A 228514-nucleotide genomic window follows, 5' to 3' on the forward strand; every position below is an offset into this window, starting at 1 on the left:
GGATGCAGCCGGTCGCCGTCGGCCACGCCCTCGATCGTGGTGACGTCGCGGCCCTCGGCTGCCACCGCGAGCTGCAGACAGGAGACGGCGCGGCGGCCGTCGAGCTGTACCGTGCAGGCCCCGCACTGGCCCTGGTCGCAGCCCTTCTTGGTCCCGGTGAGATCGAGATGCTCACGCAGGGCGTCGAGCAGGGTGGTGCGGTGGTCGACGGGCAGCGTGTACTTCTCGCCGTTGATGGTCAGCGTGATGACGCTGGACGTCGATGGGGCCATGATCAGCCTTCTTTCGCGGATGTCGTGCGCGTCGAAGTCGTCCAATGAGGAGGTCCTGGGGGGTGGGAATGCGTGAGAATGCCGGTCGGCGCTCGGTTCCGGCCATCCCCACGGGCCGTTTCAGCCGGTAAGGTGGACCTAAGCGGACACTTGTCCGCTGTGCATGAAACTTAGCGGACAGCTGTCCGGTGGGCAAGGTCGGCGCTTTGGCGGTGTCCGGAAGGAGGACGAGTGCGGGTAGACAAGGACGCGCGTCTGCGCTCGGACGCGCAAGCCAACCGCGAGCGCATCCTGGAAGTGGCGCTGGCGGAGCTGACCCGTTCGGCCGATGTCCCCTTGAGCACCATCGCGAAGAAGGCGGGCGTCGGGCAGGGAACGCTGTACCGCAACTTCCCCAGCCGCGAGGCCCTCGTGCTGGAGATCTACCGCCACGAGATGCTGCAGGTCGTGGACATCGCGGCCGAGCTGCTCCGTACCCGCGCGCCGGATGAGGCGCTGCGGGAGTGGACGGGGCACCTCGCCCGGTTCGCCATGGCCAAGGCCGGTCTGGCCGACGCGCTGCACAAGGCCCTCAGCACCACCTGCGGCCAGAAGAAACCGGGACACGGCCAGATGACCGAGGCCGTCGCGCTTCTGCTGAAGGCGAACGAGGAGGTCGGCACGATCCGTCCGGACGTGACCACCGACGACTTCCTGCTCGCCATCTGCGGTCTGTGGCAGATCAGCCCCGATGACCAGGGGCCGGTGCGCGCCAGACGGCTTCTGGACCTGGTCATGGACGGACTGCGCGTGGGCGCGCCCGCGGCGGCCCGGCCGGGGCCGACGGCCGACACGGAGAGCTGAGCCGGCGGCTGGGGGCGGGCCGACCGGCGGGGGCCCGCCGGCGAGCGTGCCCCCGTGCGGTTCACGGTCGTCGCCTCGCCCCGCGAGCCGACGACCCGGAAGCTCATCCGCACGTCCCCGTACGCCATATGGCAGCGGGCGGATCCGGTGGGGCCGTTCGGGAAGGCCAGTTCCGCGTCCAGCCACTCGTCGACATCCGGTGCGCCCTGCCGTGCACCGCCCCGGGTGGTGACCAGGTGTGGGGGCCACCGGCCCAGGGCGCGAGCATGCGCTGGGCGTGCGGGCTGTAGCAGCCCAGGTCCATGAGGGCGCCCCGGCCGGCGGGAGGGGCTAACGACCCGGGTGCGGGTGGCCACCGCGACGAGGCGGTGGCCACCCGCACGGGCGGGGCCGACGAGGGAGAGCGCGGAAATCCGGGCGGCGCCCAGGATCCCGATGCGCAGCGGTCCGGCTGTCGTCATGCCTTCCGTACCTCTTCCGTGCCCACGGGGCGGTGCTCGTGCAGGGACAGCGTGCATGCCTCGGCGATCCACCCGGCCTCGACGGCGTCGGCGACGGTACGGGGGGAGGGCCGCAGACCCGCCGCCGCTTCGGTGAAGGCGGTGGGCTCGGCCCGGTACGCGGTGGAGAAGCGGTCCATGAAGAAGTGGTGCGGTGTGCCGCCGGGGAAGGTGGCGCCCGGTTCGACGGAGCGCAGCGGCAGACTGTCCTCCAGGCCCGCGGCGATGCTGTCCGTCATGCCGTGGCCAGGCGGGCGTCGTCACCGCGCGGATTGTGGCGGGTGTTGGAGACCACGGCGAGGGTGCCGTCGTCCAGGGTGAGGAGGGCGGAGGCGGTGTCCACGTCTCCGGCTGCCGCGATGTACTCGGCGCCGCGGTTGGCGCCGGTCGCGTAGATCTCCTCGATCGTGCGCGCCACCGGCTTCTCGCAGAAGACCGGCACGCCCGCCCGTACGGCGGCGAGGACGAACTCGGGGGTGGGCGTCGGTCGCCGCGGCGATCACGACGCCGTCCACACCGGCGGCGAGCACGGCCTCCGGCGAGGCGACCGCCCGGGCGCCGAACCGCTGGGCGCCGGTGGTGGCGGCCGCGGCGACCGGGTCGGTGACCGCGAGGGAGTCCCCCGCGTCGAGCGTGGACAGGGTCTCGGCGTGGAAGGCGCCGATCCGGCCCAGGCCCATGATGCCGATAGGCATGGGGAGTTGTGCCCTCTCTGACGGTGCGGGTGATGAGTGGGTGCGGCTTTGGCGGTGCGGGCTTTGCGGGTGTGGCGCGGAGGGTCAGCCGAGTCCGCCGAGGACGATCTGTGCCCGACGACGGCCCGGCCCTGCCCTCGCCCATCCAGGTCGTCACGCCGTACAACATGCCGCCCGACGCGGCCTGAGCGCCTGCCATCGGCACCCTCCGGCCCCGCTTGGCGATATTCCGTTGCACCATGTCCCTCGTGCCACTGGGAGCCGTCTTTGCCCACGCATAGCGTCGGAAGAGGGCCAGACAGACTGGCCATTACCGCATGTGAGGGAACATTTCATGCTCGCCCAAATCGTCCTGTTCGACGGCTTCGACCTCCTCGATGTGCTCGCCCCCTACGAGGTGCTGGCCGCCGGTGGCATGGCGGCCGAGGGAGCGCTGCGCGCCGAGTTGGTGTCCGCCGAGGGCCCGCGAGAGGTGGTGAGCGGGGTCGGCGGTGTGCCGCTGCGCGCCATGGCCGCCCTGGATCCCGCGACGGCGGACCTGGTCGTGGTCCCCGGTGCGGCCGGCCGGATCGGAGAACCCGGCGAGGTCCCCGATCTCGACGCGGACGCGGACGCGGGCGAGTGGCGGGAGCACGAATTCATTCCCGTAACTCTGGGCCGCGCCGTGAACACCGGCCTGCCGGGGCTGCTGAAGGCGGCCATGGACCGTTCGGAGGTGACCGTCGCCACGGTGTGCGGCGGCTCGCTCCTCCTGGCCATGGCCGGTCTGCTGGAGGGCCGCTACGCCACCACCCACCACATGGGCCTGGACATGCTGGACGCCACCGGTGTCAACGTGGTCAGGGCCCGTGTCGTCGACGACGGCGACCTCGTCACCGGCGCCGGTGTCACCTCCGGGCTCGATCTGGGCCTGTATCTGCTGGAGCGCGAACTGGGGCCGCGGATCGCCCACGCCGTCGAGGAACTGTTCGCCTACGAGCGCCGCGGCACCCCCTGGCGCCACCACGGGCCTTCGCCCGTCGCCCTGTGACCACACCGCCCCCAGCGCGACCCGCCCCGACCCACGCCGAGGAAGCACACCATCATGTCCGTTGAAGGCACCTGGGATCTGTCCATGTCCACCCCCATCGGCCGGATCAAGGCCGTGGCCGAATTCCGCGACGAGGACGGCACATTGACCGGTACGGCCCACGGCGCGGGGGAGGAGGTCCCGCTGGTCGACGTGGCACTCGAGGGCGACCAGCTCACCTGGCGTCAGGCCATCACCAAGCCCATGCGTCTGAACCTCGCGTTCACGATGACGGTCGACGGCGAGACGATGACCGGTACCTCCAAGGCCGGGCGGCTGCCCTCCTCCAAGGTCACCGGAGAGCGCCGGGCCGCCCCCGTGGCAGCGGAGGGCTGAGACTCCCCGTCCGGGGCAGTAGCGGACATGCGGCTCGGCTCAGACGAACTGCTGGATCACCAGCACGGTCGCGCTCGCCACCGCGAGCACCATGGCGACGCCCCTGGTGCGCCGCATGTCCATGCTGCTCGCCAGCGGGCGGGCGAGCAGCACCCCGATCGCCGCGGCCGGGGCGAGCAGGGCGGTGTGCCACAGGCTGTAGGTGTGCACCGCCCCGGTCGCCGCCAGGACGGCCAGACTCATCACGGAACCGGCGAGGAAGAACCCGCTCATCGTGGCACGCAGCCGCGGCCCGCTCAGACCCTGCCAGACCATGGCCATCGGCGGCCCTCCGATGGAAGTCGCCGTGCCCATCAGCCCCGACATCAGGCCGGCCAGCAGCACCGAACGCCGCCTCGGCGCCGGCACGAATCCGCGCAGGCTCACCGCGACGCCCGCGAGGACGACCGCGGCGACGAGGAGGGCGAGTTGCCGGGCGGGCAGCACGGCGACCAGCGCCGCGCCGCCCACCGTGCCCGGCACCCGCCCGGCCAGCGCCCACCCCGCGCCGCGCAGGTCCAGGTGGCCGCCCTCCAGCACCAGGACCGCGGTCGTCACTCCGGTGGCGAGCAGCAGGACCACCACCGGGGTGAGCGAAGGGTCGAATATCGCGATCACCGGGGCGGCCAGCAGGCCGAGCCCGAAGCCGATGGAGACCTGGAGCAGCGCCCCGACCGCCACCGTGATGAAGAGCAGGGTGAACTCGGGCGGGCTCATGCTTCCGTCGGCCCGGTGCCCAGCGGGAAGTGACACAGCCCCTCATGCGGCTCCCGCCCGGGGCCCGCCGTGCCGTCACGGGTGACGACCGGAGGGGCGAGCTCGGCGCACCGGTCCTCGCTCTTCCAGCAGCGGGTGCGGAACCGGCAGCCCGATGGGATGTCGTACGGGGAGGGGATCTCCCCGCGGAGCTGGATCTCGTCGTCGTCCTGGGCCTGCCCGGAGACGTCGAGTGTGGGCGCGGCGGACATCAGGGCGGCGGTGTAGGGATGCAGGGGGCGGTCGAAGACGTCCTCGGTGGGGCCGTGTTCGATGACCTTGCCCAGATACATCACCGTCACCCGGTCGGAGACATGCCGGACCACGGACAGGTCATGCGAGATGAAGACGTAGGAGACACCGAGCCGTTCCCGCAGCTCGGACAGGACATTGAGCACTTGGGCCTGTACCGACAGGTCCAGCGCCGACACGGGCTCGTCGCACACGATGAGGTCGGGGCCGAGGGCCAGCGCGCGGGCGATGCCGATGCGCTGCCGCTGCCCGCCGGAGAACTCGTTCGGGTAGCGGTGGGCGTCGCTCTCCCGCAGCCCGACCAGCGACAGCAGCTCACGGACCCGTCGCTCGCGTGCCTGTGCCGTGGGCACGATGTCGCGGTGGGTGCGCCACGGCTCGCCGATGAGATCGGCCGCGGACATCCGGGCGTTGAGCGAGGCGAAGGGGTCCTGGAACACCATCTGCACCCGGCGCCGCCAGGCCAGCAGTTCCTTGCCCTTGAGGGTGAACGGATCGGTGCCGTTGAAGCGCACCGTCCCCGAGTCCGGCCGCTCAAGCCCGAGCACCACTCTGGCCAGGGTCGACTTGCCGCATCCGGACTCGCCCACCAGCCCGAGGGTCTCCCCGCGCTCGACCCGCACATCGACTCCGTCCAGCGCGGTCAGGCGCCGGCGGCCATGGCCGAACGACTTGGTCACACCGCGGACTTCGAGCAGGGGCGGGGGAGTGGCCGGGCCATCGGCCCGCGGGCCCGCGGGCGTGGTGTCGGTGAGGGGCGTCTCAGACACGGTCGAGCTCCTCGGAGAAGTGGCAGGCGGCCGAACGCGAGGCCCCGACGGACATCAGAGGCGGACGTTCCCGGGCGCAGCGCTCCTCGGCCAGCGGACATCTGGCCTGGAAGACACAGCCGGACGGGACCGCGCTGAGCTCGGGCGGGCTCCCCGGCACGGCGGGCAACGGGCCGCCCCGGACGGCGTGTTCGGGCACCGAATCGAGCAATCCCTTGGTGTACGGGTGGCGGGGCCGGGAGAAGACCTCCGCCACCGGGCCGGTCTCCACCACATTGCCCGCGTACATCACCACGACATCGTCCGCGCGCTGGGCGACCACCGCCAGATCGTGGGTGATCAGCACGAGCGCCATGTCCCGCTCGGTCTGCAGATCCCGCAGCAGCCGCATGATCTGCGCCTGCACGGTGACATCGAGCGCGGTCGTGGGCTCGTCGGCGATCAGCACATCGGGGTCCAGCGCCACGGCCATCGCGATCAGCAGCCGCTGGCGCATACCGCCGGAGAACTGATGCGGATACGCGCGCGCCCGCAGCCGCGGCTCGGGGATTCCGACGCGGGTCATCAGCTCAACCGCCTTCTCCCGGGCATCGCGCCGCGACAGCCCGCGATGGATCCGGAACGGCTCGGCGAGCTGCCTGCCGACCGGCTGTACGGGGTTGAGCGCGGTCAGCGCGTCCTGGAAGACGATCGACAGCACGGGACCGGCGAGCTTTCTGCGCCCCGCCTGGCCCAGCCGCAGCACATCGGTGCCGGACACCCGCACGGACCCGCCCGTCACCTCGGCCGTCGGGTCGAGCAGCCCGACGATGGACAGCGCGGTCATCGACTTGCCGCAGCCGGACTCGCCCAGCAGGGCCAGCGTGCGCCCCTTGCGCACGCTGAAGCCGACGCCGTTCACGGCACGGAGGGTGCCGGAGGGGGTCCGCAGATCGACGCAGAGCCCGTCGACCTCGAGTGCGGCACCGCCGGTCGCGGCGGGCGCGGGCAGGGTGGAGGGCTTCACGCGATCATCTCCGAGGGAACAGCGGCGCGGTTGCCGCGCCGCTTTTGGGGCAGCGTCAGCCGCCAGCGCTGGGCCGGGTCGGTGGCCAGGCGAACCCAGGCGGCGAGCACCGTGGCCGACACCGTGGTGAGCACGATCGCGAAGCCCGGCAGCACGGCGATCCACCAGGCCGTCTGAAGGTACTGGCGCCCTTGGGCCACCATCAGCCCCCAGCTCACATCGGGCGGCTGGATGCCGATGCCGAGGAAACTCAAGGACGACTCGGTCAGCATGACGAAACAGAAGTCGAGCGTGGCCACGGTCAGCAGCGTGGGCAGCGCGATCGGCAGAATGTGCCGGTAGATGATGTTCCGGCTCGGTGTGCCGAAGGTCCGGGCCGCGTCGACGAACAGCCGGCTTCTGAGCTCGGCCGACTCCGCGCGGGCGGTGCGCAGATAGACCGGGACGCGCGCGATGGCGAGGATCAGCACGATGTTCATCGCGCTGGGCGCGAAGACATACAGCACGACGACCGCGATCAGCAGGGACGGGAAGCTGAGGATCACGTCGGCGACACGCATCGCCACGTTCTCGCGCATCCCTCCGTGATATCCGGCCCACAGCCCCAGGGCCGAGCCGATCAGCAGCGAGCACAGCACCGCGGGCACCGCGACGGACAGCGTCGTCCCGGCTGCGTCCACCAGCCGGGCCAGCACGCTGCGTCCCAGCACATCGGTGCCCAGCAGCCCGTAGAAGCCGTGGTTGAGGGAGGGCGGCCGCAGCGAGGCGCGGAGGTCCTGCCGCACCGCTCGGTCCCCGATGAACAGCCGGCCGAACAGCGCGACGAGGAACACCGCGGCGAGGACGACGGCGGCGACGGCCGCGCCCCGGTCCCGGCCGAGCAGCAGCCACCAGCGGGGCGGTCGGGTGGGCGACGGGGCGGCCCCGCCGGAGGGGCGGTCGGCGGAATCGGCGGGCTCGGTCATGGTGGCTCCTTCGCTCACGCCGGCACCGCCTGGCGCACTCGGGGGTCGATCAGGGCGTGGCAGACGTCGATGACGATGTTCAGCGCGAAGATCGTCACCGCCGTGATCAGAACGGCGGCCTGCAACACCGCGAAGTCGCGCTGCAGAATCGAGTCGATCATGAGTTTCCCGATCCCGGGCCAGCCGAAGATCGTTTCCACGATCACCGCCCCGTTGACGAGACCGACCGTGAGATCCCCGGCGACGGTCAGCACGGGCGTGATGGAGTTGCGCAGGGCGTGCCCGAACACCACGCGCTTGGGGCCGGCTCCCTTGCTGCGCGCGACCTTGACGTAGGGCGCGGACAGCGCGCCGACCATGCTGCCGCGCACCACCTGCACCAGCACGCCGAACGGGCGGATCAGCAGGGTGGCGATGGGCAGCACCCAGATCTCGGGGCCGCCCAGGGTGCCGGAGGTCGGCAGCCAGCCCAGACCCACTCCGAAGACCAGCACACCCATGATCGCGAACCAGAAGTCGGGGATGCTGGCCGCGGTCATCGACAGCAGACCGGCGATCCGGTCGATGAGCGAGTTGGGCCGGTAGGCGGCGAGGCTTCCGACCAGCAGCGCCCCGACGATCGCCAGGAGCATGGTCATCCCGGCGAGTTGGAGCGTGACGGGGAACGCCTTGAGCACCATCGAACCGGCCGACTCGCCGGTGCGCAGCGAGGTGCCGAAGTCGAGTTGCGCGGCATTGGTGAGGTAGTCCCACAGCTGCACCGGAATGGAGTCGTCGAAGCCGTGGGCGGCGGAGAATTCCGCGCGCTGCTGGGGAGTGGCGCTCAGCGGGAGGTAGAGGTCGACGGGGCTGCCGGTCAGGCGGGCCAGACAGAACACGCCCAGCACCACGAACACCAGCGGGATCGCGCTGGAGACGATGCGCTTGCGCAGAAAGGACGTCATGTCAGCGCCTCCCCGCCGGCGCCGGACTGACCTCGGAGAGCCGCATCTCGTCCCCGGTGGCGGAGTCCGGGCGGTACCGCACCGACGGCGACAGTCCGAGCAGGCCGCGCATATGAGCCAGGTAGGCGTACTGCGCGACCGATGTGTTCTGGTAGGCGAGCACGTCGGCGAACGCCTTCTGCCGGGCCTTGCCGGAGAGCGCGTCCGCCGCGGCGATGCGCCGGTCGAGGTCCTTGGTGCCGAAGGTGGACTGGGGGCCGTCGCTCTGCAGGTACTGACTCGTGGTGAAGGCCGCGTCCCCGGCCTGGTTGCCGTGCATGATCAGCAGCGCCACCGGCCCGACACCGCGCGGCAGCGGACGCAGCTGGTACTGAAGATGGGTGGCGGTGTCCGCCATGCGTATCCTCACGTTCAGCCCCACTCGCGCCATCTCGTACTGCAGGGCCTCGGTCACTTCCGCGATTCCGGCGAACATGCCGTTGCGTGCGACGAGGGTGATCCGCCGGTGCACCGGGACCCCGTCGGCGGCCGCCTGTTTCACCAGCGCGCGGGCGGCGGCCTCCTGGTACGGGGCGGGGGCGAGGCCGTCGTTGTGGCCCACCACGCCGGGCGGGACCAATTGCGCGGCGGGCTTGGCCAGTCCGCCGAGAAGAGCGCCGATGATGCCCTTGCGGTCGACGGCCATGCCGATCGCCTTGCGCACCCGGATGTCGTTGAGCGGCGCCTCACGGCCGTCCAGCCGCAGGGCGGTCGTCTCGTTGTTGGGGTAGGCGACGGTGTTGCCCTTGTCGGCGCTCGTGTGGTCCAGCGCCGTCGCGATATCGGCCTCGCCCTTGTCGATCATCGCGGCACGGACACTCGCATCGCTCCGCCAGACATACCTGGCCCGGGGATAGGCCGGAGCCTTCCCCCAGTAATCGGCGTTGCGGGCAAGGGAGATCGAGACGCCGGTCTGCCACGACTTGACGGCGTAGGGGCCGGTCCCGATCGGTATGCGCACCTTGGCCTTGGTGTCGGTGGTGCGCGGCACGATCTCGACGAAGCTGAGCCGCAGCGGGAGGATGGGGTCGGTCTTCTCGGTGGTGACGGTCAGCCGGGTGGAGCTGACGGCGCGTACATCGAGTTTCGCGTCGCCGAAGACATAGCCGTCCACGTTGCAGGCGAGATCGGAGTTGACGGCGCGGTCGATGGAGAACGCGGCGTCCTTCGCCGTGAACGGCTGCCCGTTCTGGAAGGTCACCCCCGGACGGATGTCGAAGGTCCACGTCGTGGGCTTCGTCTGCCGCCAGCCGGTCGCCAGCAGCGGCTCCAGCTCGCCCGAGGTGGGGTCCCGTTCCACCAGCGGTTCGGTGATGTTGGAGCGGACGACGACACCGGTCGCGGTCAGCGATGACTCACAGGGTTCCAGTGTCGGCGGTTCCTGGGTGAGGACCACCCGCAGGGTGCGCCCGTCCGCGCTGCCGGCATCACCCGCCGTGTCACTGTTCGCCACGGCGCACGCGCTGGTGAGCAGCATCGTGCCCGTGGCCAGAAGGGCGAGAACTGTACGGGCCCGGCCCCGTTCCGGGAGCGGACTGGAGGGTACGGAGGACTTCATCGTCGGCGTATCTCCGAGGGTGGTGGCGGGTTGCCGCCCGAGAACGACAGTCGACAGGGCTGTCTACACTTGCGTACCCGGTCTGTATTTGTGGACGCTGAAGCTAAACCTGAGGTGCCGGTGCGTCAAGGGATGTGACAACAAACCCAGGTGGAAGGGGTAGTGGTCGGGACAGCCGCAGCATTGACAGCCTCAACCGCCTCGTGCAGAAATGAAGACAGCAGCTACATATGAGGACGGCGGTCATGGCCAGTATGCGCATCATGCTCAACCACCGGATCCTGAGCAGATTCACCGAGCGGCTGAGGGCGCGGATCGAGGGCCCGCACGAGTGGCTGGACGCCTCCGGCTGGGACGCGGCGCGGATCGCCGACGCCATCGCCACCGTCGATGTGTACGTGGGCTCCCAGCTCACCGGGGACGACGCGCGGCGAGCCGGCCGGCTCCGCCTCGTCCATGTCGTCGGCGCGGGCTACGACGGCATTCCCCTGGAGGCGCTGGGGCCGGATGTGACCGTGGCCAACACCCACCACCACGGCAGGTCGATCGCCGAACACGTCCTGATGTGCGTGCTGATGCTGTCCCGGCGTGTGCTCGCCGCCGACCGGGAGCTGCGCGCCGGACGGTGGCGGAACGTCGCCGTGGATTCCGCGCTGCCCTTCGGGGACACCTTGCGGGGCCGCCGTGTCGGAGTCATCGGCTTCGGCGAGACGGGGAGGGAGATCGGCCGGCTGTGCCAGGCGGTCGGCCTGAGTGTGCGGGCGGTGCGCCGCGATCCGTCGGCCCCCCTGCCGGAGGGCCTGCGTCCCGACTGGGTGGGTGGCCCGGAGCGGCTGCCGGACCTGCTGGCCGAATCCGACATCGTCGTGGTCACCGTTCCGCTGAGCCCCGCGACCCGCGGGCTGATCGGCCCGGCCGAACTCGCCGCGATGGGCCCGCAATCCCTCCTCGTCAACGTCGCCCGTGGCCCGGTCGTCCAGGAGGAGGCGCTGTACGAGGCGCTCTCGACCGGCGTCATCGCCGGTGCCGCCCTGGACGTGTGGTGGGCCGGGCCTCCGCACGCGCCGAGCCGCCTGCCGTTCCCCACCCTGCCCAATGTGGTGATGACACCGCACAACTCGGGCCACACCGAGGAGACTTTCGCGGCCCGCGCCACGGATATCGCGGCCAACATTAACCGCCTGGACCGCGGGGAGCCCCTCCGCAACGTGGTGCGCGCCGGCGGTGTGCGGGCCGCCACGCCCGGTGGCGGCGGTGGCCGGACGGACTGACGTGGACGGCTGCTGAAGCACCGTGTGCCGCCACGGCGGGGTGCGGCAGGGGGCGATGGTGAGGTGGCTGATCAGGCCCTGGTCCAGGGTGAAGCGATAGCGAAGGTCGACGGTGCCGCCGGGGAAGTCACCCTCGAGGCGCTGGGTGACGGTGTAGTGGTCCGGGCCGTCGTGCTCGGCCCCGATGAACGTGGTGGTGTAGGTGTACTCGGAGGTGGCGCGGTCCAGCCACCGCTCGATGGCCGGGATGCCCTCGTAGGTGCGGCCGTCGTCGATGACGGTCGCGTCCGGCGTCAGTGCGGCTGAGGCCGCGGGCAGATCGTGCTCGTTGTGCGCCTTCAGATACCGCTTGACGACGCCGGGCAGGTCGGTGGCATCGAAGGGCGTGGTGTCGTCGGTCATGGCTGCCTCGCTGATGGTTTGCTGAGGGATGGTTCGCGGGCCGTTCCCGGAAGGGATGGTGCTCAGAGTGCGGGAACGGTGCCGCCGATCCGGGCGTTCGCCCCGATCCTCGCCCGCAACGGCGGTGGCGCGCTGGTGAACATGCTGTCGCTGGCGTCCTGGGCCGGGTCGCCGGGCTTCCCCGGATACGCCGCCTCCAAGTCGGCCCAGTGGTCATTGACGGACGCGCCGCGCACGGGACTTCGGGAACAGGGCACGCTCGTGGTGGGGGTCCATTCCGGTTTCGTGGACACGGACCTCAGCTCCTGGGCGGACGCGCCTAAGATCACTACCGCCGAAGTGGCGGAACGGACCGTGGAAGCCTTGGCGAACGACCGGTGGGAAGTTCTCGCCGATGCCGATGCCGATGCCGATGCCGATGCCGATGCCGAGACCAGGCAGGCCAAGGCCGCCTTGTCGCAACCCCTTCACGCCGAAACCGGTAGGTGATGTGTCGCGCCGGCCGTGCGCCTGCGCACGTGTCCCGCGACCGTCCGACGGCCGTTTCTCCCACCCCGATATCCTTCAGCGCAGCGAGCGAAGGCGGCGATCGTGTCAGAAGAGCGTCAGGAAGCCACGCCGGGTCAGAAAACCACGCGGGTCGAGCTGATGAGTCGGCCCACACCGCTGGAGGCCGCGCCGCGGCTTGCCCGTGCGATCGGACTGGAGCCCGATGATCTGTGGGTCAAGCGGGACGATCTGATCGGGCTGGGCGGCGGGGGCAACAAGGTCCGCAAACTGGAGTGGACGGCCGGAGCCGCCCGTGCCGAGGGCGCCACCACGCTCGTGACCAGCGGGGCCGCGCAGAGCAACCACGCCCGCCTGACGGCCGCGGCCGGGGCACGGCTGGGCATGGACGTGGTCCTCGTCCTCGCCGGTGCGCCGAGCGAGGGAATGACCGGCAACATCGTGCTCGATGGCCTCTTCGGCGCCCGCGTCGTATGGGCGGGGGAGGTGAGCGAGGCCGAACTCGCGGCGGCCGTGGAGAACGTGGCCGGGGAGCTGCGCGAGCGAGGCGCCCGGCCCGCGGTGATCCCCTTCGGCGGATCCAGTGTGCTGGGCGCCCAGGGCTATGCCGAGGCGGGGACGGAACTCCTGGAACAGGCCCCGGACCTGGCCACGGCGGTCGTAGCGCTCGGATCGGGCGGCACCATGGCCGGTCTCGTCCACGCCCTGGGAGCCGAGCGGGTGCTGGGCGTGCACTGCGGAGCCATCGCCGATCCCGGGCACACCGTCGGCCACCTGGTCGAGGGGCTGGCCGGACGGCCCGCGGCCACGTCCCTGCGGCTGCGCCTGGATCAGGTCGGTCCCGGCTACTCCGCGTTCACCGAACCGGTCATGGACGCCATCACCACCGCGGCCCGCACCGAAGGCATCGTCCTCGACCCCGTCTACACCGGCCGTGCTCTGGCCGGTCTCATCGCGGCCGTTCACGACGGCCAGGTGCGCCCCGGGGAGCGCACGGTCTTCCTGCACACCGGCGGTCTGCCCGGTCTGTTCGGGCATACCGAGACGCTGCGGCGGGCGCGTTCCGCCGTGGCCGACACCGCCGTACGGTGGCCCCGAGGCTGAGCGTCGCACCGGCTCGGCCCCGGCCGGTCGGCCCGCGCGGCCCGGGAGAGCCGCCCGGTCCTGGGCGGCTCGCCCTGCTGGAAGGGGCCGGTGCTACTCCGCCGGGGAAGGCGGCGGCGGGAAAGTGGCCGCCGAACGCTCCGACTCCGCACCCTCGGCCGCACCGGCGACCGCGTCCGCGCAGGTGTCGAGCCGGTGGGCCAGGGCGCGCACATGGTCGCGCAGAGCGTCCGGATACTCGATCACGAACGGGAGATCCAGCCAGGCGAGCACGGAGGGCACCCACTCCAGCCGCTCGGCCCGCAGTCGGACCCGCACCCATCCGCCGCCTTCCCCCTCCCCGGATGTACGGTCCGCCTCCTCCGCGGGCAGTTCCCGCACGGTGGCGAGCCCGGGCGGGAGCCGGTGGCGAACCTGCTCGACCGTGCCCTGGACCCGCAGCGACACCTCGTGCAGGTAGGGCACCCCGGCGAGCCCGGACAGCACCCGGGCGGCCGGATCGAACCCCACGGGCACCTCGAACGACCCGGGCAGTACCGTCGCGCTTTCGATCCGGTCCAGCCGGAACGTACGCACCTCGCCGCTGGCCGAGTCCGCCCCCGTCACATACCAGCGCCCGGAGTGCGCGACGATCCCGTACGGGTGCACGGTGCGTTCGCTGCGCCGCCCCTTCCAGGCGGTGTAGCTGACGGCGACCGGCCGGCGGTCCCGCGCGGCCTCCGCGAGCATCAGCAGCACACTCGTCTCCGGGATGACCACGGGACGGGCGGGGGCGGTGAAGTCGGCGGTGGCCAGCAGGGCGTCCAGCCGGCGGCCGAGCGCCTCGGGCAGCACCCGGCGCACCTTGGCGGCGGCGCTTTCCGCCGCCGCGACGGACGTGGTCACCAGCCCGGCCCGGCGCCCGGCGACCAGGCCGAGCAGCACCGCCAGCGCCTCCTCGTCGGTGAGCATCAGCGGGGGCATCCGGTAGCCGGGGGCGAGCCGGTAGCCGCCGTAGCGGCCGCGCACCGAACGGACCGGGACGTCCAGGTCGATCAGGTGGCCGATGTAGCGCCGGACGGTGCGCTCGTCCACACCGAGCCGGTCGGCCAGGTCGGCGACGGTGCGGGTGCCACCTGCCTGCAGGATTTCCAGCAGGGCGAGCACGCGGGCGGTCGGTCGGGTCATGCCCGAAGTATGGCGCGGATACCGGGCGACTCCTGTCCGGTATCCCTCCTAGCGTGTGGGCCATGGCGACCTACGTACTTCTTCCCGGGTTCTGGCTCGGGGCCTGGGCCTGGCGTCCTGTGTCCGCCGACCTGCGGGCCCGTGGGCACGACGTCCATCCGCTCAGCCTGACCGGGATGGGCGAGCGGGCACACCTGGCGCGGCCCGATACCGATGTGGAGACGCACATCACCGATGTGCTCAACCTGGTCCGTTACGAGGATCTGCACGACGTGGTCCTGGTCGGGCACAGCTATGCCGGTGCGGTGGTGGTCCCGAGCGTGGCGGACCGGATGCCGCACCGGATCAAGCGGATGGTGTTCATCGACAGCGGTCCGCTGCCGGACGGGATGTCCCAGGCGGAGTTCGCCCCGCCAAAGGAGCGGACGCGCAACGCCGAGCTGGTCCGCGAGGAGGGGCACGGCTGGCAGTTGCCGCCACCGCCGTGGCATCAGCTGGCCTCCGGGGTGTCCGGGCTGCCGGACGGCATGCTCGAACGGCTGGTGCGGCTGTCGGTGCCGCAGCCGTGGGCCACCGCCACCACACCGGTCCGGCTGACCGAGGCGTGGGAGAAGCTGCCGAGGCTGCACGTGCTGTGCGGCTTCTCGGTGGAGCGGGTCCGGGCGCGGATCGCCACCGTTCCGGCCTTCCGCCACATGGCGACCGAGAGTTCGGCGTATCGGGAGCTGCCCGGCTGGCACTGGCCGATGTTCGACCGGCCCGGTGAGCTGGCGGCGATCCTGCACGAGGCGGCCTGACCGGCACGACTCACCGCTTGGAGCGGCGCGCCCCCTGGCTCCCGTGGCGAGCCTTGCGAAAGATAAAAATCACCTGTCAGGATGGTGACGTGAATCTGGAGCATGTCTTTCTGTGTGGGAACCCCGCTCTCGACTTCGCCGCGACGTTGCGCGCTCGCCGCTCGGTGCGGTTCGAGATGTTCGTGTCACCGGACCGGCTGGACGCCTGGTACCTGGAGTCCGGAATCGTCGACACCGTCTCCGCCAGTCAGCATGCCGACGTCGAGCGCGCGGTGGCCCTACGGGAGGCCATCTACGAGCTGGTCACCGCCCGGGGCGCGGGGGAGCCCTACGGCAGCGAGGCGCTCGCCGTGGTGAATGACACGGCCCGTGAGCCTGCCGCGGCGCCGCAACTCACCGCGAGCGGGCGGCGGACGGACGCGACATCGCAAGAGGCGCTCTCCACGGTGGCACGGCATGCCGTCGAGCTCCTCAGCGGTCCGGATGTGCCGCTCCTCAAGGAGTGCGGCAACCCCGAATGCACCCGTGTCTACATCGACCGGTCGCGAGGCGGGCGCCGGCAGTGGTGCGCGATGGACCTCTGTGGCAACAAGCTCAAGGCGGCCGCGTACCGCGCCCGCAAGCGGCAGGCCCAGGAGCCGGCCGCGCGCTGATGAGCACTCCGACTGTCCGTCGCTGATCACACACGGACCGCCTCGTGGCCGACGACCGTCGGCGGATGCATGTCTTGCGACTCTAGACAGGACTGGACATGTATGGCTAACTACCGGACATGCCTAAACAGGTCCTCAAGCATCAGCGCATCGCCCGCGTTCTGGCCCGTGAGATTCACAGCGGCACCCTGGAGCCGGGCAGCAGGCTGCCCGGCGAACACGCGCTCACCCGGCGCTTCGCGGTCAGCAGGGCCACCGTTCGGCAGGCGCTGGACGAGCTCAGCAAGCAAGGGCTGATCTCCACCCACGCGGGCGTCGGCTCGTTCGTCACCTTCGACGGCGGTCTGCTGGACAACCGCCTGGGCTGGACCCGGGCGCTGGCCGACCAGGGCGCCCGGGTCACCACCGAGGTCCTCCGCCTCGAAGCGGTGCGCGATGCCCGGCTGGCCGGGGAACTGGGCATCGAGGGCGTCGAGTTCATGGCGCTGGACCGGTTGCGCGTGCTGCCGGAGGGCACCGCGGTCGCGCTGGAGCGCAGCAGGGTTCCGATGGCCCCGGCCCTGGCCGACGTCCCGCTCGGCGGGCTCCTCGACGGCTCGCTGACCAAGACCCTCGCCGCGGTCGGCATCCGCGCCACCCACGGGGACGAGTGGGCCTCCGTACGGCAACTGGCCGCCGACGAGGCGACACTGCTCCGCCGACAGGAGGGCGAGGTGTGGCTCAACACCCGCCGGGTCAGCCGCGGAGCCGATGGCCAGATCGTCGAGCAGGTGACCAGCCTGCTGGACCCCGCCCGCTTCCAACTGCACCTGGGCTTCGGCGAGCAGCCCCAATGAGAGCCCCGATGAGACCCCACGCGGCGCCCGCCCTCCCCGACGTACAGCCTCCGCACCGACAGGAATCCCGAATGAACCACCGGCACGACCGCGCGCTCGGCGCCCTCTACGGCCTGGCGATGGGCGACGCCCTCGGCATGCCCACCCAGATCATGTCCCGGGCGTCCATCGTCGCCCGGTTCGGCACCGTCACCGGTTTCGAGCCGGGCCCCGAAGACAACCCGGTGAGCGCCGGAATGCCCGCCGGTTCGGTCACGGACGACACCGATCAGGCCGTCATCGTCGGCCGGCTGCTGACCGGGTCCGGCGGGCGGATCGAACCGCTGCGGCTCGCGCACGAACTCCTGGAGTGGGAGCGCGCCATGAAGGCCAAGGGCTCCTTCGACCTGCTCGGCCCCTCCACCAAGGCGGCCCTGGAGGCCGTGTCGCGCGGTGTACCGCCGGAGGAGGCGGGCAAGGCCGGTGCCACCAACGGCGCGGCGATGCGGATCACCCCCGTCGGCATCGCCTTCCCCGATACCCCGCTGGAGCCCTTCCTCGACCGGGTCGCGGAGGCGTGTCAGGTCACCCATGACACCTCCATCGGCATCGCCTCCGCCGCCGCCGTGGCCGCGGCGGTGAGCCGTGGCATCGACGGCGGCGATCTGGCGGACGCCTTCGGCGCGGCGGTCACGGCGGCGGCGGCAGGGGCCGAGCGCGGCCACTGGGTCGCCGGCGCCGATATCGCCGCCCGTATCGGCTGGGCCGTGGAACTGGTCCGCGGTCTGCCCGAGCGGCAGGCCCTGGACCGCGTCTGCGACCTGGTCGGCACCAGTGTCGCCAGCCAGGAGTCGGTCCCCGCCGCCTTCGCCGTGCTGGCCCTCGCCGAGGGTGAGCCGTGGCGGGCCTGTCTGCTGGCGGCCAACCTCGGCGGTGACTGCGACACCATCGGCGCCATCGCGGGCGCCGTAGCGGGTGCCGTCAGCGGGGCCTCGGGCCTGCCCGACGAGGCCCTCGCCACTCTGCGCTCGGTCAACGGTCTCGACCTGGAACCGCTGGCCACGGCCCTGCTCGCGCTGCGCGCCGGCACGGCCGAGTGACCCCCACACCCGCCCCCACATCCGCACCGGAGCGCCCCCGGACAGAAAGACAGGTACCACCATGGCGGTTTCAGAGAACGACCGCGTCGGCTCCGTGGAGACCCGAGGCATCGAGCCGGTCCCGGACGCCGAGCGGCACGGCCACGCGAGCCAGATGTTCTGGACCTGGTTCGCCGCGAACATCAGCATCCTCGGCCTGCCGCTCGGCGCGGCCCTGGTCAGCTTCCGCGGCCTGAACATCTGGCAGGCGGCCGTCGTGGCCATTCTCGGGTCCTTCGGCTCCTTCGCCCTGGTGGGCGCCCTCAGCATCGCCGGGAAGCGGGGCGGAGCGCCCGCCCTCACCCTCTCCCGCGCGGTGTTCGGAGTCCGCGGCAACGCCGGCCCCACGCTGGTCACCTGGATGAGCCGGCTCGGTTGGGAGACCATCAACACCACCACGGCCGCCTTCGCCCTGCTGGCACTGCTCGACGTCGCCTTCGGCATCCGGCGGAACACCGTCCTGACCGTGGTGTGTCTGCTGGTCTTCATCGGCTGCACACTGCTGATCAGCGGTCTGGGCCACGCCACCATCATGTGGATCAACAGGTGGGCCAGCTATATCTTCGGCCTGCTCAACCTCGTCGTGATCATCTTCCTCGCGACGACCGTGGACTGGGACAAGGTCTTCCACGCCCCGGTCGGATCGGTGAGCGCGATGGTCGTGGGCGTCGGCATGATCGCCGCCGGTACCGGGATCGGCTGGGCCAACACGGGCGCCGACTACGCCCGTTACCTGCCCCGGCGGATTCCGGGTGGCAGGCTGGTGGCCGCTTCCGCCTTCGGCGCCGGTATCCCGCTGGTCGTGCTGATTTCGCTGGGCTCGCTCCTCGCGGCCGGAGAACCGAATCTCGCCTCCGCCTCCGACCCCGTCTCGGCGATCAACACGATGCTGCCGTCGTGGATGTCCATCCCGTATCTGATCGCCGCGTTCGGCGGACTGCTGCTCTCCAACCACCTGTCCGTCTACTCGGCCGGACTCACCATGATCACCCTGGGCATACGGGTCCGGCGCACCCTCGCCGTCGGCCTGGACGTGGTCGTCACCTTCGCGGGCGGGATCTACTTCATCCTGATCGCCAAGGACTTCTACGGACCGTTCATCACCTTCCTCACCCTCCTCGCCGTGCCCATCAACGCCTGGGTGGGCGTCTTCGCGGTCGACCTGATACTCCGCCGGTCCTATGACGGCGCGGCGCTGATGGACGTCGGCCGGTCCAGCCGCTACTGGTTCCGGGGCGGGATCGCCTGGGCCGCGATGATCGCCTGGGCGGCGGCCATCGTGGTGGGCCTGCTGTTCACCGAGGCGAGCACCAGCGCGACCGACGTCTGGTTCTCCGGGCCGCTGTCCCACAGCTGGATCGGGTCCAACGGGCTGGGGTGGGTGGTGACCCTGCTGCTCGCCGCCGCCGTCTACGCCGTGCTGCGCAGGTTCGACGGCACCGTCCGCGAGGAGGCGTCCGGGCAGCGTCCCCAGCAGCAGGTGCTGCCCGCTCCGGCCGCGCGGGAGCTCTCATGAGCGGCCACGACGGCACCCTCGGAGCCTCCGGCGAGGTCATGGACGGCCGGCTGGTCCTGCTCGGCAACGCCATCGTCGACCTGGTGATGCGGGTGCCCGCACTGCCCGAACGTGGCGGCGACATCGTCTCCACGGGCACCACCCTCACCACGGGCGGCGGATTCAATGTCCTCACCGCCGCCCGCCGCCTGGGCCTGCCGGCCGTGTACGCGGGCGCCCACGGCACCGGGCCGTTCGGCGACCGGGTGCGGGCCGACCTCGCCCGGGAAGGCATCGAGATGGTGCTGGCTCCGGTGGCGGAGGAGGACACCGGCTTCTGCGTCGCCTTCGTCGACGGCGGCGGCGAGCGCACCTTCGCCACCAGCCTCGGAGCGGAGGCCCGGCTGACCGAGGCCCACGCGACGTCCGTGCTCGCCGCGCTGCGCCCCGGCGACCTGGTGCAGATCTCCGGTTACGGGCTCGCCTACCCGGTCAACGGCCCGGTCCTGGCCTCGCTCGTCGCCCGGCTGCCGGAGCACATCCGGGTCTTCCTCGATCCGGGTCCCCTGGCGGACCAGATCCCGGAGGAGGTGCTGGCACCCGTTCTGGAGCGCTGCGACTGGGTCAGTTGCAACCAGCGTGAGGGGCGGCTGCTGACCGGCCGGGACGACGCCCAGGAGGCCGCGGCCGCGCTCGCCGCCCGGCTGGGCCCGCGCACCGGTGTGCTTCTGCGGGCCGACGCGGCCGGCTGCTGGCTGGTCCCGCCCGGCGGAGAGCCCCTGCACATCCCCGGCCGCCGGGTGACCGCGGTCGACAGCAACGGCGCGGGCGACGCCCATACGGGAGCGTTCCTGGCCCTCCTCGGCCACGGGCTTGACCCGGGCACCACCGTACGAGGTGCCAACGCCGCGGCCGCCTTCGCGGTCACCCGGCACGGCCCCGCCACCGGACCGACCCTCGGCGAGCTGGTGGACTTCCTCGACGGCGATCCGCTCGCGGCGCGGCTGTCCTCGGCGCTCGGGCGGTAGCCCGCCCCCGCGCTCGCGTCACGGAGGTTTTTCCCCCGTGACGCGAGCGCGCGCTTCACCCGGCGGTGTCGGAAGTGTCCTTCCCTTCGGGCGTCTGCTCATCGTCGCCGAGGACGTGGTCGCGTACCGCGGTCAGGATGCGGTCCGAGAGGTCGTCGCCCGCGCAGGCCCGTGACAGGACCAACGCCCCGATCATGGTGGACAGTTCGACCAGAATCGTCCCTTCGTCCGGCGAGTCGTCGCCGGACTTCCTCCTGATTCGCTCCATTCCGTCGACCAGGTGGCGCATGCCATCGGCGTAGGCCCGCCGCAGCGGGTCGCCGGGCTCCGCGCGCGCGGCGTCCACCGCCAGTGCCGCGGCCGGGCGGCCCGCGACCACGCATTGGGGGTCGCTGGACCTGCTCGCGGAGCTCGACCCGACGATCGACGTACGGCCCGACGAGCGGTTCGTCGACGACGGTGACGTGATCACCTCCGCCGGGGTCTCGGCCGGTATCGACATGGCGCTGCACCTGGTCGCCCGGCTGGCCTCGCCGGAGCGCGCACGTCAGGTGCGACGTGGCATCCAGTACGACCCGCGGCCACCGGTGTGAGCACACCGCACCGGCGGAGCGGCAGGGGTCAGCCGGGGCTCGAGCGGCCGTGCCGCCAGTACCCGAAGAACGCGATGTCCGGCTTCGGTACGCCGCGGTCCCGCACCAGATGGCGGCGCACCCCGGTCGCCATCCCGGCCTCCCCGGCGACCCAGGTGTAGAACCGGCCCGGCCGCGGCGACGACGTCCTGACCGCGTCGAGGACCAGCCTGCCGGGCAGCGCGTCCGCGCCGTCCCGGGCCAGCCACCGCACCCGTACGCCTTCGGGAGCGGTGATGTCCGCGCGGATGTCGGCGGTCTCCGGCACCTCCAGGAAGACCTCCGCCGCCAGTGACGCCGGAGCGTGCTCAAGGATGGCGAGGATCGCCGGCACGGCGCTCTCGTCCCCGGCGAGCAGCTGCCATTCGGCATGAGCCGGCGGCAGGTAGGTCACGCCCATGTCGAAGATGCCCGCCGGATCTCCGGGTTGGGCACGCCGGGCCCATGCGGAGGCCGGGGTGTCGCCGTGCAGGGCGAACTCGATGTCCACTTCCCCGAGTTCGGGCCGGGCCCGGCGGATGGTGAAGTTGCGTACCCAGGGCCTGCGTGACTTCGGCAGCAGAAGAATCTCCGCCATCCACGCCTCGCTGGAGAGCTTCGGCATTCTCAGCCTGTCCTGCCCCTCGCGGGGAAAGAACAGCCGCACGGTCTGGTCGAAGCCCGTGGGCTTCAGCTGCTCCAGTTCCGGGCCGCCGAGCGTGATGGTCGAGAAACCGGGTGTCAGCCTGGTGTTCCCGCGTACCTCCAGTGTGATCATTCGCCGTGATTCGGGTGTGCGCACCTTGGGCAGCACGTCTTTCCTCGCCTTCCGTTCGAGTCGGCTCGCCGTGGTGTCACAGGTCCACGACGAGCCGCGGGGACAGGGCGCGGGACACACAGGCGTACATGCGGCCCGCGGGGGCGCCGATGTCGTCCCGGTGCTCGGGCTCGCCGTCGATGACGGCGAGTTCGCAACTGCCGCAGACCCCCTCGCGGCATCCGGACGCCACCGGATATCCGGCGTGGGTCAGGGCGTCCAGCAGCGACTCGTCGGGCGGGACCTGAACCGTCTGCCCCGACCGCGCACACACCGCCTCGAACGCCGTGTTGGGGGCGAACGACCTCGGCACCGGGCGGAATCGCTCCGCGTGCAGCCTCCCGGCCGGGAACGCGGCCTCGGCCGCGGCGAGCATCGGTCCGGGGCCGCAGGCATAGACCACGGCACCGGGGCTCAGCGCGGCTCCCAGGGCGGCGAAGTCCGGCCTGCCCCGCTCCCGGGTGGCGACGATCCGTACCCGATCGCCATAGGAGGAGCGCAGTTCGTCGGCGAAGGGCATGGACGCCACCGACCGTCCCATGTACACCAGCGACGCCGGGACGTCCGACGCGGCCGCGGCCCGCAGCATCGGCAGGATCGGGGTGATGCCGATCCCGCCGGCGAGGAAGAGATACTCCGGCGCGGGGAGCAGCGGGAAATGGTTCCGCGGCAGCGACACATCGAGTGTGCGGCCCCGGCGCAGAAACCGGTGGATGTATTCCGAACCGCCCCGGCTGAGGCGGTCGTGCCGCACCGCGACGCGATACGACTCCTGGTCCGCCGGGTCACCGCACAGCGAGTACTGCCGGGTCAGCCAGTTCGGCAGGGCAAGGTCGATATGGGCCCCCGGCTGCCAGGGCGCCAGCGGACCGGTGGCGCCCCGCAGGACGAGGGAGACGACGTCTTCGGCGACCTGCTCGATGTGGTCGACGACGGTCTGTTGCATCGTTGATTCACCTTGTGCCGTGGTCAGTAGAGTTTCCGGTAGCTCTCTTCGAGAGCGTGGGTGAGCACCGTCGGATCGACGTCCGCCCCGATCTGGGCGGCGGCGATCTCACCGACCGACGGCATCTCGTCGGCCAGGGCCTGGCTCGCGGGGTCCCACAGCCGGGAGCGGATGAGCGAGCGACCACAGTGGAAGTACGCCTCCGCCACCTCGACGACGATCGCCAGCACCGGTTCGCTGGCCTCGGTCTGCATCCGGGCGAGTACATCGGGCTCATCGGTGGGATAGCCACGGCCGTTGACCCGCAGGGTCTCCCGCATCCCGGGGATGAGGAAGAGCAGCCCGACCCCGTCGTTCTCGGCGAGGTTGCGGAAGGAGTCGGCGATCTTGTTGCCGGGGCGGTCGGGAATCGCGAGCGTATGGCCGTCGAGGACCTTCACGAACCCTGGGTAGTCGCCACGGGGCGAGCAGTCGGCGCGCCCCGCCGCGTCCGCCGTGGCCAGGGAGAGGAAGGGGGAATGCGCGATGAAGAAGCGGAAGTGCTCGTCGATATGGTCCAGCTTCTTGTCCTTGATCATGGCTTCGGGCTCCCCGAGCCGGGCGTGGACCTCGGCCGGCGACAACCGCCGGGGGCGGGTGCTGGTCTGCGTCATGAGGACTCCTTCCGGGAGGGGGAGCGGCGGGCGCGCGGGTGCCGTGCCGGTGGCCTCCCGCTCCCTGCCGACGACGGTGATTCACCGCTCCGCCGCAGTTCATGGCACCATTGTGAGTAATTACTCAGGTCTTGCGCCACTCGCTTTCCCGGCGCTGCCCAGGAGGTGTCATGACGACCGGCCGTCGCGGACTTCAGCCACGTAAACAGCCACGCCAGGCCCGGGCCGAGCTCACCCGGCAGCGCATCCTCACGGCCGCTGCTCACATTTTCGCCGAATACGGCTATGCCGCCGGGACCACCAACCGCATCGCCGAGCACGCACGGATCTCGATCGGCTCGCTCTACCAGTACTACCCGAACAAGGATGCGATCCTGGCCGAGCTGGTGACCCGTCATCTCGATGCCGGGGCGGCCGCCATCCGGAACCGGCAGGACGCGGAGGAGCCCGAATCCCTCGAGGAGGTCCTCCGTGGTTTCGCGCGTACCGTGATCGAGAACCACCTCGACGACCCGCAGTTGCTCCGCGTCATGGGCGAACAGGCCCCCCGTTCCCCGGAGTTGTTCGAGAAGATCGCCCGCCAGGAGCGGGAGCGGGTCGCCTACACCCAGGACTTGCTCGAGCGCCATCCCGAGGTCGCGGTCGAGGACACCTACGTCGCCGCCCGGCTCATCGTGTCCACGATCGAGCTGGTCGTCCATGTGCTCATCGCGGCGCCCGACTCCATCGACACCACCCGGCTGGAGAACGAACTCGTCGCGATGCTCACCCGCTATCTCACGGCCGCGCCGTCCGGAGCCACGGAACCTCCGGTGCGCGAGGGGGCCTGACACAAGGCCACCGGGACGACGGACGGGGACCTGGTGGCCAGGTCCCCGTCCGTCTCTCGCGGTGCGGTCGAACCGCGGGTGTCAGTCGAGCGTGATGGTGGGCTTGCGCAGGTCCATCCAGGTCGCCAGGTCCAGGGCGCGCTCGATGGTGGCGCGCTGCTGGGTGGTGATGTCCTCCGCCGGTGCGGCGATCGCCTCCTTCAGCGTCTCGACGCGGCACAGTTCGAGGGCCTGGTGTCCCGAGGTGATGAGGTCGCCCGCCTGCTGCTTGATGGCGGAGAGATAGGCGGGGTCGAAGCTGCCGGGGTAACCGCTCTTCTTGCGGTTGGCCACGGACTCGGGCAGCACATCGCGGGTGGCCTCGCGCAGAATGCTCTTCTCCCGCCCGTCGAATGTCTTCAGCGACCAGGGGGTGTTGAAGACGTAGGAGACCAGGCGGTGGTCGCAGAACGGCACCCTGACCTCCAGGCCGACGGCCATGCTCATCCGGTCCTTGCGGTCGAGCAGGGTGTTGACCATGCGGGTGAGATGCAGGTAGCAGACCTGGCGCATGCGCTTCTCCAGGCCGGTCTCGCCGTCCTTGAGGGGGACTTCGTCCAGGGCGCTGAGGTAGTGGTCACGGAGGTAGGTGTCCAGGTCGAGCGTGTCGGTGAGGTCCTGGGACAGCAGGCTCTTGGTGTCGCCGAGCGTCAATCCTCCGGCGAGCCACGGGAAGGTGTCGGCCTCGCGCCGCTCGTCGTGGAACCACGGGTAGCCGCCGAAGACCTCGTCCGCCGACTCGCCCGAAAGAGCCACGGTCGACTGTTCGCGAACGGCCTTGAACAGCAGGTAGAGCGAGTTGTCCCGGTCGCCGAGCCCGGTGGGCAGATCCCTGGCCGCGATGGCTGCCTGCCTGACCGCGGGGTCGGACAGGGCGGAGCCGTCGAGCATGATGTCCCGGTGGTCGCATTTCACATGCTCGGCCACGGCGTGTACATACGGGGTGTCCACGCTGGGCGCCACGTCGATCGCGCGGAAGTTCTCCGCCTGCCCGGGGAAGTCCACGGCGAAGCTGCGGACGGTCTCGCCGTGCTCGCCGAGCTTGCGGGCGGCGAGCGAGGTCATCGCCGAGGAGTCGAGCCCCCCGGAGAGCAGGGTGCAGCGGGGCACATCGGCGACGAGCTGCCGGGCGATGATGTCCTCCAGGAGCTCCCGCACATGGGCGACGGTCGCGTCCTGGTCATCGGTGTGCTCGGAAACCTCCAGACGCCAGTACGCCTGCTCGCGAAGTCCATTGCGGTCGACGACGGCGATGTGGCCGGGGCGCAGCTCCTTCATGCCCTTCCAGATCGCATGCCCCGGTGTCTTGGCGAAGGAGAAGATCTCCCGCAGCCCATCGAGGCCGACCTCGGGGGCGGCGAGCGGGTTGGCGAGGATGGCCTTGGGCTCGGATCCGAAGAGGACGCCGTCGTCGGTCTCGTAGTAGTAGAACGGCTTGATGCCCATCCGGTCCCGGACCATCACCAGCTTCTCGGTGCGGGAGTCCCAGATGGCGAAGGCGTACATGCCGTTCAGCTTCTCGGTGAGGGAGTCGCCCCACTCCACGTAGCCGCGCAGAACGACCTCGGTGTCGGAGTCGGTGGTAAAGCCATGGCCCCTGCGGCGCAGTTCATCGCGCAGCTCGGTGAAGTTGTACGCCTCACCGGAGTAGACCATGCTCACGGGACCGTCGGCGGTGTCGACGGTCATGGGCTGTGCCCCGCCGGGCAGGTCGATGACGGCCAGCCTGCGGTGGCCGAGCGCAGCCCTGCCGGTCACCCACGCTCCGGCCGCATCCGGGCCTCGGCAGGCCATCGTCTCCGTCATGGTGTCGAGGACCTGGCGGTGGGAGGTGAGATCGCGGCGGTAGGAGACCCAGCCGGTGATGCCACACACAGTGATCATCCCTTTCACTCAGCAGAGATGGTTGCCTGTGAAAACCATCTACCTCTCCGGAGGCGGACCGCTACCGGGTGCTGATCCCTGGGGGAGTGGTATTTCTCACTGGTAAATTCCTGTTAATGGTAAGTTTCGCGGTGGCCGCTGGCCGAAAAGCGTCGCTCACTAAATTCCCATTTTACAGCCGATATCCGCGTCACAATTCATAAGTGAAACTCCGGCCGTATACGAAAGAGGCCGGGTCGGTTGAGCTGACGAGCCGTCACCCGTGGCCGTCCTTCGGCGGGCTCCTCCCCGGGCGCCCTGGGGGGTGCCGGGTACCTCCGTGACCTGGGGGGTTAGCATGTGAGCGCCACCTAGCTCGAAAGATGGATTTGTGACTCTCAACGAGGACTCGTTCACCAACTGGAAGCACCGCGAGGAGATCGCGGAGTCGATGATCCCCGTCATCGGGAAGCTGCATCGGGAGCGGGACGTCACAGTCCTGCTGCACAGCCGCTCCTTGGTGAACAAGTCGGTCATCAGCATCCTCAAGACCCACCGATTCGCCCGCCAGATCGCCGGTGCGGAACTCTCGGTCACCGACACCCTGCCGTTCCTGCAGGCGCTCACCGCGCTCGACCTCGGCCCCTCCCAGATCGACATCGGCATGCTCGCCGAGGCGCACCGGACCGACGACCGCGGTCTCTCGGTGGAGGAGTTCACCGCCGAGGCCGTCGCCGGTGCCACGGGTGCCAACAAGATCGAATGCCGTGAGGGGCGCGATGTCGTCCTCTACGGATTCGGCCGCATCGGCCGCCTCGTCGCCCGCCTGCTCATCGAGAAGGCCGGGTCCGGCAATGGTCTGCGGCTGCGCGCCATCGTCGTCCGCGGGAGCGGCGGCCGGGCGGGCGAGGATCTCGTCAAGCGTGCCTCACTGCTGCGCCGCGACTCCATCCACGGCCAGTTCCAGGGCACGATCACCATTGACGAGGCGAACAGCGCGATCGTCGCCAACGGCAACGAGATCAAGGTGATCTACGCCGATGACCCGACGTCGGTGGACTACACGGAGTACGGCATCAAGGACGCCATCCTCATCGACAACACCGGCAAGTGGCGCGATCGCGAGGGGCTGTCGAAGCATCTGCGCCCCGGTATCGACAAGGTGGTGCTGACCGCGCCGGGCAAGGGCGATGTGCCCAACGTCGTCCATGGCGTCAACCACGACACGATCAAGCCCGATGAGCGGATCCTGTCCTGCGCGTCCTGCACCACCAACGCGATCGTCCCGCCGCTGAAGGCGATGGCGGACGAGTACGGCGTCCTGCGCGGCCACGTGGAAACCGTCCACTCGTTCACCAACGACCAGAACCTGCTGGACAATTACCACAAGTCCGATCGCCGCGGCCGCTCGGCGCCGCTCAACATGGTCATCACCGAGACCGGTGCCGCCTCCGCCGTCGCGAAGGCCCTGCCCGATCTGGAGGCGAAGATCACCGGCAGCTCGATCCGCGTCCCGGTGCCGGATGTCTCGATCGCCATCCTCAATCTGCAACTCGCCCGCGAGACCACCCGCGAGGAGGTCCTGGACTATCTGCGCGATGTGTCCCTGACCTCGCCGCTCAAGCGCCAGATCGACTTCACCAGCGCCCCCGACGCGGTCTCCAACGACTTCATCGGCTCGCGCCACGCCTCGATCGTCGACGCCGGTGCCACCAAGGTCGAGGGCGACAACGCGATCCTCTACCTCTGGTACGACAACGAGTTCGGCTACTCCTGCCAGGTCATCCGCGTCGTCCAGTACGTCTCCGGGGTGGAGTACCCGACCTACCCGGCCCCGGTGGTCTGACGCTCGGCTGCCCGCGGTCCCCGTCGGACTGCGCAGAGTGCTGGACCTCGTGGTGGCCGGTGAGGCGACGAACCGGGCCGAGACCGCGCGGCGCAGCGGTCTGGCCCGCTCCACCGTCGGCCAGCAGGTGGACCAACTCCTCGGCCGTGACATCCTGCAGGAGCTGGAGTCCGGCGAATCGGTGCGCGGGCGGCCCCGCGGCTGCTGGCGCTGAGCCCGCGGGCGGGAACCATCGCCGTCGCCGACGTCGACAACCTGGAGACGCGGATCGCGATCGCCGATCTCGGCGGACGCGTCCTCGCGCGGGACACGGTGCTCGTGCGGATCGACGCGGTGCCGGAAACGGTCCTGGAGCTGGTGTGCGACCGGCTGTTCGCGCTGCTGGAGCGGTCCGGGTGCGACCCCGACCGGGTCCGGCAGGTGGTGATGGGGCTGCCCGCCCCGGTGGACCCGTGGCGGGGCTCGCCGCTCAGGCCCAACGGCATGCCCGGCTGGGACGGTTTCCCGGTGGCCGAACGGCTGCGGACCCGGTTCCGCGCCCCCGCCCAGGTCGACAACGACGCGAACCTCATTTCTCCCGGGTGCGGGAGGTGGTGTACCAGCGCGCCCTGCCGCTGGCCACGCGGAAGCTGACCATCACGACCACGCAGCTCGGCGCGGCCTCGGCCCTGCACGGCGCGGTGGCCCTCGCCACCGGGGACGTCTTCAGCGAACGCGGGATAGCCCGGCTGCTCGTCGAGGACCACGGGCTGGGGGTCACGGACCGAGGACTACGACGGACGGGGGCTACGGCTCGGTGCGGTATGCCTCGATCACCGAAAGACGGGTGGTGACGGCCTCCGAGGCGGTCCGCAGCGCCGCGAGCGTACGGGGTACGTTCTGGCGTGCCGTGGGGGCGACGACCGACAGCGCGCCCAGATAGGCGCCGTCCCGGGGCCCGCGCACGGGTATGGCCACGGCGGAATAGCCGAGCCGGTGTTCCTCGCAGTCGGTGGCGTAGCCCTGTGCCTGAATGCGCACGAGTTCGCCCGGGAGCCGGTCGGCGGTGAGGGTGCGGGCGGTCATCCGGCGCATATCGGGGGCCAGTCGCGCCAGCGGGTACTGGTCGGGCAGCAGGGCCAGGGTGAGCTTTCCCGGGGCCGTGCTGTGCAGCTGGAGCAGCCGTCCGCCGATCGAGGCGCCGGCCCGGTTGCGGTGGCGGCCCGCGTTGTCGATGCACAGCAGGTCGCTGCCGTTCGGCACGGACAGGCTCACCGGGCTGTCGAGGGCCTGCGCGAGGTTCTCCAGGGCCGGCCGTGCGGCGTGGCGCAGGGTGCGCTGCCGGGGCGCGCGCAGCCCGATCGAGTACAGCAGCAGGCCGAGCCGGTAGTCCGAGCCGTCCCGCTCCAGCATTTCGCAGGCGACGAGCTCCTGGCAGAGCCGGTGCACCGTGGCCTTGGCGACCCCGGTGCGCGCCGTGAGCTCCGTGAGGCTGAGGGTGAGGTCGCCGTCGCCGAAGGCGGACAGGATGAGCCCGACCTTGCCGAGGACGGACCTGGGGGACCGCCCGTCCGGCCGGGCTTCCTCGCCGTTGCCACGAGGTACCGCTGCAGTCGTCACGACATGCCCTCCTCGCCCGCTGATGCCTGACCAAGGACACCGTTAATTCTGAGGATGGACAATATAGAGATTTTTTTGCCTGGCAGGAATGGTGTGAGTGGTCGGAATCCGGCGGGGGCCACCGGCCGCAGCGCCACGTCCGGTGCGCTCAGCGGCCCCCCACCAGGGCGGTGTCGGCACCCAGCGGGCCGATCGCTCCGGCGCCACCGGGGGTGCCCAGCGGGGCGTCCCGGCCGGGCAGGATCTCCTCGAAGAACCGCCGGTTGTCCGCGCGGTGCTCGGGATCGGCCTTCCGGTCCAGGGTGATCGCCTGCTCCGGGCAGGCGACCTCGCAGGCGCCGCAGTCGATGCACTCCACCGGGTTGATGTAGAGCTTGCGCTCGCCCTCGTAGATGCAGTCGACCGGGCACTCCTCCATGCAGGACCGATCCATGATGTCAACGCAGGACGCGCCGATGACGTAGGCCATGTCAGTTCTCCTTCTCGGTGGAATGCCCGGGGAACAGCGCCGCCTCCGGGTCGATGACCGTGGCGGCGTTGTTGACGGCCGTGGCGGCCTCGCCGAAGCCGACGGAGATCAGGCGCACCTTGCCCGGGTAGTCGGTGATGTCGCCGGCCGCGAAGACGCGGGGGAGGTTGGTGGCCATGTGGGTGTCCACGGCGATCCGGCGCGCCTCCAGGGTGAGGCCCCAGTCCCGCAGCGGGCCGAGGTCGGCGATGAAGCCGAGGGCCGCCACCACGGTCTGCGCGGGCAGGCGCGTGGTGTCCTTCGTGACGCGGTGGCGGACCTCGACCTCGTCCAGCAGCGCACCGCCGTACAGGCCGCTGACCTCGGAGTCCGTGAGGATCTCGATGCCGAGTGCCCGGACCTTCTCCACCGACGCGCGGTGGGCGCGGAACCGCGCGGTGCGGTGCACCAGCCGGACCGAGCGCGCCATGGGGGCCAGCAGGGCCGCCCAGTCGAAGGCGCTGTCGCCACCGCCGACGACCACCACGTCATGGCCGGCGTGGACGGTGGGGTCGGGCACGAAGTACACCTGGCCGCGGCCGAGGAAGTCCTCCCCGGCCGGCAGCGGGCGGGGAGTGAAGGTCCCCACGCCCCCGGTGATCACCACCGCCCCGGCCCGTACGGTCGTCCCCCGGTCGCTGCGGACCACGGGCAGGCCGTCGTCGTAGGACAGCTCCGCCGCGCGGTGGCCGAGGAGATAGCGGGTGCCGTGTGTCTCCGCCTGCGCGACCAGGTTGTCGACCAGGTCGCGGCCGCGGACCGAGGCGAATCCGGCGATGTCGAAGATCGGTTTCTCCGGGTACATCGCGCTGATCTGGCCGCCGCGCTGGGGCAGCACATCCATCACGGCGACACGCAGCCCGCGGAAGCCCGCGCAGTAGGCGCCGTACAGGCCCGACGGGCCGGCGCCGATGATCAGGATGTCCGTCTCGACCACCGCCGCGTCCTCCGCGGCGACCGGCTCAACGTTGAGAACGCTCATGGAAAGGGAGCGTAGGCAGGCCCGGATCACGGTCCAATGGAATCGGTCCGCCTGCCGGGACAGGGCGCGGAACCGGTGGCGCCGGGACACCGTGGCCCGGACACGTGGGAGCGGTGGAACCCAAGGCCCCCGCCGGCCTTGGGTTCCACCGCTCCCACACCCGGACGAGCCGGGCCGTCACCCGGCGAGCGTCACTTCCACCGCCCCCGTGACGCACTCGGAGCCGTCGGCCTTGAGGATGCGCGCGTCCAGACGGACCCGTGCGCCCTCGACCGAGGACACCGTCGCGGCCCAGGTCAGCTGCTCACCGGCCACCGCCGTGGCCACATTGCGCCACGCCACCGACTCCAGCCGGGCGCCCGGCCCGGCCCACTCCAGGGCATTGCGGCTGAGTGTCTCGCCGTGCAACGTCGACTGCACGACCGTGTCGGGAAACCCCTCCGACGCCGCGAACGCGGCGTCGTAGTGGATCCGGTGCGCGTTCCACGACACGGCGCTGAAGCGGAACAGCTGCACACTGGTGTGGGCGTACCGGCGCGGTGGACACTCGGTCCCGGCAGCGGGCGCCGTCATCGGTCACCTCCGGTGGCGTCGAGCACCACGATCGTCTCGTCCACGGACGTCAGCTCGCTCCCGTCGGGCGACAGGAACCGGGTCCGCACGCCCAGGAGGACGAACTCACCCGACCGTCCGTGCTTGTGCCGCGCGGAGACGACCGCACGGGTCGCCGTGATCCGCGTTCCGGCCACCGGGGGCCGGACCAGGCGCACCGACTGGCCGCCGTGCACCTGGCGCACCGGGAGACCTTCGGTGCACGGCGACTCACGCCGGGCGAGGCCATCCGGCCGCAGCTCGTCCTCCGGCGGGCCGTCCTCCCAGCTCATGGTGGCCGCGAGGAACAGGGCGGGCGCCTCGACGGGCCGGCCGTCCGCTTCCAGGGCGCGGGCCCGGCGGATGTACTCGCCGTCGTTGAGGGCGGCGGCGTAACGGCAGAAGTCCTTGACCGTCGGGGTGCCGCAGTCCTCGTCCCGCCACTGGTCGATCAGCTCCCGCGCCCGTGCCAGCACCTCGTCCAGAGCGGGGGAGGACACGGCGGGCGCCGTCACAGCGCCGACCTCAGCGAGCGGCTGATGCCGAGCCCCGCCGTACGCAGCGCGCTGGCATGGGCGATCGCGTCCACCCGGTAGGTCGGCGCCGTGATCGACAGGGCCCCGGCGAGGGTGTTCTGCCGGCCGAAGACCGGGACCGCCATGCTCATATAGCCGAGCCGGACTTCCTCCGCCTCGGTGGCGATGCCCTGGTCGCGTACGCGGTCCAGCTGGGTGCGCAGCCGGCCCGGCGAGGTGATGGTGTGGCGGGTGAACGGCTTGAGCCCGCTCCTGATCACCTCGCCGAACAGGCTGCCGGGGGAGTGGGCGAGGATCGCCTTGCCGGTCGCCGTGCAGTACAGCGGAAGCCGCCCCGCCACCCGCGACTCCTCGCTCAGCCCCCGGTGGGGGAGGATCTTCTCCAGGTACACCACGTCCAGCCCGTCATGGATGGCGAAGTGGATGGTCTCCCGCGTGGCCAGCAGCAGATCCTCCATATACGGCTGGGCCACCTCCCGCAGGATGCGCTGCCGGTGCACCCGCTGCCCGATCTCGAACAGGCGCAGTCCGAGCCGGTAGTTGCAGCCCGCCCGCTCCAGCAGCCCCCATGCGACCAGCTCCTGGGACAGCCGGTGGACGGTCGCCTTCGCCACTCCCGAACGGCGCACCAGATCGGCGAGCGAGAGCGAGTCGTCGTCGGCGGTGAACGCCTCCAGGATGGACCGGACCTTGCCGAGGACGGAGTTCATCGGGTCGGGACAGGCTCTGACCGCTTGGTCGATGGGGACTACGGTCATGGCAGGTACCTCACGATCAGATGGCCGAGGACGCGGCGAGGAACTCCAGGCTGAGCGGGTTGTACAGATCGGCCTTCTCGTGCTGCGGCCAGTGGCCGCACTCGTTGAACACCTCGAGCCGCGCCCCGGGGATCGCCGCCGCGATGGCCTCGGCCTCCGGCACGTCGCCGAGCGGGTTCTTGTTGCCCCACACCACCAGGGTCGGCGCCTTGATCCGGCCCATCCGGTCGGGCCGCAGCAGGTTGCGCTCGCGGGCCTCCGGCTCCTGGAGCGCCAGCAGATTGTGCAGGTTCCGCTGGAAGTCGGGGTGGTGGTAGATGTCGTAACGGATCTGGGTCAGCTCCTCGCCCAGGTCCTCGTCCCAGTGGGCCCACAGCAGCCGCAGCCGCTCCCGGGTGAAGGCGATGTCGTCCTTGAGGGCCGCGTCGCTGGTGGACGTCTTCAGCCGCTCCATGATCGCCGGGTTGATCTTCGTGCCGCCCATGCACAGCAGCTGGAGGGAGGCGATCCGGTCCGGGTGCTCGCTCGCGGCCCACGACCCCACCCAACCGCCCAGCGACTCGCCGACCAGATGGGCGCGCTCGGCGCCGACGGCGTCCAGATAGGCCATCAGGTGCTCGACGTACAGGGGGATCTCGGCCGGGCGGTCGGGCTTGCCCGTGTAGCCGTGGCCCAGCATGTCGATGGAGTGGCAGCGGTAGCGCTCGGCGTGCGCCGGGATGTTCCGTACGAACGCCTCCAGGTGGCCGGTCGTCCCGTGCAGGAACACCACATGCTCGCCGTCCTCGGGACCGGCTTGCAGGGCGCGGGTCTTGAAGTCGCCGGTCTCGACGTAGGCGTGCCGGTAGTCGATGCCCGACAGCTCGTTCCAGATGCTCATGACTGCCTTTCGCTGGTCTGTGCGGGGGCCTGCGCGGGATCGAGGACGGCGACCCCCATGCCGGTGAGCCACTCGGGCATCGGTTCATAGGCCAGCCGCCGGCCCGGGATGTGATCGAGCAGCGCGGACATCAGCAGCCAGGTGCGCAGCTCCTGGGCGCCGTTGCCGGCCACCTTCTCCAGTTCCGCGGTGGTGTACTCGGTGAGGCGGTGCGCCTGTCCCCGCTCCATCCAGGACAGGAACTCCTCGTCGAACGCCGGGTTGAGCGACGCCTCGGCGGCCCGGATGATCTCGCGGCGGCGCACGTCGTAGTCCTGCCAGTTCTCCCGGCCGTTGAGCCAGGCCCCGACCATGAACTCCTCGTCCTCGCCGTCCGGGTCGCGCCAGTCCGGCCAGGGCAGCCGGTGGGACAGCCCGCCGGAGCCGATGACGGCCACCCGGCGGTCGCCGGGGAACGCCAGGACCGCCTCCCGGATCGCCCGGCCCAGCCGTTCGCAGCGCTCCAGGGTGGGCAGCGGCGGCGCGAAGACGTTCACCACCAGCGGTACGAGGTCGACGTCGAGCCCGTCGAGCAGATACTGGACGGCGTGCGACTGGCCGTGGTCGATCTGCAGCCGGGCGGAGAACGCCACGTCGAAACCGGACCGCTCCACGAGCGAACCCGCGAGGTAGAGGGCCAGCTCCCGGTCCACCGGCTGCGGGCCCTTCGGGGTGCCGGACTCGCCGCTGGCGATGCACTCGTCCACCCCGATGGTGAAGCTGGGGATCAGGTCGAGCCAGAACCCCCGGAAGTGGTTGGAGCCGACCAGGACCACCGTGTCGGGGCGGGCCGCGGCCAGCGCCTCCCGCGCCTGGCCGAGGGCGTCCCGGAACCGCTCGGCGCGGTCCTTGTGGTATGTCTCCTCCCAGTGGGTGTTCATCAGCGTGCTGTGCGACGCTCCGACCCCCAGGACGATCCCGGTCATGCCCCTGCTCCTTCCAGCTCGTCGCGGGACCGGGTGACGGTGTCCACGGCCGTGCGGATCAGATGGCGCGTGAGCTTCTCCATGGCCCGCAGCGACACCGTGTTCATGCCGCGGGCGAAGTCGATCTCGAACGGCGCCTCCGCCACCTTGGGCATGCCGACCCGCACGGTGGGGATGCCGCGGCCGCGCAGGATGTTGGCGTCGGTGGCGCCGCTGTTCCCGGGGATCACCTCGTGCTCGCGCCCCTCCAGCGCCTCCCAGGCGGCCGTGGCGCTGCGGTGGATCCACGACTCGCGCGGGGTGCGGGTGCCGGGGATCGCCAGCACCATCTCCGCCCGGACGTCGAGCCCGGGCGAGGCGGCCCGCAGCGCGGCCAGCGCGTCCATGAACTCGCGCTTGGCCCGCATCGGTGTGATGTCCGGGCTGATCCGCAGGTCCACCATGAGGGTGCACACGGCGGGGGTGACCGCCGCCATCCGCGGCCAGCCGCCGCGGATGGCGGAGACGATGCCCTGCGGCGCCACCGTGCCCGAGGTGTGCCGCTCGGCGTACCCCTCGAACCACTTCTCCAGGTACGCGGCCACCTCCCCGGCGCGGGCGATGGCGTTGTCGTACGGGAGCCGGTGGCGGGAGCCCGCGTAGGTGTGGGTGCCGCCGACCGTCACCTCGAACCAGACCAGTCCGACCTCGTCCCATGAGACGGTCCAGCCGGGCTTGGCGATGACCGCGTAGTCGGTCCACACGCCCTGCTCCAGCAGGAACGAACACCCGGCGCCCTGGCCGGTGTTGAGGCGTGTGCCCACGGGCCGGGCGTTGGTGGGCATCCCGCCCGCGCCGAAGGCCGCGACCAGGTCACCGGCGAGCGGGACACCGGCCAGCGAGATCGCCTCGACGGCCATCATCACGCACGCCGCGTGGCCCTTGGGGTTGGCGGCGCCGAGCCCGGTGACCAGGTCGTCGTACATGGTGGCCGCGGGGCGCATGTCCTCGCGCAACTCCGGGCCGATCCACGGCACGTCCTCGCTCTCCTCGCCCACTGTCAGGGTGTCGATGGGGGCGTACAGCATGAGGTCGGGGCCGGTGCCGTCACCGGTCAGCCGCCCCCAGGCGTTGGCCTGGCGGTCGTCGAGGGGCTGGACGGCCGCGTGGCAGCCGGCGGTGCGCAGGGTGTCGGCGATATGGGTGGCCAGCGGGCCCTCGTCGCCGGTGGGGCTGGGGATGTTCACCAGGCCCGTGATCAGCTCGCGGAGCCGGTCGGTGCTGATGTGGCGGGCGGCGTCCAGGGCCCAGGAGCGCTGCCGCTCGTCCAGTCCCGCCAGGCCGTCGGCGGTCACTGGTTGATCCTGTGGACCTGGGTCATCGTGGTCCGCGCGATGCGCTTTGTGGCCAGCGGGATCCCGACGGCGATCGCGGCGCCCAGCAGCAGGGTGAACAGCTTACGGAACATGTCATGCCTTCTCTTCGGGTGCGGACGCACCGTCGACCGCGGCCAGCTTCTTGCCGTACTCCTCCTCGCTCAGATTCCGCCAGGCGGTGAGCGAGATATCGGGCCGGTAGAGCTTCTCCGGCGGGGCGTCGGTGACATCGACCATCCACGCGTCCTGGCCGGAGAACTGGCCGTGGAACAGCCAGCGGATCGCGCCGAGGTACTTGGCGTAGAAGCGCAGGGTCTCCCAGCCCTCGGTGAAGTTGACCATCACACCGACATAGCGGTGGTTGTCCTCGTCGACCGGGACGTAGAACTCGTAGTGGATGAACTTGGGGTAGGCGATGCGCAGCACGCCCGGCATCGACAGGGAGGCGAACCCGGGGAAGTGCTGCGCCTCGATCGTCGGATCGACGCTGTCGGCCTTGCCGGTGTTGCCGATGTTGAAGGTCTCCTTGGGCGGCTGCATCTTCCACCACCGCTTGTTGGACCAGCGGCCCACCCCCGGGAACTCGGCGTCCCAGTGGACCTCGTCCTGGACCCGGAAGATCCACCGGCCACGCGGCACGATCCGGGTGATGTTCCAGGTCGGCATGGGCTTGAACAGCCGCCACAGGGCCGTGCGGTGCAGATACTTGGCGTGGCCCTCGTCGAAGCCGTTCTCGCAGGCGAACCGCCAGTTGCCACCGCGCGGCTCGATCCGGCCGCCCATCACGAAGGCGTTGGAGACGAGCTCTTCCGGAAGCTGGGAGTCGATCGAGTGCGGCTCCTCGTCGGCGATCGGGATGTACACCCACACCATGCCGAGGCGCTCCTCGACCGGGTAGGTGCGCACGCCCAGCTTGCCGGTCAGCCGGCACCCGGGGCCGTCGGTGATGACCGCCGACAGCCGCCCGGTGGGCAGGTCGAAGGTCCAGCCGTGGTACGGGCAGCTCACCGTGCCCGGGAACTGCTGGTTGCCCTCGGACAGCGGCACACCGCGGTGCGGGCACCGGTCGTGCAGGGCGTACGCCGTGCCGTTGTCGCGGATCAGCGCGATCCGCTCGCCGCAGATGGTGAACGGCAGCGGCTTCCCCGTGACCTGGCTGGACCAGGTGACCGGATACCAGTAGCCGCGGAAGCCCGCTGCCGCACCGTCGTAATGGGGCCAGGACGACCAGTCCTGGCGACCGGGCTCGGCGGGTTTTCTGCGGCGGCTCCGGGCGGGGGTGGCCGTGTCGGGAGAGTCCTCGACCGTCATCGTGCGTGTCCTCCTGCTGCCGGTTTTCGGTGGCCCCGAGCATCCGGCGCGACGCGGATCCGCCCAAGGGATCCGGTCCGCTCAGCAGACCGCTCCCTCCCCGGTGGCAGACGAGACGGCGGCCGCGGCGGCGTGTTTCGCTGAGCGGACCCGTCCCGGTGCGCGGACGGCGGGGCGCGGTCTAGCGTGCGCGGGGTCCGCCACACCGAACCGGGCCGTGAGCCCGTGGATACGGAGCGAAAACGTGAGCCACCCGACGTCACAATCCCTGGTGCTGGAGGAGTTCGGCACCCTGCCGCGGCTCGTCGAACGGCCGGTCCCCGAGCCACGGCCCGGCCACACCCTGGTGCGGATGAAGTCGGCCGCCGTCAGCCACCTCGATCTGAACGTCGTCGACGGCAAGTTCGGCATCCTCCCCGACCTGCCGTCGATTCCCGGCACCGCCGGCAGCGGCACCGTCGTCGCCTCCGGCGTCCACCCGGAGGGGAGCCTCGTCCTCCTCCGCGGCAAGGCCCTCGGCATGCGCCGCGACGGTGCCTGGAGCGAGCACGCGCTGGTCCCCGATGCCGCCGTGGAGGCCGTGCCCGAGGGCACGGACCCCGCGATGGCCTGCTGTTACTTCTCCCCGGCGGGGACGGCGTGGGCCTCGGTGCACGCCGTGGCGGGCGTCCAGCCCGGGGAGCGGGTCCTGGTGACCGGGGCGGCCGGTGCGGTGGGCGCACTCACCGTGCAGGTCGCGGCCCGGGCCGGAGCCGAGGTGATCGGCGTGGTGGGCCGCCCCGCCAAACTGCCGCATGTCCCGGCCCCGGCCAAGGTGGTGCTCGCCGCCGACCTGTCCGCCGACGCGGTCGGAGGCCCGGTGGACGTCGTCATCGACACCGTGGGCGGGCCGGTCCTGCGCGACTCCCTGCCGCTGGTGCGTCCCCGCGGCCGGGTCGCCCTCGTCGGCTACACCGCGGGCCGGGAGTTCACCGTGGACCTGGCGGACTTCCTCCTCGCCGATGTGTCGCTGCTGCCCGTGAACCTGATGACCCGTGGGAAGGAGGTCGCCGCCGACACCAAGCGGATGCTCGGCGACCTCACCTCCGGAGAACTCACCCTGCCCATCGAGCACCATCGCATCGACGGCCTGGCGGAAGCCGTGGCACGCCTGCGGTCCGGGGAGGCGATCGGCAAGGTGGTCCTCGATCTCGGCTGAGGGATGCTCCCGGATCCCGCCCGAGGGGTGATCCCGGATCCCGCCCGAGGGACGATCTCGCCCGAGCGATCTCATGCCGACGCGGGGCGCGGTCAGCCCATCAGGACCACGGCCGTGCCCCGGCAGCACACCACATCACCCTGCCCACCGTGTTCGACCAGCTCCAGGGTGACCCGCCCCGTCTCCGGATCGACCTCGCCGACCGTACCGCTCACCACGAGCCGCTCCCCGGCGAGGGCCGGGGCCCGGTTCTGCCACCCGATCTCCAGCACCCGTCCGCCCGGACCCGCGAAGCTCATGGCGGCCCGGTGCATCAGACAGCCGTGCAGCTGCGCCATGACGACCGGGCCGTCCAGCCCCTCGGAACGCGCGAACCCGGTGTCGTAGTGGATGCGGTGGGCATTGCGGGTGACCGCCCCGAACCGCAGCAGTGTGACGGCATCCGGGGTGAACTCCACCGGTGGTACGGGCTGCCCCGTGCGCACCCTCATCGGACGATGAACCTCTCCCGCACCCGGACGAGCGTGCCCCGCTCCGCCGTGTACGTCTTCTCGACGGTCAGCAGCAGGAACGGGCTGCCGCTGCCCTTGCGTTCGACATCCGTGAGGACCCGGCGGACCTGGATCCGGTCGCCCGCCCTCACCTCGCCGGTGAACCGGACCTCTTGGCCGCCCGCCATCAGCCGCACATCCAGGCCATCGGTGCCCGGGACCTCGTCGCGGTACATGCCGTCCGGCCGGAGCTCATCCCGGCCGGCGCCTCCCGCGCCGCGCAACAGGCTCACCAGGTACATCGGGTGGACGGTGAAGTCCGGGTGGCCGGGGTCGACCAGATGCGGTCCGGTCTCCCCGGCCGAGCGCGCGAACTCCGCCGCGTCCTCGGCCCGTACGACCCCCAAGTCCCGGTGTTCCGGGCGGCCGATCGCCGCCCTCGCCCGTTCCTCGGCAACTTCCCACGCGGACATCTACTGCCTTTCTGGGCACGACCACCGCGGACACATTGGACCGGGAGGCTAGCCACCGCCCGGAGGCGGCCACCACGAGACCGGCCCGCTCAGCGGACCGGACCGCTTGGGCGGAGATCACCGGCGCCACACCATCGGGGCATGGACCTCATGAACATCCAGAAGCCGCCGGAGGGCGCCCACGCGGAAGCGGACGGCGTCACGTACCACTACATCGAGCTGGGCAAGCCGGGCGGCAGCCCGACGGTCTTCCTCCACGGCGGCGGCCCCGGGTGCACGGGCTGGTCCGACTTCGGACAGGTGGCGCCGCTGTTCGCCCAGGACCGCCACTGCTTCCTCGTGGACATCCTGCAGTACGGCAAGTCGGCCAAGCCCGTCATCGAAGGCCCCATGTGGGACTACCACGCCGCCAAGACGGTCGCCCTGCTCGACACCCTGGGCATCGAGCGCGCCGACTTCGTGTGCAATTCCTGGGGCGGAACCATCGCGCTGAACCTGGGCGCGAAGTACCCCGAGCGGGTCCGGTCGCTGGCCATCACCGGCAGCATGCCCGTGTTCCACGGCCCGCTGGCCCCGCTGCCCGAAGGCGGCCGGCGCGGCCGCAACGCCCGTGACGTGTACTACGGCGGCACCGGTCCCTCCTGGGGGAAGATGCGGGACCTGATCGCCCGCCTGGAGTGGTACGACGCCGGTGCCATTCCCGACGACACCGTCACCCTGCGCTACGAGCAGAGTCTCGACCCGGAGGAGACCGCCCTCGCCGGCGCCTCCGACAACCCCCGCGGCGACTGGCAGGACCTCACCGCGGAGCTCGGCGCCATCCAGGCCCCCACCCTCTTCATCTGGGGCATGTACGACGCGTTCCTCACCCCCGACTATCCGCTGATGCTCGCCCGCATGGTCCCCAAGGGCAATCTGCACGTCATGGACCTGGTCTCCCACCACCTTCAGGAGGAGCGGCCGCACGACTACTACACGGCGGTCACCGGTTTCCTCAACCAGCAGCACGCCTGAGCATCCCGCGGAGGAGATGTGAGCAACCCGGCCGTACGCGTCGTCGAACTGTCCAGCCCCTTCACCCGGTTCGCGGGCCGGCTCCTGGTCGGCCTCGGATATGAGGTCGTCCTGGTCGAGCCCGAGGAGGGGGATCCGACCCGGCGGGAACTGAACGGTGACGCGTTCGTCCACTGGCACGCCGGTAAACGGTCCGTGACCCCCGCGTCCCCGCGGGACCTGCGGCGCCTGGTGGAGGGAGCGGATGTCCTTCTCGACGGGACACCGGACGGTGCGCCGGAGGCCGTCGCGGGCCTGGACCACCTCGTCCACGTCCGCGTCACCCCCTTCGGGACCGTGGGTCCCCGCAGCCACTGGCAGGGCACCGATCTGGTGGTCGCCGCGCTCGGCGGCATGCTCGCGCAGGTCGGCGACCCGGACGGCCCGCCGCTGCGCCTGCCGGAGAACCAGGCGGAGCAGCTGGCCGGTGTGCACGGCGCGATTGCCGCGTTGCTCGGACTGCGGGCGCGGCGCACCGGGCCGGGCCAGCTCGCCGATGTGTCCGCCCAGGCGTGCGCGGCCGCCGCGCTGGAGGCCGGCACCCTCGCCTATCTGCACGAGGACCGGGTGCCGGGACGTCCCGGCCGGGTGCATCCGCTGGTGCCGCACGGACTGTTCCGGGCCGCCGACGGCTATCTGGGCGGCGGCCTCGGCGGCAGCCCCCGCATGTGGGACGCGCTCCTCGCCTGGCTGCGCGAGGAGGGCGCCGAGGCCGACCTGGCCGAGCCGCGCTGGCAGGATCCGGTGGAGCGCAAGAAGTACCAGGAGCACGTCTTCGAGGTGGTGCAGGACTTCGCGGGCCGGTGGCCGAAGGCCGAATTCGCCGAGTTCGCCCAGTCCAGGAAGCTGCCCTGGGCGTCCGTCGACCTGCCGCACGAGATGCCCGGCAACCCGCAGCTCGCCGCCCGTGACTTCTTCCTCCGGGCCGGGGGCCGCACCGACCTGGGCTTCCCCTTCGCGTTCCCGGAAGGCCACCGGATCAAGGAGCTGGACGTCCCGGAACGGGGCGCGGACCAGCTGCTGCTGCGGGAGCACCGGCCGGCCCCACAGGTGCCCGCGGCGTCCGCGGAACCCGCGCGGCCCGCCCTGCACGGCGTTCGGGTCCTGGATCTGACCTGGGTGCTCGCCGGGCCCTACTGCACCAAGGTGCTCGCCGACCATGGCGCCGATGTCATCAAGGTCGAGTCGCTGGGCCGTCCCGACCCCACCCGGTTCGCGCCCTTCATGCATCTGTCCCGCGGCCCGCACACCGATCCGAACACCAACGGCTACTTCAACGAGGTCAACCGCAACAAGCGCAGCCTGGCCCTGGACACCCGCACGGAGGACGGCATCGCCGTACTCCGCGACCTCATCGCCTCCTGCGACGTCCTGGTGGAGAACTTCAGCGCCACCGTCATGACCAAACTGGGCCTGGGCTACGACGCCCTCCGCGAGATCAACCCCCACCTGGTGTACGTCAGCATGTCCGGCATGGGACACAGCGGCCCGCGCAGCGGCTGGGTGTCCTACGCGGACACCGTGTCGGCCTCCTCGGGGCTCACCGGCCTGACCGGATGGGGCCCGGACGACGTGGTCGGGGTGATCTACGGCCACGGCGACATCGTCGCCGGACTGCAGGCCGCGCTCGCCACCGCCGCCGCCCTGGAACACCGGGAGGAGACCGGGCGCGGACAGCACATCGACCTGTCCCAGCTCGAGGCGATCGCCTCCCATATGGGCACCAGCCTGCTCAACCCCGTCGAGCCCGCCGGGAACACCGATCCGCGGTGGCGCCCGCAGGGCGTGTACCGCTGTCTCGGCGCGGACCGCTGGCTGGCCGTCAGCGTCCGCGACGACACCGAATGGGCCCGGCTGTGCACGGCGATCGGACGCCCCGGCCTCGCCACCGACGAGCGCACCCGCACCGCGGCCGACCGCGCACACCACGCCGACCTGGTCGACGACGCCCTCGCCACCTGGGCCAGGACCCTGCCGGCCGACGCCGCCGCCGAACTCCTCCAGGAGCACGGCATACCCGCGGGCGCGGTGCAGAACGGCCGCGACCTCGTCGAACAGGACCCGCAGCTACGGGCCAGGGGCTTCTACGTCCGCGCGGAACACCCGGTGGCGGGGGCCTTCCTGCACGAGGGGCCGCCCATCCGGCTCACCCGCACACCGGGCGGCGTCCGTACGGCGGCACCCGTGCTCGGCGCCGACACCGACGACGTGCTGCGCGAGGTCGCGGGGCTGCCACCGGAGCGGATCCGCGAACTGCGCGAGTGCGAGGTGCTGCGGTGACCTCCCTGACGATTCCCGGGCTGCTCCACACCGCGGCCCGGGACCACGGGGACCGCCCCTTCCTGCGGATCGGGGGCACCGTCCGCACCTACCGTCAGACGCGAGAGGCCGCCGCCACCATGGCGGGGGCCCTCGTGGCCCGGGGCTGCCGCCCGGGCGACCGTATCGCGGCGATGACGGGCAACCGGATCGAACTCGTCGATCTGTTCCTCGGCGCCGCCTGGCTCGGCGCCGAGCTGGTCCCGCTGAACACGGGGCTGCGCGGCAGCGGGCTGCGGAACGTCCTGGACCAGGCCCGCCCCACCCAGCTGCTCGCGGAGGAGGAGACGGCGGAGCGCCTGCGGGCGGCCGGCTACCGGGGGGCGCTGTGGCTCGCGGGAGGGGACGACGTGCCCCGGCCGGGCCACGGCCCCGCCCTGCCGGCCGCCCCCGTCCGCCCGGGCGACACCGCGTGCGTCCTCTTCACCTCCGGGACCACCGGAACCTCCCGCGGGGTCCGCTGCCCCCACGCCCAGTTCGTCTGGTGGGGGCGCAACGTCTCCGGCGCGCTGCGCCTCACCGCGGACGACGTCCTCCACACCTGCCTCCCGTTGTTCCACACCAACGCCCTGAACGCGCTGGCGCAGGCGATGACCGTGGGGGCGGCGTACACCCTCGCGCCCCGGTTCTCGGCCTCCCGGTACTGGACCGAGGCGGCCGGAGCCGGGGCCACCGTCGTCTATCTGCTGGGCGCCATGGTGCCGATGCTGCTGGCCCAGCCCCCGGGCCCGCACGACCGTGCCCACCGGGCCGTACGCGGACTCTCCCCGGCGACACCGGCCCACGCCTGGCAGCCGTTCCGCGAGCGGTTCGGCGTCACCCTGGTCGACGGATTCGGCTCCACCGAGACCAACCTCGTCATCGGCACCACCCCTGAGGAACAGCGGCCCGGCTACATCGGCACCCTGCGCGACGGCTTCGACGCCCGCGTCGTCGACGAACTGCTCACCCCCGTCCCCGACGGCACCCCCGGCGAGCTCCTGGTGCGCAGCCACCGGCCGTACGCCTTCGCCACCGGCTACCTGGGCGAGCCGGTGGAGCCCGCGGACGCGTGGCGGCGGACGGGGGACCGGGTGGTGCGCGAACCCGACGGCTGGTTCCGGTTCGTGGACCGCATCAAGGACGTCATCCGCCGCCGTGGGGAGAACATCTCCTCCTGCGAGGTCGAGACGGTCGTCCGCGGCCATCCCGCGGTGGCCGACGCTGCCGTCTTCCCCGTGCCGTCCGAGCTGGCGGAGGACGAGGTGATGGTCGCCGTGCTGCCCCGCGCGGGCAGCACCCTCGACCCGGCCGACCTGATCCGCCACTGCGAGCTCGAGCTGCCCCCGTTCGCCGCCCCCCGCTACGTGGACATCCTGCGCGAGCTGCCGCTCACCGAGACCGGCAAGGTGCGCAAGGCGGCGCTGCGGCGGCGTGGCGTCACGGAGACGACGTGGGACCGGGTCAGGGCCGAGGCCGGTCCACCCATGCGGTGACGGCGTCGGCGAACTCCCCGGGCAGCTGCTCGGGCGCCGGTACGTGGCCGCCGGGCAGGACCGCGCTCTCGCAGCCGAGCGTGGCCGCGAACTTCTCCAGCGCGGGCAGCGAGTAGTGGTCCTCCGGGGCGCATACGGCGAGTACCGGGGCCGTGATGTGCGCCAGCCGCTCCTCCATCCGGTACCGGTACACCGCCTGGTGTCCCTCCTCCACCCGGTCCAGCACGGTCAGCGCGTCGATCACATAACGGGTCAGCGCGGCCTCCTCGCCCTCCCGGTAGAAGCCGCGGCGCCTATTCCACAGCTCCACCAGATGCGAGCCGTCCGGCTTCGGATCGACATGATCGACCGGCGGGCGAGCGGGTGCCGCCTCGCGTTTGGTCTCGTCGACGAAGGCCGTGGCCGAGAGCAGCAGACTGCTGACGCGGTCGCCCAGCCGGGCGGCCACCTCCACGGCGACCACACCGCCGGTGTGATGGCCCACCAGGTGGAACGCGTCCAGCCCGAGCCCGTCGGCCAGCGCCTCCACCCCGTCGGCGAACCGCTCGATCGAGTGCGGCCCCTCGGGCTTGGCCGAGGCGCCGAACCCCACGGTGTCCATGGCGATCGCCCGGTGCGCCCGGCCCACCAGGGGCAGCACATCGGCATACTCGGTCCAGGAACGCGGCGTCTGATGCAGCAGCAGCACCGCCTCGCCGGACCCGCACTCCGCGTAGTGCAACTGCCCGAAGGGACTGGGCGCGTAGCCCCGCCGCACCGTGTTCGCCATCGCCGTGAGCCGCCTTCCGATTGACACGAACCGCTCGCCCACTCTCGTCGCCGCCAAGCGGGCGGGACCAGGCGAACGGTCCGCTGTCCGGACCCCGGCGCGGGCGGCCGCAGGACGCTGCCCCGGCCTGCCCCCGGGCGGTTTACTTCGGTGCGGCGGCCGGCCGTACCGCCAGCCCCGTGAACACCGTCCCGCTGAACACGTTCGGCCCCCGCGCCACCCGGCGGCTGCGGCGCAGTAGTCCGGCGATCTTCGCCGACAGCCCCAGCGCCGCGGCCACCGCGTGTACGAACATCGCGCACGCCACCCCGAACGCCGCCATGACCCCCGCGCTGGGGCCGCCCCGGCCGCCCATCGCCACGATGAACCTCATGTCGGGGCCGGGAGTGACGCAGCGGACGAACGCGGCCAGGAGGAACGCCGTGTACAAGGAGGCATCAACCACGGGGGTCATGGTTGGGGCCGGAGGGGGCGGAAGCGAGTGAATGTCGAGGAGTGAGACGGAGCGGGTCAGCCTTTGGAGGGGCGTGGGGCCCGCAGGTGCGCCCGCTCCTTCAGCTCCTCCTCGTCGACCAACGTGAGCATCGGCTGACCCGGCGCGCACACCATGGTCACGACGAACGTGGTCGGCGCGTCCGACAGGGCGTTGGCGTCCTGATAGTGGATCACGTCACCACCCGGCTCCCAGAACGTCCCACCGGCCTCGACCACACGCTCCGGCTCACCCTCGAGCTCGAACCGGACCGCGCCCTCCACCACATAGCCGAACGCCGGCCCCGAGTGGCGGTGCGGAGGGAGCCCGGGGTGACCGGGAGGCCACTCGACACGGATGGTCATTCCCGAACCACCTTCGGGGAAGAAGGGCGGAGTGACGTCTTGCAGCATCTGGACTTCGGGCGGCAACGAGATTTCCGGCCGCTCGTCGGCGGCCCCGTGCGCGGGGTTCCTCTCGGACATGCGTCGCACCTCCGTAACCCTGCCGTGCGCCTTCTGTCTCGCTCGGACAGTTCTGAGACCACTCTGCCCCGCGTCGGCGGCCGCCACAATCCGGGAGCCGACCGCTTCGACGTGCACGTCCCGCAGCACATGACCACCGGCCATCAAGATCAACTTTCGCCAACAGGCCCTGGCGGCGCGGCGACCAGTCCGGACCAGGCCGGACACGTCCCGACGGGTCCGATGCCGAGGCGGGCCGGGCGCCCGCGCATCAGGTGGCCGTGGCACTCCCGGGAGCCGGGGTGGCGAAGGGGCGGAGCGGGACGATGCCCACGCTGTGGCCGCTTCGGTCCAGCAGCCGGCCCATGTGCTTGACGGTGCGCAGCACCACCGAGCGGTCGTCGATGGTCAGTTGCGGCAGCCGCCTGGACAGATGCGCCTCGAAGGCGTGCACATCGCCGACCGCGCGCAGCCAGACGTCGATCACGAGGTTGTGCGGGCCCGCCGTGATCGCACACGATCGCACCTCCCGCACCCCGGCCAGCGCCCGGCTGGTCTCCTCCAGGCGCTCGGCCGGTACGGACGCGAAGTACACCGCGGCCATCGGCCACCCGGACATGGGCCGGGCGAGGTCGCAGCGCAGGCGCACCCGTGAGCCGAGCAGCCCCCGCAGCCTCCGGCGGACCGTGGTCAGAGGCGCCCCGGCGCGCTCCGCCAGGTCGCTGATCGCCATGCGCCCGTCGACGCTCAGCAGCTCCAGGAGCCGCACGTCCAAGGGGTCCCAGCCGGACGCCCCCGGCGGGAGCGGCTCGACCGGCGGGAGCGCCCCCTCGAGCCGCGCGCACTGCGCGGCGTCCAGAGCGCGAAGCCGCCACCGGCTGCCCTCGGAGGGCAGGGCCGTCGTCACATGCGTACGTGTCGCCCGCACCCCTGGCGCGCCCCGGAAGAGGAGCGTGCTGAGCTGGGCGAGCTCACCCAGGTCCGAAGCCTGCAGCGCGATCACCAGATCCCGGCTTCCCGCCGTGAGCTTGACGTTCGCCACCGAGGGCTCGGCCGCCAGGGCCTCGGCCACGTCCTCCCCGACCCCGGGCTCGGTGTCGACCTCGACGATGCCGGTCACCACGACCCGGGAGTCGGACAGCTGCGGGTAGGCGGTCACCCAGGCCAGCCCCGCTTCCTGGAGCCGCTGCCAGCGTCGGGCGGCCGTCACCGGGTTCACCGCGAGGACATCACCGACAAGTGTCCACGGGGCTCTGGGATGGATCTGCAGCGCGTGTACGAGGCCGCGATCCAACTCGTCGAGGTCATGCGCGGCGTAATCCTGCGTTTGCATGGGCGGCGCTTTTCTGCGTATCGCATGTGAATCTCGATGGAATGCTGCATGATAACACCCGAAACACGCGATGGATCGACACTCCTCCCCACCAGTTCCCTCAACGAGGAGTGAGATCTCGCTCATGACGGATGCCACCACGTCCGAGACCACCAGGACCGCTCTGCGCGTGGAGAACGCCACGATGATCGACGGCACTGGGGCGACCCCGATCGCGGACGCCGTCGTCATCGCCGACGCCGAAGGAACGATCACCTACGCGGGCCCGGCGGCGACCGCGCCCCCGGCCTCCGGCGACGCCTTCACCGGTCGTGTCATCGACGCCGGCGGCCGCACCGTGCTGCCGGGTTTCTTCGACTGCCACACCCACCTCGCCTACGCCCATGCGACACCGCCCGGCCGCCGCGGTGAGCTCGACCCGGTCCTGGTCACCTACGACACCGCCACGCGGCTGCGGCAGACTCTCGACGCGGGCGTCACCACCGTCCGGGACCTGGGCGGCCTGGCCACCGGCTACCGCACCGCCGTCGAGACCGGGCGGATCACCGGCCCCCGGGTGCACACCGCCGTACGGATCATCAGCCACACCGGCGGCCACGCCGATGTGCGCCTGCCCGACGGCACCGACCTCAGCGGCGGTGAGATGTCCGAGCTGGCCGACACCGTGGACGAGGCGCGCCTGGCCGTGCGCAAGGTGCTGCGCGCGGGAGCCGACCTGGTCAAGATCTGTGCCACCGGCGGCATGGGAAGCCCGTACGACCAGCCGGACGACGAGGGGCTCCTGGAGGAGGAGATCCGCGCCGTGGTCGACGAGTGCCGGCGCCACGGCGGCAAGCCGGTGGCCGCGCACGCCCAGGGGAACGCGGGCATCCTCAACGCCATCCGCGGCGGCGTCACCAGCATCGAGCACGGCTACGGCCTGGACGACCGGGCCCGGGAGATGGCGGGGGAGCGCGGCGTCTTCGTCGTCCCGACCCTCTCCACCGTCTACGCGGGCATCGACAAGGCCACCATGGAGCCCTATCACTACGAGAAGAAGGTGCGCTGGTCCGGCATCACCAAGGAGAACATCTCCCGCGCCATCGAGCAGGGGACCCGGATCGCGCTCGGCACCGACGCCGCCGTCTGCCCGCACGGCCAGAACCTGATGGAGCTCAGCTACCTCGTCGACCTGGGCATGGACCCCATGGACGCCATCGTGGCCGGCACCCGGACCGCCGCCGAACTCCTCGGCGTCGCCGACCGGCTCGGCACACTGGCCCCCGGCCGCGTCGCCGACCTCCTCGTCTGCGAGGGAGACCCGCTCGCGGACATCGGTGTGCTCGGCGATCCCGCCAACGTCGTGTGCGTCGTGCAGGACGGCCATGTCCGCAAGGACACCAAGGGCCTCCTGCCGTCGGCCACGCCGGCCGGAAGGCGGCCCTGATGCCGACGGTGACCGGATTGCCCGCCCCCGGGGGTACCTCCCCGGACAAGGATCGGCGCGGCGGCCTCGACCGGGTCCTCTCCTTCATCGAACGGGCCGGCAACGCCCTGCCCAACCCCATCGTGCTGTTCGCCGGGCTCTTCGTGCTGCTGGCCGTTCTCTCCACCGTCCTCGCCCTCATCGGCGTCTCCGTCACCGTCCCCGGCACCGATGACACCAAGGACATCGGTGGGCTGCTCACCGGTGAGGGGCTGCGCTGGCTGCTGGAGAACCTGATCCCCAACTTCGCCACCTTCCCGCCGATCGGCGCCGTCCTGGTGCTGATGATGGTGGTCGGACTCGCGGAGAAGACCGGTCTGCTGGAGACCGCGATGCGGGCCTCACTGGCCCGGGTGCCGCGTGCCGTGCTGCCGTACGCGGTGGCGGTCATCGCCAGCCAGGCGCACATGATGAGCGATGTCGGCGCCATCGTGCTGCCCCCGCTGGCGGCCCTGGTGTTCAAGAGCGCCGGGCGCCATCCCGTGGCGGGCCTCATCGGCGGTTTCGCCTGTGTCACCGCGGGCTACGCGGCCGGATTCACCATCGGCTCGCTCGACGCCCTGTACGTGGGCATCACCCAGCAGGCGGCCTCGGTGCTCCCGGTCGCCGAGGGCCTCCATATCCATGTGCTCATCAACTACTTCTTCACCGCCGCCAGCAGTGTCGTCCTGGGGCTGCTCGGCGGATTCCTCATCAGCCGCGTCCTCGAACCACGTCTGGGCCCCTACCGGGCGGCCGAGAGTGGCGAGACCCCGCGGGAGGACCTGACGCTCACCCCGGCGCAGCGCAAGGGGCTCGCGTACACCTGCGCGGGTGTCGGCCTGTACCTGGCGGCGGTCCTCGCGCTCTGGCTGCCACCGGGCGCCCCGCTGCGCGGAGAGGGCGGTGCCTTCGTGCCCTCGCCCGTGCTCAGCGGTGTCGTCCTGGTCCTCTTCGGTGCCTTCCTGATCGCCGGGCTCACCTACGGCTTCACGGTCAGGAAGCTCACGGGCACCGAGGACGTGGTCACTGCCATGACCGACTCGGTGAAGAACATGTCCGGCTACATCGTGATGATGTTCTTCGCGGCCCAGGTCATCGCGCTCTTCACCTGGTCCAACCTCGGGGTGCTGCTGGCGGTGAAGGCCGCGGCGCTGTTCAACGCCATCGGTGTGACCGGCTTTTGGGCGATCATCGCGTTCGTCCTGCTGGCCTCGTGCCTCAACCTGGTGATCCTCTCCGGATCCGCCCTGTGGTCCCTGGTCGGTCCCGTGTTCATCCCGGCGTTCATGCTGATGGACATGAGTCCGGCGCTCAGCCAGGCGGCCTTCCGCATCGGTGACTCGGCGACCGGCGCCATCACTCCCATGAACCCGTATCTCCTCCTCATCCTGGCGATGGTCCGCGAATACGAACCGGAAGCCCGACTGGGGACTCTCATCTCCCGGCTCGCCATCTTCGTGGTGCCGTTCCTGGTGGTGTGGCTGGCGATCCTCGGCATCTTCTACGGCCTGGACCTGCCGCTCGGTCCCGGAGCGGCTATCGGCGTCAAATGACGCTCCCCGATCACATGGTGGTGCCGTCCCCATACCCGTGGGGACGGCACCACCACGTGATCGGGTGGTGCCCCTACCGGTGTCCGTTCTCCCAGATCACCCTGTTGACCGGGGCGGGGCGGGGGAGCGGCCGGCCGTCCAGATGGAGGTCGACCTTTTCGTTGTAGAAGGCGACCAGCCCCGCGATGGGGGAGACCTGCCGGGTCGGGAAGTCGTATGCCCAGGCGAGGTCCGGGTAGGTGGCCGTGTCGGTCCGCACGGCCCAGTAGCCGCTCGTTGTCCCTTTGTACGGACAACCGGTGACGGTGTCGGTGGGGTCCATGCGCGTCCAGTCGAGATACACCCGGTCCAGGTAGTAGCGCGTCGGAAGCCCGGTCTCCAGCACCATCACCGAGTTCGGGGCGTCGGCCAGCACGGTACCGTCCAGTTCCACGCGGAGACCGCGGCCCGAGCGGAGTGCGTCGACGCGGGTGTAGGGACTCCTGGGGTGGACGAACACCTGCTCGTCCTCCTCGTACCAGGCGTCGATGGCCTCCCACCGGAAGCTGACGTGGCCGACGATGCCGGAAGGCGCGTCCTCGGCCCACTCCCAGGCCGCGCCGGGGCGGGTCAGCGAGCCCAGTCGGAGGGTCTGGCGGTGCGCTCCGCCGACCTTCAGCGTCAGGTTCCGGCCCTCGTCGGCCAGTGCCCCCTCGGCGATGTCGTCGCGGGGAACGCAGTACTGCGGATAGCCCGGCCAGAGCCACACATAGCGCGCCCGCACCGTGTCGAAGACGAGGTGACCGGCGACATAGCCGCGGATGCGGCGCGGTACGGGCTCCACATGCCCGACCGGAACGATCATCCCGGGGTAGTCCGGCGGGTACTCGGTCATGCCTCTTCCAGGGCCTCTCCGAACTCGCGCAGCGCCTTGCCGTGCTGGCTGTGGGCGAGCCCGTGCCCGATCGCTATGGCCGCCGCGACCGGCCACTCGATGATCCCGACCACGGCGAGAAGGCCGACGCCCGCGAGAAAGCAGAGCTGTTCCTCCGACGGAAGCTCCACCCGCCGCCCCCCGAAGAACACGGTGACCGAATGGCGCGAGCAGACGCGGTCGGCCGCGGCGCGGGGTCCGTGGGATCCTCTCTTCGCGGCCGGAGCCGGTGCCCGGGAGTCTGCGCTGGTGGGAGATGGTGTCTTGGTCGCTCTGGGCATTGCTTCGATCCGTTCATCGGTCGGTGACGGAACATTCGCGCGATGACACTTTCCACCCTAATCCCACCCCTACAGCTCATGCCCGATGGCAGCTACTTGCCATGATTTCGGCCGGTCCGGCGAGAAGCACGCGGTTGCGTCCACGGCCGGTGTATGCGGTCAGAGTGGCTCGCTCCGGTTGCGGACAGGGGCTCGCAGAAGCATCGGTGGCGGCCTTGGCTTCGAGCCGAATCGTGGCCGCCGGTCACGGCTGACGCAACCGAGGAAGCGAGTACGAGAGCGGTTTTACGCAAGGCACGGGTGATCCGCCAGGTCGCCTCCCGGAGTTCGGTGAGGACCTCCTGGGACTCCTGGTGGGCCTGGTGCAGCAGGGCGTCCACCTGCTCGGGGTTGCGGCCGCGGCGCGCCCGGCCGAGCAGCATGGCGAGTGCCACCAGGCGCTGCTGGATGCCGTCGTGGAGATCGCGCTCGATGCGGCGGCGCTCGGCGTCGACGGACTGGAGGACCGCGGCCCGGCTGGTGGCCAGTTCGTCGATGCGCTGCCGCAGCAACTCCCGCTCCGACGGCCCGAAGCACTCCCGGGCCAGCCGGGCGTCCAGCGCCGCGAGAGAGTAGATGCCCTGCACGTCCAGGAACAGCAGCACACCGCCGAGCAGTGCCTGGGTGAGGAGTTCCTGGAGGTCGAGGCGGCCCTGGACCAGCCGCGTGGCCGGCACCGCGGCGAGGATGACACCGAACCCCGGCAGACCCACGACGATGGTGCACAGCATCCCCGTGTAGCTGCGGATCGCCAGATAGCGCAGGACCTTCTGGTCGGACGACTTGTAGTGCTCGGGGAAACGATCGCCGAAGAAGACGAAGCGGCGCGCCCGGTCCAGCCCCGCGAGCCGACGGGCCCCGGAGGCGAGCGCGGCCAGGGCGCCGGGCCGGGTGCGCGGCCATAGCAGGGAAGGGGGCATGGCCGTGCCGACGATCAGCAAGTAGAGAAATCCGAGCATGGCCGTGGTGTTCTCCGCAGTGCTCGCCCTGCGGGTAACCGCAGATCAGCCGGGTGCCGGGCCACTCGGGCAGACCACGCGCGGCACCCGCCCCTGCCGGGCCGGCTCAGGAGAACTCGGCCCGCACCGCCTCCGTGTGCTCGCCGAGCCCCGGCACCGGCCGCATCGGCGCCCTGCGGCCCGCCACCTCCACCGGCGGCAGCAGACCGCGCAGCGGCCCGACCGGGGAGCCGAACTCGCCCCAGCGGTCGCGGGCGTCGAACTGGGGATGGGCACCGAACTCCGCGATGTCGCGCAGCCGGGCATTGGCGATGCCCGCCCCGTCCAGCAGCGCGATCAGTCCCTCGGCGGTGTGGTCCGCGAAGCACGACTCCAACTCGGCTGTCAGCTCCTCGTCATGGGTACGGCGCAGGGGATTGTCCGCGAAGCGCGGATCGCGGATCAGCTCCGGGCGGCGGAGCACCCGCTCGCACAGCGCGGCCCATTCACGATCGCTCTGCACACTCAGGAACACCTGAGCGCCGTCCCCACAGCGGTAGGCGCCGTACGGCGAGATCGACGGATGGCGCGCGCCGCTGCGGACGACCCCGGCCCCGCCGTACGCCTGGGCGAAATAGGGGTGGCCCATCCACTCGCCCAGCGCGTCGAGCAGGCTCACACTCAGGTCCGTCCCCGCACCGGTGCGCTCCCGCTCGTAGAGCGCGGTGAGGATGCCGGTGTAGGCGTACATCCCGCCCGCGATATCGGCGATCGAGATCCCGGGGCGGGCCGGGGCCTCCGGGCTGCCGGTGATCGACAGCAGCCCCGCCTCGCACTGGATGAGCAGGTCGTACGCCTTCTTCTCGCGGTACGGGCCGCTGTCCCCGTACCCGGAGATCGCGCAGGTGATCAGGCGGGGATACGCGGGCCGCAGCATCCGCGCTCCCAGGCCAAGCCGGTCCACGGCGCCGGGCGCCAGATTGTGCACGAAGACATCGGCGCGGGCGAGCATCGCATCGAGCAGCGCCCGGTCGCCGTCGTCCTTGACGTCGAGGACGACGCTCTCCTTACCGCGGTTGATCCAGACGAAGTACGCCGACGCGCCCTTGACCTCGCGGTCGTAGTCCCGGGCGAAGTCGCCGTGCCCCGGCCGCTCCACCTTGATGACCCTGGCTCCCAGATCGGCGAGCTGGCGGGTGGCGAACGGGGCGGCGACGGCCTGCTCCAGGGCGACGACGGTGATGCCTTCCAGCGGCTGCGCGGACACGGGCGGCTCCTTCGCTTCGATGCGGGTAGCCCCTGTCTACCGTTCCCGCAGACTGAGCGTGAGTTGCACGGGCTCAGCCGGACGCTCCGAACGGGGTTGAGTGTCCTTGTCTGCCGCGTTCGCGCCGCGCCCGGGGCCTGTGGATCGTGTCCGTGGTCCGTGGTCCGTGGTCCGTGGTCCGAGGCTGCGGGGGCCGGGGTTCCTCACGCCCTCGGGTGCCGCTTTCGGCCTGGGCGGTCCGCTGCCCCGCACGATCGCTCTGGTCGTGTGGGGGCGGTGCCGTCCGTCGCCGGATGCGGTGTCCGAGGGCGCGTCGTCCGATCGCGACACTTGCCGCGTCGTGACGGGTGGTTCTGGCTCGGCGGCTGACCGGAGCGCGTCCGCTATCCGGGCAACCAGTTCCGGCAGGCTGGTCGTGGCTCGCGGTAGCGGGCGAACCGGCCGGGCAGCTGGGTCGCCCGCAACTGCGTGTCCGGTGGAAGTGCGGCGCTCAGGGCGGAGAATGACGCCGGCGAACCGCCCGCGTGCGTGAGACACACCAGCCGGATCCGCGGCGCCTGGTCGACCGGGATGGCGCGGAGCAGGCGGCGGTGGTCGTCGAGATCACCGCGCGCACCCTGGCCCAGACCACGGCTGATCAGTTCGCCGAACGCGTCAGGGACGTGGTCTGGGACCGATGCCAGTTGCCGGTCGCCGAGGTGGCGGTCGTCCGCAGGGGAGCACTGGCCAGGGCCTCAAGCGGCAAGACCCAGCGCTCTGAGAACCGGCGCCTGCTGGAAACCGGTGGCTTGGACGGAGACAGATTCTGGCTCGCCTGTGCGCCGGACGGAACCAGCCGGTGCAGGGCACACCTGATGCGCGGCCAGTCACTCCGGCAAGTCCGGTCCGACCGATGGTGCGGCTGACGCTGTCCCGGATAGTCGGCATCCCCGCAGAACGGATTACCGACGACCGACCGTTCGCACACTGCGGGCTGACCTCCAGCGGCGCGCAGCAACTCGCCGCCGCGGTCGAGGCGGTCATCGGGCGACCGATCGACGGCCGGCCTGGTGTCCCCGACCGGGCGGTGCCATTCTTTCGGTGCGGGAGCCGACGGTTTCGTCCGCGCGGACGGCTGCGGAGGGCTGGTACTCAAGACCTTGGCCCAAGCCCAGCGGGACGGCGACAAGATCCACGCGGTGATCCGGGGCAGCGCGATCAACCAAGACGGGGCCAGCAACGGACTGACCGCGCCCAACGGCCCGGCTCAGGAGGCGGCCATCCGTGCCGCGTTGGCCGATGCCGGGGTGCGACCCGAACAGGTCGGCCAGGTGGAAGCGCACGGGTCCGGCACGCCCCTGGGAGATCCGATCGAGTTCGCCGCGCTCGCCGCGACACTATGGTCGAACGGACCCGTTTGACACCGAACGGGGAGGCTGGGCGGCCGCAGGTGGTGAAGCCTTCCCGCTGACACTCTCCGCCGACGGGGCAGCCGAAGCCTCCGATCACCGTGGAGGCTCCGGCTTGCGAGTCGTCGCGGTACCTGCGCGAGGCCGACCGCGTTCAGCGATCGTCGAGCGTGGCCTCGATCCCTTGGACGACGCGCCACATCGGCGCCTTCCGCTTGGTGATCAGGACGACCACGTCGTCGGTGTCCTCCTCGTCGGCGCTCCTGGCCTCGCCTTCCGGTCCCCATGAGTTCTGTACGAACCGCAGAGCGTGATCCATATGGGCCGAGGGGTCCTCCTGGCCGGCGGAGCGGAGCCATGTTCGGAGCGCGTTGTTGTGGGCGGCCACCACGGAGGCGGCGATCACATCGGCGCGCAGTGTGCCGTCGGGCCGGTGCGCGAAGCGTCGGCGCAGGTAGTCGGCGAGGGTGCGCTCGTAGCGCCACACCACGGACAACTCGTGGTGGCGGAGCCCTGGAACGCTCTTGGTCAGGCGGTATCTCTGTACGGCGAAGGAGGGGTTGCGGGCGTACATCCGCATGACGAGGCGCGCGGCATCGCAGACCCGGATCACCGGGTCCTCCGTGCCGCTCCCCTCCTGCAGGAAGATCGTCATCTCTGCCAGGCAGCCTTCGTGGTCGGGGAAGACCACGTCGTCCTTGGAGGGGAAGTGCCGGAAGAAGGAGCTCCTGCCCACCCCCGCGAGCCGGACGATGTCGTCGACCGTGGTCTGCTCGAACCCGTGTGCGGTGAAGAGTTCGAACGCCGCCTCGATCAGGGCGTCCCGCTTGGAGGGCTTCGCGGAGCCGTCGGCTCCCTGGCCGTGTCCCTGTGCCTCGCTCATGCGGGGAACATAACACCATCCTGATCACCTGGCAGTGGACCAATGAAACTCAGTATGCATAATCAAGGTACTGAGTTTCATCGCCCGAGTCCATGCTGACTTTCTTCACGCCCCTGCCGTGCCCGTGGCAGGGCAGAGATCGAGGTATTCCCTCCATGAATCAGGACTTCGACCTTTACCGGACGTCGGAGGAGCACGAGATGCTCCGCGCGTCGATCCGCTCGCTTGCCGAGACGAAGATCGCGCCGTTCGCCGCCGAGGTGGACGAGCAGAGCCGTTTTCCGGCCGAGGCTCTCAAGGCGCTGGTCGCCGCCGACCTGCACGCGGTGCATGTGCCGGAGGAGTACGGCGGCGCCGGCGCGGACGCGTTGGCCACGGTGATCGTCATCGAGGAAGTCGCGCGGGTGTGCGCCTCCTCGTCACTGATCCCTACGGTGAACAAGCTCGGTTCGCTGCCGGTGATCCTTTCCGGTTCCGAGGAGCTGAAGAAGAGGTATCTGGCCCCGCTGGCCGAGGGGGCGTTGTTCTCGTACTGCCTCAGTGAGCCGGACGCGGGGTCGGATGCGGCGGGGATGACAACGAGGGCGGTGCGCGATGGCGACAGCTACGTCCTCAACGGCGTGAAGCGCTGGATCACCAATGCGGGGGTTTCGGAGTACTACACCGTCATGGCCGTGACCGACCCTGCCAAGAGGTCGAAGGGCATCTCCGCGTTCGTCGTCGAGAAGTCCGACGAGGGGGTGTCCTTCGGCGCGCCGGAGAAGAAGCTGGGCATCAAGGGTTCGCCGACCCGCGAGGTGTACCTCGACCATGTGCGCATCCCGGCCGACCGCATGATCGGTGACGAGGGCACCGGTTTCGCCACGGCGATGAAGACGCTGGACCACACCCGCATCACCATCGCGGCGCAGGCTCTCGGCATCGCCCAGGGCGCGCTGGACTATGCCAAGGGGTATGTCCGGGAGCGCAAGCAGTTCGGCAAGCCGATCGGCGACTTCCAGGGCGTGCAGTTCATGCTCGCGGACATGGCGATGAAGCTGGAGGCCGCCCGCCAGCTCACTTATGCCGCTGCCGCCAAGTCCGAGCGCGTCGACTCCGGCCTCACCTTCTACGGGGCCGCGGCCAAGTGCTTCGCCTCGGACGCCGCCATGGAGATCACCACTGACGCCGTGCAACTGCTGGGCGGCTACGGCTTCACGCGTGACTACCCGGTGGAACGGATGATGCGCGACGCCAAGATCACGCAGATCTATGAAGGTACGAACCAGGTTCAGCGGATCGTCATGGCCCGCAACCTTCCGTAGGCGCAAGGCAGCAGCCACAGGTCCCATGGGCGCAGCACACGGCAGGGAAGAGGGGAAGGCTGAACGTCATCTTGCCGGAACAGCGCAGCGGCCCGACGGTGCCCGAGGTCACGTGCTCCGGGGCCCGACGGCCGCGGTGGGGACAGGGGCATCGCCTGGCGATTCCACTGCCACCTGTAGGGGTGCCCGGAAGGACAGCAGGCCGAGCATCGGTGGCTCCTCCGCCCCGGCTGTGAGCCGTACACCTGGCAGGCGGCGGGCGGCTGCCCGCAGCGCCACGGCCGCTTCGGTGCGGGCCAAGGACGCGCCTGGGCAGCGGTGACGGCCAGTGCCGAAGGCAAGGTGGTGGCGGATGTTCGGCCGGTGCGGGCACATCCGCTCCGGATGGGCGAAGACCTCTGGGTCGGATCCGCTGCCCATGAGCATCAGCAACAGCTGTGCACCTGCGGGGAGTTGCACGCCGCCCAGTTCGGTCGTGCAGGCGGTGACGCGACGCCAGGTGGTCACCGGGGGCTCGCGCCGCAGTACCTCCTCCACCCATGCCTCGGCAACACCCGCCTCCCGCGCCACGCGCGGCCACAGTCCGGGCTCCGTGAGCGCTCGGTGCAACACGGTGGAGATGAGTTGTCCGGTGGTGGACTGCCCGGCGATGAAGACGAAGAAGCAGGCTCCGACCGCGGTCTCCACGTCGAGTGGCTTGCCGTCGGGCAGGCGATGGCGGGTCAGCGCCGCGATGAAGGAGCCGGGTGCGGCGGTGCCCCCGCGCACGGCCTGGGTCAGCCACTGGTGAAACTCGCCGACGCGTTCCGCCAACTCCAGTTGGCGCTGAGGTGTAGGTCTGCCCCAGAACAGCTCCAGAGAGGCGTCGCTCCAACGCATCAGGGTCGCCGCGTCGACGTGTCGGATGCCCAGGAGCTCCATCAACACACGGCACGGGAGGGCTTGAGCGAAGGAGGTGAACAGGTCGCAGCCGCCCGTGGTGTCGATCCGGGCCCGTGCCACGCTGAGCAGTTCGTCGGCGATGCGCTCGATCACCGGTACGGCGGACGCGACGCGGTGGGCGTTGAAGAACCGGGTGACCACGCGGCGCAGCCCGGGATGGCTGGCGGTGCCGTTGTTGGCCAGTGCGGGTGGGAGGGTGAAGCCGGCCCGGGCGAGGATCCGTAGCACGGCGACGGGCAGCGGGGTGACGGCGTGCTGGGCGTTGTCCGGGAGGAACCGGTCAGGGTCGAGCAGTACCCGGCGGATATCCCGGTGGCGGCTGACCAGCCACAGTCCAGTGCCGGGATCGTGATGCACCGGCGCCTGGACGCGCAGCGCGTCCAGCCAGGGGTACGGGTCGCCGATGAAGCCGTCATCGAAGAGGTCCGGAAGGCCGAGCGGCTCGCGGTTGCCAAGCGTGGCAGGGCCGGCCGCCGGACCGTGAGGGGCGGTGCCCCTACCAGGTGCGGGTGCGTCCAGGTCCGGGGAGATCACGGCTGGACGCTAACACGCGGATTCACGGGCAGCGTCGATGTGTGCGCGGCATCACTGGCTCACCTGGGTGGCAAGCGGGACCGCTCACCTGGAACGCCCTGCTGAGACATGCGAGAGTGCCTGACATGGTCCATCGCACCGTCCCTCCGGCCACCCCCGCGCCTTCCTCCCCCGCCCGGCCACCGGCCGCACCGGAGACCCCGGTCGCCCCGGCGGGCCGCAGCACCGGATCGTCCCGTGACCGGCCGCGAGAGGTCGCTCCCGAGCCGGCGGCGGTCTTCGACTGGGTCGACCGGCGGGCCGAGCTGCGCCGCCGCGCCGGGCTGACCCGCCACCTGCGCCCGCGTCCGGCCGATGACCCGGTACTCGATCTGGCCGGCAATGACTACCTGGGCCTGGTCCGCCATCCCCGGGTGGTGCGGGCGGCCGCCGACGCGGTGCTGCGCTGGGGCGGCGGGGCCACCGGTTCCCGCCTGGTCACCGGCACCACCGAGCTGCACACCGAACTGGAGGAGGAGCTCGCCGGATTCTGCGGAGCCGAGGCCGCGCTGGTCTTCTCCTCCGGTTACACGGCCAACCTGGCGGCGCTGACCGCGCTGGCCGGGCCAGGCACGCTCATCGTGTGTGACGCCTACAACCACGCCTCCCTCATCGACGGCTGCCGGCTGTCGCGGGCGAAGACCGCCCAGGTGCCGCACTGCGAGCCGGACGCGGTCCGAAGCGCGCTCGCGGACCACGGTGGGGGCCGGGCCCTGGTGGTCACCGACTCGGTCTTCTCGGTGGACGGCGACGCCGCGCCACTGCCGGAGTTGGCCGAGGTATGCCGGGCGTACGGCGCCGGGCTGCTGGTGGACGACGCCCACGGCCTGGGCGTGGTCGGCGACGGGGGCACCGGAGCCCTGGCGGCGGCGGGTCTGGCCGGGACACCGGATGTCGTGGCGACCGTGACGCTGTCGAAGTCCCTGGGATCGCAGGGCGGGGCGGTACTGGGCCCGCGCAGGGTCATCCGGCACCTCGCGGAGACAGCCCGCACCTTCATCTTCGACACCGGGCTGGCCCCGGCGAGCGTAGGAGCGGCGCTGGGCGCGCTGCGGCTCCTACGCGAGGAACCGCAGCGCGCCGCACGAGCCCGCCAGGTGGCCCAGCGACTGTCGGCCGGCCTGACAAACGCACGGCTCCAGGCGAGCACGCCGGACGCGGCCGTGGTATCGGTCCACGCACCCTCACCCGAAGCGGCCGTGGCCTGGGCCACGGCGTGTCGGGAGGCGGGAGTCGCGGTGGGCTGCTTCCGCCCACCATCCGTGCCCGACCGCATCTCACGGCTACGCCTCACCGCACGCGGCGACCTTACCGACGCACAGGTCGAACACGCGGTGGCGCTGATCGCACGATGCGCCCCACACCCCGACACGAAGAGCTAACACTCCACATGTGCCTCGCGGTCCGGTGGGGCCGGCTCATCAATGTCGCCGTGGGCTGGGGGGATTCAGTGTTCAGGGCCGCCTTCGATGAACGTCAAGGGGGGTCCTGGACGGTCCTGCTCGACGCTGCGGGAAGCACCGGCCCGTGACCGATACCGAAGACGAAGAAGCGCCGCAGCTGCTATGGCGCGGCATCGTCCGTGAACGGCTCACGCCACGTCTGTGGGCGTGGTGAACGTCTGCGTGCCGATGGTGTTGAGCAGCGTCAGCGTGCGGGCGTCGGATGATCCTGGCTCGGCGGTGTAGACCACGAGACGCAGGTCGCTGCCCTCGGCGGTGAGGACGTCGCAGTCCAGGGTCATCGGCCCGACCTGTGGGTGGAGGATCGTCTTGCGCGTCGCCGTGTGGCGTGCGATGGCGGTGGACTGCCAGCGTTGGTCGAAGCGGGGGCTCACCTTGCGCAGGTCGGTGATGAGAGCGTGCAGCGGCCCGTCGTCCGGATGGCGTCCGGCCGCGGCGCGCAGATCCGCGACCGCTGCCCGCTCGAAGGCGGCGTCCTCCTCGGGGGTGGCGACGACCCGGGACGGCATGCCGGTGAAGTGCCGCCACAAAAGGTTGCGCCGGCGTGCCGGTTCACCGAGCATGTCGCCGAGCAGCGCGGTGGCCGGCGGATTGGCGGCGACGAGCTGCCATGCCTCGTCCAGGACGATGACGGGTGTATCCGCGAGCCGGTCGACGATCCGGTGGACACCTGGCGTCATGTGCCGGTTCATGCCACCGATACGCGGATCCGCGTGGCCGGCCAGCTGGAACAGGTGGGCGTTCTCGTCATCGGTCAGTCGCAATGCCCGTGCCAGAGCCTCCAGCACTGAGGGAGACGGGTTGCCGGCGCGCCCCTGCTCAAGGCGGGCGAGGTAGTCCACTGACAGTCCGGCGAGGTGTGCGACTTCTTCGCGGCGCAGCCCGGGCGCGCGCCGCAGGCTGCTCGCGGGGAGTCCGATGCTTGCGGGACTGAGGCGATCCCGCCAGTCCCGCAAGCATCGTGCGAGTTCATTGCGATCCACGTATCCAACGTCTCCCATCCGGTGCTCTCAGATCCTGGCGAAAGGGGGGCAGGGTGGTTGTCCTCCCGGCCGACCGGCGGGTGTCTGCCCGGTGCGGCAGACACCCGCTTGTGCGGGAAACCGACATCGACGACGTGCGTCGTCGAACCGTCACAGCTCAGAGAGCATCCGCACGTGCATGTCAGGCGAGGAGACCGGAGCCCTCGCTGAGCAGTTCCTCGACGCGCAGGGTTCCTTGCGGGGTCAGCGCGGTGAGCGGCTCCCGGACATGTGCCGAGGAGATGAGGCCCCTTTGATGGAGGACGTACTTCAATGGAGCCGGGTTGGTTTCGACGAACAGCAGATCCACCAGAGGGTGCAGACCGTAGTGCAGTTCGCGCGCCGTGGCATGGTCGCCGGCCTCCCACGCTTCATACATGCGGGCCACGGCGGCCGGAGCCAGATTGGACACCGCACTGATGAAGCCGCGGCCACCGAGAGCGAGCAGCGGCAGACCGAGCAGTTCGATCCCGGACCACACCAGAAAGCCGGTGCCCGTCTTGTGCAGAACCCGCGAGAAGTGTTCGAAGTCCTTGGTGGTCTCCTTGATGCCCACGATGTTGCCGAAGTCGCGGTGGAGCCTGTTGACGGTGTCAGGAGCGATGTCGACCGCGGTGCGTGACGGCACGTTGTAGATGATCAGTGGCAGGTCGGGGAACTCACGGGCGATCGTCGCATACCACTGATACAGCCCCTCCTGGGTGGGGCGTGCGTAGTAGGGGGTGATGATCAGGGCGGCGTCGGCGCCCGCGGCTTCGGCGGCAGCGGTGATCTCCACGGTTTCATCGAGCTTGGCGGAGCCCGTGCCGGGGAGGAACGGCACCGCGTCGGCGACTTCTTCGGCGACTGCCTTGATGGCCTCGATCCGCTCCGCGACGGACTGGGCTCCCGGTTCTCCTGTGGAACCGCCGATCGAAATGCCGTGTGAGCCGGCCTCCAGTTGTCGGCGGACCAGACCCCGCAGGGATGGCAGGTCCAGGGCGCCGTCGCTGGTGAAAGGCGTGATGACGGGGGCCACGGAACCCTTGATCTGCGTCGGATCGCTACGGAACTTCATGAGGTCCTCACCTCGTCGTGTGCTCGTTCGGCCACCTCAGGCGCCTGTCGTACGGGGGCCGACATATCCGGTCTGGCCGGCTTCGGAACCGAGGGCGAGGATCGGGCCGGACATCTTCTCCTGCCAGATCAGCGATTCCATGCCGATGTGCAGGGGGTGGTCCTGGACGGTGAAGACGCCGAAGCCGTCGGGACCGTGGTAGTGGTCGTGCTCGCTCCACCCGGGGGCCGACAGCAGCAGGTCGCCGGCGCTCCAGTCGACGACGTGTCCTTCGACGACGCTCTTGCCGGAGCCGAGGAAGTGATAATTGATGGCGACGGAGCTGTGCCGGTGGCCGCGGCGCAGCGGCTGCGCCGCGACGCCGGGCGGCATCGAGGAGGCGGTCACGAAGAAGCTGTGGGTGGCCCCGTTGCGGCGTTCGGTCGCCGGGTTGTACAGCGCCATGATCGTCCGCTTGCCGTCGCCCTCCTCCCAGGACAGGTGCTCGCGGACCTCGTTCCAGGCCCAGTGCAGCGGGTTGTTCTCGACAACCTCGATGTCCACGAGGTATTCGTAGCCCCGCAGCCGGGCGCCGGAGTCGTTGAGCTCGATGTCGGGGGCGGTTTCGCGGATGTAGCGCTCGGGCCTGCGGTCGGCAGAAGGCAGGACATTGGGGCCTGCGGCCATCTGCTCGTCGGTGAGCGGCTCACTGTAGAGAACTCCGAGCTTGGCCAGGAGCGGAGCATTGGAGTAGCTCAACCGAACCCAGAGTTCGTCGCCGTCGTTCTCGAAGTAATGGCCCTTCATCGAGGGGATGCTGCACACGTCCCAGCGCTCCATGCGCGTGGACCTGCCGACGACGTGGACAACGCCGCGGCCGCTGATACCGATCTCGACCTGCCCCGTGTTGCGTCGCAGCGGTGTGGTCCGCTCGCCCGGCTTGAGCACGTCGATGGTGACGTCAACGCCGGGAGCGAGTCCCGGGCCAAGGCCCACGGCGTCCGGATGCACGATGAGAGTGCCTCGACGGCCGTTTGCCGGCCGGGGGAGCGAGGCGAGGCGCTCGATCTCCGCCTCGATCCGGGCCCGGGAGATCTTCACCGGCGCCCAGGGCCGGATCGGCTCGGGCTCCTGTCCGCTGATGTCCACGAACCGGGCGTGCACATCCCGTGCGGCGGGGAGGGCGTCGATGCTTGAGGGGGAAGAGGTGACGCTCACGGTAACGGCTCCTTGGTCTATTTCTGTGCAGAGGGTCGGGCGTCGCGGAGCAGCAGTGCGGCGACCGAAAGGTCGGACAGTCCCATGCCCATGCCTTTGAAGACGGTGCAGCGTGGCCGCTCGGGGCGGGCCACCTTGCCGGTGACCAGATCGGCGAGCCGGTGGACCGAAGTCCAGTCGTCGCCGAAGAATTCGCCCAGTTCGCGCGAGCCTCGTCGCGCGTTGGACACACTGTCGACCACGGTGAGTGCTGAGGACGCCAACAGAGCTGCGTCGAACTCCGCGTTGGCGGGCAGGATCGCGCCGACCGCGTTGAGGTGGGCCCCTTCGGCCAGGGAGTCGAGGGTGAAGAACGGGTCGGTGGCACGGGTGATCAGCGTGACGATGGGAGCGTCCTGGGAGGCCGCCTCAACTGTGGGGAACGCTTCAGCGGCGAGCCCGAGGTCCGTTCGCACCTGGGCGGCGAAGTCCTCTGCTCGCTCGGGGGTACGGCTCCAGACGCGGACCCGGCGCAGTTTCCGGACCGCGGCGACCGCGGCCACCTGGCGCAGGGCCTGGCGCCCCGTGCCCAGGACGGCGAGTTCGTCGGCGTCCTGGTGGCTCATCCAGCGTGTGGCGAGACCCGAGACGGCGGCGGTACGCAGGGCACCGGCGACCCCGGCTTGCAGCGATGCCCGCAGACTGCCGTCGGCGGCGGAAAAGGCGGTGAGGACGGCAGTCGCTCCGGCCGGCGTGTTGACCCAGGTCTTGAAGACGACGAGTTGTTCCTCGGTGTCGATCGCGCCCAGCGCGTGGGCACTGCTCATGGGTGCCCAGGTGGCCATGGTCTTGTCGATGTTCCAGGCGGCACCGGCCGCCTCGTGTTCCAAGACACCTTGTACTGCGTCGATGACGGACGGAAGGTCCGCGCGGGCTTCGACGTCCCGGTCGCTCCACTGGTAGGGGCTCATCGGTGTACCTCCGCGTGGTTCAGGGAGCGTGCCTCGTCGGTGACCGGGTTCCGGAGCACGCCGACACCCGACACTTCGACTTCGAGCTCGTCTCCCGGGCGCAGGTACCGAGGGGGATCTTGCCGGTGGCCGATGCCCTGGGGGGTCCCGGTGGCGATGACGTCGCCGGGTCGCAGTGGGGTGAAGGCGCTGATGTATGCGAGCAGTTCGCCGAAGGAGAAGGCCAGCCGGTCGGTCGAGTCGTCCTGCACGACCGTGTCGTTGAGCCGGGTGGTCACCCGCAGCGGGCCGTCCCCAAGTTCGTCGGGGGTGACGAGCCAGGGCCCGCAGGAGCCGCTGGCGTACCAGTTCTTGCCCGCGGTCGCCTGCCGCGTGTGCAACTGCCAGTCCCGCACACTGTTCTCCGCCATGCAGGTGAAGCCCGCGATATGCCGGTCCGCGCGGTCGGCGGTCACCCGCCGCGCCGGGTGACCGACCACGAAGGCCACTTCGCCTTCCCAGTCCAGGGAATCCGTGTCGTACGGGCGGACCACCGGACGCCCCGCGCCGACGAAGGAGTCGGGGAAGCGGGTGAACAGGGTGGGCCACTCGGGCTGCGCCTCCTCGGACTCCACGGCGTGGGAGGGGTAGTTGTACCCGACGCACACGACCTTGGCGTGAGTCCCGATGGGTGGCTGCCAGGTGACGGTGCTGACGGGCCAGCGGGGGTCGTCGGGGCGTGGCGTGGCGTTGTGGAGGTCGGTCAGCATCGCCTCGAAGGAGGCCATGCGGTGCCCTAGATCAACTACTTCATCTCCGTCGACCACACCGAACGACGCCCCGGATCCGTCAGGTGGTGTGTGGAAGCGCGCCAGCTTCATCGGGTGTGCTCCTTGTTCGACTCTGTGCCCACCACGCTAGGTAAACAAGGAACATAAGTCCATTAACGTTTTCTTTTATTCTTCATAAGGCATCGTTTATGGGATGGCTACCGCCCCGCCAGCCTGATGGCGTCCAGCGCGGACGCCTGCAGCGGAGAGAAGTACTTGTCCGTCCGGTAGAACAGCCCGATGCGTTCGTACAGTGCTCCATCGGTGAACTCGATCGCTCGAAGTCTTCCCTCTGCGAGATCACGTTCCACTGAGTAGCGGGGGAAGATGGCCGCCCAGCCGTGCTCGATGACCGCTGTCTTGATCGCCTCGGCATGGCCGAGTCGAATGACCGTGTCGAGCTCGCCGACGCCCAGCTCCTGCAGCTGAGTGTCGATGCTCCTCTGAAACGCCACCTGCCTGGGCACTCCCACTATGGGCAGTTTGGGAAGGGCGCTCAGCGAGACGGAGTTCGCCGTAGGCGGTCCATCGGGACTGGCACACAGGATCAAGGGCTCGTCCAGCAGTGTCTCGGCGACGATGGAGGTCGGGAGGGCGCGTTCGTCGCGGGTCATCACGGCGAAGTCGACTTCGCCGATCTCCACGGCGTGCAGTGCGTGTTCCGGCTGGGCGACATGGACAGTGATGTCGGCTCCGGGCCGCTCGGCGCGCAACGCCGTCATCAGGGGCGGCAGCAGGTAGGTGCCGACGGCCAGGCTGGAGGCGAGCACGACACTGCCTCCCGTGCCGAGTGTCAGCTCCTCCACGTCGCGGCGGACCTGCAGACACCTGGCCAGCATCTCCCGGGCCCACAGGTGGGCCCGGCCACCGGCCTCGGTCAGCACCATGCGACCGGAGGTCCGGACGAACAGCCGCGCCCCGATCCATTGCTCCAGCGCGCGGAGCTGGCTGGAGACCGCCGGCTGGGCGACTCTGAGCCGCTCGGCGGCGCGCGTCACGCTGCCTTCCTCCACTACGAGGCAGAAGACCTCGAGTCTGCGCAGCGAAAGTTGGGATTCCATGGGGCGACCCTCCCGCAGGTCGTTCAGATCCTGGCCTCATTGCCAGTTCTCCATAAGGTATCCGTTATGGAATCATCGAACAAGCGTTACTATGCATATGGCTTGGTTGCCCCTAGAGTTACCCGGCAACGCCGCATCTTTTGAGATGAATGCGCCGGGTCAAGTGCCTCCGCTGGGCCGACAAACGAAGCGCCTGGTATTTGACTCCTCTTCGTGGCCGATCGGCTTAGCCATGCTTGGAGCTAGGGACAATATGAGTGCCATTCTCGGGATAGACATCGGTGGCACGTTCACCGACGCATTTCTGGGTGATGATCAGGGCAACATCACCACAGCCAAAGTTCCATCCACTCCGCCCGATTTTGCGGAGGGGTTTCTCAACGCCGTGGACGAGATCGGCCGCAAGCTCGGCCGGTCCCGCGAGGCGACGCTGTCCGATGTGGACTACATCTGCCACGGAACAACAGCGGCTCTCAACGCATTGGTCACCGGAAACGTATCCCGGGTTGGACTGCTGACCACAAAAGGGCACCGCGACTCGATTTACATCATGAATGTCGAAGGCCGGTACGCCGGCCTTGGGCCGGAGGAGATCCAGAACGTCGCGGCGACCCGCAAGCCTCCGCCGCTCCTGCCCAAACGCATGGTGAAGGAGATCACCGAGCGCGTCGACTACCAGGGAAACGTCGTCGTACGTCTCGACGAGGACAAGGCGCGCGTCGCCATCCGGGAACTACTGGAAGACGGCGTAGCCGCGATAGCGGTGAGCCTGCTGTGGTCCTTTGTCAATCCGGAGCATGAGATCCGGCTCCGCAAGATTATCGAAGAAGAGAGCCCGGGCACCTATATATGCCTGAGCAGTGACCTCAGCCCCAAGATCCGCGAATACGAGCGGACCGTGACCACCGTCATGAACGCGCAGGTCGGTCCGACCCTGCGGGATTATCTGGCACCGCTCACCGAGGAACTCGAGCTCCGCGGGCTGAACGGCGCGCTGCTGGTGATGCAAGGGAGCGGGGGAACGGTCTCGGCGCAGGACGCACCCGCACAGGCCATCACGACCATCGGCTCAGTACTCACCGGCGGCGTGGTCGGAGCCCGTAACCTCGGCCGCAAACTGGGCCACCGCAATATCATCACCTCCGACATCGGGGGCACGACGTTCCTGGTCGGGCTGGTGGTCGACGGGGAACCGGTGTACTCCAGCTCCACCACGCTGAACCAGTTCACCGTCAGCACCCCGATGGTCAACGTCACCTCGATCGGCTCGGGCGGCGGTGCGATCGCCTGGCTGGACGCGGGAGGCAATCTGCGCGTGGGCCCGCGCAGTGCCGGCGCCCGCCCGGGGCCCGCCTGCTTCGGCCAGGACGGCGTCGAGCCGACGGTGACCGACGCCAACCTCGTACTGGGCATCCTCGATCCGAAGACGTTCGCGGAAGGCACCAAGAGGCTGGACGTCGATCGGGCACGCAAGGCCCTGGAGACCCGGATCGGCGAACCTCTCGGCCTCGATGCCGAGCAGGCCGCTGCCGCGGTCTTCGAGATCCAGAATGCCCAGACCGCCGACCTGCTGCGCCGGGTGGTGGTCGGACAGGGCCACGATCCCCGCGATTTCGTCCTCTACGCCTTCGGCGGTGGCGGTCCCGCGCACTGCTTCGCCTACGGCGCCGATCTCGGAATCAAGGAGATCTATATCCCGCTGGGTGACGCCAACGCGTTTTCGGCGTACGGCCTCACCACCTCCGATGTCGTGCTGTCCGCCGAACTCTCGAACCCCGCGACCTACCCCTTCGACGCGGCGCGGGTCGAGCGGCAATTCGCCGAACTCGAGGCGGGACTCACCGCTCGGCTCGAGGCCCAAGGAGTGTCGTTCACCTCCATCGGCATGCGCCGGCAGCTCGACATCCGTTATACGGCGCAAATGTTCGAAGTTCCGACGCCGGTGGGCTCGGGCCCGCTCACCGACGCCGACATGGACACCGTGATATCCGACTTCGAACACACATATGAACAAATGTTCGGCCGCGGAACGGGGCATGCCGACGCCGGCTTCCAGCTCATCAACCACCGTGTCTTCGGCATCGGCTCCACCGCCTTCACCCCTGAGCTGCCGATCGCCCCCAAGGCGGAGAGCGAGGACGCCAGGAGTGCGCTCAGCGGCACCCGGCGAGTCTTCCTGGACTCGCGCAGGGGGTGGGAGGCGACGGCGATCTACGACTACGCCCGCCTCACCCACGGACACCGTCTCCAAGGCCCGGCGATCGTCGAGGCCGGCACCACCACCGTCGTCGTACCCCGCGACGCCTCGGCTCAGGTGGACTCCCTGCGCAACATCATTCTTCACCTTGATGACCGGAGGCCATGATGGCTGTGACGCCCGTACCCGGCTCGGAGATCTTCGCCAGCAGGCCGTATACGAACGAAGAGATCCGTACGGACCTTCCCGCGCGCCTGTCGCTGTACCCCACGGACCTCAGCGGCGCCGAGGTCGACCCGCTCACCTACGAAGTCGTACGCAACCGCATCTTCGCCATCACCGACTTGATGGGCGACGCACTGCGCCGCATGAGCGGTTCCCTCGTGGTCACCGACTGCAACGACTTCGACGTGGCGCTCACCGACCCTTACGGACACATCGTGCAGGTCGGCCCGTACAACACCCAGCTTGTCGCGTCGATCGGGCTGGCCATCGGCTGGATCCTGCGCAATCGCGCCGACAACCCGGGCATCGAGCCGGGAGACATGTTTCTGTGCAGCGACCCGTGGGTGGGCGGCGGCCTCCACCAGAACGACGTGGCCCTCTTCGCCCCCCTGTTCCACGACGGAAAGCTGTTCGGCTGGACCGCGGCCGTCGCCCACCAACTGGACGTCGGCGGAGTCAGCCCCGGCAGCTGGACCCCGCGCGCCGAAGACGTCTTCTGGGAGTCACTGCCCATGCCGCCGATCAAGGTGGTACGCGGGGGAGTGATCCAATGTGACGTCGAGGACGCGTACGTACGCCGCTCCCGCATCCCCAAACTGGTCGCCCTGGACCTGCGGGCCAAGGTAGGGGCCAACAAGCTGGGCCACGAGCGCATCGCCGAACTGATCCGCAAATTCGACGCGGACACCGTCCAGCAGGTCATGCAGTTGCAGATGCGCGACGCCGAGCAGCGGTTGCGGGACAGGCTGGCCACGATCCCGGACGGCACCTGGACCGCCGTCAATCACCAGGAGCAGTCGCACACCGGTGATCGCAAGGCGCACGCGATCCGGCTGAAGCTCACCAAGACCGGCTCCGACCTGCTGTTCGACTTCACCGGGACCGACGAGCAGTCCGGCATGATCAACTGCACCTTCACGGGTCTCTACGGCGGGATCATCTCGGCCATGATGCCCCTGCTCTGCGGCGATCTGCCATGGGCCCCCGGCGGCATCATGCGGTGCGTCGACATCATCAGTGAGCCCGGCACCCTGAACAACGCCACCTTCCCGGCCGCCGTCGGCAAGGGCTCGGTCGCATCCTCCTGGGCGACCACCAACGCGGTGATGGAGTGCCTGTCGCAGATGCTGGACACGCATCCGTCGACCCGGTCCTCGGTGGCCAGCGTCTGCTGTGGCAGCTGGGACCTCAGCATCGTCGCCGGCCTCAACCAGCACGGCGCACCGTTCGCGACCTCCATTCTGGAACCGATGGCCGGAGGCTTCGGCGCGGGCAGTGACCACGATGGTGTCGACACGGCCGGCCTGCCGTTCATCCCCATGGGCAAGGTCCCGGACGTCGAGATGAACGAGTTCACCACGCCCCTGCTCTACCTGTGGCGACGCGAGGAGACCGACTCGGGTGGTCCCGGCCGCTACCGCGGCGGCCTGAGCGGCAGCGTCGCCTTCACTCCGTACCACAGCCCGGCGCCCATCTATCAGGTCATCTCCGGTTCGGGGAAGGCCGTTTCGATGAATCGCGGCCTGGCCGGAGGCCACCCCGGAGCCGCACAGGAGGACATCGCCGTACGCGGATCCGACGCGGCGGAACTGCTCGCCAGGGGCGAGCTGCCTTCCACGGTGGCGGAACTCGGCGGCACCCCCGAGTTCCCCTCCAACCAGGAGGAGAGTCTCCTGCAGCAGGGCGACGTCTACGTCATGCGGTGGCAGGGCGGCGGCGGATACGGGGACCCGGTGCTCCGCGACCCCGAACTGGTCGCCACGGATGTCCGTGAACTGAAGGTGTCGCCCGACGCGGCGCGCACGGTCTACGGCGTCGTCCTCGACGACTCGCTCACCGTCGACGCGACAGCCACCGCCGCATGCCGCGAAGCCGTCCGTGCCGACAGGAGGAACCGTGTCCAAGGCTGACACCAATACCGCGCATCAGATGCCCGCCGACGAGCAGACCGTGGACGACAACCTCGTTCAGCGCCTGGTGGATGGCTCCCCGCACTACGTGTGCCGGCACTGCGACACCCCCGTGGCACCCGCGGGTGCCGACTGGCGCCACCGGCTGACCAAGGTCTTCGAGGGCGCCCCGAGCACCGCCGGCCCCCACCTCAACGACAACGCTCGTCACTACCTCGACGTGGACGTCGTGCTGCGCCAGGGATTCTGCCCGGGATGTTTCACCGCGCTGTTCACCGAGACTGTGCCCGCACGGAACGGAGAGACACCATGAAGGTTCTGGTAACCGGCGGTCTCGGTGTCAACGGCGCCTGGGCCGTACGCCGACTCCTGGCCGAAGGCCACCAGGTCACCGTGCTGGATGTGCGTCCGGACTTCGACCTGCTGCCCGACCTGGAACCCCACTTCGAATTCGTGCAACAGGATCTGATGGACGTCGAGGGGCTGGGTCGGCTGATGGCCAGCCAACGCATCGACACCGTCGCCCATCTCGCCGCCGTCGTGGTGGCGCCGTCCGATCCTTACCGGGCATTCGAAGTCAACGCACTGGGCTCGGTCGGCGTCCTGGAAGCCGCGCGCCAGGCGGAGGTGCGACGGGTCGTCTACACCAGTTCCAAGGCGGTGTACGCCCCGATCACGGGCGAGTTCGCCCACCCCACCTACGTGCCGGTCACCGAGGACTACCCCCGCGGCCCCACACCCGGTCTGCGGGCATACGGCGCCTCCAAGATCCTGAGCGAGGAGGCCGGACGGGTATACGCCGAGCGTTTCGGCATGGACTTCGTGGCCCTGCGGTTCGGCGCGATCTACGGACCGGGCAAGAAGGCCCGCCACGGTCCCGTTGGAGTCCACAGTCGCATCATCGAGAACGCGATGCTGGGCGTTCCCGCCACAGTCGGCCGCGGAGGCCAGCAGGGCGACGACATGATGTACGCCAAGGACGTTGCCCAGGCCATCGTGCGCGCCTGTACCAGCACGAACCTGGGCTCCTGGGTGTACAACATCGGCACTGGCGTGCGCACCACACTCGAAGACTTCGCGGACGCGGTGCGCGCTCGCTACCCGTCTGCCGACATCACCATCGGCCGAGGGTTCGAGTATCTCGGCATCGGCCCCGTGCACGGTGTCATGGACATCACCCGCGCGCGCCGTGACCTCGGCTACGAGCCCGAGTTCGACCTGGCGTCAGGTGTCGCCGACTACGCCGAGTCGCTGACGCGGCTGGGGATCGAGCCACAGGCCCAGACCGACGAGAGCAGTTGGTGATCGCCATGCCCTCGACGGCTCCCCGCACCTCGGCCGTCCTCCTGCTGTGCGCTGTCTGCATGGTCCTCGAGGGCTACGACGTCATCGCCTTCGGCGCCACCCTGCCACACCTCCTGGCGGACTCGGGCTGGAAGCTGACGTCCCGTCAGGCGGGTTTCCTCGGCAGCCTCACCCCCATCGGCATGCTCTTCGGCGCTCTCCTCATGGGATGGGCCGCGGACCTGATCGGCCGCCGACGGCTCGTCCTCATCAGCGTCTCCTTGTTCTCGGGGGCGATGTTCGCCTGCGGAATGGCGCCGAACGCGGAGTTCTTCGGCGTCAGCCGATTCGCGGTCGGGCTCGGTGTCGGAGGGGTACTGCCCACCATCGCGGCGCTCGTCTACGAGTACGCCCCCGACCATCGCCGTAATCTCTACACCACCCTGGCCTTCGCCGGGGCGGGAGTCGGGGGCGCCCTGGCCGCCGTCATCGCCGCCACTCTCGTACCCGGCCTGGGCTTCCGCTTCGAGTTCCTGGCCGGGGGGCTGGCCGCGCTGATCGTGCTGCCTCTCGCCTACTGCCATCTGCCTCGTTCGGCGGATCTGCCCACAGCCGGGCAGGCGGCGGCCGAGTACTCCGGTCCACGGCGCTTCGCCGTACTGTTCACCCGTCCCTACCTCCTCACGACAATCACCTTCGGCGCGGCGATGTTCAGCGCGCTGCTGGTGGTCTTCGGCCTGTCCACCTGGCTGCCCGTCCTCATGCGAACCGCGGGATACCCCCTCGGATCGGCGCTGACCTTCCTCGTCGTCCTCAATCTGGGCACAGCCGTCGGTCCCGTCGTCATGGGCAAGTTGGCTGACCGGATCGGCTCTCGGCGGACAGTGATCATCTCTTTCATGACGGCCGTCGTGGGCGTCGCCACGCTGAGCCAGCCCCTGTCGATGCTGCTGGTGTACATCGCCGTGGTCCTCGCCGGTATCGGCAGCCTGGGCACCCAGATCCTGCTCAATGTGTACATCGCCGGCAGATATCCGGCCGAGTTCAGGGCGACCGCACTCGGCACCGCCCTCGCCCTGGGCCGCCTGGGCGGGATCGCCGGCCCTCTGTACGGAGGAGTGCTGCTGGACTCCCACCTGCCGTCGGCGTGGAACTTCTACGCCTTCGCGCTGCCCGCGGCGGTCGGAGCGCTGCTCATCGTCTTCCTGCCGCATCCCCGGCGGGAGTCCGAGCGGCCGATCAGCCTCAACGCCGTCAGTGATCCGGCGTGACCAGTCAGGGCCTACGCCCCCGCCCCCGTGATCACCGGGCCAACCCCCTGTGCGAGCCCCAAGCCGATCGGAGAAACGCAGTGCACAGCACCATGCAGGGAGTCGGGCTCCAGATTCGCAGACTTCTGGAACACGGTTCCCGCGTCCATGGGGACTCGCGGATCGTCACGGCGGGCCCGCACGGCCCGCGGTCCGCCACCTTCGCCGAAACAGGCCGGAACGCCGCACGTGTGGCGCATGCCCTGCACGGCCTCGGAGTGCGCGGCGGCGACCGCGTGGCCACCTTCATGTGGAACAACCAGGAGCACGCGGAGGTCTACTTCGCCGTGCCGGCGATGGGGGCCATCGTGCACCCATTGAACATCCGGTTGTTCCCCGAGCAGGTGGAGTACATCGCCGACCACGCTCAGGACAAGGTCGTGATCGTCGACCACACCCTGGTCGGGACCCTGGCGTCCATCCTGCCGGGAAGCAAGGCCATCGAGCACGTCATCGTCAATGGCCCGGCGGACCTCTCGCCCCTGGACGGCCTGGGCGTCGCGGTGCACTCGTATCAGGAACTGACCGCCAACGTGCCCGTCTCCTACGCGTGGCCCGATGTCGACGAGAGCGCCCCGGCCGCCATGTGCTACACCTCGGGCACCACCGGCGACCCGAAGGGAGTGGTGTACAGCCATCGTTCCGTCTACCTGCACGCGCTGGCGAGTTCACTGCCGGACGCCTTCGGACTCTCGGAACGGGACCTGGTACTGGCTATCGTCCCGCAATTTCATGTCATGGCCTGGGGACTACCGTACGCGGCATTCCTCACCGGCGCCTCGCTGGCCATGCCCGACCGGTTCCTCTCGCCGGAACCACTGGCCGAGTTCATCCAGGCGGTCCGTCCCAACAAGGGTGCCGGCGTCCCGACTGTATGGAGCGGCCTGTTGCAGTACGCGCGCCGGCAACCCGGGACCGATCTGTCCTCCTTGCAGGAAGCCGTCGTCGGCGGCTCAGCCATGCCCGACTCCCTGATGCGGGCGTTCGCCGAAGAGCACGGCGTGACCGCGCTGCAGGCATGGGGAATGACGGAGATGTCGCCGCTGGGCACCATCGCCCGGCCACCGGCCACTGCCCACGGCGATACCGAGCGCACGTACCGGCTGACCCAAGGCCGCTTCCTGGCACCGGTGGAAGCCAAAATCATCGACAACACCGGCGCCGAACTCCCCTGGGACGACGCATCGGTGGGAGAGCTCCTGGTACGAGGCCCATGGATCACGGCGACCTACATCGGCGACGGGGAACCCGACCCTGACAAGTTCGACTCCGGCTGGCTGCGCACGGGCGACGTGGGACGGATCTCGCCGGACGGTTACCTGACACTCACCGACCGGGCCAAGGACGTCATCAAGTCCGGTGGCGAGTGGATCTCCTCCGTCGAACTGGAGAATCACCTCATGGGCCACCCGGCGGTCGCCGAGGCAGCCGTGGTCGGGGTGCCCGACGACAGGTGGGGCGAGCGGCCGCTGGCTGTGGTCGTCGCGGCACCGGGCCATGACGTCACGACGCAGGAACTGCGGGAGTTTCTCAGCAGCCGTATCGCACGCTGGCAGCTGCCGGAACGCTGGGCCTTCGTGACGGAGGTGCCGCGTACGTCGGTTGGCAAGTTCGACAAGAAGGAGCTTCGGCGCCTGCATGCCGACGGACTGCTCTCCGTCACTGTTCAGTCCTAGCGCCGGCGGCAGCAAGGGGCTGTTCCGTCCAGATGGTCTTTCCGGTATGCCCGTACCGGCAGCCCCAGCGGGACGCGAGCTGGGCTACGAGGAACAGGCCGCGACCTCCCTCGTCGGTGGTACGAGCCCGGCGCAGCCGCGGCTGAGTGTTGCTGGGGTCGGAGATCTCGCATACCAACACGTCCTCGCGGATGAGCCGCAGCCCTACCGGCCCGCCGGCGTAGCGGATGGCATTGGTGACCAGCTCACTCACCAGCAATTCGGTGGTGAACGCGACGTCCTCCACGTCCAGCCCCCAGGCCGCGAGCTGGCGGGTAGTGGCCTCTCGGGCGCTCGCCACCTGGGTCAGGTCGGCGGCGAACTCCCAGCTCGCGACATTGTCCGACGGGATCGCCCGGGTGCGGGCCAGGAGCAGGGCGATGTCGTCCCGGGCCGGGGCATCGCTGGTGCCGGTGAGCAGGGAGCGGCCGATGTCGTCCAGGGTCTGACCAGGGCCGCCAAAGGCGGCGAGGTCGTCGGTCAGTTGCTGGATTCCGGCAGCGAGATCGTGATCTCCGTGTTCGACCAGCCCGTCGGTGTAGAGAGCGAGGATGGATCCGGGCGCCACATGGGTCTCGGCGACCTCGAAGGGCATGCCACCCACCCCGAGGGGAGGCCCAGGGGTGACGTCGATGTCCCGCACTGTGCCATCGGGCCTGACCACGATGGGTGGCGGATGACCCGCGCTGGCCATCGTGCAGCGTCCGGTGACGGGATCGTAGACAACGTACAGGCAGGTCGCACCGACCGTGTCCTGCTGTCCTTGAGGCGCCTCGTTGCCGAGTTGCTGGACGAGGTCGTCGACATGTGTGAGGAGTTCGTCCGGCTCCATTTCCAGGTCGGCAAGGGTATGGATGGCGGCCCGGAGGCGCCCCATCGTGGCGGTGGCCGGCAGGCCGTGACCGGTCACGTCCCCGATGATGAGGGCGACCCGCAGGGAAGGCAGGGGGATGGCTTCGAACCAGTCTCCGCTGATGTCGGCCCCATTTCCGGCGGGCCGGTAGAAGCCGGTGGTTTCGGCCGCTGGAGTGTCCGTGGCGGCGCGGGGAAGCAGGCGCTGTTGCAGGACGACTGCTTCGCGGTGCTCGCGGGTGTATCGGCGGGCATTGTCGACGCTCAGCGCACCGCGGGTAGCGATCTCCGTCAGCAATTCCGCGTCCGCCTGGTCAAATGGCTCAGGCCGGCTGGTCCGCCAGACCACAACGGCTCCGAGCACCAGTCCTCGGGCGAACAGAGGTGCCGCCACCAACGAGTGCCCGTGCTCGGGAATCAAGAACGCGGCCAGTTGCGAGTCGAAGTCGATCATGGCCATGAAGGCCGCCCGGTCCGGTGCCACCACGGTCTCGCCGTGCTGGACCCTGCGCAGGACGGGTACGTCCGGCATCGAGGGCTCATCGCCGAGTTCGGGGGGCCAGAGCAGGGGCGGCCAGGGCTCGACCGATGCCGCGGCGGCCCTGCGCAGGTGCCACTGTCCCGGGCCGGCCAGTTTCGGAGGCTCGTCACCCCCGAGTACGGCTTCGGCGAGGCTGACCCAGGCCAGGTCACCGAGCGCCGGGACGAGAACGTCAACCAAGTCCTGAGCTGTGCGCAGAACGTCGAGGGAACGGCCGACCCGTGTTGCCGCCGCATGGCGCAGATCCAGGTGGCAGCTGGAGCGCTGCTGCTCGGTGATGTCGGTGAACAGGGTGGCGAGGCCGGTGGGCCGCTCCTTCGCATCCTCCAGTCTGAAGGCAGACAGGGACAAGCACCATTCTTTACCGGGCACGCGAGGTGTCCGAACGCGCTGCTTCCGATCGATCATCGGGATGCCGGTGACCAGTACCTGCCGCAGTGCCGCGGCAGCGTCCGGGTCAGAGATGATCTCGCGCAGTTGGCTGTCGACCACCAGGGTCCCGCCGAACATATCGGGGGTGACATTGCTGTGGAGGGTCATCAGGTCCATGTCGTGGATGCCGAGCCCCACCCGGTCCTGCGCCAGCAGCGCGCGCACGACAGCCTCGTTCCGTTCCCAGCCGGTGACGCGGAGCGTGGGCGCGGCCAGGACGAGGAGGTCGGATGTGCCGTCCAACGGCAGTACGTCGAAGGCGACGTCAACCGCGCTGCCGGAACGATGACGCAGCAGCGCCTGCCCCGCGCTACCGGGCCGGCACGTCGGATCCGGTTCCCGGACGAGCAGTCGCCGGAGCGAGTGGCCGCAGACGTCCGCGGGTGAGCGGTCCAGCAGTCGCGCAGCCGTCCGGGACCATCCCCGCACGATGCCGTTGCCATCGACCAGGGCGGCCGCCACGTCGCCGAACGGGAACGCTCCGCCTCGCTCATGATCGCTGAAGGCGTTCATCTCGCTCCTCATTAGCGGTGCTACCTGCCCAGAACGCTGCGTCCATTATGTCGAATCTGGCGGCATATGTTCTATGGATAGACGGCATCCCTCGCGCGGTGAACGGCCCTGGGTGCCTCGGCCCGCCTCGACGGCAGGGTGGACCGCTACTCGGAGCCCGTGTCCGATGACCCGCGGTGTGTGCCCGTTGGCCGGGCCCAGCGGCCATAAGGGGTCGTTTATGCATACATAGAAAAAGAAATAATTGCCTTTATGTATGCGGGGGCCTACCGTTCGGTGTGAGCAAGGTCGCAGTGCGGAGAATACTGGAAAACGACATTGTGCGGCCTATTCGCCCTGCCGGTCATGAGCGCACCAGCATATTGAAGCACTCGCTGGATGCGCCGGACCAATAGGTTCTTCGAACCTGGCGGCGATCTTATGGCCTCATCGAAAGGATCGTCATGATTCCTGAGCGAGCACCCGGAGCCACTCAGCTCAACGTAGATCTGCGCGACCGTGTCGCTATCGTCGCGGGGGCCGGGCGCGGTATTGGAGCTGCCGCGGCGCGGACCCTCGCCGCGGCAGGCGCCGCGGTCGTATGCGGAGCGCGTTCACGGGACGAACTCGACGCACTGGTGAAAGAGATCGAGGAGGCGGGAGGCGAGGCGACTGGTGTTTGTGTGGACATCGCCGAACCGGACTCCGTGGAGGGTCTTGTGCAAGCGGCGGTCGACCAATACGGTCGCCTCGATCTCGCCTTCAACAACGCCGCAGCGCATGCCGAAGGGCCGTTGCACGAACTGACCATCGAGGATTTCGACCGGGTGGTCGGCGTCAATCTGCGTGGCACGTTCATATGCCTCAAGCACGAGATCAGCGCCATGCTGTCCAGTGGCGGTGGCGCCATCGTCAACACGGCATCGGTGGGTGGCGTTATCGGCGAGAAATTCATCTCTCCGTACATCGCCAGCAAGCATGGCGTCGTCGGACTGACCAAGGCCGCGGCGCTCGACTACGCGGACCGCGGTATCCGGGTCAATTGTCTCGCGCCCGGCGCGACCCGTACGAGGATGCTGTTGGACTGGCTCAGTACCGACGAAATGATGGAAGCGATAGTTGGCAAGACCCCGATCGGCCGCCTCGCGGATCCGCAGGAAATCGCCAATGTAGCGGTCTTCCTACTCTCCGACGCCGCGTCCTTCGTCACCGGTGCGACCTACTTGGCAGACGGTGGACTGGTCGTCCCCTAGCTTGGCCCCTTCTTCGCTCATACAGATTCACGATCATCACCCTATGTCTCACTCAACGACGAGGAGTACTCATGGAATTCGCAGGCAAGATAGCGGTGATCACCGCCGGAGCCGGTGGGATCGGCCGTGCGTGCGCCGCCGCGCTCGCCCGCCATGGCAGTACGGTGGTGATCGCGGACATTGATGCCGAGGGTGCCGCACAGACTGCCGAGGAGATTCGCGCTCTGGGCCATGAATCGGTCGGTATCCGCTGCGACGTCACAAGCGACCGCGAGGTACAGGCGCTGGCCGATCATGTGGTCGAGCGGTTCGGCCGCGTGGATCTCCTGCACAATCACGCGGGTATCGGCGTGGCCGGGTCTCCTGACCAGATCCCACTTGAGGAGTGGGAGCGGGTGTTGCGGTTCAACGTCTTGAGCCAGGTGCGCGGCGTGATGGCCTTCCTGCCCCATCTGAAGAAGAGCCGCGGGCACGTGGTCAACACGACATCGAGCCTCGGAGTCGTCGCCGGGCATCCGATCTCGCCGATGGTCGCGCCGTACATCACTTCCAAGAACGCGATCGTCGGTATGACGCAGTGCCTCGCCGAGTGGCTGCGGCCTCAAGGAGTGGGGGTTTCTCTGCTGGCTCCGGACCACACCGCGACAAATTTCGATAACACCGTCAAGTTCTACGGTGTTCCGGTGGATCAGGGCGATGACGGTGCGGCAGCCATCGAGGACAAGGTGCCCTACGGCATCCAGCAGCCGGAGGAGATCGGCCGGGCCTACGTCGAGGGGCTGCGGGAGGGCCGTTTTCTGCTCTCCTCGACACCGGATGTCGCGGATCTGCTCCGTCGTCAGGCCGAGGGCCTGCTCGACCCGAGCGCGCTTCACGGCGTCTACGTTTAAGCCCCTTCATCCACCGGTTCCCCCTTCATGAAGCGAATTCGGCGGTCCGCGTCGCCGGGCGGGATTCCCATGACCTTGGGGCCATCAAGGTCGTGCTCCTGCCCGATCGGTAGAGAGTTCCGGTCGCCGTCGTCGCACCGCGATCGGACTGGAGAAGCCGCTCATGTACCTGTTGGTGACCCATAAACAGAGCATCGCTGAGAATGTCGTCGCCTTGACACTGAGCGATCCCGATGGCTGCCCCCTACCAGCGTGGACACCCGGCGCCCATGTCGATATCGCGCTCGAGCCCGGACTCAGCCGTCCGTACTCGCTGACCGGAGGCGTGGACAGCGGCGTTTGGCGCGTCGCCGTGCTGCGGGTGCCGACCGGCCGTGGATCGCGGTATCTGCACGACACGGTCGCCCCGGGGTCGGTACTTCGTATCGATGGGCCCCGAAACGACTTCCCGCTGATACCCGCTCGCCAGTACGTGTTCATCGCGGGCGGCATCGGCATCACGCCGATCCTGCCCATGGTGTCGGAGGTGGAGCGTTCGGGGGCCGAATGGCAGCTTTACTACGGAGGGCGGCGTCGCGCCTCCATGGCATTCCTGGACGAGCTGGCCCGGTACGGGGACCGGGTGCACGTGTACCCGGAGGACGAGCAGGGCTTGCTTCCCCTGTCCACGGCGCTGCGTGGTGCCGCCAGCGGGACCAGGGTCTACTGCTGTGGACCGGAGTTGTTGCTCGACGCGGTGCGGCAGCACGTTGACGAACGGCCCGGGAGTACCGTCCACTTCGAACGGTTTCGCCCCACGGGCGATGCCCTGGGTGAGTGTTTCGAGGTTCGGCTGGCACGGTCCGGCCGCACACTTACGGTTCCGCCGGGCAAGTCGATCCTGGAAGTCGTCGAGGAGGCGGGCGTCGAGGTCCTGTCCTCCTGCCGTACGGGCACGTGCGGAACGTGTGAAACGGCGGTGCTGGGGGGCATCCCCGATCACCGCGACGACGTTCTCTCCGCCGACGAGCGCGAGTCCGGCGACGTGATGATGATCTGTACCTCTCGTTCCCTGACTCCCCAGCTGGCCCTCGACCTCTAGGAGGATGACCATGTCCGTTGACCTCGCCTGGCTGGACAACATGACCTTGGCCGAGTTGGAGACCGGTGCGGACCGTATCTTCTCCCGGCTGCGCAAGGAGGCTCCGATCGCCTGGGTACCGGCGCTCAACGCGTGGATCGCCACCACCTGGAGTCACTGCCGCGAGATCGCCGAGGACGCCGAGCACTTCCGGGGCGGCACGAGTCCCGCGCACGATCGCGTGTTCGGTCAGCCCAACGTGCTGAGCGCGGAGGGGCAGACGCACGGCGAGCTGCGGCGAGTGATCGACCCGCCTTTGCGTCCGCGTGCTTTCAAGCCGACCCTGGACACCACCGTGCGGGCGGCGGTTCGTGCTCGCTTGGACGAGCTGGCCGGGCGAACACACGTCGATCTGCTGGCCGACTATTTCGAACCGGTCAGCGTGCGCTGCGTGGCGGACCGGTTCGGGTTCACCCACATCAGTACCGATCGGCTCCAGCGCTGGTTCCACAGCCTGTCCCACGCCGCGGCGCGCGGTCTGGTCGACCCCGAGGCGTACAAAGGGGGCGACGCCGCCGCGGCGGAGATCCGTGAGGTTGTCGAGGACATGGTTGAACGGCTCCGCGGCCGGCCGGACGAATCGGCGATCTCGCACTGGCTGCACGACGGCATGCCCGATGGCGAGGTGCGCAGCATCGAGCACATGCTGCCGTCCCTGTTGATCATCTTGCTCGGAGGGCTCCAGGAGCCGGGCCACGCCTGCGGGTCCACCTTCCTGGGGCTGACGACCCGACCCGAGCACCTCCGTCGGGTCGTGGAGAACCCCACCCTGCTCCCGAAGGCCGTCGCAGAGGGGCTGCGCTGGTTGTCGCCGCTGTTCAGCGGGGCCTCCAGGGTGCCGAACCGCGACATTGAGCTGTCCGGTGTGCGGCTGCGTCAGGGTGACACGGTGTGGCTGTGCTACGGCTCGGCGAATCACGACGAGGCCGAGTTCGACCGGCCGGAGATGTACGACCTCGACCGGCCTGCGCATGGTCATCTGGCTTTCGGCACCGGCCGCCACGCATGCTCCGGCAGTGCCTTCGCACCGCAGATCGCACGCATCGCGCTGGAGGAGTTGCTCGCTCGCCATCCCGGTATCCGTCTCGAACCCGATCACGAAATCATCGTCCGCGGGTGGATGTTCCGGGGGGCCACCGAACTACCCGTTCGCATGCCGCGCTGACCACGGAAGAGCCGGGCGGCGTCGCGATATTCGTTCCGCGCTCGATCGGTTGGGGAAGCAGAGACGTTCCGCGCACCACCCCAGCCGGACGGGCGGGGAACCGCCGATGGCGACCGCGAACGGCCGCCATCGGCGCGAGGACCCGACACCGATCGGGCGGATCACTTACCGCAGAGGGCAGTGTCGACGAAGTCGATAACGTGGTCCGCGGCGGTCTGCTGACCGGCCTGGTCGGTGGGTAGGGCGTTGGGCAGTGCGGTGACGGTGACCGAGACGGCGCGGCCGTCTTCGGTGGCGCCGCCGCGGGTTTCGTAGCCGGGGATGTCACCGCCGTGGCCCCAGACGAGGCCCCCGCAGCTCAGCGGGGTACTGATCAGGCCGAGTCCGTAGCGGGCCCCGGGCCAGAGATCGGAGGCCGGGACGGTGGTGCGCATCTGCTTCAGCTGCGCCGGCTTGAGGAGCTTGCCGCCGAGCAGGGCGGAGTAGAAGCGGTTGAGGTCGCTCGGGGTGGCGACCATCTGTCCGGCGGCCCACGCCCAGGACGGGTCCATCTCGGTGATGTCGCGCATCGGATCGCCGGGCTTCGGCACGTGATAGCCCCGCGGATGAGGTCGCCGAATGTCCTGGTCGCCGATGCCGGGGAAGTAGGTGTGGCGCAGCCCGGTGGGCTTGATGACCCGCCGCGTTATCTCCTCGGCCACCGGGCGGCCGGTGACTTTCTGGATGAGCAGGCCCGCGAGGAGATAGTTGGTGTTGCTGTACTCGAACTTGCTGCCGGGGGCAAACTTCGCCTTCTCGGCCAGCGCCAGGTCGAGCAGGTCGCGCGGTTCGGTGTAGGTGTGCCGGCCCTTGAAGAAGTCACCGCCCATGGCCGCGACGTAGTCGGGCAGGCCGCTGGTGTGCTGCAGCAGCTGCCGCACCGTGATGTGGCGGCCATCGATGCCATCGCCCCGGACGAGCTGCGGTAGGTACGTCTCGATCGGTGCGTCGAGGCTGACGCGGCCTTCGCCGACCAGCTGCAGGACGACCACGGCGGTGAAGCTCTTGGTGGTGGATCCGATGCGTACCTGCCCGTCGGCCGGCACCTTCGTCTTGTCTTCCCGGTCGGCGACGCCGGCGGTGTAGTCATGGGTGCTGCCATCGCGACCGCGGACAGCGGCCAGGGCCGCGGGAAACGCGTCGTCGCGCACCAGGCGGTCCATCCGCCGCTGCACCACATCGTGACGCTGACTGGCCTGATCCCCGGATGCCGACGCCGACGATTCGCAGCCCACGATGAGACTGCCCAGCACCGCCAGTGCGGCCGCCGTCCTGGCCGCTCGTCGGTGCCTGGACGGCGACGGGGTGTGAACAGACTGTACAGCGTGGCGATAACGGGACACGAAGAACACTCCTTGCTGGTGCCCTGCCCGGCAGGGCGGGGGTTGAGCCGTGATGAGCCATGGGGCTTCTCCGGCTGCTGTGGGGGGTGAGGGTGCGCGGTAGCCGACGGTGCGGCAGATCATGCGCACCGCGCGGTACGGGCGATGTGACACGTCGTTCGGGTACGTCAGCCCGGCAAAGCCGTGCTCTGTGTGGCTGTACCGGGGAGGGGCTCGCCGAGCATGCGGCAGACCGCGGCGTCCACCAGGGGCCGGTACGTGGCGGCGGCCTTCTGTTCGCTGAGGCCGAAGACGGTGGTGGTGAGGATGGCGACGGTGCGGTGGCCGGTGCTGTCCGTGTAGTTCTGGCTCGCGTAGCCGGGGATGCCACCGGTGTGTCCCCATACGGTGCCGCACGGGGTGCGGACCTCTTCCAGACCCAGCCCATACCTGGTGGCCTCCGGCGCGGCGGGGTCTTCCGGGACGGTCGTGCGCATCTGCCTCAGCTGAGCCGGGGGCAACAGCTGGCCGGACATCAAGGCGGTGTCGAAACGCGCCCAGTCGGCCGCGGTGGAGACCACGGCCCCGGCGGCCCAGGCCCAGCTCGGGTTGATCCCGGCCGTGTCCACGTGGTCGTCGTGGCTCGGACCCGCGAAGGACGTCCCCGGGGGCATGCCGGGAGGCAGCAGGGGGCCCAGATGAGCGGCGTCGGGTTCATAGCCGTGCGCGTGCGTCCGGTCGTCGCCGGGCCGCCAGGCGGCAGTGGTGGCGAGGTAGGTGTGGGTCAGACGCAGCGGTTGGACGATCCGCTCGTCGATCAGGTCGGCCACGCTACGGCCGGTGGCCTTCTCGAGCACCATGCCGAGCGCGATGTAGTTGGTGTTGCTGTAGGACCACTTCTTGCCGGGAGTGAACAGCGCCTGGTGCCTGGTGGCCAGCGCGAGCAGTTCTTCGGGGGCCCACTGCCGCTGGTCCTGGCCGGTGACCGAGGCGAGGCCGGCGGGGTCGTCGGTGTAGTCGTACAGGCCACTCGTGTGGTTGAGGAGCATGCGTAAAGTGATCGCGCGTCCGCCGGGGACCAGGCCGGGCAGCCAACTCTCCACCGAGTCGGTCAGGTTGACCCGGTGCTCGGCGACGAGTTGCAGGATCAAAGTGGCCACGAGTGTCTTGGTGTTGGAACCCATGCGGAACTCGTCGTCCACCGCGAGCTTGTGGTCGGCCACGGTCCAGGGGGCCTGCCCGACGGACTCGACAGCCGGACCATGACCGTCGTCGATCCGCACCGCCACTCCCGGAACACCGGCGTCCACGGTCTGCCGGACCAGCGTGGCCAACTGGTCCGCTCGCGCCGCTACCGCGCCGGCGTGACCGGTATCGGCCGACCACGCGTCAACCCGCGCCGCCTCGGTCCGCACCGGTGCGGCCGAGGCCGCGACCGCCGCGCCGGCCGTGGTCAGGCAGGTGGCCAGGGTCAGCGTCAAGGCTGCCCGCAGACGGCGACGCGACACCGGCGCTCGCTCAGTCATGAGATGTCTCCGTGGGGTGAGATATGGCCCGACCGGGCCGGCAGTGGATGAACGTCGAGGCCGGGCCGGTGTCGAACAGTGATCACTTTGGTCGACAGTGGCCGTCCCGTCGATCCGGCCAGCAGCAGCATGCGGGTGGGGTTATCCCCACTCGGTCCCAGTTCAGGCTTCGGCGGAGTAGCGGGGGCGCCACGCCGGACCATGGTCCGAACCGCATACCCCCGCGACCGCCGTCAGACACTGATCACGGGGTGGGGCTGCCCGGCGGCGCGCGAGGGCTGAGCGACCAGAGAAATCGGCGCACAGGTCGGGGTCAGCGTCCGATGTGGTGGCCGCCTTCGGCGGGGATGACGGCGCCAGTGGTCCAGCGGCTTTCGTCGGACAGCAGGAACAGGGCGGCGCGGGCCATGTCGTCGGCCAGGGCGATCTGGTTCATCGGGGACTTGGCGGCCAGGTGCTCCTGGAATTCGATGGGGAGCATGTCCCACATCTCGGTGCGGGTGGAGCCCGGTGCGAGGGAGTTGACGCGCACGTTGGAGGAGGCCAGTTCCAGGGCCGCGCTCTTGGTGAGCCCGTTGACGGCCCACTTCGACGCGACGTACTCCGAGATGCCTGCCACTCCCACCATGCCGCCGATGGAGGAGACATTGACGATCGAGCCGCCCCCGGCGGCGAGCAGCGCGGGGATCTCGTGCTTCATGGACAAGAAGACGCCCTTGGCGTTGACCTCCATGACCCGGTCGTACATATCGGTGTTCTTCTCGTGCAGCGGTGTGCCGTCGCTGGTGATGCCGGCGCTGTTGAGCGCGCCGTCGAGGCGACCGAACCGCTTGACCGCAGTGGCTACGGCGGCTTCCACCGTGGCCTCGTCGGTCACATCGAGCGGCACGGCGATGACCTGGTTGTCGGCGGTCGACAGCTCGGCCGCCAGCGCCTGGAGGCGGTCGGTGCGCCGGGCGCCGGCCACGACGTGTGCCCCCTCGGCGGCGAAGCGACGCGTGGCGGCTTCGCCCATGCCGGCGGACGCGCCGGTGATCAGGATGACCTTATCCGCCAGCCGGCGGGCCTGGATGGTCACGGGCGCGGGGTGGTGATTGGGGTGGGACGACATGATGGTGTTCTCCAAACGTAAGAGATATGGGTGATGCGCAAGCGAGCTCAGTGGTCGAGCGCGGTCTTCAGTGCCTGGGCGGTCGTGGGCCAGACCGTCTCGCGGCTGACGCGGGTGACGAGAAGCGCGGCGTCACTGTCCGCGACGCCGTAACCGCCCTGCCAGGTGATGGCTGTCTGCCCGTCGGCGGGCTGCAGTGAGACGGTGGTGCGGGAGGTGGAGACGGGGATGGGTGGGTCTCCCCGGAAGCTGTAGGTCAGCGTCATCCGGGCGTGATCCAGCTCGTCAAGACGTTCGGTCACCGTGCTGCCATCGGTGAGCGACAGTTCACGTACGGCACCCGTCCGTCCGGATGTACCGCCCGCCAACCGGCTACTGTTCACCTGCGGGTGCCAGTGCATGTCCTCGAAGGCAGCCAGGAGTTGCCAGACCGCTTGCGGGTCGCCTTCTATGACAGCGGTGTATTCGACCGTGATGTCCACGTCAAATCCAGCTTCCGCCGTTGACGACAAGAGCCTGTCCATTGATCCATTCGGCCTCCGGCAAGGCGAGGAATCGCGCCACGGAGGCGATGTCACTCGGCTCACCAAGGCGTCCGGCGGGCGCGGAGGCGGCGACGTACTGCGTCATCTCAGGGCTGAGGACGCCGTCCCCCGCAGCGAGGAAGCCGTCACCGACAGCGCCGGAGTGAATGCTGTTGGCAGTGATGCCCCGCGAGGCGAGTTCCTTGGCCAGTGTGCGGATGGTGGCGTTGGCGCCGTTCTTGCTGGTGGCGTAGGCACCGAAGCCGGCGCCCGCGCTCTGGGTGGAGCTGCTGGAGATATTGATGATGCGACCGCCGTCGGACAGCCGGCGGGCAGCCTCGCGCAGTACGTAGAAGACCGCGCGGGTGTTGACGGCGAGCACGCGGTCGAACTCGGCGTCTGAGATCTCGGCTACTGGCTGCAGCCGCGAGGCGACGCCGGCGTTGGCCACCACGATGTCCAGGCCGCCGAAGTGTGCGATGCCCAGGTTGAACAGCTCCTGCACACTGCTGCTGCGAGTGAGATCCGCAGAAAGCGGCAACACATCGACACCGCGCTTGCGGATCACCTCCGCGGCCTCGTGTGCCTCCGTCTCCCGGCTCCGGTAGTGCAGGACGATATTCGCCCCCTCCTCCGCGAGCGCTTCGGCGATGGCCCGGCCGATGCTGCGCGGTGCCCCGGTGACCAGTGCGGTCCTTCCGCCCAGGCGGCGGCCGCCAGGGCCTCGTGGCCCATTCGATTGATGCACGATGACGCTCCTCGAGAAGGGCGGCCGCCGATCGCGGTCGCCTCCACATCACCGTGCCCGCCATCCGCTGCCGGCACGAGAGGCCGCTTCTGCCTAGGACTGACAGGGCGATGCTCACCCGCTGTCTCTGGGCGACGATGGACACGTGGATCGCATCGAGTTCGCGCGTTGCCGGCCTCACTGGCGGGACCGCTCAACCCTGCGTGGGACTCCCCGCGAGCAGCCTGCGGCACGCGCCCGGGCTGCGCCGCGAAGAAGTCGCACACCTCGCCGGACTGTCAGTGGACTACCTCGCCCGCCTTGAGCAGGGGCGCGCCGGCAACCCGTCTCCCTCAGTGCTGGAGGCTCTGGCACGGGCATTGCGACTGACCGATGACGAGAACACCCATGGTCCACCGGATCGTCGACCGGCTCGCGGATACACCCGTCATCGTCCTGGACGAGGCATGGCAGCTCGTCGCCGCCAATCCGCCGGCCACCGCGCTGCTCGGCGACATGCTCGGTGAACCGGCACGCCGGCGCAACCTTTTGTGGCGGCACTTCACCGGCATGCCGTCCCGGGTCGTCGCCGCCCCCGAGGAGGACGCCGCCTTCGAGCGGGCAGCGGTCGCTCCCGTGGTGGTGCACCAGGGCGTCGCGTACGTCAGCGACCGGCGTCCCTGGAAGACCGCCGGATCGCCTATAACAGCGAGCCGCACCCCGCGAAGCGACACCTTGATTCTCTGCCAGTCGTTGGTCACAGGAGCGGATCCTCCCACTGCTCCAAGAGGGACTCCACCGTCCCCTGTGTGCCTGCCGCGCCGTCGTCGAGAGTCTGCTCGGCCCAGATCACCTTGCCGTTCGGCGTGTAGCGGGTTCCCCAACGCTGCGCGAACTGGGCGACGAGGAACAGGCCGCGCCCGCCCTCGTCGGTGGTCTTGGCGCTGCGCATGTAGGGCGATGTGCTGGAGCCGTCGGACACCTCGCAGATCACGGTGCGGTCGTACAGAAGGCGAACGGTGATGGGTTCGCTGCCGTAGCGGATGGCGTTGGTGACCAACTCGCTGAGGATCAGCTCGGTCGGGAAGGCGGTCTCCTCCAGCCCCCAGTCGGCCAGCTGCCGGGCGACCCGGCTGCGGATGGAGGCGACGGCGGCAGGGTCGGCGGGTACGTCCCAGGTGGTGACCTGTGTGGAGGCGAGCATGCGGGTTCGGGCCATCAGCAGTGCGATGTCATCGCTCGGATCGTCGGGTACCAGTGCGTCCAGTACCGCCTGGCAGGTGTTGTCCATGCTGCGGTCCGGATGGCCTGCCAGGGCGCTGCCGAGGAGTTCGAGACCCGCGTCGATGTCGCGGTGGCGGTCTTCGACGAGGCCGTCGGTGAAGAGGGCGACTTGGCTGCCTTCGGCAAGCTGGAGTTCGACGGCCTCGAAGGGCAGGCCCCCGAGGCCGAGGGGCAGGCCGGCGGGCAGATCGGGAAATTCCACGGCGCCATCGGGATGGACGATGGCGGGTCCCGGGTGTCCGGCCCGTGCCATGGTGCATCGACCGGAGACCGGATCGTAGATGGCGTACAGGCAGGTGGCCCCCGTGGCTCCTTCGCCCGTACTCTCGGTCGTCCGGTCCTGGTCGATTCTGGCGACCAGCTCGTCCAGGCGAACGAGGAGATCGTCGGGGGCCAGGTCGAGGGCCGAGAAGTTGTGCACCGCGGTGCGCAGCCGCCCCATGGTGGCCGCTGCGTGCAGTCCGTGCCCGACAACGTCGCCGACCACCAGGGCGACTCGGGTGCCGGGCAGCGGGATGATGTCGAACCAGTCGCCGCCCACACCGGCCCGGGCGGGCAGATACCGGTACGCCACTTCCAGAGCGCTCTGCTCGGGCATGCCGCCGGGAAGCAGACTGCGCTGCAGGGTGACGGCCATGGTGTGCTCTCGGGTGTAGCGGCGGGCATTGTCGATGCACACCGCCGCACGGGCGGCCAGTTCCTCGGCGAAGGACAGATCCTCCTCCCCGAATAGCTCGGATTGGTCAGCGCGCCAGAAGTCGACTGCCCCCAGCACCACCCCGCGGGCCTGCAACGGCACAGTGATCAGCGAGCGCACGCCATAGTCGAGGATCCTTTGGGTACGTTCCGGGTCCTGAGCCTTCCAGCCGGGCGCTGCATGCAGGTCGGCCTCGAGGGTCGGGCGGCCGCTCGCCATACCCAACGCAGTCGGCGCCGCGGGGACAAACCTGACCAGCTCGCCCACCGGGTAGAACGGCGGATCATCCCGGATGCCGCAGAAGGCCGTGCGGCGCATCTCGCTGCTTGGCCCGACCGGCTCCTCACCGCGCAGAACGGGGTCAAGGAGCTCTACGGTGACGAAGTCGGCGAACCCAGGGACTGCCACTTCCGTCAGTTCCTCGGCAGTACGCACCACATCGAGGGTGGTGCCGACCCGGACACCAGCGTTGTAGAGCAGTTGAAGCCGCTGGCGGGTCTCCTCGGCCCGGCCGGCGAGCGCATGCAGCTCGGTGGTGTCCCGCAGCGTCGTCACGCTCCCCGGCGGGCCTCCTTGACGGTCGGTCGGCCGAACATTGACCGCCAGTAGCCGGTCACCGGCTGGGCACACCTTGTCCGTGGCCTCACGACCGGAGAGCAGCAGCTGCGCGATTCCAGGAGCCAGGCCAAGGTCGGTGACCGTCCGTCCTTCCACGTCCGCGGGCAGCTCCAGCAGCCGTCGGGCCTCGTCGTTGGCCAGCAGCAGCCGTCCGTCGCCCTGGACGATCACCACCCCTTCGCGGACCGCGTGCAGTACGGCGTTGTGGTGGTCGTACATCCGTGTGATCTCGGCCGCGCCCAGGCCGTGCGTCTGCCGTCGCAGCCGCCGGCTCGCCAGCACAGAACTGCCCGAGGCGAGAAGGAGTGCACCCGCCGCCGAACCCAGCACCACCGGCAGCTGTTCTGCCACCATGGTGTTCACCCTCTTCATGGTGATCCCGGCCGAAACCAGGCCGACCAGCTTGCCGTCCGGCCTGGTCACGGGCACAGAGGAGGTCATGCTGACGCCTGTGACCGTGGGGAAGCTTCTGATGAAGGGCCGATTGGCCCGCGCGGCGTCGAGTGTTTCCTCGTACGGGCCGACGATGTGCTTCCCGATCTTCTTGGGGTCGGGGTGCGTGTACCGGATCCCAGCCGTGTTCCACACCACGATGTAGTCGAGGCGAGCGTTCTTCCGGGCAGCCTCTGCGAGCGGCTGCAGCACGTGCGTGGGATTCCGGTCGGACAGGGCTTCGATCATGCCGGGCGAGTGCGCGAAAGCCTCGGCTGCGGCGAGTGTTCGGTCTCGCGCATCCCGGGTGCTCTCGCGCCGAGCCTGCAGCACAAGGGCTGCTACCGCGGCGGCGACGAGCAGGACAATGAGTATGACCTGTAGGACCAGCATTTGGCTCGCGACACTGCGCGTGTCAAGCAGGGAGCGAAGAGAACCGGTCGCTGAGCGTGCTTCTGGTGGTGTCAGGTCTTTTTTACGCCGCGTAAATGAGCGGAAATTTACCTCCATATCGCATTTTTACCACTCCTCGGAATTTTGGTGACTACTGCCGACGCCGATCGAATACTCCAGGATGCCTGGGGCCGGATAGTCGGCGCCTTTCACCTCTACGTCCGGGCTCGTGACGCACTGGGGTGCGAGGAGGGCGACTGGCGCCGAGGTGGTCTGCTCCAGGCGGCCCATGGCATGGGTATGACGCGCGCGTCCATTTTCCGGGTCGACGGCCGGTGGAGAAGTGCCTCGTCGACAGCGTTGATCACCTCCCGGAGGGTGACATCAGGTGCGGGTCGTACGAGGTCCCGACACATGGTGCGGCAGCACGATTGGTCGACGGCATTCAGGCGACGCTGCGTGAAGCGCTGGACACGGACAGAGGTGACTGTCCTTGTTCCCGTAGCGGGCGCTCAGCTCTCTGTCGAGAGCGGGGCCTTGAGACCGAATGCCCCGTAAGCCGTACGTGCCCGCTCGGAGCCGAGAAAGCACACCAACTCCGACGCGGGGGACCACTCGGCCGCAGCCGTGGACGGCGCGATGCTGAACTCGGTGTCGTGCGCGGCGTCGGCGGGGAAGGGACCGACCACATCGACGCCGGGGACGGTCATCAACTCACTCACCTGCTGCACCGCCAGGTCTGCCCTGCCGTCCAGCAAGGTGGCGGCGGCAAAGCCCTTCTGCACGATCGTGGCCCGTGCGTTCACCGCCTCCGCGATGCCGAGTCGGCCCAGCAACTGAGCGAAGTAAATGCCGCTGGCCCCCGTTCTGGAGTAGGCGACCGAACGGGCGCCGAGCAATGTCCGCACCAGGTCGTCGACGGTCGCGATCAACGGTCGCGGCGTCCGCGCCCGGACGGCGAGTCCGATGCCCGTTCTGGCGACCGGCAGGCGCGCCCGACCGTCGACGGTTCCCTGAGCCGACAATTGCCGGATGTCATCGGTAACGGCGATCAGGACATCGGGGACCTCTCCGGAGTGGATACGCTCCAACAGCACCGATGTCGGATCGAAGTCCGGCTGGACGCCGATGCCCGTCTCCTCGGTGAACTCTCTGAGCAATCGCTGTTCCAGGGCGGCTTGCACCGCCAGGGTGCTGAAGAGGGATACCTGCCTACCAGCGGAGACCTGTCCGCGCATGGCTTCTTCACCCTTCCTCTGTATGGATGAACCGCGTCAGCCACCCGAGCCCCTCGGCGGTACCGTTCGCGGGGCGGTACTCGCAGCCGATCCGGCCCACGTAACCGAGTGACCGCAACCGGTCGAAGACGAAATCCCAGGCGATCTCCCCACTGCCGGGCTCTGCCCGCCCGGGCACGTCCGCGACTTGGAGGTGCGCGATCGACGGCAGGAACGTCTCCAGCCGGGTGGTGATGTCGCCTTGCTGAACCTGACAGTGGTAGACGTCGAAGAGGATGCCGACCTGGTCGTTGCCGATGGCATCTACCACACCCGCAGCCTGCTCCTGGGTATTCACGAGATATCCAGGAATATCGCGGGAGTTGACCGCTTCCAGGACCAGCCGGACACCGGCCGTGGAGGCGAGCTGCGCGGCCCATGCGACGTTTGTGACGTATTGCGAGAAGGCCGTGTCCCGCTGGACCTCGGGTGGCCTTACTCCGGCGCGCAAGTGGACCAGTGGGCACTCCAGCTCGACCGCGTAGTCGAGCGCCTTGGTAATGCCGTCGCGGAACTCCCGCACCCGGTCGGGCAGACACGCCGTTCCCGCGAATGTGGAAGTTCCCGGAGGCCCCACCGGGCTGTTGATCAGCGCTTGGCACAGTCCCGCCTCCTGCAAACGGCGTCGCAGCGTGAGCGGTGAATGGTCGTACGGCGACGCATACTCCACGGCACTGAATCCGGCCTCGGCCGCGGCGGTGAAGCGTTCCTCAAAGGGCACTTCACCGAAGAGCCAGCCCAGGTTCGCGCAGAAGCGCAATCCTTTGTCCACTGTGGTCACGGACCAGTGACGGCGGCGACGACTTCGATCTCGACGCAGGCGCCGTGCGGGAGTTGAGCAACCCCGATGGCGCTGCGGGCGTGCCGCCCGGCCTGGCCGAGGCTTTCGATGAAGACTTCCGACGCCGCGTCGATGACCCTTCCGTGCGCCGTGAAGTCCGGTCCCGAGGCGACGAATCCCGTTATCTTGAGGATGCGCTGGAGTCGGCGCCCTTCGGTGAGTTCCCGGTTCAGGACATTGAGGCACGCCTGTGCGCAGAGCCGTGCCGCCTCGCGCGCGGAGTCCAGGTCGACATCCGCCCCCACTTTTCCGTGATAGGCGATCTGACCGTCCTTCCGGGGGAGCTGGCCACTGACGTACGCGAAGCCTTCATGTACCACGAGCGGGGTCACATAGCCGCTGGGGGCGGATGCTGTCTTGTTCGCTGTTGTCATCGTCTACTCCCTAAGCCTTGAGATCATTGACAAAGCCGGAGATTTCCCGTGCGAGCGCTTCGGGTTCTTCCTCCGGGATGTAGTGACCGCTGCCGGCAATGACGCCGCCGCGCACGTTTTGGGCCAGTGGCCGCATGCTCTCGTAGAGATCCGGCGCGGAACCGACCTCACCGCCGAGGGCGAGCACCGGGACGTCGATCTTCCGCCGCATCAGCGGGGTGTTCTGCTCGATGTCCTCCAGGACCGCGCGGTAGTAGCCGAGCATGCCCCGTAGTCCGCCCGGGGTCTGGTACACGCGCTCGTACTCGTCGATGTCGGCGTTGCTGAAAGTGGTTCGCCAGTTGGCGGTCTTACGGCTGAAGAACCATTCGATGAGGATGCGCTCGCGCCCCTGGAGCAGTGCCTCGGGCAGGTCGGGGATCGGGTTGAACAGGAAGTGCCAGTTCCGCCAGTTGTCCGGGCCGAGCGTGATCGTCGGCCGTAGCGTGACACCCGGGATGTTGCCGTCGAGGAGCACCACTCCTCGCAGGTCGGCGGCGAACTGATGGGCGTAGGCGTACCCCACCCAGGCGCCGATGTCGTGCCCGACCAGCACGTACCGGTCCTCACCGAGGACCTTCAGCAGCGAGCGCAGCCGCTTGCCGGTCGTCAGGGTGTCGTAGCCGTCCACCGGCTTATCGGAGTCCCCCTGTCCAGGGAGGTCGACGGCGATCACATGGAAACGGTCCGCGAGCAGCGGCATCAGGCGCCGCCACGCGTAGGAGCTTTGCGGGAAACCGGCGACCAGTACGATCGTGGGTCCTTCACCGGCCTCCACGATGTGAAACCGGAGGTCGTCCGCCCACACCATACGGTGCTGGAGCTCGATATCACTCATCGCTGTCCTCTCAGGAACTGTTGTCGGGTATGGCAGTCGGCCATGCGGTGCGGTAGGCGCGCCCAGGAAGCCGCCTACGAGGAGGTGAGGTCAGCGACCACGGTCGAGTTGTGAGACCTCTTGGTCGCTGAGAGCGCGAGTCGGTATTCCGCGCAGGAGCAGGAAGAGCTTCGCCGTCTCCTCCAGCTCTTCGATCGCCGCCGCCGCGGATTCAAGAGTCGCGCCGCTGACGATCGGCCCGTGGTTGGCAAGCAGGATCGCGTGGTAATGGGCGGCGAGGTCGTAGATCGCGGTGGCCAGCGCCGGGTCACCGGGCCGGTAGTAGGGGACGAGGGGCAGTCGGCCGATCCTCATGGCGAAATAGGCGGTGAGCGGCGGAACACACTCGACCGGATCGAGCCCCTCCATGCAGGACACCGCCGCCGCGTAGGTCGAGTGCAGGTGAACGATGCCACCGGCGTCCCGTCGCTGCCTGTACAGCGCCAGATGCAGGAGGCTCTCCTTGGTCGGGCGGTCTCCGCCGACGTGGCGCCCGTTCTCGTCCAGCTTTGACAGCCGATCCGGATCAAGAGTGCCCAGACTCGCGTTGGTGGGCGTCATCAGCCATCCGTCACACACCCGCACACTGAGGTTGCCGCTGGTCCCGGTGGTCAGTCCGCGGGCGAACAAGGATGCGCCCAGCGTGGTGAGCCGTTCCCGTAGCTGAGATTCGTGCCCTTTCGTGATCAGGTTCATGGCAGCCGCTCCCAGGCGTCGAGGAAGAAGTCGCGCGAGCCGAAATTCCCCGACTTCAGCGCGAGCGCGAGTGGCCGAGGAGTGCCAAGCGTCCACGTCCACGGGACTCCTGGACTGATCTCGGGCCCTATGACCAGCCCCGTAACGCCAAGTGACCCGACGACCGCACCCGAGGTCTCCCCGCCGGCGACGATCAACCGGCCGACCCCCATGTCGACGAGGCCCCGAGCGATCGAGGCGAGGGTGTCCTCGATCCGTGAGGCGGTGTCGTCCGGAAGCCGTGACTTCGCCGCTGTGACATTCCGCGCCGGTTGCGTCGCGTGCAGCAGGACCGGACCATCCGCCAGGAGTGGGCGGGCCCAGCGCAGTGCCGCTGTGACGACGTCCTCGCCTCGGACAACCGCGCAGGGGTCGACGGGGAAGGTCGGGTACACCGCGCGCGCCGCCTCGACTTGGGCGTTCGTCGCCGCTGAGCAACTGCCCGCGATGACGGCCCGTGCCCCACCGAATGGCACCGGGGCGTGGGGATCACCGTCGGTGAGACCATGTGGCCGGGCACGGGGAGTCTCCGTGAGCCCGATCGCGAGCCCAGAACTCGCCGTGACCAGCGGCAGATCGGCGCACGCGCGGCCGATGGCGAGGAGGTCGTGGTCGTCGGTGGCATCAACGACCGCGAATCGGATTCCCGCCGAGCGCAACGCGTCGAACTCTGCGCGGATCCGCTCCGGCCCCTGAGCCACGGTTCCGTGGCCGACCAGACCGACTCGCGAGGCAGTCTGCCGCCGCATCAACCGCACCACGTTCGCGTCATCCATCGGGGTCAGGGGATGCTGACGCATGGAAGTCTCGTCCAACGGCGCATCGCCCACGAAGAGCCGGCCGTCGCGGACGGTTCGGCCGTTGGCCGGGAGCGCTGGGCATATGACGGTGAAATCCATGCCGAGGGCGTCCAACAAGGCGTCCGCGACCGGGCCGATGTTGCCCGCCGGGGTGGAGTCGAAAGTCGAACAGTACTTGAAGTAATAGCGTTCGCAGCCGATCTCCCGCAGCCACCGCAGTGCGGTGAGGGACTGTTCCACCGCGTCGGCGACCGGCGCCGTGCGGGTCTTCAACGCGATGACGACCGCCTCCGCGCCCGACCGCACAACCTCCTCCCCGGTCTCGGGGACGCCGATGACCTGCACCGTTCGGATCCCCTGCGCCACCAGCGCGGAGGCGAGATCGGTACCGCCTGTGAAGTCATCGGCGATGCATCCGAGCAACATGCCCGCGCCCCTTTCCGATCACGTCGGCCGACGGGCCCGCAGGGGGACAGCGGCGGTCACGCGGCGGCATGGACGGCCTCCTTCAAGGCGAGGACGGCTGTCTGTGGAGCGGTGTAGACGGGCACGCTCACCCGTGCGCGGACCCGCTCCACCGCCTGCGAGGTGGAGAAATGGGCCAGGACGATGGCGTCGCAGCCGGAGAGTCTTGGTGCCTGCTCCGCGACCAGCCGGTTGTGTGAGCCTGCGTCCCCCGCACGCAGCAGCTCGATCGCGGAGTCGACGACGATCGATCTGAGCTTCGCAGGGGATCCCAGACGTTCCGCCTCGGCGGCGAATTCGTCCTCCATGGTCGGGACCGAGGGTGCGAATGTGGCAAGCATCCCGACATCGGTGCCGCGCGCGAGCGCCGCCCGGAACATCGCCTCGTTCGGTTTGACCACCGGCACGGGCAGCAGAGCCGCCGCGCGGTCTATCGCCGGACCGAACGCCGAACAGGTCGCCAGGATGCCGTCGGCGCCGGTGCGGTAGGCATAGCGCACCAGATCCACAAAACGTTCGGTCAACTCCTCAGCCAGCTCTGTCTGACGTGCCCGCTCGGTGGTGAGCCCGTCATCGAGCAGATTCGTCAGCTCGGCCTCGGGCCATTCTCTTGCGAACGCGTCATGGACGGGCGCCATGGCGACCGGCGTCGCGTGGATGAGGACAATACGTGCTGTGCCTGTCATTGCTTTCTCTGCTCTGTATGTCACACCGGTTGCCGCCCGCTGGCGGGCGGCTGAATCGGCTGGTCAGGAACTCTGTGACAAAACGGCCGTGATGGACTCGATGATCTCAACGTGGTCGTCGAGTGGAAGCCTGTCGATCGTCATCTGCAACTGGCCGAGCCGATCGACACGGCTGTCGTCGATGGCCTGGCCGATGGTGACCGCCGCGGTGAGGACGTCGTGCTCGGACTGCGCGTGGAAGTGCTTGAGCAGGCACGGGGCAAGATCGGGCCGCAAGCTCGCGACCGCTCCGAGCAACCCGTAGGCACCCCAGTTGGCGACACCGGAGACGATCAAGTGGTCGGCGCCGGTGCGCGCGGCGACCAGGGCACCGTTCGGAATGTCCTCCTCGACGATTTCCCGGGGCAGTAGCCCCATGCCGATCTCGTTGCCGCCGTCACCGATACCGATGGTGGTCCAAGGCGAGCTCCAGCCGTCATCCTCGAACAGATAGTCCAGCGGCGCGGTGTCATCCGAGATGTCCCACCCGTGCTCGCGGTGCGCCCTTCCATCGGCGCCCAGCGAGCAGCGCTCGATCGCGATGAGGTGGGTGAGCGGCTGCTCCGCCGACTCCAGACGTCCGCGCAGGCTCCGCACGGCGTCGGAGTCCACCGATACAACCTCCAGTGCGACCCTTCCCGGCAGCACACCAGTGACGGCCCATACCGCCTTGGCGCACGGCGCGTCGGTGATCACCGTGACGGGGATACCGGCCTCGATGAACCCCGCGGCGAGCTGTCCCATGCCGTTCAGGCCGTCTGTCTCAGGTGACGGCGGTTCCGCGTGCCGGACGAAGAACCCGCACACGATGCCGATGTGCGGCGAGGGATGGTCCGCTATCGACTGGGCGGCGCGCTCCAGATTCCCCTGTGCGAACGCGACCAGCCGACTGATGTCACGGCGCACCGTACGTCCGACGATGCCTTCGATCTCGGTGATAGGCGTTGGCATTTACCCTCCAAGGCGTGGCGTATACTTAACGTATATGTGGCGCCCGGGTGTGTCAACCACACTCCGGACCGGCCGGTGCGCAGCCGAACCGCCGATGGACCGTTCCCCAACTGTTCGCGGAAGGGGTGCGCTGGGAGGGTCGAAGGCTGCGTGGTGCCGGCGCTCCTGCTGCGCCATGAGCGCGCGGTCCCACACCGCCGGCTCGGTGCCCGACCGTGCCGTGCGCGGCCGGACCGAGCCGCATCCCCGCAGCTCACGCCCCACCTGCGAGACCGGCCGCGTCGGCCCCACCCGGTCGAGCGCTCGCACCGGATCGACTCCGAGGAGTTCTGCCGCCTCCTGGACGGCGTCACCCTCCACGATGCCGAGGTCTTCGACGACACGCGGTGCGGTGCCCTCCGAGCAGCCCAAGCCGTGTACCCCGGGGTGTCTGGCCGCCGGAAGTTCAGTGCGCGGCGTTCGATGGCGATGAGGTGGGTGGGTGGATGGGCGCCGTCGTTACGGTGCTGTGCCCCGTCTTCGCGATCATGGCTGATTTTCGCCCAGATGACGTAAATATACGCGACGTATATTACTGGGAGTGACGGGGTCGGCGCCCGGGTTGGTCGGATGGATGTGGGCCCTTGACCTGACACTCAAGGCATATATACGTTCCGTATACCTCGTTCTGCTGGAGGCAACATGCCTGAAGAACTGCTCCCCCGCCCCTCGGATGTGGGCGTGAATCCGCCACCCCCGCAACGTCGACAGATCGCCAACGCCTTCGCGGCCAGCCTGTCGGGCACCGCGCTGGAATGGTATGATTTCGGGATTTACTCCGCGTCGGCCGCGCTTGTCTTCCCCGTTCTGTTCTTCCCCGACTCCAGTTCCGCAGCCGCAGAGCTGTTCGCGTTCTCCACCTATGCCGTCGGCTACATCTCGCGCCCGTTGGGGGCGTTCGCACTCGGGCGGCTCGGTGATGTCATCGGACGCAAACAGGTCATCGTCCTGACACTGCTGTTGATCGGCGCGGCCACGTTCGTCATCGGCTTGCTGCCCACGTACGGCACCATCGGCATCGCCGCGCCGATCCTGCTGGTGTCGCTGCGATTCGCGCAGGGAGTGGGCGTCGGCGGAGAGCTGGGCGTGGCTCCGCTGTTGTCCAGCGAGTTCGGCGCCCCGGAACGGAGGGGGCTCTGGTGTTGTGCGCCGCAAATCGGTCCGCCGGCCGGGAATCTGCTGGCGAACGGGATGCTGGCCCTTCTCACGGTGTCGATGTCACACGACGCCTTCCTCTCATGGGGCTGGCGAGTCGGGTTCCTGACGTCTGCGGTCTTGGTCGGGGTCGGACTGCTGATCAGGCTCCGGCTCGAGGAGACGCCGGTGTTCCGCGCCATCCGCGACAAGGGGGAGAGCCCGTCCGCTCCCGTCCGTGAGGTCTTCTCCACCGAGCGGCGTGGCCTCATCGCCGCGTCGTGTGCCCGGGTGGGACCGGACGTCACTTACGCCCTGTTCGTTGTGTTCAGCCTGGTCTACGGCACGAAGGAAGCCGGCTTTACGTCACAGCAAGTGCTGATTGCGGTACTGATCGGCTCAGCCACGCAACTCGTGCTCATCCCGCTCGCCGCGGCACTGTCCGACCGCGTCAACCGCCGCCGGATGTACGCGGTGGCCGCGGCACTTGCGGCCATCTGGCCGTTTGTGTTTCTGCCGGCCGTTCTGAACGGTTCATTCGTCGTCCTCGTCGGCGGGATCGTGGTCGGGTTGGGTCTGCATTCATTCATGTACGGACCGCAGGGCGCCTTCATCACCGAGCAGTTCTCACCCCGTCTTCGCGCGAGCGGCAGTTCGCTGGCCTTCGCGATCGGCAGTACGTTCGGCGGCGCCATGGCCCCGCTGGCGTTCACGGCCCTCTTGAGCTGGCAGGGAACGTGGCTGCTCCTCGCCGTATACAGCGCTCTCGCCTGCGCGGTCACGATCGCCGGGACTCTCTGGCTAGGTCGTGACTACGACGCGGAGGAGGAGCGCCAGTTCGCCGAGAGTCTGCTCTGAGAAGCATTCCGCTTGCCGGCCGAAAGGCTTGGCCGGCCGAGCACGATTCCCGTTCCGGTGATGCGTAGTCGGGACATAACGGCAGGGCTTCCTGGTAGCTCGGGATGAGGTTCCCATCAGAGCAGCGCCAGGAGGCCCTGCCTCGGCAGCACTTACTGCTCGGAGGCCACGGCAGTCAGCCCCTGTCGGTGGTACGGACCGTGGGGCGTCGGTCGGCAAGAATGATGGCGCGGGCGCCGGGGACGGGCCGGCCGGGTATGGACCCGGCGGCGTAGGCCGGGACGATGACGGCGAGTCCGATGGCGCCGCCCAACCGCTGGACCGTCTGGAGCAGGTCGGAGGCCGGTCCAGCGTGCTCCGGCCCGACCCCGCCCATCACCAGGGAGGCGGCCGGCATGAAGGTCGGTCCGGCCGAGACGCCGTTGATCGGCAGTGGGCCGCGGACCGCGGTGACGTAGCTGCTGGTCGTGTCGACGTCGCTGAGCCAGACGTACCGCCGAGGCCGAGGCCGGCGGGCCCGCCCCCTGCTGGAGCTGGTGCGCTTTCTCGGGTCCGAGCAGGCGCGTTCGGGCTGTGGGGGCATACGGCCTCAGGGCCGCGACCGGCAACGGGACCCGAGCGAGCCGGGCCATGAGCCGGGTGTGCTCAGTCCCCCGGGAGAACGAGAGGGCGCAGCTTGACGGGGAATGGGGTGACCGTGTTGCTCTGCAGTAGCCGTACCAGCCGGTCCTGCGTGGCGCCCGCGTGCTCCGGCAGCACCTCGGTGAGCGTCTCGCGGTCCTTGTCGCGCACCGCTTCGATGATGCGGTCATGCTGCCGGAGATTGAGCTCGAACTGCTCGTCCTGCTGCTCGGGCAGTGCCGACTCGAGTGTGTAGAGGTAGACGAGCAGCCGACGCACATGGCGGTGGGTCGATTGGGCGAAGCCGTGGAAGAAGCTGTTGCCGATCCACTGGTTCATGCGCATGTGGAACTGCTCGTTCAGCGCCGTGATGTTGAGGTACCTGCGGTTGCCGACCTCCACGCGGTACAGCGTCTGAATGCGTTCCAGGTCGTCGGCCAGCGTCTCGTCGTCGAGCCTGCACAACTGAGCGAGGTTGTTCTCCACCAGTTGGTGAGCCACCACGATCTCACCGATCTCCGCCAGGTCGAGCTTGCGGACGAACGTGCCACCCCGGTTGGGCACGATGTTCACAAAGCCCTCCGCGGCCAGCTGGTTGATGGCCTCTCGCGCCGGGGTCCGGCCCAGCTGGAACTCCTTGAGCAGCAGCGGCTCGTCGATCCGGCTGCCCGGCGGGATCGTCAGGTCGATGATGCGGGAACGAATCTTCTCCACGGCGGCCCCGGTCTGGGAGACCTTTTTCGGGGAGGCAGGGGTCCGGCCCATTTCGGCGTTCGTCTCCACCGCCGGGGCACTGGGCTCAGTCGGCCCGGACTTCGACATGGCAGCCGCCGCTTTCCGGCTTTCCGGCATTCATCACTCTCCTGCGAACGGGAACGACGGGTGAAGCGTCATCCGGACGTTCCGCTGTGGTCCACGGCGTCGGCCCGGGAGGGAAGGCCGTTACGTACCCCTTGGCCGCCCAGACGCCACCGATGGTAACCGGCGTCCGCCTCCGCGCGCGGGGGTGGGCGTGGCATCCCATCGGTCCGCTACCTCGGTAAAACCCCCGTTTCACATGCTCAGACCCGTGTGAGAACCCTGGACGCGCCACCGATACGCCAAGTATACGTTAGGTATCCATTCGGAAGGCGGAACCATCCATGCCGAGTACACCCGACAATGATCTGTCACGATCGCGACCGGCCGTGACCGCGGCCGGGGCGGCGGCCGCACCGGCCACCCGCCACACGTCGACGGGGCCGGAGTGCGATTCCGGGCTGGCGCGAGGACTCAGTCCGCGGCACATGCAGATGATGTCCATCGGCATGGCCATCGGTGTGGGGCTGTTCCTCGGCTCCGGGCGGGGCATCCACATCGCGGGTCCCGCGCTGCTCATCGCCTACGCTCTCGCGGGGGCGGTCGTGTACTGCCTCATGCGCGGCCTGGGGGAGATGGCCGTCCATTCGCCGCACGCCGGATCGTTCAGCGAGTACGCCCGTATCCATGTGAGCCCTTTCGCCGGGTTCGTCACCGGCTGGACGTACTGGCTGCAGTGCATCGTGGGCCCGATGGCAGAGCTCACGGCGAGCGGTGTCTACATGCACTACTGGTATCCGGACCTTCCGCAGTGGGTGCCCGCGCTCATCGGCCTGGTCCTGCTGTTCGGTGTGCACTGGATCTCGGTCCGGATGTTCGGGGAGTCCGAGTTCTGGTTCGCCCTGATCAAGATCATCGCCATCGTGGGACTGATCCTTTTCGGGGCCGTCATCATCGTCACCGGTGTGACCGCGCTCGGCCATGGTGCGAGCCTGAGCAACCTCTGGAGATTCGGCGGCTTCTTCCCGAGCGGCGGGCACGGCTTCTTCCTCACCCTGCAGATCGCCGTCTTCGCGTTCATCGGGGTGGAGATGCTCGGCATCACAGCGGGCGAGGCGGCACACCCGGAGCGGACGATCCCCAAGGCGGTGGGCAACGTCATCTGGCGCATCATCGTCTTCTACATCGGAGCGCTGTTCGTCCTCATGGTCGTCCAGCCGTGGACGCGGTACACCGCTGACGTGAGCCCGTTCGTTTCGGTGTTTTCGAAAGCGGGACTGGCGGGCGCCGCGGGAATCATGAACTTCGTCGTCCTGACCTCGGCTCTTTCCTCCTGTAACGCGAATATGTTCTCGGCCAGTCGGCTGCTCTACGGCCTGGCGTCCGCGGGTTCGGCGCCGCGGGCGCTCCACCACACAACACGGCGCCAGGTGCCGGGGCGGGCGCTGACGGTCACCTCGCTCGCCGTCGGCGTCGGGGTGCTCTTCAACTATCTGGCGCCCGCTCATGCCTTCATCACGCTGACCAGTGTCGTCAGCGCCTCCGGGCTGTGGACGTGGAGCATGATCGCTATTTCCCATATGCGGTTCCGCCGTCGGCTGGCGCTGGAGGGCGCACCCTTGCCGGCGTTCAGGTTGCCCGGCGCTCCCTGGACGAACATCTTCGTGGTCGCGATGGTGGTCATCGTCCTGGTGAGCCTGGCATTCGAGGGTGACACACGAGTGGGTCTGTACACCGGTGCGGTCTGGTTCGCCCTCCTCACCATTATCTACGTCGTCCGCCAGCGGGTCGCGCGGGTGTGGTGAGGGCGGTGTCGCCGGCCGGGGCGCGGTCCGGCCGGCGACACCGATCACGGTGACGGGAACCGCCAACAGGGCGATCACCAGGGCGGAGGGCTGCGGCCCCCGCGGGCCAGTCTCGCCCAGGCCATTCGATGCGCGTGGCGATGGTCTCGTCGATGGGAGCGGCCGACCCGGTGGGCAGGTCCCATTCCGTGTCACCGGACATCGGCGCCGGCGCAACAGGGTCCCGGGCGTGGAGGGCGATGCCTTGAACATGGTCGCCGTGCCTGCGGGCAGCCAATCGTGGGCGGTCGGCCGCAAGCGCGGCGGTCGTGGTCGCCCACGGGGCCGGCGGCTGGCCCTCCGGCGCGCCGTACGACCGGGCGATCTCCACCTACGCCATCGACCAGGTGCCCTGGGTGTGTGTGGCAGGGAGGGAGGAGACGCGGCCGCACAGGAGGATCGTCACCCTGTCGGACCGGCTGGGTCCCACCTCTGGCCAAGGGCCTGGACCGGTTCGGCGACCTGGAGACAGTGCCGTGCACCGACCGGCGGTGGGACGAACAGCCTCCGTGATCCGGCGCAGTGGACTCAGGACGGCTCGCAGACCGCCAGGTGGTCGGGGTGACCGTGCCGGCCGAGATATCCCTCCCCGACCGTGCTGGACGCGCCCGGCGGCAGCGTGGAGCACAGGCTGGTCGCGCCGTCCTGGTAGACGACCATCACATCCACGGTGTCCGCGCAGTTGTTGGCGGCATCGGTGTATCGCCAGCTCTCGTACATCGCCACGCAGGCCGGGGTCGGCCCGGGTGTCCGGTCTCCGGCGGCGGCCGGCGCGGACAGGCCGAGCGGGAGAATCAACGCTGTGACGACTCCTGCAAACACTGCGTTCCCTTTAATCCAACTACGCACCATCTACTCCTCGTCGCGCTGACCGAATATGTACATGTAGTTGAATGCTTCGCCCTCAACGTGCCGCGAAGCCTTCAGGAGTTGAAGGTTCCGGTGGGGCGAGCATGAGCGCAACCCGGTGAGCCCTCTTTCGGACAGCCCGGCCCTTTCGGAACCGGCGCGAACGGGCCCCTGGGGCACCTGGGGGCCAGCTGACGCTTCAACCACTCCAGCCGCGCTCTGGGGACGCGCGCCGTCGAGCCAGGCCCCTCCGCAGAGCGTTCGAGGACGGAAAGGCTGTGGCGGGCCGCTGCGGCTTCCCGAGTGCGAGGACCTTGCAGGAAGGTGAGGGTGAGGAGGCGTTGGCACTGTGCCGCAGCGTGGTTTTCGCGCAGTGCGTCGAGCCGGGCGGCCTGCTGGGCGACGACGAAGGTTTCGCGCCGACACCGATCTGCATCAGCTCGAGGGCGAGCTTCTGCCGGTTCTCGAAGCCTCGCACCCCATAGGTGCCGTCCCCTCGGGTGGGGGCCGGCTCGCCGTTGGCGAGCACGTTGAGCCGGTAGGAGCGGCGACGGTGGCGGTGGCGGGCGCCTTCCGCGCGGGGTGGTCGGCGAACGCGGCGATCCGGTGCGCTCCGGACGGCCGACTGATGCTCTGCGCCCAGTTGCCGTAGCGGAACATGCCGACGGCCGGGCTGCCAGCTTCTTCGCGCGTTCGGTACGGAGGACATGGCCCGGCCCCGGACGGTGAACTCCCCGCGCTCCGCACCGGGTCTGTCGGGATGACGCGCGGCTCCTGACCCGACCGCGACCAGTGCACCATGTGCCCGTCAACGGTGACGCCGCGGACTCGGTGCCCTTCAGCTCGAGGTTGAATGGGGAGAGGGCCTGCGTGGCGCGGCCCTTGAGGGCGGTGGTGGCCGCGTAGCTCTCCAGGTTGCAGGCGCAGCTTCAGGAGGCAGTGGCGTACGTCGCAGCCGCCGTCGCCGAGGCCGGAGTGTCCGCTGCCGGCGTGGCTCACGTCTGAGACCGGGCCCATGCCTCGAACCGGGCGTCGAGACTCAGCCGGCCGGCGCCAGTGATGAAGAGCACGAGCGCCCCCGTGGCGAAGAAGAGGGAGTTTTCGTGCGTCAGCCCCGGCTCACCGCCCCCGATGAGGGGCTTGCCCAGGCTGGAGGTCAGCCACGTCGTCGTCATCAGGATGGTCATGAGCACTGCCGAGAGCCGTGTGAGCAGACCGGCCACGACAGCCAGGCTGGTGCCGATCTCGCCCAGGATGCTGAGCCAACTCGCCACCTCCGGGGACGGGACCCCGAAGCCGCGGGAGAGCGCTATGCGATGCGCCGGGTCGCCGAGCCCTTGGAATCCATGGATGACAAGCAGTCCGCCTACGGCAAGACGCAGGATGAGCAGAGCCGTGTCGTCCAGTGTGTTCCGTGGTGTCAGAGGGGGCTTCCTGGGGTCCAGCATCAGCAGTGGATTGAGCATGACTCCTCCTGGGACCGAGGGATTTCGGAGATCGGGTGACATGTCGCCGGTGAACGGTCGGGGACCGGCGTGCCCCAACGCATCGGTTCCGCTCAGCGGGGCACTCGCCGGTCACCCACGGAATCGACCGGCGGCGCGAGACTGCCCTCGTGGAGCGCGCGCAGCAGGGCCAGCAGGCTCTCCTCGTCGTTCGGGCTGATGCCGGGGGGCGACCCCTGGGCCAGTCGCCGCGCGATCGGTGCGAGGTCGTCAAGGCCGACTCCAAGCTGTCGCAGACCGGATGGCGCTCCGAAGGCGCGGGCCAGGCGTAGGAGTTCCGTACACAGGTCCCCGCCGTCGGCTGAGCGGGCCATCAGCTCGCGATGCGCGGCCGGCAGCCAGGGCTCTTGGTGGCGCAGGACGAACGGCAGAACCAAGGCGTGGGTGGCGGCGTGCGGGGCGTCGAACCTGCCGCCAAGCAGGTGGCACAGCCGGTGGTGCAGGCCCATGGTGGTCGAGTCCAGGCAGATGCCGCAGAGCCAGGCAGCGTACAGCGCCTCATCCCGGTCACGGTCATTCCAACCGCCGTCCAGGCCGCGCAGGGCCCGGGTCATCACCGCGATCGCCTCACCGGCGGTGACGGCCACCAACGGCGAGGTGTCAGGGGCGTAGACGGCCTCGACCGCGTGTGCGACCGCGTTCAGGCCGCTGAGGCCACTCACCGATCGGGGAAGGCTGTCGGTCAGCTCGGAGTCGTAGACGACCACGCGCGCCACAACCCGGGCGTCCCGGCCGGTGCGCTTCTCGCCTCCCTTCGTGATACCCCAGACGTCGGTCATCTCCGAGCCCGAGTAGGTCGTCGGCAGACACACGATGGGCAACCCGGTGCGCAGGGCGACCGCCTTGGCAAGACCGATGGCTGAGCCTCCTCCGACGGCGACCAGCGAGTCGGCACCCGACTCCTCGACTGTGCGCACGTGCTCGTCGACCAGGTGCTCGGGCACGTGCATGCGCGCCCGGTCCGAGGTCGCGGCGGGGGCGAGGGCCCCGTCCGCGAGGCTCGCCGCGACACCCGCTACCGCTGCCGCGGATCCCGGCGAGGACACGCACAGCGGAGCACGTACGCCGAGGGTCCGCAGCTCCTGCGCGGCCTCGTGGCGGCGTCCGCGGCCGAAGACGATCCGTGACGCATGGGACTGGTGGATGAAGCGTGTCGCTGTGCTCACGTGGACCTCCACGACATGGCATCAGCGTCCGGCGCGAGCACCAGGTCCACCCGCAGCACCTCGGCGATCGACGGAACGGGCGGGCCACCGGGATCGACCACGAGGTCGGCAAGGTCGCCGTGGTCGCCGTCGATGGTCTGTCGTTGCCGGATAAGGCTCGGACGCACAGCGAAGACCGCGTCCGAGTCGAGGTGTGGGGAGTCCGCCAGGAAGATGTGCGTGGTCACCTCCCGACAGCCTGCGGCCGAGACCTGAAAGTGGAGGTGAGCCGGCCTGTACACCGGCCGCGAGGCAGCGGCCAGCAGCTCGCCGACGGGCCCATCGCTGGGGATCGGGTACGGCGCCGGCGCGACGGTCTCGAAGTAGAACCAGCCGGCGCTGTTCGTCGTGAACAGTCCGCGGCCACTGCCCGGCGGGACCACATCCGGGAGCTGCACGTCGTAGTAGCCCTCGCCGTCGGCCTGCCATACGTCGATGATGGCCGAGGGGACGGCCGCGCCGGTTGTGTCACTCACGCGGCCATAGACGAGGAGACGCTCGCCGCCCGCGCCCGCGATTGACGAGCCCAGTTCGCGCTCGGGTGAGGTGGTCATGTGGAACGGTCCCAGCACGGTGCGCTCGGTGGCTCCTCCGCCCTCGCCGCGCGCCTCTGCGAGGACCTCGACGAGCATGCTCGCGCCGAGGACGTCGGAGAGGAGCACAAATTCCTGTCGGGTCTCCGAGCAAGTCCAGCCGGTGCGGGTCAGGAAGTCGACCCCGGCGTACCACTCCTCGATCGTGACGTTGTTCTCCCGCAGGAAGGCGTGCAGGTGCGCCGTGAGCGACTGCAGCAGCATGCGGAGCCGGTCGTTGCCGGACCGGTCGAAGCTGGCCCGAACCTGCCGTTCGAGGTTATCCGTTGCTGGCGAAGCCGCGACCGTCGTTGGGTTCACGTGGCTCTCCTTTCGATCGTCGGCGTCCACGATCCGGCCCAAGTGATCAGCCCACCAGCGCCGGCGTCCGCTCAGTGGGATCCATCAGTGGCCTGGAAGCGGGCCCGCGCGGTGCGATGGTCATCGATCTCATAGAGAGGTGGTCTTGGTGCAGCAGCACAACGAACAGAGGGACGCCGACGAGCGCAGCATCCGCGCGCTCATCAACGACTGGGTGGTCTGGCGCGACGCGGGCGACTGGTGCCGGTTCGCGACGCTCTGGTCGGACGATGGCACGATGAGCGCGACCTGGTTCCAGGGCTCGGCGCACGATTTCATCGAGGCGAGCCGTCGCGGGTGGGAGAAGGGGGTCCGCATCTGGCATCAGCTTCACGGGTGTTCCGTGAACCTCGCGGGGGAGCGCGCGATCGCGCAGACGAAGATGACGATCCTGCAGCGTGCGAGGGTGACCGGGGTCGAGGTCGATGTCACCTGTCACGGCCGTTTCTACGATTTCCTCATGCGCGGTCGTGAGGGCTGGCGGCTGTGCCACCGCCAGCCGATCTACGAACGGGACCGGCTCGATCCCGTCAATCCGGCCGAGCGCCCCGCCTTGGACCGGGAGCGCCTGCTCGCCTGGCCCGAGGGGTACCGTCACCTCGCCTACGTCCAGGCCGAGGCGGGTTACCGCGTCGTCGCCGACCTGCCCGGCCTGACCGGAGAGCCGGTAGAGCGGCTGTACGCGCGCGGGGATCTCTGGCTGGAGGGCGCGGCCCTGACCTTCGAGCCGCTGCCCATCTGACGGCGCCGACGGCCCGCTCTTCCTGAAAGGATCGGCTCATGGCGGGCAACAGCCGTGACAGCGGACGCAGCACTCTGGACCGGACGTTCACCCTGCTCGACGCATTCACATTGGCCAAGCCGTCACTGCGTCTGACTGACCTCGTCGAACTGAGCGGTCTGCCGCGCTCGACCTGCCACCGCATCGCGATTGAACTCGTCGAGCTCGGAGTCCTTGAGCACACCGACGACGGACGCTACGCCGTCGGCCTGCGGCTGTGGAGCCTGGCCAGCAGCTCGCCCCGCCACCAGGAGCTGCGGCGGGTCGCGGCACCTTTCATGGCTGATCTCTACGAGGCGACCCGGGAGAACGTGCAGTTGGCCGTCCCGGACGGTCTCGTCGCCCGGGTCGTCGAGAAGGTGTCGGGGCCCGGGTCGGTCAGGAACGTCACGACCCCGGGCGGCCCGCTGTCGTTGCACTGCACCGGCGTCGGCAAGGTCATCCTGGCCTTCTCCGACCCCAGCCTGCTGAGCCAGGTGCTCGACGCCGGGCTGGAGCGGCACACGGCGTATACGCTCGTCGAGCCCGGCCGGCTGACCGCCAACATCGCGCAGGTGCGCCGGACATCACTGGGCTGGGCCATCGAAGAGCTGACCCTCGGAGCATGCTCAGTCGCCGCACCGCTCTTCGATGCTCAGGGCGAGCTGAAGGGCGCGCTGGGGATCGTGGCCCGTTCGTCGGCCAATCTGGAACGGGTCTCGAGCGCGGTCCGCATGGCAGCGCTCTCGGTGAGCCGGCTACTTGCCTCGCCACCGGCTTTGCCGGACCCGCACCGTCACCGGCGTACATCCCACTGAGCGGACGCCGACGCTGGTCGTGCAGACAGGTCCGCTGCGACCGTCACGACAGCCCAGCGAAGGAGGCTGACGATGTTGAAAGTCACATCCACCGATACCCCTCCCAACAGCTCAATGCCCGACGTGTGGCCCGCCGTGCTCTGCTGGATCGCGGTCGCGCTCGACGGGTTCGACCTCGTGGTACTCGGCGCGGTGATCCCCACCCTGTCCAAGACGGGAGACCTCGGTTTCACCGACGCCTGGCTGACGACGGCCTCGACTCTGGGTCTCGTCGGCGTCGGTCTCGGGGCTGTGGCAACCGGCCCACTGACCGATCGCTGGGGCAGGCGCCGCACCCTGCTCGGCAGCATCGCACTCTTCTCGGCCGCGACCCTCGCCGGCGGGTTCGCCCCCACGATGACTGCCTTCATCGTCCTGCGCTTCGTCGTCGGCATCGGACTGGGTGCATGTCTGCCGACCTCGCTGGCGTTCATCTCCGAACACGCCCGCGAGGGGAAGAACGCGACGGCGGTCACCATGGCCATGACCGGCAACCACGCTGGCGCCGTCCTGACCGCGCTGCTGGCACTCGTCCTCGTGCCCGAGCTCGGCTGGCGGTCGATGTTTGTGGTCGGCGGCCTCCTGGGCACCGCGCTGCTCCCGCTGCTGTGGGCCAAACTTCCGGAGTCCGAGAACTACCTCGCGGCCGGCCGGCAGCGAGAGACCTCGCCCGCGCCCGCACGGCGGAACCGAGCCGACGTTGTCCGGGGCGCGAACCTCGTCACCAGCCTCGCCCTGTGGGCGGCGTCGTTCATGGGCCTGCTGCTGGTGTTCGGGCTGAACACCTGGCTGCCCCGGATCATGGGTCAGGCGGGCTACTCGATCCAAGCGGGCACCGCCCTCCTGCTGGTCCTCAACATCGGGGCCGTGATCGGCCTGATCGTGGCCGGCCGGGTCTCAGACCACACTGGGCAGCACAAGACCACGACGCTCGCGTGGTTCGCCATCGCGGCCGCGCTGCTCGCGCTACTGTCGATTCGGTTGCAGAGCCAAGTCCTGGTCTTCTGCGCCGTGCTCGTCACCGGGATCTTCGTCTTCAGCGCCCAGGTCCTCGTATATGCCTGGACAACCCAGCTCTACCCCCCAGAACTGCGGGCGACGGCCCTGGGCCTCACCGCCGGGATCGGTCGTCTCGGAGCCATCCTCGGCCCCTTCCTGCTCGGCACGCTGGTCACCGCCGGCATCGCCTACCCCTGGGGCTTCTACGCCCTGGCCTGCGCCGCAGCCATAGCGGCGCTCGCCCTCTCGCCGATCTCGGTCCACCGCGAGCCGACAGTCCACGACTGAACCGGCCCCGGGCTACAACCGAGTACCCAGCCGGAACGCACTCGATGCCGACGGTGGAGACCTCGGTGAGCGGTGGCGACCCTGCCGGCCGAACCGCTGAAGGTCGCGATTGACGGCGTGATGACCATGGATCTGAAACATCGCCTTCGACAGATCGAGCGGCAGGTCGGACAGATCCGTCAGGTTCCAGCTTTCGTTGGCCCTGACGACTGGGGCTCGTCCGGCGGATCATGGGCCGAGCCAGGGCCGGACCGAGCCAGGGCCGGACCGAGCCAGGGCCGGACCGAGGCGAGGGCCGGCCAGTGCCCTAATCGTGTTGACCGCCCCCGGCAGACAGTGCTGGAGTCGGCACGTGGACAGCATCCCCGCCAACCGGCGGCTCTGGAACCAGATCAGCGGCGCCTACCAGCACAAGCACGACCCGCGAATCGGCGCCACACCCCGGCTATGGGGCATGTACTCCATCCCCGACGCGCACCTGCACGCCCTGGGCGACGTCACCGGCAAGCGCGTCCTCGAACTCGGCTGCGGCGCCGGCCAGTGGTCCAGGGCGCTCGCGGCCGAGGGCGCCACCGTGGTCGGGCTCGACCTGTCCGAAGCCCAACTCGCCGCAGCGGCGCGCGCGATGGGAGCGACCCGCTACCCGCTAGTGCAAGGCGCCGCCGAACAACTTCCCTTCGCCGCCGACAGCTTCGACCTGGTGTTCTGCGACTTCGGTGGGCTCAGCTGGGCGCCCCCGCACCTGGCCGTCCCGCAGGCCGCACGCGTCTTGGGCCGAGGCGGGCGCCTGGTGTTCAACGTCGCCAGCCCATGGTTCGAAGCTTGCTACGACGAAGCCGCCGGCCGCGTGACCACGACGCTGCAGCAGGACTACTTCGGGCTGAACACCATCGCCGAAGACGACGGCGCGACCAGCTATCAGCTCACCTACGGCGACTGGGTCAAGGTCCTGCGCGGCGCCGGTCTCATCATCGACGACCTCATCGAGCCGCGGCCGGAACTCGGAACACTCAACGGCTACAACGAAACCGATCCACCCGACTGGGCACACCGCTGGCCGGCGGAACTGCTCTGGGTGACCCACAAACCGTAAGGTCCGCCGCGCCGAGACGTCGGAGATCGGCACTCGGTCGGCGCGCTCCTCGCGGATGGTGCGTACGAACCGCTCAGCAAGCGCAACCCATGCACTCCACCCGGACGCCTCGAAGATGTCCGGGTCCCTTGAAGCGCTAACCGCTTGAGCTGGCCATCGTTTGCCGACAGGCCGGGGCGGTAACCGTTGCGTGCTGATCGTCAGGCTTGGACCGTGGGGCGGACGACGATCTCGCTGACGTCGATGCCATCGGGCTGCTCGATCGCGTAACCGATGGCGGAGGCGATGGCCGAGGGCGGCATGGCGATCTCGTCGCGCAGCTGGATCATCGTCGCTGCTGTTTCGGGGCTTGCTCCCTTGCCGACGCCCTCCGTGTCGGTGATGCCTGGCGAGACGAGGGTGACGCGCAGGTCCGGACCGGATTCCAGTCGCAGTCCTTCGGTCAGGACCTTCACCGCCGTCTTCGTGGCTGCATACACGCCCTGGGGGGACTTCACGACATAGGCTGCGGTGGAGGCCACATTGACGAACTGTCCGGAGCGCTGCTGCCGGAAGATGGGCAGTGCCGCCCCGATGCCGTTCAACAGGCCCGTGATGTGGGTGGCGACCATGGCGTCCCAGTCGTCCTGGCGCAGCTCGTCGAACGGTGAGACCGCCATGGTTCCCGCGTTGGAGACCAGGACGTCGAGTCGGCCGAAGTGGTCGACTGCCGCATCGGTCAGGCGCTTGACGTCTTCGCGGCGTGTCACGTCGACCACAATCCCGATGGCTGAGCCGCCCTGCGCCGTGATCCGCTCCACCACCGTGTCCAGCCGGTCCTTCCGCCGAGCTCCGAGCACCAAGCTGGCCCCTCGTTGGGCGAGATAGGCCGCTGTCGCCTCCCCGATGCCGCTGCTGGCGCCTGTAAGTGCGATGACCTTGCCCTTGATGCCTGACATGACCAGTCCCTCAGTGAGGTGTGTGCAGGCCAATACCTTGACCTACAGTGGAATTGGGGGCGCCTCCGATTAATGACACCATAAGTGGGCGCGCCCCCGTTTAGCAAGCGGGAGAGCCTGAGAAGGGATGGCGAGCGCTTATGGCCGAGGGAGCGCAACGGCCGTTGCGAGCTGACGCGCGGCGCAACCGGGAGAAGATCCTCACGGCGGCAGTGCGCCTGTTCGCAACGGAGGGGCTCGACGCCCACTTGGAACACATCGCCAAAGAGGCAGGGGTGGGCAGTGCCACGCTGTACCGCAACTTCCCCACTCGCGAAGCGCTGGTCGAGGCCGTCTACCGCAATGAAGTGGCCCAGCTGTGCGACGCGGCCCCCACCCTGCTGGCAGCGAAGCCGCCCTTTGAGGCCCTGCGTGCCTGGACCCGCCTCTTCCTGGACTACGTGACCGCCAAGTACGGCATGATCGATGCCCTGCGTGCCATCGCCGCGACGGGGAGCAACCCCTACGGTCACAGCCGGGAGATGATCCAAGCCGCCCTGAGTGCCCTCATGGCCGCCTGCGCGGCCGCCGGGACGATTCGTACCGATATCAGTCCCGCCGATATCGGCGCCGCCCTCGAAGGAATCGCCCTCACCTCGGCGAGCCCTGAACAACGGCAGCGAGCAGAACGGCTGCTCGACCTCACCCTCGACGGCCTGAAGGCTCGTCCATCAAGGTCGGCATGAAGCGCAGCTCCGTCCTGGTGCGACAGTGCCTCGTGTGCTTCATCCCTCGTCCGCCTCAGCCTTGTCCAGCTCGGGCGGCGAGTCCGCGGCGGGATTTCTGCACCGTGAGCCGGCCGGTGCACTTGGCGCCGGTAGACGTCGTCGACCGGGTCAACCACGCGCAGCAGGTGCTCGGTCTCGGCAATCCGCCCGTACTCCGCGAACGCCGTGTCCGGCGGGGCGGACGGCATCACGATGCGCCGGGGCTTCGCCTCCCCGTCCCCGTCGCCTTTCCTCCCACTTTCCGCCGCGTGAAATGTCAACGCGCCATTCCGGGGACTTCCTTGCCGGGGCTCGGCCCACTGGGGTTCGCTGGTCCGCGGCGCCACCACCGCACCGCCTCCTCCTCTCGTCTCCGAGACCGCATGTCCTGTTCCCCGTGCGGACGGTGTGCGAAGGGGCGCCGCCCCAGTGACGGTTCGTCCCACGGGAAAGGTGAAGATGTCGGAAACAGTCGACGCGGCAAAAAGGTTGGACGTCATCGTCGTCGGAAACGGTGTTCTCGGGCTGACTGTCGGCGTGCAGTACGCCCGCGCCCATCCCGATGTCCGGGTGGCGGTCCTCGGCAAGCCGGCGCGGCAGTACGGCGCAACGCCTGCGGCCGGTGCCATGCTCGGTGCCTTCGGCGAGGTGACGGCCCATCTGCTGGCCTCGGAGCACGGCAGGAAGAAGCATGCGCTGGCCGTCCAGGCGCAGCGGCTGTGGCCGGAGTGGATCGGCGGCCTTGAGGCCGACGGCGACGGATCGGAGCGTATCCGCACCTCGGACGACACCGTGGTCCTGCTCAACACCGTGGGGCACACCGCCCTGGACGACGCGAACTTCGCCGCCGTGCTGACGGCACTGAAGGAGGCGAACGCGGCACACGAGGAGATCGAGGTCTCCTCCGTCGACTGGATCGATCCGGACCCCAACTCCCGCCCGCTGCGGGCCCTGCACATCGAGGGCGAGGGCTCGGTCGACTCCGGCGTGCTCCTGAGGTCGCTGGAGCGCTCCTTCCGGCAGGCCGGTGGCGTGATGATCGCCGCGGACGCCACGGAGATCAGGACCCGTGACGGACGTACCGAAGGTGTCGTCACCGACGCGGGCGACTTCCTGCCGGCGGGCCAGGTGGTGGTGGCCGCGGGTGCCCGAAGCCAGCGGCTGGTCGCCACTGTCCCGGGCCTGGAGCACCGGATTCCGAGGGTTTACGACGGCGTCGGGGTCTCCGCGCTCATCGACACCTGGGACGGCTCGGGGCCACCGACCGTCCTGCGCACCTCCAACCGGGCGTTCGCTTGCGGTCTGCACCTGGTGCCCCGGTCGGGCGGGTCGGTGTACATCGGCGCGACCAACGCGGTCTGCCTGGAGCCCCGGGGCGGGGCCAGCATCGAGGAGGTGGTCTTCCTCTTCAACTGTGCCATCCACCAGCTGCACCGCAGCCTCAACGGCTCGGAGGTCCGTAAGGTCCAGGCCGGCAGCCGGCCGGCCTCGATCGACGGCTTCCCGCTCATCGGCGGCACCTCGGTGGAGGGCCTGTGGGTGCTCTCCGGGACGTACCGCGACGGTCTGCACCTCTCACCGCTCATCGCCCGGCACGTCGTGTCGCTCATGTCCGGCGGGCCGGGGCTCCCGGACCTCGCGGAGTTCGCTCCGGAGCGGGATCTGATCTCCGCGTGGAGCCGGGAGGAGGTCCTGGAGGACGTGGTCCGGCACACGATGGCGACGGGGTACGAATTCCCGTGGCGGCTGCCGCTCGAGTGGCCGCACATGATGGAGACGTTCCTGCGTGGCCCGTTCGCCGAGCTGGCGGACCGGCTGAGCGACACGTACACCCCGCCCGCCGACCTGATGACCGCGATTATGTTCTCCGAGCCGGAGGACCAGGAGGAGCTCATCCGGTACTACGGAAACGTGTACCGGGAGTGGCACTGACCCGGCGGCCGGGGCGCTGAGCCCCGGTCGGCCGACACGGTCACGTGCCGGGGGCACCCCGGCACGTGACCGATCGCGTGTACGGGCGGGCTTCGACGGGGCGGAGGGGGCGAAGGATGGCGACACTGACGGTGGGCGGTGGGCGGCAGGTGCGCTATCGGCGGGCGGGCAGCGGCCCGCCCGTGGTACTCGTCGCCGCGGGCGGGCCGGGCGACTTCTGGCAGGTCCATCAGGTACCCGCGCTGGCCGCCGCCGGCTATGAGGCGATCACCCTCGAGCTGCCGGAGGCCGCCGGGCCGCGGGACGAACTGACCGCGCTGCTGGCGGAGTCTGTCGAGCTGCTGGGCACCGGGCGGTGCGCGCTTGTCGGATTCTCCTTCGGCGCGCAACTCGTCCAGGAGCTGCTCGTCCACCGCCCGGACCTGTGGATGCGGGCGGTGCTCGTGGCGACCCGGGGCCGGCCGGACCCGGTGGGCGGCGCCCTGCTCTCCGCGGAGCGCGCGCTGCATGCGGCCGGGGTCCAACCGCCGCCGCGCTACCAGGCATTCTTCCAGGCGGTGCTGCACCTCGGGCCTCGCACCTGGGAGCGGGAGGGCGAGATTCTGGACTGGCTGGACCTGTTCGAGGCCGGCGCGCGGGCCGGCGGCGTACCCGCGGAACCGCCTGGCGACCAGGCCGACCAGCTCGCCGCGTTGCGCGGGGTGAGGGGCCCGGTCCTCGTCCTGGGCTTCCAGTACGACCTCGTGGCCCCTCCCCGGCTGGGCCGCGAGGTGGCCGAGGCGCTGCCGGCGGGCCGTTACCGGGAGATCCCCGACTGCGGCCACTACGGCTGCCTGGAGCGGCCCGGCACCGTCAACGAGGCGATCGTGGGGTTCCTCAGCACCCCGGCCCCGCGCTGAGGCAGGGCCGGGGCTGCCGTTCCCGGCTCAGCCACCCGCCTCCGCGCCGCTCCCGGCTGCGGTCCACGACCGCCAAAGCCGCGCGTACGCGCCGTCCTTCTCCAACAGCTCATGGTGGCTGCCGAGTTCGACGATCCGTCCGGACTCCATGACGGCGATCAGATCGGCGTCCTGGACGGAGTCGAGCCGGTGCACGATCGAGATGACCGACCGCCCGGCGAGCAGCGCGGCCATGGACCGCTCCACCTGGCGGGAGGCGGTGGGTTCCATGAGGGCCGTGGCCTCGTCGAGGACCAGGGTGTGCGGGTCGGCGAGCAGCAGCCGGGCAAGGGCGATCTGCTGGGCGGTGACGGCCGGTACGTCTGTTTCCTCGGTGGCGACCGGGGAGTCCAGCCCGTCGGGCAGCTTGCGTGCCCACTCCTCCAGGCCCACGGTCCGCAGGGCGGCCCACAGCTCCTCGTCGCCCCAGGTGTTGTCGTCCGGCCCGGTCCTGCCGCCGGGGCCGCGCCGTTCCGGCAGGGTCAGGTTGTCCCGGACGCTGCCCGCGAAGACGTGGTTCTCCTGGGTGACCAGGGCGACCTCGCTGCGCAGGGTGCCGATCGACATCGCGCTCACCGGGGCGTCCCCGATCTCCAGCACGCCCGCCGTCGGGTGGTGAACCCCCGCCAGCAGCTTGCCGAGCGTCGACTTGCCGGCTCCGGAGGTGCCGACCACGGCGATGCGCCCGCCGGGCGGGATGTCGAGGTCGATGCCGTGGAGGACTTCGCGGCCGGCGTCGTAGCCGAACCGTACGCCACGCAGCCGGATCCGACGGCCGGTCGGTACCGCGCCGGTGTCGGACCGCTCCACGGGAAGGCGCTCCACGCCCAGGATGCGCCGGAGCGCCGCGCTGCCGACCTGGAGTTCGTCGGTCCAGGAGAGCAGTTCGACCAGGGGGCCGTTGAGGCTCTGGAGATACAGCATCATGGCGGTGATCTCGGCCAGCCCCACCCGGCCGTCGCGGTAGGCGGCGCCGCCGGCCAGCAATGTGAACGCCATCGGGACCATGGTGGCCAGATCCAGACTGGGGTACCAGACCGTCTGCAGCCCGGTGATCCTGCGGCGGTGGCGGACGACCCGGGCCACGGCGCTCCCGTGGTGGTCGATCCGCCGCCTGGCCAGGCCGAGCGCCTCCACGCTGGCGGCACCGCGGACAGTCTCATGGGTGCTGGTGAGCACCTCGGCCTCGTCCTTCAGCAGCTCCTCGTAGCCGCGGGTGGCGCGTGGCCGGTACCAGCGGGTGGAGAACACCGCGAACGGCAGTCCGGTGAGCAGGAGCAGGGAGAGCAGGGGCGAGGTGAGGAGCATCGCGACGACGGTCAGCGCCAGAGTGACGGCCGCCATCAGGATCCTCGGCATGGCCAGCCGGATGCCCTCGTTGAGCCGGTCGACATCGGAGGTGGCGCGGCTGAGCAGGTCGCCGGTGCCGACGGACTCCACCGTGCCGAGCGGCAGCCGCATGACGCGCCGCACGAAGCTCTCCCGGGTCTCGGCGAGCACCTTCTCGCCGAGCAGGGTCGTCTGCACCTGGGCGGCCCGGGTGAGCAGCGCCTGGACGGCGAGTACGGCCACGAGTACGAGCGCGACCATGTCCACACGCCAGGTGGTCGTGGAGCGCTGGACGGACTCGACCAGGTGGCCCAGCAGCCGGGGGCCGACGAGACCGGTGGCCAGGGCGAGCCCGAAGAGGGTCAGCATGGCGGTGATCCGGCCGGAGTTGCCGCGGACGAACGTCCAGAACCAGTGGTGCACCTCCTGCTGCCTGGCCAGCGGCAACCGGGTTCCGGGCTGCTCGTCGGCGGGGGGCGCCAGAGGGGTGGCTTCGGCGGTCCGGGTGGTGGTCATGGCGTCCGCCCCCCTCCGTGGTCGGCGTGGCCGCCGGCGGCGGCCACCGGGGCGAGCGTGACCACCTCGTCGGCGGCGTTCGACCACAGCGGGCTGCCGCTGAAGACGAGAGTGGTGCGCCCCGCGCGGTAGCGGGCCACCCGCCGGGCGATCAGCGCCTCGGTGGAGGAGTCGACCGCGGACGTCGGATCGTCGAGGACCAGGACGTCGGGGGCGGCGAGCAGGGCACGGGCCAGGATCAGCCGCTGCCGCTGTCCGCCGGACAGCGAGCGGCCGCCCTCGATGACGGCGTCGTCCAGCCCGTGCGGCAGCGCCTCGACCACATCCTCGGCGGCGGCCGCGTGCAGCGCCGCACGCAGCTCCTCGTCGGTACGGGCCCGGTCGCCGGCGAGTTCGGCCCGGAGCGGGCCGCTGAACAGGATGTCGGCGTGGCTGCACAGGACGAGCCGACGGCGCAGCTCCGGCAGGGCGATCCGGTCCAGCGGGACGCCCGCGAGCCGGGTGCCGTCCACGGGGGTCGGGGGTCCGTACCGGGTGATCCTGGCCGCGGTCCGCGAACCGTGCTCGCCGCTGGTGGCCACGGCCGTGAGCCGGCCCGCCGGCGCCTCGATGCCGGTCGCCCGGTCCTCCAGCGACAGGGCTCCCGGGGGCAGCACCAACGGGTCGTCCGGCGGCGGGGGATCGGGGACCAGGCTGAGGAAGCGGCAGATCCGTCCGGCCCCGACATGAGCCTGGCTGATCGACTCCACGGCCTCCGTCGCCGTGCTCACCGGGATGACGAGGAACACCGACGCGCCGTAGAACGCGACGAGTTCGCCCGGGGTGATGACATCGGAGAGGACGAGCCGGGCACCGAGCCAGGCGACGACGATGGTGACCAGACCGGGGAGGAACACCCCGGCGGCGCCGAGCCATGCCTCCAGCCGCCCGGCCGACTCCCCTGCGCGCCGCACCTCCTGGCTGACGCCCACGAAGCGCTCGGTGAACTTCCGCTCCCCGCCGATGCCGCGCAGCACACGCAGCCCCGAGCAGATGTCGCCGGCTTGCGCGGTCGCCGTGCCCAGCCGGTCGCGCTGCTCCTCGTTGCGCCGCTGCAGCGGCCGGAGCAGCGGGCCGATCCCGAGCAGGGCCGCAGGTACGCCGATGAGCACCACGACGCCCAGGACAGGCGAGGTGACGGTGAGGGCGACTGCGATCGCCACGAAGGAGACGACGGCTCCCGAGGACCGGCCGACGACCTCGAAGGCGCTGCCGATGCTGGGGATGTCGCCGGCTGCGACTGCCACCACGTCGCCGGAGCCGGACTTGAGCCGTAACGAGCCGCCCAGCCGGGTGGCCTGACGCAGCACGACCCGGTGGCTGGTGGCGACCGCGTGCATCTGGCCTCCCACCGCGGCCTGGATGAGTCCCGCGCCGGCGACGGCCTGGACCACGGCCAGCACCGCGACCACGATGACCCAGCCGGTGAGCGAGGAGGTCGATCCGCCGTCGATGCCGTCGTCGATGGCGTATCCGACGACCAGCGGGAGCAGGGCGAGCGGAAGCATCCACAGGGCGCCGAGGGTGGCGCTCAGCACCAGCAGCCGTGGACGGATCCGGATCAGCCACCACAGGTAGCGCCAGGCGCTGCGGTGGTCGGCTTCGGGAACGGTCGCCGGGGACTCAGCGGGCCGGAACATACCGACGGGCAAGAGAATTTCTCCCAACAACTGTGGCGGAAGGCGAGAGCCGGGACATGCGGGTACGGCTGCGCATGACTCTGCCAGGGCACCGGCCGCACGACGACCGGCCGTGTCGCTCACGCTACGGTTTGCGCCACGATTTCAACCGCTCCGCTGGCTGGTTCCTGTCGTTCGAACAGCACTGCTTTCCCGGTTCGTACCGGCTGAATGGCCCACGGCCGCGGCGCGCCGATCATCTCGTCCGGTTAAAGGACATGTCAAGGAGATTCCTTGGTGTGGAATGTCGACGACGATTCCTCCCGGCCCCAAGGGCATTCGTGTGTCGCGCCGTTGACGCCGGGAAGAACGGTGGCGAATCCTGTGACCGGCAGGCCCGCAGCTCCCGAGGAGGGAACGCGCAGGGCGTCGGGAGGAGGAATTCCACCGGTGAGGATCCGCTGATGCGCATCGTGGTCGAACATGACCTGGAGATACCGCTGCGGGACGGCACCGTGTTGCGGGCGGACCTTTATCGGCCGGATTCCCGCGTTTCGCTGCCGACGCTGATTCGCCGTACCCCCTACGGCCGTACCGGCGAATCCGCCGGACCCGGGCTGGACACCCGGCGACTGCTGACGGCCGGCTACGGCCTGCTGGTCCAGGACGTCCGCGGCCGAGGCTCCTCGGGCGGGGAGTTCGAACCGTTCTGGGCCGAGGGCGCGGACGGCGCCGACACGGTCGACTGGGCCGCGGCGCAGCCGTGGTGCGACGGCAGGGTCGGCATGCTGGGGCGGTCGTACGAAGGCAGCACCGCGCTGCTGGCGGCGGGCCATGCCCCAGAGGCGCTCCACGCGGTCTCCGCGTACATGGCCGGGTCCGAGTTCCGGGAGGGCTGGTGCTACCAGGGCGGTGTGTTCCAGCTCGGCTTCGTCCTGCACTGGGCCCTGGCCGACCTGTTGCTGCCGGGGCTGCTGGCGGCCGACTCGGGCAGCACCGGCGCCGGGGCGGAGCGGGTGCTCCACGCCCTCGACTCCATCGAGGACCTGTACCGGACCCCCGGCCTCGCCTGGCAGCTCCTGGACGAACTGGCCCCGTACGTGCGGCGGTGGCGCGAGCACCCCCGGCCCGGCCCGTACTGGCGGCGCGCCGCACCCAACCAGACCTATCCGGCCATGCGGGCGGCCGGACTGCACATCGGAGGCTGGTACGACATCTTCCTCGGCGGAACGCTGGAGAACTACGACGGGGGACGCCGGCACGGCGGTTCGGCCGCGGCGCGCGAGCACGCCACGCTGGTCGTCGGCCCCTGGTCGCACTGCGTCCGCGGCGGGGTGTTCCCCGGACGGCGTTACGGGGTCCGGGCCGACGACCAGGTGCTGGACGTGACCGGGCTGCACATCGACCACTTCGACCGGACGCTGAAGGGGACGGGCGGGCCGCCGGGGGAGCGGGTGCGGCTCTTCCTGACCGGCGTCGACCGCTGGCAAACCTTCCCGGACTGGCCGGTGCCGGACGTCAGCCCCGCGGCGCTGTACCTGACCAGCGGCGCCCGGCATGCCAACTCCGCCACGGGCGACGGTGCCCTGCTGCCGGACCCGCCCCCTGCGGCCGGCGCGGACCACTTCCTCCACGACCCCGACGACCCGGTGCCCACCACCGGTGGGGCGACCCTGATGACCGGCATGTTCGTCGGTGCCGACTGCGGGCCGCGGGACCAGCGGGCCGTGGAACGCCGCGCCGACGTGCTCTGCTACACCGGCGCACCGCAGACCGCCGCGCTGACCGTGGTGGGCGAGGTGACGCTCGTGGTGTACGTCTCCTGCTCCGGGCCCGCCACGGACATCGCGGCCAAATTGGTGGACGTGGCACCGGACGGCCGTGCCGAGATCCTGTGCGACGGGATCCGCGCCGGCTACGCGGAGTGCACCGACGGGCCGTCGCCACCCGGCCGGACCGTCGAAGTCACCGTGCGGCTCGGCGCCGTGGGCCATGTGTTTGCCCCCGGCCACCGTGTACGGCTGGAGGTGGCCGGCAGCAACTTCCCACGTTTCGAGGTCAATCCCGGCACCGGCGGTGACCCGGCCGAGCCCTGGGCCCGGCCGTACGAGACGGTCACCGCCACCGTCCACCACGGCCGGCGACTCCCCTCCCACTTGCTGCTGCCGGTCCTCATCACCCGCTGAACACCTTTGCCGCAGAAGGGCGTCCGGCTGCGGGCGGACGACGCCGACGACCCCGCTGTTCCACCTGCTGCACCTGGGCGCGTCCACCGCCGCGCGGCCACCGGAACTCGCCGCGGCACTCGACGCACTGGGGCTGCTCGCCGACCGGGACGACGCCGCGGCTCGACGCCCACACCGACGCGCTCGGGGCCCGCCGCTTCTACCCGAGTTTCCTGCTGCTGCGCCAGGCTGCCCCCCCGGGGGGCAGCCTGGACTGTACGGGCCGTCTGCGGCTGGTGCGCGAACGCGGGGACGAGGCCGTCTCCGCCGCCTGTCGGCACGGGGATCCCCGGCGCGGTGGTCACGGAGGTGTTCGGCGACGCCGTGGAACGGCATCCCGTGCACAGGTGCGGTCTGCGCGCGTTCCTCAGCGCCTTGCCGGGAATGCCGTAGCGGGCCGGCGGCGTGCGCGGTGTGCCCGGGCCGGGGCACACCGCACGGTGAGGGGGTCAGTCTTCGCCGCCGTCACCGCCGAGGACTTCGCTTCCCCCGGTGTGCACCACGAGCGTATGCACGGTCGCCTCTGTGGTACCCGGCTCCTCCCAGACACCGCGCACCGCCCACTCCCGGGCCGGGGATCCGCGGGTCCACAGCACCTCCGCGGACCGCAGGGTGCGCCCCCCGCCGGTCTCCCGCCCGTACCACCGCCGGAATTCGGGCGTGCGCCACAGGTGGAGGGGGACCCATCGCTCACCGGCCCGCCGGCGCGCGCCCGTACCCAGGCGGCGCAGGGCCTCGGCGACGGCCTTCTCCAGCGAGTTGGCGACCGGGACGGCGTGTTCGCGGGCGAAGTGCAGCAGGTACTCGTTGCGCCGGGCCTCCGGCGGGGAGCCGAGGACGGCCCGGCCCGAGCGGTGCCAGGCTCCCCACTTGACGTTGGTGACCAGGCCGGGGAGTTCGGGCAGGGCGCGCGGCACATAGAAGAGGATCACGTCGCTCATGCCCATCGCCTCCTCCTCCCATGCGATGTGCTCCTCGTAGGAGAGCGGCCGGCCCGGTTCCGGCTCGGGCAGGAAGACCACGGGTCCGTGGCCCTCAAGCCCTCCGTCCGCGACGAGTTCGCGGATCCGGCGGAGGGCCTCGTCCCGCCAGAGCGGGGTGTCGGGGTTCCGTGCGGTGGGGCCGCAGAGGTAGAGGGAGGCCGACCAGGCCCCGGGGAACGGCTCTCCGGCGCGGACGACGGTGACGTCAGCGGGCACGGCCGGCTCCCGCGGGCTGGGAGGTGCAGCGGGCCGCCTGGCCCAACCGGGCAACGGTCCGCATCACCTCGGCCGCGGCCCGCCGGTGGGGCCCGGGGTCGGTCGAGCGGCGGACCAGCAGACTCACCGAGGCGACCGTGGCCGCGCCGCGCTGTACGGGGGCGGCCACCAGGTCCCAGCCGGGCAGCACCGAGGGGGTGCGGGCATGGTTGAGGTCCCGGATGCGGCGCAGGACCGGATCGCCCGGAGCGACGCCGGGCAGCCGCGCGAGGAGGACCAGCCCGGCGGCGTCGGTGTACAGCGGCGCGCGGAACAGCGGGCCGGAGCGGTCGCCATCGGCAAAGCTGGGCGCCAACTCGCCGCCCGGGTCGTAGCAGCAGCACAGAATGACCCGCAGCGGGGGCCGGAGCATGACGGGCACATGGATGAGCGCGGCGTCCCCTGCGCGGCTGCGCAGGGCGGACAGTTCGGTGTGCAGGGTCTCCAGCGAGAACGGCAGGTTGACGAGCGGGCCGGTGACCGGGCTGACGGCGGAGGGGGCCAGCCGGTACCTGCCGTATCCGGACTGGAGGACCGCGCCTTCGCGGACCGCGGACTGGAGTATGCGATGAGCGGTGGAACGGGCCAGCCCGGTGAGGCGGGTGAGGGTGTCGAGGGAATGCGTGCCCGGACCGAGCGCGTCCAGCGCCCGAAGCACGCGAAAGGCCCGGTCAGCGGCCGTTTTGGGGGAAACTTCCGAAGTAGTGGACACAATTCTCCCAGCAGACTGCACATCGGCACGGGTGTGGGTGCTACGAGACATATCCTTGCGGGCCGCCATTCCCTTCCGCAATGAAGGCGTCATTTCCAGAACCAATGGCTTCCGAAACGCTCCATAAGCGACGTCGGATGCCGCAGTGGAGGCTCGCCGGTCCGATGTGCCACCCCGACCTTCCCCGCAATGAACCGCCCTGCGGAGTCGCATTTCAGCCACCCGGGGTCGGCCAGCATTTCAAGCCAACGCGGGAGGCCGATACTAACCTCTTTTCCACCGTCCGCACTAAGAGGTGTGACTCTTGACACAGAATCGCCTATCGAGACATGATCGGGGCAGCCATGGCGGCTTTGGGTTTAACCTGGAGGGAAGGCGTTGAGTGCAGGACACTCGGGTATAGACGAGGTAAGAAAGCACCTTGGCCGGTTATTGCGGAAATGCCGCGCCCGGACCGTGGTGGAACCCGGTGATCCCCGCACTCAGGGGCGCCGCCGGGGCATTTCCCAGGAAACCACGGCCGCCCTCCTCGGCTGTTCCACGCGATGGTACGCGACGCTGGAGTCCGGACGTATGAAAAATCCCACTGCGGAATTCCTGGAAAGCGTGGTCGCGGTCCTGCGGATGAATGACCAGGAGCGCCAGTTCCTGTTCCTCTACGCCACCGGAGAGCTTCCCCCGGCCCCCGGCCCGGCCGACTACGCGCTCCATCCCGGCTGGGCCCAACTGGTCGAGCGCCAGCCCCATCCCGCCTGCATCCACACCCGGCGCTGGGACCTGATCGCCGCCAACGCCGGCTACCTCGACCTGCTCTTCGGGGCGGAGGCCGGAAGCGTGGCCGAGCTGCCCGACCGTAACGTGCTGCGCTGGGTCCTGCTGAACAAGGCCTGCCGCGCCGAACGGCTGGTCGACTGGCGCGACAGCTGGGCGGCGCCGATGCTCGGCGAACTGCGCGCCGCGATCGCGGCCGATCCCGACAGCCAGGACCTGATGACCCTGCTGGACAGTCTGCTGGCCGACCCGGTGGTGAAGGAGCTCTGGGACGCGGAGGTCGGCGTCTTCCGCACCCACCCCGACGGCACGATGCTGAGCATCGATGACCCGGCGCACGGCCGTGTGGACTTCACCATCCTCGCGGCGAACGTCATGCACGCCAGGGAACTGCGCTTTGTGGCGCTCATGTCCACCGGGCCGGGCTTCCGCCCCGGCTCGGTGGAGGGCCGGGGCGCCGCGCCCGCCTACCTCTGAACCAGGAACGGCCCCAGGGCCAGGGCATCGAGCGGTGCACGGGCGAAGGTGGCCAGGGCGTCGCGGGGTGAGCAGACCACGGGTTCGGCGTTGCCGTTGAAGGAGGTGTTCAGCACAACCGCCCGCCCGGTGCGCTCCTCCACCTGTCCCAGCAGTCGGTGGTAGAGCGGGTTCGCCCCCGCCGAGACGGTCTGCGGGCGGGTGGTGCCGTCCACATGGGTGGCTGCCGCGAGGTACCGCCGGTGCCGCTCGGGCACCGGGGTGGTCACGATCATGTACGGCAACGGCCGGTCCAGTCCGAGAAGTTCGGCCGCCGACTCCTCGCGCAGGCTGGGCGCGAACGGACGCCACCGCTCACGGTCCTTGATGGTCAGGTTGATCCGGTCCTGCTGCTCGGCCGGGTACGGCACGGCGAGGATGCTGCGGTGCCCGAGCGCCCGGGGACCGCCCTCGCTGCGCCCCTGGTGCCAGCCCACGATCCCCCCGCGGGCGAGCATGTCCGCCGTGGCCACCGCGATGTCAGCCGGTTCGGTGTAGCGCGTCCCGGTCGCGTCCAGCACCTGCCGGACGGCGTCGGGGCCCCACCGCGGCCCCCACGCGACCGTGCCCGTCATGGGTCGGACCCGTTCCCCGGCCTGGGAGGCGACCCAGCCGGCGGCGCCCAGGCTCACCCCCTGGTCACCCGCGAGCGGCTGGACGAAGAGGTCGTCCACCTCCGGCAGCCGCATCAACTTGCCGTTGAGTGTCGCGTTGAAACCCACGCCGCCGGCCACCAGCAGGGTCGACTCCCCGCTGTCGCGCAGCAGTCCGCGCACCAGGGCGAGCACGCACTGCTCCAGCGCCTCCTGTGCGGTGGCTGCCAGGTCGCGGTAGTCGTACGGGTCACGAGCGGTCCGCTTGGTGTAGCGACCGAGCATCGGATCGAAGCCGCGGGAGACGGCATTGGGCGGCAGGGTCAGCGTCTTCTCCAGCCGGTTCATCCACAGCCGGATCGTGTCGTCCTCCTCGTCGGTGCGGCCGCGCGAGAGCAGGTCCTCCGGCACGGCGTCGACGCTGTAGCCGTCCCCGTGTACCTGCAGCGCACCGCCGAAGGTGGTGTCCCCAGGCGTCCCGTACGGGGCGAGGCCCATGAGCTTGCCGGCGGCGTCGGCACCCAGACCGGCGTATTCGCAGACCGCGGCGTAGAAGTACCCCAGCGACCACCCCGGCGAGATCGACCGGAGCAGTTTGAGGTCGCCACCGCTGCCGACGGCCAGGGTGGCGCTCTCGTTCTCGCCCTGCCCGTCGAGGATCAGCACCGCCCCACTGTCCCGGCCCGAGAAGTAGTAGGCGCTCGCGGCGTGGGCCATGTGGTGCTCGACGAAGATGAGCCGGGGATCCCGGCGCCTGGGGAAGACACCGCGCGGCAGCAGGAAGTCCAGCGCCTCCTCCGGGGTGGGGAACCATTCCAGACCGCGCCGGGCGAACAACTCGGGCATCTCCCACCCGTGGGCCACGAAGTCGATGTCCTCGATGGACAGCCCCGCCTCGGCCAGGCACCACGCCACGGCGTGGTGCGGGGCCTGGCCGTAGGAGTGCTTGGCGCGGGTGAAGCGCTCCTCCTCGGCGAAGGCGATGACCTCCCCGTCGACAAGCAGGCAGGCCGACGCGTCGTGGCTCGCCCCCGGCCATCCATTCACACCGAGAATACGCATGGAATTCTCCTCCGAGTGATACCCGTGGGGATTCGCTATTGACAGCGACTCGCCCTCATGTCAAAACTTGGGAAAGCGCCCGCACAATAAGGAATTCATCCTTGGCGGGTTTCCCATCCCATTCCTTGCTGGAATTGGATTCTCACTTTGAGAGGGCATCGACCTCCTGTCAAGAGAGGTCCCACGATGCCTGTCCGGTTTCTTCGCTTCGATCTCGTCGGACCGGGAGGTCTTCCGGATGCTGCACGTTCGAAACGCCGTTGAAGAACCACTGGGAAATATCGCGGGTACCGGCCGGAATGCGTCGGACGACTTCCACCAGGACTGGGAGCGCCTGCTCTTCCTGCGCCGGCAGGGGGTCGCCGTGCGCTTCACCGAGGTCTGGGAGGACACCCGGTGCCTGGCCACGATGCTGCTGGAGGAGGCCGACGGGTCCTGGTTCATGTGGAAGGGCCCGACCGGTGTGCCCGACCCGGAGGTCCTGAGCCGGCTCCTCACCGACATCGCCCGGCTGCCGCGGGTCACCCTGGTGCTCCAGCCCGCGTGGACGCTGCCCGGAGTACTGGCCGAGCACGGTTTCCGGCCGGGGCCGGAGTTCACCACACTGCTCGTCGACGCCACCGGAACCGACGAGCAGATCCTCGCCCGGATGCGCCCGAGCACCCGTGGCCGGGTCCGGCGGGCCCTGCGCCACGGCTTCACCTTCACCGACGACCCCGGACTGCTGGACCGGTTCCACCCGTTCTACACCGCGGCCATGCAGAACGCGGACTCGCCCGACTTCGCCCCGCTGGAGTACCTGCGGGATCTGCTGGAGCTGGAGCGTGTGCATCTGTTCGGAGCCGTGTATGGCACGGAGATGGCGGCGGGTTCGGTGTGTCTGGTGAACGGTGACGCGATGGAGTCCCGCTATGTCGCGACCAACCCCGCGTACCGTTCCCAGGCGGCACTGAACTTCGTCCACTTCCAGACCATGAAATGGGCGGCCGAGCGTGGGCTGCGGCATCTCGATCTGAGCGGTATCGACACCGGGGAGACGAGCGAGAAGACCCGGCTGATCAACCGCTTCAAACTCGGTTTCGGCGGATCGGAGTTCCGGTACGCCACCTATTCCCGCTGAACGGGAAGCGGGGCGGGCGCGGGCGTGCGGAAGACCGACAGGTCGGCCACGGGCTCGATGACCCGCCCCCGCTCCCGATGGGCCCGTCGCAACCGGACCCGCTGGGCCGGGGTCAGTTCCGGACAGTGCTGGGGGACGGCGTGGAGCATCCGGGTACGGCGCGCGGCCGCCGGCATCCGATGGCGCACCCCGAACGGGTCCCGAAGCAGGTGGTAGAGCGTCCCCGTGTGGTACGTGGCCTGGAGCAGCGCGTAGAACGCCGCGGCGAGCGGCCCCTTGACCCGCGCACAGCCGAGCAACGTCCGCGCCGAGTCGTACAGCCGCCACAGCACGGGCACGGCCGGCGTGGTGAAGACGCCCAGTTGCTGGCCGATGCCCTCGCCGATGCCGTAGCGCCAGTAGCTGCGAAGGTTCTGCAGACCGTGCTGGGCGTCGTGGTGGATGACCGCGTCGGGCAGGTGGACCACGGGGATATCGGCGAGCTGGAGCCGGAAGTCGAACTCCCGGTCCTCACACCAGTGGACCAGCGGGTCGTAGTGGTACCCGCCGATGTGGTCGGCGACCCGCCGGTCGTAGATCAGCGGTGGGGAGAGGGCGCTGACGTAGTCCCCCTCGTCGTACTCGCGGACCCGGGCGGTGAGCAGGCTCAGCACCCCACCCCCCACCCCGTACACCACCTGGCCCTTGACCACGGGGTGTTCGAGCACCGCGCGGACCATCATCCGCACCACGCCCGGGGCGAAGACGCAGTCGGAGTCCATGTAGAGCAGGTACTGCCCGCTCGCCGCCTCGGCGCCCGCGTTATAGGCGGCCCCGAGGTTGCCCGCGTCGGGGATCTCGGTGATCACGAGCGGGCGCGGGTGGTCGGCCGCGATGCGGCGGATCTCGTCCGAGGCGCCGTTGAGCGCCAGCACGATCTCCACCTCAGGCTCGTCCACCGACGCGATCGCTTCGACGATCCTGACGTCGTCCTTGAGCGCGATGACGATACTGGTCCTGGCGAGGCCCGCGGCGAGTTCCGCCTCGGTGACGGTCATCCTCTTCCTCTCTCTCCTGGTCGTTGCTCCCGCTGTTCCCGCCGCGCGGTCACTTCCTGCGCAGCACATAGACGTGCGTGGTGTGGCTCGGGGAGTACGCGTCGCTGTCGATGTTCCGTACGGCGACGGTGTGCAGCCCGTTCGCGCGGGCGACCTCCTCCAGGGTGAAGGGGTCCACCACGTACTGGATGTGCGTCTCGCGCCACAGGATCTCACCGCCGCGGCTCAGGGTGAGGACAGTCCGGCTCCGGTCGTGCGCCCGTTCCCAGACGTGCCGGCGGTGCAGCGTGTGGCCGTCCTTCTCCTGGGAGTACTCCAACGCCGCCCAGTCCGCGGAGAGCACCTTGCGCGTGGAGTAGTCGAACACCATGTGGCCGCCGGGGCGCAGCGCGTCGGCCGCACTGGCCAGGCAGCCCGCCAGCGCCTCGGGCGGCAGGTAGTTGAGGGCGTCGAACCCCGACACGACGAAGTCGAACGCGCCGCCCGGGAAGCCCTCGCCCGCACGGAAATCGGTCATGTCGCACACGATCTGACGGGCCTTCGGCACCTTGCCCCAGTCGAGCATCTCCGGGGAGCGGTCGAGCGAGGTCACCTCAAGCCGGGGCAGCAGCTCGCCCAGGACGCGGGTGCCGATGCCCGTACCGGCACCGAGGTCGAGGACCCGGCCCGGGCCGTCGGCGAGTTTGGCCAGGTCCGCTGCGATTCCCTGCCGCCAGGTCTCTCGCGCGCTCTCGCCTTCGAACAGCTCGTAGGTAGCGGCCCACTGGGTGTAGGCGATCGGCATCGGCTTCCTCCTGGATGTCGGTCGGTGCAGGACGGTCGGTCGTGCGCGGGCGCTCCGGGCGCCCGGTGGCGCTGTCAGCGGAAGCGGGAGCCCACCGGCCGCACGGCGCCGCTGAGTCCGAGTGGCAGTCGGTCGAGGACCTCGTACGCCATGGCCTCAGCGCGGGCCGCGTCGGTCCCGGTCACGATCACCCCGGCAAGCGGGTCCGCCCCGCCGCTGTACGGCGGCAGTGTCGCGCCCACCCGCAGCTCACGGCCCCAGAACAGGTCGTACACCTGCGGCGGGGTCCGGACGGCGGCGAGGTCGCCGACCCAGTCGACGGTTCCGCCGTGGGCGGGGAGGAAGCGCTGGACGACGGCCTGCCCGCCGCCCGGTACCAGCTCGTCCAGGACGAGCGAGCGGCCGAGGGCCAGCCGTACCGCGTTGGGGAGCGGATCGACCCCGGTGCCCAGCGGCATGATCTCGGTGGCGATCCGCGCGCCGGTCATCCGGCAGGTGATCTCCAGCAGGTGGACACGGCCGTCCGGGGTGCGCAGCACGTCCGTGTTGACCACGGCATCCCGCAGTCCGAGGGCGCGGACTCCGGCCCGCACCGTGTCCACGACGTCGTCCACCGCGCTCGGGGCCAGCGCCGAGGGCATGGTGTCGCCGCCCTCGAAGAAGTGCGGCGCGAACTCCTCCTTTCGGCCGTACTCGCGGTCGGCGAAGCCGGTGACATGGAAGGTGTCACCGGCCACCAGCCCGGCCACGGTGTGCTCGGTGCCCTCCAGGAACTCCTCGATCACGATGCGGCCCGTCTCACTCAGCCGCAGCGCCTCGCGGATCCGCTCCGGCGCGGTGTCGGGTGCGTCGAGCTTGGCCACGCCGGCCGAGTCCGACAGGTCGCGCGGTTTCACCACGGCCGGCAGTCCGATGTCCGCCAGCGCCGCCAGCGCGCCGGACAGATCGTCGGCGGCCCGGTTCCGCGGCACCGGGAGTCCGGCGCGTTCCAGCACCGCCAGCCGCCGGTCCTTCAGATGACAGTCCAGAGCGGTCTCCTCGTCGACGCCCGGGCAGCCGAAGCGGCGGGCGAGCCTGGCGACCACGGGCGGGTTGTCGTAGCCGAGCGACAGCACACCATCGACATCCCGCAGTCCGGCCTCGCCGACGGCCCGCCGTACCGCCTCGTGCCGCCCGGGGTCGGCCACGAGCACCTGATCCGCCACCCGCGTGACCCGTTCCGTCGGCTGGTCCGTGATGATCACGAGTTCAAGCCCCATCTCCTTCACGGCCGCGAGCGAGCGGTCCATGCCGGAGCCGATACCGCACACCACGAGCCGGTCGGCCATGGCTTCTCCTTTGATCGGTGTCCGGGGCGGGACGGGTGCCCCGCCCCGGGGGCGACTACGAAGCGGGTGGCGCGCCCAGGCTGATGACCTCGAACACCTCGGCGTGCGTGGTGCCGGTGGCGACGGCCCCGCGGTACCGGGCGAGCGAGCGCACCGCGTCGTCCCAGGCCGCGTGGCGCAGCTGTGACTGGTACGCCCGCATCGCCTCCACCTTCTGGTCGACGAACCCGGTGACGTCCTCGGCGTACTGGAACTCCGCCAGCGGCGCCCACACCTCGTAGCCGAGGACGAGCCGGGGCGTCGGGGCCGGCTTCCCGGTCTCCCCGAAGAAGTCGGAGGTGGCCATCCACAGTGCCTCGGTGGCGAGTTGGTTCACCATGCGGTGCTCCACGTCGCCGTCCTTTCGGTGCGGTATGTAGAGGATGTCGGGCCGTACCTCGCGGATCAGCCGGACGAGGTCGAGATGGGCCTTGCGGCTCGGCAGGAAGTCGCGCGACGGCTCGTCCCAGAGCTCCCAGCGGTGCACGCCGAGGGCGGCGGACGCCTTGCGGGTCTCGTCGGTGAAGTCGGCGTCGCTGCGCAGCTCGTCGTGCAGGCTCCGTTCCCTGGCGATCACGATGGCGACGGTCACCTCGGAGCCCTCGCTGGCGTGCTTGGCCATCGACGCGCCGCAGCCGATGACCTCGTCGTCGGGGTGCGGCGCGACGACCAGGACATGGGTCATGCGGCCCTGCCCTCGCGGGTGCGGCCCAGGCCGATCCACTCGGCCCAGGCGGCGGTCAGCGCCATGCCCGCGTCCAGGGTGGTGGTGCAGCGCACCCCGAGGGCGCGGGCGGCCCGGTCGGAGGTGACCCGCCCAGTGGCGCGGTACAGTTCGGCCTCCCAGTCGGGCACCGCCGCCTCGGACGCGTCCGCGGGTGCCGCGGTCAGCCGCCGGATCGACCGGATGTGGTCGAAGAACCCGCCCCAGGTGGTGAGCTCCTCGGCCGCGAGGAGGAACCGCCCACCGGCGGCGTCGGGGCGGTGGCAGGCGGCGAGGACCGCGTCAACCACGTCGTCCACGTAGACGGCGTTGCACACGCCGCCGTCCCCGCCGGACGGTAGTACCGCGAAGTCTGCGGCGGGCCGTTCCAGTTGGGCGGTGGTCCACTGGCCGCCCCACGGTCCGTACACCACGCCGGGCTGGAGGACGACGACGTCCATCCCCTCGCCGGCCGCGGCGAGGGCGAGCCGCTCAGCGGCGAGCTTCTGTTGCTCGTACTCGCGGTCGGCGGGGTCGACGGCCCGGGCCGGAGCCTCCTCGTCGAACGCCCCCTCGGTCGGCGTGTACACGTCGACGGTACTGAGGTGGACCACCCGGCGTACCCCTGCGGCCCGGGCGGCGGCCAGCAGACGCGCGGTGCCGTCCACGGTGGCCGCCCAGCGCTCGTCGACCTCGCCGGAACTGCCGAACGCGCAGTGCACGACGGTGTCGCAACCCTCTAGGGCACGGCCGAGCGCCGACGCGTCGGTGAGGTCGGCGACCCGGAAGCCGAGCCGGTCCTGCGGCAGCGGGGCGAGCCTGGCGGCCCGTCCGAAGCCGCGCACCACCGGGCGTACTTCGGCGTCGGTGCCCAGGATCAGCCGCTCCACGACGCGGCCGCCGATAAAGCCGCTGGCGCCGGTGACCGCGATCCGGCCGCCGGCCGATCCGGAGAACTCCGTCAGGTCGCTCATACCGCGCTCCTCGTCCGGTTGACGGTCCACGGCTGGGGCGCGGCGCGCCGGGCGGGGCCGTGGTAACAGGCGTCGATCAGGTCCACGACCCGCTTGCCGTCCTCGGCCGTGGAGTAGGGCGCGACGGCCTGTGGGCCGCAGGCCGCGGCGAAGTTCTCCAACTGCTCGACGAACAGGGCCTCCCACTCGCCCTGCGCGGGGGCGATGGGGGCGACGTCTCCGCGGTGCAGGACCTCACCGGAGCGGGTGACCAGCGTGCACTCCCCGGCGGGGAAGTCGGTGCCGATGGTCACCTCGGCCTCGGTGCCGGTGATGGTGCAGCGGGTGCCGAGCGGGCGCAGCCGGCTGAGTTCGACGATGACGTCGACCGTGCCGAACCGCAGCCAGGTCCGGCTGTCGCTGTCCAAACCGCCCATAGAGTCGTCCTGATGGTCCATCAGGGTCATGTCCTCGCCCAGCCACCAGAACAGGCTGTCGAAGACATGCGAGCCGGTGTCCGTGAGCACACCGCCGTGGGCCAGTCTGCGGTCGAACATGGACCAGGTGACCGGCTCCCAGCTGTAGGGGTGGCCCTCGGTCCAGTGCACGCGCTTGACGGTGCCCAGCGCGCCGTTGCGGATCAGCCGGTGCACCCAGGCGTACGCGGGGAACAACCGGCGCGGATGGGCCATGGCCAGCACGGTGCCCGGGTGGTCTGCCGCGGTCTTCAGCAGCATCTCGGCGTCGGCGGGCGAGGTGGTCATGGGCTTCTCCATGAGCACGTGCTTGCCGTGCCGCAGGAGGTCGTCGGCGAGCTGGGCGTGCCGGGTGTGCGGCACGGCGACCACCGCCGCGTCGAACGACCCCAGCGCCTCCTGCCAACTGGTGGCCGGCTGGGGAGAGCAGCTCCCGCCGTACTGGCGGTAGACCTGGAACGCCCCCTCGGCGTGCGCCGTGTCGGGGTCCACCAGGGCGGTGAGCCGGGCGCCGGTGACCTGGGGCAGCGCGGGCAGATGGCAGGCCCGCGCGGCGGCGCCACAGCCGATCACGGCCAGGCGTATGGAAGACATGAGCACTCCGTTCGGATGGCGGGGAATGTCGACGCGGTGGTTGCGATCGGGAGACTGATGGCGGCATCAGACAGGGTGAAACATCCAGACGTTGGGCTCGGTATAGGTGGCCGAACCGTCCGGGTCGGCCTGTACGGGGGCGAGGGCGCCCGGGACCACATAGCCGCCCGGGCCCGGCATCGGGAAGCCCGCGGCCTGCTCCCAGCGCGCCACCGGCTGGCGGATCACCAGGGATCGCTCAGCGATGGCGAGCCGCTCGGCGCCCAGCCGCAGATGGGTGCGGAGCCAGGGGTCGAACGGCAGGCCGTCCGGGGTCCGCCAGCGGACGTACTCCGCCATCGGGACCAGCGGGTAGCGGGCCTTGCCGGTGGGGCGCACGGGGATGACCAGCCCGCGCAGCCCGGCACCGGACGCGTCCTCGCGGGCCCGGCGCAGCAGCAGCTCCGGCAGGCGTCGGCCGCGGTGCGAGGCCGCCACCGAGACCGACAGCAGGCACAGTGCGGTTGGCCGCTCCGCGAGATCGCCGTCGACGGCGCCCACCAGCACGTCGTCGGCGCCCGCCGGGAGACCGTCCGCGGTGCCGTTCCAGCGGACGGGCAGGCCGTGGGCAGCGGCGACCAGGGTGCCCCGCCCGTCGGTGACGCAGAGTTGGTGGGTGGCGAAGCTGCCGTGCAGGTGATGCCAGCGCCAGTTCCCCGGGGACTCCCACGTCATGAAGGCGGGCATGTTCTCGGTCACCAACCGGTCCGCGGCGTCCGCCAGTCCGGGGGCGTCGCTGAGCCGGCTGACCGTCAGCTCCGCCGGGCCGGTACTCGCTCGCACGGCTGGTCAGCCGATCAGCCGGGAGCCGGCCAGCGCTCGCATCTCACGGGACTTGCGCAGGTCGCTGGTGACGTTGACGCGCTTGAGCCAGCGGTCGGTGCCGTCGTAGCGGGCCCGGAAGGGGACCCGGCCATGGACCGCCAGGTGGTTGTTGACGCAGAGCACGTCACCCTGCCGCAGGGCGACTTCGCCCAGCGACCGGTCCAGGACCCCGGTGACGGCCTCCAGCGCGGCACGGGCCTGTGGGTCGTCCTCGGGCGTCTCCATGAAGTAGGGGTCGAGCCGCATGTACGGGCCGGAGCGCGAGCCGTACAGCACCGCGACCGGTTCGCGGTCGTTGATCAGCCGCTCGATCGTGGCGAAGCGCTTGGCGGACTCCTCGTGGTCCCCGGCCGAGTTGTTCTTGGGCAGGTGGGACTCGTCGGGGGCGATATGGAAGCGCTTCTGGAACAACACCTCGACGTGCTCGGGGGCGAGGGCGTCCAGGTCCAGTTCGCCGATGGTGGTGGCGACGTCGTCGGGGTTGCGCAGCGCCGAGAGCAGCAGGTAGTCGCCGCGGTACGGGTGGAAGGCGTCCTCGGTGTGCCAGGTCAGGAGTTCGGAGCTGCCGGTGCCGAGCTGCTCGTGCTCGTGTTTGCGGATCGGGAACACGTCGTGGACGAGCCGCCCGTCCTGCTGGGTGGACCAGCCGAACGGCTCGCCGATGACGGCGCCGTAGAGGAGCAGCAGGATCTCCTCGGGGAATTCCGCGGCGGGCCGGGCCCGGGCCCGCCAGTGCTCCGGGGTCGGGCCGATGCGGCCGGTGTCGATCCGGTGGCCGCGGAGCACACAGTGGCCGTGCTCCTCCTCCAGCGCGAAGGCGCGCAGGAACTTGCGGGTGCGCTCGGGCAGCATCGCCGCGAGGAACGGCAGGTCGAACAGGAGTCGTGGGTCCTCGGGCGAGGCGTACTTCCCGGCCAGTTCGATGCCGAGGTCGGCGGAACGGTGCGCTTCCTGCGGGGTCAGTTCGAGGACGTTGCTGGTGCCGGTTGCCATGGTCGCGGATCCTTTCGGGTGCCCTCGGTGGCGAACGGGGCATGCGGGTGCGCGTGCGGTTCAGGGCTGGGTGACGCTGCGTCAGGTACGGTCGCTGAGGTGCCTGGCGAGCCGCCGGGGCGTGGGACAGTCGAACAGCGTGGCGACGCGCAGCCCGGCGGCCGCGGGCACATCCGTCCGCAACGCGCTCACCAGGCGCATCGCCAGAATCGACTGGCCGCCGTGGGCGAAGAAGTCGTCGTCGGGACCGAGCGCGGGCGCCGCGAGCACGTCGCGGAACCGGTGGAGCACGACATGCAGGGGCTCGTCCACGGTGGACGGTCGGTCCGGACCCGGCTCGGCGCCGGTCTCGGGCGGCGTACGCACGGGGGCCGCGACCGTCGCCGCCAGCGCCGCCATGTCCACCTTCCCGTGCGGGTTCTTGGGCAGGTCGGCCGTCCAGTACAGCCGGGTCGGTACGCCCCAGCTGGGGAAGGCCGCGGCGGTCGGCCCCACCACCTCTCTGCGCTGCCCGTCGGTGAGCCGGGCGGCGGTGCCGGGCTCCGGGGCCAGCGCCCGGTCGGCCGGGACCAGGCAGGCGATCAGCGAGGTGGCGTCACCGGGGTCGATCAGGACGACGGCCTGGGCGACCGCGGGCGTGGACTCCAGCGCCCGCTCCACCGCGGCCGCCTCCAGGCGGTGGCCGCGCACCTTCAGCTGGCTGTCGATCCGGCCCAGGAACTCCAGGGCCCCGCCCGGCAGCAGCCGACCCAGGTCCCCGGTGGCGTAGACCCGCTCTCCGTCCGCATGCGGGTCTGGGCGGAACCGCAGCTCGGTCTGCTCCTTGTCGTGCAGATAGCCGCGCGCCAGCGAGGGACCGGCGATGTGGATCTCCCCGGTCCGGCCGGGCGGCAGCACCCGCCCGTCGGCCCGAACGGAGACGGCCGCGTTGGACAGCGGTGTGCCGATGGGCACTTCGGTGGCGTCCCCGGGCAGTCGACCGGTGTACATGGTGGAGGTCACCGTGCACTCCGTCAGCCCGTACACGTGCACCAGCGCGGCCGGCTGGCGGCGCTGCCAGGCCCGGTAGGTGCCGGGTTCCATCCGCTCGCCGCCCACGAGGACCGCCCGGAGCGCGGCGGGGGTGGTCTCGTCGGCGGCGTCCAGCCAGCGGGCGTACTCGCGCCAGTACTGGGTCGACAGCTCGGCCACGGTCGCCTCGCTCTCCCGCAGCACGCGGTGCAGCTCCGGCGGTTCCAGCGGCAGGGTGTCGGGCCTGCACACCACGGCACCGCCGGTGGCCAGGACGGGGAAGACCTCCTCGATCACCACGTCGAAGCCGAGCGAGGCGATCTGCAGCCAGCGGTCGGCCGGGGTGAGGAGCAGTCGCTCGGCCACCGCGTCGGCGAACGCAGCGAGCGCGCCGCGCTCGATCACGATGCCCTTGGGCCGACCGGTGGACCCGGAGGTGAACAGGGCGTACGCCGACTGCGTGGGGGCTGCCGGGACGCCGGTGTACGGCGCGGCGGCGGGCCCGGCTTCCATGGTGGCGAGGTCCAGACATGGCGTACCCAGCGGCAGCGGGGGCCCCTGCCGGGTGCTGTCGTGGAGCCAGAGCACGGCGCCCACCCGGGCGACCAGATCCTTCCGGGCCTCCGGCGGCAGACCGGGCTCCAGGACGCTGAAGGCGGCGCCGGTCCTGAGCACGGCGAGCATGGAGAGGACCGCGTCCCGGGGCCGGTCGAGCGACAGACCCACCACGCTCCCACGGCCGGCGCCCCGTGCGGCAAGCACCGATGCGAGCGCGCCGGCCCGCGCCTCGACCTGGGCATAGCTCCAGCGGACCGTTCCCTCGATCAGGGCCGGTGCCCCGGACCGGGTGGCGACCTGATGGTCCCACCGGTCGAGGAAGTCCGGCTGCCGCCCGCTCATCGCCCGCCCCGCGCGCCGCGCAGGAAGCCGGAGAGGCGGTCGAGACCGGCGGCGAACTCCTTCTCGGCACCACCGAATCCGAGCCGTACTCCGTGCGGGAGGTCGAAGGCCGTGCCGGGCACCAGGAGCGTTCCGGTCCGGTCGAGCAACTCCAGGCAGAACCGTTCGACATCGGCCACGTGCGGCAGCTCCAGTAGCCCGCAGACGCCGCCGTGCGGACGCTGCCAGGCGACGACGTCCGCGTGCCGCTCGACCCAGCGGTCCAGCAACTCCAGGTTGCGCCGGGCCTGTTCGACGCGAGGGCCGATCAGCCGGGGTGCTGCGCGTACCGCATGGAGTGCGATGCGTTCGACGAGAGGAGAGAGGAAGAGCGTCGTGCGATCGCGCAGCGGAAACGTACGCTCGATCAGTTCCGGCGGGGCGATGCACCAGCCGAACCGCAGTCCGGGCAGGCCGTATGCCTTCGAGAAGGTTCCGTACGAGACGGTGTGCGGGTACAGCATTTCCGGGTTGGGCAACGGATCGGCGCCATGGGTGATTTCCGCGAAAGCCGCGTCCCAGACGAGCAGGGCGCCCGAATCCGCCACCCGGTCGAGGAACGCGCGGTATCCGGTGCCGGAAAGGCTGAGGCCGGTCGGATTGTGCGGGAAATTCGCCACCACGGCCTTGACTCCCGGCCCGATCGTGTCGCGCAGTACGGCGTCGGGAAAGGCCCCGTCGGACAGCTCTCCGAGCGGCAGGGTGCGGATCTCGCAGCCGCGCTCCCGGGCGAAGTGGCCGAGCGAGTGGTAGAGCGAATCAGACAGCACCACCCGGTCGCCCGGCTCCAGGAGGGTCCCCAGGGTGAGCGCGATGGCCTCGCTCGAACCATGAGTGACCATGACGTGTTCGCGGCGCCCCCCGGCGTACCGGTCGGCGATCGCCTGCCGCAGCTCCGGCGAACCCTGCGAGGTGCTGTCGTCCATGACGATGCCGTCGAGCTCGTCGTGGCCGATTCCGGCGATGCGGCGCAGTTCCGCGAAAGAATACGGCTGGACCCCGCTGGAACTGATATCCAGTTCGGCCCTATCCAGATATCGCCGGTACCACTCTTCCAATATCGGTGGTGCTGGCAGACTGGTCACTGCGCCGTCGTTGCGTACGGGCGACAAATGGACTCCCGGATCGAGAACGGAGATAGCGGGGCAGTGGTTGCGCTTCATCGGAAGCAAACCCGACGCGTACTGCGGTCCGCAAGCACTCCCGGCCCTTGGGGAGTTCACCTTCCATCGGGCGGAAACTTGTTTCGGGTCGGTTACCGCCGGGGCAGGGTGGGGCCATGGAGGCGTCAGCGCTCAGCGTTCCGCACCTCGTTGACCACGCCGTTCGGCACGGCATCGCGGTGGTCCCCGGCTCGGCTGTGGTGGACGAGTCCGGCTGGGACTTCCGCGTCGTGCACTGCCGCGACGAGCACGGCCGGGAGTGGATCCTGCGCTCCCCCCGACGCGCGCAGGTGGTCGCGCCCGCGGCGGCGGAGGACCGGCTGCTGCGACGGCTGCGCGACCGGCTGCCGACCCGGATCCCCGAGTGGCGGGTGCACACCCCGGAGTTCACCGCCTACCCGCGGCTCCCGGGGACGGCGGCGGGGGCGGAGGACCCCCACTCGCTCCGCTACCGGTGGGCGGTCGACCCGCTCGGCCCCGCGGCGGAGTACCTGGGCCCACTGGCCGGTGTACTGGTCTCGTTGCACGCCCTGCCGCCCGCGACGGCCGGCCTGCCGGACACGGCACCTGACCGGCCCCGCGAGCGGGTCGCCCGCCAACTCCATGAGGCGCACGCCGCGTTCGGGCTGTCCCCAGGCCGCCGAGCCCACTGGCTGCGCTGGCTGGAGGACGACTACGGCTGGCCGACCGCGACGGTGCCCGTCCACGGCGACGTGCACCCCGGCCACACCCTGGTCTCCCGCCGATCGGGCGGTGGGGCCCGGCTCGAGGGCCTGCTCGACTGGACCAACGCCCGGGTCGACGACCCCGCCGCGGACTTCGTGGACCTGTACTACGCGGGCGGTCCCGCCGTCCTGGACGCGCTGCTCGCCGCGTACCGGGGACAGGGCGGCACGGTACGGGAGGGAATGCGCGAGCACATCGTGGAACTGGGTGACTTCCTCTGGGTCCGGGTGGCCCTGCTGGGCCTGCGCACGAACCGCCCGCATCTGGTGACGACAGCCAGGGCCCGGCTCCGGGAGCTCGGGACAGTGCCCTGACGGACCCGCTGCAGCCAGCCGCTGCGAGTGGTCTGCCGGGTCGTAAGGCGCCGAGCACCGCGGATGCCGAGAATTCCGTTCAGCCTGGTGAGAAGCGTGTCCAGAGGGTTTTTGCAGGTCAACACCTGTGAGGTCCCTCTTTTCACGCTCCCGTTTCTGGCGTTGGGGGTGAGCACGCCGCTCACCGACACGTTGACTCGGAGGCTTTCTCCACGTTGTTGCTTGTGGACCTGGACAAGATCACCGCAGGGCTCCCCAAGACTCGGTAGCGCTACCTGCGGGACCGGACCGCTCGCTGCGGGCGGGCAACTACCCGGAGACCACCCGCCGCAACTACCTCCTCGCCCCCGCCCAGCTCGTCCGCTACCTGAACGAGAACGCTGCGCCCGACCTCGAGGTGGAGGACGTGGCCGAGGACCCCACCGAGGTCACCCGCGCCCACCGCGAGGCCTTCCAGAGTGCCTTGAGTCGTCGCGCTTTGTGATCCGTGACCGGGACGGCGAATACACCGACTCCTTCGACGCGGCTTTCGCGGCCACCTGTTGCTCTGGAGCGAACGCCACGCTCTCCGCGTTCTCAGCACCTACGCCGGACACCACAACGGGCATCGACCGCCCCGAGAGCGACTACCTCCACTCGCCGACCATCGCCCGGCGCCCAGGACCTACCCGGAAGTCACAGATGCCTGACCGGCGACGCGTTGTGGCCCCGCCGGGTGGTCGGCTGATCCTGCCGAGGGCAGCGGAAGCGCCAGCCAGTCCTGGCACTTACCTCCGAGTGGAGCCACAGCGATCATTCCTGTCAGTCCTTGATCTCGCAGATGACCGCGCCCGAGGTGACGGACGCGCCGACCTCGGCGGTCAGGCCCTTGACGGTGCCCGCGCGGTGGGCGTTGAGGGGCTGTTCCATCTTCATGGCCTCCAGGACGACGATGAGGTCGCCCTCGGCGACGGTGTCGCCCTCGCCCACGGCGACCTTGACGATGGTGCCCTGCATCGGGGAGGCCAGGGCGTCGCCGGAGGCGGCGGAGCCGGACTTCTTGACCGCCTTGCGCTTCGGCTTCTTCGAGCCGCCCGCCGGGGCGGTGGCCACGCCCAGGGAGGCGGGCAGCGAGACCTCCAGCCGCTTGCCGCCGACCTCGACCACGACGGTCTCGCGGGCGGTGGGCTCCTCGTCCTCGTCGGGGCTGACGGGGGTGAAGGGGGTGATGGTGTTGTTGAACTCGGTCTCGATCCAGCGGGTGTGGATCGTGAACGGCTCACTGGTGAACGCCGGGTCCACCACCACGGCCTGGTGGAACGGGATCGCGGTGGCCATGCCCTCGACCTGGAACTCGGCCAGGGCGCGGGCGGCGCGCTGGAGGGCCTGGGTGCGGGTGGCGCCGGTGACGATCAGCTTGGCCAGCAGCGAGTCCCACGCCGGGCCGATGACGCTGCCGGACTCCACGCCCGCGTCCAGCCGGACACCGGGCCCGGCGGGCGGGACGAAGGAGGTCACGGTGCCGGGGGCGGGCAGGAAGTTGCGGCCCGGGTCCTCGCCGTTGATGCGGAACTCGAAGGAGTGGCCGCGCATCGGCGGGTCGTCGTAGCCGATGGCTTCGCCGTCGGCGATGCGGAACATCTCCCGGACCAGGTCGATGCCGGTGACCTCTTCGGTGACCGGGTGTTCCACCTGGAGACGGGTGTTGACCTCGAGGAAGGAGATGGTGCCGTCGTTGCCGACGAGGAACTCGACGGTGCCGGCGCCCACATAGCCGGCTTCCTTGAGGATGGCCTTGGAGGCGGCGTAGAGCTGGTCGTTCTGCTCCTGGGTCAGGAACGGGGCCGGGGCCTCTTCGACGAGCTTTTGGTGGCGGCGCTGGAGGGAGCAGTCACGGGTGGAGACGACCACCACGTTGCCGTGGGTGTCGGCCAGGCACTGGGTCTCCACATGGCGGGGCTTGTCGAGGTAGCGCTCGACGAAGCACTCCCCGCGGCCGAACGCCGCCACGGCCTCGCGGACGGCGGAGTCGTAGAGCTCGGGGACTTCTTCCATGGTGCGGGCGACCTTCAGGCCGCGGCCGCCGCCGCCGAAGGCGGCTTTGATGGCGATGGGCAGGCCGTGCTGTTCGGCGAAGGCCACGACCTCGTCCGCGCCGGAGACCGGGTCGGGGGTGCCGGCGACCAGGGGGGCGCCGGCGCGCTGGGCGATGTGGCGGGCGGCGACCTTGTCGCCCAGGTCGCGGATGGCGTGCGGCGGGGGGCCGATCCAGGTCAGGCCCGCGTCGAGGACGGCCTGGGCGAATTCGGCGTTCTCGGAGAGGAATCCGTAGCCGGGGTGGACGGCGTCGGCGCCGGATTCGGCGGCCGCGGCCAGGACCTTGGCCTGGTCGAGATAGCTGGCTGCCGGGGTGTCACCGCCCAGCGCATAGGCTTCATCGGCCGCGCGCACATGACATGCGTCCCGGTCCGGATCGGCGTAGACGGCTACGCTCGCGATCCCGGCATCCCGGCAGGCACGGGCAACACGGACAGCGATCTCGCCACGGTTGGCGATGAGCACCTTCGTCAGCATGTCGGCTCCAGGGTCTGGTTCGGGGCGGCGTCGAGCTGGTCGATGGTTTCGAATGTCAGGTGGCCGCCTGAAAGTACGGAGAGGCCCGGGAGTGCCGCAGCCTCGGCGAAGACGATGGCGACGATCTGTTCCGGGGCCTGGTGCGGGCCGGTGTGGATGGCCTCGTAGCCGGTGTCGCGCAGGCCCCGGGCGATGACGTTGGCGCCACGGTCGTGGCTGTCAAGCCCGGGGCCGGCGATACGGGTGCCTGGTACCGGCGCGGTACCGGCGCGAGCTGTCCGCTGTTGCGGAGTATTCATGGTCTCTCCGTTCGAATGGTCAGCGGGGCGGGAGGGCCCCACCGGCCGCCGGGGCCAGGGAGTTCGCGGTGTTTGTGCGACGACGTCGCGGCTGCGGGCCCCGTGGATTCCTCAGCGTGGCCAGTAGGAGCTGCGCCACGCTGCCGGGCCCGGCTGGGGCGGGGCGCTGCACGAGAAGTTGCGGGTTTTGACCGCCCATTCGTCCAGTCGCCGCGGCGTCGCAGGGACGGCTGAGGTCGCTGCGGCGCGGGCTTGGATCACCACGAGCGCGGCGGCCAGCTCTTCGTGAGTGGGGTTGCCCCGTACGACCGTGAACGCCATTGGCCGCCCTTTCCGAAGTCCGTGAGGTCAGTGAGGTCAGTGAGGTCAGTGGGGTCAGAGGGGGATGTTGCCGTGCTTCTTCGGGGGCAGCGACTCGCGCTTGTTCCGCAGGGTCCTCAGTCCGCGGACGATGTGGCGGCGGGTCTCGGAGGGCATGATCACCGCGTCGACGTAGCCTCGCTCGGCCGCGGTATACGGATTCAGCAGGGTGTCCTCGTAGTCCGCGATCAGTTCGGCGCGGGTGGTCTCCGGGTCGTCGGAGGCGGCGATGGTGCGCCGGTGGAGGATGTTGACCGCGCCCTGGGCGCCCATGACCGCGATCTGCGCGGTGGGCCAGGCCAGGTTGAGGTCGGCGCCCAGGTGCTTGGAGCCCATGACGTCGTACGCGCCGCCGAATGCCTTGCGGGTGATGACCGTGATCAGCGGGACGGTGGCCTCCGCGTAGGCGAAGATCAGTTTGGCGCCGCGCCGGATGATGCCGTTGTACTCCTGGTCGGTGCCGGGCAGGAAGCCGGGCACGTCCACGAAGGTCAGCACGGGCACGTTGAACGCGTCGCAGGTGCGCACGAAGCGTGCGGCCTTCTCGGAGGCGTCGATGTCCAGACAGCCGGCGAGCTGCATCGGCTGGTTGGCCACGATGCCCACCGGGTGGCCCTCGACCCGGCCGAAGCCGGTGATGATGTTGGGTGCGAAGAGCGCCTGGGTCTCCAGGAACTCGTTGTCGTCCAGGACGTGCTCGATGGCCTTGTGCACGTCGTACGGCTGGTTGGCCGAGTCCGGGATGAGGGTGTCCATCTCCCGGTCCTCGTCCGAGACCTCCAGATCGGCCTCGTCGGCGAAGGCCGGGGGCTCGGAGAGGTTGTTGGAGGGGAGGTAGGCCAGCAGGGCCTTGACGTACTCGATGCCGTCCTTCTCGTCGCCGGCCATGTAGTGCGCGACACCGGAGGTGGTGTTGTGGGTCCGGGCGCCGCCCAGCGCCTCGAAGCCGACGTCCTCGCCGGTGACCGTCTTGATCACATCGGGGCCGGTGATGAACATGTGCGAGGTCTGGTCGACCATCACCGTGAAGTCGGTGATCGCCGGGGAGTAGACCGCCCCGCCCGCGCACGGGCCCACGACCAGGCTGATCTGCGGGATCACTCCGGAGGCGTGGGTGTTGCGGCGGAAGATCTCGCCGTACATGCCGAGCGAGACCACGCCCTCCTGGATGCGGGCGCCGCCGGAGTCGTTGATGCCGATGACCGGGCAGCCGGTCTTCAGCGCGAAGTCCATGACCTTGACGATCTTCTCGCCGAACACCTCCCCGAGCGCCCCGCCGAAGACCGTGAAGTCCTGGGAGAAGACGGCCACCGGGCGGCCGTCGACTGTGCCGTAGCCGGTGACGACCCCGTCGCCGTAGGGGCGGTTCCGCTCGATGCCGAAGTTGGTCGAACGGTGCCGGGCGAACTCGTCGAGCTCGGTGAAGGACCCCTCGTCCAGGAGGAGGCCGATGCGCTCGCGCGCGGTCAGCTTGCCCTTGGCGTGCTGCTTCTCCACCGCGCGCGCGGACCCCGCATGGGTCGCCTCTTCGATACGGCGCTGCAGATCCGCGAGCTTCCCCGCGGTGGTGTGAATATCGATGTCGGCCGGCAGCGCGGGCTCGGTGCTCACTGCTTGGCTCCCTTCTGAGTGTTGGCGCTGGTGGCGTGCCAGGTGGTGAGCGAGAGCCCGGTTGCCGAGGCAGCTGTGAATGAGTTTCCGAGCGGGAACGGCACTGCCAGCCGCACCGGGGAACCCGGAATGAGGGTGTCCGGTGGGTGAGGCGGGGCCGTCAGACCGGCGCCTGGGGGCACCGTTACGTCATTGCGTCTCAGTGTTCTTGGCAGGAACGAATCGGACGGAATCGGGGGGCGGCGTGGTAGGCGGCAGCCAGGAGGGGACATTGCAGGTACTCCAGAGGTGATGGGCAATGGCCTGCGGGGCCGAACTCAAGGTCAGAAGGTGTCGTGGGGACGTACACACCCCAGACGTCGCTGGAGCGGGTGGGCGTGCTGCCTCGACCTTCATCGCCACGGAGGCTGTGGAGGCTCGCTGAGGCGGAAGAGGAGTGCCTGAGGGCCGGACTCGATGCCTTCCGTCAGACACACCGGGGCCCCGGCCCGCACGGTGAGCGGCGGCACGCCGATGACCCTGGAACACAGCCAGAATCCCTCGTTCATGTTGATGGTGGCGAGTGCGCACTGTCTCCCGGAGCTCCGGCCCATGGCCAGGACATGACGGATGACCCCGGTGCCGCAACTGAGCTCCCAGGCGAGATCGGTGGAGGCGCAGACGGGACACAACAGACGGCGGAAGACTGCGGTCCGACACCAGCGGCAGCGCTGGAAGTACAGCTCTCCACCCCCCACTCCACCCAGCGGCACCTGCGGGGGGCAGTCCGCCTCCGGGAGTGGGCTCGCGCTTGGATCGACCTCCCGTTCGATTGGGGCGCTATCGGTGGTTTCGATCGCTGTATGGAGCACGGTGTCCTCCTCCGTTCCCGTCCCGAAATGACCCGTGACGGGAGGCGAGGTTCTCACCGATCACGGCTGTAGCACGTCGGCACCGCTGTGGCGGCGTGATTCACAAAGTATGGGACTCAGTTCCGAAAGTAAAGGACTCAGTCCCAGCGACTTCATGTGATAGGGGCCTCGCCGCGTCACTCGGCGCCCGATGCTCGCAATGCGGTGTTCGGTCCCGTCGAGACGAGGCAAGTGGCGTCTGCGCGGTGAGACGGGGAAAGATGAGCGGTCATGAGCAAGCCACCTGCACGGATCCGACTGGCAGACGCCGCATTCGCGCTCTTCGACGAGCGCGGATACGAGCAGACGACCGTCGACGACATCGCCGAGCGAGCGGGGCTCGGGCGCACGACGTTCTTCCGGAACTACCGATCCAAGGAAGACGTCATCTTCCCGGACCACGACCGGCTCCTGGAGTTGATCAGAGATCGGCTGGCGACCTCGAGCCACAGCACCGCTCTGGTCGCCGTGTCAGACGCGGTTCGACTCGTACTGCTGCACTACCTGGAGGAGGGCGACCTGGCGAGGCGGCGATATGCCCTCACGAGCAAGGTGGCTGCCTTGCGTGACCGGGAGATCGCCAGCGTGGGCCGCTATCAGCGACTGTTCCGGGAGTTCATCGCCGACTGGATGGGGGGCCCGACGGAACCGGCGTCGCTGAGGGCCGAACTCATGGCCGCAGCGGTGGTCGCCGCCCACAACCACGTGCTGCGTCGCTGGCTTCGGGGCGAGTCGTCCGACCCGGTCGCCGAGGTGGACGAGGCGATGCGTGAGGTGCTCGCCCTCTTTCCGGCGCCCGGCTCCTCACCGGCGCCCGGCGGTGGGACCACCGTCGTCGCGTTCAGGACCGGGCAGGACATCGACACCCTGCTCCCCTCGCTGCGACGTCTCGTCGAGGACGACGCCGGGCACTGAAGCCCGCTCCGTTTGATCGAGTGATGCCGCGCACAGCGGAGACAGGGGTGCGAGGGGCGTGCGTGGCGTGTGTACCGAACAGAGCGACCGAGGTGTCCCGGCGGTCGTGTGCTGCCGCTCGACGGGGTTGAGCACGGTTCCCTCTCCGGGCGAGTGGTCGGCCGGCTCCGTCCGGATGTCGGCCGGGCGGTAGGTGTTCTTCACTGGAACTCAGGAGGGCAGGGGGTGTGAGCTGCTTCCGGCAGGGTGCGGGTGATCCGGTCGCGCATCGGCGGTACCTCCTGGCCTTGGAAGGTGTCGGGAATCCGTCCTTTGCGCCGGGGGACGAGCAGGAGGAGGTGGTCCCCGGTGGCGTATGCCTCGGCGGGGTCCGCGACGGCGGGGTCGGCGAGGTCGAGGCGTGCCGTGGCAGGGCCTGTGCCGGGCTTGAACCACCGGTCCACGGACACGGTCACCTGTACCCGGCCCTGGCCGGCCGGACGTACCGCGGTGAGGTCACCTTCTACTACGGCGGTCGCGCAGGCGAGCGCTTCGGGGAAGGTCTGTCCCCGGCCTGTGGTGTCGGCATCCTTTCCGGAGCCGTCGCCGGCGGTGACCGTCACCGTCACGACGATGGCGGCGGCGCAGGCGGCTGCCGCCGCGGCGAGTGCCACCCGCACACGACGCCGTCCGCGCTGGGAGCGGGGCGCGGTGGCGATGGTGCGGACCGACACCGGTGGGTCCGCGGGCGCCGCGGTGGGGCCCGGGCGTCCGGCCTCTTCTCCGATCAGTGCGAACGCCCGTCGCAGTCGGGTCTCCTCAGTCTCGGTCGGTTCGGTCACCGTGGATCACCTCCGTCTCGCGCAGCCGGGTGCGCAGTGCGGCCACGGCCGTGTGCAGGCGGCTTTTGACCGTGCCTTCGGGGACGCCGAGTACCCGGGCGATGTCACGCACCTTGAGATCGGCGTAGTAGCGCAGCGTCAGTACCTGGCGCTGGTGAGGGGGCAGGGAGCCGAGTCCGTCGGCCACCGCGAGGGCCGTTGTGCGGTCCTCTTCGGTGTGTTCCACGACGGGCTGCCGCGCCCAGCGGGCGGCGAGCCGGGCACGCAGCCCGTCGTCGCGCGCACCGGCCCGGTGCCAGTCCGCGGCGACGCGGGAGGCGACGACGCTGCTCCACGCGGAGGTGTCGCGAACCGCCGCGCGAGCCGGATCGGCGCGTTGTTCCAGCAGCTTCAGCCGTACCTCCTGCACCCCGTCATCGAGGTCGCCCCAGGGCACGCCACCCAGGGCCAGGATCGCGCGCACGCGCGAGACGTCCACATCGGTCCTGGCGGGCGTAAGGGCGTCGGGCGTGTGTCTGTCGGGCCCGCGGGGGTCAGTGGCGTCGGCGCGGCGCCCGATACGGCGTAACGTGCGGCGGCGTCCGGTCATGGGTTCCCTCCCTGTCCCTCCTGGGACGGAGGAGTACCGGGAAACGTTCGGCTGTGCCTGGCGATGAGCGGTCTTCCCGCAGACCGGCGTCTTTACAGGAAGGCTCTGCCCCGCGCATGGGCGGTTGGGCGGCGCGGATGGGCGGGACCGGTGGGCGGTGCGAAGGATGGCATATCAGGTGTGAGGGAGGGGACTGGCGATACGGGCCCGTCCGGACAGCCGTGCAGCGTTCGATCCCTCGGTCATAAGAGAACGCGAAGTGGGGGAGCGGTACTGGACCGGACCATGAGCCGGGTGGACAGCTCGGTCCGGATCGCCTCCGGTATCTCGCCGGTCATCAGCCGCAGCAGCGTGCGCAGCGCCGCGGCCGCCATCTCCGACAGTGGCTGACGGACCGTCGTCAGCGCGGGCGTGATCCAGCGGGCCTGCGGCAGATCGTCGAAGCCCACGACGCTGATGTCCCGCGGCACCCTCAGCCTCCGTTCCCGGGCCGCCTGGTACACACCCGGCACCATCTGGTCGGAGCAGACGAAGACGGCGGTGGGCGGCTCGGGCAGATCCAGCAGCTCGGCCATCCGGTGGCGCGCCCCGGCCTCGGTGATATCGCCGTAACGCACATACGCGGACGGCACCGGCAAAGCGGCCGCCGCCATCGCCGACCGGTACCCGGCGACCCGGCCACCGTCGCGCACCGCCCGCCCCAGGCCGCCGATCACCGCGATCCGGCGGTGCCCCAGCTCGATGAGGTGCTCGGTCGCGGCCATCCCGCCCTGCCAGTTGGCGGCCGCCACGGACGGCACCCCGGGCGGCGGGTCGTGCGCGGGGTCGATCATCACAAACGGGATCCGGTGCTCATCGAGCCAGGAGTACTGGGCGGGGGCGAGTTCGACGGCTTTCGACTGGCCGACGCGATCGACCTGCGTCCCGCCCGCTGACCACGCGGACCCGCGCCCGTACGAAGCTCAGCCGCCCGCACGAGGCTCGGCCGCCCGCACGAAGCTCAGCGGTCGATCCGCGCTCCGCGCGGGCCCGTGTCCGGCACCTCCCCGACCCGCGCCGCGGCCGGGTTGAGTACCCGGGTGAGAAAGGCGCGGGTGCGGGGATGGACCGGATCGGACACCACCTGCTCCGGTCCGCCCTCCTCCACGATCACCCCGTCGTCCATGAACACGACCCGGTCGGCGACCTCCCGCGCGAAGCTCATCTCATGGGTGACGACCAGCATCGTCATCCCCTCGTCCGCCAGGGCGCGCATGACGGCGAGCACATCGCCGACCAGCTCCGGATCGAGCGCCGAGGTCGGCTCGTCGAAGAGCATCAACTCCGGGTCCATGGACAGCGCCCGGGCGATGGCCACCCGCTGCTGCTGTCCGCCCGACAGCTGGGCCGGATAGGCCGACTCCTTGTCGCTCAGGCCGACCCGCCGCAGAGTGTCCCGCCCGATCCGTACCGCCTCCGCCTTGTCGCGGCGCAGCACCCGCCGCTGGGCGATGGTGAGGTTCTCCAGGGCGGTCAGATGCGGGAAGAGATTGAACGCCTGGAACACCATGCCGATCCGCCGCCGCACCCGGTCGATGTCCACGTCCGGGTCGGTGACCTCGGTCCCCGCCACGGTGACCGAGCCCGAGGTCGGCTCCTCCAGGAGGTTGACACAGCGCAGCAGCGTCGACTTACCGGATCCCGACGGGCCGATGACACAGACCACCTCGCCCCGCCGGACGGTGAGATCGATGCCCTTGAGCACCTCCAGCGCGCCGAAGGACTTGTGCAGCCCCGCCACATGGATGGCGATGCCGTCCGCCTCGCCGGTCTCCTTCACCACCGTCGTCTCCTTCACGCCGGTCACCTCGCCTTCGCCGAACGGGCCTCGAGCCGGCGCACCAGATGGCCGAGCGGCACGGTGATGATCAGGTAGCACACCCCGGCGACCAGGATCGGGGTGAGGCTGCGGTGCTGATTCAGTGCGTCCCGGCCGAACTTGGACAGCTCGTACTGGTCCAGGGAGAGCCCCAGCAGATAGACCAGGGAGGAGTCCTTGGTCAGCAGCACCAGTTCATTGGTGAGCGGCGGCAGGACGATGCGGAACGCCTGCGGGATGATGATCGAGGCCATCGCCCGGCTGTGGGACATGCCCAGCGAACGCGCCGCCTCCATCTGCCCCTTGGGCACCGCCTGGATGCCCGCCCGCATCGTCTCCGCGATGTAGGCGGCCCCGACGAGCCCCAGTGCCAGCATCACCGTGACGTGCCGGTCCAGCGCCACCTGGAAGGCGAGCGGCACCCCGAAGCCCAGCGCGATGAACACCAGCAGCGCGGGCACTCCGCGGAAGAACTCGATGTAGGCGACCGCCAGCCAGCGGTACGGCGGCACCTGTGAGAGCCGCATCAGCGCCAGCACGACCCCGAGGACCAGGCCGAAGCCGAAGCCGAGCAGGGTGTAGACGACGGTGTTGACCAGGGCGGTGGTGATGATGTCGGGGAACAGGGACCGGGCGACCTCGGCGTCGAAGAAGGCGCGCCGCAGTTCACCCCAGTCCGCGGCCAGGACGATGGCGAGCAGCAGGGCGATGAGCACGGCGTACTGCACCGCTCGTATCGCCCGCGCCCGCTGCCGGCGGGTCATTGCCATAAGTGTGCGGACTCCTCAGCTCCGATGGCCGTCAGCGGGTGTCACTTCTTGGGCGCGGTACCGAACCACTTCTTGTAGATACGGTCGTAGGAGCCGTCCGCCCGGGCGTCCTTCAGCACCGCGCCGATCTTTTTGCGCAGTGCGTCATTGCCGGTCCGCACGGCGATGCCGTACTGCTCGCCGGTGTCGAACTCGGCCGTCACCGTGGTGTCGGCGTTGTCCTTGACGTAGTCGTAGAGCACACCGTTGTCGTTGATGCCGGCGTCGGTCTGCCCGGTCTTGACGGCGGTCAGCAGCAGCGCGAGATCCTCGAACTGGACCAGCTTGGCGCCCTTGGCGTGCTTCTGGGCGTAGCTCTCACCGGTGGTCCCCTGCTGGACCGCGAGCTTCTTGCCCTTGAGGTCGGCGAGGGACTTGTAGGGCTTGCCCTTGGTGGTGAGCAGCGCCTGCGTGGCTTCGAAATACGGGGCGGAGAAGTCCAGGTTCTTCTCGCGTACGTCGGTGATGGTCATCCCGGCGGCGGCCACGTCGCACTGGTTGGTGTTGAGGTCCTCCCCGGACTGGATGCCCTCGAAGGGCGTGTCCAGGATCTCCTGCTTCACATCGAGCGCCGAGGCCACGAGGTCGACGATGTCCACATCGAAGCCGACGATCTTCTTGCCCTGCTTGGACTGGAAGGGCGGGTAGGGCAGATGCGTGCAGGTCGTGAGCTTCCCGGAATTCACCAGGCTGATGTCGCTGCCGCCGGACCCGGACGACTTGGTGCTGGTGCACCCGGCCAGGAGGGCGGATACGGCAGCGACGGCTATGACGGGCAACGCGGAGCGAGCGGACACGGCACCTCCGGGACAGGGGTCGGCGGACGACCACGGACCTCATGATCAGTGAGTCGGCCCGAATCCTCCCACCGGATATGCCGCGGTGTCTTTACGCGCGCAATTGCGACCGGATAACGGAGAGGCGAGGTCAGCGCCGCCGGCGCCGCTTGCGGCGCTTGCTCCAGAACCATCCGGCCGGCGGCTCGTCCGCCCGCCAGGGCTGGGGCTCGGGCCCGCCGCGCCGCCACCGCGCGGTCAGCATCCGGGTGCGCGCGGCGGGCTCGGCGACCTCGGCGTCCCGTATGAAGTCCTCGTCGAGGGTGACGTCGTCCCAGCCGTCGGCGTCATCGTCCCCGCGGGGGGTGGATCCGGTGCTCAAGGGGCACCTCCCGTTGCCGTGGTGCCGCTCGGGCACTAGAAGGCCGATGAAGATCTTGGTGAGGGGCTGTCCGGCCGGAGGCCGGATGGCCCCTCTTCGTTATGTGGTGGCTGGGGCGAGGTGCCAGGCGCCGTCGATGCGGGTGAGTCCGAGGTTGATCAGTCGGCGGAGGTTGAGGGCGGCGGCTCGGGTGTGGAGCCAGGTGTCGTTCTTGAGGGTGCCGCGGTAGCGGAGTCGGCGGTTGCCGTGGTGGACGAGCCATGCGACGGCGCGTTCGACCGGTGGTCTCCAGCGGCGGTAGTCGGCCTGCCAGTCAGGATCGGTGGCGGCCTGGTGGCGGGCGGCCGCTTGGAGGTCGTGGTGCGGGCGGATGGTCAGGATGCGTCCGGCCTTGGCCTTGGTGCACTGCTCGCGCAGGGGGCATCCGGTGCATAAGTTCCCGAAAGAGGCTTTGCGCTGGTGGTGCTGCCCGCCGGGGTCGGACAGGCCCACGGCGTGTCCGGCCGGGCAGGTCACGATGGCGGTGGTGGTGTCGATGGCGAAGTCGTCGAGGGTGAAGCCGCCGGGGACGGCGGGCCGCAGCGGGGCGGGTTTGAGGAACAGCCGGTGCCCGGCCCGGTCCAGGGCCTGGCGGGCGTCGCCGGTGGAGTAGGCGGTGTCACCGAAGGCGTCCACCGGGGTGTCCTCGTCGGCGAGCAGCTCAAGACCCACGGCAGCCTCATGGTGCTCGGGCCCGGAGCCGGGCCGCAGGGCGACGGCGGTGTATAAGCCGGTCTCGGGCTCGATGGCCAGATGGGCCTTGAAACCGTCCTGCTGGTGGCTGCGGGTCTTGTGGATGTGCCGGGCTTCCGGATCGATGGTGGAGACCATCCGGCCAGGGACGGTGCCCCGGGTGATGCGCCAGCGTCCGTCGCGGCCGTCGGAGTCCTCGGCGGGCTCGACGTCCTGACCGGCGACCAGGGCCAGGATGCCCACCGCGTTCGCGGCCTTCTCGCCGAGTTGCTGTTCGGGCAGGTGGCCCAGCAGCCGCAGCGCGTCCGTGACGAGTGCGTCGACCAGCTCGGCGCGGGCCTGCTCGTCGTTCCAGGCGATCTTCGGTTTGCCTGGGTCGGTGTAGTCGTGGGCGGTGCACTGGGCAGCGGCGGCCGTGTCGGCGCCGGGGACTTCGCGGATCACCGCGCGGACGGCGGCGATGATCTGGGTGACGGTGTCCTGGGTGGCGACCGCGTCGTCCAGCACAGTGGAGTCCAGAGCCCGGCGGTGCTTGCCCTTGAGGACACCGGTGGCCTTCACGACCTCGCGTACGGTCTCGAAGATGCGGTTCGGGCGGGCGGAACGGGCCAGCCGGCGGCGGAAGTAGGCCAGCAGCGATGGATCGAACGCCATGTCGTTGAGGCCCAGGCCGCATGCGGCCTTCCACCGCAGGTCGCACCGCAATTCCTGGACTGTCTCGAAGTCCGACAGCCCGTGCAGGGCCTGTAGCGCGATCGCGGCGGCCAGGATCTGCGGCGGCATGCTCGGCCGTCCATTCGCCGACGGATACATGTCCACGAACATCTCAGCCGGGAACAGCTCGCCACGATGCTCGGCCAGGAACGCGAACACACTCCCGGCCGGAATCAGGTCCCGGCAGGTCTCCCACACATCCGGCCCGACCATCTCGCCGACCCACTCACCCATCGCCACAAGACAAGTCTGGCCCTGCCGCTGACACGGCAGGGCCAGAACCCAAGATCTTCACGAGCCTTCTAGAGCGTGTTCCTCGAGCGGTGAACGCATGGGGTGTCCGCCGAGTTCCGGTGGCCACCGCGTGGCACATGCCGGGGCCCGGTGGAGATCAGCCGGTCCGGGCGTGACCGAAGACCAGCAGGTCAGGGGCCTGGTCCGGTCCTGCGAGGGTCAGCCGGCCGGAGGCTGGAGCGGGGTCCACACCCGCATCGCGCCGGGCTCGCGGTTCGCCCACGCGTAGTACGGGATCGCGGTCACCGGCACCGGATCGAGGGCTTCCGCGCCGCCCGTGTCCAGGCCCGGGCGCGCGCCGCCGGCAGAGCCCGCGCCGCCGTCCCGGTACGGCCACCAGCCATCGCGGGCGACGGCATGGCGCAGGGCCAGGGAGGTGATCACGGTCACCCCGCCCAGCAGCTCCGGCCGGTGCTCCGCGCTCAGCGTCGCATCCGGGTCGAGGGCGATGTCGTCCAGCCGCAGCCCGGCGGGCTGGTCGGGCTGCTCCAGGCAGTACACCAGCGGGCCGCGCTCGATCGCGGCGCAGCCGCGCACCCCGTCGGCCCGTGGATCGGGCCGGGTGAGCCGGGGGGTGAGGGACAGGCTCAGCACGACCGTCTCGCCGGGCCGCCAGCGGCGCCGCAGCCGCAGCCAGCCGTTGTCGGCCCGCTCGGCCACCGGCTCTCCGCCGACCGTCGCCTCGTACGCCGTCGCCCAGTGCGGGATGCGCAGCGACAGCGTCCAGTCCGTGTCCCGCGGGGCCGTGTCCACGACCACCGCGATCCGCCCCTCCCACGGGTAGCCGGTCCCCACCCGCACCGCCCCGCCGCCCGCCTCGTACGAGCCGGACGCGTACTGGTGGAGCTGCAGCCCCTGGGCGTCGCCGCTCGCCATGTAGTGCGGCAGCGAGGCCAGCAGCCGCATCACATTGGGCGGACAGCAGGCGCACCGGAACCACGGCGTCCGGTGGGCGCTCCGGCCACTGGTGGCATCCTTACGGCTGTCATCGTCCTGGCGGACCTGGAGCGGATTCACATAGAGCCAGCGCTCACCGTCGATCGACACACCCGACGCGAAGCCGTTGAAGAGGGTCCGCTCCACCAGATCGCTGTAGCGGGACTCCCCGGTCAGCAGTGCCATCCGCCATCCGAAGTGGATGGCGGCGATGGCCGCGCAGGTCTCCGCGTACGCCCGGTCTGGCGGCAGCTCGTACGCGTCCCCGAAGGACTCCAGCTCGTGCCGGGACCCCACCCCGCCCGTCAGATGGGTCTTCGTCGTGGTCATGTCCTCCCACAGCCGAACCAAAGCGTCCCGCAGCCCCGCGTCGCCGGTCTCCGCCGCCACATCCGCGGCCCCGGCCAGGAGATAGAGCTGGCGCACCGCATGCCCGGCGACCGCCGTCGCCTCCCGCACCGGGATGTGGTCCTGCCAGTAGGCCGCCCCGGGCCGCGGGCCGGGCGAGCCGTCCGCCGGGCCGTCGCCGAGGCTGCCCTGCCCGCGCCGGTCCACGAAGTACCCCGCCAGATCGAGATAGCGCCGCTCACCGGTCTCCCGGTACAGCTCGACCAGCGCCGTCTCTATCTCCGGGTGTCCGCACACCGTCTCGTTCCTGCCGGGCCCGAACGTGGCGTCGACGAGATCGGCGCAGCGCACCGCCACATCGAGCAGCCCGTCCGCGCCGGTGGCCCGGTGGTGCGCGACCGCGGCCTGGAGGAGGTGGCCCGCGCAGTACAGCTCGTGCCCCCAGTGCGGTTCCGCCCACCGCCGGGCATCCGGCCCCAGCTGGTAGTGCGTCTGCAGATAGCCGTCCTCGGCCTGCGCGGCCGTGACCAGCCCGGCCAGCCGCTCCACCTGCCGGGCCAGCTCCTCGGCCGGCCCCTCGCCGCCGTCCGCCAGCTGCCAGGAGGCGGCCTCGAGCCACTTGTGCACATCGGAGTCCTGGAACGGGAAGTCGCCCCGGAAACCGGACTGCGCCGGCGCCGCGCCCGCGGCGGCCCGCAGGTTGGCGAGATTGCCCGCCCGCTCCAGCCGGTCCGGCCCCTGGGGGACGCTCACTTCGGCGTTGACACGGCGTCTGGTGGCCCAGAAGCCTCCGGTGATCCGCGCCGCGGTGGCCGGGCGGAGCGCGGTGTGCGCTCCCTGGGAGAGCCGGATCGGACCTGTGGACATGCTCTGCCCCTTACGCCGCGCCGCCGGCCGTTCCTGTCTCCCGGCCGGCAGGAGTGGAAAGCGATTTCCGCCGCGAGCATAAGGAGGCGTTCTTCCGGCCGACAAGCCTTTGCACACACCATTCATCAACGTTCAGCAAGCGGTCACGGTGGGCGGGCGAGACGGTCACGGCGGTGGCTTTACGCCGAGGTCAGCGTCCTCCGCTCGGCCACATGGGCCACCACGCAGGTGACATTGTCCGGCCCGCCCGCGCGGTTGGCGAGGGCGACCAACTGCCGTACGGCCGTGCCCGGGTCGTCCTCCGAGGCGAGCACTCGCCGGATCTCCTCGGCGGGCACGACCCCCGTCAGCCCGTCCGAGCACAGCAGATAGCGGTCCTCGGCGCGGGCGTCCCGCAGGGCGAAGTCCGGCTCGAACGCCGAACCGCCGCCCATGGCGCGCAGCAACAGCGCCCGCTGGGGGTGCGAGGCGGCCTCCTCGGGGGTGATCCGCCCCTCGTCGAGCAGCGACTGGACCACGGTGTGGTCATGGGTGATCTGGAACAGCTCACCGTCGCGCAGCACATAGGCGCGCGAGTCGCCGATATGGACCAGCCCCAGCCGGGAGCCCGACCACACCATCGCGGTGAGCGTCGTGCCGACATCCCGCAGCGCGGGGTCGGACGCGGCCAGCGCCGAGACCGACTCCCGGGCCCGGTGCGCCGCCTCCTCCAGGGCGCTCAGCAACTCCCCGCCCGGGACGCCCGCGTCCAGCGGTTTGAGCGCCTCGATCGCCGTCTCGCCGGCGTGCCGTCCGCCCCCGAATCCGTCGGCCACGGCCAGCAGGCGCGGACCGGCGTACCCGGCGTCGTCATTGCTCTCCCGGACCGAGCCGGTGTCGGAGAGCACGGCGTAGCGGATTCCCAGGGTGGTGTGGTCGGAAGACATCGTGGTGTCCCTCCCGGACAGATGGCCGACGAGGAAGGCGGCCAGGTTCCTTCTGGCCGCGGTGTCGGCCTCGATCCGCGCCCAGTACGCCCGCACCTCCCGCGCGGCGGCCTCCGGCTCCAGCTCGCACACCGCCCGGATGCCGGCGAGCGGCATGCCGAGCCGCCTCAGCCACGCCACCAGACGGGCTCGCTCCAGCTGGGCCGGGTCGTAGAGGCGGTAGCCGGAGTGCGGATCGACGCGGGCGGGCGGCAGCAGCCCCAGCTCGTCGTACAGGCGCAGCGCCTTGGGGGACAGCCGCGACGCCCTCGCGAACGCACCGATGGTCAGCAGCCCCATGTTCGCCCCTCCTCGCCGCCGGGCACCTCGCCCGGCGACCACGATGCTCGGGCTTCCCCCTTGGGGAAGGTCAACCGCAGGTCCCCGATCAGAATCTCTTCTCTCGCACGATGAATTTCCACAGCAGGCGAGCGCATTTAATCGAATATCAGTCCCTCATAACAATGAATCGGTCATATCCGTACATCTTCCTTTCTTCGGGTATCCGCCATGCTTTCCCGGGAATTGACGGTGTATCCGTGCACTCTCGTGGCTTCACGAGAAGAGGGAGGTCCTCTCATGACCGTTTCCACCACCCCCGGCACCGTCTGGGGCACCTGGATCAATCTGCAGGGCGGCATCCACTCCGAGCCCGCCCCGGTCGCGTTCGCCGACGACCGGGTGCAGGTCTTCATCCGGGGCGGGTCCAACGTCCTGTGGAGCAGGGTGGAGGCCCGCGACGGCAGTTGGGGTCCGTGGCAGCAGTACGCGGGCCTGTCCGTCGACGGCATCCCCGCGCCGATCCGGGGCAAGGACGGCAAGGTCCGGGTCTTCTACCGCACCCCCGGCAACAACCTGCAGGTCATCACCCAGACCGCCATCAACTCCGGGTACGGACCACCCCAGACCCTGGCCACCGGGATCGGGGACGACCCGGCCGCCGCGCTCGGCGCCGATGGCCGCATCTATGTGTTCTTCCCCGGCGCCGACAATGCCCTGTGGTACCTGCGCAACCAGGATCTGCAGTACGAGACCTACACCCCCGCGACCTCGCTGGGGGGCGGCATCTTCGCCACGCCTTCCCCCATCCTCGACGGGGGAGGGCGGCTCGTGGTGGCGGTCAAGGGCTCGGGCGAGACCCTCTACACCATCCAGCAGCAGACCGAGAACTCCACCCTCTGGGAGGCATTCTCCCTCGACGCCACCAACGTGACCAGCCGTCCGTCGGTGTGCCTGGACGCGGCCGGCCGGGTGCAGATCTTCTACCGGGGTTCCGACGGGACCGTCCGGCGGGTCGGGCAGAGCGACGACTACGACTCGTTCGGCGCCTCCGTGAGCCTCGGCGCACAGATCGTCTGGCGGCCCACCTGCGCCCTGGCCCAGGACGGCCGGGTCAACGTGTTCATCAAGGCCACCGACAACGCCCTGTGGGTCGCCGTGCAGACCACGGAGAACGGCACGACCTACAGCGGCTTCCAGTCCCTGGGCGGGGTCATCGGCTCGGCGGGCGTCGGCGTCCCCATCCTCAACGAGGAGAATCTGCTCTACGTCTTCATCCAGGGCAGCGGAACCGCCAGGGACCTCTGGCTGCAGCGTCAGACCTTCGTCTGATCCGCCCCTCGCCGCATCGCTGATCCGCTCGCCTCACCGCACCACCCATCGCGCGTCTTCCAGGGCTCCCCGGTTTTCGAAACTTTCGCACCCCCTCCAGGGGCTGTCGAAAGTCATCAGAACCCTTAATCTCCGAGCAGATTCGATTACTTCGGATCGCAGGAGCCCTCTGATGCCCCCGGATGCCACCCGACCCTGGAGAGCGCCGGCAGCGCTGCTCGCGCTGCTGGCCGCCCTCGCTCTCGTGGTTCCCCTCACCGCGAGCCGTGTGCACGCCGCGGAGCACGACCGGAGCCACGGGAGCGGACGCGCCGTGCGGCAGTCCACCATGGTCTCGCGCTATCTGTTCACCGCCTTCACGAACAGCGGCTGCCCGGCTACCACGCCGACCCCGATGTGATGTACGCCGAGGGCCGGTACTGGATCTATCCCACCGAGGACGGCCACCCCGGCTGGAGCGGCACCCGCTTCAACGGCTTCTCCTCACCCGACCTCGTCCACTGGACCGACCACGGCCCCGTCCTCGACCTCGCCGATGTCTCCTGGTGCCACGAGAACGCCTGGGCCCCGTCGGTGGTCAGGAAGGGCGACACCTACTGGATGTACTTCAGCGCCTGCCAGTCCATCGGTGTCGCCAAGTCCGCGGAGGACCCCGGGGGGCCGTTCACCGACGCGCTCGGCGAACCGCTCGCCGCCGAGGGGCAGTTCGGCCACCAGGCGATCGACCCGGACGCCTTCATCGACGACGACGGCACCCCCTATCTCTACTTCGGGCAGGGCGCCTTCGAGGCGGCCAGGCTGACCGACGACATGGTCTCCTTCGCCACCCAGCCGGTGAAGATCACCCCGCCTGGCTACAACGAGGCGCCGACCGTCTTCAAGCGTGCGGGCCGCTACTACGCGACGAGTGGTACATCGTCCATCACCGCTTCGCCCGCCCCGGCGGCGACGGCACCCATCGCGAAGTCGCCATCGACCGGATGCGGTTCACCCCCGACGGCACCATCCAGCGGATCCGCCCCACGCAGGCCGGCATCACGCCCGTCCGACCCCAGGCGCATCACCAGCGAGAGCAGGAGAGAACCGCATGAGCCACAGCGCAGAACACCCGCCCACTCGCAGGCGTGTGGTGATGGGCGCCCTTGCCCTGGGGGCGGCCGCCGGAGCACCCGGTATCGCACAGGCCGCTACCCCCAGCGCACCGCGGGCCGCCGCCGAGGCACCCTCGTACGCCAATCCGCTGGTGCGCCGGCGCGCGGATCCGCATATCCTCAAGCACACCGACGGCTACTACTACTTCACGGCCACCGTCCCCGAGTACGACCGCATCGTCCTGCGGCGCTCCAGGACCATCAGCGGGCTGGCCACCGCCGCCGAGTCGGTGATCTGGAAGAAGCACACCAGCGGTGACATGGGCGCCCACATATGGGCCCCGGAGATCCACTTCATCGACGGCAAGTGGTACATCTACTTCGCCTCGGCGCCCGCGAACGACGTCTGGAAGATCCGGATGTGGGTGCTGGAGAACACGGGCGCCAACCCCCTCGCCGGGACCTGGGCCGAGAGGGGCCGCATCGTCACGCCCATCGACTCCTTCTCTCTGGACGCCTCCACCTTCACCCACCAGGGCACCCGCTATCTCGTCTGGGCGCAGAGCAACCCGGACGTCGGCAACAACTCGAGCATCTACCTCGCCCGGATGGCGAACCCATGGAGCATCACCGGCCCCCAGGTGGAGATCTCCCGGCCGACGTACGACTGGGAGACCCGTGGCTTCAAGGTCAACGAGGGCCCCTCGGTCCTGCAGCGGAACGGCCACCTCTTCCTCACCTACTCCGCCAGCGCCACCGACGCCAACTACTGCATGGGGCTGCTGACCGCCTCGGCCGGGAGTGACCTGCTCGCCGCCGCGTCCTGGAAGAAGAGCCCGCGGCCGGTCTTCACCAGCGATGACACCACCAAGCAGTACGGGCCCGGCCACAACTCCTTCACCGTCGCCGAGGACGGCCACACCGACCTCCTCGTCTACCACGCCCGCCAGTACAAGGACATCACCGGCGACCCGCTGAACGACCCCAACCGGCACACCCGCGTCCAGGCCCTCGGCTGGAAGGCCGACGGCACCCCGGACTTCGGTGTGCCGGTGGCCGACGCGCCCGCGCGGGTTCCGCGGCACCGGCGACTGGGCGGGCTGGGGAAGCCGGCGCGAGGGACCGGCGCTGGCGCGCCTGGACAACGGCGGCTGGCGGATCTACTTCGACGGCTACACCGAGCAGAAGTACTACTACAGCGACAGCCTCGACGGCTTCCGGACCTGGACCCCGATCCAGGAGTTGCCCGGGCTCACCGGATTCGCCCGCCACTTCACCGTCCTCAAGGAGACCGTGTGATACGCGGGTGTCCGTGGACCCGTTGGGCGATACCTCCACGGTGCACATGATGTCGGACATTGTTCGTAATTTCGAACCTCAGTGAGGGCAGTCATGAGCGAACCAGTCGGCAGACGGCATTTCATCACCACCACCGGCACAGGGGCCGCGGCCGTGGCGCTCACCGTCGCGGCCGGATCCACGGCCGCGGCGGCGCCCCCGGGTGCCACCTCGGCCGCGACCCACCGGGGGCCCAAGGCGCTGACCGGCGTCCGCCCCTTACCGCTCACCGCCGTGACCCTGCTCCCCGGCGCCTGCAAGGACAACCAGTCCCGCAACACCGCCTATCTGCGCTTCGTGGACATCGACCGGCTGCTGCACACCTTCCGCCTCAACGCCGGTCTCCCCAGCGGCGCCCAGCCCTGCGGCGGATGGGAGAGCCCCACCACGGAACTGCGCGGCCACAGCACCGGCCACCTCCTGTCCGGACTGGCCCTCACCTACGCGGCCACCGGCGACACCGCGCTACGCGACAAGGGCCGCACCCTGGTCTCGGCGCTCGCCGCCCTGCCAGGCCAGGTCCCCGGCCGCCGGCTACGGCCAGGGCTATCTCTCGGCGTTCCCCGAGAACTTCTTCGACCGGCTGGAGGCCGGCACCGGGGTGTGGGCCCCGTACTACACCATTCACAAGATCATGGCCGGGCTCGTCGACCAGTACCGGCTCGCGGACAACACCGAAGCCCTGCAGACCGTGCTGCGCCAGGCCGTCTGGGTCGACACCCGCACCGGGAAGCTGAGCTACGACCAGATGCAGCGGGTGCTGCAGACCGAGCTACGAGCGCACCCTGCTCAACCAGATGGAACGGCACGGACGGGCATGTCGTCCTCGCCGACGACCTCCTGGCCGGCGCCCGGGAGTACACCCTGGCCACCTGGGTCCGGCTGGACGGCACCCCCGCCGCCTGGACCCGGATCTTCGACATCGGCACCGGGGTGACCGCCCATATGTTCCTCACCCCCGTCGCCGACTCGGGGAAGCTGCGCTCCGCCGTCACCGCGGGCGGCGGCGGAGCCGAGCAGCGCATCGAGGCCGCCCCGCTGCCCACCGGCCAGTGGGTCCATGTCGCCGTCGCCTATGGCACCGGCACCGCCGTCCTCTACGACGGCGGGCGCGAGGTGGGACGCGACACCGCCGTCACCGTCGAGCCCGTCCACTTCGGCAACCACCTCCGCGCCGGCTATCTCGGCAGGTCGCGGTACCCGGACCCGTACCTCAAGGCCGCCTTCGACGACTTCCGCGTATACGGCAGAACGCTCAGCGGGAATGAGGTCGCCACTTTGCCTCGGAACTGACAAGCTCAGGCGGGCGGGCCGTCCCACGGCCTGCCCGCTCCCCACCGCACCGTAAGGACAAGGACGACGCGCATGGTCCACCTCGCCGCCGAGAACCGCTACGAGTCCATGCAGTACCAGCGCTCCGGGCGCAGTGGTGTGCTGCTCCCGAAGGTCTCGCTCGGCCTGTGGCACAACTTCGGCGACACCCACCCCCTGGAGACCCAGCGTGCTGTGCTGCGCCGCGCCTTCGACCTCGGTGTCACCCATATCGATCTGGCCAACAACTACGGTCCGCCGCCCGGCAGCGCCGAGACCAACTTCGGCTCGATCTTCGCCCAGGACTTCCGCCCCTATCGCGATGAGCTCTTCATCGCCAGCAAGGCCGGATACCTCATGTGGCCGGGGCCGTACGGCGAGTGGGGCTCGCGCAAGTACGTCCTGGCCAGCCTCGACCAGTCGCTGTCCCGGATGGGGCTGGACTACGTGGATGTCTTCTACTCCCACCGCTTCGACCCGGACACCCCGCTCGAGGAGACGATGGGCGCCCTCGACAGCGCGGTGCGCCAGGGCAAGGCGCTCTACGCGGGCCTGTCCAACTACCCGCCGGAGGCGATCGCCGAGGCCGCCGCGATCCTGAAGGACCTGCGCACCCCGTACCTGATCAACCAGCATCCGTACTCGATCCTCCAGCGCGGGGTCGAGGGCGGGGTGCTGCAGGCGTCCGCCGAGGCGGGCGTCGGGGTCATCGCCTTCTCGCCGCTGGCGCAGGGACAGCTCACCGACCGGTATCTCCACGGGGTGCCGGCCGATTCGCGCATGGCGCTCGGCCACTTCCTCAAGCGCGAGACGCTCACCGAGGAGCGGCTGTCCCTGCTGCACGCACTCAACAAGCTCGCGGAGGGGCGCGGCCAGACCCTCGCCCAGCTGGCGCTCGCCTGGGTGCTGCGCGACCCCCGGGTGGTCTCGGTGCTGATCGGCGCGAGCAGCGTCGCCCAGCTGGAGCAGAACGTCTCGGTGCTGGACTCGCCCGCCTTCAGCGACGCCGAGCTGGCCGAGATCGACCGCCTCTCGGCCGAGGCGGGCGTCGAGATTCCCTGACGGGTTCGCTGACGGTCCGCGGGCCGGGGATCGGCCCGGCCCGCGGCCGGATAGCATGAGCGGTCACCCCGAGACCGCCACGAACCGCCGCACGGAGACGCAACCTTGGCCACACAACGGATTCCGGTCATTCTCGTCACGGGTTTTCTGGGCTCCGGGAAAACGACGATGCTCAACCATCTGATGCGGGACAGCGCGGATACCCGCATCGGCGTCATCGTCAATGATTTCGGATCCATCAACATCGACGCCATGGCTGTCGCCGGGCAGGTCGATTCGATGATCCCGATCGAGAACGGTTGTCTGTGCTGCGCGGCGGACGCCTCCGAGATGGACGAGATGCTCGACCGGCTCACCGATCCGGAGCTGCGCATCGATGTCGTGGTGATCGAGGCCAGCGGCCTCGCCGAGCCGCAGAGCATGATCCGTACACTGCTGTCCAGCACCAATGAGCGGATCGTCTACGGCGGCCTGGTCGAGGTCGTGGACGCCGCGGAGTTCCCCGACACCCGCGTCCGCCACCCCGAGCTCGACCGCCATGTCCGCGCCGCGGACCTCATCGTGCTCAACAAGACCGACCGCGTCGCCGAGGACGAGCGGCGGGATCTTGTGGAGAACATCCAGGAGATCGCCCCCGGTGCGCCGGTCCTGACCGCCGCGCACGGGCGTGTCGACCCCGCGCTCCTCTTCGACCACCGGCCCCGCGAGACTTCCGGGGAAGGCTTCCGGCAGCTCTCGTTCGCCGATGTGTGGGGCGACGACGCGGGTGCGGGGGACGTGTGCGGCGAGGACGTGTGCGGCGACGGCCATGACCACAGCCACCACCTCCACACCGCGTACGAGAGCATGGAATTCACCGCGGCCGAGCCGCTCCATCCGCGTCGGCTGATGGCCTTCCTCGACAGCCTCCCGGCGGGGCTGTACCGGGCCAAGGGGTTCCTCCACTTCGCGGGCGCGGGCCGGGAGCGGAAGTTCACCCTGCACGCGGTCGGCTCGTATCTCCGCTTCGCGCCCTCGCCCTGGGAGCGCGATGAGCCCCGCACCACCCAGCTGGTGATGATCGGCACCGGGATCGACGCCGACACCCTCACCAAGCGGCTGACCGAGTGCGTGGCGGCACCCGCGGAAGAGGTCGACGACACGCACATGATGGGCGTGCTCCGCTATGTGGACGAGGCGGACTAGGGAAATCCCTGGAAACGGCGGTGCAACCCTGAGGCGGCGTCACGGGTCCTGGTGGGTGTACATGAGGTAAACGCTCATCAACGAGCAGGAGGATCTGTGCGCTCCCGTTCCCTCACCACCGTCGTGCGCTGCGCGACCGTGGTGGCACTTGTGACCACCCCCGCCTTACTCGCCCTGCCCTCGGCGGGCGCCGCCGAGGCCCGCACCGCCGCGGCCGCCGCCCCCAAGGTCGACTTCAACAAGGACGGACGCGCCGACCTCGCTGTCTCCGCCCCCGTCGGCACGGTGGGCGGCAAGGCCAAGGCGGGCTACGTCGCCGTGGTCTACGGCTCCGCCTCCGGTGCGGACACCGCCCACCGCCAGGTCATCAGCCAGGCCACCGAGGGCGTCCCCGGCGACCCCGCCGCGTCGACGTATTTCGGGGCCCATACGGTCGCCCGCGACCTGGACGGCGACGGCTACACCGATCTGGCGGTCCAGACCGGAGACTCCCCGGCCATCACGGTCCTGTGGGGTTCCGCGAACGGCCTCACCGGTGGCACCCAGCTGCCCGCCGGCAACGGCGACCACTGGGGCTCCAGCGACATCGTGGGCGGTGACTTCAACGGGGACGGCAAGGCCGACCTGGTCGATGTGGTCACCGTGGACGAGGGCTCGGAGGACGAGAAGACCGGCCTGCGCGTCCGTCTCGGCCCGTTCACCCGCGACGGCAAGGACGCGGGCAGCTCCTTCTCCGACACCGGCAGGTTCGACGGACCGACCGGTCTGACCGCGGGCGACATCACCGGGGACGGCAAGGACGACCTCGTCTCCACCCACGCCTTCGAGGAGATGTCCCAGTCCAGCCTGTTCTTCAAGGGGGACGACAAGGGCCTGTCGCCGAAGGTCAAGGACCTCACCGACGCCGCCTCCGCGACCATCGGTGACGTCGACAAGGACGGCCACGGCGATCTGGTGCTGCGCACGGTCCCGGGGAACGTCGTCGAGGACCTGCCGTACGACCACGGCACGTTGAAGGTCCTCTACGGCACCGCGTCGGGGCCGAGCACCACCCGCACCACGACCATCGACCAGAACACCGCGGGCGTCCCCGGCGTCAACGAGGACGGCGACCAGTTCGGCTACTCGCTCAGCTCCGGCGACGTCAACGGCGACGGCTACGCGGACATCTCCGTCGGCATCCCGTACGAGGCCCTGGAGGCCGGCCAGAAGGGAGCGGGCAGCGTCGTCCAGCTCTACGGCGGCCGGGGCGGGCTGTCCGGCACCGGAGCCCAGGCGTTCACCCAGGACACCGCCGGTGTCCCCGGCGTCGCGGAGGCGGACGACCACTTCGGCATGGCCGTCCGGCTCGTCGACACCGACGGCGACGGCAAGGACGACCTGGCGGTGGGCGCCCCCCACGAGGACGGTGCCCAGTCCACCAGCGGTGCGGCATGGGTGCTGCGCGGCCAGTCCGGCGGCCTCACCACGAGCGGGGTCGTGTCCTTCGGGCCCGACTCCCTCGGGGCGCCGGAGGCCGGTGCGGCCCTGGGCGCGGGATTCCAGCAGTAGCCGGACCCCGGCCGTAACCGCACCACCACAGGGTCGAACTCGAGTCTGTGTGCAAATAGTTGACGACCCCTCAGATCTACTGGACGGTAGGTCCATGCCGACTCATGAGACGCGAGGGATACGGATCGGCCGCCCCCGACCGGGTCGCACCCGGTCGCTCGGGGTGGCCGCTGCGTTGCTGGCGGCGGTCGCGGCCCCGGGCACTCCGGCGGCCGCGGCCGAGGCGCCCTGGTTCGACGGCCGGGCGGCGGACCAGATGACCGTGGACGGCACCCGGTTCGCCGACGGACACGGCCGCGAGATCGTGCTGCGCGGCTTCAATGTGTCCGGCGAGACCAAACTGGAGGAGAACGGCGGGCTCCCGTTCGCCACCACCGCCGACGCCAGGACCTCCGCCGCCGCCATGCGGAACCTGACCGGAGCCAACGCGGTGCGCTTCCTGCTGTCCTGGGCCCACGCCGAGCCCGAGCCCGGCCAGGTGGACACCGCCTATCTGGAGAAGGCCACCGCGCAGATGAAGGCGTTCCTGGACGCCGGAATCCGGGTCTTCCCCGACTTCCACCAGGACCTGTACTCCGGCCGTCTCTTCGACAAGGACAGCTGGTACAGCGGCGACGGCGCGCCGAAATGGGTCATCGACGCGGGCGGATACCCCAAGGAGTCCTGCGGCATCTGCGTCCACTGGGGTCAGAACATCACCCAGAACCAGGCGGTCAGAGACGCCACCCGCGACTTCTGGCGCAACCGCGCCCTGACCACCGGCGCGGGCACCGTCCGCGTCCAGGACGCCTTCCTGGCCACCGCCGGGACGACCATGACCTACCTCGCCCGGCACCTCACCGACGAGCAGTTCACCCGCGTCGCCGGCTTCGACCCGCTCAACGAGCCGTACGCGGGCGCGTACGAGGACGGCCAGAACAGCCGCATCTGGGAGAAGAGCGTGCTGTGGCCCTTCTACGAGAAGTTCCGCGCCCGTATGGACGCCGCGGGCTGGCAGGACAAGCCCGCCTTCGTGGAGCCCAATATGTTCTGGAACTCCAACCTGGACTTCCAGCGCCAGGAGGGCGGACTCCTGGACGCCGGAAAGCCCCGCCCCGACTACGTCTTCAACACCCACTACTACGACCAGAAGGCCATCTCCGGCATCTTCATGCCCGGCAAGGCGGCCGACGGGCAGTACGCGGGCGACTTCGGCGCCCTGCGCGACCGCTCCACCGCCCTGGACCTTCCGGCCGTCATGAGCGAGTTCGGCCATCCGCTGACCGGCTTCACCTCCGACAAGGCCCCCACCGTCGTCAAGGGCATGTACCAGGCACTGGACTCCCGGCTCCCCGGCGCCACCTGGTGGACCCGGCCGGCCGCCTCCGGCGCCGTGCTCTCCTCCACCCAGTGGCAGTGGGACATCTACAGCGGCCGCCACCACGAGGCCATGAACGGCAACACCGGCAAGGTCCTCACCGAGGGCGACGCCTGGAACGGCGAGGACCTCTCGGCCGTCCGCCTCGACGACTCCGGCGACGCCGGGCTGCGCCAGGACACACGGTTGCTCGACCGGCTCTATCCGCGCGCCGTCGCGGGGCGCACCCTCGCCTTCACCTTCGAGGACCGTTCACGCGACGGCTCCACCACGCTCAGCTGGAACCGCGTCCCCAGCAGCCTGCCGAACGTGGCCGAGCTGACCGGCTCCGGCCGCTACGGCATGCTGGTGTGGCGCTCCGACGGCGGCACCGAAGCGCCCACCGAACTGCGTCTGCCCCGCGACTTCGACCCCGCCCGGACCACCGTCGTCTCCGATCTGGGCACCGTCACCGGGCCGCCCGCGTACACCGCACACGGCCACACCGCCGATCACCCCATCGCCACCGCCGCGGAGCCCGGCGGCACCGACGCGCGCCGGCTGGTGCTCTCCGCCCCGGCCGACGCGGGCACCGTGCACTACGCGCTGATCGCCGACGGCACCGCCGCCCCCTCGGCGGAACTGCGCGCCGCCGCCCGGCGCGAGCTGACGGCGTGGGCGGCGGACGCCGGCTTCTGAGCTTCCCGGACCACCGTTACCAGCGAGGGTGCACCCGGGCCCGCAGCCGCCGGTCGTACAGGTCGCCGACGGCGTCCAGCGTGGCGTCCGGCAGCGGGGGCAGCCCCGCCGCGTCCGCGTTCGCCCGAGCCTGCTCGGGCGAACGCGCCCCCGGGATGACCGAGGTCACGCCCGGCTGCTGGACGATCCACCGCAGCGCCGTCTGCGCGGGAGTGGCTCCCTCGGGCGCCAGCTCCGCGAACTCCACCGCCGCCTCGATACCCTCCTCGAAGCCCACACCGGAGAACGTCTCGCCCTGGTCGAACATCTCGCCGTGCCGGTTGAAGGTGCGGTGGTCGTTCTCGGCGAAGACGGTGTCCTTGGTGTACTTCCCCGACAGCAGTCCGGACGCCAGCGGCACCCGCGCGATGATCCCCACACCGGCCTCCCGCGCCGCCGGCACCACCTCCTCCAGCGGCTTGAGCCGGAACGGGTTGAGGATGATCTGCACGCTCGCCGTGCCAGGGCGCGCGATCGCCGCCAGCGCCTCCGCACACGTCTCGACGCTCACCCCGTACGCCGCCACGCGCTCCTCCGCCACCAGCGTGTCCAGCGCGTGGAAGACCGCCTCCGAGGAGTGCACCGGGGACGGCGGGCAGTGCAGCTGCACCAGATCCAGGGTGTCCACCCCCAGATTGGCCCGCGACCGGTCGGTCCACGCGCGGAAGTTGTCCAGGGTGTAGTTCTCCTCGAGCTGCGGCAGCCGCCGCCCCATCTTGGTCGCCACGAAGATCCCGGCGTCCGGCCGCTCCCGCAGATACCGCCCGATGAGCTGCTCGCTGCGCCCGTCCCCGTACACATCGGCGGTGTCGAAGAACGTCACACCCGCTTCGACGGCCGCGTCCAGCACGGTCAGGGCGTCCTGCTCGCCGACCTCGCCCCAGTCCGCGCCCAGCTGCCAGGTCCCCAGGCCCACGACCGAGACCTTCCCGCCGAGCCGGCCGAACTCACGCTGCTCCATGTTCCCTCTTCTCTCCTGCTGCGACGCTCACCGTACCCCCGCTCACCAGTCGTGCACCGTGCCGTCCGTCAGCCGGTTCACCGGCAGGTAGGCGGGCTGGTACGGGAACCGCCCGGCGGCCTCGGCGTCCAGCTCGACGCCCAGGCCCGGGGTGTCGGACGGGTGCAGCAGCCCGTCCTCGAAGCGGAAGGAGGTGCGGAAGACCTCCAGGGTGTCGGCGGTGTGCGGCATGTACTCCTGTATGCCGAAGTTGTGGATGGCCAGATCCAGGTGGAGCGCCGCGGCCATGCCCACGGGGGAGATGTCGGTCGGGCCGTGGATGCCGGACTTGATCCCGTAGACCGCGGCCAGGTCCAGCAGTTTGCGCATGGCGGTGACCCCGCCGGTGTGGGTCACCGCCGAGCGCACGTAGTCGATCAGCCGCTCGCTCAGCAGGGTGGTGTAGTCGTGGACGTGGTTGAAGACCTCGCCGATGGCCAGCGGGGTGGTGGTGTGCTGCCGGATGAGCCGCAGCGCCGCCTGGTCCTCGCCGGGGGTGGCGTCCTCCAGCCAGAACAGGTCGTACGGCTCCAGCGCCTTGCCGAGCCGGGCCGCCTGGATGGGCGTCATCCGGTGGTGGCCGTCGTGCAGCAGCGGCAGCTCCGGGCCGAACTCCTGCCGTACGGCCTCGAACACCGTCGGCACATGGCGCAGATAGGCCCGGGTGTCCCAGCTCTCCTCGGCGGGCAGCACGCGGGACCCCGACCCCCGGCGCGCGGGTTCGTAGTCGTAGCGCTCCCCGCCGCCCGCGCTGGCGGAGGCCACCCCGTAGACCGAGGCCAGCCCCGGGATGCCGGTCTGCACGCGGATCGCGCGATAGCCCTGCTCCAGATGGGCGCGGATGGAGTCGAGCAGCTCGGGGACGTCCCGGCCGGAGGCGTGTCCGTAGGCGAGCGCCCCGCTGCGCGAGGCCCCGCCCAGCAACTGGTACAGCGGCATCCCGGCGGCCTTGGCCTTGATGTCCCACAGCGCGGTGTCGACGGCCGCGATGGCGGCCATGGTCACCGGCCCGCGCCGCCAGTACGCCCCGCGGTACAGGTACTGCCAGGTGTCCTCGATGCGCGAGGCGTCCCGGTCGAGCAGCAGCGGCACCACGTGGTCCCGCAGATACGAGGCGACGGCCAGCTCACGGCCGTTGAGCGTGGCGTCCCCCAGCCCCGTGACGCCGTCCTCGGTGACGATGCGCAGGGTGACGAAATTGCGCCCCGGACTGGTGATGACGACCTCGGCCGACTCGATCCTCACCGCATACCCCATTCCCCTTGTTCCGCTTGTTCGGTCCCTTCCGGCGATCACGCCGTACGGGCAGCTCTACCCGCTTCCCGCCGCCGGGATCCGGGGGGCGGCACGGCCCGCCTCCCCCGTTATCTTTTTCGCGGTCCTGCAAGAGGGCCGCTGGCCTCCGGGCCCGGCATGACTGTTCCCCCCCTGTCGAAGGGATGACCTGGGGGGTGGTGTCACCGGGTCCGAGAGGTGCCGTTGGAGACGCTGATGAGAGGTCCGACTACCGCCTGGCCTGGCGCAATGCCCGGCTGTTTGCAGGCGGCAGGTCTGCATAACGTGGATGCGCGCACACGGCGCCGATGCCCTGGCCAGCACCGCACGAACCCCGTACGGGAGGATGGGTTGGACGACATCGACGACTGGGAGTCTTCCTCGGCCTGGACGTCGGCAAGAGCGCCCATCACGGGCACGGCCTCACCCCGGCCGGCAAGAAGGTCTTCGACAAGCCCCTGCCCAACAGCGAGCCCAAACTGCGAGCCGTCTTCGACAAGCTGGCCGCGAAGTTCGGCACCGTTCTGGTCATCGTGGACCAGCCCGCCTCGATCGGTGCCCTGCCCCTGACGGTCGCCCGGGACGCGGGCTGCAAGGTCGCCTACCTGCCCGGGCTCGCAATGCGGCGGATCGCCGACCTCTACCCGGGCGAGGCGAAGACCGACGCGAAGGACGCCGCGGTGATCGCGGACGCCGCCCGGACGATGCCACACACTCTGCGCTCGCTGGAACTGACCGACGAGATCACCGCCGAACTGACCGTGCTGGTGGGCTTCGACCAGGATCTCGCAGCCGAGGCCACCCGCACCTCCAACCGCATACGTGGCCTGCTCACCCAGTTCCACCCCAGCCTGGAGCGGGTCCTTGGCCCACGTCTGGACCATCAGGCCGTGACCTGGCTGCTGGAACGCTACGGCTCCCCAGCCGCCCTGCGAAAGGCCGGCCGGCGCAGGCTGACTGAGGTGATTCGGCCCAAGGCCCCACGCATGGCCACCCGGCTGATCGACGAGATCTTCGACGCACTCGACGAACAGACCGTCGTGGTCCCCGGGACCGGCACCCTCGACGTCGTGATCCCGTCGCTGGCCCGCTCGCTCGCGGCCGTCCACGAACAGCGACGCGCCCTGGAAACACAGATCGGGCAGCTGCTGGAGGCTCACCCTCTTTCCCGGGTCCTGACCTCGATGCCGGGGGTCGCGGTCAGGACCGCAGCCACCTTGCTGGTCACCGTCGGCGACGGCACCAGCTTCCCCACCGCCGCCCACCTCGCCTCCTACGCCGGACTTGCCCCCACCACCAAGTCCTCCGGCACCTCGATCCACGGCGAACACGCTCCAAGAGGCGGCAACCGCCAGCTCAAACGCGCGATGTTCCTCTCCGCGTTCGCCGCCCTGCACGATCCCGCATCCCGCACCTACTACGACCGGTGCCGGGCCCGCGGAAAGACCCACACACAAGCCCTCCTCCGCCTGGCCCGCCACCGCATCAGCGTGCTGTTCGCGATGCTCCGCGACGGCACCTTCTACGAACCCAGAACCCCACGCCCCGCTTGACGAAAGACATAGAGGCACCCCCCTCGTCAACTCCCACGCCCGCGGGTAGCGTGGCGGCATGCTGTGACACCTGCCTCGTCCCAGGGGCCCGCCCGGACACCTCCTTCGCGCCGTCCGCACGTCATCAGATACCGAAGGAGGCATCCGCCATGACCACCCTCACCGTCGCGCTGCTCCAACTCGCCCAGCCCGGACCTGAGTTGTCCGTGAACCTCGCCCTCGGTGAGGCGGCCTGCCGCCGGGCCGGGGCCATGGGCGCCGACATCGCGCTCTTCCCCGAGATGTGGAGCAACGGCTACAGCTGCTCCGTCCCGGACGGCTTCGCCCGCGGTGATCGCTACCGCCATCCGTCGCTGTGGGACGAGGCCTCGGCGGCACCGCGGCCCCGGGCGGTCTGGCTCGGCGAGCCGATCACCCGCGACTCGCCCTTCGTCACCCGCTTCCGTGAGCTGGCCGCCGAACTGGAGATGGCCATCGCGCTCACCTATCTGGAGCGCTGGGACGGAGCGCCGCGTAACACCCTGTCCCTCATCGACCGGCACGGCCGTCTGGTCCTGACCTACGCCAAGGTGCACACCTGCGTCTTCGACCTGCCCGAGGCCGCGCTGACCCCGGGGGAGGGGTTCGAGGTGTGCGCCCTGGACACGGCGGTGGGCGAGGTGATGACCGGGGCGATGATCTGTTACGACCGCGAGTTCCCGGAGAGCGCCCGCGCCCTGATGCTCGCCGGAGCCGAGATCGTTCTCACCCCGAACGCCTGTGAGCTGGAGATCAACCGGCTCTCCCAGTTCCGCTCCCGCGCGGGGGAGAACATGACCGGTATGGCCATGGCCAACTACGCCGGTCCGGGCTGGGGCCACTCTGTCGCCCATGACGGCATCGCGTTCGCCGGGGGGCGGTCGCGGGACACCCTGGTGGTCGAGGCGGGCGAGGCCGCGGGGGTCTATCCCGCGGTCTTCGATCTCGACGCGCTGCGCGACTACCGGCGCCGGGAGACCTGGGGGGACGCATTCCGCCGCCCTGCCGCCTACCGGGGCCTGACGGGCCGTGAGGTGCGCGAACCATTTGTCCGGCTGGGACCCGAGGGCGGACCGGTACCCGGCCGCAGCCTCCCGTAAGGGCGGGAATGCTTTGTCAAGTACCTACAAAAACACGATCTGAGCTGGGGCGATTGCTGACGGGGTACCTGGTGAGTAGGGTGTCCCGCATGTCAGCACTCAACGTGGAATTCAGCGATCGGGAACTTGAGGACCTCCGCCAGATCGCCAAGGAACGCGGTACGACGATGAAGGCCCTCGTCCGAGAGGCGACCGTGGCCGACATCGCGCGGCACCGCGCTCTGCAGGAGGGTGCCGAGGTCTTCCGGCGGTTCTTCGCGGACAACGCGGACGCCTTCGCGGACGCGTTCCCCGACGATGAGCACCGCCATCCCGGGCAGGCCGCTTGACCATGGCCCCGTTGCTGCATATCGACGTTCCCTGGCTGCTGCAGCGCCATGAGGAAGTCATGCCGGAACAGCCGGCCATCTCGGACTTCTCGGGTCTGGTCGCCGCGGTCGCCCGCCACCGGGTGGACCCGCCGCGCCTGGGTGTCGACCCCGACCCCGCGTGGCGGGCCGCGGCCCTGCTGCACACCATCGCGCTGCTCAGACCGCTCCCGGCGAGCAACGCGCGGTTCGCCGCCGCGACCGCGGTCGCCTATATGCACGCTTCGGGCGAGGGCATCGACCCGCCGTACGGGGCGCTGATCGATCTGGTCCGCGACATCCTCTCCAGCAAGGCCGATGTGTTCGACGCGGCCGGCCGCATCCGCTCCTGGCGGATCTGAGGGGGAAACGGACCGGCGGTGGCTCGGGCACGGGCTTGGGGGGTCAGTCGACGTCACCGCGTGTGGTGCCGACCTTGAGGTCGTCGATGTAGTTGACCACACGGCTGTTCTCGGCCCCGTACACCCCTCACTTGGGGTCATTGCTGCTGTCGAAGGTGCGGCAGGCCCAGCGGGTGGTGCCGTCGCCGAACTTCTGCCGCTGACCGTTGACCCAGAGCTGGACCCGGCCGCTCTTGGTCTCGTCGGACAGATGCAGCCCGATGGTGTAGTGGTTCCACGTGTTCGCCGAGGCCGGGGTCGACCAGATGGTGAAGACCTGGTTGCCGGGCTGCCGCTGGATCATCGTGGTCCGGCCGCCGAGCGTCTTGAGAACCACCGGCCAGTTCTGGATGGATGCGGCGTCCGCGGGCCAGGCGAACGCGAGACCCGCGACCGCCACGGCCGCGGGTACGGTGAACCGGAGCGCGGCGATGCGCTGGGGGGACCGTAAGGAAGCCATGCCACTCCTCGGAAGGGCCCCCGTTCGATGGTGTGCGCACCGGACTGGAGCCCTCCGAGTTGGTCCATGCCTGTCCCGCCGAGCGCGCCGGGCCGGCTCGCGTCAGCCGGCCGAGCCGAACTCCTCGGCCAGCGCCTGCTTCTCCAGTGTCTCCCGCCGCTCCTCGGCCGGGGTGTGTCCGGCCGCCTCCGCCGCCTGGACGCGCTCGGCCTCGGCGAGCAGCGAATGCCCGGTGGCCAGGACACCGATGCCCAGCGCGACCGCCGCGGCCCCGATGTAGAAGGGCAGATGCACCCCGCTGTGCTCGGCGATCTTGCCGGCGGCGTACGGGGCCAGACCGCCGCCGATGAAGCGGACGAAACCGTAGGAGGCGGAGGCGACGGGCCGCTCCACGGGGGCGACGGTCATCACCGCCTGGGTGGTGATGGTGTTGTTGATCCCGATGAAGGCGCCGGCCACGATCACCGCCACGATCAGCGTCGTCTTGGAGTCGGTGAACAGGCCGATGACGAGGATGTCGAGCGCGAACAGCGCCAGGTTCAGATACAGGGAGCGGGCTATGCCCAGCCGCGCCTGCAGCCACGGGGCGCCGAAGACCGAGAAGAAGGCGACGAGCAGACCCCAGCCGGTGAAGACATAGCCGAGCTCATGGGTGCCCAGGTCCATCGGGAAAGGCGCGTAGCCCAGCACCGTGAAGAAGCCCCAGTTGTAGCAGAGCGCGGTCAGCCCCATGGTGAGCAGTCCGCGGTGGCGCAGCGCCTTGATCGGGTCGGCGATCGAGGCCCGGCGCGTCGGGGTCGGGGTGGGCTGGACCAGCACGATGGTCGCGATCAGTGCGATGGCCATCAGGGCCGACACGCCGAAGAACGGCCCGCGCCAGCTGATCCCGCCGAGCTCACCGCCCAGCAGCGGGCCGATCGCGATGCCGATGCCCAGGGCGGTCTCGTAGAGGATGATCGCGCCCGCGAAGCCACCGCTGGCCGAGCCGACGATGACGGCGAGCGAGGTGGCGATGAACAGGGCGTTGCCCAGGCCCCATCCGGCGCGGAAGCCGACGATCCCGTCGATGCTGCCGGACGCCCCGGCCGCCGCGCTGAAGAGCACGATGAGCACCAGACCCGCCACCAGAGTGCGCTTGGCGCCGATGCGGCTGGAGACGAACCCGGTGACCAGCATGGCCACGGCGGTCACCACGAGATAGCTGGTGAACAGCAGCGACACCTGGCTCGGCGTGGCATGCAGCTGGGAGGAGAGGGAGGGCAGGATCGGATCCACGAGGCCGATGCCCATGAAGGAGATCACGCAGGCGAAGGCGACCGCCCATACGGCCTTCGGCTGCTTGAAGGGGTTGGGGGCGCTGGGATGAGCGGACAAAAGATGCTCCGTCGTTCAGGGTCCCAGCCGTGACGACATGGCAATGCCGTGGCGCGGCAGGGTGCCGGTTGATCAGGAAGCGGTACTCCCCGGGGACTTCCGTGCCCGTGCCGCGTTGTCGACCAGCCGCTGGAAGGCGGGGGCGGCGGCGTGGACGGCGGTGGCGAGGGCCTGTTGGTCCTCGGGGGAGAGGGTGGCCAGCAGCTCGGCGAGCCGGTTCGTACGGCCGCGGCGCCGCTCGGCGAGCAGCTCCCGGCCGGCGTCGGTGATCGCCACCAGCACCACCCGCCCGTCGTGCGGATCGTCGACCCGGGTCACCAGACCCTGCCGCTCCAGCCGCTGGATCAGCTGGGTCATCGAGGGCTGGGTGACTCCCTCGTCGGCGGCCAGGGCCGTCAGCCGGGAGGGGCCCTCCCGGCTGAGCCGGCCGAGGGTCGAGGCCGTGGTGAAGCTGATGTCCCGGTTGGTCAGATGGCGTACCGCGAGGAACGCCAGCTGTTCCAGCGCCTCCGCGACCTGCTCACGGGTCGCGGGGACGTCGGGTTCCCGGGGGCCGGACTGCTGCGTGTATTCCACATCTAGATTTATATCACGCTTCTATATAGGCAGCCTATGCAGATGGCTGTGCGGAGCCTCACAGGCCGCTCATGGCACCTGAGGGAAGGCCGCCTCAGCGGAAGATTCCGGTGTGGCCGAGGGAGTAGCGGCCGGGCTGGGGGTAGACCGCGAGCCCGTGGGGGCCGCCGCCGACCGGGATCCGGGCGCGCAGCCGGCCGTTGCGGGTGTCGATCGCGTAGACCTCGGCGTTGTAGCGGCCCGAGAGCCACAGCACCTTGCCGTCGCCGGACACCCCGCCCATGTCGGGACTGCCGCCGCCGGGGAGCCGCCACCGCCGCACCAGCTTGCCGGTCTTGAACGACAGCACCGAGATGGTGCCCTCGCCGCGGTTGGAGATGTACATCGAACGGGAGTCGCGGCTCACGTAGAGGCCGTGCGTGCCCTTTCCGGTGGGCAGCAGCTTCGGCTTGCCGAAGGTGTCGCCGTTGAGCACCCACAGGCCGTTCGCCACCATGTCGGCGATGTACCACGTCTTGCCGTCGGGCGAGATCTTGACGTCCTGCGGCATGGCCCCGGCGATCGGCAGCCGCTGCTTGGCGACCACCTTCTTCTTCGCGGTGTCCACCTTCAGCAGCTCACCGGAGAACTCGCACGAGACGATGAAGTAGCGCCCGTCCGGCGAGAAGTCGGCATGGTTGACGCCGTAGCAGTTCGCCGGCACCGACGTGACCACCTTCATGGTGTGCGCGTCCCGGAAGACCAGCGCCCGGTCCATGGAGGCCATCACCACGGCGTATTTTCCGTCCGGGGTGAAGTAGAGGTTGTACGGGTCGTGGACGTCCACCGGGCGGCCGACCCGGCCGCTGGCGGGGTCGATGGGGGTGAGGGAGTTGCCCAGGTCGTTGTTGACCCACAGGGTCTTCAGATCCCACGAGGGCACCACGTGCTGCGGCTGATGGCCCACCTGGATGGTGCGGACGACCTTGAACTTCTTCGGATCGATGACGCTCACCGTGTCCGAGAGCGTATTGGGCACATACACCCGCGACGGAAAGTCCTTCACCGCCCGGGACAGCTTCCCCGGCCGGTCGGCGGCGTAGAGGTCATGGGGGTCCAGCGGGGGCGGCATCCCCGGCAGCAGCCGGGCCGCCGCGGCCTTCTTCTTCGCCGCGGCCTTCGCCGCGGCGGCCTCCAGCGCGCTCTGCCGCGCCGACGCCGACTTCGCCCCGTCGGGCCGGTGCTCGCTGGTGGACGCGCAGGACGGTACCGCGGCCCCGCACAGCAGCAGGACCGCCGCCGCCCGGACCGTGGCGCGCGGCCGGAGTGCGCGGGAGTGGGAGCGGGACGAGCCACGGGCCACGGGTTCCTCCAGCGGTGGGGTGGGCTTCGGCCGTCACCCGCACCGTGGCCGGCCATGGCCTCACCCTGGCACCGCCCCCGCCCACCGGCATCCGCCGGCGGCCAAGCGGGGGAGGGGCGTACCGCCCTCGGCCGAAGCGGGTGGGCCGCACGGGCGTAGGATCGCGGCCGACTCCGGGGAAGGCCCCGGAGCTTCGCGTGGAGGGGGACGGACAGTGCGGTTCGGACTGCTGGGCACCGGACACTGGGCGGCCGAGACCCACGCGGCGGCGCTCGCCGCGCACCCGGTGGCCGAACTGGCCGGGATCTGGGGCCGCGACCCGGCGAAGGCACAGGCGCTGGCGGATCGCTGGGGCACCCGCGCCCACGCGGACGCCGACGCGCTGATCGCCGACGTGGACGCCGTGGCCATCGCCCTCCCGCCGGACATCCAAAGCGGCCTCGCCGAGCGGGCCGCGCTGGCCGGGCGCCATCTGCTCCTGGACAAGCCGCTGGCGTTCGGCACCGAGGAGGCCGACCGGATCGTGCGCGCCGTGGACGAGCGCGCACTGGCCTCGGTGGTGTTCTTCACCAACCGCTTCGCGGCGCCCGTCGAGACCTTCCTCCAGGAGACCGCGGCGGCCGGTGGCTGGGACGGCGGCCGTGCCACCGCCTTCGCCTCGATCTTCCAGCCCGGTGGCCACTACGGCGGATCCCACTGGCGGCGGGAGCGCGGTGGACTGTGGGACGTCGGCCCGCACTCCCTGTCCGTCCTGCTCCCGGTCCTCGGCCCGGTGGCCGAGGTCACCGCCCTGGAGGGGCCGCGTGGCGCCGCGCATGTACTGCTGCGCCACCACTCCGGCGCCATCGGCACGCTCGCGCTCACCCTGGACGCCCGGCCCGCCGCCCAGGGCTTCTCCTGCGACTTCTACGGCGAGCGGGGGATCGCCCTGGTCCCCGACGCCGGGACCACCGCGGTGGCGGCCTTCGCCACGGCCGTCGACCGGCTGCTGAGCGGCGCCCGCGAGGGGGGCGCGGCGGACCCCTGCGACGTCCGGTTCGGGCGCGAGGTCGTCGCCGTCCTGGAGGCCGCCGACCGCTCCCGCCGCGAGGGGCGCACCGTCGTACCGCGCTGAGTGACGGCCGCACCGCACTGAGTGGCGAAAAGGTCCCGATTCCGCCGTCACGCCCCGCATATTCCGGCGTTCCCGGGGGAATCGGCGGCCATGACCAAGCTCAGCCTGCCCGATTCCATCCGGGCCTGCCTGTTCGACCTCGACGGCGTGCTGACCAGGACCGCCGTGGTGCACGCGGCGGCGTGGAAACAGACGTTCGACGAGTTCCTGCGGCGGCGCGACGGCCCCTCCTTCCGTCCCTTCGACTCGGCCCACGACTACGACGAGTACGTGGACGGCCGCCCGCGCGCCGACGGGGTGCGCACCTTCCTGGCCTCCCGGAACATCGATCTCCCCGAGGGCGGGCCGGACGATCCGCCCGACGCGGACACCGTGCACGGCCTGGGCAACCGCAAGAACATCCTGGTCCTGGAGAAGATCCGCGAAGAGGGAGTCGAGGCGTACCCGGGCTCGGTGCGCTTCGTGGAGGCCGCGCGCGCCGAGGGCCTGCGGATCGCGGTCGTCTCCTCCAGCGCCAACTGCCGCGATGTGCTGATCGCCGCCGGTATCGAGGACCTCTTCGAGGTGCGGATCGACGGTGTGGTCGCGGCCGAGCGCAAGCTGCCCGGCAAACCGCACCCCGACACCTTCCTGGAGGCCGGACGGGAGCTGGACACCGCGCCCGAGGCGGCCGCCGTCTTCGAGGACGCCCTGGCGGGCATGGAGGCCGGGCGCTCGGGGCACTTCGGCTGTGTCGTCGGCGTGGACCGGGTGGGCCAGGCCGACGCGCTGCGCGCACACGGCGCGGGCATCGTGGTCAAGGATCTCGCCGAGCTGCTGGAGGACGACTCGTGATCACCGACTCCTCATATGTCGTCGACCCCTGGGTGCTGCGGGAGATCGATCTCCGGCTCGATCTGCTGCCCCAGAGCGAATCGGTCTTCGCGCTCTCCAACGGCCATATCGGCTGGCGTGCCAATCTCGACGAGGGGGAGCCCCACGGCCTCCCCGGCACCTATCTCAACGGCGTCTACGAACGGCGTCCGCTGCCCTACGCCGAGGCCGGATTCGGCTATCCCGAGGCCGGCCAGACCATGATCAACGTCACTAACGGCAAGATCATCCGGCTGTTGGTGGACGACGAGCCCTTCGATCTGCGCTACGGACGGCTGCGCTCCCATGAGCGCGTGCTCGACCTGCGCGCCGGGGTGCTGCACCGCACCTGCGAATGGACCTCGCCCTCCGGCACCAGTGTGCGGGTCCGCTCCACCCGGCTGGTCTCCCTCACCCAGCGGGCCATCGCCGCCGTCGCCTACGAGGTGGAGGCCGTCGACGCCCAGATCCGCGTCGTCGTCCAGTCCGAGCTGGTCGCCAACGAGCAGCTTCCCGAGCGCGCCGGTGACCCCCGGGTGGCCGAGGCCCTGGAGTCCCCGCTGAACCCCGAGGAGAACGCCGCCAACGACAAGCGGCTGCGGCTGATCCACTGCACCGAGGTCAGCGACCTGCGGGTCGCGGTCGCAGCCGACCACCTGATCACCGGGCCGCCGCCCACCCGCCACGCCAGCGAGAGCGGCGACGACGTCGCCCGCCTGACCGTCACCTCGGTGCTGGAGCCGGGCCAGGTCCTGCGGCTGGAGAAGCTGGTGGCCTACGGCTGGTCGGGCGCCCGCTCGCTGCCCGCCGTACGGGACCAGGTCGAGGCCGCGCTCGCCGGGGCCGCCAGCACCGGCTGGCGCGGCCTGGTGGACCAGCAGCGCGCATGGCTGGAGGACTTCTGGTCCCGTGCCGATGTGGAGGTCGAGGGCGACGCCGAGATCCAGCAGGCCGTGCGCTTCGCGCTCTTCCACGTCCTGCAGGCCGGCGCCCGCGCCGAGGAACGGGCCATCCCCGCCAAGGGCCTCACCGGCTCCGGCTACGACGGCCACACCTTCTGGGACACCGACACCTTCGTCCTGCCCCTGCTCACCTACACCTTCCCCGAGTCCGTGGCCGAGGCGCTGCGCTGGCGCCAGTCCATCCTGCCCGCCGCCCGGGAGCGGGCCCAGCAACTGGGACACGATGGCGCCACCTTCCCCTGGCGCACGATCGAAGGCTCCGAATGCTCCGGCTACTGGCCGGCCGGCACCGCGGCCTTCCACGTCAACGCCGATGTGGCGGACGCGGTGGTGCGCTATGTGGCAGCCACCGGCGACGAGGAGTTCGAGCGCGAGACCGGCGTGGAACTGCTGGTGGAGACCGCCCGGCTGTGGCGCTCCCTGGGCCACCACGACCACCACGGCCGCTTTCATATCGACGGGGTGACCGGCCCCGACGAGTACAGCGCCATCGCCGACGACAACGTCTACACCAACCTCATGGCCCAGTCGAACCTGCGAGCCGCCGCGGACATCATCGAACGCCACCCGGACAAGGGCTCCGAACTGGGCGTCGACGACGAGGAGGCCGCCGCCTGGCGGGACGCGGCCGAGTCCATGTCGGTCCCGTACGACAAGACCCTGGGCGTCCACGAGCAGTCCGCGGACTTCACCGGCCACCAGGAGTGGGACTTCCAGGGCACCCGCGCCGACCAGTACCCGCTGATGCTCAACTTCCCCTACTTCGACATGTACCGCAAACAGGTCGTCAAACAGGCCGACCTGGTGCTCGCGATGTATCTGCGCGGCGAGTGCTTCACCGAGGAGCAGAAGGCACGCAACTTCGACTACTACGAACGGCTCACGGTCCGGGACTCCTCCCTGTCCGCGTGCGCCCAGGCCGTCATGGCCGCCGAGGTCGGCCATCTGCGGCTCGCCTACGACTACTTGGGCGAGGCGGCCCTGATGGACCTGAAGGACCTGGAGCACAACACCCGCGACGGTCTGCACATCGCCTCGCTCGCCGGTACCTGGATCGCCCTGGTCGCCGGGTTCGGCGGGATGCGGCACCGCGACGGCAGGCTGGAGTTCTCGCCCAAGCTGCCCGAGAAGCTGGCCCGGCTCGCCTTCACCATGCAGGTGCTGGGCCGCAGGCTGCGCGTGGAGATCACCGGCCGCAGTGTCACCTACTCCCTGACCGAGGGCGCCCCCATGGAGATCCGGCACTACGGACGGCCCATCACCGTCTCCGAAAAGACCCCCCGGACCTGCGACATCGCCGAGCTGACGGCACGTCCCGAACCCCGCCAGCCCCCCGGCCGACGCCCGAACCGCCGCGCCTGAGGCGCGAAGGCACACACACCGCGGACGCCGCACACAGCGAGGAGCGCGTGATGGACCCCCTGGAGGCCCTGGACCGGATCGCGTTCCTTCTGGAGCGCGCCCAGGCGCCGACCTACCGGGTGCGTGCCTTCCGCACGGCCCAGGCGGTGCTCGCCGGTCTGGACCCCCAGGAGGTCGAGCGGCGTGTCACGAACGGCACCCTCCGGTCGCTCAAGGGGTTCGGGCCGAAGACCTCGCAGGTGGTCAAGGAGGCGCTGGAGGGCCAGGTGCCCGGGTATCTGGCGAACCTGGAGGCCGAGGCTGCCGAGGCCGAGTCGGAGCCCGACGAGGACGCGGTGAAGCTGTGCGCCGCGCTGCGCGGGGACTGCCATATGCACTCCGACTGGTCCGACGGCGGTTCCCCGATCGAGCTGATGGCCGGTACGGCGGCGCGGCTGGGGCACGCATGGGCGGTGCTCACCGACCATTCCCCACGGCTGACGGTGGCCCGCGGCCTCTCGGCGGACCGGCTGCGCGCCCAACTGGACGTGGTGGCGGAGCTGCGCGTGAAGCTGGCCCCCTTTCAGCTGCTCACCGGGATCGAGGTGGACATCCTCCCCGACGGCTCCCTGGACCAGGAGCCGGAGCTGCTGGACCGGCTGGATGTGGTGGTGGCCTCGGTCCACTCCAAGCTGCGGATGGACGCCCGCCCCATGACCCGCCGGATGATCACCGCCGTCAGCGATCCGCTGGTCGATGTGCTGGGCCACTGCACCGGACGGCTGCTCGGCGGAAAGCGCCCCGAGTCCGCCTTCGACCATGAGGAGGTCTTCGGCGCCTGCGCGGAGGCGGGCACCGCCGTGGAGATCAACTGCCGTCCGGAGCGGCTGGATCCACCGCGCAGGCTGTTGCGCGAGGCCGTCCGGGCGGGGACCTTCTTCTCCATCGACACCGATGCCCACGCGCCCGGCCAGCTCGACTGGCAGCGCAACGGATGCGCCAGGGCCGCGCAATGCGGGGTGCCGGTGGAGCGCGTCATCACCACCTGGACGGCGCGGCAGCTGGTGGAGTGGACCCGCACGCGCCGGCCCCCGCGCCGTGCGAGCTGACGCCTCCATCAGCCATGCGCGTCAGCGGCGATACGTGAAATGCGCGATGAATTCACCTATGCGCGGTAAGTCCTCGTATCATCTCCCCCTGCCGGGCTACCGCACAGGCGCCGCCACGCGTTCATCCTGAACATCCGCAGGCCCACCGTCCATGTCGCCATCCCGCGCAGCTGGCGCACCCTGATCAGAAGCCCGGCCGGGGCGGTCCTGCTCCGGCACGAGATCTCGCATCTGCGCCACGGCGACGCGGAGTCGGCGGACCGGCTGTCCGCCTTCCTCGCCCAGCAGCACGAGAAGAACCCGGCGCGCCAGAAGGCCGACCGGCTGCCGGCCCTCTCCCGCGGCTGGACCGGCGGCCACCCCGCCCCCTACGCCCGCTCGTGCCGTCGCCGCCGCATGGGCCTTCGCGGCCGGCGTCTGTATCCCGGCGATCGGGATCTGGACGGGCGTCCTGGACGGGGCGTCCGGGCGAGGGATGGTCAGGGACGGTCGCAGATCGACGAGCCAGCGCTCCCGAGGCTCCGTCGAGCCGCAGCTGCGCGAGAGGACCGGAATGGGGTGAGGGGCCGCGCACGGTCCAGGCGCGGTCCTTCGCCTGCGCGGGCCCGGTGATGAAGAGCGTCATGGCCAGGACGCCGCAGAGCGGAAATGCCACAGCGAGGCGTCGGTAAGATCTCGCCGTTGTTGCCTCCCGAGGCGGATACGTTACTGAGTCATCCGATAACTGGGGAGGGATCGGGCAGTATTGCGCCCCATCGAGGGTCGTTGGTGCCCGAGAGATCGGATCTATGGCCGGACCGCTTCCGGGGACGGAGCCACGGGGTGGAGGGTCGGAGGATGGACCCGCGTACGGTCCGGACAGGGAGGCGCACACGATGAGCGGCACGGCTCGACCCGACGACCCGGACCGGGAGACGGCGAACCGGGAGACGGCGAACGGGGAGACGGTGAACCGGGAGACGGCGGACCGGCAGACGGCGGACCCGGCGCCCGCCGAGCCCGAGGGCGGGGAGTCCGCCTGCTGGCTGGACCGGGTCTGCGCCGACTGCGGCGCGATCCAGGACACCGCGCCCTTCGCCCGCTGTGCGCGCTGCGGAGCGCTCAGGGAGTGAGCACACGGGGCGCCCCGCCCGCCCCGGTGCCCAACTCCCTTGGGCAGCCCACCAGGTACGGTCTGATCCTGACCACCGGAGCACGGGTGCCGGCCGCCGGAGACCGCGGTCGCCGTACCCCGCCCGGACGACCCACGGCATCACGGATCAACGGGGGGCTTCGCCGTCGTGTTCTCCACCTCCACCTCCGCCCCGCCGACCCCCTCGGGGGCGGCCCATATGGTCGTGTGCGGTGACGACGCGCTCGCGCACCGCCTCGCCGCCGAGCTCCACTTCGTCTACCGGACACGGGTGACGGTCGTCATCCCCGGCGGCGCCCCCTTGGCGGACCCGGCCGGGCAGCGCGTGGCCGGATGGCGGTCGGGCGGCCGTGCCTCCGCGCTCTTCGGCCGGTTCAGCGCGGCCGTCGGACGGGTCCCGCTGCCCCGGCAGACCGCGGATGACCCTGCTCCGGACGGGGGAGTGCGGGTCATGGAGGTCCCGGCGCTCGACGAAGAGGTGCTGACCGAAGCGGGTGCGGAGCACGCGACGGCGCTCGCCCTGGTCCATGACGACGACGAGGCCAATATCCACGCCGCCCTCCACGCCCGCCGCCTCAACCCCCGGCTGCGACTGGTGATCCGGCTCTACAACCGCAAGCTCGGCCAGCATCTGGAGGAACTCCTCGACGAGGCGGCGCGGGTGGCCGATCCCGGTATGGACCCGGCCGAACTGGACGCCACCACCACCGTACTGTCGGACGCCGACACCGCGGCCCCCGCCCTGGCCGCCACCGCCATCGCGGGCACCAGCAAAGTCCTCCAGGCCGACGGGCTGCTGCTGCGCGCGGCGGAGCGCACCCCGCCCGGCCCCGACGAGGTGGCCCGCCCGGGGCTGTGCACCCTCGCCCTGCTCTCGTCCACCACCAGCGACCCCGGCGGCAGTGAGGGCTCCGACAGCAGCGGGGACGAAGGGCCCAAGCTGCTGCCCGGAGACGAGGAAGTGGCCGCCGCCACCGGCCGCGACACGGTGGTGCTCGAGGCCGTCTCCGCCACCGGCCCACCGTCGGCGCCACGGCGGCTCGGCACCCGCAGACTGCCCCTCGCCTCGCTGTTCTCCCGCCGGCTGCGCTGGTCCGTCGCAGGAATGGCGATCGCAGTCCTCGCCCTCACCATCGCCTCCTGGCAGCTCACCGGTGCCGGTCTGCTCCACGCCGCCTACCTCACGGTGCTCGATGTGCTGGCGATCGACGACCCGGCGCTGGACGAGCCGACCGGACGCAAGGTCCTCCAACTGCTGTCCGGGCTGGCCGGACTGCTGATGCTGCCCGTCCTGGTGGCCGCCGCGCTCGAAGCGCTGGGCACCTTCCGCACCGCCTCCGCGCTGCGCCGCCCTCCGCGCGGCCTCTCCGGCCATGTCGTGCTGCTCGGGCTCGGCAAGGTCGGCACCCGGGTCCTGGCCAGACTCCGGGAGATGGACATTCCCGTGGTGTGCGTGGAGGAGGACCCCGGGGCGCGCGGCATCCCGCTGGCCCGCAGGCTGGGGGTGCCGACGGTGATCGGCGATGTCACCCAGGAGGGCGTCCTGGAGGCCGCCAAGATCCAGCGGGCACACTCCCTGCTCGCCCTGACCAGCGTCGACACCACCAACCTGGAGGCCACGCTGTACGCCCGCTCGGTCAAGCCCCGGCTGCGGGTGGCGCTGCGCCTGTACGACGACCGCTTCGCCACCGCCGTCTACCGCACGCTGCGCGCGGCGCATCCGCGGGCCCTCACCCGCAGCCGCAGCGTCTCCAGTCTGGCGGCCCCGGCGTTCGCCGGAGCGATGATGGGGCGTCAGATCCTGGGCGCCATACCGGTCGAGCGCAGGGTGCTGCTCTTCGCCGCCCTGCATGTCGCCGGGCATCCGCAACTGGAAGGGTGTACCGTCGCCGAGGCGTTCGCACCGGGCGCCTGGCGGGTGATCGCGCTGGACGCGGCGGAACCCGCCGACCGGCAACGCGACCTCGCCGCGGCGCCTCGTTACGACGGCGCCACCCAGGAGCCCGCCCTGGTGTGGGATCTGCACCCCGGCTATGTCCTGCGGCCGGCCGACCGCGTGGTGCTGGCGGCCACCCGCCAGGGCCTGGGCGAAATCCTCGCGGGGGCGGCGGCCCGCCGCGACTGACGTCGAACCGCCCGTGGTGCTCCCAGGAGCGGGGGCCACATGGTGCGGCGGTGTCCGGGATGCGATGATGCCGGGCGACAAAGGCGACGGCGGAACGAGGAAGCCGGTGTGAATCCGGCGCGGTGCCGCCACTGTGATCGGCGAGCGGATCCCGAACAGCCACTGCCCGTACACGCGGGTGGGAAGGCCGGGACGAGCATCGACCCGAGAGCCAGGAGACTCACGCGGTCGCCTCCTCGACGGAAAACCGGGGCGGACTTCCCCGGAGGAGGGCGATGGGCCATGCCTGTCAGGCCGACCGACCCGGTGCCATGCCGGGTGACCGTATGCCGGGACTGCTGCTGCGGCAGCCCCAAGGTGACCGGAATCGACCATGCGGAACAGATCGCGCGGCTCCGTGAGGAGGCGCCCGTACGCGTCTCCGCGTGTCTGGACGTCTGCGATCAGGCCAATGTGATCGTGGTGCAGCCATCGGCGGCCGGACGTGCCGCCGGGGGCAGGCCGGTGTGGCTCGGCCTGGTCAACGACCCGGATGCGACAGAGGACATCGTGGCCTGGGTCACGGCGGGCGGCCCCGGTGTGGCACCGCTGCCCGACATCCTCGATCTGTACGCCTTCTCGCCACGGCGGCGCGCCTCGCCGGAGGCGTCATCCGGCGGGCGCTGACCCGTCGAAGTTCCCTGCGGCATACGGGAGTTGCTCATTGAGGGCAGGAGTCTGGTGGGCCCGCACCCGGTGGGCTACCGTCGGTAACACATTGCCGTCGCGGCAACCCCCTTCGCCTCTCCCGCACCCTCCGAACCCCCTTCCGGAAGGCAGCCCATGGAGAACTCCACAGAGAATGCCGCCTCGCTTGCCGGGATCAGCCGCCGCCGCGCCCTGACGGCGGCGGGTGGTGTGCTCGCCGGCGCCGCGCTCGCCCAGGCGGCGGGCCCGGCCTTCGCCGCCTCCGGGGCGTCTTCGGACGCGGACGCCATCGTGGTCGGCGGCGGGCTCGCCGGGCTGGTCGCCACGGCGGAACTGGCGGCCGCGGGACGCAAGGTGCTCCTCCTCGACCAGGAGCCCGAGAGCAACCTCGGCGGCCAGGCGTTCTGGTCCTTCGGCGGCCTGTTCTTCGTCAACTCCGAGGAACAGCGGCTGATGGGCATCAAGGACTCCCATGAACTGGCCTGGCAGGACTGGCTCGGCACGGCCGGCTTCGACCGCGGCGTCTCCGATCCCGGCGGCCAGGACTACTGGGCCCGCAAATGGGCCGAGGCGTACGTGGACTTCGCGGCCGAGGAGAAGCGGTCCTGGCTGCACGGGCTCGGCGTGCAGTGGTTCCCGATCGTCGGCTGGGCCGAGCGCGGCGGCGGCCTCGCGGACGGGCACGGCAACTCGGTGCCGCGTTTCCATGTCACCTGGGGCACCGGTCCGGCCGTGGTCGAGCCGTTCGAGAAGAAGGTGCGGGCCGCCGCGAAGGACGGGCGGGTGACCTTCAAGTTCCGGCACCGGGTGGACGATCTGGTGGTCACCGGTGGTGCCGTCACCGGGGTGAGCGGCGCGATCCTGGAGCCGAGCGACGCCGCCCGCGGCAAGCCCACCTCGCGCACCGTGGTCGGCCACTTCGAGCTCAACGCCCAGGTGGTGATCGTCACCTCGGGCGGTATCGGCGCCAACCACGATCTCGTACGGCGGAACTGGCCCGACCGGCTCGGCTCACCGCCGAAGTTCATGGTCACCGGCGTCCCGGCGTATGTGGACGGCCGGATGCTCGCGATCACCGAGAAGGCGGGCGGACGGATCGTCAACCCCGACCGCATGTGGCACTACACCGAGGGCCTCAGAAACTACGACCCGATCTGGCCGGGCCACGGCATCCGCATTCTGCCGGGCCCCTCGTCGATGTGGTTCGACGCGAAGGGCAAGCGCTTCTCCACCCCCGACATCCCGGGCTACGACACCCTGCACACCCTTGGGACGATCACCGCCACCGGCTATGACTACTCCTGGTTCGTCACCACCCAGAAGATCATCGCCAAGGAGTTCGCGCTCTCGGGCTCCGAGCAGAACCCGGACCTGACCAACAAGGACATCCTGCAGCTCCTCTCCCGCATCTGGCAGACACCCGAGCCGATCCAGCGGTTCCGGGACAAGGGCGAGGACTTCGTCGTCGCCAACACCCTGCCCCAACTGGTCGCGGGCATGAACAAGCTGACCGGCGACAACCTGATCGACCTGGCGGACCTCACCCGGCAGATCGAGGCCCGCGACCGCGAGATCGCCAACCCGTACACCAAGGACGTCCAGGTCATGGGCATCCGCAACGCGCTCGCCTACCCCGGGGACACGCTCAGCCGCACCGCCTCCGCGCACCGGATCCTGGACCCGTCCGCCGGACCCCTGATCGCCGTGCGCCTCAACATCCTCACCCGCAAGACCCTCGGCGGCCTCCAGACCGACCTCACCGGGCGCGTCCTGGACGCCTCCGGCAACCCGATCACCGGCCTGTACGCGGCCGGTGAGGTCTCGGGCTTCGGCGGCGGGGGAGTGCACGGCTACCGCTCCCTGGAGGGCACCTTCCTCGGCGGCTGCCTGTTCTCGGGTCGTGCCGCGGGCCGTGCGGCGGCGGCCGCGACCGCGACCTGAACCGGCGGGCGCGGCGGCGGTGGCGCACCGGGCACATGGCAGACTCCTCCTGCGGTCCGCGGGCGGCCGGGGGCATCCCCGGCCTGTCAGGTCGCTGAGGCAGGGGAGGGCGCATGGGCGGGGACGATCCGCATATCCATGTCGAGTCGAAGGTGGTCCGAGGCGTCGCCGCCGTCCGCGACATGATGGCGTCCACGTTCGGGCTGGCCGGTGACCTGCCGAGCCGCATCGCCACCGGATGCGGGCTTCGGGCACCGTACGCGATGACCTCTCCGCGGCCGGAGAACGTCACCTGCCTTGCCTGCCGTGAGTATGCGCGGCTGGAGCATCTGCGCTTCGCGGACGAGCTCGAACGGCTGGGGCGGATGCCCGGATCGACCATCAGCGCGGACCAGGCGAAGCTGGCCGCGGACCGGCATCGCGACCTCGCGAAGCGGTTTTCCGTCGCGGAGTGAGGGGGCGGGCGGCAGAGCGTCCGCCGCCCGCCCCGCCCGTGGACGGATGCCGCTACGGCACCCGCCCGGGGTCTGACCGAGCAACGGTGGGCTCCGCCGCTGTGCGTGGCGGCGTCACGCCTTCCGGCCGCTGTCGGCGCCGCCCGGGGACGGCTGTGGGAGCGGTGAGGACGGCCAGGCAGGCGAGGACGAGCGCGATGCCGGTCCAGCCTACGGCGGGGAGGCGTTCGCCGATGACCAGCACGGCGAGGACGGCGGCGACGGCCGGTTCGAGCAGCGAGAGCGTGGTCGCCGTACTCGCGGGCACGTGCGCCAGTCCCCAGCCGAACAGGACGTAGCCGGTGAACATGGGCACCACCGCCATGTAGGCACCGACGGCCAGCGTGGACCCGGAGCCGAGCAGCGGCGCGCCGGTGACCAGGAGGACGGGCACGAGGAGCAGTCCGCCCAGGCCGAACACCGTGCCCATCGCCGCGCGGGAGGCGATGCCGTGGGTGATCAGCCGGTGCGCCGCCCAGGAGTAGAGGGCGTAGGTCGTGGCCGCGATGAGGCCCAGCCCCACGCCGAGCATCGTGGCGGCCGTGGATGGCTGCACCCGGTCGCCGGGGTCCTCAGTGGCTTGGGCCGCGCACAGCATGAGGGTGCCCAGGAGACCCAGGGCGGCGCCGAGTGTCCAGCGGCGCGTCAGCCGGCGCCGGTCCACGACGCGTTCGATCACGGCTGAGGCCAGTGGCGCCATGCCGATCGACACCACGGTTCCCACCGCCACTCCTGCCAGGTGCATCGAGCTGTAGAACGCCAGGGGGTAGACCGCCACCGCGAGCGCGCCGAGCAGTACGGTGCCGCGCCGCGCACGCAGCCGCGGGGCCTGACGGGCGATGCGGGGGGCCGCGACCAGGGCTTGGAGCAGCCCGCCCAGGCCCATGGCGACGGCGCCGATGGCGAGAGGCCCGACGCCCGGGGCGAAGGTCGCCGCGGTGCCGGTGGTGCCCCACAGCAGGGACGCGGCGAGCACACACAAGGATCCGGCGCCCGCCGAACGGGCGCCGTGTCCGGTGGGCCGCCTCACAGCCTGTCCAGCAGGGCCGCCGCCATCGCGCGGGCGTGCCGCAGCCGGCTGCCGTCGCCTTCCAGCCCGGCCCGCGCCATCGCGCCCTCCAGCAGGAACGACAGGTGCTCCGCCATGGTGCGCACGTCGTCAGGACGCTCGGGCAGCAGTTCTTCCAGGTGCCCGGCGATCAGACGCTCGACCTGCTCCTTGTGGCGGCGTACGACACTCCGCCCCTCGTCTCCGGCGGGCAGCTCGGCGGCCGCGTTGAGCAGGCCGCAGCCGCGAAAGCCGCGCTCGTAGGCGAACGCCGCGTGATCGGCGTAGGCGTCGAACGCCGCGAGGACGCCGTCACGGGGGTTCTGGGCCTGCTCCAGCCGTGAGGTGTACAGCGCGATCCACTCCTCGTGCCGGGTGTCGAGATAGGCCCTGACGAGATCGGACTTGGAGGAGAAGTTGTTGTACAGGCTCATCTTCGCCACGCCGGCTTCGGTGGTGATCGTATCGATTCCGGTCGCCGTCACGCCGTCGGCGTAGAAGCGCCGCGCGGCGGCCGCCAGCAGGCGCTCCCGGGCCGGCCTCCGTCTTCCGGGGTCCGTCGTCCTCGTACCGGTCTCACTCATCGCATGCATCCCGACAGATTAGGTAGGTAGGTCTACCTACTGTAGGGGGCGGCGCAAGAACCGGGAAGTGAGTTCCACCAGCGGTCGCCCCCGACGCCGCCCGCGGGACCATCGCCGACTGAGCGGGAGAACGGCGGGCACTCGAACGGGCCAGGACGACCTGCCCGGACGATGGGTGATCTTCCAGAGGGCGGAGGAGAGATCATGGCTGCCGAGACCTATGCCCCCCGGCGAACGGCAGTGCTGCTCGTCGACCCGTACAACGACTTCCTCTCCGAGGGAGGCAAGGTCTGGCCGGTCGTGCGGAGCGTGGCCCAGAAGGTCGGCCTGCTGGACAATCTGCGCGCCGTCGTCGGCACCGCCCGGCAGTCCGGGGTGCGGGTGGTGTTCGTTCCGCACCGCCGCTGGGAGCCGGGTGACTACGAGTCGTGGACCCACCCCAACCCGACCCAGCGGAACATCATGGTCCGGCACAGCTTCGCCCGGGACACCTGGGGCGGGGAGTTCCATCCGGACTTCCAGCCGCGGGCGGGGGAGGCGGTGGCCCATGAGCACTGGGCGCAGAGCGGGTTCGCCAACACCGACCTGAATATGCAGCTCAGGCAGCACGGCATCACCCATGTGATCCTCATCGGACTGCTGGCGAACACCTGCATCGAGTCCACCGGACGCTTCGCCATGGAACTCGGCTACCACGTCACGCTGGTCCGTGACGCCACCGCCGCCGCCACACCCGAGATGATGCATTCCGCGCATGAGCTGAACGGCCCCACCTTCGCCCACGCCATCCTCACCACGAGCGAGCTCCTCACCGCGTTGCCGGGGGAGGGCTCCGGGGCGTAGCGGCGGTGCCCTACGGCGCGGGGGCCGAGCCGGAACCGACGACGCGGCCCTCCGGGATCTCGCCACGGGGCGAAGCATCCTCGGCGACCAACTCGCGGCCCCGGACGGGTCGTACGGGTGAGGCCGTGGCCGAGGAGGCAGGGCCGAACGTCCTTGACTTCACGTTCGGTTCAACTTTTACGGTCGGTTCTCGTCGAACGAGTTCAAGCAACGACGGAGGGACCGGCCATGGAGTACTCCCACAGCGACGCCGAACTGATACGGCAGCCCATCGGCTACTGGAGTTGGGCGGCGTACAAAGCCGTTGTCACCCGCATCCGGACCACGCTCGCGGGGATCGGCACCACCCAGCCACAGTGGTGGGTCCTCGCGCAGGTCGCCCACGCCGACCCGGCCAAGACCCGCGAGGAGGTGTCCGACCTCCTCAGCAACTATCTCGAAGCGGGTCCGGAGGTCATGGAGGAGGAGATCGACCGGACCATCGCCCAGGGCTGGATCACCGAGGACACCGAGGGACGTCTGGGACTCAGGGCGGAGGGCAGAACCTTCTTCGACAAGGCCGCGGCCCTCCAGGACGAGCTGTGGACGGAACGGCACGCGGGCATCTCCGACGAGGAGTACCTGACGACGATCAAGGTGCTGCAGCGCTTCATCCACAACACGGGCGGACATGCGTGGCACCACTAGGTGGTTGATGCGCTATCGCGCGCTGGTCAATCACCGCGTTGAGTGCCAGGAGTCGCTGGACGACCCGGGTCCATAAGCCGGACTGGCGGGGGCGGTTCTCCGGCTCGGCGAGCATCAGCCGATCAGCATTGCCGGATACGAGAGGCACTTCGGGCCTGGGGCGGGCTGCGGATCATCGGGCGGCTGGGTGGCGGCAACCGCGACGAGGTGGTGGAGGTCATCGGCGATCAGGGTCGGCGACTGGTCGCACGACTCAGCAGGCGCACTGAGGCGGCGCTGGACCGGGAGCTGGACCTGCTGGAGCGATTGGGCAGTCTGGGATTCTCTGTTCCGGCAGTGGTTCCCACCCTGGACGGATGTCGCCGGGTGGCGGGCGTCGTCGTGCGGGAATGGATGGACGGCGACCCACCCGGAGCTTGGGACTGGGCAGCGGTGGCCGGGGAGTTGCAACTCGTAGGCGACCGTGAACAGCAGGCTGCGATGGGCGACGAACGGATCCTCGGTCATGCCGTGGACGCTACGCCGGACGACTTCGCGGCGCGAGGCCATGACGAACACACCGCCGACCGTCACCGATGAGCTGTCCGCGAGCCTGCTGGACCGGCTCGGCCCGGCGGCGCTGGTCGAACTCGCCGTGTACATCGGCTTCGCCAACTTCGCGAGCAGGTGCAATACGGCACACGGAATCACCTCGCAGGGCTACTCCGACGCCTGCGGGATTCCGCTGGCCGGGCCTCGGGCTCGGACACCTCACCGAGCTGCTCGAGCAGGGTTTCCCGGAGCTCGGTGGGGAGCTCCCCCTTCGGAACGCGTAGCGGCAATGGTGTTCTCCCTGTGCGGTTGCCTGTTTGGCATGAAGACACCGCCGGGCCCGCGCATGTGACAGCGGTCGCCACCGTGCCTGGATCGTCAGTGTCACGGTGGCGCGCCACGGTCAGTAGGTGGTGGTGAGGATCTCCAGGACCTGAGTGTGATCGGGGGACAGGGGATTGTTCGTCGTCACCGCGTCCGCCACCGCCCCGGCGGCGATGGCGGGCAGCATGCCGCGGTCGGCGCCGAGCGTCCGCAGGGGGCGCTTCACCTCGACGGCGCCCGCGATCTCGCGTACCGCGTCGATGGCGGCCCGCGCCCAGTCCCCGTCGGCGGGCGGTGCCAGGCGCATGGCGCGCGCCACCTGTTCATAGGCGCCCTGCGCGGCGGGGGCGTTGAACTCCATCACCTCTTCGAGGACGGCGGCGAGGGCGACACCGTGCGGGGTGCCGGTGTGTGCGGTCACCGCGTGGCCGATGCCATGGACCAGCCCGAGCCCGGAGAGGCTGAGCGCCTGGCCCGCGAGATGGGCTCCCAGCATCAGCTCGGCGCGGGCGTCGAGGTCCGCGCCGTCCCGGTACGCGGCGGGCAGGGCGTGGCTGACCATGGTCACGGCCTGTGTGGCATAGGCGGTGGAGACGGGGTTCGCGCCGCGCGAGGCGAGTGACTCGATGCCATGGACCAGGGCGTCGATACCGGTGGCGGCGGTGGCCGGTGCGGGCAGGCCCAGGGTGAGCTCCGGGTCGAGCAGCGCGACGCGCGGCTTCACGGAGGGGTGGCCGATGTACACCTTGCGGCAGGCGGTGGTGTCCTCGATGACCCCGAAGCCGTTGGTTTCGGCGCCGGTGCCGGAGGTGGTGGGGATCGCGACGAGTGGGAGTCCGTCGGCCGCCTCCCAGAGCTCGTCGGCGTCGCCGGCCGTGGCCTTCGGGTTGCCGACCAGCAGGGATATGCCCTTCGCCGCGTCGAGTACGGAGCCGCCGCCGAGGGCGACGACCGCGGCGGTGCCGAACGCACGGGCCCGTGCGGCACCCGCGTCGACGTTGGCGGTGGAGGGGTTGGGGGCCACCTCGTCGTAGACGGCGTACTCCAGCCCCGCGGCCCGGAGGGTCTTGAGAACTGGCTCGAGGACGCCCGCGGTGCGCAGGCCGTGGTCGGTGACGACGAAGGCGCGATCGTGGCCGGTGGCCGCGATCAGTGCGGGGAGCCGGCCGATGCGGCCGGGACCGAACTCGACACGGCAGGTGGGGTCGATGCTCAGCGGCGTGGGACCGCCGGGCCCGGGAGAGGTCATGGGGTGCGGCTCCTGGCGTCGTGGTGCGGGGTGGCGTTCGCTGCTTCTCAGACCGCGAGGGTCGCGTCGGCCGGCGTGATGGTCGGGTCGGGCAGCCGGAACTCCTGCCCGGCGAGGGCCTCGTAGAGGCGGACCGGGCTCATCTCACCGGCGAGCTCGCCGTGATGGGCCTTGGAGCGGCGGTAGATCTGCTCGACCAGGGCGGACAGTTCGGTGGACACGCCCAGGTCGCGGCCGAGGTCGACGGCGAGCCCCAGATCCTTGCAGGCCAGTGCCATGGCGAACGAGTCGTCGTAGTCACCGTCGGCGAGGATGGACATGAGGTCCTTCTCGACGAAGGCGGATGCGGCCGGGCTCGCCAGCAGCGAGCTGCGCAGCGTCCCGAGGTCGACGCCCGCCTTGACGCCCATGGCGAGCACCTCGGAGGTGGCGACCACGTGGCTGAACCAGAGCAGGTTGAGCATGAGCTTGACCGTGTAGCCCGCGCCGGGCGGGCCGACGTGCAGAATCCGGTCCGGATCGCCCATGGCCTCGAGGACGGGCAGGGCGATGCGGAAGTCGTCGTCCGTACCGCCGGCGAAGATCTGCAGTGCTCCCGCCTCGGCGCCCCGTGCCATGCCGCTGACCGGTGCGTCCAGCCGGCGCACCCCGCGCCCGTTCAGCACATCGGCGGCTACGCGGTCCGCGGCCGCGGGGGTCGAGGTCGACATGTCGATCCACAGGGCGCCGGGCGGCAGGGCCTCGGCCGCGCCACCGCGCAGCAGCACGTCCTCGACGATGCGCGGGGTGGGGAGCATCGTGATCAGGAATTCCGCGCCTTCGGCACAGGTCGCGGGGGAATCGGCCCAGCGGGCGCCGAGCGCCAGATGCTCGGCGGCGGCCTCGGGCCGGGTGTCGTGCACGGTGACCAGGTGGCCCGCGTGGATGAGATGGCGGGCCATGTGGCGTCCCATGTTGCCCAGGCCGATGAAACCGATCCTCATCGTTGTCCTCGCTGTGGTGAGAAGAGAAAAGTGAAGAAGGGAAAGAGGGGAGGGGATGAACAGGTCCGTGCGCCATGGCCGGTTCAGGCCAGGTTGATCCAGGTGGTCTTCAGCGCCGTGTACGCGTCCAGTGCGTGCAGGGACTTGTCGCGGCCCGCGCCGGTGGCCTTGAAGCCGCCGAAGGGGGTGATGACATCACTGGCGTCGAAGGTGTTGATCCAGACCGTCCCGGCCCGCAGCCGCTTGGCGGCGCGGTGGGCGACGGCCACATCACGGGTCCAGACGGAGGCGACGAGCCCGTAGTCGCTCTCGTTGGCCAGCCGTATCCCCTCGTCGGCGTCGCCGTCGTAGGACACGATGGCCAGGACCGGGCCGAAGATCTCCTCCTGGCCGACGGCGGAGGTGTTCACCACCCCGTCCAGGACGGTCGGTTCGACATAGCTGCCGCCCGACTCGGTGAGGGTGCGGCCACCGCCGAACACCACGCTCGCCCCGTCCTCCACACCGCGTTCGATATAGCCGAGGACCGTGGCCAGCTGGGTCTCGTCGACCAGGGGGCCCATGACGGTGGCCGGGTCGAGCGGGTCGCCCACCTGGAAGGTCTCCGCGGTGATCCGGCGCAGGGCGTCCAGGAGCCGGTCCTTGACGGAGGCGTGCACCACGACACGGGAACCGGCGTTGCAGGTCTGTCCGGCGTTGTAGAAGATGCCCCAGGCCACCGCCGACGCGGCGGCCTCGATGTCGGCGTCGGGCAACAGGAGCTGGGGCGACTTGCCACCCGCCTCGACGGCCACCTGCTTGCCATTGGACTCGCCCGCGTACACCTGGAAGAGCCGGGCCACCTCGGCCGAGCCGGTGAAGGCGATCTTGTCGACCTCCGGGTGGCGGCCCAGAGCCTGTCCGGCGACCTCGCCACGGCCCGGGACGACGTTGAACACCCCGTCCGGCAGACCCGCCTCGGAGGCGAGGGCGGCCAGGCGCAGGGCGGCCAGGGAGGTCTGCTCGGCCGGCTTGAGGACGACGCTGTTGCCGGTGGCCAGCGCCGGGCCCAGCTTCCAGCTGGCGATCAGCAGCGCGTAGTTCCACGGGACGACCGCGCCGATGACACCCAGGGGCTCCCGGGTGATCAGGGCGATCGCGTCCCCGGGGGTCGGCGCCACCTCGTCGTAGGTCTTGTCGATGGCCTCGGCGTACCAGGCGATGGTCTCGGCGGCCTTGTCCACGTCGATCCGCACGGACTCGGTGATGGGCTTGCCCATCTCCAGGGTGTCGAGGAGGGCCAGCTCCTCGGCGTTCGCCCGGATCAGATCGGCCCAGCGCAGCAGGACGCTCTTGCGCTCCCTGGGCGGGAGGTCGCGCCAGCGTCCGTCCTCGAAGGCGGCGCGCGCGCCGCGTACGGCACGGTCCACGTCCTCGGCCCCGGCCGCCTGCACCTTGGCGAGCACCGAACCGTCGCGCGGCGAGACGCTGGTGAAGGTGTCGCCGGAGAGGGCGTCGGTGAAGCGGCCGTCGATGAACAGCCGGGTCTCGATGGTGAGTGTGCCGGCCGCGGCCACCCACTGGTCGTACGAACGGGCGAGCAGGGCGTCGATGCCGTGCGTCATGTGATCCTCCACCGGTCGATCGCGTCTTCGTCGAGCTCGATGCCGAGGCCCGGCCTCGCGGGTATCTCGAGGTCGCCCTCGCTGTCCACCCGCACCGGGTCGGCGAGCATGAAGTCCCGGCGCTCCGGGGTCCACCCGGGCGGGTCGTAGGGGAACTCGAAGAACGGGCCGCCGCCGACCCCCGCCGCCACGTGCAGATTGGCGAGCACGCCGATGCCGTTGGTCCAGCTGTGCGGGGTGAAGTGGCGGTGCTTGAGCTGGGCGATTTCCGCCAGGGTCCGGGCGCGGTGCATGCCGATCGCGAGCACCACGTCCATCTGGTAGATGTCCAGGGCGTCCTCTTCGAGGTAGCGCAGCAGCTCGGTGGGGGAGTGGTGCATCTCGCCGGCGGCGATGCGCACCCCGGGGTTCTCGGCCCGCAGGCGCTTGAAGCCCGCCAGGTCGCCGTAGGGCAGCGGCTCCTCGACCCAGAACACGTCGAGCTCGGCCAGCCGCGCGATGGTCTTGCGGGTCCGGGCGAGGTCGGTGGCGCCCGCGGTGTCGCCCGCCATGCGCCACGACTGGTTGAGGTCCACCATGATCTCGAAGTCCGCGCCCAGTTCCTCGCGTACGGCGCGGACCGCGGCGATCCCCTCGTCCACCCGGTTGCGGTCGATGCGGATCTTCATCGCGCGGAAGCCCGCTTCGCGGAGCTTCAGCGCGGTGGCGACCCGCTCCTCGGGCGACTTGAGCTCACCGCAGGAGGCGTAGGCGGGCAGCTTCTTGGCCGCGTTGCCGAACAGCTCCGCCACCGGGCGGCCGTGGACCTTGCCGATGATGTCCCACAGCGCCGCCTCCAGCGGCCAGTAGTGGGCGCCGTGGAAGTTGGCGGTCTCGATGGCCTTGACGTGCCGGGTGATGTCGAGCGGGTCCTCGCCGACGAACAGGTGCTTGTAGGTGTCGAAGCCGTCCATCAGATCACCGGAGCCGATACCGGTGATCCCCTCGTCGGTGTGGACGCGGACGATCGTCGCGTCGAAGTGGCGCCGTGGCTCGGGGTCCCACGCGGCCCGGAACGGCGGGTCCAGCTCCAGGCGCAGCCGGTCCAGGGTGATATCCGTGATCTTCATCGGGTGAGCACCTCGGTGGTGGGGGCGTAGAACGGGTTGGCCGGGCCTTCCTCGGCGGCCGCGAGGACATCGGCCACGGTCGGAGTGCCGGTCACCGCTGCCCGCACCGCCTCGTACGCGGCCGCGCGCTGGTTGCGGAAGGACACATCCAGGTCGTCGACCGCCGGGTTCACCCAGATCGCGGCGATGATCAGCAGAGCGTCGGCCTCCTCGGCGGACAGCAGACCGTCCCGGACCGCGTCCGTGACCCCCTGCGCCAGACCGGCCTGGGCGGAGCCCCATGTGGCGCGCTGGTGCAGCTCGCCTTCCGCTGCGGCCTTCGGTACGAACAGCGTCAGCGGCTTCACCGGGACCGAGGGCCGCACGATCGTCACGAAGGGGACGTGTCCGGCGCTGGGCGTGGCCAGCGCCGTGGCCCAGGCCGTCTCGACGGGTCCGCCCTTGCGTCCGATCACGACGTTCGTGTGCGCGGCGTTGGCACCCTCCCCGGCGAAGGACTCGCCGATGAGGGCGGTCGGGGCAAAAGGCGATGGCATGGGGATCTCCTGGATCTCCGGGAGCGGGGAATCGACGGGCCACAGGGGAGGAACCGCGCATTCGCCGCAGTTCCCCGGTCCGATGCGGCGAATCTAGAACCGCCGCCACCCCGCCGACAAGGCGCCGAGGCGAATCGAAATGCCGGTTGCTCTCATGACAACTCGGCGGCTGACCTGGGGCTTCCGTGGTGTGCGCCCTAGGATGTCGCGCGTGACGAACCTCCCCCCTCGCGACACCGATGGTCCCGAGGACCTCGCCGATCCGCACGGCACGGGCCCCGCCTCCTCCTCCTCCTCCGGTCCCGCGGACACCGCTGCCCCGCGCGGCCACGGGCTGCGCCGTGACATCGACCTGCTGGAGGCGCTCGCCTCCGACGAGGCCCAGAACGCCGGCGGGCTCGGCGTCGTACGCCTGGCGCATCTGGTGGGCCGGGAGAAGACTCAGGTCTCGCGGGCCCTCAAGGCCCTGGCCGCCGCGGGGATCGTGGAACGCGACCCCGACACCCTGGAGTACCGCCTGGGCTGGCGGCTCTTCTCGCTCGTCGCGCGGACCTCGCAGAACCGGCTGGTGCGCATGGCGGAGCCGGTGATGCACGCGCTGTCGTCGGACGTGGAGGAAACCAGCCATCTGTGTGTCCTGAGCGACCGCGAGGTGCTCACCCTGCTCTCGGTCTCCGGACACTCCTTCCGCGTCCACGGCTGGGAAGGACGCGGAGTGCCCGCGTGGCAGACCTCGGCCGGGCGCGTGCTGCTGGCCGATGCCACCCCCGACGAGCTGTACGTCCGCTTCGGCACCGCCTCGACGCCACCGATCCCCGAGCTGTGGTCACTGATCCAGGAGGCTTCGCGACGGGGCTACGCGAGGGTGAGCGAGGAGTTCGAGACCGGTCTGGTCGGGGTCTCCGCACCCGTGCGCGACTTCCGGGGACGTGTCGTCGCGGCGCTCAACATCTCGGCGCCCAAGTCCCGGCTCGGCGACCGTCTGGACCAGGCGGGCCGCACCACGGCCAAGGCGGCGGCACGCGTCTCCGTGATGCTGGGCTGGGAGCCGCGGCACACCTCCTTCCCCAGGGCACGGCTCACCTGAAAGCACGGGGGCCGTGCGGCCCCGCCGGGTGCGGGGGCGGGCACGACGGGGAGTTGCCCTGACAGCAACCACCATTGCGATCCGAGAAGCGGTCTTGTCGGCCGCATGACGCGCTCGTAAATTCACCGCGAACCGGACCAGCCCTTGTTCGGAACGGAGAAAAGAGCAGCTCATGAACCTCCCCGGCATAGAAACCCTCGTCAAGGCGCCGTTCGCCGAAGGCGATGTGTTCATCGCCGGCCGCTGGTGTGCGGCCGAGGACGGACGGACGTTCCCCGTGCACGACCCGGCCACCGCGGAGCTGATCCGCGAGGTGTCCGCGGCGGGCCCGGGGGACGCTGTGGCGGCGGTCGAGGCGGCCCAGGCGGCCGCCGCCGGGTGGCGGGCGACGCCGGCCCGCCGTCGTTCGGAGGTCCTGCACACGGCGTTCGCGCTGATGCGCGAGCACACCGACACGCTCGCCCGGCTGATCGTCCTGGAGAACGGCAAGGCATACCGGGACGCGGTGTCCGAGGTCGGTTACGCGGCGGAGTTCTTCCGCTGGTTCGCCGAGGAGGCGGTACGCATCGGCTCCTCGTTCGGCGACGCGCCCGGTGGCGGCTTCCGGCACGTCGTGCGCAGGCATCCGGTGGGCGTCACCGCCTTCGTCACACCGTGGAACTTCCCGGCCGCGATGGCCACCCGGAAGATCGCCCCGGCGCTCGCCGCCGGCTGCCCGGTGCTCCTCAAGCCGGCCCCCGACACTCCGTTCACCGCCCTCGCGCTCGCCGCCCTGCTGAGCGAGGCGGGCCTGCCCGACGGGCTGCTGAACGTCCTGCCGACCGACCGCGCGCCCGAGGTGGTCTCCGCCTGGCTCCGCGACGAGCGGGTCCGCAAGTTCTCCTTCACCGGCTCCACCGCCACCGGTCGGACCCTCCTGGGGCAGGCGGCGGCGAACGTGGTCAACGTGACCATGGAACTGGGTGGCAACGCCCCCTTCATCGTCTGCGAGGACGCCGACGTCGACGCCGCGGTGCGCGGTGCGATGGACGCCAAGATGCGGGGCGGTGGCGAGGTCTGCGTCGCCGCCAACCGGTTCTACGTCCATGAGTCCGTCGCCGCCGAATTCACCGGGAAGTTCGCGGCGGCCATGACCGCGGTACGCGCCGGAGCGGGTCTGGAGGAGGGCGTCACCCTCGGCCCGATGATCAACCGGACCGCCGTGGAGTCCATCCATTCCCTGGTCGACGACGCGGTCACTCGTGGCGCGAAGGTCGCCGCGCGGGGCAGCGTGCCCGAAGGCCCTGGCTGCTACCACCCGGCCACCGTCCTGGTGGACGTGCCCGAGGACGCCCGGATCATGAACGAGGAGGTCTTCGGGCCGGTCGCGCCCCTGGCCACCTTCACCGACGAGGACGAGCTGGTGGCCCGTGCCAACGCCACGGTGCACGGCCTCGCCTCGTACATCTACTCGCGTGACGTGGGCCGGGCCCTGCGCCTGGCCGAGCGCCTGGAGACCGGCATGGTCGGCCTCAACCGGGGCCTGCTGTCCGACCCGGCCGCGCCCTTCGGCGGCGTCAAGCAGTCGGGCCTGGGCAGGGAGGGCGGCCGCGAGGGCATCGAGGCATTCCTGGAAACGCAGTACATCGCCCTCGACTGGCCGACCGACTGATTCCCCCTCTCCCCACCGCTGTTCCCGGGGCCACTCCTCCCCGGCCGCTCTCTCCCGGGGCAGCGGTCTCCTCCCCCTCTCAGCGAAGGACCCGCGCATGGCAACGACGCCTGTGACCGAGCAGAACGAGCCCAGCACACCGCCGGGCGCGCCCGCCACCGAACGCGAACGGAAGCGGCTGCACACCAAGTTGAAGCTGGCCACCCAGATCGGCCAGGGAATCGACGGCTACATCATCGGCGGCATCGGCCTGGCGATGGGGGCGATCACTGACGACCTCCATCTGTCCTCCATGGAACAGGGGCTGGTCGGCGCCTCACCGCTGATCGGCATCTTCATCGGAGGGCCGCTCTTCGGCCGGCTGGCCGACCGGTTCGGACGCCGGCCGGTGTTCCTGATGGACATGCTGATCTTCCTGATCGGCTCGGTGCTCCAGTTCTTCGTCTTGGACGGCCCCCAGCTCATTCTCATCCGGCTGGTGATGGGTGTGGCGATCGGCGGCGAGTACGCGATCGGCGCCCCGCTGCTGTCGGAGTACGCGGGCCGGCTGGGCCGCGGGCGGCTGCTGGCGAGCCTGGAGATCAGCTGGTACGTGGGGTACGCGCTGGCCACGGTCGTGGGGGCGCTGTTCACCTCCGTCGACGGCGGCTGGCGCTGGTCCCTGGCGAGCAGTGCGGTGATCGCGGTGGTGTGCGTGGCCCTGCGTGGTGGCATCCCGGAGTCCGCGCGCTGGCTGCTGAGCAGGGGACGCCGGGACGAGGCCGAAGCGCTGATCGAGAAGTACGGCATCGAGGTGGACGTCGAAGCGGAGCTGGATGACCGCGACGAGGTGCGGCAGGACGGGTTCCGGGCGCTCTTCAGCCGGCGGCATCTGCGCTCCACGGTGTTCGCCAGCGTCTTCTGGGCCGCCCTGGTGCTGCCGTACTTCGCCATCGGCACCTTCTGGACCGAGGTCTTCGAGGCACTGCACATGGGGGACAACGCGGTCGCGGCGCTGCTCGTCTACTCCTTCACCGCCGTGGCCGGTGTCACCGCGGGGTGCCTCGTCGTGGACCGGATCGGCCGCCGCAAGCTGCTGATCCCGCCGTTCTGGATCACGGCCGGGTGTCTGGCCCTGGTGGCGGTGTGGCCGTCCTCCACCCCCGTCATCGTCGTCGGCTTCCTGTTCTTCATCTTCCTCAACGCCGCCTCCAGCGCGCTGACCGCGGTCTATCCGCTGGAGGTGTTCCCCACCGCCCTGCGCACCACGGGCGTCGGCTTCGCGACGGCCATGAGCCGGGTGGGCGCCGCGATCGGCACATTCCTGCTGCCGATGGGACTCGACCACTTCGGAGCGGAGTTCGTGCTCCTGATCGGGGCCGGAGTGCTGGTGGTCGGCGCCCTCGTGTCCCAGTTCCTGGCGCCGGAGACCACCGACCTGGACCTGGCCCGGGCGGCGCGAACGGCCCGCGAGGGGGCGTAGCGACAGGCGGCGACCGGCTACCCGGCCGCGAGACGGGGTGCGCCGACGGTGCTGCGGAAACGCGCGCGGTAGACCGTCGGAGAGACCCCGAGGGTGTGCTGGAACACCCGCCGCAGCGACTCCGAGGAGCCGAACCCCGCCTGCCGCGCCACCTCCTCGACCGTGCCGGTGCCGTCCGCGAGAAGCGCCTGGGCGGCCTCGACGCGGACGGCTTCGACATAGCGGCCGGGCGTGATGCCGACCTCGGTGCGGAACAGCCGCTCCAGGTGGCGGGCGCTCACGCCGCCCGAGGCGGCCAGCGTGGCCCGCGTGTGGCACCCCGCGGGGTCCGCGGTGACGCGGTCCATCACCCGGCGCACCGCCGGGTGCCGTGGCTGACGCGGGGCCAGCCGCGCGCTGAACTGCGCCTGCCCGCCCGGGCGGGCCATGAAGACCACCAGTTGCCGGGCCACGTTGCGGGCCACCTCCGCTCCCCAGTCCTCCTCGACCAGGGACAGCGAGAGGTCGATTCCCGCGGTGATGCCGGCCGATGTGGCCACATGGCCGTCCCGGACGAAGACGGGATTGCCGTCCACGCGCACCTGGGGGTAGGCGGTGGCCAGCTGCGCTGCCAGCTCCCAGTGCGTGGCGGCGCGGCGGCCGTCCAGGATGCCGGCCTCGGCCAGTACGAAGGCTCCCGCGCACACGGACGCCACGCGCTTGGCCCGCACCGACAGCCGGGTCACGAGCCCGACCAGGTCGGTGTCGGCCACGGCCGAGCGCCAGTCCCTCCTCCCCGGGACCAGCAGGGTGCCCAGGCGCGATGGCAGCGTGCCGGGCGCGCCGTCAGCGCCGATCACGAGCCCGGAGGAGGTGGTCACGGCGTCACCGGCGAGGGAGACGACCCGTACGTCGTAGTCGGCGCCGTAGTGGTTGGCCGTGGTGAAGACCTCCACGGGGCCGGTGACATCCAGCAGCTGCACCCCGTCGAACGCGACGATCACGACGGTGCGTCCGCCACGGGACGCCGGTGACGCCCGCCGCGCTATTCCGTCCACGGCGAATCCAGGATCGTCCGGACGAAGTTCCCCCGCTCGAAGCCGGGGACGAAATGCTCCAGCACATCCGCCTTGACGTTGCCGAACGTGGTCTGCGGCTTGGGGCGGATGCCATCGGCGAACGCCCGCAGAATCCTGTTCTTGAAGTCGGGGCGCGGATGCAGCGCCACGACCGCCGCCCGGTCCTCAGCGGAGAGATCCTCATACCCGATGCCGAGCACGTCGTACTCGACACCGGCCGTCACCAGCGCCACTTCCGGTTCCATGAACTCCGGAACCCCGGGAGTGGTGTGCAGGGCGATCGCCGTCCAGACCCGGCGGATGCTGTCCTCGGGTACGCCATGGGCCTGCAGAAACCGCTTCGCCTCGGCCGCGCTGTCCACCTCGAAACGGCGGCCACTGCCATGGAACGCCTCGTTCAGGCCCACGTCGTGGAACATCGCCCCCAGGTACAGCAGCTCCGGGTCGAAGCTCAGATCGCGCCGGTGGCCCTGCAGGCTGCCGAAGAAGTACACCCGACGTGAATGGTGATAGACGAGCTCGCTCGTCGTGTCCCGAATCAGCTCCGTGGCCTCGCGCGCCAGCGTCGTGCCCGGCACCTTCACGCCTGCCGCGACAGCAGTGTCAGTCGTCATGTGTCCGCTCTCCGTGTGCGTAGCAGTACGCCCCTGTGGGGCACTGTCCACAGCCTCGCGTGGCGGACGGCCCACCTGCCATGACGATAGCGCCCTGTATCCCACGGATAGCGACAGGAAACGCCGGTGGTGGCCCGGCGTCGGCCGCTCCCCGGGTACACGTCGTACGACACCGCAGACCGGCCTGTCCCGGTCACCGGATAGAGTCGAATCGAGAAAAGAGGAACATCGAGGGCCTTCTCATGCAGAAAGTACGCCACGACCTCGATGCCACGGACCGGCGGATCACGGCCGTTCTGCTGGCCCTGGAGCGCGGGACTGCTGACCCGGGAGGAGTCCGGACACCTGTGGCCGAGCGCCGATCCCGCGCCCGAACCCTTCTCCCGCTCCCGGAAGACGAAGCGCTCATCGACGCGTTGGTGGAAGACTCCCGGATGACCTATGGAGAGCTGGCCCATCGCACGGGCCGGACTCCACGGGCCGTACGGCGCCGTCTGGACGCCCTGGTGGAGACGCATGGCGTGCGGCTGGCCACCGAAGTCGATCTGGCCCTGCTGGGGGTGCACGCCGAGGCGCTGCTGTGGATCACCGCGGATCCGGGGGCGCTGGAGGAGACCGGGCAGATCCTCAGCAGGCATCCGCAGGTGCGCTTCACCGCCGCCACGACGGGTTCGAGCAGTCTGCTGGTGGCGGTGGCCGCCACCGATCTGAGCGCGCTGTATGTGTTTCTGACCGGCACGGTGGGGGCCTTGCCGCACATCTCCGGTATTGAGGTGGCCCCCATTCTCTCCGGCGTCAAGCGAACCGGCCTGGTACGTCCCGCGTCGATTTCCGTGTGAGGGGCCCCGTGAGCCTCAGCCGAAGTGCCGGATCCGTGCGGTGGCCTCGGGTGCGTACGGAGGCCAGTCGACCGGAGTGCCGCCGGCGATGAACGCGGTGACAGCTGTGGCGAAGGCCCGGCCCATCGCCCGCTCGGCGTCGGAGGGGCTCCCCAGCATCGGACTGTCGGGGTAGCTGTCGAAGGTGTCGAAGAGGAAGGGCAGTTCACCGCAGTGCGTGGCGCCGAGATGGCCGGGGTCATGGGCGGGACGGTAGTCGAACTGGTAGACGTACGTGGCATTGCCACCCGCGGCATGGTGGTCGGCCATCCGCAGGGCGCCGTCGCGGAACAGCTCATCGGTCTGCAGTGCGGTGAAGACCTGGGCGGAGGTCGCGTGCGGAAGCCTGTCGGCGTACCGCTGGTAGACCTCCGGCGCCTCGTGGCCGAGCCGGCTGGCCAGGAGGTCGACGGCGCCCTCCCGGGTGAGCGACTGGATGCGCGGCTCGAAGGCGAAGAAGGCGGTCATCTCCTCCTGGGCGGTGCCGATCAGCAGGGCCTTGCCGGCCGGCGCCCCGTCCACGAGCGCGTCCTGCCAGGCCCGTGGCATACCGGCGCCGCCGAGAACCGGGTACATCGGAGGGGCGATATTGCCCGGGCGTGCGAGCCGGACCGCCAGCTCGCCGTAGGCGGACAGAAGACGCTCGACGGGAAGCGAGCGCAGCACCTGCCCGGGCTCCGCGCCTCGCGGGATGTCCAGCAGCCGCTGGTACTCCTCGGCGGCCTCGGCTGCCTGCTCCGGACTCTGCGGCTCAAGGCCCCAAGGGCCGCTCTGCAGGAGCACACGGTCGACGAGCCCCCCGGTCGCCGGATCCAGGGCCAGCGACAGGGCCGAGTACGCACCGGCCGACTGCCCGCCGACCGTCACGGCTCGGGAGTCGCCGCCGAAGGAGGCGATGTTGTCGCGTACCCAGCGCAGCACGGCGGCCTGGTCCTGAGAGCCGAGGTTGTCGGCGCCGATCCGCGGGAGATACAGATAGCCGAGCGGCCCCAGCCGGTAGTTGGCGGTCACGACCACCACATTGCCGACCTCCGCGAGGCGGGCTCCGTCGTACCAGTCCCACCCGCCCGAGCCACTGCTGAAACCGCCGCCGTGGAACCAGACCAGAACCGGACGGGGGGCCTTCTCCTCCAGCGCGGGCCGCGGAGCCCACACGTTCAGGGTGAGGCAACCGTCCTCGGCCCAGTCGGGCCTGCGCGTCCCCATGACCCGTTCCAGCCGGGACGGCGCCTGAGGCACAGCCGGTCCCGGCCGCACCGCTTCCCGTACGCCCGTCCACCCCGGGTGGGTGTGCGGGGCCGCGAAGCGCGCCGCGCCCACCGGTGAGGCGGCGTAGGGGATTCCCCGAAAGGACACCACCGCACCCTCGTCAGAGCCCCGGAGCTTGCCCCGGTCCGTGGCCACGACCTGGTCCGCCAGGTTCGTCATCGACTCCACCTCTCTCGCATCGCCGACGTTCTGGTCTCGTTCTATGTCGGCCTGCGCGGAGGAGCCAGAAGAGCGGGTGAAAGCGAGGAATCGCAGACAAATGATCTCCGGATCAGCCGAAAGTGCGACGTACGGTACGCACCCGTGCCACGTCAGCCTGGCTGACGTGGCATCGGCGAAACGTGGGACGGGTGGCGGCGGTCTACGACTGCTCGTTCTTCTCGAGCCAGCGGAAGAAGGCGATCTGCCGGGACATGACGGAGATCAGCTCGTAGGCGGTGTGCGAGGCGGCCACGGAGGTGATCTCGGCGTGGTCGTACGCCGGGGCGACCTCGACCAGGTCGGCGGAGACCAGATGGCAATCGCTGAGCCCGCGCACGATCTCCAGGAGTTCCCGCGAGGTGAGGCCGCCCGCCTCGGGGGTGCCGGTGCCGGGGGCGTGTGCGGGATCCAGGACGTCTATGTCCACGGATATGTAGAGCGGCCGCTTGCCGATGCGCTCCTTGAGCTGCTGCACCACCTCGTCCACCCCGCGCCGCATCACATCGGCCGAGGTGACGATCCCGAAGCCCAGTTTGGTGTCCTCGTCCAGGTCTTCCTTGCTGTACAGCGAGCCGCGGGTGCCGACGTGTGAGAGCGCGGAGGTGTCCAGGAGGCCCTCCTCGGCCGCGCGGCGGAACGGCGTTCCATGGGTGTACTGGGCGCCGAAGTAGGAGTCCCAGGTGTCCAGGTGCGCGTCGAAGTGCAGCAGCGCCACCGGGCCGTGCCGGCGGGCCACCGAGCGCAGGATCGGCAGTGCGATGGTGTGGTCGCCGCCCAGCGTCATCAGCTGCGCGCCCGTGGACAGCAGAGCGTCCGCTCCCTCCTCGATGCTCTCGACGGCCGCGTCGATGTTGTGCGGATTGGCCGTGATGTCACCGGCGTCCGCCACCTGGGTGTAGTGAAACGGGTATACGTCCTGGGCCGGGTTGTAGGGGCGCAGTTGGCGCGATGCCTCCCGGACGGCGTTCGAGCCGAAGCGGGCGCCCGGCCGGTAGGAGACACCCGCGTCGAACGGCACCCCGACCACGGCGATATCCGCGGTGCCGACCTGGTCCAGACGGGGGACACGGCCGAAGGTCGCCGGGCCCGTGAAGTGCAGGGTGGCATCGGTCTCATGGGGCGGAACGGGCATTGAAATGTCGGGAGGGTTCGCGGTCATGCGTGCTGAGTCCTTCTTCTGTGGGGGGAATGTTCCGTGGGGGGAATGCCGGCCTGGTCGAGGCCGTGTTATGTGGTTGATGAAACAGCCCGTGGGTGAACGGGGAAGGGCGCTCACCTGGCTCCGCGGCAGTCCTGCGCGCATCGCCAGGTGGCCCGCTCGGCGCCCAGGGATCGCGGACGCACGAAGCGGTCGTCAGTCGGTACTCCCGCGGGGGAAGGAGTGCCGCGCCTAGGACATGTGGCGGAGGGGCCGGGGGCCGGCCATGGGGCCCGGGATTCCCGGATCCGAGAAGCCCGTTCCAGGAAACCCCCGGTCAGTGGGTCTTCGGCTCTCCGCGGCGAGGCAGCGGCGCCCGCGACAGCCGCTCACTGGGCGCCGTCCCGGCGTTCGCTCACTCGTCACACCCCTTGTGGTCCGCCGCCTCGCGGCACGATGCGGGCAGCCCAGCACACAACCGCTGGCCTCTGCACGTACCTCGGTCATGTCCGATCGTAGAACCGGCAGTTGCAGCCCTCCCACCCGGCCTCTGATGACTGCTCGCGCCGGGCGAACGAGCGGTTGGACGCGCTACCCGTTACGGGCCTCCAGGCGGGCCACGATCCCCTTCGACGTCGGTTGGTTGCTGATCTCGGCCACGCTGTCGAGCGGCACCAGGACGTTGGTCTCGGGGTAGTACGTGGCGGCGCAGCCGGGTGTGGTCGGATACGGGACCACCTCGAAGTCCTCCGCGCGGCGCTCCACATCGTCGGACCACACGCCCACGAGGTCGGCGAACTGCCCCTAGACCAGGCCGAGTTCGGTCATGTCCGCCGGATTGACCAGTACCATCCTGCGCCGTCCCCCTGATCGAGTTCAGCGAGTCCAGCCCGTGGGCGCGAGGCGGATAGAAGCCGAACTCGCGCCTGGTGCAGATCGTCCAGGCTCACCGTGCCCTTGCCGGTGCCCAACGTCTCGTGCAGCGCGAAGCCACTGGACTCATGGCACATATTGCTGCGGTCGGGCAGGTTGTTGATGCCGAAGGCGCTGGCGAATCTCCGAGCCGCCCGGCCGCCCGCGGCCGGGCCGCCGAGGCCGCGAAGATCCGCCGCACCTGCCTGGGGCAGTCCGAGGCCACCGCCGCCGGCGCGGAGGCCGCGGCCGCGAAGCAACCGCCCGCCGCCCGGTACCGCGAGCTCTTCGCCCCCGGCCAGGCGACCAAGACCTGGTTCGGCGTCATCTTCTTCAGCGCCCAGGTGCTGCCCTACTTCGCGATCTACCCCTTCATGCCGCAGGTCCTGGCCACCTTGCAGATCTCCGGCGCCGACACCCAGAACCTGGTGCTCAACCTGGCCCTGCTGCTCGGCGGCGTGATCGGACTGAGCTGCCGCTGAACACCTGGTGGCATGGGGGCGGTGGTGAACGACGGACGACACACCACGCTGTATGTGAACGGCTGCCCGGTGGCGCGCGATCCCTCGACCCCGGCGACCGGCCTCACCACCCTCGGGCTGCTCCGGCTGCTGGGCGGCTATGAGTACGGCGGGAAGATCGACCAGATCATGCATGGCTGGATCGGCGACGTCCGCCTCGTGGACCGGGCCCTCCCGGTCCACGACTTCAATGTCCTCCCGACCAAGGGCTCCGGGGGCTCCAGCGGCCCTTCTGGGCCTTCCTGGAGCCCCTGGAGCCCAGGGCTCAGTGCGTCAGGGTGTACCAGCCGGCGCTGCCCAGCGTGACGCACACGGCCCCGGCCCACCGCAGCGCTTTGGGCGAGACGAGGAGGGCGAACCTGACGTGCTCGTCGACGTTGACCTCAAGCCGTCGCTGATGCCGGCGGCCTCGGTCGGGTGCGGAAGGGGTGTCGTGGTCGGGTGCGGAAGGGGTGCCGTGGTCTCCACCGTTGGCCGGGTGCTGGTCGGCCGCGACAGGAGGATGGCTCTCATCGCGGCCGTCACCGGTTCCACCGGGGCCGAGACGTGCTTCGGCCATACGGGTATCTCCTTGGTCTTCGGGGCCCGCGGTGACGTGCCGGGGCCTGTCTGGTGAGGGATTGACGGGGTGTCCGGCTCCAACTGCCAGGAAGGGTGGAACACCACGTCGGGACGTACGCCTGCTCGTCGACAGGTGTCGTGTAGTTAACGCAGCCACGTCCCCATACGCAACTAAACCCGCAGTAACCGCTGACCCGGCGTCAGCCAGTTTCTGTCGGAGGGAGGCTCTACAATCCGGCTGCGCGCAGCGGACATTGAGTGGCTTATCTCCTATTGCCGACCATAGCGACTAAACTTACCGGCGAGTATTTCGCAAGTTTGCGATAGGGAGCGCGCATAAATTCACTTAACGCGCCAGTTGAGCCCCCGTCGGTATGGCCAACGCCACACTCCGGGAGACGACGAAGCACCCGAAGCCGGACCTACCCGCGCATCACCGCAGAGATTTCGCATAAGCCCTGCGTCCGGTGTGCGAACAAGGGTGTTTCGCGGGGGTTTTCAGGCCACGAGGCCGATCGGCCGCTCTATTCGCGTCTTGGCTCGAGGGGTACGCGCAGTCTGCCCGATGTCCGCTCATTGCCGCTCGGTTTGGCAGTTTCCTGCAGGTCGGCTAAGTGATTGCCCGGACGGACTATCCATGCTGGACGCAACGATGAGATCGCGAATGCAAATTCGACGCGAACGGCCACGATGAAGCGATGGACAAAAGCTGTCATGGCCGGAAACCGCCGCCCCTCCCTTCCTGGCAGTTGGAGCAGGGGCGGCGGCCCTCACCAGACGTGGAGCACCACGCCTGCTCTTCTTCATCGTTGACCGCGCGGATCTGTGGACAGCGTCGCTGTTCCGACCTCCGCCCAGTCAACGACCGGATCGAGGATAGTGTTCTTCTGTAGGGTTCGGATGCACAACGAGGGTGAAGTTTGTGTTATTCGCACCACTGTTTCGGCTGTTCAGAAATATGAAAATCTGCGGCCGCGATCCCGATCTCTGAGGGCGTTCTGATAGCGGAACCTCCGATCCTGCCGGTACAACGAGGTGCCGCCCGGTAAGGATGTGGGCGGTTTGCGCCACGGCTCCGATGTGACATGGGCCAGCCGTTGTCCGAAAGCCCGGCAGTGCGGGCCGCCGTCCAATACCCGGCCCAATTCGGCGCGGCGGCCTTGAGCGAGCGCCGCGGTACGGCTCATCGTCCGCCGGCCTCGCCCGAAGTCACAGCCATGTCGTCGCCGGCCAGATGGCCACGGCCGCGGCGATGAGCAGCGTGATGTTGAGAGCGACCTGGCGGTCTCCGCGGCTCAGATGGACCCTGGTCGCGCCGGTCTGGAGGACCACGAACCCGATGGCCGCGGCCAGGGCCAGCCAGGGCGCGATGCCGGTCAGCGGCGGGAGGATCAGCCCGATCGCGCCCAGCACTTCGATCACCCCGATGGCCCTGACGGCCGGCATCGGTGTGGTGTCCACCCAGGCCATCATCGGCCGGAGCCGCTCACGGCTCCGGACCACCTTCACCCCGCCCCCGTAGAGGTAGAAGAGGGCGAGCAGGCCGGCGACGGTCCAATAGGCGACGTTCACGACGCCGACTCCGTCCTCTGATCGAAGTCGGTGGCGGGCTCGGTGGCGTAACGGCGCATCACCTCAATGTTCGCCTGCGGGGTCAGCGCCTGGCCGCCGGCGATCATGTCCTGCAGGTCCCGGAAGTACCGCACATACAGGTCCGGTGTGAACGTGCTGAGCATGACGGCCGGTTGGCCGGTCGTGTTGGCGAAGGTGTGCGGGGCTCCGGGCGGGACCATCACGAGCGTGCCCGCGGTCGCGTCGTAGTCCTGTTCTCCTACCGTGAACCGCACCGTGCCGGAGATGATGTAGAAACCCTCGTCGTGCTGGGCGTGGCGGTGCTGCGGCGGTCCGGGCGTGTGCGGCGCGAGGACGGACTCGGCGAGCCCGATGCGGTGCCCGGTGTTGCTGCCGTCTTCGAGGATGCGCAGTCGCGTGGTGCCCAGGACGATCGTCTCGCCGTCGCCCGGGCCGACCACCGATACGGCGGGGTCGGCCATTGGCTCACTGGTCTTCGGTTCATCAGTCACGCTTCGATTCCAGTGCCAGGGCCGGCGACTGTCTAAGACCCATGCTGCGCTGTCGATACCGTACGGGTATCGTCCCACCATGGAGCTACGGATACTGCGCTATTTCGTGGCGGTCGCCGAGGAACTCCACTTCGGCCGGGCGGCCGTTCGGCTGCATATGAGCCAACCGCCACTGAGCCGGGCGATCAAACAGCTGGAGACCGAGCTCGGTGCCGCGCTGTTCCGCCGATCGTCCGCCGGTGTCGCGCTCACTGCGGTGGGGGCGGTGCTGCTGGACGAGGCGCGCGCCCTGCTCGACCAGGCCGACCGGGTACGCGCACGCGTGGCCGCGGCGGCCGGCGCCGCCACCATCACCGTGGGCCTCCTGGCCGACAGCTCCGACCCGGGCGCGACCCGGCTGGCCGGCGCCTACAACCGGCGGCACCCGGGCGTCGAGGTCCACATCCGCGAGACCGACCTGACCGATCCCACCTGCGGGCTGCACGCCGGACTGGTCGACATCGCCCTGACCCGCGGGCCGTTCGACGAGACCGGCCTGACCGTGCACGAGCTGCGCACCGACCCGGTGGGCGCGCTGCTGCGCGCCGACGATCCGCTGGCCCGCCGCGCCAGCCTGAAACTGGCCGACCTCGCCGACCGCCGCTGGTTCCGTTTCCCGGCAGGCACCGACCCCCTCTGGCAGGCGTACTGGAACGGCGGGGAACCTCGCCAGGGCCCGGTGGTGCGCGGCGTCCAGGAATGCCTGCAAGCCGTTCTGTGGAACGGCACGGTGGGCATGACCCTGGTGGACCACGAACCGGCGGCGGGGCTCGCCGTGGTGCCGCTGATCGACATGCCGCCGAGCCGTGTGGTGGCGGCGTGGAACGAGGACGACACGAGTCCACTGATCCGTTCCTTCGTCCAGATCGCCATCGCCGCCTACCGCGACTGACTCACCGGCGGGTCACCGACTACGGCCGGTGCGACACACCGGCGGTGTCAGGCAGCGTCCTGTTCCATCCTGACCAGGTGTACGGCTGTGCTGGCCCAGTCGCCGGGCCGGAGGTCCGGGTGGAATCCGTACGCGGCGAGCACGGTGGCATGGTGCACCTCACCGGTGCGGGTGTCGCGGTAGCGGGCGCCGGGGGTGAGCCCGCGCAGCCGCACCGGCGGCCGCAGGACTCCGTGGCGCGGGCCGCGCTGCCAGGCCAGTACCAGGGTCTCGGCGCCGTCCTCGGCGGTGTACTGCACCACGGTCGGCAGCTCGCCGTGCGGCCCGGACAGCCGGTACAGGGCGCCGTGCTGGACGAGGTGGCGCACCCGCTTGTACTCGGCCACCAACTCGGCGCCTTCGGCGAGTTCCTCCTCCGACCAGCGGGTCAGATCGCCGCCGATGCCCAGCAGCCCGCACATGGCCACGTGGAAGCGGAACCGCAACGGCACGGTGCGGGAGGTGAGTTGATGGGGCACGTCGGTCACCCACGCGGACATCGTGCGCGCCGGGTGGAGCTGACCGAAGCCGTGCTGGATGACCAGACGGTCGACCGCGTCGGTGTTGTCCGACACCCACGCCTGGTCCGTACGGGTGAGGATGCCCAGATCGACGCGTCCGCCACCGCCGCTGCAGGTCTCGATGCGCAGCCCGGCATGGTCGGCCCGCAGCCGGTCCAGGACGCCGTACAGCTTGGCCACATAGCCCGTCCACAGCCGGTCGTTGCCGTCCGGGGGGCCGGGCCAGCCGGCCTCGCTGAGGGCGCGGTTCATGTCCCACTTGAGGAAGTCGATGCCGTGGTCCGCGACCAGCCGGGTCAGCCAGCCGTAGGCCCAGTCGGCGACGTCGTCGCGGGCGAAGTTCAGCACGAGCTGGTTGCGCAGCTCACTGCGGGCCCGGCCGGGGGTGTGCAGAACCCAGTCGGGGTGCGCGCGGTAGAGGTCGCTGTCGGGGTTGACCATTTCCGGCTCAACCCAGATGCCGAAGCGCATGCCCAGGCGGTGCACCGTGTCGGCCAGGGGGCCGAGGCCCTCGGGGAAGCGGTCCTGGGCGGGGGTCCAGTCGCCGAGCCCCGCGTGGTCGCTGCGCCGGGCCCCGAACCAGCCGTCGTCGACGACGTACAGCTCCACCCCCAGCGCGGCGGCCCGCTCGGCCAGCGCCTTCTGGTTCGCCTCGTCCACGTCGAAGCCGGTGGCCTCCCAGGAGTTGTAGAGCACGGGCGCCACCTCATGTCCGTGCGGCAGGACGTGGTTGAGCGTGTACGCGTGCCAGGCCCGGCTCGCCGCGCCGAACCCGCCGTCCGTGAACAGCCCGGCGAACACGGGGGTGATGAATTCCTCGCCCGGCGCGAGCGGCACGCAGGTGCCCTCGTGGCCGACGCCGCCGGAGAACCCGGCGCGTCCGTCCGGTGTGCGCTGGACGGTGAGGCGCCAACTCCCGCTCCAGGCCAGGGCCGCGCCGAAGACCCGGCCGTGCTCCTCGGTCGCGTCGCCCGCGTCCACCATCACCCAGGGAGCGGCGTGGTGGCTGGTGATGCCACGCCGGCTGGTCAGCACGGTCTCCCCGTGCGGCAGGTGTTCGCGGCGCAGCTGACTCTCCGCGGACCACTGACCGGTGACATGACTGAGCCGGTAGTCGGCCGTCGCCGGCAGGGACCAGGCGGCCGAGTCGGCCCGGACCAGGCTGAGGTGCTGGTCACCTTCGTTGCTCAGCACCGTCCAGCGCTCGATGACATCCGTGTCGTCCCGCACCCTGTAGTGGAGGGCGACGCGCAGCGGGTAGTGGCGGTCGCGGAATTCCAGCGAGAGTTCGTGGACGCCGTCGGAGGGCGTGATGACGCGGTGTCCGGCCGGCTGCCATTCGAAGGCGCGGGAGCCGTCCGGGTAGCGGACCTGGAGGGAGGGCGTGCCGTAGCGGGTGCCGCCGTCGACCGGCAGTTCCTCGCCCACCGCGGGCCGTCCCTCGAAGCTGCTGGCCGCCTCCCCGGCGGGCACGACCAGCTCCTCCGTCTCCGGCAGCGTCAGCCGCGGCCCCCAAGCGAGGTGGCAGGGCGCGCCCGTCTCGTCGATGCGCAGGGCGTATGACGTACGGGGAGTGGTCAGCAGCCAGACCCCGGTGTCCGGGGCATGGGAGATCGTCGGCATCGGGCCTCACGTTCGGGAGACGACGGGGGAGCGGCGGGTGCCGCCCGCGGATGCGGGGCGCTCGGTGACGGGGACGAGGATCGCCCCGTAAGCCAACGAGACCTTCGATCGCATGTCAACACCCGCTGTATGGCTGGCTTTGGAGCCGGGGGCAGGGCTCACAGGCAATCCTCAGGAGATTCCTGCTTCTTTCATTGACAGCGGAAAATAAGGGGCCTAGGTTCCCGGCCATGTCCTCGCCCTCTGCCGTCGAGTCGTTCCCCGCGAACACATCGGCCGCCGCGCAGATCTTCACCACGGTCCTGTCCCGGGGCCCGCTCACCCGTAGGGAAGTGGCCCGGCGGGCGGGGCTGTCGGCCGCGGCCGTCACCAAGGCGGTCCGTCCCCTGATCGAGGCCGGCTACCTGGTGGAGGACGTGGACGAGGACGCGCGCCCGGCGCTCGGGCGGCCCGCGAACCTGGTGCGGGTGGACGGCGGCCGTGCGCTGTTCATCGGGGTCAAGGTGACCGGAGACAAGATCATTGGTGTGCTCACCGACCTGTGCTGCCGGATCCTGGTCGCCCGGCACATCCCCCTCGCCGCCCGGGACCCCAAGGCGGTGCTGGGGTCGGCCACCGAACTCGTACGGGAGTTGCTCATCGAAGCGGACGGCCTCGGCGTGCGCGTCGCGGGTCTGGGCATGGCCGTCTCCGGCGACGTGGACCGCGCCGAGGGCGTCGTGCGCTACTCGCCCTTCCTGGAATGGCGCGATGTGCCACTCGCCGAACTCGCGGCCATGACCACGGGGCTGCCGGTCACCGTCGACAACGACGTGCGCGCGCTGACCGTGGCCGAGCAGTGGTTCGGGGCGGGCGTGGGACTGTCCGGCTTCGCCGTCGTGACGGTCGGCGCGGGCATCGGCTGCGGCCTCGTGGTCCACGGCAGGGTGGTCGCCGGGGCCCACGGCGTGGCCGGCGAGATCGGCCACGTCACCGTCGACCCGTCGGGCCCCCGCTGCCACTGCGGCAACCGCGGCTGTGTGGAGGCCATCGCGAGCGACGACGCCATCGTCCGTCAGATGCGCGCGGCCACCAGGATCCAGGTGGCCGACGCGGTCCAGGCCGCCGGACTGGCCCACGACGGCGTCGCCGGCGCGCGGGAGATCTACGCACGGGCGGGCGACGCCATCGGCCGTGGCATCGCCACCGTGGCCAATCTGCTCGGCCCCGAACGCGTGATCATCTCCGGCGAGGGCCTGGCCGCCTACGACCTCTTCGCCGACCACATCCGTGCCGCCTTCGCCGCGGCGGCCTTCGGCTCCGCGGCGCAGTGCGATGTGCGGACCCGGCCGCTGCCCTTCGACGAATGGGCCCGCGGCGCCGCGGCCACCGCCATCCAGTCCTTCATCAGGTCGGACGCGAACCAGTACATACGAGGAGCAGCCATGACGCAGCACGCCTGAAGGGGACCGCGAAACACCGAGAGACACCGTGCCCTCCGCGACCCGCTCCCGCTCCCGTCGCGGACGCGGCGACCACCGCTCCCTCGCGGTCGCCACCACCCGCCGCTGATCGCCCGGCCGGCCGTCATCCGGCCGCCCGCCCCCGCCCCGATCGCGCTGCCGTTCCCCGAATGGCCGCGAGCCCACTACGTCGCCTGCCCCGGCACCCGTTCACCGGCGCACTCACCCTCGGTTCGGGCACGGCCCAGCCATCGCCGCCGTCTCCCCGAACCCCGCCGCGTCCCCCCGCCACCCCCTTCCCCGGACCACACCTCCAGAAGGCAGGACCCATGCGGTCGTCCTCGTACCCCCTCATGCCCGTACGCGGCCTGGGAACCGTCGTCGTCATGGCCCTCGCCGCGGGCTTCGCCACCGCCGTCCCGGCGGCGCAGGCACAGCCCGGCGACAACAAGGCCACTCCGGCATCCCCGGCGAGCCCGGCCACCGCCGCCGCCAAGCCCTATATGGGCTGGACCAGTTGGAGCATGCAGTCATCGAAGTACCCGGGCCTCAACCCGAACGGCGACTACAGCTACCTCACCGAGGCGAACGTCCTCAAGCAGACCGACGCCATGGCCGCCAAGCTGAAGAAGTACGGCTACGAGTACGTCAACATCGACGCGGGCTGGTGGCGCAACTACGCGTGGACGCCCGAGTTCGACGAGTACGGCCGGCAGAAGGCCGATCCGGTGCGCTTCCCCAGCGGTATGAAATCGGTCGCCGACCATATCCACTCCAAGGGTCTGAAGGCCGGTATCTACCTACCCGTCGGCCTGGAGAAGGAGGCGTACGGCGGGGGCAAGGTGCCGATCTGGAAGGCCGAGGGCTGCACCACCGCCGACATCGTCTACGACGACCTGCGCACCACCAACGGCTGGGACAGCGCGTACAAGATTGATTTCTCCCATCCCTGCGCACAGAAGTACATCGACTCCCAGGCTCAGATGTTCGCAGCCTGGGGCTATGACTTCCTCAAGCTCGACGGCGTGGGCCCGGGCTCCTTCAAGAGCGGCGACAACTACAACAACGTCGCCGATGTGGCCGCCTGGCAGAAGGCGATCGCCGCCACCGGCCGCCCCATCCATCTGGAGCTGTCCTGGTCCCTGGACATCGGGCACGCCGCCGACTGGAAGAAGTACTCCCACGGCTGGCGCATCGACACCGATGTCGAGTGCTACTGCAACACGCTCGTCAGCTGGGAAAACTCCGTCGACGACCGCTGGAGTGACGCCCCCGCCTGGACCCGGCACGCCGGCCCCGGCGGCTGGAACGACCTCGACTCCCTCGACGTGGGCAACGGCGAGATGGACGGACTGACCAAGGCCGAGCGGCAGAGCTACGCCACGTTGTGGGCCATCGCCAAGTCCCCGCTCTACACCGGCGACGACCTGACCAGGCTGGACTCCTACGGCCTGTCCCTGCTGACCAACCGCGAGGTCCTCGCCGTCAACCAGAGCGGCAACGCGCCCGCGAAGCCGGTCACCCCGTCCGACCCGCAGCAGGTGTGGGCCGCGAAGAACAGCGACGGCACCTCCACGGTCGCCCTGTTCAACCTCGCCGACAAGCCCGCCTCGGTGACCGCCGACTGGTCGACGCTCGGCTTCACCGGCAAGGCCGCCGTCCGGGATCTGTGGAACCACGAGAGTCTCGGCAGCTACAAGGACAAGATCACCCAGGCCCTGCCCGCCCACGGCTCCCGCCTCTTCACGGTCACCCCGCGCGGCGACGCGCTCACCTGGACCGGCATCGAGGCCGAGTCGTCCGCGAACACCCTCAGCGGCAACGCCTCCGTCGCCGACTGCCCGGCCTGCTCCGACGGCCACAAGGTCGGCAACCTCTACGGCGGCGGCAAGCTGACCCTCAACAACGTGGTCGTCGACAAGGCCGGCACCTACCAGATCAAGGTCGCCTACATCAGCGGCGACGCCCGCTCCGTCGCCGTCTCGGCCAACGGCGGCGGCGCCACGAGCCACGCCTTCCCCTCGACCGGCGACTGGTCCACCGTCAGCAGTGTCCACGTGCCGGTGGCGCTCAAGGCCGGCTCCAACACCATCACCTTCGACAGCGGTTCCGGCTACGCGCCGGACATCGACCGGATCGACGTACCGAAGTCCTCCTGAACTCCCGGGGGCCCGGCCCCGGCCGGGCCCCTCGCCGATCTCAGACGTCTGGAGCCGCCATGGACCCCCGCCCGACCGACGCCGGCAGTGAACCCAGCAGAGAGCCCAGCAGAGCCCCCGGGAGTGACCCCAGCAGAAGAACCGCGCTGTCCCTCGCGGCGACGGCCGGACTCACCGCCGCCCTCGGTGCCCTGCCCGCCTTCACCGCCTCCGCCGCGCCCCGGCGCCCGGCCGACACCCCACCGCTCACCGGCACCTCACCGCTCACCGGCACCTCACCCGACCGGCTGTGGTGGCAGGCCCCCGGCGACGAGGGCTCCCTGATCGAGCAGGGCCTGCCGGTCGGCAACGGCCGCCTCGGCGCCCTCGCGAGCAACGACCCCGGCCGCGAACTCCTGCTGATCACCGACGCCACGATGTGGACCGGCGGCCTCAACGACACCCTCGACGCCGACGGTCAATTCCCCTACGGACGCGACGACTTCGGCTCCTTCACCCTGCTCGCCCGGCTCACCGTGGACATCCCCGACCACGACCTGTCCGGCGTCAACGGCTACCGCCGCAGCCTCGACCTCGCGCAGGGACTGGTCACCAGCTCCTACGTCCGCTCCGGTGTCACCTACCGGCGCCAGGTCTTCGCCAGTCACCCCGACGACGCGATCGTCCTGCACTTCACACAGAGCGGCGGCGGCCACTACACCGGCACCATCACCCTGGGGGGCACCCACGGCGAAAAGCCGTCGAATGCCGAGTCGTTCGGCGCGTCCTTCCCCAACGGGCTGCGGTACGGCGCGGCGGTCACGGCATACGGCAGCGGCGGCCGGGTCCGCGTCAACGGCACACGCGTCGATTTCTCCGGTTGCAAGGACCTCACGGTGGTGGTCAGCGGCGGCACCAACTATGTGCCCGATGCCGCGCGCGAGTACCGCGACCCCTCCCTCGACCCCGAGAAGCTGGCCCGTACGAAGGTCCGCGATGCCGCCCGGCACTCGGCGGACACCCTGCGGCGCACCCATATCGCCGACTACCGCGGCCTGTACGAGAAGTTCAGCCTCTCACTCGGCAGCTCCACGGACGCCCAGCGATCCCTGGACACTTGGCAGCGCCTCACGGCACGCGCCCGGGACGGTGTGCCCGACCCCGAACTGGAGGCCGCCTCCCTCCAGTACAGCCGCTACCTGATGATCTCCGGCTCGCGCGACAGCCTTCCCCTGAACCTCCAGGGCCTGTGGCTGGACGGCAACGACCCGGACTGGATGGGCGACTACCACACCGACATCAACATCCAGATGAACTACTGGATGGCCGACCGGGCGGGTCTGTCCGCGTGCTTCGACGCCTTCGCCGACTACTGCCTCGCCCAGCTTCCGTCCTGGACCGAGCTCACCCACGACCTCTTCAACGACCCGCGCAACCGCTATCGCAACTCCACCGGGAAGGTCGGCGGCTGGGCCGTGGCCTTCTCCACCAACATCCACGGTGGAAGCGGCTGGTGGTGGCATCCCGCGGGCAACGCCTGGCTGAGCAACAGCCTGTACGAGCACTACGAGTACACCCAGTCGCGGGAGTATCTGGCGAAGATCTACCCGCTGCTCAAGGGCGCCTGTGAGTTCTGGGAGGCGCGGCTGCTCACCACCACCCTCCCCGGCACCTCCAAGGAGGTGCTGATCGACGACAGCGACTGGTCGCCCGAACACGGCCCGCAGGACGCCAAGGGCAACACCTATTCCCAGGAGCTGGTGTGGGCCCTGTTCGGTAACTTCGCCGCCGCGGCCGCCGAACTGAAGAAGGACAGCGGCTACGCGGACACGATCAGCTCGCTGCGCGAGAAGCTGTACCTGCCGGAGGTGAGCCCGAAGACCGGATGGCTCCAGGAGTGGATGTCCCCCGACAACCTCGGCGAGACCACCCACCGCCATCTGTCCGCCCTGATCGGCCTGTTCCCCGGCGACCGCATCCGCCCCGACGGCTCCACTCCCCAGGAGATCGTGGACGGGGCCACCGCCCTGCTCACCGCGCGCGGCATGGACAGCTTCGGCTGGGCCAACGCCTGGCGCGCCCTGTGCTGGGCGCGGCTGAAGAACGCCGACAAGGCATACCAGCTCATCGCCAACAACCTCCGCCCCTCCATCGGCGGCAGCAACGGCACCGCGTTCAACCTCTTCGACATCTATGAGGTCGAGAAGGGCCGTGGTATCTTCCAGATCGACGCCAACTTCGGCACCCCGGCCGCCATCAGCGAGATGCTGCTGTACTCCCGCCCCGGCCACCTGGAACTGCTTCCCGCCCTGCCCGACGCCTGGGCCGCCTCCGGCTCGGTGACGGGACTGGCCGCGCGGGGCGGCTTCGTCGTCGATCTGCGCTGGAAGCAGGGGGTGCCGACGTCGGTCCGGATCCACAGCGTCGGCGGCCGCACCACGACGGTGGCCCACGGCGGCTCCTCCCGTACGATCCGCCTGGTGCCTGGCGAGTCCCACACGCTGAACTGGTTCGCCCGATGACGGCCCGCCACGCCGCCCTCGGCGGCGCGGTCGCCGCACTGCTCGCGGCCGCCGCCCTCCACGTCACCCCTGCCGAGGCGGCGGCCGGCCGGCACGACGTCGTCACCTGGGCGGCGAGCGCGGATCGTCTGGGGGACGGGACGCCGGACCGCGGCTACCGGATGGTCGTGCACACCAGCGTTGGCGGCAGCGATCTGCGCATCCGTCTCTCCAACGCCTTCGGCGACCGGCCGCTGACCCTCGACAGCGTCTACGCCGGTGTTCAGAAGTCGGGTGCCGAGCTGAAGCCGGGCAGCAACCGGCGGCTGACCTTCGGTGGCGGGTACTCCGTCACCGTCCCGGCGGGCGGGACCGTGCTCAGCGACGCCCTGCCCGGCGGACTGCCCACCGCGACCAACTTGGTCGTCAGCCTCCACACCCCCGACGCCGCCGGTCCGGCCACAGGGCACGGGATGGCCATGCAGACGTCGTACACGACCCAGGGCGATCACACGGGCGAGGAGAGCGCCACCCCCTGGACGGAGACCACCGGCTCCTGGTTCTACCTCGACGCCGTCACCGTCCGCACGTCCGCCGCCACCGGGGCCGTGGTGGCGCTCGGCGACTCCATCACCGACGGCTGGCAGTCCACCACCGACCTCAACCGCCGCTGGCCCGACTACCTTGCGCGCCGGTTGCAGAAGGCGGCCTCCGACGTCCGGGGAGTGGCGAACGAGGGGATCTCCGGCAACAAGGTCCTCGCCGACGGCGCCGGGCAGAGCGCACTGAACCGGCTCGACCGCGACGTGCTGTCCCTCCCGGGCGTGCGGACCGTGTTCCTCTTCGAGGGGGTCAACGACATCAAGGCGCACACCGGTGTCACCGCCGCGGACATGATCGACGGCTACCGCCAGATCATCGCGCGGGCGCACGCGGCCGGGAAGTGCGTGGTCGGCGCCACCGTGGGCCCCTTCAAGGGCTGGTCCGAATGGGACGCAGCCGCCGAGCGGGTACGCCAGGACGTCAACGCCTTCGTCCGCGGCAGTGGCGAGTTCGACGCGGTCACCGACTTCGACCGCGTCCTGCGCAGCCCCTACGACCCCGAGCGGGTGCTGCCGTTCCTCGACAACGGCGACCATCTGCACCCCAACGACAAGGGCATGCAGGCGATGGCCGACGCCGTCGACCTCACGGCGCTCGACTGCACCGACGGCCCGCGCTCCACGGGCTGAACACGGGCCGATGGCCTCACGGGCTGAACACGGGCCGATGGGCGGCGCCGGGCGCGGCTGGTGGAACGCCGCGCCCGGCCACCCGGCTCGATGGGGTGCGCCGGTCATGCCCCTGCCGTCGCGGAGGACCGGCGCGCCCTTCTCACTGCTCGCCCGGGCGGCGTGCCGGAGGCGGTGGGGGCAGGACCTCGCCCGAGGTGAAGCGGCCCATGGACGAGGCCGATCAGTACTGCGACCGGGTCGCGTCGATGCACCGCGGCCGGATTCACGCACTCGGCACGCCCGGCGAGCAACGCTCCGAGCTGGCCGGCCGCCGCCGGGCGGAGGGCGAGGCCGATCCGAAGCCGACTCTGGAGGACGTCTTCCGGGACGTCGCCGGAAGTGGCCTCGACGAGCAGGGAGGAGATTTCCGCGATGTCCGGAGCACCCGTCGCACCGCGTCCCGGGTCGGCTGATGCCGCAGGGCTCGTCCCGGACGGACGGCCCGATCCGCTGCAAGGCATTCGCCTCCGGGGTGAAGGCGCCGATCCAGGCGGTCGTGGTGATCGTCATCCCGGCGCTGCTCGGGGTGGCGCTGACCTGGAATCCGCTGCGGCTCCTCGGGGTGGCCGTCGCGGTAATCCTGGGCTCGGCCTTCTTCTCCTGCCTGTCGATGACCATCGCCGGGATCGTGCTGACCCGCGACCGGCTGATGGGCATCGGGCAGGCCATCACCATGCGGCTGTTCTTCGGCTCCAACGCGCTGTACCCGGTGGCGCTCATGCCCGGCTGGCTCCAGGCCGTCAGCACCGCCAATCCGCTGAGCTACCAGGTCGACGCGTTGCGCGGACTGCTGTTGGGCACCCCGCACCATCTCGCACTCGACTACGCCGTCCTGTTGCTGGCCGCGGCGGCCGGTATCACGGCGGCCTCCTCGCTGCTGGGACGGCTGGCGCGCTGACCCACTCGGTGTGCGGAGCGCGCCACACCGTACTGTCGCCGGGGCGGCGGTCATCAGCGATGCCTAACGAGGACGAGAGGAACACGCGGTGCGGTACGAGGACGGCTCCCCTTACGCCTACACCCCCGGCATCGGGGTGCCCCAGGGCGTCCAGGCGGTCAATGTCGGGTGGCTGGAGCGGCAGGAGTTTCCCCGCGGTGAGGTGCCGACAGAATTCGTCCACGCCCTCGCGGTCCTCTGTCGGGACAACTCCACCAATCGGATGCGGGGTTGGCAGAGCTGCACCCTCCCGCACCCGGAGGGAAAGCCGCCCTATCCCGTCGTGGTGAACGTCGACGGCACCGAGATCACCCTCGGCAGCGCCGAGATCAGGCTCCTGGCCCGCGACGGCCGGTGGCTCATCGCCCCCAATCTCGTCCTCCACTACGTCACCGCCCACGGCTACCTCCCGCCACGGGAGTTCATCGAGGCGGTGACGGCAAGGCGGGCGATCCCGGAACCGCTCTCCGGAATGCCGCGGTTCTAGCCATTGGGGCCATTGGGGCCATCGGGGCAACCCTGCTTCCTGACGCGACGCGACGCGACGCCGGGGAGACCGGTGCCCGCACCCCGGCATGCGGGTGCGCCGCTGTCGGGCGCATGATGGAGACAACGGAGCAACCGCGGACTGACAGGCGACAGTCCGATGGTCGGGCATGACCGATCGTCCGGATCGCAACTGGCGCCTGAAACAGAAGAGAGCGGTGGTCGAATGAACACGGCGCAGAAGGTCGCCATCGTCACCGGGGCTTCCCGAGGAATCGGCGCGGCCCTGGTCGCCGCCTACCGCGAGTCCGGCTACGCGGTCACCGCGACCGCCCGCTCCCTGGACGAGTCGAGCGATCCCAGCGTGCTGACCGTCAGTGGTGACGTGTCCGAACCGGGCGTGGGCGCCCGTATCGCCGACGCGACCCTGACCCGGTTCGGGCGAGTCGACACGCTCGTCAACAACGCCGGGGTCTTCGTCTCCAAGCCGTTCACCGACTTCACCGACGAGGACTATGACCTCGTGACCGGGGTCAACCTGACGGCGGCGATCACCGCGGTCATCTGAGGCGACGGCCGCCGCACGTCCCGTGGTCGAGCCGAAGGTCTGACGGGCATCCGTGCAAGCGGTAGTCCTCCTCGCGTCGGACCCCCTGGGGGATGGCGCGGTCAGACGGTGGTCGCCGTGGTCGCGAGCATGTCGAGGGAGGTCTGCCACAGGCGGGCCGCGTGGTGAGCGTCCAGTGCGTGGGCGGCCACTCCGCGCCGGACACCGGGCTGATGGGGTCCGGCCTCGTTGCAGTCCTCGAAGTACCGGCCGGTCACGCCCTCGGTCAGCGGGGAGGCGGCGAGCAGCACGGAGGTCGCGGCCCCCTGCTCGATGTTCTTCCAGGACACGTCGGTGCTGGTGGGGTCGAACGAGGCGGGGCTGTGGGAGATGTCCCCGATGTGGCGGCCGAGCCGGGTGCTCGTGATACGGCCGGGGTTGAGGGCGTTGACGGCGATCAGGTCCGATGCCCAGCGGCGGCTCGCCTCGACGGCGAACAGCACATTGGCGGTCTTGGACTGGCTGTAGGCCGCCCACGGGTCGTAGGGGTGTCGCTCGAAGTTGATGTCGTCGAAGAGCACCTCGCCGTTGACGTGGCCGACCGAGCTGACCGCGACCACACGTGCGCCACGGGCCGCCGCCAGGGCGCCGTGCAGACCGGTGGCGAGGGCGAAGTGGCCGAGGTGATTGGTGGCGAACTGCGTCTCCCAGCCCCTCCTTCGTCCGCTGAAGTGGAGAGGCCATCACACCGGCGTTGAGGACCAGGATGTGCAGCGGTCCACGCCAAGCATCGACGAAGGCGCGCACCGAGCTCTGGTCGGCGAGGTCGAGCATCGTGGCGTGCACCGTTCCCGGTCCGCTCGCCGGGCGGATCTCCTCGGCGGCCCGCCCGCCCACCGCCAGGTCGCGGACGCCGATGGTGACCTCGGCACCGGCGGCGGCCAGGACGCGTGCGCTTTCGCGTCCGATGCCGGAGGCCGCTCCGGTGACGAGGGCGCGCTTGCCGGTGAGGTCGACGCCGTCCAGGACCTCGGCGGCGGTCGTCCGGGCCCCGAAGGGGGTGGTGATGAGGTGGTCGGTCATGACGCGCTCCAGGCAGATGGTGACATGGGGGCGAGCGCGCGGCCGGTGGCGCCATGGCGGTGGGTCGTCGTACGCTCGTATCCGGAACGGGTTCCGGTTCGCTTTCTCGACAGTAAGCGGAACCAGTTCCGTTTGCAAGTGGTGGCGAGAGGAGACCCGGATTGACCGGCATCGAGGGGAACGCGGCGCGGCACCGCAGGCCGCTGCGCGCCGACGCGCAACGCAACGAGGACCGGCTGCTGGAGACGGCGGCGGCCGCCTTCGCCCGTGAGGGATCAGGGGCCTCGGTCAAGGACATCGCCCGCGAGGCCGGCGTCGGTGTCGGCACCCTCTACCGCCGGTTCCCGTCCAAGGAACTCCTGGTCGAGGCCGTCTACCGGCAAGAAGTGCGGCGCCTGTGCGAGGCGGCGCCGCACCTCGCCGCCACGCTGCCACCGGTGGACGCGCTGCGGACCTGGATGGAGCGTTTCATCGACTTCATGGCCGCCAAGAGCGGGATGGCGGACGCGCTGAGAGTGGTGCTGACCGACGACAGCGAGCGGCTGCAGACCCGGACCCTGCTGGCCGAGGCGATCGACCACCTGCTGTCGTCCGGGGAGGGCCGGTCGGCGGCGCGGCCGGAGGTCGACCCGCAGGACGTGCTGATGGCCCTCGGCGGGATCAGCCTCATGGCCGCCGACGAGGATCAGCGTGACCTGGCCACCCGGCTCATCGACCTGCTCCTGCGCGGCGTCGTGAGGAGCTGACACGGTCGGCGCTGTCGAGACGATGGAAGCCCTTTGGATACTCCCGGTGGCGGTCATGCTGGATTGCCGGGTCCATCAGGCGCAGGACACATCATGCGCAGGACACCCTGGAACGGCTGGTCGACGCCCGGCTGCTGACCTCCCCGAGCCCCGACCGCTACCACCTCAACGACCTGGTGCGGGCGCCGGCCCGGGAGGTGGCCGAGGAGTCACCGGTCGGCCCGGCAGCGCGATGGGGTGACTTCGGACCCATCGCGAGGGTTCTGAAGCGTCGCGGACCGGTTGCCCGACGGCCGAGATGCGACGCGCTGTGCGCACATCCGGACTGCCAAGATAAGCGAATGATCTATCCAGCCGATATAGACCGGTCGACTGCGGATCAGACACGGCTGTTACTGATCGAGGACGACCGGGAAACCGCAGACATGCTGGCGGAATTGTTCAGCTCAGAGGGCTACGACGTCGAGGTGGCATTCGACGGCCACCGGGGGCTTCATCTCGGGCTCAGCCGACGACATCAGGTGATGGTGGTCGATCGCATGATTCCGGGCATCGAGGGCCTGGACCTGGTGAAACGATTACGGCGGGTCGGTGTGACCACCCGGGTTCTGGTGCTGACCGCACTGGGCGAACTCGGCGAGCGTGTCACCGGCCTCGATTCGGGCGCGGACGACTATCTGGTCAAGCCCTTCGAAGTGGACGAACTGCTGGCCAGGGTGCGGGCGCTGCACCGGCGCGACCTCTCGGGCGCCGAAATCCTTCCCCTCGGCGAGGGAGAGCTGGACCTGCGGCGCCGCGAGGTCCGCCTTGCCGACGGCACGGGCATCGAGCTGTCCTTGCGGGAATTCGGCCTGCTCCACGCGCTCGCCGAAGGCCCCAAGATCGTGCACGACCGTTCGCACCTTCGCGAGCGGGTGTTTCCCGATACCTCGGCGGAGTCCATTGTCGACACCTATGTCTACTACCTGCGGCGGAAACTGGGCCGTGACGTCGTCCGCACCGTGCGCGGGCGCGGCTATCAGATGGGGACGCTGTGAATTCGATTCCGCTCCGTTTCCCGCGTCGCACGGCGCCGACCCCCGAGCAGCGGAGACTCTCCTCCGCCCAGTGGACGATAACCCGGCGCATCTCGCTGGTCATGTCGGTGATCATGTTGATCATCGGGGTCATCGTCTATGGCGTCATGCTGTTCGCCCAACGCGCCGACGCGGAGCGCGAAACCCAGTGGGGGATCGACCACAACACCATCGACAGCCCGCCGGTGTGCGTGTGGATGACCGTGGAGCGGGACGGGGCGATCAGCAGCACCCCCGGCACCCCCGCCGGGCTACCCGTGAGATCCAGCCTGGCCGCGGTCCGCGCGGGCGTTCCCACGGTGCTGGAACGGGTGCGGCGAGGTGGCGAGGAGTACACGGTGCGCACCGCATGGCGTGGCGCGGAGGTCGTGCAGGCAGCCTACGGCGAACGGTTCCAGCGCGCCGACCGCAACCATCTGCTGCTCGCCTTCGCGGCGGCCGAGGCGGTCGGTCTGCTGCTGGTCGCCGTCGCCAGCGGCGTGCTCGCGCGACGGGCGATGCGGCCGCTCTCCGAGGCACTGGACCGGCAGCGGCGGTTCGTCGCGGACGCCAGTCATGAACTGCGCACACCGCTGACCCAGTTGCACACCCGCGCCCAGTTGCTGGTCCGGCGCTCCGGCTCGGCCACCCCGCAGCAGCTCGCCACCGACCTGCGGCGCCTGGTGACCGGAACGCGGCAGCTCGGTGACGTCATAGACGATCTGCTGCTGTCCGCGCGGCTGTCCCAGTCGCCGGGGTCCCGCGATCCGGTCGACCTGGCCACGCTCGCCAAGGAGGCGGTGTCCGCCGAGGACGCCCGGGCCCAGGCGATGCGGCTGACCGTGGCTCTTCGGTGCGGGCCGGGGCGGCATGTGGTGATGGGCACCACGTCGGCGTTGCGCCGGGTGATCGCCGCGCTGGTCGACAACGCGATGGGGCACACTCCGCCCGGTGGGGAGGTCGTGGTGTCCGTGGACGCCCCGCTTCCCGGCATCGTGTCGCTGTCCGTAAGCGACACCGGCGTGGGGTTCGCACCGGAGGAGGCCACCCGCATGTTCGAGCGGTTCGCCAGGGGGGCCGCCGGCCGTGGCAGACGGTTCGGGCTCGGACTGGCGCTGGCCCGCGAGGTGGTCGAAAGCCATGGCGGGCGGATCACCGCCGCCGGACGGCCGGGGCACGGTGCGCTGTTCACCGTGGAGCTGCCGGCGGCGCGGGTGGGGGAGACCATTCCACGGCAACGGACGATCGCCTCCTGCCTCTCCGCGGGAGGCAGACGGCAGGATGTTTCCGGGCACTGACGCGATCGGGGCCAGGGCCCGGCTC

General features: G+C 70.2%; 201 protein-coding genes, 18 pseudogenes and 1 riboswitch (2 of these 220 running past the window's edge). Of the genes and pseudogenes, 98 read left to right on the forward strand and 121 right to left on the reverse strand.

Translation table 11 applies throughout. The features are described from left to right. Nucleotides 1-272: the start of a 2Fe-2S iron-sulfur cluster-binding protein gene (locus tag AS97_RS42210; RefSeq protein WP_210566763.1), read on the reverse strand. It extends 286 nt beyond the left edge of the window; 272 of the gene's 558 nt are visible here — the first part of the coding sequence; it begins with the start codon at nt 270-272; its stop codon lies beyond the left edge, outside the window. Between the two features lie 231 nt (nt 273-503). Between AS97_RS42210 and AS97_RS42215 the strand changes: the two genes are divergently transcribed. After that, on the forward strand, nt 504-1115 hold the full coding sequence (locus tag AS97_RS42215; RefSeq protein ID WP_059145601.1) for a TetR/AcrR family transcriptional regulator: 612 nt from the start codon (nt 504-506) through the stop codon (nt 1113-1115). A gap of 457 nt (nt 1116-1572) precedes the next feature. Here AS97_RS42215 and AS97_RS42220 read toward each other — a convergent pair. Beyond that, a pseudogene (locus AS97_RS42220) lies at nt 1573-2310 on the reverse strand (Gfo/Idh/MocA family oxidoreductase). Between the two features lie 334 nt (nt 2311-2644). Here AS97_RS42220 and AS97_RS42225 point away from each other — a divergent pair. Both AS97_RS42225 and AS97_RS42230 read left to right on the forward strand, forming a co-directional pair. Beyond that, the gene (locus tag AS97_RS42225) at nt 2645-3340 is read left to right on the forward strand and encodes a DJ-1/PfpI family protein (protein ID WP_210566764.1); all 696 of its coding nucleotides are present in this window, start codon (nt 2645-2647) and stop codon (nt 3338-3340) included. Between the two features lie 54 nt (nt 3341-3394). Next, on the forward strand, nt 3395-3715 hold the full coding sequence (locus tag AS97_RS42230) for a hypothetical protein (RefSeq protein ID WP_059145599.1): 321 nt from the start codon (nt 3395-3397) through the stop codon (nt 3713-3715). Nucleotides 3716-3754: 39 nt separating this feature from the next. Here the strand turns inward: AS97_RS42230 and AS97_RS42235 are convergent, their stop codons facing one another. Genes AS97_RS42235 through AS97_RS42260 form a run of 6 tightly spaced genes read right to left on the reverse strand, consistent with a single transcriptional unit; the run spans nt 3755 to nt 10044 of the window. Next, nucleotides 3755-4471, reverse strand: a complete 717-nt coding sequence (locus AS97_RS42235; protein WP_125758299.1) for a sulfite exporter TauE/SafE family protein — start codon at nt 4469-4471, stop codon at nt 3755-3757. Then, on the reverse strand, nt 4468-5532 hold the full coding sequence (locus AS97_RS42240) for an ABC transporter ATP-binding protein (protein ID WP_210566765.1): 1065 nt from the start codon (nt 5530-5532) through the stop codon (nt 4468-4470). Before AS97_RS42240 ends, AS97_RS42235 begins: the two co-directional genes overlap by 4 nt. Then, on the reverse strand, nt 5525-6538 hold the full coding sequence (locus AS97_RS42245) for an ABC transporter ATP-binding protein (protein WP_210566766.1): 1014 nt from the start codon (nt 6536-6538) through the stop codon (nt 5525-5527). Before AS97_RS42245 ends, AS97_RS42240 begins: the two co-directional genes overlap by 8 nt. After that, nucleotides 6535-7503 (reverse strand): ABC transporter permease, encoded by a 969-nt coding sequence (locus tag AS97_RS42250; RefSeq protein ID WP_210566767.1) that lies wholly within the window; start codon nt 7501-7503, stop codon nt 6535-6537. The genes AS97_RS42245 and AS97_RS42250 overlap by 4 nt, the downstream gene beginning before the upstream one ends. Nucleotides 7504-7517: 14 nt before the next feature. Further along, entirely contained in the window at nt 7518-8447 is a 930-nt protein-coding gene (locus tag AS97_RS42255) for an ABC transporter permease (protein ID WP_086706053.1), read from the reverse strand. 1 nt (nt 8448) lies between these two features. Next, entirely contained in the window at nt 8449-10044 is a 1596-nt protein-coding gene (locus AS97_RS42260; protein ID WP_247204665.1) for an ABC transporter substrate-binding protein, read from the reverse strand. Nucleotides 10045-10289: 245 nt separating this feature from the next. Here AS97_RS42260 and AS97_RS42265 point away from each other — a divergent pair, with 245 nt between their 5' ends. After that, entirely contained in the window at nt 10290-11315 is a 1026-nt protein-coding gene (locus tag AS97_RS42265; RefSeq protein WP_247204666.1) for a 2-hydroxyacid dehydrogenase, read from the forward strand. Nucleotides 11316-11444: 129 nt separating this feature from the next. Here AS97_RS42265 and AS97_RS42270 read toward each other — a convergent pair. Continuing rightward, nucleotides 11445-11717 (reverse strand): annotated as a pseudogene (locus tag AS97_RS42270) (nuclear transport factor 2 family protein); the annotation flags it as partial. Here AS97_RS42270 and AS97_RS42275 point away from each other — a divergent pair. After that, nucleotides 11646-12206 carry an SDR family NAD(P)-dependent oxidoreductase gene (locus tag AS97_RS42275; RefSeq protein ID WP_247204667.1) on the forward strand — a complete coding sequence of 187 codons (561 nt, stop codon included), beginning with the start codon at nt 11646-11648 and terminating at the stop codon, nt 12204-12206. The pseudogene AS97_RS42270 and the gene AS97_RS42275 sit on opposite strands and share 72 nt — an antisense overlap. A 102-nt stretch (nt 12207-12308) precedes the next feature. Beyond that, nucleotides 12309-13328, forward strand: a complete 1020-nt coding sequence (locus AS97_RS42280; protein ID WP_247204668.1) for a D-cysteine desulfhydrase family protein — start codon at nt 12309-12311, stop codon at nt 13326-13328. Nucleotides 13329-13421: 93 nt separating this feature from the next. Here AS97_RS42280 and AS97_RS42285 read toward each other — a convergent pair whose 3' ends face one another. Further along, nucleotides 13422-14495 (reverse strand): YafY family protein, encoded by a 1074-nt coding sequence (locus tag AS97_RS42285; RefSeq protein ID WP_059145590.1) that lies wholly within the window; start codon nt 14493-14495, stop codon nt 13422-13424. A gap of 62 nt (nt 14496-14557) precedes the next feature. Between AS97_RS42285 and AS97_RS42290 the strand changes: the two genes are divergently transcribed. The 6 genes from AS97_RS42290 (at nt 14558) to AS97_RS42315 (ending at nt 20422) form a co-directional block, all read left to right on the forward strand. Continuing rightward, nucleotides 14558-15292, forward strand: a complete 735-nt coding sequence (locus tag AS97_RS42290; RefSeq protein ID WP_086706080.1) for an alpha/beta fold hydrolase — start codon at nt 14558-14560, stop codon at nt 15290-15292. Nucleotides 15293-15381: 89 nt separating this feature from the next. Continuing rightward, the gene (locus AS97_RS42295; protein WP_185929872.1) at nt 15382-15945 is read left to right on the forward strand and encodes an ABATE domain-containing protein; all 564 of its coding nucleotides are present in this window, start codon (nt 15382-15384) and stop codon (nt 15943-15945) included. A 119-nt stretch (nt 15946-16064) separates the two neighbouring features. Next, nucleotides 16065-16781: a GntR family transcriptional regulator gene (locus tag AS97_RS42300; RefSeq protein ID WP_059145588.1), complete on the forward strand. Its 717-nt coding sequence runs from the start codon at nt 16065-16067 to the stop codon at nt 16779-16781. Between the two features lie 71 nt (nt 16782-16852). Further along, nucleotides 16853-17860 (forward strand): ADP-ribosylglycohydrolase family protein, encoded by a 1008-nt coding sequence (locus AS97_RS42305; RefSeq protein WP_059145587.1) that lies wholly within the window; start codon nt 16853-16855, stop codon nt 17858-17860. Between the two features lie 61 nt (nt 17861-17921). Next, nucleotides 17922-19415, forward strand: a complete 1494-nt coding sequence (locus AS97_RS42310) for a cytosine permease (RefSeq protein WP_059145586.1) — start codon at nt 17922-17924, stop codon at nt 19413-19415. Then, on the forward strand, nt 19412-20422 hold the full coding sequence (locus tag AS97_RS42315) for a PfkB family carbohydrate kinase (protein WP_086706058.1): 1011 nt from the start codon (nt 19412-19414) through the stop codon (nt 20420-20422). The genes AS97_RS42310 and AS97_RS42315 overlap by 4 nt, the downstream gene beginning before the upstream one ends. Before the next feature lie 55 nt (nt 20423-20477). On the opposite strand, the gene AS97_RS42320 is transcribed toward AS97_RS42315, so the two are convergent. Then, nucleotides 20478-20894 (reverse strand): hypothetical protein, encoded by a 417-nt coding sequence (locus AS97_RS42320; protein ID WP_185929792.1) that lies wholly within the window; start codon nt 20892-20894, stop codon nt 20478-20480. On the opposite strand from AS97_RS42320, the gene AS97_RS48770 reads away from it, so the two are divergent. Beyond that, on the forward strand, nt 20887-21015 hold the full coding sequence (locus AS97_RS48770) for a hypothetical protein (RefSeq protein WP_260613116.1): 129 nt from the start codon (nt 20887-20889) through the stop codon (nt 21013-21015). The genes AS97_RS42320 and AS97_RS48770 overlap by 8 nt on opposite strands. A 28-nt stretch (nt 21016-21043) precedes the next feature. Here the strand turns inward: AS97_RS48770 and AS97_RS42330 are convergent, their stop codons facing one another. From AS97_RS42330 to AS97_RS42340, 3 genes are all read right to left on the reverse strand, one after another. Then, complete coding sequence (locus tag AS97_RS42330; protein WP_210566768.1) at nt 21044-21811, reverse strand: siderophore-interacting protein; 768 nt, start codon at nt 21809-21811, stop codon at nt 21044-21046. Nucleotides 21812-21887: 76 nt separating this feature from the next. Beyond that, a complete protein-coding gene (locus AS97_RS42335) occupies nt 21888-22796 on the reverse strand; it encodes a PDR/VanB family oxidoreductase (RefSeq protein ID WP_059145584.1) in 909 nt (302 codons plus the stop codon). A 23-nt stretch (nt 22797-22819) separates the two neighbouring features. Further along, the gene (locus AS97_RS42340) at nt 22820-23449 is read right to left on the reverse strand and encodes an MSMEG_1061 family FMN-dependent PPOX-type flavoprotein (RefSeq protein ID WP_059145583.1); all 630 of its coding nucleotides are present in this window, start codon (nt 23447-23449) and stop codon (nt 22820-22822) included. Between the two features lie 170 nt (nt 23450-23619). Between AS97_RS42340 and AS97_RS42345 the strand changes: the two genes are divergently transcribed. Next, nucleotides 23620-24279 carry a TetR/AcrR family transcriptional regulator gene (locus AS97_RS42345; protein ID WP_086706060.1) on the forward strand — a complete coding sequence of 220 codons (660 nt, stop codon included), beginning with the start codon at nt 23620-23622 and terminating at the stop codon, nt 24277-24279. A gap of 81 nt (nt 24280-24360) precedes the next feature. Here AS97_RS42345 and asnB read toward each other — a convergent pair whose 3' ends face one another. After that, the gene (gene asnB, locus AS97_RS42350) at nt 24361-26193 is read right to left on the reverse strand and encodes an asparagine synthase (glutamine-hydrolyzing) (protein WP_059145626.1); all 1833 of its coding nucleotides are present in this window, start codon (nt 26191-26193) and stop codon (nt 24361-24363) included. A gap of 379 nt (nt 26194-26572) precedes the next feature. On the opposite strand from asnB, the gene AS97_RS42355 reads away from it, so the two are divergent. From AS97_RS42355 to AS97_RS48085, 3 genes are all read left to right on the forward strand, one after another. After that, the gene (locus tag AS97_RS42355) at nt 26573-28027 is read left to right on the forward strand and encodes a glyceraldehyde-3-phosphate dehydrogenase (protein WP_210566769.1); all 1455 of its coding nucleotides are present in this window, start codon (nt 26573-26575) and stop codon (nt 28025-28027) included. Between the two features lie 37 nt (nt 28028-28064). Continuing rightward, the gene (locus AS97_RS48080) at nt 28065-28241 is read left to right on the forward strand and encodes a hypothetical protein (RefSeq protein WP_247204669.1); all 177 of its coding nucleotides are present in this window, start codon (nt 28065-28067) and stop codon (nt 28239-28241) included. Nucleotides 28242-28345: 104 nt separating this feature from the next. Next, a complete protein-coding gene (locus AS97_RS48085; RefSeq protein WP_247204670.1) occupies nt 28346-28660 on the forward strand; it encodes an ROK family protein in 315 nt (104 codons plus the stop codon). A 153-nt stretch (nt 28661-28813) separates the two neighbouring features. Here AS97_RS48085 and AS97_RS42365 read toward each other — a convergent pair whose 3' ends face one another. The 10 genes from AS97_RS42365 to AS97_RS42410 form a co-directional block, all read right to left on the reverse strand. Then, complete coding sequence (locus AS97_RS42365) at nt 28814-29626, reverse strand: IclR family transcriptional regulator (RefSeq protein WP_210566770.1); 813 nt, start codon at nt 29624-29626, stop codon at nt 28814-28816. A gap of 148 nt (nt 29627-29774) precedes the next feature. Then, on the reverse strand, nt 29775-30095 hold the full coding sequence (locus AS97_RS42370; RefSeq protein ID WP_210566771.1) for a ferredoxin family protein: 321 nt from the start codon (nt 30093-30095) through the stop codon (nt 29775-29777). A 1-nt stretch (nt 30096) separates the two neighbouring features. Then, the gene (locus AS97_RS42375; protein WP_125757266.1) at nt 30097-31116 is read right to left on the reverse strand and encodes an NAD(P)/FAD-dependent oxidoreductase; all 1020 of its coding nucleotides are present in this window, start codon (nt 31114-31116) and stop codon (nt 30097-30099) included. A gap of 177 nt (nt 31117-31293) precedes the next feature. After that, complete coding sequence (locus tag AS97_RS42380; RefSeq protein WP_059145576.1) at nt 31294-31689, reverse strand: MaoC/PaaZ C-terminal domain-containing protein; 396 nt, start codon at nt 31687-31689, stop codon at nt 31294-31296. After that, entirely contained in the window at nt 31686-32222 is a 537-nt protein-coding gene (locus tag AS97_RS42385; RefSeq protein WP_086706064.1) for a MaoC family dehydratase N-terminal domain-containing protein, read from the reverse strand. The genes AS97_RS42380 and AS97_RS42385 overlap by 4 nt, the downstream gene beginning before the upstream one ends. Further along, nucleotides 32219-33001 carry an IclR family transcriptional regulator gene (locus tag AS97_RS42390; protein ID WP_059145574.1) on the reverse strand — a complete coding sequence of 261 codons (783 nt, stop codon included), beginning with the start codon at nt 32999-33001 and terminating at the stop codon, nt 32219-32221. Before AS97_RS42390 ends, AS97_RS42385 begins: the two co-directional genes overlap by 4 nt. 16 nt (nt 33002-33017) lie before the next feature. Beyond that, complete coding sequence (locus tag AS97_RS42395; RefSeq protein WP_210566772.1) at nt 33018-33881, reverse strand: alpha/beta fold hydrolase; 864 nt, start codon at nt 33879-33881, stop codon at nt 33018-33020. Continuing rightward, a complete protein-coding gene (locus AS97_RS42400) occupies nt 33878-34846 on the reverse strand; it encodes a catechol 1,2-dioxygenase (RefSeq protein WP_210566773.1) in 969 nt (322 codons plus the stop codon). The genes AS97_RS42395 and AS97_RS42400 overlap by 4 nt, the downstream gene beginning before the upstream one ends. Beyond that, nucleotides 34843-36180, reverse strand: coding sequence for a deacylase (locus tag AS97_RS42405; RefSeq protein ID WP_210566774.1), 1338 nt, complete (start codon nt 36178-36180; stop codon nt 34843-34845). The genes AS97_RS42400 and AS97_RS42405 overlap by 4 nt, the downstream gene beginning before the upstream one ends. Nucleotides 36181-36294: 114 nt before the next feature. Further along, nucleotides 36295-37512 (reverse strand): Rieske 2Fe-2S domain-containing protein, encoded by a 1218-nt coding sequence (locus tag AS97_RS42410; RefSeq protein ID WP_210566775.1) that lies wholly within the window; start codon nt 37510-37512, stop codon nt 36295-36297. Between the two features lie 244 nt (nt 37513-37756). Between AS97_RS42410 and AS97_RS42415 the strand changes: the two genes are divergently transcribed. Further along, nucleotides 37757-38710: a zinc-binding alcohol dehydrogenase family protein gene (locus AS97_RS42415; RefSeq protein WP_059145569.1), complete on the forward strand. Its 954-nt coding sequence runs from the start codon at nt 37757-37759 to the stop codon at nt 38708-38710. A gap of 92 nt (nt 38711-38802) precedes the next feature. Here the strand turns inward: AS97_RS42415 and AS97_RS42420 are convergent, their stop codons facing one another. Both AS97_RS42420 and AS97_RS42425 read right to left on the reverse strand, forming a co-directional pair. Then, nucleotides 38803-39201 (reverse strand): acyl dehydratase, encoded by a 399-nt coding sequence (locus AS97_RS42420; RefSeq protein WP_210566776.1) that lies wholly within the window; start codon nt 39199-39201, stop codon nt 38803-38805. Next, on the reverse strand, nt 39198-39674 hold the full coding sequence (locus AS97_RS42425) for a MaoC family dehydratase N-terminal domain-containing protein (protein ID WP_210566777.1): 477 nt from the start codon (nt 39672-39674) through the stop codon (nt 39198-39200). Before AS97_RS42425 ends, AS97_RS42420 begins: the two co-directional genes overlap by 4 nt. Before the next feature lie 141 nt (nt 39675-39815). Between AS97_RS42425 and AS97_RS42430 the strand changes: the two genes are divergently transcribed. The 3 genes from AS97_RS42430 to AS97_RS42440 are packed head-to-tail and all read left to right on the forward strand — an operon-like array spanning nt 39816 to nt 44521. Beyond that, the gene (locus AS97_RS42430) at nt 39816-40688 is read left to right on the forward strand and encodes an alpha/beta hydrolase (protein ID WP_210566778.1); all 873 of its coding nucleotides are present in this window, start codon (nt 39816-39818) and stop codon (nt 40686-40688) included. 18 nt (nt 40689-40706) lie between these two features. After that, complete coding sequence (locus AS97_RS42435) at nt 40707-43007, forward strand: CoA transferase (RefSeq protein ID WP_210566779.1); 2301 nt, start codon at nt 40707-40709, stop codon at nt 43005-43007. Continuing rightward, nucleotides 43004-44521 (forward strand): AMP-binding protein, encoded by a 1518-nt coding sequence (locus AS97_RS42440; RefSeq protein WP_210566780.1) that lies wholly within the window; start codon nt 43004-43006, stop codon nt 44519-44521. Before AS97_RS42435 ends, AS97_RS42440 begins: the two co-directional genes overlap by 4 nt. Here the strand turns inward: AS97_RS42440 and AS97_RS42445 are convergent. The 4 genes from AS97_RS42445 to AS97_RS42460 all read right to left on the reverse strand — a co-directional run bounded on the left by AS97_RS42445 (nt 44490) and on the right by AS97_RS42460 (nt 47559). Then, a complete protein-coding gene (locus tag AS97_RS42445) occupies nt 44490-45290 on the reverse strand; it encodes an alpha/beta hydrolase (RefSeq protein ID WP_059145564.1) in 801 nt (266 codons plus the stop codon). The two genes, AS97_RS42440 and AS97_RS42445, sit on opposite strands and share 32 nt — an antisense overlap. Nucleotides 45291-45432: 142 nt before the next feature. Next, a complete protein-coding gene (locus tag AS97_RS42450) occupies nt 45433-45735 on the reverse strand; it encodes a hypothetical protein (RefSeq protein ID WP_210566781.1) in 303 nt (100 codons plus the stop codon). Between the two features lie 65 nt (nt 45736-45800). After that, on the reverse strand, nt 45801-46247 hold the full coding sequence (locus AS97_RS42455) for a cupin domain-containing protein (protein ID WP_059145562.1): 447 nt from the start codon (nt 46245-46247) through the stop codon (nt 45801-45803). A gap of 250 nt (nt 46248-46497) precedes the next feature. After that, entirely contained in the window at nt 46498-47559 is a 1062-nt protein-coding gene (locus AS97_RS42460; protein WP_210566782.1) for an Lrp/AsnC family transcriptional regulator, read from the reverse strand. Nucleotides 47560-47683: 124 nt separating this feature from the next. On the opposite strand from AS97_RS42460, the gene AS97_RS42465 reads away from it, so the two are divergent. Then, a complete protein-coding gene (locus AS97_RS42465; RefSeq protein WP_210566783.1) occupies nt 47684-48985 on the forward strand; it encodes an amidohydrolase family protein in 1302 nt (433 codons plus the stop codon). Then, nucleotides 48985-50559 carry an AbgT family transporter gene (locus AS97_RS42470; RefSeq protein ID WP_210566784.1) on the forward strand — a complete coding sequence of 525 codons (1575 nt, stop codon included), beginning with the start codon at nt 48985-48987 and terminating at the stop codon, nt 50557-50559. Before AS97_RS42465 ends, AS97_RS42470 begins: the two co-directional genes overlap by 1 nt. 73 nt (nt 50560-50632) lie before the next feature. On the opposite strand, the gene AS97_RS42475 is transcribed toward AS97_RS42470, so the two are convergent. The 5 genes and pseudogenes from AS97_RS42475 to AS97_RS48090 form a co-directional block, all read right to left on the reverse strand. Continuing rightward, nucleotides 50633-51433 carry a DUF427 domain-containing protein gene (locus tag AS97_RS42475; RefSeq protein WP_059145558.1) on the reverse strand — a complete coding sequence of 267 codons (801 nt, stop codon included), beginning with the start codon at nt 51431-51433 and terminating at the stop codon, nt 50633-50635. After that, nucleotides 51430-51603 (reverse strand): hypothetical protein, encoded by a 174-nt coding sequence (locus tag AS97_RS42480; protein WP_210566785.1) that lies wholly within the window; start codon nt 51601-51603, stop codon nt 51430-51432. Before AS97_RS42480 ends, AS97_RS42475 begins: the two co-directional genes overlap by 4 nt. A gap of 242 nt (nt 51604-51845) precedes the next feature. After that, nucleotides 51846-52751, reverse strand: coding sequence for a histidine kinase dimerization/phosphoacceptor domain-containing protein (locus AS97_RS42485; protein WP_210566786.1), 906 nt, complete (start codon nt 52749-52751; stop codon nt 51846-51848). A gap of 106 nt (nt 52752-52857) precedes the next feature. Then, complete coding sequence (locus tag AS97_RS42490) at nt 52858-53997, reverse strand: CaiB/BaiF CoA-transferase family protein (protein ID WP_059145556.1); 1140 nt, start codon at nt 53995-53997, stop codon at nt 52858-52860. Nucleotides 53998-54033: 36 nt separating this feature from the next. Then, nucleotides 54034-54352 (reverse strand): annotated as a pseudogene (locus AS97_RS48090) (IS200/IS605 family accessory protein TnpB-related protein); the annotation flags it as partial. Between the two features lie 169 nt (nt 54353-54521). Here AS97_RS48090 and AS97_RS42495 point away from each other — a divergent pair. The 3 genes and pseudogenes from AS97_RS42495 to AS97_RS42500 all read left to right on the forward strand — a co-directional run bounded on the left by AS97_RS42495 (nt 54522) and on the right by AS97_RS42500 (nt 55397). Next, nucleotides 54522-54902, forward strand: coding sequence for a hypothetical protein (locus AS97_RS42495; protein WP_059145555.1), 381 nt, complete (start codon nt 54522-54524; stop codon nt 54900-54902). A gap of 129 nt (nt 54903-55031) precedes the next feature. Then, a pseudogene (locus tag AS97_RS48775) lies at nt 55032-55136 on the forward strand (beta-ketoacyl synthase N-terminal-like domain-containing protein); the annotation flags it as partial. Further along, nucleotides 55137-55397 carry a hypothetical protein gene (locus tag AS97_RS42500; protein ID WP_247204868.1) on the forward strand — a complete coding sequence of 87 codons (261 nt, stop codon included), beginning with the start codon at nt 55137-55139 and terminating at the stop codon, nt 55395-55397. A gap of 142 nt (nt 55398-55539) precedes the next feature. Here the strand turns inward: AS97_RS42500 and AS97_RS42505 are convergent, their stop codons facing one another. Continuing rightward, nucleotides 55540-56268, reverse strand: a complete 729-nt coding sequence (locus tag AS97_RS42505) for a TetR/AcrR family transcriptional regulator (RefSeq protein ID WP_059145553.1) — start codon at nt 56266-56268, stop codon at nt 55540-55542. A 155-nt stretch (nt 56269-56423) separates the two neighbouring features. Between AS97_RS42505 and AS97_RS42510 the strand changes: the two genes are divergently transcribed. Next, nucleotides 56424-57572 carry an acyl-CoA dehydrogenase family protein gene (locus AS97_RS42510; RefSeq protein WP_059145552.1) on the forward strand — a complete coding sequence of 383 codons (1149 nt, stop codon included), beginning with the start codon at nt 56424-56426 and terminating at the stop codon, nt 57570-57572. A gap of 108 nt (nt 57573-57680) precedes the next feature. Here the strand turns inward: AS97_RS42510 and AS97_RS42515 are convergent, their stop codons facing one another. Then, on the reverse strand, nt 57681-59048 hold the full coding sequence (locus AS97_RS42515; protein WP_210566787.1) for a cytochrome P450: 1368 nt from the start codon (nt 59046-59048) through the stop codon (nt 57681-57683). Between the two features lie 125 nt (nt 59049-59173). On the opposite strand from AS97_RS42515, the gene AS97_RS42520 reads away from it, so the two are divergent. Beyond that, on the forward strand, nt 59174-60469 hold the full coding sequence (locus tag AS97_RS42520) for an 8-amino-7-oxononanoate synthase (protein ID WP_079059504.1): 1296 nt from the start codon (nt 59174-59176) through the stop codon (nt 60467-60469). Between the two features lie 209 nt (nt 60470-60678). Here the strand turns inward: AS97_RS42520 and AS97_RS42525 are convergent, their stop codons facing one another. From AS97_RS42525 to AS97_RS42550, 6 genes are all read right to left on the reverse strand, one after another. Beyond that, complete coding sequence (locus tag AS97_RS42525; RefSeq protein WP_247204671.1) at nt 60679-61533, reverse strand: helix-turn-helix transcriptional regulator; 855 nt, start codon at nt 61531-61533, stop codon at nt 60679-60681. A 181-nt stretch (nt 61534-61714) separates the two neighbouring features. Next, entirely contained in the window at nt 61715-62629 is a 915-nt protein-coding gene (gene dapA / locus AS97_RS42530; RefSeq protein WP_059147368.1) for a 4-hydroxy-tetrahydrodipicolinate synthase, read from the reverse strand. A 36-nt stretch (nt 62630-62665) separates the two neighbouring features. Further along, nucleotides 62666-63826: a hypothetical protein gene (locus AS97_RS42535; protein WP_197049217.1), complete on the reverse strand. Its 1161-nt coding sequence runs from the start codon at nt 63824-63826 to the stop codon at nt 62666-62668. A 17-nt stretch (nt 63827-63843) separates the two neighbouring features. Continuing rightward, complete coding sequence (locus AS97_RS42540; RefSeq protein ID WP_059147369.1) at nt 63844-64776, reverse strand: ornithine cyclodeaminase family protein; 933 nt, start codon at nt 64774-64776, stop codon at nt 63844-63846. Continuing rightward, entirely contained in the window at nt 64773-65636 is an 864-nt protein-coding gene (locus AS97_RS42545; protein ID WP_125755475.1) for a fumarylacetoacetate hydrolase family protein, read from the reverse strand. The genes AS97_RS42540 and AS97_RS42545 overlap by 4 nt, the downstream gene beginning before the upstream one ends. A 107-nt stretch (nt 65637-65743) precedes the next feature. Next, nucleotides 65744-66646, reverse strand: coding sequence for a LysR family transcriptional regulator (locus AS97_RS42550; protein WP_059147371.1), 903 nt, complete (start codon nt 66644-66646; stop codon nt 65744-65746). Nucleotides 66647-66743: 97 nt separating this feature from the next. Between AS97_RS42550 and AS97_RS42555 the strand changes: the two genes are divergently transcribed. The 6 genes from AS97_RS42555 to AS97_RS42575 all read left to right on the forward strand — a co-directional run bounded on the left by AS97_RS42555 (nt 66744) and on the right by AS97_RS42575 (nt 75248). After that, complete coding sequence (locus AS97_RS42555) at nt 66744-69011, forward strand: hydantoinase/oxoprolinase family protein (RefSeq protein ID WP_236669974.1); 2268 nt, start codon at nt 66744-66746, stop codon at nt 69009-69011. After that, complete coding sequence (locus AS97_RS42560) at nt 69008-70978, forward strand: hydantoinase B/oxoprolinase family protein (RefSeq protein WP_247204672.1); 1971 nt, start codon at nt 69008-69010, stop codon at nt 70976-70978. Before AS97_RS42555 ends, AS97_RS42560 begins: the two co-directional genes overlap by 4 nt. After that, nucleotides 70965-71291: a hypothetical protein gene (locus AS97_RS48100; RefSeq protein ID WP_236669975.1), complete on the forward strand. Its 327-nt coding sequence runs from the start codon at nt 70965-70967 to the stop codon at nt 71289-71291. The genes AS97_RS42560 and AS97_RS48100 overlap by 14 nt, the downstream gene beginning before the upstream one ends. Beyond that, nucleotides 71288-72283: an NAD-dependent epimerase/dehydratase family protein gene (locus AS97_RS42565; RefSeq protein ID WP_185929660.1), complete on the forward strand. Its 996-nt coding sequence runs from the start codon at nt 71288-71290 to the stop codon at nt 72281-72283. The genes AS97_RS48100 and AS97_RS42565 overlap by 4 nt, the downstream gene beginning before the upstream one ends. A 5-nt stretch (nt 72284-72288) precedes the next feature. Further along, nucleotides 72289-73533: an aromatic acid/H+ symport family MFS transporter gene (locus AS97_RS42570; protein WP_059147384.1), complete on the forward strand. Its 1245-nt coding sequence runs from the start codon at nt 72289-72291 to the stop codon at nt 73531-73533. An 80-nt stretch (nt 73534-73613) separates the two neighbouring features. Further along, the gene (locus AS97_RS42575; RefSeq protein WP_125755472.1) at nt 73614-75248 is read left to right on the forward strand and encodes a long-chain fatty acid--CoA ligase; all 1635 of its coding nucleotides are present in this window, start codon (nt 73614-73616) and stop codon (nt 75246-75248) included. Here AS97_RS42575 and AS97_RS42580 read toward each other — a convergent pair. Then, a complete protein-coding gene (locus AS97_RS42580) occupies nt 75232-77625 on the reverse strand; it encodes a SpoIIE family protein phosphatase (RefSeq protein WP_059147375.1) in 2394 nt (797 codons plus the stop codon). The genes AS97_RS42575 and AS97_RS42580 overlap by 17 nt on opposite strands. A 443-nt stretch (nt 77626-78068) precedes the next feature. Here AS97_RS42580 and AS97_RS42585 point away from each other — a divergent pair, with 443 nt between their 5' ends. The 4 genes from AS97_RS42585 (at nt 78069) to AS97_RS42600 (ending at nt 82032) form a co-directional block, all read left to right on the forward strand. Further along, nucleotides 78069-78857, forward strand: a complete 789-nt coding sequence (locus tag AS97_RS42585; protein ID WP_125755470.1) for a glucose 1-dehydrogenase — start codon at nt 78069-78071, stop codon at nt 78855-78857. A 71-nt stretch (nt 78858-78928) separates the two neighbouring features. Continuing rightward, nucleotides 78929-79747 carry an SDR family oxidoreductase gene (locus tag AS97_RS42590; RefSeq protein WP_059147377.1) on the forward strand — a complete coding sequence of 273 codons (819 nt, stop codon included), beginning with the start codon at nt 78929-78931 and terminating at the stop codon, nt 79745-79747. Nucleotides 79748-79910: 163 nt separating this feature from the next. After that, entirely contained in the window at nt 79911-80828 is a 918-nt protein-coding gene (locus AS97_RS42595; protein ID WP_210566788.1) for a PDR/VanB family oxidoreductase, read from the forward strand. Between the two features lie 10 nt (nt 80829-80838). After that, a complete protein-coding gene (locus AS97_RS42600; RefSeq protein ID WP_059147379.1) occupies nt 80839-82032 on the forward strand; it encodes a cytochrome P450 in 1194 nt (397 codons plus the stop codon). Nucleotides 82033-82193: 161 nt separating this feature from the next. Here AS97_RS42600 and AS97_RS42605 read toward each other — a convergent pair whose 3' ends face one another. From AS97_RS42605 to AS97_RS42625, 5 genes are all read right to left on the reverse strand, one after another. After that, a complete protein-coding gene (locus tag AS97_RS42605; RefSeq protein WP_312846934.1) occupies nt 82194-83249 on the reverse strand; it encodes a serine hydrolase domain-containing protein in 1056 nt (351 codons plus the stop codon). Nucleotides 83250-83581: 332 nt separating this feature from the next. Next, nucleotides 83582-84919 (reverse strand): serine hydrolase domain-containing protein, encoded by a 1338-nt coding sequence (locus AS97_RS42610; protein ID WP_210566789.1) that lies wholly within the window; start codon nt 84917-84919, stop codon nt 83582-83584. 313 nt (nt 84920-85232) lie between these two features. Continuing rightward, complete coding sequence (locus AS97_RS42615; RefSeq protein ID WP_059147380.1) at nt 85233-86045, reverse strand: SDR family NAD(P)-dependent oxidoreductase; 813 nt, start codon at nt 86043-86045, stop codon at nt 85233-85235. A 32-nt stretch (nt 86046-86077) separates the two neighbouring features. After that, nucleotides 86078-86512 carry an SRPBCC family protein gene (locus AS97_RS42620; RefSeq protein WP_210566790.1) on the reverse strand — a complete coding sequence of 145 codons (435 nt, stop codon included), beginning with the start codon at nt 86510-86512 and terminating at the stop codon, nt 86078-86080. A gap of 1 nt (nt 86513) precedes the next feature. Continuing rightward, the gene (locus AS97_RS42625; RefSeq protein WP_059147382.1) at nt 86514-87302 is read right to left on the reverse strand and encodes an SDR family oxidoreductase; all 789 of its coding nucleotides are present in this window, start codon (nt 87300-87302) and stop codon (nt 86514-86516) included. A gap of 137 nt (nt 87303-87439) precedes the next feature. On the opposite strand from AS97_RS42625, the pseudogene AS97_RS42630 reads away from it, so the two are divergent. Then, a pseudogene (locus AS97_RS42630) lies at nt 87440-87899 on the forward strand (helix-turn-helix domain-containing protein); the annotation flags it as partial. A gap of 139 nt (nt 87900-88038) precedes the next feature. Here the strand turns inward: AS97_RS42630 and AS97_RS42635 are convergent. The 9 genes from AS97_RS42635 to AS97_RS42675 form a co-directional block, all read right to left on the reverse strand. Then, a complete protein-coding gene (locus AS97_RS42635) occupies nt 88039-90705 on the reverse strand; it encodes a SpoIIE family protein phosphatase/ATP-binding protein (RefSeq protein ID WP_059147387.1) in 2667 nt (888 codons plus the stop codon). Between the two features lie 512 nt (nt 90706-91217). Beyond that, nucleotides 91218-91943 (reverse strand): substrate-binding domain-containing protein, encoded by a 726-nt coding sequence (locus tag AS97_RS42640; protein WP_059147388.1) that lies wholly within the window; start codon nt 91941-91943, stop codon nt 91218-91220. Between the two features lie 7 nt (nt 91944-91950). Beyond that, a complete protein-coding gene (locus AS97_RS42645) occupies nt 91951-92763 on the reverse strand; it encodes a TIM barrel protein (protein WP_247204673.1) in 813 nt (270 codons plus the stop codon). Continuing rightward, on the reverse strand, nt 92760-93155 hold the full coding sequence (locus tag AS97_RS42650) for a RidA family protein (RefSeq protein WP_201724615.1): 396 nt from the start codon (nt 93153-93155) through the stop codon (nt 92760-92762). Before AS97_RS42650 ends, AS97_RS42645 begins: the two co-directional genes overlap by 4 nt. A gap of 52 nt (nt 93156-93207) precedes the next feature. Beyond that, nucleotides 93208-94074 carry an alpha/beta fold hydrolase gene (locus AS97_RS42655; RefSeq protein ID WP_059147390.1) on the reverse strand — a complete coding sequence of 289 codons (867 nt, stop codon included), beginning with the start codon at nt 94072-94074 and terminating at the stop codon, nt 93208-93210. A gap of 90 nt (nt 94075-94164) precedes the next feature. Next, nucleotides 94165-94809, reverse strand: a complete 645-nt coding sequence (gene otnC / locus AS97_RS42660) for a 3-oxo-tetronate 4-phosphate decarboxylase (RefSeq protein WP_125755464.1) — start codon at nt 94807-94809, stop codon at nt 94165-94167. Next, nucleotides 94806-96074: a 3-oxo-tetronate kinase gene (gene otnK, locus AS97_RS42665; protein ID WP_125755462.1), complete on the reverse strand. Its 1269-nt coding sequence runs from the start codon at nt 96072-96074 to the stop codon at nt 94806-94808. The genes otnC and otnK overlap by 4 nt, the downstream gene beginning before the upstream one ends. A gap of 56 nt (nt 96075-96130) precedes the next feature. Then, entirely contained in the window at nt 96131-96799 is a 669-nt protein-coding gene (locus tag AS97_RS42670; protein ID WP_059147393.1) for an aspartate/glutamate racemase family protein, read from the reverse strand. Between the two features lie 63 nt (nt 96800-96862). Beyond that, nucleotides 96863-97789 carry a glutamate cyclase domain-containing protein gene (locus AS97_RS42675; protein ID WP_059147394.1) on the reverse strand — a complete coding sequence of 309 codons (927 nt, stop codon included), beginning with the start codon at nt 97787-97789 and terminating at the stop codon, nt 96863-96865. A gap of 681 nt (nt 97790-98470) precedes the next feature. Here AS97_RS42675 and AS97_RS42680 point away from each other — a divergent pair. Continuing rightward, nucleotides 98471-99820: an MFS transporter gene (locus tag AS97_RS42680; protein ID WP_059147395.1), complete on the forward strand. Its 1350-nt coding sequence runs from the start codon at nt 98471-98473 to the stop codon at nt 99818-99820. 175 nt (nt 99821-99995) lie between these two features. Here AS97_RS42680 and AS97_RS42685 read toward each other — a convergent pair whose 3' ends face one another. Next, nucleotides 99996-100403, reverse strand: coding sequence for a hypothetical protein (locus tag AS97_RS42685; protein WP_125755458.1), 408 nt, complete (start codon nt 100401-100403; stop codon nt 99996-99998). Between the two features lie 62 nt (nt 100404-100465). Continuing rightward, nucleotides 100466-101206 (reverse strand): GntR family transcriptional regulator, encoded by a 741-nt coding sequence (locus AS97_RS42690; protein WP_210566791.1) that lies wholly within the window; start codon nt 101204-101206, stop codon nt 100466-100468. 521 nt (nt 101207-101727) lie between these two features. Here AS97_RS42690 and AS97_RS42695 point away from each other — a divergent pair. Next, nucleotides 101728-103044 carry an amino acid permease gene (locus AS97_RS42695; RefSeq protein ID WP_197049218.1) on the forward strand — a complete coding sequence of 439 codons (1317 nt, stop codon included), beginning with the start codon at nt 101728-101730 and terminating at the stop codon, nt 103042-103044. A gap of 567 nt (nt 103045-103611) precedes the next feature. On the opposite strand, the gene AS97_RS42700 is transcribed toward AS97_RS42695, so the two are convergent. The 4 genes from AS97_RS42700 to AS97_RS42715 form a co-directional block, all read right to left on the reverse strand. Beyond that, nucleotides 103612-103881, reverse strand: coding sequence for an alpha-amylase (locus AS97_RS42700; RefSeq protein ID WP_185929658.1), 270 nt, complete (start codon nt 103879-103881; stop codon nt 103612-103614). A gap of 1046 nt (nt 103882-104927) precedes the next feature. Next, nucleotides 104928-105398 (reverse strand): DoxX family protein, encoded by a 471-nt coding sequence (locus tag AS97_RS42705; protein WP_185929657.1) that lies wholly within the window; start codon nt 105396-105398, stop codon nt 104928-104930. Nucleotides 105399-105490: 92 nt separating this feature from the next. Then, complete coding sequence (locus AS97_RS42710) at nt 105491-106603, reverse strand: maleylacetate reductase (protein ID WP_161500462.1); 1113 nt, start codon at nt 106601-106603, stop codon at nt 105491-105493. Continuing rightward, on the reverse strand, nt 106600-107535 hold the full coding sequence (locus tag AS97_RS42715; RefSeq protein ID WP_247204674.1) for a dioxygenase: 936 nt from the start codon (nt 107533-107535) through the stop codon (nt 106600-106602). Before AS97_RS42715 ends, AS97_RS42710 begins: the two co-directional genes overlap by 4 nt. A gap of 148 nt (nt 107536-107683) precedes the next feature. Here AS97_RS42715 and AS97_RS42720 point away from each other — a divergent pair, with 148 nt between their 5' ends. The 4 genes from AS97_RS42720 to AS97_RS42735 all read left to right on the forward strand — a co-directional run bounded on the left by AS97_RS42720 (nt 107684) and on the right by AS97_RS42735 (nt 111571). After that, nucleotides 107684-108316 carry a nuclear transport factor 2 family protein gene (locus AS97_RS42720; RefSeq protein WP_059147427.1) on the forward strand — a complete coding sequence of 211 codons (633 nt, stop codon included), beginning with the start codon at nt 107684-107686 and terminating at the stop codon, nt 108314-108316. Nucleotides 108317-108354: 38 nt separating this feature from the next. Beyond that, nucleotides 108355-109152, forward strand: a complete 798-nt coding sequence (locus tag AS97_RS42725; protein WP_059147401.1) for an IclR family transcriptional regulator — start codon at nt 108355-108357, stop codon at nt 109150-109152. 72 nt (nt 109153-109224) lie between these two features. After that, nucleotides 109225-110478, forward strand: a complete 1254-nt coding sequence (locus AS97_RS42730; RefSeq protein WP_210566792.1) for an aromatic acid/H+ symport family MFS transporter — start codon at nt 109225-109227, stop codon at nt 110476-110478. 352 nt (nt 110479-110830) lie between these two features. Next, a complete protein-coding gene (locus AS97_RS42735; RefSeq protein ID WP_210566793.1) occupies nt 110831-111571 on the forward strand; it encodes a class I SAM-dependent methyltransferase in 741 nt (246 codons plus the stop codon). A gap of 200 nt (nt 111572-111771) precedes the next feature. Here AS97_RS42735 and AS97_RS42740 read toward each other — a convergent pair whose 3' ends face one another. Continuing rightward, nucleotides 111772-112509: an SDR family oxidoreductase gene (locus AS97_RS42740; RefSeq protein ID WP_086709472.1), complete on the reverse strand. Its 738-nt coding sequence runs from the start codon at nt 112507-112509 to the stop codon at nt 111772-111774. Between the two features lie 140 nt (nt 112510-112649). Here AS97_RS42740 and AS97_RS42745 point away from each other — a divergent pair, with 140 nt between their 5' ends. From AS97_RS42745 to AS97_RS42755, 3 genes are all read left to right on the forward strand, one after another. Next, entirely contained in the window at nt 112650-113234 is a 585-nt protein-coding gene (locus tag AS97_RS42745; RefSeq protein WP_125755447.1) for a TetR/AcrR family transcriptional regulator, read from the forward strand. A gap of 480 nt (nt 113235-113714) precedes the next feature. Then, the gene (locus AS97_RS42750) at nt 113715-115187 is read left to right on the forward strand and encodes an FAD-dependent oxidoreductase (protein WP_063804977.1); all 1473 of its coding nucleotides are present in this window, start codon (nt 113715-113717) and stop codon (nt 115185-115187) included. A gap of 116 nt (nt 115188-115303) precedes the next feature. Then, a complete protein-coding gene (locus AS97_RS42755) occupies nt 115304-116086 on the forward strand; it encodes an alpha/beta hydrolase (RefSeq protein ID WP_210566794.1) in 783 nt (260 codons plus the stop codon). 27 nt (nt 116087-116113) lie between these two features. Here the strand turns inward: AS97_RS42755 and AS97_RS42760 are convergent, their stop codons facing one another. Then, a complete protein-coding gene (locus AS97_RS42760) occupies nt 116114-117970 on the reverse strand; it encodes an ABC transporter ATP-binding protein (protein WP_079059707.1) in 1857 nt (618 codons plus the stop codon). Next, nucleotides 117967-119661: an ABC transporter ATP-binding protein gene (locus tag AS97_RS42765; protein WP_185929655.1), complete on the reverse strand. Its 1695-nt coding sequence runs from the start codon at nt 119659-119661 to the stop codon at nt 117967-117969. The genes AS97_RS42760 and AS97_RS42765 overlap by 4 nt, the downstream gene beginning before the upstream one ends. A gap of 431 nt (nt 119662-120092) precedes the next feature. Between AS97_RS42765 and AS97_RS42770 the strand changes: the two genes are divergently transcribed. Beyond that, a complete protein-coding gene (locus AS97_RS42770) occupies nt 120093-121814 on the forward strand; it encodes a CocE/NonD family hydrolase (RefSeq protein WP_059147409.1) in 1722 nt (573 codons plus the stop codon). Between the two features lie 488 nt (nt 121815-122302). Here AS97_RS42770 and AS97_RS42775 read toward each other — a convergent pair whose 3' ends face one another. Together AS97_RS42775 and AS97_RS42780 are read right to left on the reverse strand one after the other, a co-directional pair. Beyond that, a complete protein-coding gene (locus tag AS97_RS42775) occupies nt 122303-123052 on the reverse strand; it encodes a hypothetical protein (RefSeq protein ID WP_059147410.1) in 750 nt (249 codons plus the stop codon). Further along, the gene (locus AS97_RS42780) at nt 123042-124016 is read right to left on the reverse strand and encodes a helix-turn-helix domain-containing protein (protein ID WP_086705710.1); all 975 of its coding nucleotides are present in this window, start codon (nt 124014-124016) and stop codon (nt 123042-123044) included. Before AS97_RS42780 ends, AS97_RS42775 begins: the two co-directional genes overlap by 11 nt. Before the next feature lie 165 nt (nt 124017-124181). Between AS97_RS42780 and AS97_RS42785 the strand changes: the two genes are divergently transcribed. Continuing rightward, complete coding sequence (locus AS97_RS42785; protein ID WP_079059709.1) at nt 124182-125051, forward strand: helix-turn-helix transcriptional regulator; 870 nt, start codon at nt 124182-124184, stop codon at nt 125049-125051. Here the strand turns inward: AS97_RS42785 and AS97_RS42790 are convergent. After that, complete coding sequence (locus tag AS97_RS42790; RefSeq protein ID WP_125755442.1) at nt 125042-126745, reverse strand: carbamoyltransferase C-terminal domain-containing protein; 1704 nt, start codon at nt 126743-126745, stop codon at nt 125042-125044. The two genes, AS97_RS42785 and AS97_RS42790, sit on opposite strands and share 10 nt — an antisense overlap. A 238-nt stretch (nt 126746-126983) precedes the next feature. Here AS97_RS42790 and AS97_RS42795 point away from each other — a divergent pair, with 238 nt between their 5' ends. Then, nucleotides 126984-127865 (forward strand): GNAT family N-acetyltransferase, encoded by an 882-nt coding sequence (locus AS97_RS42795; protein WP_059147414.1) that lies wholly within the window; start codon nt 126984-126986, stop codon nt 127863-127865. Here AS97_RS42795 and AS97_RS42800 read toward each other — a convergent pair. From AS97_RS42800 to vioD, 10 genes are all read right to left on the reverse strand, one after another. Then, nucleotides 127853-128902, reverse strand: a complete 1050-nt coding sequence (locus tag AS97_RS42800; RefSeq protein WP_059147415.1) for a glycosyltransferase family A protein — start codon at nt 128900-128902, stop codon at nt 127853-127855. The genes AS97_RS42795 and AS97_RS42800 overlap by 13 nt on opposite strands. Before the next feature lie 49 nt (nt 128903-128951). Beyond that, on the reverse strand, nt 128952-129686 hold the full coding sequence (locus AS97_RS42805; RefSeq protein WP_059147416.1) for a class I SAM-dependent methyltransferase: 735 nt from the start codon (nt 129684-129686) through the stop codon (nt 128952-128954). Nucleotides 129687-129760: 74 nt separating this feature from the next. Continuing rightward, a complete protein-coding gene (locus tag AS97_RS42810) occupies nt 129761-131014 on the reverse strand; it encodes an ATP-grasp domain-containing protein (RefSeq protein ID WP_059147417.1) in 1254 nt (417 codons plus the stop codon). A gap of 55 nt (nt 131015-131069) precedes the next feature. Next, on the reverse strand, nt 131070-131738 hold the full coding sequence (locus AS97_RS42815; RefSeq protein WP_125755436.1) for a PIG-L deacetylase family protein: 669 nt from the start codon (nt 131736-131738) through the stop codon (nt 131070-131072). After that, the gene (locus tag AS97_RS42820; RefSeq protein WP_059147419.1) at nt 131735-132730 is read right to left on the reverse strand and encodes an NAD-dependent epimerase/dehydratase family protein; all 996 of its coding nucleotides are present in this window, start codon (nt 132728-132730) and stop codon (nt 131735-131737) included. The genes AS97_RS42815 and AS97_RS42820 overlap by 4 nt, the downstream gene beginning before the upstream one ends. Then, entirely contained in the window at nt 132727-133779 is a 1053-nt protein-coding gene (locus AS97_RS42825) for a Gfo/Idh/MocA family oxidoreductase (protein ID WP_059147420.1), read from the reverse strand. The genes AS97_RS42820 and AS97_RS42825 overlap by 4 nt, the downstream gene beginning before the upstream one ends. Before the next feature lie 66 nt (nt 133780-133845). Then, a complete protein-coding gene (locus AS97_RS42830) occupies nt 133846-134601 on the reverse strand; it encodes a hypothetical protein (protein ID WP_059147421.1) in 756 nt (251 codons plus the stop codon). 6 nt (nt 134602-134607) lie between these two features. Beyond that, complete coding sequence (vioC, locus tag AS97_RS42835) at nt 134608-135636, reverse strand: arginine beta-hydroxylase, Fe(II)/alpha-ketoglutarate-dependent (protein WP_059147422.1); 1029 nt, start codon at nt 135634-135636, stop codon at nt 134608-134610. Nucleotides 135637-135717: 81 nt separating this feature from the next. Beyond that, on the reverse strand, nt 135718-137547 hold the full coding sequence (locus AS97_RS42840; RefSeq protein ID WP_059147423.1) for a non-ribosomal peptide synthetase: 1830 nt from the start codon (nt 137545-137547) through the stop codon (nt 135718-135720). Further along, nucleotides 137544-138671, reverse strand: coding sequence for a capreomycidine synthase (vioD, locus tag AS97_RS42845; RefSeq protein ID WP_247204675.1), 1128 nt, complete (start codon nt 138669-138671; stop codon nt 137544-137546). The genes AS97_RS42840 and vioD overlap by 4 nt, the downstream gene beginning before the upstream one ends. Nucleotides 138672-138865: 194 nt before the next feature. On the opposite strand from vioD, the gene AS97_RS42850 reads away from it, so the two are divergent. Next, nucleotides 138866-139789 carry a macrolide 2'-phosphotransferase gene (locus AS97_RS42850; protein ID WP_086705703.1) on the forward strand — a complete coding sequence of 308 codons (924 nt, stop codon included), beginning with the start codon at nt 138866-138868 and terminating at the stop codon, nt 139787-139789. 801 nt (nt 139790-140590) lie between these two features. On the opposite strand, the gene AS97_RS42855 is transcribed toward AS97_RS42850, so the two are convergent. From AS97_RS42855 to AS97_RS42875, 5 genes and pseudogenes are all read right to left on the reverse strand, one after another. Then, entirely contained in the window at nt 140591-142339 is a 1749-nt protein-coding gene (locus tag AS97_RS42855; protein ID WP_210567406.1) for a biotin carboxylase N-terminal domain-containing protein, read from the reverse strand. A 56-nt stretch (nt 142340-142395) separates the two neighbouring features. Beyond that, nucleotides 142396-142641, reverse strand: a pseudogene (locus tag AS97_RS42860) (cobalamin-dependent protein); the annotation flags it as partial. 111 nt (nt 142642-142752) lie between these two features. Further along, the gene (locus AS97_RS42865) at nt 142753-142962 is read right to left on the reverse strand and encodes an acyl-CoA carboxylase subunit epsilon (protein WP_079059276.1); all 210 of its coding nucleotides are present in this window, start codon (nt 142960-142962) and stop codon (nt 142753-142755) included. 54 nt (nt 142963-143016) lie between these two features. Next, nucleotides 143017-144612 carry an acyl-CoA carboxylase subunit beta gene (locus tag AS97_RS42870; protein ID WP_247204676.1) on the reverse strand — a complete coding sequence of 532 codons (1596 nt, stop codon included), beginning with the start codon at nt 144610-144612 and terminating at the stop codon, nt 143017-143019. Nucleotides 144613-145004: 392 nt separating this feature from the next. Then, on the reverse strand, nt 145005-145520 hold the full coding sequence (locus tag AS97_RS42875; RefSeq protein ID WP_330789431.1) for a zinc ribbon domain-containing protein: 516 nt from the start codon (nt 145518-145520) through the stop codon (nt 145005-145007). A gap of 213 nt (nt 145521-145733) precedes the next feature. Here AS97_RS42875 and AS97_RS42880 point away from each other — a divergent pair, with 213 nt between their 5' ends. Next, complete coding sequence (locus AS97_RS42880) at nt 145734-146417, forward strand: TetR/AcrR family transcriptional regulator (protein ID WP_059146651.1); 684 nt, start codon at nt 145734-145736, stop codon at nt 146415-146417. A gap of 200 nt (nt 146418-146617) precedes the next feature. Here the strand turns inward: AS97_RS42880 and AS97_RS42885 are convergent, their stop codons facing one another. From AS97_RS42885 to AS97_RS42930, 10 genes and pseudogenes are all read right to left on the reverse strand, one after another. Next, nucleotides 146618-147238, reverse strand: coding sequence for a hypothetical protein (locus AS97_RS42885; RefSeq protein WP_059146650.1), 621 nt, complete (start codon nt 147236-147238; stop codon nt 146618-146620). Then, complete coding sequence (locus AS97_RS42890) at nt 147216-147827, reverse strand: sigma-70 family RNA polymerase sigma factor (protein WP_125761266.1); 612 nt, start codon at nt 147825-147827, stop codon at nt 147216-147218. The genes AS97_RS42885 and AS97_RS42890 overlap by 23 nt, the downstream gene beginning before the upstream one ends. 242 nt (nt 147828-148069) lie before the next feature. Then, nucleotides 148070-148714: pseudogene (locus AS97_RS42895) on the reverse strand (substrate-binding domain-containing protein); the annotation flags it as partial. A 113-nt stretch (nt 148715-148827) separates the two neighbouring features. Further along, nucleotides 148828-149649, reverse strand: a complete 822-nt coding sequence (locus AS97_RS42900; RefSeq protein ID WP_125761274.1) for an amino acid ABC transporter ATP-binding protein — start codon at nt 149647-149649, stop codon at nt 148828-148830. Between the two features lie 20 nt (nt 149650-149669). Further along, nucleotides 149670-150455 carry an amino acid ABC transporter permease gene (locus AS97_RS42905; RefSeq protein WP_059146648.1) on the reverse strand — a complete coding sequence of 262 codons (786 nt, stop codon included), beginning with the start codon at nt 150453-150455 and terminating at the stop codon, nt 149670-149672. Nucleotides 150456-150496: 41 nt separating this feature from the next. Continuing rightward, nucleotides 150497-151291, reverse strand: coding sequence for a transporter substrate-binding domain-containing protein (locus AS97_RS42910; protein ID WP_210566796.1), 795 nt, complete (start codon nt 151289-151291; stop codon nt 150497-150499). A gap of 130 nt (nt 151292-151421) precedes the next feature. Then, complete coding sequence (locus AS97_RS42915) at nt 151422-151652, reverse strand: hypothetical protein (protein WP_059146646.1); 231 nt, start codon at nt 151650-151652, stop codon at nt 151422-151424. A gap of 99 nt (nt 151653-151751) precedes the next feature. Continuing rightward, nucleotides 151752-153332, reverse strand: coding sequence for an IS1182 family transposase (locus tag AS97_RS42920; protein ID WP_210564187.1), 1581 nt, complete (start codon nt 153330-153332; stop codon nt 151752-151754). Nucleotides 153333-153551: 219 nt separating this feature from the next. Then, complete coding sequence (locus AS97_RS42925; RefSeq protein WP_210566797.1) at nt 153552-155543, reverse strand: beta-L-arabinofuranosidase domain-containing protein; 1992 nt, start codon at nt 155541-155543, stop codon at nt 153552-153554. A gap of 179 nt (nt 155544-155722) precedes the next feature. After that, nucleotides 155723-156808 carry a MerR family transcriptional regulator gene (locus AS97_RS42930; RefSeq protein WP_059146644.1) on the reverse strand — a complete coding sequence of 362 codons (1086 nt, stop codon included), beginning with the start codon at nt 156806-156808 and terminating at the stop codon, nt 155723-155725. 279 nt (nt 156809-157087) lie between these two features. Between AS97_RS42930 and AS97_RS42935 the strand changes: the two genes are divergently transcribed. The 11 genes and pseudogenes from AS97_RS42935 to AS97_RS42970 all read left to right on the forward strand — a co-directional run bounded on the left by AS97_RS42935 (nt 157088) and on the right by AS97_RS42970 (nt 167692). Next, nucleotides 157088-158119, forward strand: a complete 1032-nt coding sequence (locus tag AS97_RS42935) for a hypothetical protein (protein ID WP_059146643.1) — start codon at nt 157088-157090, stop codon at nt 158117-158119. A gap of 172 nt (nt 158120-158291) precedes the next feature. Then, nucleotides 158292-158519: a hypothetical protein gene (locus AS97_RS42940; protein ID WP_210566798.1), complete on the forward strand. Its 228-nt coding sequence runs from the start codon at nt 158292-158294 to the stop codon at nt 158517-158519. Beyond that, nucleotides 158519-158986 (forward strand): annotated as a pseudogene (locus AS97_RS48105) (family 43 glycosylhydrolase); the annotation flags it as partial. The gene AS97_RS42940 and the pseudogene AS97_RS48105, both read left to right, overlap by 1 nt. Nucleotides 158987-159206: 220 nt before the next feature. Next, nucleotides 159207-160271 (forward strand): annotated as a pseudogene (locus AS97_RS42945) (glycoside hydrolase family 43 protein); the annotation flags it as partial. Nucleotides 160272-160602: 331 nt separating this feature from the next. After that, nucleotides 160603-160995, forward strand: a pseudogene (locus tag AS97_RS48780) (beta-L-arabinofuranosidase domain-containing protein); the annotation flags it as partial. Nucleotides 160996-161116: 121 nt separating this feature from the next. Further along, a pseudogene (locus AS97_RS48785) lies at nt 161117-161260 on the forward strand (beta-L-arabinofuranosidase domain-containing protein); the annotation flags it as partial. Between the two features lie 101 nt (nt 161261-161361). Beyond that, nucleotides 161362-161841: pseudogene (locus AS97_RS48115) on the forward strand (LamG domain-containing protein); the annotation flags it as partial. Nucleotides 161842-161913: 72 nt separating this feature from the next. After that, on the forward strand, nt 161914-162921 hold the full coding sequence (locus tag AS97_RS42955) for an aldo/keto reductase (RefSeq protein ID WP_059146640.1): 1008 nt from the start codon (nt 161914-161916) through the stop codon (nt 162919-162921). A gap of 105 nt (nt 162922-163026) precedes the next feature. Beyond that, complete coding sequence (locus AS97_RS42960) at nt 163027-164106, forward strand: GTP-binding protein (protein WP_210566799.1); 1080 nt, start codon at nt 163027-163029, stop codon at nt 164104-164106. A 96-nt stretch (nt 164107-164202) separates the two neighbouring features. Next, a complete protein-coding gene (locus tag AS97_RS42965; protein WP_086708452.1) occupies nt 164203-165657 on the forward strand; it encodes an FG-GAP-like repeat-containing protein in 1455 nt (484 codons plus the stop codon). A gap of 94 nt (nt 165658-165751) precedes the next feature. Beyond that, nucleotides 165752-167692 (forward strand): cellulase family glycosylhydrolase, encoded by a 1941-nt coding sequence (locus AS97_RS42970; protein WP_210566800.1) that lies wholly within the window; start codon nt 165752-165754, stop codon nt 167690-167692. 16 nt (nt 167693-167708) lie between these two features. On the opposite strand, the gene AS97_RS42975 is transcribed toward AS97_RS42970, so the two are convergent. Next, nucleotides 167709-168692 (reverse strand): aldo/keto reductase, encoded by a 984-nt coding sequence (locus AS97_RS42975; protein ID WP_210566801.1) that lies wholly within the window; start codon nt 168690-168692, stop codon nt 167709-167711. Between the two features lie 42 nt (nt 168693-168734). Next, nucleotides 168735-169976: a D-mannonate dehydratase ManD gene (manD, locus tag AS97_RS42980; protein WP_059146659.1), complete on the reverse strand. Its 1242-nt coding sequence runs from the start codon at nt 169974-169976 to the stop codon at nt 168735-168737. Nucleotides 169977-170314: 338 nt separating this feature from the next. On the opposite strand from manD, the gene AS97_RS42985 reads away from it, so the two are divergent. The 4 genes from AS97_RS42985 to AS97_RS43000 all read left to right on the forward strand — a co-directional run bounded on the left by AS97_RS42985 (nt 170315) and on the right by AS97_RS43000 (nt 173386). After that, nucleotides 170315-171559 (forward strand): IS110 family transposase, encoded by a 1245-nt coding sequence (locus tag AS97_RS42985; protein WP_210566802.1) that lies wholly within the window; start codon nt 170315-170317, stop codon nt 171557-171559. Nucleotides 171560-171708: 149 nt separating this feature from the next. Next, the gene (locus AS97_RS42990; RefSeq protein ID WP_086708449.1) at nt 171709-172677 is read left to right on the forward strand and encodes a carbon-nitrogen hydrolase family protein; all 969 of its coding nucleotides are present in this window, start codon (nt 171709-171711) and stop codon (nt 172675-172677) included. A gap of 89 nt (nt 172678-172766) precedes the next feature. Continuing rightward, the gene (locus AS97_RS42995) at nt 172767-173006 is read left to right on the forward strand and encodes a hypothetical protein (RefSeq protein WP_014057435.1); all 240 of its coding nucleotides are present in this window, start codon (nt 172767-172769) and stop codon (nt 173004-173006) included. 2 nt (nt 173007-173008) lie between these two features. Continuing rightward, nucleotides 173009-173386, forward strand: a complete 378-nt coding sequence (locus AS97_RS43000; protein ID WP_059146634.1) for a hypothetical protein — start codon at nt 173009-173011, stop codon at nt 173384-173386. A gap of 127 nt (nt 173387-173513) precedes the next feature. On the opposite strand, the gene AS97_RS43005 is transcribed toward AS97_RS43000, so the two are convergent. From AS97_RS43005 to AS97_RS43020, 4 genes are all read right to left on the reverse strand, one after another. After that, nucleotides 173514-173885, reverse strand: a complete 372-nt coding sequence (locus tag AS97_RS43005; protein ID WP_210566803.1) for a hypothetical protein — start codon at nt 173883-173885, stop codon at nt 173514-173516. Nucleotides 173886-173987: 102 nt separating this feature from the next. Continuing rightward, entirely contained in the window at nt 173988-175259 is a 1272-nt protein-coding gene (locus tag AS97_RS43010) for an MFS transporter (RefSeq protein WP_079059599.1), read from the reverse strand. 72 nt (nt 175260-175331) lie between these two features. After that, nucleotides 175332-175835: a MarR family transcriptional regulator gene (locus AS97_RS43015; protein WP_079059598.1), complete on the reverse strand. Its 504-nt coding sequence runs from the start codon at nt 175833-175835 to the stop codon at nt 175332-175334. A 94-nt stretch (nt 175836-175929) separates the two neighbouring features. Next, nucleotides 175930-177177: a YncE family protein gene (locus AS97_RS43020; protein ID WP_210566804.1), complete on the reverse strand. Its 1248-nt coding sequence runs from the start codon at nt 177175-177177 to the stop codon at nt 175930-175932. A 214-nt stretch (nt 177178-177391) separates the two neighbouring features. Here AS97_RS43020 and AS97_RS43025 point away from each other — a divergent pair, with 214 nt between their 5' ends. From AS97_RS43025 to AS97_RS43065, 9 genes are all read left to right on the forward strand, one after another. Then, nucleotides 177392-178291: a Gfo/Idh/MocA family oxidoreductase gene (locus AS97_RS43025; RefSeq protein WP_059146631.1), complete on the forward strand. Its 900-nt coding sequence runs from the start codon at nt 177392-177394 to the stop codon at nt 178289-178291. Between the two features lie 90 nt (nt 178292-178381). Further along, a complete protein-coding gene (locus tag AS97_RS43030) occupies nt 178382-179125 on the forward strand; it encodes a beta-phosphoglucomutase family hydrolase (protein ID WP_059146630.1) in 744 nt (247 codons plus the stop codon). Beyond that, nucleotides 179122-181467 carry a glycosyl hydrolase family 65 protein gene (locus AS97_RS43035; protein WP_086708443.1) on the forward strand — a complete coding sequence of 782 codons (2346 nt, stop codon included), beginning with the start codon at nt 179122-179124 and terminating at the stop codon, nt 181465-181467. Before AS97_RS43030 ends, AS97_RS43035 begins: the two co-directional genes overlap by 4 nt. A gap of 50 nt (nt 181468-181517) precedes the next feature. Further along, a complete protein-coding gene (locus AS97_RS43040; RefSeq protein ID WP_125756138.1) occupies nt 181518-182555 on the forward strand; it encodes a PHP domain-containing protein in 1038 nt (345 codons plus the stop codon). 875 nt (nt 182556-183430) lie between these two features. Next, the gene (locus AS97_RS43045) at nt 183431-183667 is read left to right on the forward strand and encodes a hypothetical protein (protein WP_210567473.1); all 237 of its coding nucleotides are present in this window, start codon (nt 183431-183433) and stop codon (nt 183665-183667) included. A gap of 219 nt (nt 183668-183886) precedes the next feature. Then, the gene (locus AS97_RS43050; protein ID WP_210567408.1) at nt 183887-185812 is read left to right on the forward strand and encodes an NAD-binding protein; all 1926 of its coding nucleotides are present in this window, start codon (nt 183887-183889) and stop codon (nt 185810-185812) included. Nucleotides 185813-185905: 93 nt separating this feature from the next. Continuing rightward, a riboswitch (cobalamin riboswitch) is annotated at nt 185906-186034 on the forward strand. Between the two features lie 60 nt (nt 186035-186094). Continuing rightward, nucleotides 186095-186478 carry a hypothetical protein gene (locus tag AS97_RS43055; RefSeq protein WP_059146627.1) on the forward strand — a complete coding sequence of 128 codons (384 nt, stop codon included), beginning with the start codon at nt 186095-186097 and terminating at the stop codon, nt 186476-186478. A 156-nt stretch (nt 186479-186634) separates the two neighbouring features. Next, complete coding sequence (locus AS97_RS43060) at nt 186635-188440, forward strand: FAD-binding dehydrogenase (protein ID WP_210566805.1); 1806 nt, start codon at nt 186635-186637, stop codon at nt 188438-188440. A 113-nt stretch (nt 188441-188553) separates the two neighbouring features. Then, nucleotides 188554-188895 (forward strand): hypothetical protein, encoded by a 342-nt coding sequence (locus AS97_RS43065; protein WP_059146625.1) that lies wholly within the window; start codon nt 188554-188556, stop codon nt 188893-188895. A gap of 52 nt (nt 188896-188947) precedes the next feature. On the opposite strand, the gene AS97_RS43070 is transcribed toward AS97_RS43065, so the two are convergent. Both AS97_RS43070 and AS97_RS43075 read right to left on the reverse strand, forming a co-directional pair. Then, complete coding sequence (locus AS97_RS43070; RefSeq protein ID WP_210566806.1) at nt 188948-189910, reverse strand: DMT family transporter; 963 nt, start codon at nt 189908-189910, stop codon at nt 188948-188950. Nucleotides 189911-189960: 50 nt separating this feature from the next. Then, on the reverse strand, nt 189961-190566 hold the full coding sequence (locus AS97_RS43075; protein WP_210566807.1) for a TetR/AcrR family transcriptional regulator: 606 nt from the start codon (nt 190564-190566) through the stop codon (nt 189961-189963). 204 nt (nt 190567-190770) lie between these two features. Between AS97_RS43075 and AS97_RS43080 the strand changes: the two genes are divergently transcribed. Both AS97_RS43080 and AS97_RS43085 read left to right on the forward strand, forming a co-directional pair. Beyond that, nucleotides 190771-191409: an isochorismatase family cysteine hydrolase gene (locus AS97_RS43080; protein WP_210566808.1), complete on the forward strand. Its 639-nt coding sequence runs from the start codon at nt 190771-190773 to the stop codon at nt 191407-191409. 228 nt (nt 191410-191637) lie between these two features. Beyond that, on the forward strand, nt 191638-192096 hold the full coding sequence (locus AS97_RS43085) for a MarR family transcriptional regulator (RefSeq protein ID WP_210566809.1): 459 nt from the start codon (nt 191638-191640) through the stop codon (nt 192094-192096). 114 nt (nt 192097-192210) lie between these two features. Here AS97_RS43085 and AS97_RS48120 read toward each other — a convergent pair whose 3' ends face one another. Further along, the gene (locus tag AS97_RS48120) at nt 192211-192603 is read right to left on the reverse strand and encodes a hypothetical protein (RefSeq protein WP_079059596.1); all 393 of its coding nucleotides are present in this window, start codon (nt 192601-192603) and stop codon (nt 192211-192213) included. A 34-nt stretch (nt 192604-192637) separates the two neighbouring features. Between AS97_RS48120 and AS97_RS48125 the strand changes: the two are divergent. Beyond that, nucleotides 192638-192826 (forward strand): annotated as a pseudogene (locus AS97_RS48125) (carboxymuconolactone decarboxylase family protein); the annotation flags it as partial. A gap of 204 nt (nt 192827-193030) precedes the next feature. Here AS97_RS48125 and AS97_RS43095 read toward each other — a convergent pair. From AS97_RS43095 to fae, 5 genes are all read right to left on the reverse strand, one after another. Then, nucleotides 193031-194200, reverse strand: coding sequence for an iron-containing alcohol dehydrogenase (locus AS97_RS43095; RefSeq protein WP_210566811.1), 1170 nt, complete (start codon nt 194198-194200; stop codon nt 193031-193033). 47 nt (nt 194201-194247) lie between these two features. Further along, nucleotides 194248-195183 (reverse strand): NAD(P)-dependent oxidoreductase, encoded by a 936-nt coding sequence (locus AS97_RS43100; RefSeq protein ID WP_059146618.1) that lies wholly within the window; start codon nt 195181-195183, stop codon nt 194248-194250. An 83-nt stretch (nt 195184-195266) separates the two neighbouring features. Next, the gene (locus tag AS97_RS43105; RefSeq protein WP_210566812.1) at nt 195267-196787 is read right to left on the reverse strand and encodes an aldehyde dehydrogenase; all 1521 of its coding nucleotides are present in this window, start codon (nt 196785-196787) and stop codon (nt 195267-195269) included. Further along, nucleotides 196784-197896, reverse strand: a complete 1113-nt coding sequence (locus tag AS97_RS43110; RefSeq protein WP_059146616.1) for a mandelate racemase/muconate lactonizing enzyme family protein — start codon at nt 197894-197896, stop codon at nt 196784-196786. The genes AS97_RS43105 and AS97_RS43110 overlap by 4 nt, the downstream gene beginning before the upstream one ends. Next, nucleotides 197893-198432 (reverse strand): formaldehyde-activating enzyme, encoded by a 540-nt coding sequence (fae, locus tag AS97_RS43115; RefSeq protein WP_210566813.1) that lies wholly within the window; start codon nt 198430-198432, stop codon nt 197893-197895. The genes AS97_RS43110 and fae overlap by 4 nt, the downstream gene beginning before the upstream one ends. 202 nt (nt 198433-198634) lie before the next feature. On the opposite strand from fae, the gene AS97_RS43120 reads away from it, so the two are divergent. The 3 genes from AS97_RS43120 to AS97_RS43130 all read left to right on the forward strand — a co-directional run bounded on the left by AS97_RS43120 (nt 198635) and on the right by AS97_RS43130 (nt 202632). Further along, nucleotides 198635-199519: an IclR family transcriptional regulator gene (locus tag AS97_RS43120; RefSeq protein ID WP_247204678.1), complete on the forward strand. Its 885-nt coding sequence runs from the start codon at nt 198635-198637 to the stop codon at nt 199517-199519. A gap of 172 nt (nt 199520-199691) precedes the next feature. Next, on the forward strand, nt 199692-201170 hold the full coding sequence (locus AS97_RS43125) for an NAD-dependent succinate-semialdehyde dehydrogenase (RefSeq protein ID WP_059146614.1): 1479 nt from the start codon (nt 199692-199694) through the stop codon (nt 201168-201170). Between the two features lie 97 nt (nt 201171-201267). Beyond that, a complete protein-coding gene (locus AS97_RS43130) occupies nt 201268-202632 on the forward strand; it encodes an MFS transporter (protein WP_059146613.1) in 1365 nt (454 codons plus the stop codon). Nucleotides 202633-202649: 17 nt separating this feature from the next. On the opposite strand, the gene AS97_RS43135 is transcribed toward AS97_RS43130, so the two are convergent. Next, nucleotides 202650-203669: a GlxA family transcriptional regulator gene (locus AS97_RS43135; protein WP_236669828.1), complete on the reverse strand. Its 1020-nt coding sequence runs from the start codon at nt 203667-203669 to the stop codon at nt 202650-202652. Further along, a complete protein-coding gene (locus tag AS97_RS43140) occupies nt 203657-204304 on the reverse strand; it encodes an HD domain-containing protein (protein ID WP_059146612.1) in 648 nt (215 codons plus the stop codon). Before AS97_RS43140 ends, AS97_RS43135 begins: the two co-directional genes overlap by 13 nt. 242 nt (nt 204305-204546) lie before the next feature. Between AS97_RS43140 and AS97_RS43145 the strand changes: the two genes are divergently transcribed. After that, entirely contained in the window at nt 204547-205143 is a 597-nt protein-coding gene (locus AS97_RS43145) for an Lrp/AsnC family transcriptional regulator (RefSeq protein WP_247204679.1), read from the forward strand. A 15-nt stretch (nt 205144-205158) separates the two neighbouring features. Here the strand turns inward: AS97_RS43145 and AS97_RS43150 are convergent, their stop codons facing one another. The 3 genes and pseudogenes from AS97_RS43150 to AS97_RS43160 form a co-directional block, all read right to left on the reverse strand. Continuing rightward, on the reverse strand, nt 205159-206610 hold the full coding sequence (locus AS97_RS43150; protein ID WP_210566816.1) for a carboxylesterase family protein: 1452 nt from the start codon (nt 206608-206610) through the stop codon (nt 205159-205161). 202 nt (nt 206611-206812) lie between these two features. Then, complete coding sequence (gene speB / locus AS97_RS43155; protein WP_210567409.1) at nt 206813-207784, reverse strand: agmatinase; 972 nt, start codon at nt 207782-207784, stop codon at nt 206813-206815. A gap of 597 nt (nt 207785-208381) precedes the next feature. Further along, a pseudogene (locus tag AS97_RS43160) lies at nt 208382-208654 on the reverse strand (hypothetical protein); the annotation flags it as partial. 137 nt (nt 208655-208791) lie between these two features. Between AS97_RS43160 and AS97_RS43165 the strand changes: the two are divergent. Both AS97_RS43165 and AS97_RS43170 read left to right on the forward strand, forming a co-directional pair. After that, the gene (locus AS97_RS43165; protein WP_210566817.1) at nt 208792-209184 is read left to right on the forward strand and encodes a hypothetical protein; all 393 of its coding nucleotides are present in this window, start codon (nt 208792-208794) and stop codon (nt 209182-209184) included. Then, nucleotides 209178-209403, forward strand: a pseudogene (locus tag AS97_RS43170) (LamG-like jellyroll fold domain-containing protein); the annotation flags it as partial. The gene AS97_RS43165 and the pseudogene AS97_RS43170, both read left to right, overlap by 7 nt. Nucleotides 209404-209488: 85 nt before the next feature. Here AS97_RS43170 and AS97_RS43175 read toward each other — a convergent pair. The 3 genes from AS97_RS43175 to AS97_RS43185 all read right to left on the reverse strand — a co-directional run bounded on the left by AS97_RS43175 (nt 209489) and on the right by AS97_RS43185 (nt 211838). Beyond that, complete coding sequence (locus AS97_RS43175; protein ID WP_143670275.1) at nt 209489-209782, reverse strand: hypothetical protein; 294 nt, start codon at nt 209780-209782, stop codon at nt 209489-209491. Between the two features lie 1211 nt (nt 209783-210993). Further along, nucleotides 210994-211356, reverse strand: coding sequence for a DoxX family protein (locus AS97_RS43180; RefSeq protein WP_125756164.1), 363 nt, complete (start codon nt 211354-211356; stop codon nt 210994-210996). Beyond that, nucleotides 211353-211838 carry a cupin domain-containing protein gene (locus AS97_RS43185; RefSeq protein ID WP_125756180.1) on the reverse strand — a complete coding sequence of 162 codons (486 nt, stop codon included), beginning with the start codon at nt 211836-211838 and terminating at the stop codon, nt 211353-211355. Before AS97_RS43185 ends, AS97_RS43180 begins: the two co-directional genes overlap by 4 nt. Nucleotides 211839-211947: 109 nt before the next feature. On the opposite strand from AS97_RS43185, the gene AS97_RS43190 reads away from it, so the two are divergent. Further along, nucleotides 211948-212799: a LysR substrate-binding domain-containing protein gene (locus AS97_RS43190; RefSeq protein WP_210566818.1), complete on the forward strand. Its 852-nt coding sequence runs from the start codon at nt 211948-211950 to the stop codon at nt 212797-212799. Between the two features lie 47 nt (nt 212800-212846). Here AS97_RS43190 and AS97_RS43195 read toward each other — a convergent pair whose 3' ends face one another. Further along, nucleotides 212847-214982 carry an alpha-galactosidase gene (locus AS97_RS43195; RefSeq protein ID WP_210566819.1) on the reverse strand — a complete coding sequence of 712 codons (2136 nt, stop codon included), beginning with the start codon at nt 214980-214982 and terminating at the stop codon, nt 212847-212849. Between the two features lie 230 nt (nt 214983-215212). Here AS97_RS43195 and AS97_RS43200 point away from each other — a divergent pair, with 230 nt between their 5' ends. The 8 genes and pseudogenes from AS97_RS43200 (at nt 215213) to AS97_RS43235 (ending at nt 224328) form a co-directional block, all read left to right on the forward strand. Continuing rightward, the gene (locus tag AS97_RS43200) at nt 215213-216424 is read left to right on the forward strand and encodes an ROK family transcriptional regulator (protein WP_210566820.1); all 1212 of its coding nucleotides are present in this window, start codon (nt 215213-215215) and stop codon (nt 216422-216424) included. Between the two features lie 329 nt (nt 216425-216753). Further along, entirely contained in the window at nt 216754-218583 is a 1830-nt protein-coding gene (locus tag AS97_RS43205; protein ID WP_059144352.1) for a CBM35 domain-containing protein, read from the forward strand. Nucleotides 218584-218642: 59 nt separating this feature from the next. Beyond that, nucleotides 218643-221084, forward strand: coding sequence for a glycoside hydrolase N-terminal domain-containing protein (locus AS97_RS43210; RefSeq protein ID WP_247204680.1), 2442 nt, complete (start codon nt 218643-218645; stop codon nt 221082-221084). After that, nucleotides 221081-222295 carry an SGNH/GDSL hydrolase family protein gene (locus tag AS97_RS43215; RefSeq protein ID WP_210566821.1) on the forward strand — a complete coding sequence of 405 codons (1215 nt, stop codon included), beginning with the start codon at nt 221081-221083 and terminating at the stop codon, nt 222293-222295. Before AS97_RS43210 ends, AS97_RS43215 begins: the two co-directional genes overlap by 4 nt. A gap of 209 nt (nt 222296-222504) precedes the next feature. Next, nucleotides 222505-222750: pseudogene (locus tag AS97_RS43220) on the forward strand (ABC transporter ATP-binding protein); the annotation flags it as partial. Nucleotides 222751-222791: 41 nt separating this feature from the next. Then, nucleotides 222792-223235, forward strand: a pseudogene (locus AS97_RS43225) (ABC transporter permease); the annotation flags it as partial. A gap of 88 nt (nt 223236-223323) precedes the next feature. Next, complete coding sequence (locus AS97_RS43230; protein ID WP_210566822.1) at nt 223324-223761, forward strand: hypothetical protein; 438 nt, start codon at nt 223324-223326, stop codon at nt 223759-223761. Between the two features lie 225 nt (nt 223762-223986). After that, nucleotides 223987-224328 carry an SDR family NAD(P)-dependent oxidoreductase gene (locus AS97_RS43235; RefSeq protein ID WP_210566823.1) on the forward strand — a complete coding sequence of 114 codons (342 nt, stop codon included), beginning with the start codon at nt 223987-223989 and terminating at the stop codon, nt 224326-224328. Between the two features lie 101 nt (nt 224329-224429). Here the strand turns inward: AS97_RS43235 and AS97_RS43240 are convergent. Then, nucleotides 224430-225390, reverse strand: a pseudogene (locus AS97_RS43240) (SDR family NAD(P)-dependent oxidoreductase). Between the two features lie 161 nt (nt 225391-225551). Between AS97_RS43240 and AS97_RS43245 the strand changes: the two are divergent. The 3 genes from AS97_RS43245 (at nt 225552) to AS97_RS43255 (ending at nt 228489) form a co-directional block, all read left to right on the forward strand. Next, nucleotides 225552-226136 carry a TetR/AcrR family transcriptional regulator gene (locus AS97_RS43245; protein ID WP_247204681.1) on the forward strand — a complete coding sequence of 195 codons (585 nt, stop codon included), beginning with the start codon at nt 225552-225554 and terminating at the stop codon, nt 226134-226136. Between the two features lie 341 nt (nt 226137-226477). After that, nucleotides 226478-227173, forward strand: a complete 696-nt coding sequence (locus AS97_RS43250) for a response regulator transcription factor (RefSeq protein ID WP_086709683.1) — start codon at nt 226478-226480, stop codon at nt 227171-227173. Continuing rightward, complete coding sequence (locus AS97_RS43255) at nt 227170-228489, forward strand: HAMP domain-containing sensor histidine kinase (protein ID WP_210566824.1); 1320 nt, start codon at nt 227170-227172, stop codon at nt 228487-228489. Before AS97_RS43250 ends, AS97_RS43255 begins: the two co-directional genes overlap by 4 nt. Before the next feature lie 23 nt (nt 228490-228512). On the opposite strand, the gene AS97_RS43260 is transcribed toward AS97_RS43255, so the two are convergent. Then, on the reverse strand, nt 228513-228514 hold a 2-nt sliver of the coding sequence (locus AS97_RS43260; protein ID WP_161500477.1) for a LysR family transcriptional regulator. 877 nt of this gene lie beyond the right edge of the window; a 2-nt sliver of its 879-nt coding sequence is all that appears in the window; the start codon falls outside the window, past its right edge — the gene reads right to left on this strand; its stop codon straddles the right edge of the window (only 2 of its three bases are visible, at nt 228513-228514).

The organism is Streptomyces sp. AgN23 (genome assembly GCF_001598115.1).
GTDB classification, from domain to species: Bacteria; Actinomycetota; Actinomycetes; order Streptomycetales; family Streptomycetaceae; genus Streptomyces; species Streptomyces antimycoticus.

What these genes read in the sequence shown, in the direction of transcription:
- AS97_RS42225 (WP_210566764.1), top strand. Translation starts at nt 2,645, where the DNA reads ATGCTCGCCCAAATCGTCCTGTTCGACGGCTTCGACCTCCTCGATGTG.
- AS97_RS42230 (WP_059145599.1), top strand. Translation starts at nt 3,395, where the DNA reads ATGTCCGTTGAAGGCACCTGGGATCTGTCCATGTCCACCCCCATCGGC.
- AS97_RS42235 (WP_125758299.1), bottom strand. Translation starts at nt 4,471, where the DNA reads ATGAGCCCGCCCGAGTTCACCCTGCTCTTCATCACGGTGGCGGTCGGG.
- AS97_RS42250 (WP_210566767.1), bottom strand. Translation starts at nt 7,503, where the DNA reads ATGACCGAGCCCGCCGATTCCGCCGACCGCCCCTCCGGCGGGGCCGCC.
- AS97_RS42255 (WP_086706053.1), bottom strand. Translation starts at nt 8,447, where the DNA reads ATGACGTCCTTTCTGCGCAAGCGCATCGTCTCCAGCGCGATCCCGCTG.
- AS97_RS42260 (WP_247204665.1), bottom strand. Translation starts at nt 10,044, where the DNA reads ATGAAGTCCTCCGTACCCTCCAGTCCGCTCCCGGAACGGGGCCGGGCC.
- AS97_RS42265 (WP_247204666.1), top strand. Translation starts at nt 10,290, where the DNA reads ATGGCCAGTATGCGCATCATGCTCAACCACCGGATCCTGAGCAGATTC.
- AS97_RS42285 (WP_059145590.1), bottom strand. Translation starts at nt 14,495, where the DNA reads ATGACCCGACCGACCGCCCGCGTGCTCGCCCTGCTGGAAATCCTGCAG.
- AS97_RS42290 (WP_086706080.1), top strand. Translation starts at nt 14,558, where the DNA reads ATGGCGACCTACGTACTTCTTCCCGGGTTCTGGCTCGGGGCCTGGGCC.
- AS97_RS42300 (WP_059145588.1), top strand. Translation starts at nt 16,065, where the DNA reads ATGCCTAAACAGGTCCTCAAGCATCAGCGCATCGCCCGCGTTCTGGCC.
- AS97_RS42305 (WP_059145587.1), top strand. Translation starts at nt 16,853, where the DNA reads ATGAACCACCGGCACGACCGCGCGCTCGGCGCCCTCTACGGCCTGGCG.
- AS97_RS42310 (WP_059145586.1), top strand. Translation starts at nt 17,922, where the DNA reads ATGGCGGTTTCAGAGAACGACCGCGTCGGCTCCGTGGAGACCCGAGGC.
- AS97_RS42315 (WP_086706058.1), top strand. Translation starts at nt 19,412, where the DNA reads ATGAGCGGCCACGACGGCACCCTCGGAGCCTCCGGCGAGGTCATGGAC.
- AS97_RS42330 (WP_210566768.1), bottom strand. Translation starts at nt 21,811, where the DNA reads ATGATCACACTGGAGGTACGCGGGAACACCAGGCTGACACCCGGTTTC.
- AS97_RS42335 (WP_059145584.1), bottom strand. Translation starts at nt 22,796, where the DNA reads ATGCAACAGACCGTCGTCGACCACATCGAGCAGGTCGCCGAAGACGTC.
- AS97_RS42340 (WP_059145583.1), bottom strand. Translation starts at nt 23,449, where the DNA reads ATGACGCAGACCAGCACCCGCCCCCGGCGGTTGTCGCCGGCCGAGGTC.
- AS97_RS42345 (WP_086706060.1), top strand. Translation starts at nt 23,620, where the DNA reads ATGACGACCGGCCGTCGCGGACTTCAGCCACGTAAACAGCCACGCCAG.
- AS97_RS42370 (WP_210566771.1), bottom strand. Translation starts at nt 30,095, where the DNA reads ATGGCCTACGTCATCGGCGCGTCCTGCGTTGACATCATGGATCGGTCC.
- AS97_RS42375 (WP_125757266.1), bottom strand. Translation starts at nt 31,116, where the DNA reads ATGAGCGTTCTCAACGTTGAGCCGGTCGCCGCGGAGGACGCGGCGGTG.
- AS97_RS42380 (WP_059145576.1), bottom strand. Translation starts at nt 31,689, where the DNA reads ATGACGGCGCCCGCTGCCGGGACCGAGTGTCCACCGCGCCGGTACGCC.
- AS97_RS42390 (WP_059145574.1), bottom strand. Translation starts at nt 33,001, where the DNA reads ATGACCGTAGTCCCCATCGACCAAGCGGTCAGAGCCTGTCCCGACCCG.
- AS97_RS42395 (WP_210566772.1), bottom strand. Translation starts at nt 33,881, where the DNA reads ATGAGCATCTGGAACGAGCTGTCGGGCATCGACTACCGGCACGCCTAC.
- AS97_RS42400 (WP_210566773.1), bottom strand. Translation starts at nt 34,846, where the DNA reads ATGACCGGGATCGTCCTGGGGGTCGGAGCGTCGCACAGCACGCTGATG.
- AS97_RS42410 (WP_210566775.1), bottom strand. Translation starts at nt 37,512, where the DNA reads ATGACGGTCGAGGACTCTCCCGACACGGCCACCCCCGCCCGGAGCCGC.
- AS97_RS42420 (WP_210566776.1), bottom strand. Translation starts at nt 39,201, where the DNA reads ATGAGGGTGCGCACGGGGCAGCCCGTACCACCGGTGGAGTTCACCCCG.
- AS97_RS42425 (WP_210566777.1), bottom strand. Translation starts at nt 39,674, where the DNA reads ATGTCCGCGTGGGAAGTTGCCGAGGAACGGGCGAGGGCGGCGATCGGC.
- AS97_RS42430 (WP_210566778.1), top strand. Translation starts at nt 39,816, where the DNA reads ATGGACCTCATGAACATCCAGAAGCCGCCGGAGGGCGCCCACGCGGAA.
- AS97_RS42445 (WP_059145564.1), bottom strand. Translation starts at nt 45,290, where the DNA reads ATGGCGAACACGGTGCGGCGGGGCTACGCGCCCAGTCCCTTCGGGCAG.
- AS97_RS42455 (WP_059145562.1), bottom strand. Translation starts at nt 46,247, where the DNA reads ATGTCCGAGAGGAACCCCGCGCACGGGGCCGCCGACGAGCGGCCGGAA.
- AS97_RS42460 (WP_210566782.1), bottom strand. Translation starts at nt 47,559, where the DNA reads ATGCAAACGCAGGATTACGCCGCGCATGACCTCGACGAGTTGGATCGC.
- AS97_RS42465 (WP_210566783.1), top strand. Translation starts at nt 47,684, where the DNA reads ATGACGGATGCCACCACGTCCGAGACCACCAGGACCGCTCTGCGCGTG.
- AS97_RS42470 (WP_210566784.1), top strand. Translation starts at nt 48,985, where the DNA reads ATGCCGACGGTGACCGGATTGCCCGCCCCCGGGGGTACCTCCCCGGAC.
- AS97_RS42475 (WP_059145558.1), bottom strand. Translation starts at nt 51,433, where the DNA reads ATGACCGAGTACCCGCCGGACTACCCCGGGATGATCGTTCCGGTCGGG.
- AS97_RS42485 (WP_210566786.1), bottom strand. Translation starts at nt 52,751, where the DNA reads ATGCTCGGATTTCTCTACTTGCTGATCGTCGGCACGGCCATGCCCCCT.
- AS97_RS42505 (WP_059145553.1), bottom strand. Translation starts at nt 56,268, where the DNA reads ATGAGCGAGGCACAGGGACACGGCCAGGGAGCCGACGGCTCCGCGAAG.
- AS97_RS42510 (WP_059145552.1), top strand. Translation starts at nt 56,424, where the DNA reads ATGAATCAGGACTTCGACCTTTACCGGACGTCGGAGGAGCACGAGATG.
- AS97_RS42520 (WP_079059504.1), top strand. Translation starts at nt 59,174, where the DNA reads ATGGTCCATCGCACCGTCCCTCCGGCCACCCCCGCGCCTTCCTCCCCC.
- dapA (WP_059147368.1), bottom strand. Translation starts at nt 62,629, where the DNA reads ATGAAGTTCCGTAGCGATCCGACGCAGATCAAGGGTTCCGTGGCCCCC.
- AS97_RS42540 (WP_059147369.1), bottom strand. Translation starts at nt 64,776, where the DNA reads ATGAGCCCCTACCAGTGGAGCGACCGGGACGTCGAAGCCCGCGCGGAC.
- AS97_RS42545 (WP_125755475.1), bottom strand. Translation starts at nt 65,636, where the DNA reads ATGAAGCTGGCGCGCTTCCACACACCACCTGACGGATCCGGGGCGTCG.
- AS97_RS42550 (WP_059147371.1), bottom strand. Translation starts at nt 66,646, where the DNA reads ATGGAATCCCAACTTTCGCTGCGCAGACTCGAGGTCTTCTGCCTCGTA.
- AS97_RS42555 (WP_236669974.1), top strand. Translation starts at nt 66,744, where the DNA reads ATGGCTTGGTTGCCCCTAGAGTTACCCGGCAACGCCGCATCTTTTGAG.
- AS97_RS42560 (WP_247204672.1), top strand. Translation starts at nt 69,008, where the DNA reads ATGATGGCTGTGACGCCCGTACCCGGCTCGGAGATCTTCGCCAGCAGG.
- AS97_RS42565 (WP_185929660.1), top strand. Translation starts at nt 71,288, where the DNA reads ATGAAGGTTCTGGTAACCGGCGGTCTCGGTGTCAACGGCGCCTGGGCC.
- AS97_RS42570 (WP_059147384.1), top strand. Translation starts at nt 72,289, where the DNA reads ATGCCCTCGACGGCTCCCCGCACCTCGGCCGTCCTCCTGCTGTGCGCT.
- AS97_RS42580 (WP_059147375.1), bottom strand. Translation starts at nt 77,625, where the DNA reads ATGAACGCCTTCAGCGATCATGAGCGAGGCGGAGCGTTCCCGTTCGGC.
- AS97_RS42585 (WP_125755470.1), top strand. Translation starts at nt 78,069, where the DNA reads ATGATTCCTGAGCGAGCACCCGGAGCCACTCAGCTCAACGTAGATCTG.
- AS97_RS42590 (WP_059147377.1), top strand. Translation starts at nt 78,929, where the DNA reads ATGGAATTCGCAGGCAAGATAGCGGTGATCACCGCCGGAGCCGGTGGG.
- AS97_RS42595 (WP_210566788.1), top strand. Translation starts at nt 79,911, where the DNA reads ATGTACCTGTTGGTGACCCATAAACAGAGCATCGCTGAGAATGTCGTC.
- AS97_RS42600 (WP_059147379.1), top strand. Translation starts at nt 80,839, where the DNA reads ATGTCCGTTGACCTCGCCTGGCTGGACAACATGACCTTGGCCGAGTTG.
- AS97_RS42610 (WP_210566789.1), bottom strand. Translation starts at nt 84,919, where the DNA reads ATGACTGAGCGAGCGCCGGTGTCGCGTCGCCGTCTGCGGGCAGCCTTG.
- AS97_RS42635 (WP_059147387.1), bottom strand. Translation starts at nt 90,705, where the DNA reads ATGCTGGTCCTACAGGTCATACTCATTGTCCTGCTCGTCGCCGCCGCG.
- AS97_RS42640 (WP_059147388.1), bottom strand. Translation starts at nt 91,943, where the DNA reads ATGCGCGGACAGGTCTCCGCTGGTAGGCAGGTATCCCTCTTCAGCACC.
- AS97_RS42655 (WP_059147390.1), bottom strand. Translation starts at nt 94,074, where the DNA reads ATGAGTGATATCGAGCTCCAGCACCGTATGGTGTGGGCGGACGACCTC.
- otnC (WP_125755464.1), bottom strand. Translation starts at nt 94,809, where the DNA reads ATGAACCTGATCACGAAAGGGCACGAATCTCAGCTACGGGAACGGCTC.
- otnK (WP_125755462.1), bottom strand. Translation starts at nt 96,074, where the DNA reads ATGTTGCTCGGATGCATCGCCGATGACTTCACAGGCGGTACCGATCTC.
- AS97_RS42670 (WP_059147393.1), bottom strand. Translation starts at nt 96,799, where the DNA reads ATGACAGGCACAGCACGTATTGTCCTCATCCACGCGACGCCGGTCGCC.
- AS97_RS42675 (WP_059147394.1), bottom strand. Translation starts at nt 97,789, where the DNA reads ATGCCAACGCCTATCACCGAGATCGAAGGCATCGTCGGACGTACGGTG.
- AS97_RS42680 (WP_059147395.1), top strand. Translation starts at nt 98,471, where the DNA reads ATGCCTGAAGAACTGCTCCCCCGCCCCTCGGATGTGGGCGTGAATCCG.
- AS97_RS42685 (WP_125755458.1), bottom strand. Translation starts at nt 100,403, where the DNA reads ATGCCCCCACAGCCCGAACGCGCCTGCTCGGACCCGAGAAAGCGCACC.
- AS97_RS42690 (WP_210566791.1), bottom strand. Translation starts at nt 101,206, where the DNA reads ATGGGCCGGACCCCTGCCTCCCCGAAAAAGGTCTCCCAGACCGGGGCC.
- AS97_RS42695 (WP_197049218.1), top strand. Translation starts at nt 101,728, where the DNA reads ATGCAGATGATGTCCATCGGCATGGCCATCGGTGTGGGGCTGTTCCTC.
- AS97_RS42705 (WP_185929657.1), bottom strand. Translation starts at nt 105,398, where the DNA reads ATGCTCAATCCACTGCTGATGCTGGACCCCAGGAAGCCCCCTCTGACA.
- AS97_RS42725 (WP_059147401.1), top strand. Translation starts at nt 108,355, where the DNA reads ATGGCGGGCAACAGCCGTGACAGCGGACGCAGCACTCTGGACCGGACG.
- AS97_RS42730 (WP_210566792.1), top strand. Translation starts at nt 109,225, where the DNA reads ATGTTGAAAGTCACATCCACCGATACCCCTCCCAACAGCTCAATGCCC.
- AS97_RS42740 (WP_086709472.1), bottom strand. Translation starts at nt 112,509, where the DNA reads ATGTCAGGCATCAAGGGCAAGGTCATCGCACTTACAGGCGCCAGCAGC.
- AS97_RS42745 (WP_125755447.1), top strand. Translation starts at nt 112,650, where the DNA reads ATGGCCGAGGGAGCGCAACGGCCGTTGCGAGCTGACGCGCGGCGCAAC.
- AS97_RS42750 (WP_063804977.1), top strand. Translation starts at nt 113,715, where the DNA reads ATGTCGGAAACAGTCGACGCGGCAAAAAGGTTGGACGTCATCGTCGTC.
- AS97_RS42755 (WP_210566794.1), top strand. Translation starts at nt 115,304, where the DNA reads ATGGCGACACTGACGGTGGGCGGTGGGCGGCAGGTGCGCTATCGGCGG.
- AS97_RS42760 (WP_079059707.1), bottom strand. Translation starts at nt 117,970, where the DNA reads ATGACCACCACCCGGACCGCCGAAGCCACCCCTCTGGCGCCCCCCGCC.
- AS97_RS42770 (WP_059147409.1), top strand. Translation starts at nt 120,093, where the DNA reads ATGCGCATCGTGGTCGAACATGACCTGGAGATACCGCTGCGGGACGGC.
- AS97_RS42780 (WP_086705710.1), bottom strand. Translation starts at nt 124,016, where the DNA reads ATGCGACTCCGCAGGGCGGTTCATTGCGGGGAAGGTCGGGGTGGCACA.
- AS97_RS42790 (WP_125755442.1), bottom strand. Translation starts at nt 126,745, where the DNA reads ATGCGTATTCTCGGTGTGAATGGATGGCCGGGGGCGAGCCACGACGCG.
- AS97_RS42795 (WP_059147414.1), top strand. Translation starts at nt 126,984, where the DNA reads ATGCTGCACGTTCGAAACGCCGTTGAAGAACCACTGGGAAATATCGCG.
- AS97_RS42800 (WP_059147415.1), bottom strand. Translation starts at nt 128,902, where the DNA reads ATGACCGTCACCGAGGCGGAACTCGCCGCGGGCCTCGCCAGGACCAGT.
- AS97_RS42805 (WP_059147416.1), bottom strand. Translation starts at nt 129,686, where the DNA reads ATGCCGATCGCCTACACCCAGTGGGCCGCTACCTACGAGCTGTTCGAA.
- AS97_RS42810 (WP_059147417.1), bottom strand. Translation starts at nt 131,014, where the DNA reads ATGGCCGACCGGCTCGTGGTGTGCGGTATCGGCTCCGGCATGGACCGC.
- AS97_RS42815 (WP_125755436.1), bottom strand. Translation starts at nt 131,738, where the DNA reads ATGACCCATGTCCTGGTCGTCGCGCCGCACCCCGACGACGAGGTCATC.
- AS97_RS42820 (WP_059147419.1), bottom strand. Translation starts at nt 132,730, where the DNA reads ATGAGCGACCTGACGGAGTTCTCCGGATCGGCCGGCGGCCGGATCGCG.
- AS97_RS42825 (WP_059147420.1), bottom strand. Translation starts at nt 133,779, where the DNA reads ATGTCTTCCATACGCCTGGCCGTGATCGGCTGTGGCGCCGCCGCGCGG.
- vioC (WP_059147422.1), bottom strand. Translation starts at nt 135,636, where the DNA reads ATGGCAACCGGCACCAGCAACGTCCTCGAACTGACCCCGCAGGAAGCG.
- AS97_RS42840 (WP_059147423.1), bottom strand. Translation starts at nt 137,547, where the DNA reads ATGAGCGGGCGGCAGCCGGACTTCCTCGACCGGTGGGACCATCAGGTC.
- AS97_RS42850 (WP_086705703.1), top strand. Translation starts at nt 138,866, where the DNA reads ATGGAGGCGTCAGCGCTCAGCGTTCCGCACCTCGTTGACCACGCCGTT.
- AS97_RS42865 (WP_079059276.1), bottom strand. Translation starts at nt 142,962, where the DNA reads ATGGCGTTCACGGTCGTACGGGGCAACCCCACTCACGAAGAGCTGGCC.
- AS97_RS42880 (WP_059146651.1), top strand. Translation starts at nt 145,734, where the DNA reads ATGAGCAAGCCACCTGCACGGATCCGACTGGCAGACGCCGCATTCGCG.
- AS97_RS42890 (WP_125761266.1), bottom strand. Translation starts at nt 147,827, where the DNA reads ATGACCGGACGCCGCCGCACGTTACGCCGTATCGGGCGCCGCGCCGAC.
- AS97_RS42905 (WP_059146648.1), bottom strand. Translation starts at nt 150,455, where the DNA reads ATGGCAATGACCCGCCGGCAGCGGGCGCGGGCGATACGAGCGGTGCAG.
- AS97_RS42920 (WP_210564187.1), bottom strand. Translation starts at nt 153,332, where the DNA reads ATGGGTGAGTGGGTCGGCGAGATGGTCGGGCCGGATGTGTGGGAGACC.
- AS97_RS42925 (WP_210566797.1), bottom strand. Translation starts at nt 155,543, where the DNA reads ATGTCCACAGGTCCGATCCGGCTCTCCCAGGGAGCGCACACCGCGCTC.
- AS97_RS42930 (WP_059146644.1), bottom strand. Translation starts at nt 156,808, where the DNA reads ATGGGGCTGCTGACCATCGGTGCGTTCGCGAGGGCGTCGCGGCTGTCC.
- AS97_RS42935 (WP_059146643.1), top strand. Translation starts at nt 157,088, where the DNA reads ATGACCGTTTCCACCACCCCCGGCACCGTCTGGGGCACCTGGATCAAT.
- AS97_RS42940 (WP_210566798.1), top strand. Translation starts at nt 158,292, where the DNA reads ATGCCCCCGGATGCCACCCGACCCTGGAGAGCGCCGGCAGCGCTGCTC.
- AS97_RS42955 (WP_059146640.1), top strand. Translation starts at nt 161,914, where the DNA reads ATGGTCCACCTCGCCGCCGAGAACCGCTACGAGTCCATGCAGTACCAG.
- AS97_RS42970 (WP_210566800.1), top strand. Translation starts at nt 165,752, where the DNA reads ATGCCGACTCATGAGACGCGAGGGATACGGATCGGCCGCCCCCGACCG.
- AS97_RS42975 (WP_210566801.1), bottom strand. Translation starts at nt 168,692, where the DNA reads ATGGAGCAGCGTGAGTTCGGCCGGCTCGGCGGGAAGGTCTCGGTCGTG.
- AS97_RS42985 (WP_210566802.1), top strand. Translation starts at nt 170,315, where the DNA reads ATGCCCTGGCCAGCACCGCACGAACCCCGTACGGGAGGATGGGTTGGA.
- AS97_RS42990 (WP_086708449.1), top strand. Translation starts at nt 171,709, where the DNA reads ATGACCACCCTCACCGTCGCGCTGCTCCAACTCGCCCAGCCCGGACCT.
- AS97_RS42995 (WP_014057435.1), top strand. Translation starts at nt 172,767, where the DNA reads ATGTCAGCACTCAACGTGGAATTCAGCGATCGGGAACTTGAGGACCTC.
- AS97_RS43000 (WP_059146634.1), top strand. Translation starts at nt 173,009, where the DNA reads ATGGCCCCGTTGCTGCATATCGACGTTCCCTGGCTGCTGCAGCGCCAT.
- AS97_RS43005 (WP_210566803.1), bottom strand. Translation starts at nt 173,885, where the DNA reads ATGGCTTCCTTACGGTCCCCCCAGCGCATCGCCGCGCTCCGGTTCACC.
- AS97_RS43030 (WP_059146630.1), top strand. Translation starts at nt 178,382, where the DNA reads ATGACCAAGCTCAGCCTGCCCGATTCCATCCGGGCCTGCCTGTTCGAC.
- AS97_RS43040 (WP_125756138.1), top strand. Translation starts at nt 181,518, where the DNA reads ATGGACCCCCTGGAGGCCCTGGACCGGATCGCGTTCCTTCTGGAGCGC.
- AS97_RS43045 (WP_210567473.1), top strand. Translation starts at nt 183,431, where the DNA reads ATGAGCGGCACGGCTCGACCCGACGACCCGGACCGGGAGACGGCGAAC.
- AS97_RS43050 (WP_210567408.1), top strand. Translation starts at nt 183,887, where the DNA reads ATGGTCGTGTGCGGTGACGACGCGCTCGCGCACCGCCTCGCCGCCGAG.
- AS97_RS43055 (WP_059146627.1), top strand. Translation starts at nt 186,095, where the DNA reads ATGCCTGTCAGGCCGACCGACCCGGTGCCATGCCGGGTGACCGTATGC.
- AS97_RS43060 (WP_210566805.1), top strand. Translation starts at nt 186,635, where the DNA reads ATGGAGAACTCCACAGAGAATGCCGCCTCGCTTGCCGGGATCAGCCGC.
- AS97_RS43065 (WP_059146625.1), top strand. Translation starts at nt 188,554, where the DNA reads ATGGGCGGGGACGATCCGCATATCCATGTCGAGTCGAAGGTGGTCCGA.
- AS97_RS43075 (WP_210566807.1), bottom strand. Translation starts at nt 190,566, where the DNA reads ATGAGTGAGACCGGTACGAGGACGACGGACCCCGGAAGACGGAGGCCG.
- AS97_RS43080 (WP_210566808.1), top strand. Translation starts at nt 190,771, where the DNA reads ATGGCTGCCGAGACCTATGCCCCCCGGCGAACGGCAGTGCTGCTCGTC.
- AS97_RS43085 (WP_210566809.1), top strand. Translation starts at nt 191,638, where the DNA reads ATGGAGTACTCCCACAGCGACGCCGAACTGATACGGCAGCCCATCGGC.
- AS97_RS48120 (WP_079059596.1), bottom strand. Translation starts at nt 192,603, where the DNA reads ATGACCGAGGATCCGTTCGTCGCCCATCGCAGCCTGCTGTTCACGGTC.
- AS97_RS43095 (WP_210566811.1), bottom strand. Translation starts at nt 194,200, where the DNA reads ATGACCTCTCCCGGGCCCGGCGGTCCCACGCCGCTGAGCATCGACCCC.
- AS97_RS43100 (WP_059146618.1), bottom strand. Translation starts at nt 195,183, where the DNA reads ATGAGGATCGGTTTCATCGGCCTGGGCAACATGGGACGCCACATGGCC.
- AS97_RS43105 (WP_210566812.1), bottom strand. Translation starts at nt 196,787, where the DNA reads ATGACGCACGGCATCGACGCCCTGCTCGCCCGTTCGTACGACCAGTGG.
- AS97_RS43110 (WP_059146616.1), bottom strand. Translation starts at nt 197,896, where the DNA reads ATGAAGATCACGGATATCACCCTGGACCGGCTGCGCCTGGAGCTGGAC.
- fae (WP_210566813.1), bottom strand. Translation starts at nt 198,432, where the DNA reads ATGCCATCGCCTTTTGCCCCGACCGCCCTCATCGGCGAGTCCTTCGCC.
- AS97_RS43120 (WP_247204678.1), top strand. Translation starts at nt 198,635, where the DNA reads ATGTCGCGCGTGACGAACCTCCCCCCTCGCGACACCGATGGTCCCGAG.
- AS97_RS43125 (WP_059146614.1), top strand. Translation starts at nt 199,692, where the DNA reads ATGAACCTCCCCGGCATAGAAACCCTCGTCAAGGCGCCGTTCGCCGAA.
- AS97_RS43130 (WP_059146613.1), top strand. Translation starts at nt 201,268, where the DNA reads ATGGCAACGACGCCTGTGACCGAGCAGAACGAGCCCAGCACACCGCCG.
- AS97_RS43140 (WP_059146612.1), bottom strand. Translation starts at nt 204,304, where the DNA reads ATGACGACTGACACTGCTGTCGCGGCAGGCGTGAAGGTGCCGGGCACG.
- AS97_RS43145 (WP_247204679.1), top strand. Translation starts at nt 204,547, where the DNA reads ATGCAGAAAGTACGCCACGACCTCGATGCCACGGACCGGCGGATCACG.
- AS97_RS43150 (WP_210566816.1), bottom strand. Translation starts at nt 206,610, where the DNA reads ATGACGAACCTGGCGGACCAGGTCGTGGCCACGGACCGGGGCAAGCTC.
- speB (WP_210567409.1), bottom strand. Translation starts at nt 207,784, where the DNA reads ATGCCCGTTCCGCCCCATGAGACCGATGCCACCCTGCACTTCACGGGC.
- AS97_RS43165 (WP_210566817.1), top strand. Translation starts at nt 208,792, where the DNA reads ATGGCACATATTGCTGCGGTCGGGCAGGTTGTTGATGCCGAAGGCGCT.
- AS97_RS43175 (WP_143670275.1), bottom strand. Translation starts at nt 209,782, where the DNA reads ATGGCCGAAGCACGTCTCGGCCCCGGTGGAACCGGTGACGGCCGCGAT.
- AS97_RS43185 (WP_125756180.1), bottom strand. Translation starts at nt 211,838, where the DNA reads ATGGCCGACCCCGCCGTATCGGTGGTCGGCCCGGGCGACGGCGAGACG.
- AS97_RS43190 (WP_210566818.1), top strand. Translation starts at nt 211,948, where the DNA reads ATGGAGCTACGGATACTGCGCTATTTCGTGGCGGTCGCCGAGGAACTC.
- AS97_RS43195 (WP_210566819.1), bottom strand. Translation starts at nt 214,982, where the DNA reads ATGCCGACGATCTCCCATGCCCCGGACACCGGGGTCTGGCTGCTGACC.
- AS97_RS43200 (WP_210566820.1), top strand. Translation starts at nt 215,213, where the DNA reads ATGTCCTCGCCCTCTGCCGTCGAGTCGTTCCCCGCGAACACATCGGCC.
- AS97_RS43205 (WP_059144352.1), top strand. Translation starts at nt 216,754, where the DNA reads ATGCGGTCGTCCTCGTACCCCCTCATGCCCGTACGCGGCCTGGGAACC.
- AS97_RS43210 (WP_247204680.1), top strand. Translation starts at nt 218,643, where the DNA reads ATGGACCCCCGCCCGACCGACGCCGGCAGTGAACCCAGCAGAGAGCCC.
- AS97_RS43215 (WP_210566821.1), top strand. Translation starts at nt 221,081, where the DNA reads ATGACGGCCCGCCACGCCGCCCTCGGCGGCGCGGTCGCCGCACTGCTC.
- AS97_RS43235 (WP_210566823.1), top strand. Translation starts at nt 223,987, where the DNA reads ATGAACACGGCGCAGAAGGTCGCCATCGTCACCGGGGCTTCCCGAGGA.
- AS97_RS43250 (WP_086709683.1), top strand. Translation starts at nt 226,478, where the DNA reads ATGATCTATCCAGCCGATATAGACCGGTCGACTGCGGATCAGACACGG.